Origin of the sequence: Georgenia sp. AZ-5, assembly GCF_043952095.1 — a bacterium.
Classification (GTDB): Bacteria; Actinomycetota; Actinomycetes; order Actinomycetales; family Actinomycetaceae; genus Georgenia.
In genome coordinates, this window is sequence record NZ_JBINOU010000001.1 from 1,405,507 (window position 1) to 1,630,243 (window position 224,737).

212 protein-coding genes, 7 tRNA genes, 1 other RNA gene and 6 pseudogenes (2 of these 226 running past the window's edge) are annotated in these 224,737 nt (G+C 71.5%); 134 read left to right on the plus strand and 92 right to left on the minus strand.

All coding sequences use genetic code 11. The annotated features are described in order from the left end of the window. Positions 1-608: the 3' portion of a DUF3631 domain-containing protein gene (locus ACF0H8_RS06665; RefSeq protein ID WP_395288178.1), read on the plus strand. Its footprint begins 547 nt before the window's first position; 608 of the gene's 1,155 nt are visible here — the last part of the coding sequence; the start codon falls outside the window, past its left edge; its stop codon occupies positions 606-608. A gap of 322 nt (positions 609-930) precedes the next feature. Next, the gene (locus tag ACF0H8_RS06670) at positions 931-1,089 is read left to right on the plus strand and encodes a hypothetical protein (protein WP_395288179.1); all 159 of its coding nucleotides are present in this window, start codon (positions 931-933) and stop codon (positions 1,087-1,089) included. Positions 1,090-1,223: 134 nt separating this feature from the next. Here ACF0H8_RS06670 and ACF0H8_RS06675 read toward each other — a convergent pair whose 3' ends face one another. Next, positions 1,224-1,499, minus strand: a complete 276-nt coding sequence (locus ACF0H8_RS06675) for a hypothetical protein (protein WP_395288180.1) — start codon at positions 1,497-1,499, stop codon at positions 1,224-1,226. Between the two features lie 200 nt (positions 1,500-1,699). Here ACF0H8_RS06675 and ACF0H8_RS06680 point away from each other — a divergent pair, with 200 nt between their 5' ends. Beyond that, positions 1,700-2,134 (plus strand): hypothetical protein, encoded by a 435-nt coding sequence (locus ACF0H8_RS06680; RefSeq protein WP_395288181.1) that lies wholly within the window; start codon positions 1,700-1,702, stop codon positions 2,132-2,134. 46 nt (positions 2,135-2,180) lie between these two features. Here the strand turns inward: ACF0H8_RS06680 and ACF0H8_RS06685 are convergent, their stop codons facing one another. Next, positions 2,181-3,116, minus strand: a complete 936-nt coding sequence (locus ACF0H8_RS06685) for a TIR domain-containing protein (protein ID WP_395288182.1) — start codon at positions 3,114-3,116, stop codon at positions 2,181-2,183. Between the two features lie 488 nt (positions 3,117-3,604). On the opposite strand from ACF0H8_RS06685, the gene ACF0H8_RS06690 reads away from it, so the two are divergent. Beyond that, positions 3,605-4,144: a hypothetical protein gene (locus tag ACF0H8_RS06690; protein ID WP_395288183.1), complete on the plus strand. Its 540-nt coding sequence runs from the start codon at positions 3,605-3,607 to the stop codon at positions 4,142-4,144. Between the two features lie 244 nt (positions 4,145-4,388). Here the strand turns inward: ACF0H8_RS06690 and ACF0H8_RS06695 are convergent, their stop codons facing one another. From ACF0H8_RS06695 to ACF0H8_RS06730, 8 genes are all read right to left on the minus strand, one after another. Then, complete coding sequence (locus ACF0H8_RS06695) at positions 4,389-4,667, minus strand: hypothetical protein (protein WP_395288184.1); 279 nt, start codon at positions 4,665-4,667, stop codon at positions 4,389-4,391. A 267-nt stretch (positions 4,668-4,934) separates the two neighbouring features. Beyond that, the gene (locus ACF0H8_RS06700; RefSeq protein WP_395288185.1) at positions 4,935-6,389 is read right to left on the minus strand and encodes a thermonuclease family protein; all 1,455 of its coding nucleotides are present in this window, start codon (positions 6,387-6,389) and stop codon (positions 4,935-4,937) included. A 182-nt stretch (positions 6,390-6,571) separates the two neighbouring features. After that, on the minus strand, positions 6,572-7,021 hold the full coding sequence (locus ACF0H8_RS06705; RefSeq protein ID WP_395288186.1) for a hypothetical protein: 450 nt from the start codon (positions 7,019-7,021) through the stop codon (positions 6,572-6,574). Then, a complete protein-coding gene (locus ACF0H8_RS06710) occupies positions 7,018-7,965 on the minus strand; it encodes a hypothetical protein (RefSeq protein ID WP_395288187.1) in 948 nt (315 codons plus the stop codon). Before ACF0H8_RS06710 ends, ACF0H8_RS06705 begins: the two co-directional genes overlap by 4 nt. Positions 7,966-7,970: 5 nt before the next feature. Further along, on the minus strand, positions 7,971-9,062 hold the full coding sequence (locus ACF0H8_RS06715) for a tyrosine-type recombinase/integrase (RefSeq protein WP_395288188.1): 1,092 nt from the start codon (positions 9,060-9,062) through the stop codon (positions 7,971-7,973). Between the two features lie 301 nt (positions 9,063-9,363). Beyond that, positions 9,364-10,293 (minus strand): DUF4192 family protein, encoded by a 930-nt coding sequence (locus ACF0H8_RS06720; RefSeq protein ID WP_395288189.1) that lies wholly within the window; start codon positions 10,291-10,293, stop codon positions 9,364-9,366. Between the two features lie 106 nt (positions 10,294-10,399). Then, complete coding sequence (locus ACF0H8_RS06725) at positions 10,400-11,470, minus strand: DUF932 domain-containing protein (RefSeq protein ID WP_395288190.1); 1,071 nt, start codon at positions 11,468-11,470, stop codon at positions 10,400-10,402. Positions 11,471-11,563: 93 nt separating this feature from the next. Then, positions 11,564-11,866, minus strand: coding sequence for a hypothetical protein (locus ACF0H8_RS06730; protein WP_395288191.1), 303 nt, complete (start codon positions 11,864-11,866; stop codon positions 11,564-11,566). A gap of 462 nt (positions 11,867-12,328) precedes the next feature. Between ACF0H8_RS06730 and ACF0H8_RS06735 the strand changes: the two genes are divergently transcribed. The 21 genes from ACF0H8_RS06735 (at position 12,329) to ACF0H8_RS06835 (ending at position 28,380) form a co-directional block, all read left to right on the plus strand. Beyond that, positions 12,329-12,592: a hypothetical protein gene (locus tag ACF0H8_RS06735; protein WP_395288192.1), complete on the plus strand. Its 264-nt coding sequence runs from the start codon at positions 12,329-12,331 to the stop codon at positions 12,590-12,592. Further along, positions 12,589-13,197 carry an Ltp family lipoprotein gene (locus ACF0H8_RS06740; RefSeq protein WP_395288193.1) on the plus strand — a complete coding sequence of 203 codons (609 nt, stop codon included), beginning with the start codon at positions 12,589-12,591 and terminating at the stop codon, positions 13,195-13,197. The genes ACF0H8_RS06735 and ACF0H8_RS06740 overlap by 4 nt, the downstream gene beginning before the upstream one ends. Positions 13,198-13,214: 17 nt before the next feature. After that, the gene (locus tag ACF0H8_RS06745; RefSeq protein WP_395288194.1) at positions 13,215-13,433 is read left to right on the plus strand and encodes a hypothetical protein; all 219 of its coding nucleotides are present in this window, start codon (positions 13,215-13,217) and stop codon (positions 13,431-13,433) included. A 12-nt stretch (positions 13,434-13,445) separates the two neighbouring features. Further along, positions 13,446-13,613, plus strand: a complete 168-nt coding sequence (locus ACF0H8_RS06750) for a hypothetical protein (protein ID WP_395288195.1) — start codon at positions 13,446-13,448, stop codon at positions 13,611-13,613. Between the two features lie 252 nt (positions 13,614-13,865). Next, the gene (locus tag ACF0H8_RS06755) at positions 13,866-14,873 is read left to right on the plus strand and encodes a CpaF family protein (RefSeq protein ID WP_395288196.1); all 1,008 of its coding nucleotides are present in this window, start codon (positions 13,866-13,868) and stop codon (positions 14,871-14,873) included. A gap of 2 nt (positions 14,874-14,875) precedes the next feature. Then, positions 14,876-15,736 carry a type II secretion system F family protein gene (locus tag ACF0H8_RS06760; protein ID WP_395288197.1) on the plus strand — a complete coding sequence of 287 codons (861 nt, stop codon included), beginning with the start codon at positions 14,876-14,878 and terminating at the stop codon, positions 15,734-15,736. Further along, positions 15,733-16,602 (plus strand): type II secretion system F family protein, encoded by an 870-nt coding sequence (locus tag ACF0H8_RS06765; RefSeq protein WP_395288198.1) that lies wholly within the window; start codon positions 15,733-15,735, stop codon positions 16,600-16,602. The genes ACF0H8_RS06760 and ACF0H8_RS06765 overlap by 4 nt, the downstream gene beginning before the upstream one ends. A gap of 9 nt (positions 16,603-16,611) precedes the next feature. Next, complete coding sequence (locus ACF0H8_RS06770; protein ID WP_395288199.1) at positions 16,612-17,985, plus strand: recombinase family protein; 1,374 nt, start codon at positions 16,612-16,614, stop codon at positions 17,983-17,985. A gap of 591 nt (positions 17,986-18,576) precedes the next feature. Beyond that, a complete protein-coding gene (locus ACF0H8_RS06775) occupies positions 18,577-18,744 on the plus strand; it encodes an excisionase family DNA-binding protein (protein WP_395288200.1) in 168 nt (55 codons plus the stop codon). After that, positions 18,741-18,878 carry a hypothetical protein gene (locus ACF0H8_RS06780; RefSeq protein ID WP_395288201.1) on the plus strand — a complete coding sequence of 46 codons (138 nt, stop codon included), beginning with the start codon at positions 18,741-18,743 and terminating at the stop codon, positions 18,876-18,878. The genes ACF0H8_RS06775 and ACF0H8_RS06780 overlap by 4 nt, the downstream gene beginning before the upstream one ends. Further along, positions 18,875-19,183: a hypothetical protein gene (locus tag ACF0H8_RS06785; RefSeq protein WP_395288202.1), complete on the plus strand. Its 309-nt coding sequence runs from the start codon at positions 18,875-18,877 to the stop codon at positions 19,181-19,183. Before ACF0H8_RS06780 ends, ACF0H8_RS06785 begins: the two co-directional genes overlap by 4 nt. Beyond that, a complete protein-coding gene (locus ACF0H8_RS06790) occupies positions 19,180-19,482 on the plus strand; it encodes a hypothetical protein (protein ID WP_395288203.1) in 303 nt (100 codons plus the stop codon). The genes ACF0H8_RS06785 and ACF0H8_RS06790 overlap by 4 nt, the downstream gene beginning before the upstream one ends. Continuing rightward, positions 19,479-21,989, plus strand: a complete 2,511-nt coding sequence (locus tag ACF0H8_RS06795) for an AAA family ATPase (protein ID WP_395288204.1) — start codon at positions 19,479-19,481, stop codon at positions 21,987-21,989. The genes ACF0H8_RS06790 and ACF0H8_RS06795 overlap by 4 nt, the downstream gene beginning before the upstream one ends. 64 nt (positions 21,990-22,053) lie before the next feature. After that, the gene (locus ACF0H8_RS06800) at positions 22,054-22,371 is read left to right on the plus strand and encodes a hypothetical protein (RefSeq protein ID WP_395288205.1); all 318 of its coding nucleotides are present in this window, start codon (positions 22,054-22,056) and stop codon (positions 22,369-22,371) included. Between the two features lie 65 nt (positions 22,372-22,436). Then, on the plus strand, positions 22,437-22,622 hold the full coding sequence (locus ACF0H8_RS06805) for a WhiB family transcriptional regulator (protein WP_395288206.1): 186 nt from the start codon (positions 22,437-22,439) through the stop codon (positions 22,620-22,622). After that, complete coding sequence (locus ACF0H8_RS06810) at positions 22,619-23,032, plus strand: hypothetical protein (protein ID WP_395288207.1); 414 nt, start codon at positions 22,619-22,621, stop codon at positions 23,030-23,032. The genes ACF0H8_RS06805 and ACF0H8_RS06810 overlap by 4 nt, the downstream gene beginning before the upstream one ends. Continuing rightward, positions 23,029-23,406, plus strand: coding sequence for a hypothetical protein (locus tag ACF0H8_RS06815; protein ID WP_395288208.1), 378 nt, complete (start codon positions 23,029-23,031; stop codon positions 23,404-23,406). The genes ACF0H8_RS06810 and ACF0H8_RS06815 overlap by 4 nt, the downstream gene beginning before the upstream one ends. Continuing rightward, entirely contained in the window at positions 23,403-24,197 is a 795-nt protein-coding gene (locus ACF0H8_RS06820; RefSeq protein ID WP_395288209.1) for a hypothetical protein, read from the plus strand. The genes ACF0H8_RS06815 and ACF0H8_RS06820 overlap by 4 nt, the downstream gene beginning before the upstream one ends. Position 24,198: 1 nt before the next feature. Further along, on the plus strand, positions 24,199-25,473 hold the full coding sequence (locus ACF0H8_RS06825) for a hypothetical protein (protein WP_395288210.1): 1,275 nt from the start codon (positions 24,199-24,201) through the stop codon (positions 25,471-25,473). Between the two features lie 4 nt (positions 25,474-25,477). Continuing rightward, on the plus strand, positions 25,478-25,627 hold the full coding sequence (locus ACF0H8_RS06830; protein WP_395288211.1) for a hypothetical protein: 150 nt from the start codon (positions 25,478-25,480) through the stop codon (positions 25,625-25,627). Further along, positions 25,624-28,380 (plus strand): phage tail tape measure protein, encoded by a 2,757-nt coding sequence (locus ACF0H8_RS06835; protein WP_395288212.1) that lies wholly within the window; start codon positions 25,624-25,626, stop codon positions 28,378-28,380. The genes ACF0H8_RS06830 and ACF0H8_RS06835 overlap by 4 nt, the downstream gene beginning before the upstream one ends. On the opposite strand, the gene ACF0H8_RS06840 is transcribed toward ACF0H8_RS06835, so the two are convergent. From ACF0H8_RS06840 to ACF0H8_RS06850, 3 genes are all read right to left on the minus strand, one after another. Further along, the gene (locus tag ACF0H8_RS06840; RefSeq protein WP_395288213.1) at positions 28,377-28,763 is read right to left on the minus strand and encodes a hypothetical protein; all 387 of its coding nucleotides are present in this window, start codon (positions 28,761-28,763) and stop codon (positions 28,377-28,379) included. The two genes, ACF0H8_RS06835 and ACF0H8_RS06840, sit on opposite strands and share 4 nt — an antisense overlap. Before the next feature lie 103 nt (positions 28,764-28,866). Continuing rightward, positions 28,867-29,334 carry a helix-turn-helix transcriptional regulator gene (locus ACF0H8_RS06845; protein ID WP_395288214.1) on the minus strand — a complete coding sequence of 156 codons (468 nt, stop codon included), beginning with the start codon at positions 29,332-29,334 and terminating at the stop codon, positions 28,867-28,869. A gap of 2 nt (positions 29,335-29,336) precedes the next feature. Continuing rightward, the gene (locus tag ACF0H8_RS06850; protein WP_395288215.1) at positions 29,337-29,612 is read right to left on the minus strand and encodes a helix-turn-helix transcriptional regulator; all 276 of its coding nucleotides are present in this window, start codon (positions 29,610-29,612) and stop codon (positions 29,337-29,339) included. 286 nt (positions 29,613-29,898) lie between these two features. On the opposite strand from ACF0H8_RS06850, the gene ACF0H8_RS06855 reads away from it, so the two are divergent. Beyond that, positions 29,899-30,126 carry a hypothetical protein gene (locus ACF0H8_RS06855; RefSeq protein ID WP_395288216.1) on the plus strand — a complete coding sequence of 76 codons (228 nt, stop codon included), beginning with the start codon at positions 29,899-29,901 and terminating at the stop codon, positions 30,124-30,126. A gap of 146 nt (positions 30,127-30,272) precedes the next feature. On the opposite strand, the gene ACF0H8_RS06860 is transcribed toward ACF0H8_RS06855, so the two are convergent. The 3 genes from ACF0H8_RS06860 to ACF0H8_RS06870 all read right to left on the minus strand — a co-directional run bounded on the left by ACF0H8_RS06860 (position 30,273) and on the right by ACF0H8_RS06870 (position 31,106). Continuing rightward, on the minus strand, positions 30,273-30,614 hold the full coding sequence (locus ACF0H8_RS06860; protein ID WP_395288217.1) for a hypothetical protein: 342 nt from the start codon (positions 30,612-30,614) through the stop codon (positions 30,273-30,275). Between the two features lie 79 nt (positions 30,615-30,693). Continuing rightward, positions 30,694-30,924 carry a hypothetical protein gene (locus ACF0H8_RS06865; protein WP_395288218.1) on the minus strand — a complete coding sequence of 77 codons (231 nt, stop codon included), beginning with the start codon at positions 30,922-30,924 and terminating at the stop codon, positions 30,694-30,696. After that, complete coding sequence (locus ACF0H8_RS06870) at positions 30,921-31,106, minus strand: hypothetical protein (protein WP_395288219.1); 186 nt, start codon at positions 31,104-31,106, stop codon at positions 30,921-30,923. Before ACF0H8_RS06870 ends, ACF0H8_RS06865 begins: the two co-directional genes overlap by 4 nt. Before the next feature lie 754 nt (positions 31,107-31,860). On the opposite strand from ACF0H8_RS06870, the gene ACF0H8_RS06875 reads away from it, so the two are divergent. After that, positions 31,861-32,730: a hypothetical protein gene (locus tag ACF0H8_RS06875; RefSeq protein WP_395288220.1), complete on the plus strand. Its 870-nt coding sequence runs from the start codon at positions 31,861-31,863 to the stop codon at positions 32,728-32,730. 7 nt (positions 32,731-32,737) lie between these two features. Beyond that, positions 32,738-33,778 carry an ImmA/IrrE family metallo-endopeptidase gene (locus ACF0H8_RS06880; protein ID WP_395288221.1) on the plus strand — a complete coding sequence of 347 codons (1,041 nt, stop codon included), beginning with the start codon at positions 32,738-32,740 and terminating at the stop codon, positions 33,776-33,778. 76 nt (positions 33,779-33,854) lie between these two features. On the opposite strand, the gene ACF0H8_RS06885 is transcribed toward ACF0H8_RS06880, so the two are convergent. From ACF0H8_RS06885 to ACF0H8_RS06900, 4 genes and pseudogenes are all read right to left on the minus strand, one after another. After that, the gene (locus ACF0H8_RS06885; protein ID WP_395288222.1) at positions 33,855-34,946 is read right to left on the minus strand and encodes an IS630 family transposase; all 1,092 of its coding nucleotides are present in this window, start codon (positions 34,944-34,946) and stop codon (positions 33,855-33,857) included. A gap of 186 nt (positions 34,947-35,132) precedes the next feature. After that, positions 35,133-35,318, minus strand: a pseudogene (locus ACF0H8_RS06890) (IS21 family transposase); the annotation flags it as partial. A gap of 466 nt (positions 35,319-35,784) precedes the next feature. Beyond that, positions 35,785-36,854 (minus strand): annotated as a pseudogene (locus tag ACF0H8_RS06895) (IS30 family transposase). 30 nt (positions 36,855-36,884) lie between these two features. Continuing rightward, positions 36,885-37,037 (minus strand): annotated as a pseudogene (locus ACF0H8_RS06900) (helix-turn-helix domain-containing protein); the annotation flags it as partial. A gap of 84 nt (positions 37,038-37,121) precedes the next feature. Here ACF0H8_RS06900 and istA point away from each other — a divergent pair. Next, a pseudogene (gene istA / locus ACF0H8_RS06905) lies at positions 37,122-38,347 on the plus strand (IS21 family transposase). Beyond that, positions 38,347-39,136, plus strand: a pseudogene (istB, locus tag ACF0H8_RS06910) (IS21-like element helper ATPase IstB). The pseudogenes istA and istB overlap by 1 nt, the downstream one beginning before the upstream one ends. A 532-nt stretch (positions 39,137-39,668) precedes the next feature. Here the strand turns inward: istB and ACF0H8_RS06915 are convergent. Then, the gene (locus ACF0H8_RS06915; RefSeq protein WP_395288223.1) at positions 39,669-42,059 is read right to left on the minus strand and encodes a hypothetical protein; all 2,391 of its coding nucleotides are present in this window, start codon (positions 42,057-42,059) and stop codon (positions 39,669-39,671) included. Positions 42,060-42,421: 362 nt separating this feature from the next. Here ACF0H8_RS06915 and ACF0H8_RS06920 point away from each other — a divergent pair. The 3 genes from ACF0H8_RS06920 to ACF0H8_RS06930 all read left to right on the plus strand — a co-directional run bounded on the left by ACF0H8_RS06920 (position 42,422) and on the right by ACF0H8_RS06930 (position 46,147). Then, positions 42,422-43,319 (plus strand): IS5 family transposase gene (locus tag ACF0H8_RS06920; protein WP_395290831.1). Its coding sequence is split into 2 segments (ribosomal slippage): positions 42,422-42,757 and positions 42,759-43,319, totalling 897 coding nucleotides; the frame shifts between segments, so codons are not numbered across the junction. Between the two features lie 127 nt (positions 43,320-43,446). Further along, positions 43,447-44,499 carry a hypothetical protein gene (locus ACF0H8_RS06925; protein ID WP_395288224.1) on the plus strand — a complete coding sequence of 351 codons (1,053 nt, stop codon included), beginning with the start codon at positions 43,447-43,449 and terminating at the stop codon, positions 44,497-44,499. Positions 44,500-44,764: 265 nt separating this feature from the next. After that, positions 44,765-46,147 (plus strand): IS1380 family transposase, encoded by a 1,383-nt coding sequence (locus ACF0H8_RS06930; protein WP_395288225.1) that lies wholly within the window; start codon positions 44,765-44,767, stop codon positions 46,145-46,147. A 269-nt stretch (positions 46,148-46,416) separates the two neighbouring features. Here ACF0H8_RS06930 and ACF0H8_RS06935 read toward each other — a convergent pair whose 3' ends face one another. Both ACF0H8_RS06935 and ACF0H8_RS06940 read right to left on the minus strand, forming a co-directional pair. Continuing rightward, positions 46,417-49,206, minus strand: coding sequence for a class I SAM-dependent DNA methyltransferase (locus ACF0H8_RS06935; RefSeq protein ID WP_395288226.1), 2,790 nt, complete (start codon positions 49,204-49,206; stop codon positions 46,417-46,419). Beyond that, entirely contained in the window at positions 49,203-52,496 is a 3,294-nt protein-coding gene (locus ACF0H8_RS06940) for a helicase-related protein (protein WP_395288227.1), read from the minus strand. The genes ACF0H8_RS06935 and ACF0H8_RS06940 overlap by 4 nt, the downstream gene beginning before the upstream one ends. Positions 52,497-52,769: 273 nt before the next feature. Here ACF0H8_RS06940 and ACF0H8_RS06945 point away from each other — a divergent pair, with 273 nt between their 5' ends. The 3 genes from ACF0H8_RS06945 to ACF0H8_RS06955 all read left to right on the plus strand — a co-directional run bounded on the left by ACF0H8_RS06945 (position 52,770) and on the right by ACF0H8_RS06955 (position 57,338). Beyond that, the gene (locus tag ACF0H8_RS06945; protein WP_395288228.1) at positions 52,770-54,689 is read left to right on the plus strand and encodes a DUF262 domain-containing protein; all 1,920 of its coding nucleotides are present in this window, start codon (positions 52,770-52,772) and stop codon (positions 54,687-54,689) included. Positions 54,690-54,834: 145 nt separating this feature from the next. Further along, complete coding sequence (locus ACF0H8_RS06950) at positions 54,835-56,241, plus strand: IS1380 family transposase (RefSeq protein ID WP_395288229.1); 1,407 nt, start codon at positions 54,835-54,837, stop codon at positions 56,239-56,241. 308 nt (positions 56,242-56,549) lie between these two features. Further along, on the plus strand, positions 56,550-57,338 hold the full coding sequence (locus ACF0H8_RS06955; protein WP_395288230.1) for a hypothetical protein: 789 nt from the start codon (positions 56,550-56,552) through the stop codon (positions 57,336-57,338). Here the strand turns inward: ACF0H8_RS06955 and ACF0H8_RS06960 are convergent, their stop codons facing one another. From ACF0H8_RS06960 to ACF0H8_RS06980, 5 genes are all read right to left on the minus strand, one after another. After that, on the minus strand, positions 57,339-58,004 hold the full coding sequence (locus ACF0H8_RS06960; RefSeq protein ID WP_395288231.1) for a hypothetical protein: 666 nt from the start codon (positions 58,002-58,004) through the stop codon (positions 57,339-57,341). A 91-nt stretch (positions 58,005-58,095) separates the two neighbouring features. After that, positions 58,096-58,993, minus strand: a protein-coding gene (locus tag ACF0H8_RS06965; protein WP_395290832.1) for an IS5 family transposase whose coding sequence is annotated in 2 segments (ribosomal slippage) — positions 58,096-58,656 and positions 58,658-58,993 — 897 coding nt in all. Because the reading frame shifts where the segments join, the coding sequence is not laid out codon by codon here. A 29-nt stretch (positions 58,994-59,022) separates the two neighbouring features. Continuing rightward, positions 59,023-59,610: a hypothetical protein gene (locus ACF0H8_RS06970; protein ID WP_395288232.1), complete on the minus strand. Its 588-nt coding sequence runs from the start codon at positions 59,608-59,610 to the stop codon at positions 59,023-59,025. Between the two features lie 372 nt (positions 59,611-59,982). After that, positions 59,983-60,723 carry a hypothetical protein gene (locus ACF0H8_RS06975; protein WP_395288233.1) on the minus strand — a complete coding sequence of 247 codons (741 nt, stop codon included), beginning with the start codon at positions 60,721-60,723 and terminating at the stop codon, positions 59,983-59,985. Between the two features lie 957 nt (positions 60,724-61,680). Next, the gene (locus ACF0H8_RS06980; RefSeq protein ID WP_395288234.1) at positions 61,681-62,103 is read right to left on the minus strand and encodes a hypothetical protein; all 423 of its coding nucleotides are present in this window, start codon (positions 62,101-62,103) and stop codon (positions 61,681-61,683) included. Positions 62,104-63,078: 975 nt separating this feature from the next. On the opposite strand from ACF0H8_RS06980, the gene ACF0H8_RS06985 reads away from it, so the two are divergent. The 3 genes from ACF0H8_RS06985 (at position 63,079) to ACF0H8_RS06995 (ending at position 66,820) form a co-directional block, all read left to right on the plus strand. After that, positions 63,079-63,976, plus strand: a protein-coding gene (locus ACF0H8_RS06985; RefSeq protein ID WP_395288235.1) for an IS5 family transposase whose coding sequence is annotated in 2 segments (ribosomal slippage) — positions 63,079-63,438 and positions 63,440-63,976 — 897 coding nt in all. Because the reading frame shifts where the segments join, the coding sequence is not laid out codon by codon here. A gap of 402 nt (positions 63,977-64,378) precedes the next feature. After that, positions 64,379-64,969 carry a hypothetical protein gene (locus ACF0H8_RS06990; RefSeq protein WP_395288236.1) on the plus strand — a complete coding sequence of 197 codons (591 nt, stop codon included), beginning with the start codon at positions 64,379-64,381 and terminating at the stop codon, positions 64,967-64,969. A 465-nt stretch (positions 64,970-65,434) separates the two neighbouring features. Next, positions 65,435-66,820 carry a DUF2510 domain-containing protein gene (locus ACF0H8_RS06995; RefSeq protein ID WP_395288237.1) on the plus strand — a complete coding sequence of 462 codons (1,386 nt, stop codon included), beginning with the start codon at positions 65,435-65,437 and terminating at the stop codon, positions 66,818-66,820. Between the two features lie 732 nt (positions 66,821-67,552). Here ACF0H8_RS06995 and ACF0H8_RS07000 read toward each other — a convergent pair. Then, positions 67,553-68,911: a hypothetical protein gene (locus tag ACF0H8_RS07000; RefSeq protein WP_395288238.1), complete on the minus strand. Its 1,359-nt coding sequence runs from the start codon at positions 68,909-68,911 to the stop codon at positions 67,553-67,555. Positions 68,912-69,013: 102 nt separating this feature from the next. On the opposite strand from ACF0H8_RS07000, the gene ACF0H8_RS07005 reads away from it, so the two are divergent. The 5 genes from ACF0H8_RS07005 to ACF0H8_RS07025 all read left to right on the plus strand — a co-directional run bounded on the left by ACF0H8_RS07005 (position 69,014) and on the right by ACF0H8_RS07025 (position 71,812). Then, a complete protein-coding gene (locus ACF0H8_RS07005; RefSeq protein WP_395288239.1) occupies positions 69,014-69,928 on the plus strand; it encodes an FRG domain-containing protein in 915 nt (304 codons plus the stop codon). A gap of 310 nt (positions 69,929-70,238) precedes the next feature. After that, complete coding sequence (locus tag ACF0H8_RS07010) at positions 70,239-70,439, plus strand: hypothetical protein (RefSeq protein WP_395288240.1); 201 nt, start codon at positions 70,239-70,241, stop codon at positions 70,437-70,439. A 37-nt stretch (positions 70,440-70,476) separates the two neighbouring features. Continuing rightward, positions 70,477-70,944 (plus strand): TadE/TadG family type IV pilus assembly protein, encoded by a 468-nt coding sequence (locus ACF0H8_RS07015; protein ID WP_395288241.1) that lies wholly within the window; start codon positions 70,477-70,479, stop codon positions 70,942-70,944. After that, on the plus strand, positions 70,941-71,420 hold the full coding sequence (locus ACF0H8_RS07020) for a pilus assembly protein (RefSeq protein WP_395288242.1): 480 nt from the start codon (positions 70,941-70,943) through the stop codon (positions 71,418-71,420). The genes ACF0H8_RS07015 and ACF0H8_RS07020 overlap by 4 nt, the downstream gene beginning before the upstream one ends. Before the next feature lie 95 nt (positions 71,421-71,515). Then, positions 71,516-71,812 (plus strand): hypothetical protein, encoded by a 297-nt coding sequence (locus tag ACF0H8_RS07025; RefSeq protein WP_395288243.1) that lies wholly within the window; start codon positions 71,516-71,518, stop codon positions 71,810-71,812. A gap of 481 nt (positions 71,813-72,293) precedes the next feature. Here ACF0H8_RS07025 and ACF0H8_RS07030 read toward each other — a convergent pair. The 8 genes and pseudogenes from ACF0H8_RS07030 to ACF0H8_RS07065 all read right to left on the minus strand — a co-directional run bounded on the left by ACF0H8_RS07030 (position 72,294) and on the right by ACF0H8_RS07065 (position 81,356). Further along, positions 72,294-73,190 (minus strand): annotated as a pseudogene (locus ACF0H8_RS07030) (IS5 family transposase). Between the two features lie 122 nt (positions 73,191-73,312). Further along, entirely contained in the window at positions 73,313-74,734 is a 1,422-nt protein-coding gene (locus ACF0H8_RS07035) for an aldehyde dehydrogenase family protein (protein ID WP_395288244.1), read from the minus strand. Positions 74,735-74,789: 55 nt separating this feature from the next. After that, entirely contained in the window at positions 74,790-75,626 is an 837-nt protein-coding gene (locus tag ACF0H8_RS07040; protein ID WP_395288245.1) for an MBL fold metallo-hydrolase, read from the minus strand. An 88-nt stretch (positions 75,627-75,714) separates the two neighbouring features. After that, positions 75,715-76,536 (minus strand): IclR family transcriptional regulator, encoded by an 822-nt coding sequence (locus ACF0H8_RS07045; protein WP_395288246.1) that lies wholly within the window; start codon positions 76,534-76,536, stop codon positions 75,715-75,717. A 5-nt stretch (positions 76,537-76,541) separates the two neighbouring features. Further along, positions 76,542-78,194 carry a thiamine pyrophosphate-binding protein gene (locus ACF0H8_RS07050; protein WP_395288247.1) on the minus strand — a complete coding sequence of 551 codons (1,653 nt, stop codon included), beginning with the start codon at positions 78,192-78,194 and terminating at the stop codon, positions 76,542-76,544. Continuing rightward, entirely contained in the window at positions 78,175-79,692 is a 1,518-nt protein-coding gene (locus ACF0H8_RS07055) for a tripartite tricarboxylate transporter permease (RefSeq protein WP_395288248.1), read from the minus strand. Before ACF0H8_RS07055 ends, ACF0H8_RS07050 begins: the two co-directional genes overlap by 20 nt. 11 nt (positions 79,693-79,703) lie before the next feature. Continuing rightward, complete coding sequence (locus ACF0H8_RS07060; RefSeq protein ID WP_395288249.1) at positions 79,704-80,276, minus strand: tripartite tricarboxylate transporter TctB family protein; 573 nt, start codon at positions 80,274-80,276, stop codon at positions 79,704-79,706. A gap of 39 nt (positions 80,277-80,315) precedes the next feature. Then, a complete protein-coding gene (locus ACF0H8_RS07065) occupies positions 80,316-81,356 on the minus strand; it encodes a Bug family tripartite tricarboxylate transporter substrate binding protein (protein WP_395288250.1) in 1,041 nt (346 codons plus the stop codon). A 395-nt stretch (positions 81,357-81,751) separates the two neighbouring features. On the opposite strand from ACF0H8_RS07065, the gene ACF0H8_RS07070 reads away from it, so the two are divergent. The 8 genes from ACF0H8_RS07070 to ACF0H8_RS07105 all read left to right on the plus strand — a co-directional run bounded on the left by ACF0H8_RS07070 (position 81,752) and on the right by ACF0H8_RS07105 (position 85,407). After that, on the plus strand, positions 81,752-82,138 hold the full coding sequence (locus ACF0H8_RS07070) for a YidH family protein (RefSeq protein ID WP_395288251.1): 387 nt from the start codon (positions 81,752-81,754) through the stop codon (positions 82,136-82,138). Then, positions 82,135-82,479, plus strand: a complete 345-nt coding sequence (locus ACF0H8_RS07075) for a DUF202 domain-containing protein (RefSeq protein ID WP_395288252.1) — start codon at positions 82,135-82,137, stop codon at positions 82,477-82,479. Before ACF0H8_RS07070 ends, ACF0H8_RS07075 begins: the two co-directional genes overlap by 4 nt. 487 nt (positions 82,480-82,966) lie before the next feature. Then, the gene (locus ACF0H8_RS07080) at positions 82,967-83,167 is read left to right on the plus strand and encodes a hypothetical protein (protein ID WP_395288253.1); all 201 of its coding nucleotides are present in this window, start codon (positions 82,967-82,969) and stop codon (positions 83,165-83,167) included. Between the two features lie 34 nt (positions 83,168-83,201). Continuing rightward, positions 83,202-83,675, plus strand: a complete 474-nt coding sequence (locus tag ACF0H8_RS07085) for a TadE/TadG family type IV pilus assembly protein (RefSeq protein WP_395288254.1) — start codon at positions 83,202-83,204, stop codon at positions 83,673-83,675. Further along, positions 83,672-84,151 (plus strand): pilus assembly protein, encoded by a 480-nt coding sequence (locus ACF0H8_RS07090; protein WP_395288255.1) that lies wholly within the window; start codon positions 83,672-83,674, stop codon positions 84,149-84,151. The genes ACF0H8_RS07085 and ACF0H8_RS07090 overlap by 4 nt, the downstream gene beginning before the upstream one ends. Before the next feature lie 140 nt (positions 84,152-84,291). After that, complete coding sequence (locus ACF0H8_RS07095; protein WP_395288256.1) at positions 84,292-84,711, plus strand: hypothetical protein; 420 nt, start codon at positions 84,292-84,294, stop codon at positions 84,709-84,711. A gap of 77 nt (positions 84,712-84,788) precedes the next feature. After that, positions 84,789-85,013 carry a hypothetical protein gene (locus ACF0H8_RS07100; RefSeq protein ID WP_395288257.1) on the plus strand — a complete coding sequence of 75 codons (225 nt, stop codon included), beginning with the start codon at positions 84,789-84,791 and terminating at the stop codon, positions 85,011-85,013. Positions 85,014-85,206: 193 nt separating this feature from the next. Then, a complete protein-coding gene (locus ACF0H8_RS07105) occupies positions 85,207-85,407 on the plus strand; it encodes a hypothetical protein (RefSeq protein ID WP_395288258.1) in 201 nt (66 codons plus the stop codon). A 153-nt stretch (positions 85,408-85,560) separates the two neighbouring features. On the opposite strand, the gene ACF0H8_RS07110 is transcribed toward ACF0H8_RS07105, so the two are convergent. The 3 genes from ACF0H8_RS07110 to ACF0H8_RS07120 all read right to left on the minus strand — a co-directional run bounded on the left by ACF0H8_RS07110 (position 85,561) and on the right by ACF0H8_RS07120 (position 88,684). Continuing rightward, positions 85,561-86,523, minus strand: coding sequence for a hypothetical protein (locus ACF0H8_RS07110; protein WP_395288259.1), 963 nt, complete (start codon positions 86,521-86,523; stop codon positions 85,561-85,563). A 306-nt stretch (positions 86,524-86,829) separates the two neighbouring features. Continuing rightward, entirely contained in the window at positions 86,830-88,044 is a 1,215-nt protein-coding gene (locus ACF0H8_RS07115) for an endonuclease/exonuclease/phosphatase family protein (protein WP_395288260.1), read from the minus strand. A 160-nt stretch (positions 88,045-88,204) separates the two neighbouring features. After that, a complete protein-coding gene (locus tag ACF0H8_RS07120; RefSeq protein ID WP_395288261.1) occupies positions 88,205-88,684 on the minus strand; it encodes a hypothetical protein in 480 nt (159 codons plus the stop codon). A 72-nt stretch (positions 88,685-88,756) separates the two neighbouring features. Between ACF0H8_RS07120 and ACF0H8_RS07125 the strand changes: the two genes are divergently transcribed. The 9 genes from ACF0H8_RS07125 to ACF0H8_RS07165 all read left to right on the plus strand — a co-directional run bounded on the left by ACF0H8_RS07125 (position 88,757) and on the right by ACF0H8_RS07165 (position 98,782). Continuing rightward, entirely contained in the window at positions 88,757-89,662 is a 906-nt protein-coding gene (locus ACF0H8_RS07125) for a LysR family transcriptional regulator (protein ID WP_395288262.1), read from the plus strand. Between the two features lie 136 nt (positions 89,663-89,798). Then, positions 89,799-91,301 (plus strand): phosphoribosyltransferase family protein, encoded by a 1,503-nt coding sequence (locus tag ACF0H8_RS07130; protein WP_395288263.1) that lies wholly within the window; start codon positions 89,799-89,801, stop codon positions 91,299-91,301. Between the two features lie 64 nt (positions 91,302-91,365). After that, positions 91,366-92,493 (plus strand): peptide chain release factor 2, encoded by a 1,128-nt coding sequence (gene prfB, locus ACF0H8_RS07135; protein WP_395288264.1) that lies wholly within the window; start codon positions 91,366-91,368, stop codon positions 92,491-92,493. A 325-nt stretch (positions 92,494-92,818) separates the two neighbouring features. After that, positions 92,819-93,508, plus strand: a complete 690-nt coding sequence (gene ftsE, locus ACF0H8_RS07140) for a cell division ATP-binding protein FtsE (RefSeq protein ID WP_395288265.1) — start codon at positions 92,819-92,821, stop codon at positions 93,506-93,508. Between the two features lie 10 nt (positions 93,509-93,518). After that, complete coding sequence (ftsX, locus tag ACF0H8_RS07145; RefSeq protein WP_395288266.1) at positions 93,519-94,433, plus strand: permease-like cell division protein FtsX; 915 nt, start codon at positions 93,519-93,521, stop codon at positions 94,431-94,433. Positions 94,434-94,440: 7 nt separating this feature from the next. Next, positions 94,441-95,826, plus strand: coding sequence for a peptidoglycan DD-metalloendopeptidase family protein (locus ACF0H8_RS07150; protein ID WP_395288267.1), 1,386 nt, complete (start codon positions 94,441-94,443; stop codon positions 95,824-95,826). Between the two features lie 526 nt (positions 95,827-96,352). Continuing rightward, on the plus strand, positions 96,353-96,877 hold the full coding sequence (gene smpB / locus ACF0H8_RS07155; protein WP_395288268.1) for an SsrA-binding protein SmpB: 525 nt from the start codon (positions 96,353-96,355) through the stop codon (positions 96,875-96,877). A gap of 279 nt (positions 96,878-97,156) precedes the next feature. Beyond that, a complete protein-coding gene (locus ACF0H8_RS07160) occupies positions 97,157-97,585 on the plus strand; it encodes a hypothetical protein (RefSeq protein ID WP_395288269.1) in 429 nt (142 codons plus the stop codon). A 141-nt stretch (positions 97,586-97,726) separates the two neighbouring features. Further along, positions 97,727-98,782: an LLM class flavin-dependent oxidoreductase gene (locus ACF0H8_RS07165; protein WP_395288270.1), complete on the plus strand. Its 1,056-nt coding sequence runs from the start codon at positions 97,727-97,729 to the stop codon at positions 98,780-98,782. Between the two features lie 4 nt (positions 98,783-98,786). Here ACF0H8_RS07165 and ACF0H8_RS07170 read toward each other — a convergent pair whose 3' ends face one another. Then, positions 98,787-99,338 carry a DUF1697 domain-containing protein gene (locus ACF0H8_RS07170; protein ID WP_395288271.1) on the minus strand — a complete coding sequence of 184 codons (552 nt, stop codon included), beginning with the start codon at positions 99,336-99,338 and terminating at the stop codon, positions 98,787-98,789. Between the two features lie 182 nt (positions 99,339-99,520). Between ACF0H8_RS07170 and ssrA the strand changes: the two genes are divergently transcribed. Together ssrA and ACF0H8_RS07180 are read left to right on the plus strand one after the other, a co-directional pair. Next, positions 99,521-99,888: a transfer-messenger RNA gene (gene ssrA, locus ACF0H8_RS07175) on the plus strand. 286 nt (positions 99,889-100,174) lie between these two features. Further along, entirely contained in the window at positions 100,175-100,666 is a 492-nt protein-coding gene (locus tag ACF0H8_RS07180) for a hypothetical protein (protein ID WP_395288272.1), read from the plus strand. A 177-nt stretch (positions 100,667-100,843) separates the two neighbouring features. Here the strand turns inward: ACF0H8_RS07180 and ACF0H8_RS07185 are convergent, their stop codons facing one another. Further along, the gene (locus ACF0H8_RS07185; protein WP_395288273.1) at positions 100,844-101,779 is read right to left on the minus strand and encodes a carbohydrate kinase; all 936 of its coding nucleotides are present in this window, start codon (positions 101,777-101,779) and stop codon (positions 100,844-100,846) included. A 157-nt stretch (positions 101,780-101,936) separates the two neighbouring features. Between ACF0H8_RS07185 and ACF0H8_RS07190 the strand changes: the two genes are divergently transcribed. From ACF0H8_RS07190 to ACF0H8_RS07205, 4 genes are all read left to right on the plus strand, one after another. Continuing rightward, positions 101,937-102,239 carry a putative quinol monooxygenase gene (locus tag ACF0H8_RS07190; RefSeq protein ID WP_395288274.1) on the plus strand — a complete coding sequence of 101 codons (303 nt, stop codon included), beginning with the start codon at positions 101,937-101,939 and terminating at the stop codon, positions 102,237-102,239. Positions 102,240-102,382: 143 nt separating this feature from the next. After that, positions 102,383-103,720, plus strand: a complete 1,338-nt coding sequence (fucP, locus tag ACF0H8_RS07195) for an L-fucose:H+ symporter permease (protein ID WP_395288275.1) — start codon at positions 102,383-102,385, stop codon at positions 103,718-103,720. A 77-nt stretch (positions 103,721-103,797) separates the two neighbouring features. Continuing rightward, positions 103,798-104,937, plus strand: a complete 1,140-nt coding sequence (locus tag ACF0H8_RS07200; protein ID WP_395288276.1) for a threonine aldolase family protein — start codon at positions 103,798-103,800, stop codon at positions 104,935-104,937. Next, complete coding sequence (locus ACF0H8_RS07205; RefSeq protein WP_395288277.1) at positions 104,934-106,427, plus strand: CoA transferase; 1,494 nt, start codon at positions 104,934-104,936, stop codon at positions 106,425-106,427. Before ACF0H8_RS07200 ends, ACF0H8_RS07205 begins: the two co-directional genes overlap by 4 nt. 55 nt (positions 106,428-106,482) lie before the next feature. On the opposite strand, the gene ACF0H8_RS07210 is transcribed toward ACF0H8_RS07205, so the two are convergent. Further along, complete coding sequence (locus ACF0H8_RS07210) at positions 106,483-107,478, minus strand: aldo/keto reductase (RefSeq protein ID WP_395288278.1); 996 nt, start codon at positions 107,476-107,478, stop codon at positions 106,483-106,485. Between the two features lie 325 nt (positions 107,479-107,803). On the opposite strand from ACF0H8_RS07210, the gene ACF0H8_RS07215 reads away from it, so the two are divergent. From ACF0H8_RS07215 to ACF0H8_RS07230, 4 genes are all read left to right on the plus strand, one after another. Beyond that, entirely contained in the window at positions 107,804-108,085 is a 282-nt protein-coding gene (locus tag ACF0H8_RS07215) for an HU family DNA-binding protein (protein ID WP_395288279.1), read from the plus strand. Positions 108,086-108,278: 193 nt separating this feature from the next. Then, positions 108,279-108,644 (plus strand): DUF3039 domain-containing protein, encoded by a 366-nt coding sequence (locus ACF0H8_RS07220; RefSeq protein ID WP_395288280.1) that lies wholly within the window; start codon positions 108,279-108,281, stop codon positions 108,642-108,644. Then, entirely contained in the window at positions 108,641-110,476 is a 1,836-nt protein-coding gene (locus ACF0H8_RS07225) for a DEAD/DEAH box helicase (protein WP_395288281.1), read from the plus strand. The genes ACF0H8_RS07220 and ACF0H8_RS07225 overlap by 4 nt, the downstream gene beginning before the upstream one ends. A 177-nt stretch (positions 110,477-110,653) precedes the next feature. Beyond that, on the plus strand, positions 110,654-110,809 hold the full coding sequence (locus tag ACF0H8_RS07230; protein WP_395288282.1) for a hypothetical protein: 156 nt from the start codon (positions 110,654-110,656) through the stop codon (positions 110,807-110,809). A gap of 163 nt (positions 110,810-110,972) precedes the next feature. Here the strand turns inward: ACF0H8_RS07230 and ACF0H8_RS07235 are convergent, their stop codons facing one another. Then, positions 110,973-112,343 carry a nicotinate phosphoribosyltransferase gene (locus ACF0H8_RS07235; protein WP_395288283.1) on the minus strand — a complete coding sequence of 457 codons (1,371 nt, stop codon included), beginning with the start codon at positions 112,341-112,343 and terminating at the stop codon, positions 110,973-110,975. Positions 112,344-112,452: 109 nt separating this feature from the next. Here ACF0H8_RS07235 and clpS point away from each other — a divergent pair, with 109 nt between their 5' ends. From clpS to rdgB, 7 genes are all read left to right on the plus strand, one after another. Next, positions 112,453-112,782 (plus strand): ATP-dependent Clp protease adapter ClpS, encoded by a 330-nt coding sequence (gene clpS, locus ACF0H8_RS07240; protein ID WP_395288284.1) that lies wholly within the window; start codon positions 112,453-112,455, stop codon positions 112,780-112,782. Next, on the plus strand, positions 112,782-113,426 hold the full coding sequence (locus tag ACF0H8_RS07245; RefSeq protein WP_395288285.1) for a DUF2017 family protein: 645 nt from the start codon (positions 112,782-112,784) through the stop codon (positions 113,424-113,426). The genes clpS and ACF0H8_RS07245 overlap by 1 nt, the downstream gene beginning before the upstream one ends. Before the next feature lie 11 nt (positions 113,427-113,437). Continuing rightward, positions 113,438-114,262 carry a glutamate racemase gene (murI, locus tag ACF0H8_RS07250; RefSeq protein WP_395288286.1) on the plus strand — a complete coding sequence of 275 codons (825 nt, stop codon included), beginning with the start codon at positions 113,438-113,440 and terminating at the stop codon, positions 114,260-114,262. Continuing rightward, positions 114,259-115,053 (plus strand): MBL fold metallo-hydrolase, encoded by a 795-nt coding sequence (locus ACF0H8_RS07255; RefSeq protein WP_395288287.1) that lies wholly within the window; start codon positions 114,259-114,261, stop codon positions 115,051-115,053. Before murI ends, ACF0H8_RS07255 begins: the two co-directional genes overlap by 4 nt. A gap of 92 nt (positions 115,054-115,145) precedes the next feature. Continuing rightward, entirely contained in the window at positions 115,146-117,839 is a 2,694-nt protein-coding gene (locus ACF0H8_RS07260) for a phosphoenolpyruvate carboxylase (protein WP_395288288.1), read from the plus strand. Between the two features lie 37 nt (positions 117,840-117,876). Next, the gene (gene rph / locus ACF0H8_RS07265; protein ID WP_395288289.1) at positions 117,877-118,656 is read left to right on the plus strand and encodes a ribonuclease PH; all 780 of its coding nucleotides are present in this window, start codon (positions 117,877-117,879) and stop codon (positions 118,654-118,656) included. Beyond that, the gene (gene rdgB, locus ACF0H8_RS07270) at positions 118,653-119,300 is read left to right on the plus strand and encodes an RdgB/HAM1 family non-canonical purine NTP pyrophosphatase (RefSeq protein ID WP_395288290.1); all 648 of its coding nucleotides are present in this window, start codon (positions 118,653-118,655) and stop codon (positions 119,298-119,300) included. The genes rph and rdgB overlap by 4 nt, the downstream gene beginning before the upstream one ends. A 377-nt stretch (positions 119,301-119,677) precedes the next feature. Here the strand turns inward: rdgB and ACF0H8_RS07275 are convergent, their stop codons facing one another. The 6 genes from ACF0H8_RS07275 to ACF0H8_RS07300 form a co-directional block, all read right to left on the minus strand. Beyond that, entirely contained in the window at positions 119,678-120,082 is a 405-nt protein-coding gene (locus ACF0H8_RS07275) for a DUF3054 domain-containing protein (protein ID WP_395288291.1), read from the minus strand. Beyond that, on the minus strand, positions 120,082-120,618 hold the full coding sequence (locus tag ACF0H8_RS07280; protein WP_395288292.1) for a DUF4916 domain-containing protein: 537 nt from the start codon (positions 120,616-120,618) through the stop codon (positions 120,082-120,084). The genes ACF0H8_RS07275 and ACF0H8_RS07280 overlap by 1 nt, the downstream gene beginning before the upstream one ends. Before the next feature lie 578 nt (positions 120,619-121,196). Further along, positions 121,197-121,559, minus strand: coding sequence for a DUF6221 family protein (locus ACF0H8_RS07285; protein ID WP_395288293.1), 363 nt, complete (start codon positions 121,557-121,559; stop codon positions 121,197-121,199). A 198-nt stretch (positions 121,560-121,757) separates the two neighbouring features. Then, a tRNA-Leu gene (locus ACF0H8_RS07290) sits at positions 121,758-121,839 on the minus strand. A gap of 12 nt (positions 121,840-121,851) precedes the next feature. Continuing rightward, positions 121,852-122,331: a thioredoxin-dependent thiol peroxidase gene (bcp, locus tag ACF0H8_RS07295; RefSeq protein WP_395288294.1), complete on the minus strand. Its 480-nt coding sequence runs from the start codon at positions 122,329-122,331 to the stop codon at positions 121,852-121,854. A gap of 28 nt (positions 122,332-122,359) precedes the next feature. Further along, a complete protein-coding gene (locus tag ACF0H8_RS07300) occupies positions 122,360-122,875 on the minus strand; it encodes a peroxiredoxin (protein WP_395288295.1) in 516 nt (171 codons plus the stop codon). Between the two features lie 147 nt (positions 122,876-123,022). On the opposite strand from ACF0H8_RS07300, the gene ACF0H8_RS07305 reads away from it, so the two are divergent. Next, positions 123,023-124,087, plus strand: coding sequence for a YihY/virulence factor BrkB family protein (locus ACF0H8_RS07305; protein ID WP_395288296.1), 1,065 nt, complete (start codon positions 123,023-123,025; stop codon positions 124,085-124,087). A gap of 397 nt (positions 124,088-124,484) precedes the next feature. Beyond that, on the plus strand, positions 124,485-124,613 hold the full coding sequence (locus ACF0H8_RS07310; RefSeq protein WP_395288297.1) for a hypothetical protein: 129 nt from the start codon (positions 124,485-124,487) through the stop codon (positions 124,611-124,613). Between the two features lie 101 nt (positions 124,614-124,714). On the opposite strand, the gene ACF0H8_RS07315 is transcribed toward ACF0H8_RS07310, so the two are convergent. From ACF0H8_RS07315 to ACF0H8_RS07340, 6 genes are all read right to left on the minus strand, one after another. After that, positions 124,715-124,787 (minus strand) — tRNA-Lys (locus ACF0H8_RS07315). Between the two features lie 199 nt (positions 124,788-124,986). Next, a complete protein-coding gene (locus ACF0H8_RS07320) occupies positions 124,987-125,562 on the minus strand; it encodes a DUF779 domain-containing protein (RefSeq protein WP_395288298.1) in 576 nt (191 codons plus the stop codon). Between the two features lie 90 nt (positions 125,563-125,652). Beyond that, the gene (locus ACF0H8_RS07325; RefSeq protein WP_395288299.1) at positions 125,653-127,218 is read right to left on the minus strand and encodes an aldehyde dehydrogenase family protein; all 1,566 of its coding nucleotides are present in this window, start codon (positions 127,216-127,218) and stop codon (positions 125,653-125,655) included. A 205-nt stretch (positions 127,219-127,423) separates the two neighbouring features. After that, positions 127,424-128,086, minus strand: a complete 663-nt coding sequence (locus ACF0H8_RS07330; protein ID WP_395288300.1) for a methionine ABC transporter permease — start codon at positions 128,084-128,086, stop codon at positions 127,424-127,426. Beyond that, positions 128,083-129,159 carry a methionine ABC transporter ATP-binding protein gene (locus ACF0H8_RS07335; protein ID WP_395288301.1) on the minus strand — a complete coding sequence of 359 codons (1,077 nt, stop codon included), beginning with the start codon at positions 129,157-129,159 and terminating at the stop codon, positions 128,083-128,085. The genes ACF0H8_RS07330 and ACF0H8_RS07335 overlap by 4 nt, the downstream gene beginning before the upstream one ends. 79 nt (positions 129,160-129,238) lie before the next feature. Further along, positions 129,239-130,153 (minus strand): MetQ/NlpA family ABC transporter substrate-binding protein, encoded by a 915-nt coding sequence (locus ACF0H8_RS07340; RefSeq protein ID WP_395288302.1) that lies wholly within the window; start codon positions 130,151-130,153, stop codon positions 129,239-129,241. A 257-nt stretch (positions 130,154-130,410) separates the two neighbouring features. Between ACF0H8_RS07340 and ACF0H8_RS07345 the strand changes: the two genes are divergently transcribed. The 3 genes from ACF0H8_RS07345 to ACF0H8_RS07355 all read left to right on the plus strand — a co-directional run bounded on the left by ACF0H8_RS07345 (position 130,411) and on the right by ACF0H8_RS07355 (position 133,845). Beyond that, the gene (locus ACF0H8_RS07345; protein ID WP_395288303.1) at positions 130,411-131,445 is read left to right on the plus strand and encodes an LLM class flavin-dependent oxidoreductase; all 1,035 of its coding nucleotides are present in this window, start codon (positions 130,411-130,413) and stop codon (positions 131,443-131,445) included. A gap of 120 nt (positions 131,446-131,565) precedes the next feature. After that, positions 131,566-132,480: a RimK family alpha-L-glutamate ligase gene (locus tag ACF0H8_RS07350; protein ID WP_395288304.1), complete on the plus strand. Its 915-nt coding sequence runs from the start codon at positions 131,566-131,568 to the stop codon at positions 132,478-132,480. A 225-nt stretch (positions 132,481-132,705) separates the two neighbouring features. Beyond that, positions 132,706-133,845 carry an AI-2E family transporter gene (locus ACF0H8_RS07355; RefSeq protein ID WP_395288305.1) on the plus strand — a complete coding sequence of 380 codons (1,140 nt, stop codon included), beginning with the start codon at positions 132,706-132,708 and terminating at the stop codon, positions 133,843-133,845. Between the two features lie 108 nt (positions 133,846-133,953). Here the strand turns inward: ACF0H8_RS07355 and ACF0H8_RS07360 are convergent. From ACF0H8_RS07360 to ACF0H8_RS07370, 3 genes are all read right to left on the minus strand, one after another. After that, positions 133,954-134,026, minus strand: a tRNA-His gene (locus ACF0H8_RS07360). Between the two features lie 108 nt (positions 134,027-134,134). Beyond that, the gene (orn, locus tag ACF0H8_RS07365) at positions 134,135-134,773 is read right to left on the minus strand and encodes an oligoribonuclease (protein WP_395290833.1); all 639 of its coding nucleotides are present in this window, start codon (positions 134,771-134,773) and stop codon (positions 134,135-134,137) included. Between the two features lie 197 nt (positions 134,774-134,970). Next, positions 134,971-135,043, minus strand: a tRNA-Arg gene (locus tag ACF0H8_RS07370). Between the two features lie 156 nt (positions 135,044-135,199). On the opposite strand from ACF0H8_RS07370, the gene ACF0H8_RS07375 reads away from it, so the two are divergent. The 5 genes from ACF0H8_RS07375 to ACF0H8_RS07395 all read left to right on the plus strand — a co-directional run bounded on the left by ACF0H8_RS07375 (position 135,200) and on the right by ACF0H8_RS07395 (position 141,937). Further along, complete coding sequence (locus tag ACF0H8_RS07375; RefSeq protein ID WP_395288306.1) at positions 135,200-137,047, plus strand: hypothetical protein; 1,848 nt, start codon at positions 135,200-135,202, stop codon at positions 137,045-137,047. Continuing rightward, entirely contained in the window at positions 137,044-138,534 is a 1,491-nt protein-coding gene (locus tag ACF0H8_RS07380; protein ID WP_395288307.1) for a GTPase, read from the plus strand. Before ACF0H8_RS07375 ends, ACF0H8_RS07380 begins: the two co-directional genes overlap by 4 nt. 203 nt (positions 138,535-138,737) lie before the next feature. Further along, positions 138,738-139,271: a single-stranded DNA-binding protein gene (locus tag ACF0H8_RS07385; RefSeq protein WP_395288308.1), complete on the plus strand. Its 534-nt coding sequence runs from the start codon at positions 138,738-138,740 to the stop codon at positions 139,269-139,271. Positions 139,272-139,531: 260 nt separating this feature from the next. After that, on the plus strand, positions 139,532-141,214 hold the full coding sequence (gene ettA / locus ACF0H8_RS07390) for an energy-dependent translational throttle protein EttA (RefSeq protein WP_395288309.1): 1,683 nt from the start codon (positions 139,532-139,534) through the stop codon (positions 141,212-141,214). A 120-nt stretch (positions 141,215-141,334) separates the two neighbouring features. Continuing rightward, positions 141,335-141,937: an acyl-CoA thioesterase gene (locus ACF0H8_RS07395; RefSeq protein WP_395288310.1), complete on the plus strand. Its 603-nt coding sequence runs from the start codon at positions 141,335-141,337 to the stop codon at positions 141,935-141,937. Between the two features lie 3 nt (positions 141,938-141,940). On the opposite strand, the gene ACF0H8_RS07400 is transcribed toward ACF0H8_RS07395, so the two are convergent. Then, a complete protein-coding gene (locus tag ACF0H8_RS07400) occupies positions 141,941-142,975 on the minus strand; it encodes a DNA topoisomerase IB (protein WP_395288311.1) in 1,035 nt (344 codons plus the stop codon). A gap of 166 nt (positions 142,976-143,141) precedes the next feature. Between ACF0H8_RS07400 and ACF0H8_RS07405 the strand changes: the two genes are divergently transcribed. Then, on the plus strand, positions 143,142-144,650 hold the full coding sequence (locus ACF0H8_RS07405) for a TIR domain-containing protein (protein ID WP_395288312.1): 1,509 nt from the start codon (positions 143,142-143,144) through the stop codon (positions 144,648-144,650). Between the two features lie 600 nt (positions 144,651-145,250). Here ACF0H8_RS07405 and ACF0H8_RS07410 read toward each other — a convergent pair. Genes ACF0H8_RS07410 through ptsP form a run of 3 tightly spaced genes read right to left on the minus strand, consistent with a single transcriptional unit; the run spans position 145,251 to position 148,479 of the window. Continuing rightward, complete coding sequence (locus ACF0H8_RS07410) at positions 145,251-146,252, minus strand: acyl-CoA thioesterase (protein WP_395288313.1); 1,002 nt, start codon at positions 146,250-146,252, stop codon at positions 145,251-145,253. Positions 146,253-146,286: 34 nt separating this feature from the next. Then, on the minus strand, positions 146,287-146,703 hold the full coding sequence (locus ACF0H8_RS07415) for a globin (protein WP_395288314.1): 417 nt from the start codon (positions 146,701-146,703) through the stop codon (positions 146,287-146,289). Positions 146,704-146,760: 57 nt separating this feature from the next. After that, positions 146,761-148,479 carry a phosphoenolpyruvate--protein phosphotransferase gene (gene ptsP / locus ACF0H8_RS07420; RefSeq protein ID WP_395288315.1) on the minus strand — a complete coding sequence of 573 codons (1,719 nt, stop codon included), beginning with the start codon at positions 148,477-148,479 and terminating at the stop codon, positions 146,761-146,763. A gap of 194 nt (positions 148,480-148,673) precedes the next feature. Here ptsP and ACF0H8_RS07425 point away from each other — a divergent pair, with 194 nt between their 5' ends. Together ACF0H8_RS07425 and malQ are read left to right on the plus strand one after the other, a co-directional pair. Then, entirely contained in the window at positions 148,674-148,910 is a 237-nt protein-coding gene (locus ACF0H8_RS07425) for a glucose PTS transporter subunit EIIB (protein ID WP_395288316.1), read from the plus strand. 274 nt (positions 148,911-149,184) lie between these two features. Continuing rightward, positions 149,185-151,350, plus strand: coding sequence for a 4-alpha-glucanotransferase (gene malQ, locus ACF0H8_RS07430; protein WP_395288317.1), 2,166 nt, complete (start codon positions 149,185-149,187; stop codon positions 151,348-151,350). Positions 151,351-151,422: 72 nt separating this feature from the next. On the opposite strand, the gene ACF0H8_RS07435 is transcribed toward malQ, so the two are convergent. Then, positions 151,423-152,865 (minus strand): PTS transporter subunit EIIC, encoded by a 1,443-nt coding sequence (locus ACF0H8_RS07435; protein WP_395288318.1) that lies wholly within the window; start codon positions 152,863-152,865, stop codon positions 151,423-151,425. Between the two features lie 200 nt (positions 152,866-153,065). Here ACF0H8_RS07435 and ACF0H8_RS07440 point away from each other — a divergent pair, with 200 nt between their 5' ends. The 4 genes from ACF0H8_RS07440 to ACF0H8_RS07455 all read left to right on the plus strand — a co-directional run bounded on the left by ACF0H8_RS07440 (position 153,066) and on the right by ACF0H8_RS07455 (position 155,672). Continuing rightward, positions 153,066-153,407, plus strand: coding sequence for a glucose PTS transporter subunit EIIB (locus ACF0H8_RS07440; protein WP_395290834.1), 342 nt, complete (start codon positions 153,066-153,068; stop codon positions 153,405-153,407). Beyond that, positions 153,404-153,862, plus strand: coding sequence for a PTS glucose transporter subunit IIA (locus tag ACF0H8_RS07445; protein ID WP_395288319.1), 459 nt, complete (start codon positions 153,404-153,406; stop codon positions 153,860-153,862). Before ACF0H8_RS07440 ends, ACF0H8_RS07445 begins: the two co-directional genes overlap by 4 nt. 102 nt (positions 153,863-153,964) lie before the next feature. Further along, positions 153,965-154,651, plus strand: coding sequence for an HAD family hydrolase (locus ACF0H8_RS07450; protein ID WP_395288320.1), 687 nt, complete (start codon positions 153,965-153,967; stop codon positions 154,649-154,651). A gap of 64 nt (positions 154,652-154,715) precedes the next feature. Beyond that, positions 154,716-155,672 carry an aldo/keto reductase family oxidoreductase gene (locus tag ACF0H8_RS07455; RefSeq protein WP_395288321.1) on the plus strand — a complete coding sequence of 319 codons (957 nt, stop codon included), beginning with the start codon at positions 154,716-154,718 and terminating at the stop codon, positions 155,670-155,672. 198 nt (positions 155,673-155,870) lie between these two features. On the opposite strand, the gene pepN is transcribed toward ACF0H8_RS07455, so the two are convergent. Next, positions 155,871-158,453 (minus strand): aminopeptidase N, encoded by a 2,583-nt coding sequence (pepN, locus tag ACF0H8_RS07460; RefSeq protein ID WP_395288322.1) that lies wholly within the window; start codon positions 158,451-158,453, stop codon positions 155,871-155,873. 173 nt (positions 158,454-158,626) lie between these two features. Between pepN and ACF0H8_RS07465 the strand changes: the two genes are divergently transcribed. The 3 genes from ACF0H8_RS07465 (at position 158,627) to ACF0H8_RS07475 (ending at position 161,253) form a co-directional block, all read left to right on the plus strand. Next, entirely contained in the window at positions 158,627-159,235 is a 609-nt protein-coding gene (locus ACF0H8_RS07465; protein WP_395288323.1) for a DsbA family protein, read from the plus strand. A gap of 135 nt (positions 159,236-159,370) precedes the next feature. After that, the gene (locus ACF0H8_RS07470; protein WP_395288324.1) at positions 159,371-159,949 is read left to right on the plus strand and encodes a hypothetical protein; all 579 of its coding nucleotides are present in this window, start codon (positions 159,371-159,373) and stop codon (positions 159,947-159,949) included. After that, positions 159,946-161,253 (plus strand): MFS transporter, encoded by a 1,308-nt coding sequence (locus ACF0H8_RS07475; RefSeq protein ID WP_395288325.1) that lies wholly within the window; start codon positions 159,946-159,948, stop codon positions 161,251-161,253. The genes ACF0H8_RS07470 and ACF0H8_RS07475 overlap by 4 nt, the downstream gene beginning before the upstream one ends. A 78-nt stretch (positions 161,254-161,331) precedes the next feature. On the opposite strand, the gene ACF0H8_RS07480 is transcribed toward ACF0H8_RS07475, so the two are convergent. Further along, positions 161,332-161,709, minus strand: a complete 378-nt coding sequence (locus ACF0H8_RS07480; RefSeq protein WP_395288326.1) for a hypothetical protein — start codon at positions 161,707-161,709, stop codon at positions 161,332-161,334. Positions 161,710-162,111: 402 nt separating this feature from the next. Further along, positions 162,112-164,232: a M13 family metallopeptidase gene (locus ACF0H8_RS07485; protein WP_395288327.1), complete on the minus strand. Its 2,121-nt coding sequence runs from the start codon at positions 164,230-164,232 to the stop codon at positions 162,112-162,114. A 112-nt stretch (positions 164,233-164,344) separates the two neighbouring features. Between ACF0H8_RS07485 and ACF0H8_RS07490 the strand changes: the two genes are divergently transcribed. Next, positions 164,345-164,800: a ribose-5-phosphate isomerase gene (locus ACF0H8_RS07490; protein WP_395288328.1), complete on the plus strand. Its 456-nt coding sequence runs from the start codon at positions 164,345-164,347 to the stop codon at positions 164,798-164,800. A 56-nt stretch (positions 164,801-164,856) separates the two neighbouring features. Here the strand turns inward: ACF0H8_RS07490 and ACF0H8_RS07495 are convergent, their stop codons facing one another. Both ACF0H8_RS07495 and ACF0H8_RS07500 read right to left on the minus strand, forming a co-directional pair. Further along, positions 164,857-166,146 (minus strand): GNAT family N-acetyltransferase, encoded by a 1,290-nt coding sequence (locus ACF0H8_RS07495; RefSeq protein ID WP_395288329.1) that lies wholly within the window; start codon positions 166,144-166,146, stop codon positions 164,857-164,859. Between the two features lie 114 nt (positions 166,147-166,260). Then, entirely contained in the window at positions 166,261-166,968 is a 708-nt protein-coding gene (locus tag ACF0H8_RS07500; protein ID WP_395288330.1) for a hypothetical protein, read from the minus strand. A gap of 21 nt (positions 166,969-166,989) precedes the next feature. Between ACF0H8_RS07500 and ACF0H8_RS07505 the strand changes: the two genes are divergently transcribed. Further along, positions 166,990-167,352, plus strand: a complete 363-nt coding sequence (locus tag ACF0H8_RS07505) for an MGMT family protein (RefSeq protein WP_395288331.1) — start codon at positions 166,990-166,992, stop codon at positions 167,350-167,352. Then, on the plus strand, positions 167,345-168,523 hold the full coding sequence (locus tag ACF0H8_RS07510) for an Fpg/Nei family DNA glycosylase (RefSeq protein WP_395288332.1): 1,179 nt from the start codon (positions 167,345-167,347) through the stop codon (positions 168,521-168,523). Before ACF0H8_RS07505 ends, ACF0H8_RS07510 begins: the two co-directional genes overlap by 8 nt. A gap of 27 nt (positions 168,524-168,550) precedes the next feature. Here the strand turns inward: ACF0H8_RS07510 and epsC are convergent, their stop codons facing one another. The 3 genes from epsC to ACF0H8_RS07525 all read right to left on the minus strand — a co-directional run bounded on the left by epsC (position 168,551) and on the right by ACF0H8_RS07525 (position 170,973). After that, positions 168,551-169,138, minus strand: a complete 588-nt coding sequence (gene epsC, locus ACF0H8_RS07515; protein ID WP_395288333.1) for a serine O-acetyltransferase EpsC — start codon at positions 169,136-169,138, stop codon at positions 168,551-168,553. A 1-nt stretch (position 169,139) separates the two neighbouring features. Further along, entirely contained in the window at positions 169,140-170,075 is a 936-nt protein-coding gene (cysK, locus tag ACF0H8_RS07520) for a cysteine synthase A (protein WP_395288334.1), read from the minus strand. 262 nt (positions 170,076-170,337) lie between these two features. Next, positions 170,338-170,973, minus strand: a complete 636-nt coding sequence (locus ACF0H8_RS07525) for an IMPACT family protein (RefSeq protein WP_395288335.1) — start codon at positions 170,971-170,973, stop codon at positions 170,338-170,340. A gap of 87 nt (positions 170,974-171,060) precedes the next feature. Between ACF0H8_RS07525 and rpmG the strand changes: the two genes are divergently transcribed. The 3 genes from rpmG to rpmF all read left to right on the plus strand — a co-directional run bounded on the left by rpmG (position 171,061) and on the right by rpmF (position 171,894). Further along, positions 171,061-171,231: a 50S ribosomal protein L33 gene (rpmG, locus tag ACF0H8_RS07530; protein ID WP_395288336.1), complete on the plus strand. Its 171-nt coding sequence runs from the start codon at positions 171,061-171,063 to the stop codon at positions 171,229-171,231. 75 nt (positions 171,232-171,306) lie between these two features. After that, entirely contained in the window at positions 171,307-171,555 is a 249-nt protein-coding gene (locus tag ACF0H8_RS07535) for a type B 50S ribosomal protein L31 (protein WP_395288337.1), read from the plus strand. 171 nt (positions 171,556-171,726) lie between these two features. Next, the gene (gene rpmF / locus ACF0H8_RS07540) at positions 171,727-171,894 is read left to right on the plus strand and encodes a 50S ribosomal protein L32 (protein ID WP_043496948.1); all 168 of its coding nucleotides are present in this window, start codon (positions 171,727-171,729) and stop codon (positions 171,892-171,894) included. Positions 171,895-172,042: 148 nt separating this feature from the next. Here the strand turns inward: rpmF and ACF0H8_RS07545 are convergent. After that, positions 172,043-172,116, minus strand: a tRNA-Gly gene (locus ACF0H8_RS07545). 126 nt (positions 172,117-172,242) lie between these two features. On the opposite strand from ACF0H8_RS07545, the gene ACF0H8_RS07550 reads away from it, so the two are divergent. Continuing rightward, positions 172,243-172,316 (plus strand) — tRNA-Pro (locus ACF0H8_RS07550). Between the two features lie 303 nt (positions 172,317-172,619). Here the strand turns inward: ACF0H8_RS07550 and ACF0H8_RS07555 are convergent. Continuing rightward, positions 172,620-173,009 (minus strand): hypothetical protein, encoded by a 390-nt coding sequence (locus tag ACF0H8_RS07555; RefSeq protein ID WP_395288338.1) that lies wholly within the window; start codon positions 173,007-173,009, stop codon positions 172,620-172,622. A gap of 96 nt (positions 173,010-173,105) precedes the next feature. Next, entirely contained in the window at positions 173,106-173,294 is a 189-nt protein-coding gene (locus ACF0H8_RS07560) for a hypothetical protein (protein ID WP_395288339.1), read from the minus strand. Positions 173,295-173,611: 317 nt separating this feature from the next. Here ACF0H8_RS07560 and ACF0H8_RS07565 point away from each other — a divergent pair, with 317 nt between their 5' ends. From ACF0H8_RS07565 to ACF0H8_RS07635, 15 genes are all read left to right on the plus strand, one after another. Further along, positions 173,612-175,084: an FGGY-family carbohydrate kinase gene (locus ACF0H8_RS07565; RefSeq protein WP_395288340.1), complete on the plus strand. Its 1,473-nt coding sequence runs from the start codon at positions 173,612-173,614 to the stop codon at positions 175,082-175,084. A gap of 182 nt (positions 175,085-175,266) precedes the next feature. Further along, complete coding sequence (locus tag ACF0H8_RS07570; protein WP_395288341.1) at positions 175,267-175,965, plus strand: GntR family transcriptional regulator; 699 nt, start codon at positions 175,267-175,269, stop codon at positions 175,963-175,965. Positions 175,966-176,000: 35 nt separating this feature from the next. After that, on the plus strand, positions 176,001-177,749 hold the full coding sequence (locus ACF0H8_RS07575) for a thiamine pyrophosphate-binding protein (protein ID WP_395288342.1): 1,749 nt from the start codon (positions 176,001-176,003) through the stop codon (positions 177,747-177,749). Positions 177,750-177,812: 63 nt separating this feature from the next. Beyond that, positions 177,813-179,213, plus strand: a complete 1,401-nt coding sequence (locus ACF0H8_RS07580; protein WP_395288343.1) for an ABC transporter substrate-binding protein — start codon at positions 177,813-177,815, stop codon at positions 179,211-179,213. A 109-nt stretch (positions 179,214-179,322) separates the two neighbouring features. After that, positions 179,323-180,309, plus strand: a complete 987-nt coding sequence (locus ACF0H8_RS07585) for a carbohydrate ABC transporter permease (RefSeq protein WP_395288344.1) — start codon at positions 179,323-179,325, stop codon at positions 180,307-180,309. 1 nt (position 180,310) lies between these two features. Next, on the plus strand, positions 180,311-181,141 hold the full coding sequence (locus tag ACF0H8_RS07590; RefSeq protein ID WP_395288345.1) for a carbohydrate ABC transporter permease: 831 nt from the start codon (positions 180,311-180,313) through the stop codon (positions 181,139-181,141). Beyond that, on the plus strand, positions 181,141-181,671 hold the full coding sequence (locus tag ACF0H8_RS07595) for a VOC family protein (RefSeq protein WP_395288346.1): 531 nt from the start codon (positions 181,141-181,143) through the stop codon (positions 181,669-181,671). The genes ACF0H8_RS07590 and ACF0H8_RS07595 overlap by 1 nt, the downstream gene beginning before the upstream one ends. Further along, positions 181,668-182,708, plus strand: a complete 1,041-nt coding sequence (locus ACF0H8_RS07600; RefSeq protein WP_395288347.1) for a Gfo/Idh/MocA family protein — start codon at positions 181,668-181,670, stop codon at positions 182,706-182,708. Before ACF0H8_RS07595 ends, ACF0H8_RS07600 begins: the two co-directional genes overlap by 4 nt. An 11-nt stretch (positions 182,709-182,719) precedes the next feature. Continuing rightward, positions 182,720-183,490: an SDR family NAD(P)-dependent oxidoreductase gene (locus ACF0H8_RS07605; RefSeq protein WP_395288348.1), complete on the plus strand. Its 771-nt coding sequence runs from the start codon at positions 182,720-182,722 to the stop codon at positions 183,488-183,490. Positions 183,491-183,516: 26 nt separating this feature from the next. Then, positions 183,517-184,440, plus strand: a complete 924-nt coding sequence (locus ACF0H8_RS07610; RefSeq protein ID WP_395288349.1) for a CoA transferase subunit A — start codon at positions 183,517-183,519, stop codon at positions 184,438-184,440. Then, positions 184,437-185,246, plus strand: a complete 810-nt coding sequence (locus tag ACF0H8_RS07615; RefSeq protein WP_395288350.1) for a CoA-transferase subunit beta — start codon at positions 184,437-184,439, stop codon at positions 185,244-185,246. The genes ACF0H8_RS07610 and ACF0H8_RS07615 overlap by 4 nt, the downstream gene beginning before the upstream one ends. Positions 185,247-185,251: 5 nt before the next feature. After that, positions 185,252-186,199, plus strand: coding sequence for a CoA transferase subunit A (locus ACF0H8_RS07620; RefSeq protein WP_395288351.1), 948 nt, complete (start codon positions 185,252-185,254; stop codon positions 186,197-186,199). Then, positions 186,199-186,999, plus strand: coding sequence for a CoA-transferase subunit beta (locus ACF0H8_RS07625; protein WP_395288352.1), 801 nt, complete (start codon positions 186,199-186,201; stop codon positions 186,997-186,999). Before ACF0H8_RS07620 ends, ACF0H8_RS07625 begins: the two co-directional genes overlap by 1 nt. Positions 187,000-187,001: 2 nt before the next feature. After that, on the plus strand, positions 187,002-187,805 hold the full coding sequence (locus tag ACF0H8_RS07630; protein WP_395288353.1) for an SDR family NAD(P)-dependent oxidoreductase: 804 nt from the start codon (positions 187,002-187,004) through the stop codon (positions 187,803-187,805). 88 nt (positions 187,806-187,893) lie between these two features. Next, positions 187,894-189,348, plus strand: coding sequence for a class I adenylate-forming enzyme family protein (locus ACF0H8_RS07635; RefSeq protein ID WP_395288354.1), 1,455 nt, complete (start codon positions 187,894-187,896; stop codon positions 189,346-189,348). 146 nt (positions 189,349-189,494) lie between these two features. Here ACF0H8_RS07635 and ACF0H8_RS07640 read toward each other — a convergent pair whose 3' ends face one another. After that, positions 189,495-189,911: a hypothetical protein gene (locus ACF0H8_RS07640; protein WP_395288355.1), complete on the minus strand. Its 417-nt coding sequence runs from the start codon at positions 189,909-189,911 to the stop codon at positions 189,495-189,497. Between the two features lie 54 nt (positions 189,912-189,965). Continuing rightward, complete coding sequence (locus ACF0H8_RS07645) at positions 189,966-190,190, minus strand: hypothetical protein (protein ID WP_395288356.1); 225 nt, start codon at positions 190,188-190,190, stop codon at positions 189,966-189,968. A 318-nt stretch (positions 190,191-190,508) separates the two neighbouring features. Between ACF0H8_RS07645 and tig the strand changes: the two genes are divergently transcribed. The 5 genes from tig (at position 190,509) to ACF0H8_RS07670 (ending at position 196,778) form a co-directional block, all read left to right on the plus strand. Further along, on the plus strand, positions 190,509-192,218 hold the full coding sequence (gene tig / locus ACF0H8_RS07650) for a trigger factor (RefSeq protein WP_395290835.1): 1,710 nt from the start codon (positions 190,509-190,511) through the stop codon (positions 192,216-192,218). A gap of 272 nt (positions 192,219-192,490) precedes the next feature. After that, positions 192,491-193,132: an ATP-dependent Clp protease proteolytic subunit gene (locus ACF0H8_RS07655; RefSeq protein ID WP_395288357.1), complete on the plus strand. Its 642-nt coding sequence runs from the start codon at positions 192,491-192,493 to the stop codon at positions 193,130-193,132. 70 nt (positions 193,133-193,202) lie between these two features. Continuing rightward, the gene (locus tag ACF0H8_RS07660; protein ID WP_395290836.1) at positions 193,203-193,850 is read left to right on the plus strand and encodes an ATP-dependent Clp protease proteolytic subunit; all 648 of its coding nucleotides are present in this window, start codon (positions 193,203-193,205) and stop codon (positions 193,848-193,850) included. A 212-nt stretch (positions 193,851-194,062) separates the two neighbouring features. After that, entirely contained in the window at positions 194,063-195,340 is a 1,278-nt protein-coding gene (clpX, locus tag ACF0H8_RS07665; RefSeq protein WP_395288358.1) for an ATP-dependent Clp protease ATP-binding subunit ClpX, read from the plus strand. Positions 195,341-195,539: 199 nt separating this feature from the next. After that, complete coding sequence (locus ACF0H8_RS07670; RefSeq protein WP_395288359.1) at positions 195,540-196,778, plus strand: Vms1/Ankzf1 family peptidyl-tRNA hydrolase; 1,239 nt, start codon at positions 195,540-195,542, stop codon at positions 196,776-196,778. Between the two features lie 5 nt (positions 196,779-196,783). On the opposite strand, the gene ACF0H8_RS07675 is transcribed toward ACF0H8_RS07670, so the two are convergent. The 6 genes from ACF0H8_RS07675 to nirB all read right to left on the minus strand — a co-directional run bounded on the left by ACF0H8_RS07675 (position 196,784) and on the right by nirB (position 206,836). Next, entirely contained in the window at positions 196,784-198,361 is a 1,578-nt protein-coding gene (locus ACF0H8_RS07675) for an FAD-dependent oxidoreductase (protein WP_395288360.1), read from the minus strand. Then, positions 198,358-200,475, minus strand: a complete 2,118-nt coding sequence (locus ACF0H8_RS07680) for a molybdopterin oxidoreductase family protein (RefSeq protein WP_395288361.1) — start codon at positions 200,473-200,475, stop codon at positions 198,358-198,360. The genes ACF0H8_RS07675 and ACF0H8_RS07680 overlap by 4 nt, the downstream gene beginning before the upstream one ends. Beyond that, a complete protein-coding gene (locus tag ACF0H8_RS07685) occupies positions 200,472-201,890 on the minus strand; it encodes an MFS transporter (protein WP_395288362.1) in 1,419 nt (472 codons plus the stop codon). Before ACF0H8_RS07685 ends, ACF0H8_RS07680 begins: the two co-directional genes overlap by 4 nt. Positions 201,891-202,053: 163 nt before the next feature. Next, the gene (locus ACF0H8_RS07690; protein WP_395288363.1) at positions 202,054-203,181 is read right to left on the minus strand and encodes a uroporphyrinogen-III synthase; all 1,128 of its coding nucleotides are present in this window, start codon (positions 203,179-203,181) and stop codon (positions 202,054-202,056) included. Continuing rightward, entirely contained in the window at positions 203,178-204,200 is a 1,023-nt protein-coding gene (cobA, locus tag ACF0H8_RS07695) for a uroporphyrinogen-III C-methyltransferase (RefSeq protein ID WP_395288364.1), read from the minus strand. The genes ACF0H8_RS07690 and cobA overlap by 4 nt, the downstream gene beginning before the upstream one ends. After that, positions 204,197-206,836 carry a nitrite reductase large subunit NirB gene (nirB, locus tag ACF0H8_RS07700; protein ID WP_395288365.1) on the minus strand — a complete coding sequence of 880 codons (2,640 nt, stop codon included), beginning with the start codon at positions 206,834-206,836 and terminating at the stop codon, positions 204,197-204,199. Before nirB ends, cobA begins: the two co-directional genes overlap by 4 nt. Positions 206,837-207,056: 220 nt before the next feature. Between nirB and nirD the strand changes: the two genes are divergently transcribed. Genes nirD through ACF0H8_RS07715 form a run of 3 tightly spaced genes read left to right on the plus strand, consistent with a single transcriptional unit; the run spans position 207,057 to position 208,584 of the window. Further along, a complete protein-coding gene (gene nirD, locus ACF0H8_RS07705; RefSeq protein ID WP_395288366.1) occupies positions 207,057-207,437 on the plus strand; it encodes a nitrite reductase small subunit NirD in 381 nt (126 codons plus the stop codon). Continuing rightward, on the plus strand, positions 207,434-208,168 hold the full coding sequence (locus ACF0H8_RS07710) for a sirohydrochlorin chelatase (RefSeq protein ID WP_395288367.1): 735 nt from the start codon (positions 207,434-207,436) through the stop codon (positions 208,166-208,168). The genes nirD and ACF0H8_RS07710 overlap by 4 nt, the downstream gene beginning before the upstream one ends. A 59-nt stretch (positions 208,169-208,227) precedes the next feature. Then, positions 208,228-208,584 carry a chorismate mutase gene (locus ACF0H8_RS07715; protein ID WP_395288368.1) on the plus strand — a complete coding sequence of 119 codons (357 nt, stop codon included), beginning with the start codon at positions 208,228-208,230 and terminating at the stop codon, positions 208,582-208,584. 165 nt (positions 208,585-208,749) lie between these two features. On the opposite strand, the gene ACF0H8_RS07720 is transcribed toward ACF0H8_RS07715, so the two are convergent. The 4 genes from ACF0H8_RS07720 to ACF0H8_RS07735 form a co-directional block, all read right to left on the minus strand. Next, positions 208,750-210,591 carry an AMP-dependent synthetase/ligase gene (locus tag ACF0H8_RS07720; protein ID WP_395288369.1) on the minus strand — a complete coding sequence of 614 codons (1,842 nt, stop codon included), beginning with the start codon at positions 210,589-210,591 and terminating at the stop codon, positions 208,750-208,752. A 90-nt stretch (positions 210,592-210,681) separates the two neighbouring features. Beyond that, positions 210,682-213,375, minus strand: coding sequence for a valine--tRNA ligase (valS, locus tag ACF0H8_RS07725; protein ID WP_395288370.1), 2,694 nt, complete (start codon positions 213,373-213,375; stop codon positions 210,682-210,684). A gap of 68 nt (positions 213,376-213,443) precedes the next feature. Next, a complete protein-coding gene (locus ACF0H8_RS07730) occupies positions 213,444-214,736 on the minus strand; it encodes an alpha/beta fold hydrolase (RefSeq protein ID WP_395288371.1) in 1,293 nt (430 codons plus the stop codon). Positions 214,737-214,788: 52 nt separating this feature from the next. Beyond that, complete coding sequence (locus ACF0H8_RS07735) at positions 214,789-215,910, minus strand: PfkB family carbohydrate kinase (RefSeq protein ID WP_395288372.1); 1,122 nt, start codon at positions 215,908-215,910, stop codon at positions 214,789-214,791. A gap of 32 nt (positions 215,911-215,942) precedes the next feature. Between ACF0H8_RS07735 and ACF0H8_RS07740 the strand changes: the two genes are divergently transcribed. From ACF0H8_RS07740 to ACF0H8_RS07750, 3 genes are all read left to right on the plus strand, one after another. Beyond that, positions 215,943-217,280, plus strand: coding sequence for a 6-phospho-beta-glucosidase (locus ACF0H8_RS07740; RefSeq protein WP_395288373.1), 1,338 nt, complete (start codon positions 215,943-215,945; stop codon positions 217,278-217,280). 202 nt (positions 217,281-217,482) lie between these two features. Further along, positions 217,483-217,555 (plus strand) — tRNA-Gly (locus ACF0H8_RS07745). A 335-nt stretch (positions 217,556-217,890) separates the two neighbouring features. Continuing rightward, a complete protein-coding gene (locus tag ACF0H8_RS07750) occupies positions 217,891-218,286 on the plus strand; it encodes a cupin domain-containing protein (RefSeq protein ID WP_395288374.1) in 396 nt (131 codons plus the stop codon). A 138-nt stretch (positions 218,287-218,424) separates the two neighbouring features. On the opposite strand, the gene ACF0H8_RS07755 is transcribed toward ACF0H8_RS07750, so the two are convergent. Next, positions 218,425-219,210, minus strand: coding sequence for a putative protein N(5)-glutamine methyltransferase (locus ACF0H8_RS07755; protein WP_395288375.1), 786 nt, complete (start codon positions 219,208-219,210; stop codon positions 218,425-218,427). A 253-nt stretch (positions 219,211-219,463) separates the two neighbouring features. Here ACF0H8_RS07755 and ACF0H8_RS07760 point away from each other — a divergent pair, with 253 nt between their 5' ends. From ACF0H8_RS07760 to ACF0H8_RS07770, 3 genes are read left to right on the plus strand one after another with little or no spacing between them, the layout of a single operon-like run. Further along, positions 219,464-220,462, plus strand: coding sequence for a TIGR03557 family F420-dependent LLM class oxidoreductase (locus ACF0H8_RS07760; RefSeq protein WP_395288376.1), 999 nt, complete (start codon positions 219,464-219,466; stop codon positions 220,460-220,462). Further along, entirely contained in the window at positions 220,459-221,325 is an 867-nt protein-coding gene (gene cofE, locus ACF0H8_RS07765; protein WP_395288377.1) for a coenzyme F420-0:L-glutamate ligase, read from the plus strand. The genes ACF0H8_RS07760 and cofE overlap by 4 nt, the downstream gene beginning before the upstream one ends. 58 nt (positions 221,326-221,383) lie before the next feature. Further along, positions 221,384-222,211 (plus strand): dihydrodipicolinate synthase family protein, encoded by an 828-nt coding sequence (locus tag ACF0H8_RS07770; RefSeq protein ID WP_395288378.1) that lies wholly within the window; start codon positions 221,384-221,386, stop codon positions 222,209-222,211. Positions 222,212-222,214: 3 nt separating this feature from the next. On the opposite strand, the gene ACF0H8_RS07775 is transcribed toward ACF0H8_RS07770, so the two are convergent. The 4 genes in view from ACF0H8_RS07775 to ACF0H8_RS07790 are tightly spaced (at most 34 nt apart) and all read right to left on the minus strand, a layout consistent with a single transcriptional unit that may run on beyond the window. Then, positions 222,215-222,571 carry a hypothetical protein gene (locus ACF0H8_RS07775; protein ID WP_395288379.1) on the minus strand — a complete coding sequence of 119 codons (357 nt, stop codon included), beginning with the start codon at positions 222,569-222,571 and terminating at the stop codon, positions 222,215-222,217. Positions 222,572-222,605: 34 nt separating this feature from the next. Further along, on the minus strand, positions 222,606-223,475 hold the full coding sequence (locus ACF0H8_RS07780) for an ABC transporter ATP-binding protein (protein ID WP_395288380.1): 870 nt from the start codon (positions 223,473-223,475) through the stop codon (positions 222,606-222,608). Further along, positions 223,472-224,569, minus strand: coding sequence for a putative F420-0 ABC transporter permease subunit (locus tag ACF0H8_RS07785; protein WP_395288381.1), 1,098 nt, complete (start codon positions 224,567-224,569; stop codon positions 223,472-223,474). Before ACF0H8_RS07785 ends, ACF0H8_RS07780 begins: the two co-directional genes overlap by 4 nt. Continuing rightward, positions 224,566-224,737, minus strand: partial view of a putative F420-0 ABC transporter substrate-binding protein gene (locus ACF0H8_RS07790; protein WP_395288382.1) — the end only. The gene runs 839 nt beyond the window's last position; the window shows 172 of its 1,011 coding nt (coding positions 840-1,011); the start codon falls outside the window, past its right edge; its stop codon occupies positions 224,566-224,568. Before ACF0H8_RS07790 ends, ACF0H8_RS07785 begins: the two co-directional genes overlap by 4 nt.

Below are 224,737 nucleotides of genomic sequence, written 5' to 3' on the forward strand. Positions count from 1 at the left end.
TGCGTCGTCGCAAGCCCTCCGAGGTGGTGGCACCGTTCCGAGCCGGGCGGCACGCGCCCGAGCTCCACCAGCTGCGCGACGAGCTGGCCCTGTGGGCCGGCGCTCACCTGGCGGTCCTGCGAGACCTCGAACCGGAATCTCCGCTCGAGGATCGGGCCGCCGACCTGTGGGAGCCGCTGCTCGCGGTTGCGGACACCGCGGGAGGGTCCTGGCCGTCTCGGGCCCGGCAGGCGGCCGTGGCCCTCGTGGCCCAGGCCGCCGACGCCGACGGCGACCACTCCCTGGGAGCCGAGCTGCTCCGTGACATCCAGATCGTCCTTGAGGGGACGGCACGTGAGTTCATCCAGACCAGCGCGCTGCTCGAGCGCCTCCGAGAGCTGGAGGACTCCCGCTGGGGGGAGGAGGGGCTGAGCGGTCGACGGCTCGCCGATCTCCTCAAGCCGTACGGGGTCACACCCGGGCGCGACAGCTCGGGGAACGCACGCGGCTACAGGCTGTCGGTGTTCGCCGACGTCTTCGAGCGATACCTGACCGCAGCAGCGTCACAAGCGGCAGAAGCGACAGAATCGTTCGCACCGCGCCTTCCCGAGCCTGTCGCTTCTACCTGACTGTCACATGGAAGCGACAGCCCGCCAGGAACCGACAGCGGCATGCTGGCGCTGCCGCAACGAATCTGTCGGGTCTGTCGCTCCGCTGGGTCCAGGGCCGCGCAGCCGCGTCAGCGGCCCTGGACTCGCACCAGCACCCCGCGGCTGGCATGCGGACGACGGTCTCATCTGGGTCGCCGTCCTCCTCCGAGAGTCCGTGCCCATCTCACTTGTGACGTCGGGCGTCGACCGGGAGTTGCCGGCCGGCATTCCTCCAGGAACGTGCCTCAGCCGCAGCACGCAGGGGGCACCAGGTAGCGCCGAGATGGCCTACAGTCGGCAGATGCCTACGCAGAAGTCGAAGTCGACCGAGTTCTGTCCCGCCTGCGGCGAGACGGTAACGGTGCACTGGTCAAGAATCGTGGAGAAGAACGCGGCAGGCGAAACGCTCATTGACAACACCGAGGGCCGCTGTGCCCAAAACCATCTCTTCGAGAAGTAGCAGAGTTGCCTGCCACGGATAAGTGGCTCGGGAGTTGCGCCCGCCAAGGGTGGCGGTGTGGAAACTGATGGCGACGTGGGCCTGGACGCACGTCCCCATTGAAGCGGTGACGTCCTGAGCGCTGCGTACAACGGCTACGAGCGGCTGGCCGCGAACCCCCGGCACTCCAGGCCGTGGTCGGCCCGGCCCGTGAGCAGTACCGGCGCGGCGGGCGCGTGCCGGAGCGGTGCGGGGTGGACCTGTCGCTCTGCTGGGCCTTCCTGCTCGAGCACGAGGACTACTTTGCGGGCGGCGGCATGCTCGGGCACGTGTGGGTCGCCGTGCTGGACGCCCTGCGCGCACGCCCGCATGCCGGACAGGCTGCCGCGCGCGATGTGGTCGGTCGACCTCGAGAGGCTGCGGCTGTCCACCACGTTCAGCCTCCGTCCCCGCCTGCACGACAGGTCCGACTTCCATCTCCGCCGAGGTTGTTCGGCTGGGGGAGCCCCGTGTCGCGCCGGTCAACGCCTTCGTTTAGCCGATCCGCGGCAAGCCGGTGCCCGGAGGAGTTGCCTCCATGTCGGTCCGATAATCTCGTCTGCGAGCTTCTGGCGAACGAGAGAGTAGGTCTATGGCGGCGGAGCAATGGGCCTTGCTGGGCGTGATCGTGGGTGGCGTTTTGGGTGGACTCGCGCAGATCGTCGCCCGCTCCCTGAGTGAGCGGCAACGCCACCAGCAGTGGCTGAATGAGCAACGCATGGGCATCTATCAGCGTTACCTGGTCGAATGGCGGTCGCGTTACGAAGGCCTGTGGACTCATCACTTCGACGGCTATTACCAGGGGCCCGACCCGGACGAGGACTACCTGTCGCCGCTCTTCGACCTGACGTCGGACATGGAATTGTTTGGGTCCAAGAAGGCGGTAAAGGCCGCCGAGAAGGCTCGTGGGGCGCTGGTTGAGTACTGGAACGCCAGCACGAAGCAGGCAAAGGAAAAGCAGGACGCGGCCAAGGCGGCTTTCGACGGTTACCTCGACCAGATCCGCGCGGACCTTCGCGTGCGGTGAGAGCGTGTCCTCGAATACCTCTCTCGGGATGGTGGCCGCTTGAGGCTCAGAGTTCGACTGACAATGGGCGCGCCGCCGGAGAAGTCACCGGCTCGACTTGGTGCTCGACCATGAAAGGCCCCGCCAGCGGATCGGCGAGGTTAGCGTGGGACACCCTCACGGGTGCACCCGCGTTCTCGAGCCGATTCACGAGATCCTGTCGGCTGTCCCACCGTCCGTCGAGCTTGACCCAGTTGAAGCCGTGAATGTCTGAAATCTCGCGCGTCGGTGCCGACTTGACGAAGATGGTCTTCGCCGGGGCGGACGCAAATGCCATGCCCGCTTCCAGGATCACATTCTGTCGAGCTTGGCCCTGCGCATGAAGGTCAGGGTCCCCGGCCTCCGCCAGGGCGGGATTGATCCGCGCTTCGTCATCCGGGGAGAAAATCACAATGACGGCCGCAGCTGCGTCGATTCCCGTTTTCACGATGTCGTAGGTGTGCGGCTGCGGATTGCCGGTGAGACTTACGGCTTCTGACCAGCTCATCATGCGCAACCCGATGAAAAACAGGAACTGCCGCAGCACGCCCACGGGGCGCATGTCTCGGCCGTGGACGACAAAGACGCTCTGCCCCGGGCGCGGCTGGGATCCCACCAGCCCGCCCTGCATGCTTGTAGCGCCCCGGCCGGTGGTCGTGGGGTCTCCGGGCGATGCCGCAGGAGGCCATGCCGGCCGGCGTGTTGTGCTGGACGCTGTCTGCCCAGCAGGGGTGTCGGCGTATGAGTAGCCGTCTTGCGAGAGGCGAATACCGCGTGGCTGCAGGACCTTCTCGTCCAGTCGGCGGTACTCCTCGTGCTCCATACGTAAGTCGGCGGCGGAGTCCTCCACGAAGAGATGATTGAGGAGATCCAAGACCGCCTCGTCCGTGTCCTCTTGTCCCTCGAACAGGTGCCTGATGATCGCCGCCGCTCGGGCGTCCTTGTTCCCGGCGGTCTTTTGCATGCCGAGACCGGCCTCGTAAACGTCAGTCCTCCATGGGAGAGGAACTCTGCCAGCGCACGGGCGAGAAGCCGTCGGTCAGCTTTCTGGAACCTTGACGATGTCATGAAAGCAGAGAGTAGTCACGGCACGGACAGGCCCAGGTCTTGCTGGCGGCTGAGGTGGCACCTGCGGCAAGCCCGCGCCAGGAGCTGTGGTCGTGTGTTTAGTCCGAACACACGGTGCCGCGTGGTCCCTGGTCAGCGGCGTGTTGGCGGGGCTGGGAGCGCCGCGGTCCGCGGGCGTGCGGACCGCTCGACGTGGTCCCGCTCGTGCCTGTGGTGGGCACAATGAGGCGGGCTGTTTCGTACGGAGGGAGTCTTGGTGCGGGGAGCGGGAGCGCGCGCACGGCGGGTTCCGGCGGCGTGCGCCGTGGCCGCTGTCGCGGTGCCGCTCGCCGCCTGTGGGGGACCGCCGTTGCACCCGAACCGCCGGCGGCTGCGGAGGTCGCCGTGGCCGGGCCGGATTGCCTGGCCGACGAGGTGCTGTCCGGGCTGATGGGCGGCGTGCCCGTCCGTACCGGCAGGGTCGCTCCCGAGGCTGGCGCGGTGCCGCGCGAGTTCGAACCCGTGACGGTGGTGGCCTGCCGGCTGGACGTCGGTGAGCCCCTGGCCGAGCCAGAGACGCCCGAGCCGAGGCCTCTTGCCAGTGGTTACGACCCCTCCCAGGCAGAGCCGGCCGTCCCCGGCGGTGGCACGGACGCGGGTACGTGGTTGTCCGTCACGGTCGAGGAGGTCACGTTGACCGGCGACCTCGAGCCGCTGCTCGAGGCGCTGTCGCGCCCGTCCGAGCTCATCCCCGACGGGCTCGCCTGCCCCGCGATCATGGAGACGAAGCCTGAGATCTACCTCGTGGACGCCGGCGGGCGGGCCGTGCGACCGCAGTGGCCGGTGACCGCGTGCGGGTTCCTCCACGACGGCGCAGCAGAGACGCTCAGTGCGCTGCAGGAGGTCTCCTCGACGACGGGAGTGGCCACGGTGGAGGCCGGCTGACGGCGCGAAGAAGCCGCCTTGCTCGTGGTGCGCGTGCGTCGAGTAGTCCTCCCGTCATTACAGGCCTCAGGGCCGGGCCGAGGGCTTAGCCAGCCGCGGTCTGCGACGGTGTCGTTCTCGCGCCGGCGAGGCCGGGTGCTTCTCGCCGCCGACGCACAAAAAAATGGGTGAGCGGGGGCCGCTGCCACGGTTGTGGCAGCGGCCCTGTGGGTGGTGTGGCGAGTGAGTGGTTGTCGTGGTCGTGCTACGGGTGGCCCGGGGGAGGGGGCGTCGTCCCGTGCGGCTCGTTAGGAGCCGTCGCTGCGTCCCGGGTCCGGTACCGGGTCCGCCGGGCGAGGACGCGCCCGTCGACGATGGCGTTGGCGACGTGCACGAGCGCGACGGTGACCAGCATGCAGACGAGCAGGAAGGTGAAGTAGGTGTCCGCGTAGCGGTCACCCAGGACGGTTCGCTCCAGGCCGATCAGGAGCCAGTACAGCCCCATGCCCCAGATGTCCCAGAACCAGTCACGCTTCTGCGGCATCGTCACCACCCCCGTCGCGCCTACTGTGCACCACGCACGGCGGCGCTGGCCCGGTTACGCCCATCCGCCGGGGCCCGTGACGGCGGGCCGGACAGTCCCTTCGACGACCGTGGGCAGGCGTGGGTTGGGTGCGCGACGAGTGGCCGTAGACGTCGAGGGTGGTCGTGCCTTGGGTGGCCGAGGGTGTGCTGCTACTACGGCGACGCCCGACATGACGGCCGGCCCCAGTTGGGAGTTCTGCCCAGGCGATGTCTGGGCCGCCGTCTGTTACGGGCAGGGGATGGGTTTGTAGGTCTTGCCGCCCGGCTCGTATGCCCGGCACCCGGTGTAGCTGTCGCCCCCTCCGGAGCCGCTTCGCCCGCTGCTGCCCGAGCTGCCGGAGCTAGACGACGATGACCCGGCTCGGTCCGCGGCCTGGCGGCGAAGGCGCTCCCGCTCGGCTTCCTCGGCCACGCGCCGAGCCTCCGCCTCCGCGGCCACGCGCTGGGCCTCGGCCTCCGCGGCCACGCGCCGGGCCTCCGCCTTGCGTGCTTCCTCGGCTAGGCGCGCCCTTTCGGCTTGGAGAGCCTCTGAGATGGTCACGGTGGACGTGGCAACGCGCTCGCGCGCCACCTCCACCCGCCGCACCACCTCCGCATGGCCGTAGCCCGGCGCGCCGTTCCTCGCAGCAAAGATGAGCATCGGGAAGGAGCCGCCGTCCGAGGCGAGGATGCGTTCGAGATCCCTACCGGCGGCCATGGTGGCGCGTTGCAAATCCCCGTACCCCAGCAGCTCGTCGACGGAGCGCCCCTCGGCGATGGCCGCCTTGTCGGCTACCTCCTCGGCTCCGTCCTCGTACGCCTCGACCTTGGCCGGGATCGTGCAGCCGATGGCGGGCGAGTACAGGCCGCTCGCCGCTGCGACGGCCTCATCCTGTGCGGCGAGCACGTCCGGATAGAAGCGGTCGTTCGGTTCGTAGACGACGGCGACGCCCAGCCCTTGCCGAGCGATCTCGGCGTTGACGAGGCTGCCGTCCTTGAAGACGCCGGCGAGCTCCCGGCCGTACCTGTCGAGGCGCTCGACGTCATACTCCAACGTGACCTCGGTGCCGACCGGGAGCATCGCCCGGAGGAACTGTGTGGCCTCCGGGCCCAGGCACTGCACCGCCTCGTCCGGGTCGACGGTCTCCGGTGTGTCGACGTTGAGCAGACGCACACGAGCCTCGCGGCGACCGTAGTCCACGTCGATGGTGTCGCCGTCGACGACGGCGGTGATCACCGCAGTGGTGTCGGCAGCTGCGACGGCCGATCCGATGGCGACGGCCAGCCCGGAACCGGCGACCATGACAAGGGCACCGGCGAGCACCTTGTGCGCCCAGACGAACTTCATCAACGCACTACCCACAGCCCCGCAGTCCTCCTTGGTGAGGTGTAGCCACCGCTGGGAAGAGCCGACGGCCTTGCGGGTGACGATCACAATATCGGCAAGCGTGCGGCTGATTTTCGGCTTTCCAGGATGCCCGCGAACAGCACGACTCGTCCGAGAGCACGAACTCGCCGCCGACCAGCGTGCGGCCTGCTCGTCTGCGGGCTCGCCGCTCTGGCCATCAGCCAGGTCACCGGCCGGATCGTCTGGCGGCACGATCTGCGACGGGCCGCCGAGCGGAAGGAGTAGGTCCGGCCCGCCATGCCGGGCCGCGACGTGCCGGGAACGCAAAAAAGGGGAAGGCGCGGGGGCCGCCACCGGGCGTGGTGGCAGCCCCCGCGGGTGCTGACTCTATGGCGCGTATGTAAGGCGCGTGTGCTGTGTTGTGCCCGAACTCCACACAGAACTCGTGCCCAGGTCAGCGGCTCGGACCGGGGCAGGATGAGCCGACGGTCCGCAACACCGCGGACCCTTTGTGCTGCTGGACGCAGCGCTCCGGTTCAGAGACTGCGGTCGACGAGGTAGTCCAGGGCGGCGGCGGCGCGGTAGATCCCCACGAGGGTGACGATCATGCCGATGAGGCTGACGATGCCGCCGACGACGATCCCCGCGCCGCTGGGCTCACCCAGGTAGAGCAGCGTGTCGAAGTAGGTCTGGATGCCGACGGACCCGATGATCGTCCCCACGAGCGCGACTACGACTCCGACCACGATGAGCGTCGCGCACGGCGCGGGCTTGGGACGGGCCAGCGGCAGCGCAGACGACGGCGGCAGCGTGGGCGTGCGCAGCGCGGGCGGCTCGCCCTCGAGGCTCATGCGAAAGTCGGGCGAGGTAAGCCGCATCAGATCCGCCTCGAACCTCCGGAGCCGGCCCTTCGCGCCAAGGCGCGTCTTCCCGTCGTCGCCCCGGCGGTTCACGTTGGCGGCGTCATTTCCTGCGGGAATGGTCATAGGAAGCTCCAGGGTGGGAGGACGTGGCTGGTGCCGAGGACGGGGTTGAGCGCGTCGAGAAGCTCCTGGGTGTGCCCACGGGCGACCGTGTAGGTGGCCGCGGCGGCGGGCACGTCGTAGGTGATCTCGTCGGCGGCGCGGTCGTAGAACTGTTGGAGCGTCGCCAGCCTGGCCAGGTAGTGGGCCGGGTCCTGGCCCGGTGGGACGCCGGCGTCGTGGAGACGGTCCATGTTGTCAGCGAGGTTCGCTAGGGGTGCCCAGCCCATGATGTCTGGTCGGTCGTGGAATCGTTCGTCGGCCGACGCAACGTCCTCGACGAGCCATTCCGTGACGGTGGCGGCCCGGTCCTCGTGGAAGTTGTCCTCGGTTGTCTGGGCGGGGGCCGGTGCCGGCCCGAGCGCGGGTGTCGGGGCGGAGGTGCGGGGGGCCGGGGGGGCGCTGGCCCGGGGTGGCGGGGCGGCCGGAGCGCGCGGGTCGCTCGCCACCTCCGGGGCGGGGGCGGCGCTTGGTGCCGGTGCCGCTGCCGGTGCTGCTGGTGTGGGCGTCGCCTCGGCCGTCGGTATGCACCACGCGGCGTAGTCGGCGTTGCCCAGCAGGGTCGCGGCCTCGCTGGCGGGGGTCGTGCCGGCATCGATCTCGCCGTCGATGAAGAGCAGGAGGTCGGCGAAGTCGGACTGGGCGTCGGCGTTGACCACGGTCAGGGCCTCGGCCATCGAGGTGGTGCCGGCGGCGTAGCCGGTGATCGTCGCCGCGAGGACCTCGTCACAGGTCTGGCCCTCGCCGGCGACCGGCTCGTCGGTTGCCACCGCGCTCGTCGCCGCGGCCGTAGGGGTGGGCCGGTCGGGGGAAGGGGTGGCGTCGGGCTCGGCCGCGGGCGCGCCGCAGCCCGCGGCGGCGAGGAGCAGCCCCAGGGCCAGCAGCGGGCGCACAGTTTTGGTCGGCACGGGCCTCATTGAAGCCCCCCGGTGGCGTCTCCGGAGACGAATGACGGGACCATTTCGGGGTCGCGCTCGTCCGTCACATGGCCGCGGTGATCCAGCACGTGGCCGTACACGTCCAGCGTCGTCGACGCCCGGGCGTGGCCGAGGGCGCGCTGGACGCGGAGCACGTCGACGCCCTGGGCGAGGAGGAAGCTCGCGTAGAAGTGGCGCAGGTCGTGCAGCCGCAGTCCCGGGTGCAAGCCGGCGGCGGCCTTGGCGGCGCTCCACCGCCGCGCGAGCGTCGTCGGGTGAACCGGCCGACCGTCGCGGCCACCGACGACCCACGCACCGGGAGACCGTGAGGAGGTGGCCCGGCGCAGGCGGTCCGTGAGGTGGGCGGGCAGGGTGATGGTGCGGACGGAGCCGTACTTCGGTGCGGTCGCCTCCCAGCCGCCGCCGGCGGTGGCGCGGACCTGCCGGCGCACCGTCAGGCGGCCCGCGAGGAGGTCGAGGTCGCCGACCTGCAGGCCGCGGATCTCGCCCAGGCGCAGCCCCGCGTGGGCGGCCAGGGCGATGGCCACCGCCAGGCGTCGCTCGGCCACCGCAATCAGCCTCTCGACGTCCTCGGGCGTCGGCAGGACCGCTTCGCGCGTCCGCGCGGCCACGCGGGGGAGCCGGACCCCGGCGCACGGGTTGTCCACGATGAGCCGGTCGCGCACCGCCCCGGCCAGCACCGCCCGCAGCGCGGCCACGCGCGCACGCACGGTGGAGGCGGCCAGGCCGGCATCCGCCATCGCCTTCGCCCAGCTCTCGACGTCGGCGCGGGTGAGCCGACTCAGCTCCGTGCCCCCGAGCGGGCACGTCGCCAGGGCATGGTCCACGGCGCGGCGGGTGGTCGGCTGCCAGAGCTGTCGGGCGGCGAACCGGGCGTAGTAGTCGGCCAGCGTGATCCGCCCGGCGCGGGGGTGGACGTAGCGGCCGGTGAGGCGGTCGGCGGTGGTCTCGTCGAGCCAGCGCCGGGCGGCAGCACGGGTGAGGAAGTGGCGGGCGTGCTCGACGCCGTCGGCGTCGCGGTAGCGGGCGCGCCAGCGCCCGTTGGGCCGCTTGGCTACCGAGGACATGTCTTCCTCCTTGCATGGAAATGGCCCGCCCTCAGGAGGGGGCGGGCCAGGACACGGGTGGGCATGGTTTGGTCGGCGCTTCCTTGCCGGTTTGTTGCGGAATGTTTGAGAATCTGACGGGAGGCGGCATTGCTGCCCGGTACTCCGCTTAGCCGCCGGATCGCCGCAAGAACGCCTCCGCCTGACAAAGGGCGCGACTCAACAACGGCGTCACAAAGACACCAGCGGCAACATTGGCTCGAGAAAGAGGCCAAATGAGCATTGCCGCCACAATGACGCAGCAATGCCGCACGGCGCGCGGTTAGCTCGGCTCGGCGCTGACCCAGCCCGGCGGCAAGCCGGCGTCGAGGACCTGCTGGAGCAGCACGGCCAGGCGGTCGGTCGCCTCGATGGTCCGGGCCTCCTCGAGGTGGCGGGCGGCCAGCGCCCCCTGGCCCGACCACCAGGCGATGAGGGCCAGCAGCGTTCGGGGGGCCACCTGGTGCCGCGGGGGCGAGCAGGCGACGACCTCGGTGAGCACCGCCCGGTGCGCCGCCACGTCCGAGGTAGGGACGGCGGCGATGAGCGGGTTGAACAGCCGGTCCATGACGGCATCGGCGAGGTCGTCATCGTGGTCGCCGGCCTCGAGGCGGCGCGCGTGTGCCTCGGGCGCGCCGGTGATGAGCGCGACGGCGGCGTCGCGGTGGGCGGGGTCGGTGAACCACGCGGCGACCGCGCCGAGCAGGGGCGCGGGCACGGTGACGCCAGCGGCGGCGAACGCCACCGCCGCCCGGTAGGTGTCCAGGCTCGTCTCGGCAGTGGCGTCCAGGGCTCGGTGGACGGCCTGCCGCCGTGCGGTGCTCGCGGAGGTGATGATGCCAAGGTCGGCCCGGCGCGGGCCGGTGACCGGGGTGTCGACCAGGATCGTGGCGTGCCGGAGCAGCCCCAGGTCGCCAAGCAGGGCGGTGATGTCGGCGTCGATGGCGGCGAGGGGGAGGATGCCGCCGTGCGTGTAGTAGGCGACGGCCACGGCGTCGGGCCGGGCGGTGCGCAGCGGCGCGGCGAGCAGGGCGATGAGTCGGGTGCGGTGCGCGGGATCGGCGAGGGAGTCGAGGTCGAAGCGGGCGGCCATGCCGTCGCGGCCGTCGGTGTGGATGGCGGCGAGGACGACGGACTCTTCGGGCACGAAGCCGAGCCGGCGCTCGATGAGGGCGCGAGTGCGTGCCCGGTGATCGGTTCGGGTCACGAACATGGAACTCCTCCAAAAATATGGGCGGGCCCCGCCGGTGTGGCGGGGCCCGGGGGATGGGAGACAAGAAGAGCCCCGCCGGGATGGCGGGGCTCGGGAAAGGGCGGGGTCAGGCGCTGGCGAGGACCTGCTGGAGGGTGTGCCAGGCCCGGTGGTCGGTGGCCGCGAAGTCGCCGGTGACGGTGCGGAGCATGTTGCGCTCGGGCCGGGTGGTGCCACGCACGGGCCGGGCGTGATGCTCGTAGGTGTTGACCGCCTGCAGGACCGCGTGGGCAGTGCCGGCCCAGGGGGTGACCCAGGAGTCGTGGGAGTGCATCTGGGTGATGGCCTCGCGTTTGCGCACGGCGAGCGTGAGCGCCTTGCCGGTGAGGCGGTCGCCCGTGCCGTCGACGGTGGGGGCCCAAGCGTCGAGGAACCGGGCGAAGGTGCGGTGGTCGACGCGGATGCGGCACAGCGCGGCGACCTCGGCGGCGAAGTCCTCGGCAGTGGTGTGCACCATGGCCAGGGCCTGGCGGGCCGAGGCCAGCTTGAGGGAGCTGTGTCGGGAGTGGCGGACCTTGATCTGCTGGCCGGTCTCGCCCAGGGCCGCCTCGCGGGTGTTGTCGCAGACGACGTCGGTGACCGTGCGCTTGTAGGTGGTGGCCAGCGAGCCGTCGAAGGTGGTGGTGGCCAGCAGGTTGGGCCGGAAGGTCACCCCCTCGGGTGTGGTGATGGACTCCGGGACGGAGACCTCGACCCAGGCGATGGCCCCGTCGCGGAGCAGCCCCGCGGAGGAGATGGACAGGGTGTCGTCGAGGAGGTTGGCCACCGAGGTCAGCAGCCACTCGCGGTACTGGTGGGGGACGTAGGCGTCGGTGAACACGCCCATCACGTGCCCGTCGGTGCGGTCCGAGCGGACGATGGCCTGCCGGCCCTCGACCGGCACCCACCGTGCGGGCAGCCCACTGGCGTCCAGGTGCGTCATGGTGGCCGGGTCGGCCGGCCGCTCCACCGCCAGCGGGCGGGAGTCGGCCTGCCAGGCGAAGAGTCGGCGGGCGACGTCGGCGACCGGGATCGGCCCGGGGTAGTGGTTGGGCTCGTCGCCCTGGTGCTCGGCCCGGTAGTGCCAGGCCGTGCCGCGGGCGGCGGTGTGCCCGATCAGGGTGTGGGTGTTCAGGTCCTGCAGGGTCTCCTTGGACATGGTGCGCTCCTTCAGACATGACGAAGCCCCGCACCGGGGCGGTGCGGGGCGGGGTAGAACGTTTCGACGCCGTGGCGGTCGGCACCGCGGGCGTCAGGCGAAGACGGGGCCGTCGTCGCCGTCGGGGCCCTCTTGGAGGTGGCGCACGGCCTCCAGGACGATCTTGAGCAGGAGGACCACCAGCCACAGCAGCGTCGCGCGCGGCCCGCGCCCGACCGCGTTGAGCAGCCCGCGCAGCACCCCCAGGAGGGCGGCGCGGTAGCCCGGGTCGGACCGGGCCCGGGCGCAGTGCTCGCGCCACAGCGCGGCGACGTCCCGGCGCAGCCCGGCCAGCTCCGCCCGCAGCCGGCCGAGCCACCGGCCGAACTCGAATGCGGGTCCTCGGGGAATCGACATGGACCTCTCCCTTCCGGAGAAACGAAAAAGAGCCCGGCCCGCTGCCGCGGGACCAAGCTCTGGCGAGATATCAACCGACCCATTATTTCGGGTGACGGCACTAGGTTTGGATAGACCTCCGGTTGATGGTCTCATTTTACCATCATTCTGGTTTCATTACTTGCTTTTTAAGGATGCGGTGGGTCACCTGTTGGTTCTAGGTGTGTCCGAACAAGGAAGGCATGTGCCATTTCGTACTACGCTGTCCGTACTGGCGGCGGTGAAGCTGCAGCGGCACATGGAGGTTCCGTGACGGAGACGTACTCGCCGGCTGAGCAGAGGGCCCGGCGGCTGATCGACGCTCAGCTGAAAGCCACAGGGTGCATCGTGCCGAGCTGCGAGTGCCAGGAGTTCGCCAAGTGAGCGAGCGCAACCAGTTTCTGGGCAAACGGTGCCCGGACTACCCCAAGGAGAAGTGAGTCTTTGCTGCTCGACCTACGCCTGAAGACCGACCCGGGCTGGCACCGCCAGGTGGACCTGTCCCAGCTGCCCCAGAAGGACGAGGCGATCCTGCTGGGGCCGGACCTGCTCACCGCGGAGTGCTTCGTCGTCCTCCTGCGCATCTGGCACACCGAGGGCGACACCGTCGCCACGCTTGTCGGCGACCTCACCGCCGGTACCGAGCCACCGCTGACCGAGGACGAGCTCCGCAACCTCAAGGACCCCACGAAGGACAACGACAAGTGACACAGCCATTTCCCCCATCGCCCCAGCAGCAGCCGGCCGACCCGAAGGCGGCCAAGGCGCTGAAGAAGGCCCAGCGGCCCTGGTACAAGAAGAAGCGGTTCATCATCCCGCTGGCGCTGGTCTTGCTCATCATCCTGGGCCAGGCCGTCGGCGGCGGCTCCGAGGAGGAGCCCGCCGCGCAGGAGACCACCGCCGCCCCGGCGGCCGAGGAGTCGGAGGAGCCCTCAGCAGCCGAGCCCACGCAGGAGCCGGCACCAGCCCCGCCTGCCCCGACGACGGAAGCACCCGCACCCGCCCCGGCCCCCGAGCCGGAGGGCACCGTCTCGCAGCAGAACGCGCTCAGCAAGGCCCAGGACTACCTCGACTACAGCGCGTTCTCGGCCAGCGGGCTGGTCTCGCAGCTGGAGTTCGAGGGCTTCTCCACCGAGGACGCCACCTGGGCCGTCGAGCGGGTCGGCGCGGACTGGAACGAGCAGGCCGCGAGGAAGGCTCAGGAGTACCTGGACTACAGCTCCTTCTCGCGCTCGGGCCTGAAGGACCAGCTCATCTTCGAGGGCTTCACCCCCGATCAGGCCGAGTACGGCGTCAGCCAGACGGGGCTCTGACATGCGAAGTGCTTGTCGTGCTGCCCGACCTCAGCGTCGAGGGCTCTGAGACCGTCCAGACCCGTGGCATCGAGCTCCCGCAGGTCCCGCGGGTGAACGACGGCATCGAGTTCGAGGAGGGCACCTTCGTCATCCGGGGCGTGCTCTGGAAGACCAACGGGCGAGCACGTCGCCCATCTCCTCGCGCGCCTGCCCGAGGAGGTCGACAGGCCCTGGCCTCACGACCGCCCGCGTGAGGAGACGAATTGATGAACCCATACGCCGAGGCCGAGAGCCTGCTCGCGGACGTCGAGCGGGAGAACTACGGCGAGCTGGGCACGTCGGACATGATCGAGATCGCCAAGTTCAAGGCGCTCATGGCCATCGCCGCGCAGCTCGAGGACGTCCAGGGCGCGATCACCCGCGTCAGCATCTAGTCGCGCACGACCGAGCCCCCCGCCAAGACCTGGCGGGGGGCTCTGCGCAGTACCTTCCACGGTGCGCGCCGGCCAGGGGCTCCGTGGAGTGGGTTGGTCGCATGTCAGTCCGTGAAAAGTCCGCGCAAGGACCAGCAACAGCAGGAAATGGCACACCGCGGCCGTCATTTCGGACCGGCATGCCCAGTCCCGGAATTGGCTGCATAGCAACGACTCCAGTTAACGGTCGACGAAAGCCGTAAACGTACCGTCTTGTCTCCGGAGGGTCATGAAGAGTCCTGGATCAACGAGCCGGGCAAGGTGTTCGTCGCGCGGGGCGGGCGGCCGGAGCTGACGACGACGATCCTGGACGAGGCGCAGGTGCGTGACCTCGTCGAGCGGATGCTGCGGGTGTCCGGGCGCCGGCTGGACCTGTCGACGCCGTTCGTGGACGCCTCCCTGGTCACGGGCGAGCGGGTGCACGTCGTCATCCCGGACGTGACGCGCTCGGCGTGGGCGGTCAACATCCGCAAGTACGTCGCCCGCGCCCGGCGGCTGGCCGACCTGGTGGCGCTCGGCTCGCTCACGCCCGCCGCGGCCGCCTTCCTCGACGCCGCCGTGGTCGCCGGGCTGAACATCCTCGTCTCCGGCGCCACGCAGGCGGGCAAGACGACGATGGTGGGGGCGCTGGCCGGCGCGATCCCGGCGAACGAGCGGGTGATCACCTGCGAGGAGGTCTTCGAGCTCCGGCTCGCCAACCGCGACACGGTGGCCCTGCAGACCCGCCAGCCCAACCTCGAGGGCGCGGGGGAGGTGCCGCTGCGCCGCCTGGTGAAGGAGTCGCTGCGGATGCGCCCGGACCGCATCATCATCGGCGAGGTCCGCGAGGCGGAGGCGTTCGACATGCTCGTCGCCCTCAACGCCGGCGTCCCGGGCATGTGCACCATCCACGCCAACTCCGCCCGCGAGGCCGTCACCAAGCTGTGCACGCTGCCGCTGCTGGCGGGCGAGAACGTCACCGCGGCGTTCGTGGTCCCGACCGTGGCGGCCGCCGTCGACCTCGTCGTCCACCTCGATCTCGACCGCCTGGGACGCCGCACCGTGCGGGAGGTCGTGGCGGTCACCGGTCGGGTGGACGAGGGCGTCATCGAGACCGCGGAGATCTTCGTCCGCCACGCCGACCGGCTGGTCCGCGGCGGCGGCTACCCCGGCAGGCGTGACCGGTTCGAGCGGGCGGGGTACGACGTCGCCGCGCTGCTCGCCACCGGGGACGGCGGGTAGCGGTGGGCGTCGTCGTCGGCCTGCTGCTGGGCGCGGGCCTGCTGTCGATCTGGTTCACCCTCTTCGAGCGGCCGGCGCCGCGCCGGCGGTCCCGGGCCACGTGGGGCGAGGGCACCCAGGACCTGCTCGTCCAGGCCGGCGCCCCGTCGGTCAGCCCCACCGCGCTGCTCGCCACCTCCGCGGCGCTGGGCGCGCTCGTCCTCGTGGCGGGGCTCGCCCTCACCGCCTCGCCGCCGATCGCGGCATGCTTCGCGGCGATGACGACCGCGGCACCGATGTTCCTCGTCCGCTCCCGCGCCCGGCGGCGGCGCACCGAGCTGCGGGCGGTGTGGCCGGAGGTGATCGACGACCTGGTCTCGGGCGTCCGGGCAGGGCTGTCCCTTCCGGAGGCGCTCGTCGCGCTGGCGGAGCGCGGTCCCGAGGAGGTCCGCGCGGAGTTCCGCCGCTTCGCGGAGGACTACCGGGCCACGGGCCGCTTCGACGACGCGGTGGAGGCGCTCAAGGCCCGGCTCGCCGACCCGGTGGGGGACCGGATCGTGGAGGCGCTGCGCCTGACCCGGGAGGTCGGCGGGACCGACCTCGGGCGGCTGCTGCGCACGCTGGCCCAGATGCTGCGGGAGGACCAGCGCACGCGCGGGGAGCTGGAGGCGCGGCAGTCGTGGACCGTCAACGGCGCCCGCATGGCGGTGGCGGCGCCGTGGGTGGTGCTGCTCCTGCTCTCCACCCGCCCCGAGGCGGCTGCCGCCTACAACTCCGGGGCGGGCGTGGCGGTGCTGGCCGCCGGGGCGGGGTGCTCCGCGCTCGCGTACTGGCTCATGGTGCGCATCGGCCGGCTGCCCGAGGAAGCGCGGGTGCTCCGGTGACGCCCCTAGCCACCGGCGCCGGCGTCGGGCTCCTGGGCGGGCTGGGGCTCTGCCTGGTGCTGTGGCGCCTGGGGGCCCGGCGGATCACGCTCGAGGACCGGCTCGCGCCCTACCTGCGCGCGCGCCCGCGCACCTCGCGCCTGCTCGCGGAGCGGCAGCACCACACGCCGTTCCCCACGCTCGAGCGGCTCGTCACCCCCTGGCTGGCCGACGCCGGCCGGCTGCTGGAGCGGCTCGGGTCCTCCTCCGTCAGCATCCGCCGGCGCCTGCAGCTCACCGGCGGGCAGCTCACCCACGACCAGTTCCGGGTGGAGCAGCTCATCTGGGGCGCGGTCGGGCTGGCCGGCGGCCTGTTCGCGGCCCTGGTACTGGGCACGACGCGCGGGGCGCCCGTGGTCCCGCTGCTGCTGGGCGTTCTCGTGTGCGCCGTCGGCGGCGCGGTCGGCCGCGACCAGGCCCTCACGCAGGCGGTGCGACGCCGCCGGGAGCGGATGACGGCCGAGCTGCCGGACGTTGCGGAGCTGCTCGCTCTCGCGGTCGCGGCGGGCGAGGGGCCGGTGGGGGCGCTCGAACGCATCGCAAGGTCCACCCGCGGGGAGCTCACCGACGAGGTGCGGCGCACCCTCGCCGAGGCGCGGTCCGGCGTGCCGGTGGCCGTCGCCCTCGAGCGGATGGCCACTCGCACCGACGCGCCGGCTGTGGCCCGTTTCGTCGAGGGCATCGCGGTGGCGCTCGAGCGTGGGACCCCGCTCGCCGAGGTCCTGCGCGCGCAGGCGCAGGACGCCCGCGAGACGGCGCGGCGCCAGCTCATGGAGGCCGGCGGCAAGAAGGAGATGGCGATGATGGTCACGGTTGTCAAGCGGTAGCCTTGCTACATGAAGGCAGCCATCTACCTACGCATCAGCCTGGACACCACCGGCGAGCGCCTCGCCGTCGACCGCCAGCGCACCGACTGCCAGCGCATCGCCCAACAGCGCGGCTGGGAGATCGTCGAGGAGTACGTCGACAACTCCGTCTCCGCCTCACGCCGCGACGTCAATCGCCCCGCCTACGACTGCATGGTCGCCGACTACGCCGCCGGCCGATTCAACGCGCTCATCTGCTGGGACCTCGACCGCCTCACCCGCCAGCCCCGCCAGCTCGAGGACTGGATCGACGCCGCCGAGGAGGAGGGTCTGCGCCTCGTCACCGCCAACGGCGAGGCCGACCTGTCCACGGACGGCGGCCGCATGTACGCCCGCATCAAGGCATCCGTCGCTCGCGCCGAGGTCGAACGCAAGGGCGCCCGGCAGCGCCGCGCCAACCGCCAGCGCGCCGAGGGCGGGCACATCGGGTGGACCCGCCGGCCGTTCGGTTTCGACCGCGACCGCGCCCGCGACAGCGTCGTCGTCGTGGAGGAGGAGGCCGAGCTCATCCGCGCCGCGGCCGCCCGCGTGCTCGCCGGGGCGCCGATCGGGGCCCTGGTGAAGGAGTGGAACGCCGCTGGCATCACCACGTCTACTGGCGGCACGTGGACCACCACCACCTTGCGGAGGGTGCTGCAGAACCCGCGCCTGGCCGGCCGGGCCGTCTACCGTGGCCAGGACATGGGCGAGGGCGCCTGGCCGGCCATCCTTGAGCCTGAGACCTTCGCCCGGCTGGAGGAGACCCTGCGCGACCCACGCCGCCGCACCGCCCCGGACACGACCGCCCGGAAGCACCTGCTTTCCGGGCTCGCCCGATGTGGTGTCTGTGAGCAGCCCCTGTACGCCTCGCCGTACGGGTCGAAGGGGCGCCGGTACATGGTCTACCGCTGCCACGCCTACCACATCACCCGGCGCATGGATCTCGTCGACGGTGTCGTCGAGAACACCGTCAAGGCCACCCTGGCGCACCCCGGCATCATCGCCAGGCTGACCCCGAACGTGGACGTGGACGGGCTGCGCGCCGAGGCCGTCGAGCTGCGCGACCGCAGGGACGCCCTCGCCAGCATGCTCGCCGAGGGCCTCATGTCCGGCGCTGCCGTGCGTGAGCAGGCCGCGAAGATTACGCGTCGCATCCGGGCCCTCGAGGAAGCCATCGCCGCCGCCACGGGCGACAACCCGGCCGCCACCCTCGCCGCCGCCCCCGACGTCGCCGCCGCGTGGGACGCCGCCGACCTTGCGACGAAGCGGGCCGTCATCGACACCCTCATGGCGGTCACCCTGCTGCCCGCCGGCAAGGGCACCCGCTTCCGCGAGGAGCACGTGCAGATGAGGCCGAGGGTCTGACGACACGCCGGGGAGCGCGCGACACGCCGCGAGATTCAGAGGGTCGGGGGTTGTGGATAACTGGCTAGGGCTTGTAGCGATCTGGCGCTACAGCGGCCGGCAGCGTGCACCACTTCACGACCGCGGGCTTAGACGAGCGGCAACCGGACTTGTAGACGCGCTGTCTACATTTTGTCCATGCATTCGCGCAAGGGTGCAGGTCAGCATATGCGGCAGGCTGGACACCTGCGTCTACCGACTTGTACAAATGCGACCGGCGGAACTAGACGCGAGCGCCGGGACCGTTCACCAGGGCATGTGACCTGCAGTGATACACACAGCCCCGACCCGGGGGTTGTGGATTTCCGGTCCCCGTCATTAGGGCGCTCGGAGGTTGCTTACAAGCGTGTAATCCCTCGCCTAGCATGGTCTTGTCCGGACAGGAATTGACCGGACGGGGCCGGGCGACTGGCCTCAGAAACAGAGCGGCCCCACCCGTCCGCCACGTGCGCCAACACGTGGACCGCCGGACGGAGGGACCGCCGCCCACCCTCGAAAGTAGGCATTGCCATGCTTGCACAAATGCAAGCGGGAGTGAACCTCCCGCCCTACGTGAGTCTCAAGGAAGCGGCGTACCTGCGGGGGGTGAGTGAACGCACCATCCGCCGCATGATCGCCGCCGGCAAACTCCCGGCCGAGCGCCTCGGCGCACGCATGATCCGCATCAGGACCGCGGACCTCGACAGGATCGGCCACCCCATTGGCGGTGATGCCGCGTGAGCGCCTACACCGATCGCATCGCGGCTCAGATCGCCGCCGCCCTCACCGACGAGCAGCTCGACAAGCTCGCCGTCCTCCTCCGCCCCCAGGTGCAGGAGAACGTCCGCCCCCTCACCTCGAGGAGGGCCGCATGAGACCACCAGGCGCCCAGGAACGAGAAAGCCGCCCCGCGGGCAACGGGACGGCCACTCGAAACAACATCGCCGGGCAGGCAACCACCACTCTAGCGGCCATTCCCTCCACGGGTGAGGACAGCACGGCCGCCGAGTTCTTCCGTGACTCCTACGCCGTGCTCGTGCGGGGCAAGACCGTGCGACGCCACCTCTATTTCAACCTCCCCGCCGCGGAACGCGCGATGAAGCGTGCAGCCGCCCAAGGTGACCGGGCGAGCATGGTCCTGGTGCGCCTGGTCCCCATCACGGGGGGTGAGGCGGCATGAGCGCCCCCACCACCACGGCTCCGGTGGAGCCGTCCGCGTGGCTCCGCGGCCGCATGGCCCAGCTCGTCAACGCCGCCCAGGCCGCCGGCCTCGACCCGCACCACGGCCGCGCCGTCATCGTGCAGCCCCTCGGCACCACCGGGAAGCCCGGCACCCGCGCCGACCGGGAGTGCGACCGCTGCGCCACCTACGTTCCCCAGGGTCAGCCGCTCTACCCGCTCGTGATCCAGCCGGCCGCGCGCATGGTCCTGTGCGGCGGACTCTGCGACGCCTGTCACCGCAAGGAGGTGGGCGCGTGATCACCACGACCACCACCGCCACCCTGGCTGACGTCCTGGCCGAGCTGCACCACCCCGGCGAGCACGTCAGCGTCTGCACCGCGCTCCCCGGCGGCATCTTCCGTCCCGTCGTCATGGCCGTGGCCGACGTTCCCGCCGAGCTGCCTCAGGACCGGAACGTGTGGTTCGGGATCAACCCCGTGGCGCCGACCATGACCGGGCGGGGAACCGCCGAGGACGTCACCCGGTGGGCCGCCTTGTGGGCCGACCTCGACGTGAAGGCGGGCAGCCTGCCCACCCTCGAGGCCGCCCAGGCCGTCGTGGACACGCTCGCCACGATGCTGAACACCCCGCCCGCGTTCGTGACGCACTCCGGGCACGGGCTGCAGCCGCTCTGGCCGCTCGAGCACGACGATCCCGCGGCGGACACCACCGACCCCGATACCCGTGCGCGGGCGCAGGCCCTGCTGCGGCGCTGGGGACGTCTGGTGGCCCGCGTGGCGGCCGACCATGGCGCCACGGACGTGGACAGTGTGTTCGACCTCCCGCGCGTCCTCAGGGCGCCCGGGACGGTCAACGTGAAGGACCCCGCCAGGACGGTGCCGGCCACTGCCACCACCCACGGCGGGCACGCCCTGAGCGTGGCCGAGGTTGCCGAGGTGCTGGACGCCTATGGGGTGGCCGAGCTGCCCGAGGACACGCAGACGCTCGGGACCGTCGTCGCCCCGCCGGCTGCGTGGACGTTCGGGGAGTCGACGTGTGGCTACGTGGCCGCGAAGGTGCGGGGCTGGGCCACGGACGCGCCCACGGCCCGGCACCCGTGGCTGGTGTCCCAGGCGGTCAAGCTCGCCGCCGCGCACCGCCTCGGGTGCATCACCGCTGCCGACCACGCCGCCGCCTGGCAGGCCCTCGCCGCCCGGTTCCGGCACCTGCTCACCACCGGGCAGGCCCGCCGCGAACACCCCCGCGAGGTGCAGGACGCCGCCGCGTGGGGTGTCACGGCCGCCGCGTGCATGACCGAGGACCGGGCACGGGCGGAGCTGGGGAACCACAAGCACCGCGGCGACGACCTCGCCGGGCTGGTGGATCTCTCCCAGGCCCCGCCCGTCCTGGCGCCCGTCTCGGCCGCTGGCGACGCTTCACCGGCCCCTGAGGACGCCGAGGACACCACGCCCGCCCCGGGTGCGTCGTGGCGGCCCGTGGACCTTGCGGACACCGTGGCCGGGCTGCTCGCCGGGACGATCAAGCGGCACGCCCCCACGATCGGTACCCGTGAGGACGGCGCCGCCCTGTTCTACGCCGGGAAGGTCAACGGCGTGGCCGGCGCCTCCGGTTCGGGTAAGACGTGGACCGCGCTGCACGCCTGCGTCCAACAGCTCGAGGCCGGCCACCACGCCGTGTACGTCGACCTCGAGGACGACGCGGCCGGCGTCGTCGGGCGCCTGCTCGACCTCGGCACCGACCCTGAGCACGTCCTCGCACGGTTCCACTACGTGCACCCTGACGAGTCGTTCGGGACGTTCGCCGCCGCCGAGCTCGCCGCCATCATCACCACCCACCAGCCCGCCCTGGTCGTGATCGACTCGACCGGGGAGAGCATGGCCCTCGACGGGGCGAAGCCCAACGACGACGACGACACCGCACGGTGGTTCCGCCGCCTGCCCACCGCGATCGCGAACGCCGGACCCGCCGTCGTGGTCCTCGACCACGTGGTGAAGGCCGACGAGGGCGGGCTGTGGCCCATCGGGTCCCAGCGCAAGCGGGCGGCCATCTCCGGGGCCCAGTACATGCAAACCACGGTGCGCCCGTTCGCGAAGGACGCCGCCGGCCTCGCGAAGCTGGTGTGCGCGAAAGACCGTCACGGCAACTACCGACCCGGGCAGAAGGTGGCCGAGCTCGCCGTGACCCCCGGCCCGGACGGCGTGCACCTGGCCCTCAGGGCGCCCGGCGAGGCATCGGAGGCGGGACCGGTGACCTTCCGGCCCACGGCCCTCATGGAGCGCGTCTCGCGGGCGCTCGAGACCGCCGGGGAGCCGCTGTCGTTCCGCGACGTCGACGGACGGGTGACCGGGAAGCAGCAGCACGTGACGACCGCGCTCGAGGTGCTCGTGGCCGAGGGGTACGTCAACCGGGCGGACGGGCCGCGCCGGTCGAAGCTGCACAGCATCGTGCGCCCGTACCGGCAGGCCGACGACCCCGAATCCGACGCCTACGTGAGTGCATCTGCGACTGTCTCCCCTTCCTTAGAAGGGGAAGGGGGAGACAGACACTCGACCCCTTCCGGGAGACAGTCGGGAGACAGTCGGGATACACACGTCAACCCCAACGATTCCAACGATTCTGACGGGCTACACACTGGGAGACAGTCAAGGGGAGTTGGCGCGACTGTCTCCCCGGTGTATCCCTCCCCGTCAGCGGCTGTCATGCCGCCCGCGGCGGACCCGTGCCGCGAGTGCGGCGACGACCTCAACGGCCCCGGCCTCATGCGCAAGTGCGTGAGCCTCCACCGTCAGGCGGCGACCGCATGAACACGAACCGCGAACGTTCCAGTGGGGCGCCGTGCGTGCACGCGCACGTGAGGGAGGCCGGGCGATGAGGCTCACCGAGTCCGTGGTCATGGTCGAGGCCACCGTGCACGGGTGGATGACGAGCGCGTCGGGGTGGTGGGTGTACCGGGACGAGCGCACCCGCCGGAACCCTGCCCGGCCGTCGTTCGTGGCCCTGCACCCCGGCCTCGGCATCACGCTCGCCGTGTACGCCCGCCCGCGGCGCCTGCACCCGTCAGAGCTGCCCGACCCGTCGGTGCTGCCCGCCGGCGTGGTCGCCGCCGTGTGGCACCCGGGCGTGGCCCGCCAGGTCCGGGTGTGGCTGTCACGCCCGTTCGAGGACCCGCCCGGGGTGCTCGGTTGACCGCCCAGGGTGCGCTCGTGGCGGCGCTCGAGGAGCGCGGGCCCTCCCCGTGCCAGGTGTAGCCGGTGCCGGTGGCGTGGGACTTCGACGCGTATGTGCCGGGGTCGATGGCGTTGGCGGAGGAGGCGAAGGCCGCGTGCTGGTCGTGCGCCGTCCGGGTGGAGTGCCTCGCGGCCGCTCTGGAGGCCGGGGAGCGGTTCGGGATCTGGGGGGCGCTGGACCCGGCCGAGCGGCGGAGGTTGGCAGCATGAGCGCCGCGGGGCGTGACCCGGCGGCGTACATCCGGGGCTCTGAGGTGGTGGTGCCGGCGCCACTGGCAGGCCCGTTGTTCGCGCTGCTGGTGCCGGCGCTGCGCGACCGGGTGCGGTCGTCGGCGCTGCCGATCACGGACGAGCTCGCGGGGTTCTTGGAGGCGTTGCACGCGGTCGACGTCGCTTCCGAACGGGCCGTGTCCGTTAGCGGTCACGCGCGGGCGGAGGTTGGCAGTGTGGCGGGTATGAGTAGCGCAGCGGAGGCAGCGGACGCCGTGGGCTTGTCGGCCCGGCAGGTGCGCCGTCTGTGTGCCCGTGGGCTGGTGGCCTCGCAGAGAGTGGGCACGCGGGCGTACCTGGTGGACGTCGGCAGCCTCCGGGCCTACCTGCGAGGGGAGGTGGCGGCGTGAGCGTCTCTGAGGAGGTTCGCGCCGCCGCCGACTTGGCCGCGCTGCTCCCGATCGACCATCCGCTGGCCCGTTTGGGCCGCCTTCGACTCGATGCCGCTGTGCGGCGGCAGAACCAGGAGGACACCATGACCGTCGAACTCACGCCACGCGACCACAACACCGATATGGCCGGCGCGTACATCTACCGGGGCGCGTTGCAGGACGCCCTGGAGTTGCCGTGCGAGCACTGCGGGAAGCGCACCAACGGGCAGGCGTACTCGCACGACCTGGAGTGCCCCAACTACCGGCCGCACCCGTCTTCGGTGGCGGCCCACAAGATCAAGGAGGCGGAGTGGGAGCGCGCCCGCGCCGCGGGTGAGGTGGCGGCGCGATGACTCTCGACTTCACGCAGCAGCTCGCCCGGCAGAGGGCACAGGATGCCCGGCAGCGTCTTGCCGCCGCCCAGCAGCGGGCGACGCAGATCAACCTGGAGCTGCGGAACCAGCTCGATGAGGCTCGGCGCTACCAGGACCCTGACCTGACTGCTGAGGGGCTGCGGAAGCGGCAGGAGCAGATGGCCGCGACCGCCCGCGACGTGGCGTCTCGCAAGCTGGCGGAACTCAAGCAGGACGTCGAGACGGCGACGGCGCAGGTGCGGTCGTGGGCTGACCCGCTGCGGCCGAAGGTCGGGGACGATGCGGCTTCGCTGATGCGGTTGCAGTTCGCGTGGGACCGGGCGCGGATGCTCCTGGAGTCTGGGCGCACCGTGCCCGAGGTGCTCGTGAACGCTGACGCTGACGTGGCGTTGGCGGTGCGGGAATGGGGCCCGGACTGGGTGAGGGCGCAGACTCCTCGAGCGCAGGGCATGGCCCGGACGTTGCAAGAGGAGCCGGACACGTCCGGCCTGGTGCGTTCCGCCGAGGCACGCCTTGCCGAGGTCCTCGGCGGGCAGTCGGCAGCAGCCATCGAGGCGCTGCGGGACGTCGACGTCGTGCAAGCGAGTCTGGTGCCCACCGTCGCGTTCATCGACCGTCAGGTGTCCGGCGTGCCGGCTGACAACAGGGCGCTGATGTCCGCGGCGCTGGAGTCCCGCTTCGCCGCCCAGGAGGCCGTCCGCGGCTTCCAGCAGCCGGCAGCTACAGACGTGCAGGATCACGCGGCGTCGGCCGCAGGACAGGAGCGCTGACGTGGGTGACTACTCCCTGATCGGCTGGCAGAACGAACCGTCTAACCGCACTCCCATCTCGGATGCGAACCTGAACAAGATGGACGTGGGTATCAAAGCTGCCCACGATGAGCTGAACCAGGTGCCGGCCAAGGTGGCTGAGTCCTTGGGGAAGCCGGGGAGCCCGGCGGCGGCGATCCTCTTCGGTACGGGTGGGAACGTCCGGGCCTACCCGACTGCGGCCGACGCTCACACGGAGAACACGGTTGTCTACTACCCGCCCGGGGACGCTGGTGCGGCGGGGAATATCTACGGCATCAACTACACCAGCGCCATTGGTCCCCGGTGGCAGGCGGGCGCACCGGGCAGCCCGACCACCGATGCGAAGCCGGTCATGTGGGTGCAGAAGTACTCGAGGGCCAACCGCCCCGGCGAGATGGCGAACGAGTGGGACCAAGGGCTCTACGCGGCGATCACAAAGGAATCTGGCGGCGCGTACACGGCCGGTATCACCGGGTACGTGCGGAACCAGGGCGGCACCGGCCAGTCCATCGGGATCCACGGCCGCGCATCTGGGTACACCGCCGACAGTGACGTGTTCGGCATGTGGGCCTACGCCGCCGCCGCCAACCCCAACATCGTGCCGCGGTCGATCATCGGCACGGAAATCGACATGAACAACATGGCCCCGGATCAGGGCTGGGAAGCGTCCGTCGGGGCGTCGCGCGGTCTCGTCGTGGTGGGCGCAGACGGGTCCAATCCGCTGACCCGCGGCATCGAGATTGGTGCGAACGGCGCCTCACCTAACGGGAAGTTTTGGACCGGTCTGCTGCTTCGGAAGAACGGGACCATGCCCAGTGGCCCGAACTCCGCTACGCAGGTCAACAACGGTGAGGCGGTCCGGTTCGATGGCGCGACGGCGGCAGCCGACAGCTACAACGCGATCCGGTTCATGGGCGGCCACTTCAGCACCGGTATCAGCTTCACCGAGTCGTCGTTTGGGAACAACGCCGCGATCCTGATGGGCGATAACCAGCGGATTGTCGTCGGCCCCGGCCCTGCCTCCAGCACGTACCTGAGCTTCAACAAAACGACGTCTGTGGCGAATTTCAACAACATGGCCGTCCAGGTGAACGGCACGCAGGTGCTCACGGGCAGGCGGTCCGGATGGGGCGTCAATGCTGGGACCGCTACCCGGACTGCGTTCGATACGGCCACCGTGACCCTGCCGCAGCTGGCCGAGCGTGTGAAGGCGCTCATCGACGACCTCAGGACCCACGGACTGATCGGAGCCTGACCCCATGCAGATTGACCCCGCTGCCGTCCTCGCCGTCATCAGCGGCCAGTCGCACCACATCGCGACTCTGACCGCAGAAAACGCCCAGCTGCGCCAGGCCCTCACCGAGCAGCAGACAACGGAGGATGACCGTCTGGCTAGGAGGCAACCATGAGTTCTCTCGACCTCGGAACGCTCAGGGGCCACGTCGAGCTCGACATCGACGCGTTCGAGCGCAAGTACGGCGAGGTCGACAAGCTCCTCGCCGAGCTCGAGCGCCGCCAGGTCAAGGACGTCGCCATCGGGGCGGACGTCACCGACGCCGAGGCCAAGATCGGCCAGGTCCAGGACGTCCTGGCGAAGGTCGACGGCACCACGGCTGTGGTGCAAGCCATCGCTGACACGGCGAAGGCTGAGTCCGGGCTGGGGGGCGTTGACCAGGCCCGCAAGACCCTCGACGGCACCACCGCTGACGTGACCGTCACCGCTGACACTTCGAAGGCGGAGTCCGTCCTCGACAACTTCGAGGGCACCGCCGGGTCCGCCGGCGGGGACGGTGCCAAGGCGTTCGGGGCCGGGTTCGTCGGCGGGCTCATGGCGACCCCGATCGCGGGGGCGGTCGCTGGGCTCATCGGCGACGTCGTAGGCGAGTTCCGGGACGCCCTGTCTATTGAGGCCGACCGGGACATGTTCGGCGCCCGCACTGGCTTCGACGGGGCCACCGCCGCGAAGTACGGGCGGGCAGCCGGTGAAGCCTACGCGGACGCGTGGGGGGAGTCGGTAGAGGGCAACCTGGACACGGCACGGATCGCGCTGCAGAACGGGCTGCTCAACGCTGACGCGGCTCAGGCTGACATCGAGCGTGTGGTGTCCTCGCTGTCTGGGGTCACGGACATCATGGAGGCGGACATCCCGGCCGCCGCCCGCGCCGCGGGGCAGCTGCTGAAGACCGGGCTGGTCGACACCGCGGACCAGGCGTTCGACGTCCTGATCGCCGGGTACCAGAACGGCGCGGACGTCGCCGAGGACTTCCTCGACACCCTCACCGAGTACCCCACCCACTTCCGTGACCTCGGCCTGACGGCAGAGGAAGCCGCCGGCCTCATCATCCAGGGCATGGAGGGCGGCGCCCGGAACACCGACCTGGTCGCGGACGCCCTCAAGGAGCTCACGATCCGGGTCAAGGACCTTTCCGCCGAGGATGCGCTCGAGAAGTTGGGTTTGGACGCCGAGAAGATGTCTGACGCGTTCGCCACCGGTGGGCCAGCTGCCCGGGATGCGCTCGAGGAAATCACGTCGCGGCTGAACGAGGTGGAGGATCCGAGCGACCGGGCAGCCCTGGCCGTGCAGCTGTTCGGCACCCAGGCCGAGGACATGGCGGTGGCACTGGCCAGCCTGGACCTGTCCACCGCCATCGCCGAGCTGGGCGACTTCGAGGGCGCGGCGGCGAAGGCGTTGGACCGGCTGGGGTCGAACGACCAGGCGAAGATCGACTCCGCGATCCGGAACGTCGAGGTCGCCGCCAACGGCATCAAGGGTGCCCTCGCGTCGGCGTTCTCCGACGAGCTCGGCGGCGCCGCGGACTGGGTCGCGCGCAACCGGGGCCCGATGATGGAGTTCCTCCTCGACGCCGTGAACGCGGCCTTGGACTTCGCCTCGTCGTTCGTCGGCGGCCTGTCCGAGAGTGGGGTCGCGATCGGTGATTTCCTGGCCGGCCCGGTCGCCGACCTCCTCGATGGGATGGGGTCGGTCGTCCGCTCGATGGAGTGGATGCCGGGCGACCAGCACTCGATCATCGAGGGCATCGAGGCGACCGCCGACGCCGCCCGAGAGACCGGCAAGACGCTCGCCGAAGAGTCCGACGGGATGGGGGAGAACTGGGGCGCCGCGCTCGACGAGATGCGCGGCCAGGTCAACGACTGGGCGGCCCCGGAGATCATCTCCGCGCACATCCACGACGCCGTCCTCGCCGCCACCGAGCGGCTCGGGGAGCTCGAGACCGCGATCAACGAGACGGGCGGCACGGTCACCATCAACGGGGACGAGCGCAACGCCCAGCAGGTCCTCGACATGATCGTCGGGAACATCGACGAGGCGGACGGCACCGTGGTCATCAACGGCAACCGTGTGCCGGCCGGGGACGCCTTGGACACGGTCATGGGGCTGATCCGGGACTCGGAGGAGGACGTCAAGATCGGTGGTGACTCGACCACCGCCCAGGGTGACGTTGCAGGGTTCAAGGTCTGGTCCAGGGAGCAGAAGGCGTGGGTCCCGGTCGACGCGAACACCGGGCCCGCGGACGCAACCGTGGGCCGCTGGCAGCCGCCGCCCAAGACCGGAATCGCCACCTACTGGGCGCAGTCCTCCAGCCAGCTCGCCAACTGGTCGCCGCCGTTCAAGATCGGCAAGGTCGAGTACCGGGTCACGTCGCGTGGCGGGGTCATGGACATGCCGATCCCGACCGGCCGCGCGGGCGGCGGGTGGATCGGTAACGGTCTCGCCGCCGGCGGGTGGGTCCCCGGGGAGAACCCCGGCCCCGGAATCGACAACATCCTCTGGCCGCTGGCCGGTGGCGGCGAGGTCCTCTCCCAGCCGCTCGCGGGCGGCGAGTACGTGACCAAGGCGTCCCAGGCCGGGCTGTGGGGGCCCCTGCTCGAGGCCATCAACGGCGGCCTCAAGCCCGGCGACCTCACCGGCGGCACCACGGCCACCACCACACCGGTTGCCGGGATTACGTCGGCGCAACTTGCGGCCCAGGACCGCCAGCTGATGCGTGAGTTCATCAGCACGGCCGCAGGGCTGGCGAATCGTCCGGTGGAGACGAAAGTACAGATCAACGGGCGTGAGCTCTTTACGGCTGTCGATCAGGCGTACCACAGCTACGGCGTCCGCAAGGGCGGAGTTGGGTCAAAGGGCTGGGGGCACTAGGACTGAGCAGCCTGAACCCGGATCGTGACCACGCCGATCCAGCCGTGGATCTGGACTGCCTCGAGGTCGGTGTCGACATCGATGTTGGCGCCGAAGTTGGTCAGGGACCGCGCTTCGACGTCGTCGACCCTCGTGACCTCAAATCCGAGGTCGAGGATCTGCTGACGGAGGCCCATCGCGTCATTGATCGCCGCGGCATGATCCCCGTGAATCGTCTTCGTGGCGGCCCGCACGAGCGCGGAGGTTGGCTCCGGGGCCCCGTCCATCACAAACCCCGGCCGGGCCTTCAGCTCCCAGGCAAGTGGGTGCTTGTCATCCATAACCGGGTCCTCGCACCGAGCGTTGTCGGCGAGGAAAGCGATGAGCTCTGTCCATTTCTCCATGGCGCGCACGATAGCGGGTCGCCACTGGTTGCGTTTCTTGCGCCCCCCACGCGCGCAGGGAAGTTTCGGCCGCCCCTTGCCCCAGTCTCGAACGCTGGGGCGCCTACTCGCGGTACCGCTCGGTCGGGAGCGACAGCACCCAAGCGTCGAGGTCCGCGGCGCGGAAGAGGAGCTTCCCCTGCTTCTCGCCCGCGTAGCGGGGCACGAGGTCACCGTTACGGATTGCCAAGCGCAGGGTCGCCGTGGACACGCCGGTGCGGTCGGCGGCGTCGTCGAGGCCACAGCTGATGAATGAGTACACGGGCGGTTGCTCCACGGGATCGAAGATGAACCGTTCAGCCCACCGGTGTCCACCGTCGTCGTGTGCCTCGCGGTATGCCTCCCATGCCGGCGCCCAGCGGAACAGGGTGGCGGCCCGAATTAGCGCCTTCCCGCGGCGGTGGCCGGCATGGTGGAGGTCGAAGTCGCCCCACCATGCGCGGGCCCGTATCAGCTGCCTGGGCAGTCCGGTGGCCTTCTCGGCGGCCGGCAGGGACAGGGCGATGACGTCGTACACCGGCAGGTCCGTCATGCCTAGCGTCCTCTGCGGCGTCGGTTCTCCCAGTACGCCTGGGATCTGGGTGTCCGGGCCATGAGCCGGTGCGGGTCCACGACGGGCGTGACCCGCTGGGACTCTTTCCACGCGTCGAGGTCGGCCCTGGTGATCCGCCACCGTCTCTCGCTGAGGCGGTATGCGCCGGGGATCTTCCCGGACGCGAAGTACTGGCTGATCGTCGTGGGGGAGACGCCAAGCTCGGCCGCGACCTGCTTGGTGGACAGGTCCGGCGGGTGCTGCTGGTGGTCGCTCATGGGTTGCAGGTTGTCGTGTCTGAGGTTGTCGCCATGCTGCGGACGGTAGTGGCCGCATATGCACTCGAGGAAGGGGGGCAGGGGTTGCAAGAGTCGCCGTTCTTGCGGTGCCCCCCACGCGCGCGCACCCCCCGTGGCCGCGATGCGAAACCGCCACGGAACCGGACGGCGCGGGGTAGATTCCGCGTCCATGCGACGTCTTCCGACTGCTTTCGTGGCCGTGATCGCAGCGGCTGCCCTCGCCGGGTGTGCCGCCGAGGCGGAAACGGCCCAGCCCGCCACAACCGTGGCTCCGACCACTGAGGCTGCGACCGCTGAGGCCGCCGAGCCGGACCTCGTGGCGATGCAGCGAGACGTGCTAGACGAGTTCTGGGACGAGCTGCCGGCCAAGGACCGCGAGGTGCTGTGCCCCTACTGGCAGTCCGACATCGAGGCAGCAGTAGATCGCTTCACCGGCAGCGAGGTGCCCGTCAGCCGAGTCGTGTTCGAGGAGTGGATGAACGACGTGTGCTAATCGCGCCCCTCGCGCGCGAAACGCCCCGACCCCTACGGGAGTAAGGTCCGGGGCGTTTCCTATGTCCTGGGCCGGTTTCTGTGCGCCCTTGGGGGTGGCCCGCGGCAGCCAGTGCCGTAGTTGTTCCAGAGGATCACCGGCATGTCCTAGACGTGCGCGGGCGCGGGGCCGTCGCTGTGGTGCCAGCCGACGTAGGCGCAGGCGCCGCTCTCGTCGTCCGCGGGGTACACCCACCAGGGCGTCTGCTCGGCGGCGGCGTTGCCCATCAGGACGGTCTGAAGCACCCGGTCCGCGCAGTCGACGAGGTAGTCCAGCCGCTCGGCTGGGTTGAACTCCGCGAGATACGTGTTGTCGTCGAGGAACCACGTCAGGTCGACAAGCCGGCCCGGGTCCATCTCGTGCCCCCAGCGCACGTCGATCCCGAAGACCTCCAGCTGCGCCATCGCAGCCTCGAGATCTTCGAGCGTGGCGGTTGTAGTGTCGTGCATGTCCTTCTCCTTCTAGACCAAGGGGTTGGGCTGGCCCGTTCGGTGTTCCAGCACCGGGCGGGCCGTTCTATGTGGGACGTCAGCCCAGGAGACGGTCCCAAGCGTCAGCGTGAGCCGCCGCGGCCTCGGCGATGAGGCGGAGAGCCTCCGTGTTTTCGTCCTGGCCGATCCAGTAGGCCGCATCACGCAGCGCCGTTGCCGCGTGGTGGTCGGCCGCCTCGGTGGTGCCGGCGGAGCGGATCAGCTCGACGTCGCGGTCCCGGTGGCGGGGGAGTGCCGCACGGTCGGCACGTGTGTAGTGGGTGGTCATGCGACCACGGCCAGGGTGGGCACGAAGGACACGTGGCAGCGAGTCATCGTCGCGCGGGCGTTGGACGCGCACTCCAGGCAGGCGGCCTCGGTGATCCTGCCTGCGGGGCCGGTGATGGTGAGGGTGCCGCCGGCCCGCGCGCTCTCGCAGACCTCGCACGTGGTGTCTGTAACCTTGAACATGGTGCAGCTCCTATCTGCGCCGTGCCCCGTTCGACGTTGCCGCGTCGGGCGGGGCGTTTTTCGTCGGAGGGCAACCTCCGCGGGTAAGAGGAACACTGCACCTTTGTGGTGCCCGTCGTCTTCCTGGTGCTGCCGGTCACGGTGCTCTTCTGTCAGTTGCCTAGGCCCGCGAGAGTTGGCCAGTAGGAACGAGAGCGTGGCGAGAGTGGTGCCCGGAAAGATGAGAGCGCTGCTCGGAGAGCCACCACGTGCGGGCGGCGCGCTCCTCGGCAGCGAACGTCCGTGGCGTTCCAGGCGCACCATTCCGGGTTCGTAAACTTGCCCGCCTGCTGCTGTGTGTTGGTCTACCCTGGAGCCGTGCCTGGAAAAGACGCGAAGCGAGGCGATGTTTATCGCGTACACAGGGCGGCTACTGCGGACGGGAACGATACGCGGGACGCGCACCCGATGGTTTGCGTGGCAGAGCAGCCAGCTGACCCGAACGCCTGGAAGGCGATGCCGAGGGTAACGACCGGAGCTGACCGGCAGGACCTCCCGAGCCCACAGCGCTCGGACTTGCCGTTCACCCGTGACGGTTACTGGACTTACCGATTCACTAGGGCAGTCAAGAAGCGCCTCACCGGTGATCCCTATCTGTGTCGCTTCATGGTCACTCTGCCCGAACCAGTTCGCTCTGAGGTCCTCGATCACTACAAGAACCGACCGCGCCAGCTCGACAGCACAGTTTCAAGGCAAGGCACACGCTGACCTCGACATGACCCGCCTCTCCCTCTCGTTAGCACCCGATGGCATCACCAATCCCAGTGTCTGGGTCAACGGCGAGCCAGGCGAGGCCGCTGTCGGCGACCTCTGGCTGCTCTCCTGGAACGGGGAAGGATTAGGCCTTGTTGTCATCTCAGCGCGTCTGGCCGACTTCGTTCTGACATGGCCAGCCACGCTGCCACGCGACAATGGACACGCGCCGGCAGTTCGCGTGGACGAAAGCCCACTCGGTGTGCCGGTCGATGTGTGGCCGACACGCGAGACAGGTATTAGCAAGGCCCTGCTGCACCGCAGGCTCGGACACTTGCTGCCGCCGCGCCTGATGGGAAGTATTGGCGACGCCCTCGATGAGGGAAATGAGCCGCCCGTTCCATTCGCGCCACCCGCAGCCGACATCGAAGGTCAGCGCATCCGTGATGAGGCAATGATCGACTACTGGGAGGAAATTTGCCTGATCCAGTGGCCGGCGCTGGTGCCCGCCACTCCTCGTCTAAGCCCTGACCTCGCGCGAGAGGCGCAACTGACCCCTAGCCAGGTTGCGGAACTCTTTGGCATTGAGGCCGCTGACGCGGTCGCTCTTATCCGGGGAGAGGTTGACCTCACGCCTGATCAGGCCCAAGAGATCGCGCAATATTTCGACCGACCCGTTGGGGAGCTCGCCGTAATGCCGCAAGACCCTGCCGCCGTAGCACTCCTGAATCCGGTTTGGAAAGAAGACATCGTCCAGCTCGCGCAGCGACGCGACGTCGACGAAGCTACTGCGCGGAATCTGGTCGTCGACGAGTTCGCACTCGCCGCCCGATCCTCTAACGCAGTTGAGGACCGGTTGCGCGCCGTGTTCGCACGCCTGATGAATGAGTGAAACTGTTGTGAGCATCGACTTCCATGACCTTGCAGCGAGGCACGATTACAGGGGTATTGCTGCAGCGCTTATCGACTCAGAAAGCGCCCGAGGCGTCTACGACTTCGCGCGCCTGGCGGACGACCCAATCGAGGAGATTGAGCGAGGCGGCGAGCTGGAAGTGCACCTCGACCAAGTCACCCCCAGCGACTGCGGTGTTGCTGGCTACTACCGGCCGCGAGGCCCTCGCGGCCCGCAGATCGTGGTGCACCCCTCGTGGACGATCACCCGCGACAACTTCACCGTGCTACACGAGTTCGCGCACCACTTGCAGCGCACCCACCTGCAGTGGGCAGATGTTTGGTGCCTGCTCCCTGAGCGTGAATCATCGCTAATCAACGAGCGAGCCGCAGACGCCTTCGCAGCCGAGGTGCTGTTGCCGGGTGACCGCGTGGGCCTCGCGGCCTCGGAGGTCACAGCAAGGGACCTGGCGCGAGTGCACCTTGAGGCGATGTCTGCCTCGCGCTCGGCGATCGCGCACGGAGCACTACGCGAGGCACGGCCGGCGGACAACGTCGCGGTTGCGGTCGTGGACCTGACCGGTCAGGTGGTCTACGCCAAGTCGGTGGGAACCGTCATGGCGCCCCGCCGCGGCGCGGTCCAGAATTCAATCGCTCGATTGGTGCGGCGCGCGGTCGACGGCGATGGGCAAGCGTCGGGGGTGCTCGATCCGGGACTAGTCACGGCATCTGGCTACGTGCAGGACAACTTGGTCGCCACCCTGGCGCTCGACGCGACGGGCCACTATGCCTTCGTCGTCGTTCGGCCACTGCACCGGCGCGCCGCCCCGACGTGGCGTCGGGAAGAGTACGAGTGCCAGGTCCCAGCGTGTGCCGCGGTGTTCGTCAGTTCCGAGAGCACAAGGTGGTGCGGACAATGCGAAGGCCCGCACTGCCCCGAGTGCGGATCGTGCGCATGCGACTTGGAAGCATCTAACACGTGCACCAAGTGCCAGATGGCTCTCAGCGTCGTCGAACGTACCGACCCGTCGCTGCATGAGTGCTGGTGAACTCCTTACGCGCTCACTCGCGAAGGGAGTCAGAGCGGTCCCGGTACCGAGCAGGAGACACTTTCGTAGCAGCCCGCTAGTGTCCTGCGCCAGTAGTTCGTTGAAGAAGTCTTCGGAGTGAGTCGAGGATCTGTTCGGCCGTCTTGGTCCACACGAAGGGCTTGGGGTCCTCGTTCCAGGCCTTGACCCATGTGCGGATGTCGGCCTCGAGGGCCTGGACGCTGCGGTGGTCGGATCGCTGGAGGAGGTCGGCGGTGACGTAGGCGAAGAACCGCTCGACCTGGTTGATCCAGGAGGAGTAGGTGGGGGTGAAGTGCATGTGGAACCTCGGGTGCGCCTCAAGCCACTTCGTCACCGTCGGGTGCTTGTGGGTGCCGTAGTTGTCGCAGACCAGGTGCACGTCGAGATCGTCGGGGATCTGGTCGTCGATCTTGGTCAAGAACTTCTTGAACTCGCTCGCCCGGTGGCGCCGGTGGAGGCTGGAGATCACCGTGCCGTCGTCGATGTTGAGCGCCGCGAACAGGCTGGTTGTGCCGTGGCGGACGTAGTCATGGGTGCGTTTCTCGGGCATGCCGGGCATCATCGGGAACGCCGGCTGGGACCGGGCCAGCGCCTGCACCTGGGACTTCTCGTCCACGCACAGCACGACCGCGGCCTCGGGGGGATTGAGGTACAGCCCCACGATGTCGTAGACCTTCTCCACGAACAGCGGGTCGTTGGAGATCTTGAACCCCTCGGCCCGGTGCGGCTTGAGGTCGAACGCCCTCCAGATCCGCCCGATCGTGGACTTGCTCAGCCCGGTGCGCTCGGCCATCTTCGCCCGCGACCAGTGCGTCGCGTTCTTCGGCGTCGACTCCAAGGTTGCGACCACGACATCCTCGACCTGGTCGGCACTGATCACCGGGGGCCGTCCCGGCCGCGCCTCGTCACCGAGCCCATCGAGGCGTTGCTCGACGAACCTCGCCCGCCACTTGCCCACCGTGGCCGCCGCGCATTCCAACCGCGCCGCAACCGTCTTGTTGTCCAAGCCCTCCGCGCATGCCAGCACGATCCGCGCCCGCAGCGCCAGCGCCTGCGAGGACTTCGCCCGGCGCGACCACCTCACCAGCTGCGCGCGCTCGTCAGCGGACAAGACCAACTCGGCTTTGGGACGCCCAGAACGAGGCATACCCCAGTCTACGACTTATCCAGTGAGTTTCTGGCGCAGGACACTAGAGGTTCGCATTTAGCATGCGGTCACGGAGTGGGCGAAGCAGAGTGTCGTTCACAGGTGAAGACTAGAACGACCCGCCAACAAGTTGCGGCGCTCCCGCAACTCCAGGCGAAGAGCGGACCTTGCCGCGAGATGTCAAGGGGGCAAGAACTCGTCGATCAGCTGCGGCCGGGCCGCGGGCTTGCCGCTTAACCGCCCGGCGTCACGGGCGGCGACGTAACGCGCGACGGTGTGGTGCGAGACCCCGGCGAGCTCGCCGGCGTCTCGATATGACCCTGTCAGATCGAACGCTTCGAGAATTTCCATGATCTCCTCGGCAGACTTCACGTGTCCCTCCTCGGGGCGATGGGCGCTTCAGCACCGCTATCGCACCCGAGGAGGGGCCCCGCCGTCCGTAACGGACGGGGCAGACGATGTCGTGTCGGGCAGATCCCATGACCGCCAGCGGGCAACTCTCATGTCCGCCACCGGGCAGCTATCTGGCCGCCTCCGGGCAGTTTCTCGTGGCCGCCAACAGCGAGACGCTGGACTCGCTCACAGAACGCCATCGGAGTCTGCAGCAATCTTGCAGGAACAAGCCGTCTGAGGCGTTGCAAGATCAACTGCCATGGCGCCGTCTTCTGGCAGGAACGAGACATCGTCGCCAGCTTCTTCTTGCGCCGATGCTCGCGACCGAGTGAAGTTGCGAATCGAGCGGTGCGGTGAGAATCGGCGCACGAGCGTGAGAATCGACGACTTCGGTGATGTCGGCGACGCGTGAAAACTGACCCCGTGGCGACGGGGCGGGTTCCAGTCAACGTCGCAACACGGACTGTGTTGGTGAGGCTAACAGCGCCTGGAACAACTCGGCGGGAGCGTGGTCGTCGAGGACGATCCGTTGCCGGTGATTGAGCTCGTTCTCCACGGCGAGGAGGTGTTGGGGCGAGTGCAGGCTCAGGTCGGTGCCCTTGGGAAAGTAGTCCCGCAACAGTCCGTTCGTGTTCTCGTTCGAGCCGCGCTGCCACGGTGAGTGGGAGTCGCAGAAGTACACGGGAACGCCGAGCGATCCGGTGATGGTGCGATGGCCGGCCATCTCGGTTCCCTGGTCCCAGGTGATCGAGCGCAGCAACCCGGCCGGCAGGTCGCTCAGCCGCGCGGTCAACGCCGCGTGCAGACTCTCGCCGTCGCGCTGCGGGAGGTGCAGCAGCCGCACCAGCCGGGTCTGACGCTCCAGCAGGGTCCCGATGGCCGAGCCCTGGGCCTTGCCGATGATGAGTTCTCCTTCCCAGTGCCCGGCCTGGGACCGGTCGGCAGGGACGAAGGAGCGCTCGTGGATGCTCAGCATGGGCTGTTTGAACCGCGGCCGTCGCCGGTCGACCTTCTGGTGCGCCCGTCGATGATCGCGTCCGGAGCGCAGCGGTGAGCGAGGATCGGGAGCCACGCCCGAGGGGCGCAGGAGCACCGATCCCGGCTGGTAGAGCGCCTGGTAGATGCTCTCGTGGCACAGCCACATCGACCGGGGAAGCGGCGTCGCAGATAACGGCTGATCTGCTGCGGGCTCCACCGTTGCCCCAGCAGCTCGACCACCATCCGCCGCAGGTCAGCATGGGTCTCAAGGCGCCGGGGGTGATGGCGGGCCCGGCGTGCGGTCGCGTGCCGGTGCGCCTCGAACGGCCGGTACCCCGCGCGGCGGCCGCTACCGGCGTTGCGGCGCAGCTCGCGCGAGATCGTCGAGGGCGCCCGCCCCAGACGCCGGGCGATGCCGCGCACGCTCACCCCGGCACGGACCAGATCAGCGATCTCGATCCGCTCGTCCTGCGACAAGAACCGGGGACTGATCTGCCGCACGGCCAATAGCTCCAGCGGCGGCACGAACCCCTTCACCCCGCCCTTGCGGTAGGTCGTGTACCCCCGCGCCCAGTTGTTCCCCGTGGTCCGCGACACCCCCACCTCACGAGCCGCGCCCCGAATGCTCCAACCTCGAGCACGCAGCTCCATGAACCGCTGCCGCTTGGCCGACTGCGGACGCCGCCCCGGCCCCTTCTTCACGCGACGAGTCGATGCCATCACACCCCCACAATTACGGAAGTGTGCGACCACGACTGGAAACCGCCCGGATGAAAACGGACCTCCTCCGCAACGCTGAGGAGGGTGATGACCGTGGAGGACTGGGCGGAGATTCGCCGGTTGCACCAGGTGGAGGGGATGGCGATCAAGGCCATCGCTCGCAGGTTGGGCATCTCGCGTAACGCGGTGCGGCGGGCGCTGGCCCGCGACAGCCCGCCGAGGTACCAGCGCGCGGCGACCGGCTCGATCGTCGACGCAGTCGAGCCGACATCCGGGAGCTGCTGCGGGAGTACCCGAAGATGCCGGCGACGGTGATCGCCGAACGCATCGGCTGGGACCGATCGTTGACGGTGCTCAAGGACCGGGTGCGGGTGCTGCGCCCGTTCTGCCTCCCGCCCGATCCGGCCTCCCGGACGGAGTACGACCCGGGGATGCGGGTGCAGTGCAACCTGTGGTTCCCACCGGTCGATGTGCCGCTGGGTGCCGGGCAGGTGGGGCGCCCGCCGGTGCTGGTGATGGTCTCGGGCTATTCGCGGATGACGTTCGCGCTGATGATCCCCTCCCGCCAGGGCCCGGACCTGATCGCCGGGCACTGGGCGCTGTTGGGCCGCATGGGCGCGGTCCCGCGCGAGCTGATCTGGGATAACGAGGCCGCGGTCGGGTCCTGGCGGGCCGGGAAACCGAAGCTGACCGAGGAGTTCGAGGCCTTCCGTGGCACGTTGGGCATCGGGGTTCACCAGTGCCGGCCCCGCGACCCGGAGGCCAAGGGGCTGGTCGAGCGGGCCAACCGGTACCTGGAGACCTCGTTCCTGCCCGGGCGCACCTTCACCGGCCCCGGGGACTTTAACGCCCAGCTGACCGACTGGCTGGCGAGGGCCAACGCCCGTCATCATCGCCGGATCGGCTGCGCCCCGGCCCAGCGGTGGCAGGCCGACAAGGCGGCGATGCTGGCGCTGCCGCCGGTGGCGCCCCTGGTCGGCTGGCGCACGCAGATCCGCCTGCCGCGGGACCACTACGTCCGTCTCGATTCCAACGACTACTCCGTCGACCCGGCCGCGGTCGGGCGCACGGTCACCGTGACGGCCGACCTGGACACCGTCACGGTCCGCCTCGGCGACCGGGTCGTCGCCGCCCATCAGCGGTGCTGGGCGCGCCACCAGAGCCTGACCGACCCCGCCCACCGGGCCGCCGCCCTCGCCCTGGCCGCAGCCGCCAGCAGGTCGGCTCGACCACCGCAGCCCGATGACGAGATAGAGCAGCGCGACCTGACGGCCTACGACCGGCACTTCGGCCTGACCGAGGTGGCCTGATGCCGACGAGCACGCCCGCGCGGGACCTCACCGCCGAGCTGGCCTACCTGACCCGGGCGTTGAAGGCACCCACCCTGCGCGAGTCGGTCCCGCGGCTGGCCGAGCGGGCCCGCGAGGCCGGCTGGTCCCATGAGGAGTTCCTCGCCGCGTGCCTGCAGCGCGAGGTCGCCGCCCGCGAGTCCCACGGCGGGGAGGGCCGCATCCGCGCCGCGAAGCTCCCCGCCCGCAAGTCCCTCGAGGAGTTCGACTTCGACCACGCCCGCGGCCTCAAGCGCGACCTGATCGCTCACCTGGGCACCCTGGACTTCGTCGCCGCCAAGGAGAACGTCGTCTTCCTCGGCCCGCCCGGCACCGGCAAGACGCACCTGGCCACCGGCCTGGCCATCCGGGCCTGCCAGGCCGGCCACCGGGTGCTGTTCGCCACCGCCTCCCAGTGGGTCGACCGCCTCGCCACCGCCCACCACGACGCCCGCCTTCAAGACGAGCTGCGCCGCCTAGGCCGCTACCCGTTGCTGGTCATCGACGAGGTCGGCTACATTCCCCTTCGAGCCCGAGGCCGCGAACCTGTTCTTCCAGCTCGTCTCCTCCCGCTACGAACGCGCCTCGCTCATCGTGACCTCGAACAAGCCCTTCGGCCGCTGGGGCGAGATCTTCGGCGACGACACCGTCGCCGCCGCGATGATCGACCGCCTCGTCCACCACGCCGACGTCGTCGCCCTCAAGGGCGACTCCTACCGGCTCAAGAACCGCGACCTCGGCCGCACCCCGACCGGTGCGACCGACGACTGACCGACAACCAGATCAGGAGAGGGATCCATTTTCAGCCGTCGCCAGGGGGTCCACTTTCAGCCGTCGTTGACAGATGAGAAGCGAGCAGCCTTGTGCAGGCGGCTCACTCGGGACATGCCAGGATGAAGTTCACCCGCCGATGCCGTCCTGGCTCGACACGGACGGGCATGCGCGTTCTGTGCGCAGAAGGATGGTCCTCATGGCGACCCTAACGATCCGGAACCTTGACGACGACTGTCAACGGACACCGGAACTTCCCCGTGGGCGGACATTTGATCTCCCCCTCCGTGGACAGTTCATCTCCCTGCGCGCGGACAGCTGATCTCCCTTGATCACAGCATATGAAGAACCGCCCTCGACTGCGACTTTACTGAGACTCCAGATGAGGCAGCGCCGTGGACGATGGAAGTAGAACTACATCGCCCGACAACTTCGCTTGGATCCCGATCTCGTCGGGAGACCTTCCGTCGGCGTCAGCAAATCCTGCTCCCAAACGCGACTGCTGTCGGAGCGAGTTGTCGGTGGGGGCCTGTCATCCCGCTGGGGCATCACCGAGCCACGTCCTCAGTTGCTCCTCCGTTGGCACGTCGTTGAGGTCTCTCAGAAGGTCGTTCCTAAGCGATGACACGAAATCACCGAGCGTCCCTGGCTGAACTGCTATGACGTTCCTCTCCAGCAGGGTGCGCGTTATATCGATTCGCCACGTCGCTAGATCGTCCGGTACGGAAAGCGCGAGGGAGGCAACCGCGCGTATGTAGTCGGCGCGAGCGGTGCTTCTGCCGAGATGTGCGGCCAACCTCCATGGCCGCTGGGCCATCACGCTTTGCGGTGTTGATGCACCAACGCTCGCTAACCCATCTTTGTCCGCTGCCAGGGTTGGTAATGAAAGGAAATCGGTGGCTGGGGCCCTATTGAACGCCTCGCGGTACCTCAAATGGGTCCTGAACTTCTTCAATTGCGGATCCTTACGGTGCCACTGACTTAGGTCGGGGTGGGCCGTGGCCGCACGCAGATGCTCCAACGCACGCGCATAGTCAACGTCTTCAATCCCGCCATACTCCGGACGACACGCGTAGTAGCATGCCCACGAGTATTCAGCATACGGATCGGCAGTTCCGGATGGGACAGTGATATCCGGCGGATAAGCAACTGGTCCGAGATTCGTAAACGCAACGATCGCTTCTAGAGACCGCTTGGTTCGCTGCGCCAGAGCCGCATCGTCTTTTCTGGACCAGTTCTCCGTCATCTCTAGAGTGGAGGCGGCGGCGGGCCGAAGGATCGCAGGAAGCGGCGGGCCGCCTGGCTCCAGATACATGGCGTTGATGCTGGCGACCAAGTACGAGTGCCGAGCTCGGAGCGCTAGGGGGTAATACGTCTCTGGATCGGCCTCTGTCTCCTCGATTATATTGTTCAGGAGGTTTATGTACGCGAGGAGCTCAGGTAGGTGATCACTCGTGCGGTATCGATGGTGCCAAAGCGCCAAATGAGCGGCTCTGTTGCTTGGATCAGCATCGACCGCTTGAGCTAGCACGTCTACGGACGGCTTCGACGTCGCCAGATCGGTGGTCGCGACGTAGTGCAGTCCGAGGCTCTTCCACTGGGTTGCTCCGTACAACCGCGGCATTTCGTATTCCTCGTGCAACGCTGCCAAGATCACTGCTGCTGTCATGCGCTGCAGTTCCGGGAATTTCTCTTTGCCGTCGGCACCCTTCATGGGCACGCCGGCTGAATCCGTTACGGGGATGCGAAGTCCGAGTACGTCACGGTCGATAGCCGCGGAACGTACTTCGCGCCCGTGATGAGACACCGTTACGGCGATCAGGTCCCTGGAGTTCACGCCAACACTGACATCCCAGGGCGACCTCGGGACCATCAGATGGATCAGGTTGTACAGAGCCTTGGCCACTCGCCCCTCGGGAGTCGTCGTGAACCCAGCTGCCTGAAGAATTGTCTCGTCCGTACCGAGTGGGTACTCGATGCCGACTGGAGCGGCGCCTCCTAGATCACGGGCTAGCGCGATTACATGGGCGGCCTCACCTGAGTCTTCCTTCCCGTCCGCTCCGATCACTCTTACGACTACACGCGTCGCTTGACTGAACGCCCATGCCAGGAACAGTGAGCCGAAGAGCATCGGCACAACGGGCAAGAGCCATTGTTGGAGGGAGGATGTCTCAGCCGGTGACTCGGTAACCGCTATGATCCCCGCCGCAATTAGGAGTGCGAGTCCAACCAGGAGCGATCTGAGGCGCATCCGCCGCGTGATTTCTATGGATACGCGCGGGTCTTGCCTGCGAGTTCGCTTGTCCAGTCGGCCCACCTGTGGCGCGATCAGGCGTGCCACAATGAGGCCCACGCCAATCAGCAACATCGAGGCAACTGCCGGCTCGTTGAGAGGCGCGATGTTCGCTTCCGCAAATCCGCTCCAGTTACTGGCCAGTGACTGACTCGGTGTCTTAGGCTCCGCGATGACGACCTCGCTGTCACACCCCTTGGCGATGTCGGCGAGCTCTGCTCGCGTGGCGGCAGAAATGCCCTGTCCCGTTGCCTGCGCAGGGCACGACGGCGTTTGAGCGGACGTTCCTGCAGTTACCGAACCCGCGGCCGTTCCTGGCGTTACCGAACCCTCCGGTTGGACGCGTGCCGCGAGGACGGCCATCTGTTCGGCGACCGAAATGCGCCGGAGCGCTTCGTTCCGCTCCTCGACACAGCCGAGGCGGTCGGACGCCAAGGTCTGCTGCGCGTCCTCCGCACCTTCCGTTCGCGTGGATTCATTGACTTTGTCGACAAGCGCAAGCGCTTGCTGCGGGAGGGCGGCTACGTTCAGCGCACGGGCCTGCGCACAGACCGCTTCTTCGGGTGCCGCCCCGTCAGCCTGCGCGAACGACTGGCTAGGGGTCGCTCCAATGAGCAGGAGAGCGCTCACGGCGGCAAGGCATGCACGGACAAGCGTGGCGCGCGGGCCAACCCCCGAGGCACTGCGAGGAGTCGAACGGGCGCAATAAATCATTCGCATCAGAACTCCCGGCGTGGCACGTCGTCGGACCAGCGGGACTGGAGGAATCGTGCCGCGGCGAGCACCGAAAAGCAAGAGTTTGGCGGGCCCCGATTCTTGGGGGCGTGCAGGCGAGCACCGTCCCACGAGGTCCTGGCACAAAAAGCCCTGTTGAAGGGCATCACCGACGCGGACATGGTCGCCGTGGACCGGTTCCTCGCCGTGCAGCACCGCGCGGCCGTGCTAGGGCGTGTCTCCCAATAGTGGGGCCGGTGGACTGAAACGCTGCGGTGGTGTCACGTTATGCCGTGCTGACGGATGCCCAGTGGGAGTTGATCGAGCCGTTGATGCCGTCCTCGGAGGGCCGTCGGGGACGGCGGTTCCGGGACCACCGCGCGGTGGTGGAGGGCATCGTCTACCGCTACCGCACCGGGATCGCTTGGCGGGACCTGCCCGAGTGCTTCGGCCCGTGGCAGACGGTGTGGAAGCGGCACCGCCGCTTCAGCGGCGACGGGACCTGGGACAAGATCCTCACCGCCCTGCTCGCGCAGGCGGATGCGGCCGGACTGGTCAACTGGGAGGTGTCGGTGGACTCCACGATCAACCGTGCCCACCAGCACGCCACGAACCTCCCGAGGGACACAGGGGGAGCTGTCGAATTACATGAAACCCGGCGAGGAGCCGCCTGATCACGCCATCGGCCGCTCCCGCGGCGGACTGAGCACGAAGATCCACCACGTCTGCGACGGCAACATGCGCCCGCTGGTGATGGTGCTCGGACCCGGGCAGGGCGGGGACTCGCCAATGTTCGAGCACCTCATGAACTCTGTGAGAGTGCCCCGGCTGGGTCCTGGGCGGGCCCGGACCACGCCGGTGCGGGCCCTGGCCGACAAGGCCTACTCCTCCCGGGCGAACCGGGCGCTGCTGCGCCGGCGCGGCATCCAGGCCGTCATCCCCGAACGCTCCGACCAGATCGCCAACCGCAAGCGACGCGGGTCCAAGGGCGGCCGGCCCGTCACCTACGACGAAGAGGCCTACAAGCGGCGCAACGTCGTCGAACGCTCCTTCAACGTCTTCAAGCAGTGGCGCGCCCTGGCCACCCGCTACGACAAGCTCGCGCTGACCTACCGCGGCGGCGTCGTCCTGCGAGCGATCACCATCTGGCTCAAGGCATTAAGAGACACGCCCTAGCTGCGACCGATGAGGCGGTCGAGAAGCCGGGGGCCAGTGTTCGACCGGTTGCGCGACGCCTGACGGACCAATGAGACCCCATCGCGGGGGTCTAGCCGTCGATCTAGAACTTCGCCAGAGTACGACCATGTCGCTGTCGACCCCGCGGCGTCCCTGGCGGTTGGCCGTTGCGGGCGTCGTTGGTTGGGTAGTGCTCACTCTCCTGAGCGCGCTCGTGCAGGGCGACACTGCGTTGCACGAGACGGCGCGAGACGGGCTCCGCGCAGCAGCTGCAGCGTTCGCGACGTTGGCGCTTGGAGGCGGTCTGCTGGAGTTGTGGCAGCGCAGAGAGTGGCGCCGACGAACGCAGTGGGTCGCTTTCGATCTCATCGATCGATCGATGCGGCGTCTGGCGAACGTCGCCGCCGGTGGCTTTGACGTTGTCACAGCCTCAGCCCCGGTCCTGTTGTCGCAGGTGTACTGCCTCCCATGGACAGTTGTACGCGAGCGTGCCGTAAAGGAGTGTGCGGAGGTTGTCAGCACGGCACTGGTCACCCAGGCTCTCGCGGAGTGGGGCGAGGGAAACCCGCCTGACAACGTGCGCCATCATGCCGATGACGTGGCCACCCTCGGACATCTTCAGGACCGCGCCGACGACCTCTGGAGCGTCGTCCAAGAGTTGAGTGCCTACCTTGATGACCAGCTCGGCCCGGAACTGCTGACCGCCGCGGGCGAACTTCACTCGGCGGTGCGAGGCGTCGTCGAGCCAGCACCCGGCGACGTCGTCCCCGAGTCTCTTGTTCTCCCACTCGTCGCGACGCAACTCGGGAAGGTGATCGCTGGTACCGAGCCGGTAGCTCGCTGCCTCGACCGCGCTTATGCCGAAGCGCTTCGGCACGTGACCGATGAGAAGCTTCGCGAGCGGCTGGAGCAGGAAGAGCACCACTGTTCGAAGGGGGAGAAGGGGCTAAAGGCGCTCCTCGACGCGTGGGTCGAGGAAGCGAGGCAACACCGCGAGCTCGATCGCGCCTCCACGAGCTTCACTGAAACCGGGGCCGACTTGATCGGGACCTTGCGCGAAGTGATTGACGCACCGGATGCTGACGCCGAGACGGTGAGGCTCGTCCGCGAAGCACTGGAGGAGGTCGAACGAGTTACCGACGAGTTGCTGAAACAGCTCCGGGACCCAGGTCAGGACTAAGTTGGGTCAGTGGCTGTTCCAGCGCCGGAACGGCAAGGCGCGCGCGGACTCGGGCGCCGTCAGCCCGCTTCTGCGTCTCTGTCGGCCTCTTAGCCTCGATCCACCGATGGGCCGGACGGGCGTGAGGAAGTTGCTCCTACTAGCCTCGGCCTTTCACGCCGGTCGCTGATGACACGGTGCCGGGATAGCGGAAAGTGCCCGTCTGGTGCGGAAAACTTGGGCTTGTCGAGAGTCCAGGTAGTCGCTCCAGAGAGGCACTTTCCGGGTGAAGCGTAACGGGTCGCTGCGACGGTTGAAGGTCAGCGCGGACGGCGAGGGCGTCGTGTCCCACGCCGGGGTGGGGATGCTGCGGGAGCTGGCCGGGTACACCGGCCTGGTCCAGGCGGTGGACGGCGCGCTGCTGGACACCTACCGGGGGGTGCCGATGCACGCGCCGGGGCGGGTGCTGACCGATCTGGCGGTCGCGGTCGCCGACGGCGCGGACGCGATCAGCGGGATCGCCGTCCTCGGGGACCGGCAGGACGTCTTCGGGCCGGTGGCCTCGATGCCGACGGTGTGGCGGGTGTTGGACCGGGTCGACGCCGACCACCTGCCCGCGGTGCGCGCGGCCCGGGCGGCGGCCCGGGAGCGGGCGTGGGCCGCCGGGGCGGGCCCGGACCTTTCCGAGGAGTTGCGGATCGACTTCGACGCCACGATCACCATCGCGCACTCGGAGAAGGAGAACGCCGCCGCGACCTGGAAGCGCACCTTCGGATTCCACCCGCTGCTGGCCTTCCTCGACCGCCCGGAGATCGCTGGCGGGGAGGCACTCGCTGGGCTGCTGCGCAAGGGCAACGCCGGGTCGAACACTGCCGCCGACCACGTCGCCGTGCTCCAGATGGCGCTGGCCGCGCTGCCCGAGCATGCCCGGCCCCGCCCCGGCGAGGCGGACGGTCCGCGGGTGCTGGCCCGGTCGGACTCCGCCGGCGCCACCCACACGTTCGCCGCCGCGTGCCGCGAGAAGGGGGTGGGGTTCTCCTTCGGGTTCCCCGTGGACTTCCGGATCAAGGACATCGTCGACGCCATCCCCGAGCGGTGCTGGCACCGGGCCATCGAGACCGACGGGCTGCGCGAGGGCGCCTGGGTCGCCGAAGTCACCGACACCGTCGACCTGACGGCCTGGCCCGAGGGCTCCCGGTTGATCCTGCGCAAGGAACGGCCCCATCCCGGGGCGCAGCTGACCTTCACCGACGTCGACGGCATGCGGATCACCGCGTTCCTCACCGACACCCCACCCGGCGTCGTCCCCGGGCAGATCGCCGGCCTCGAACTACGGCACCGTCAGCACGCCCGCGTCGAGGACCGCATCCGCCAGGCCAAGGCCACCGGGCTCCGGAACCTGCCGTGCCGGGCCTGGAACGAGAACAACGCCTGGCTCGAGGTCGTCCTGATGGCCACCGACCTGATCGCCTGGACCAAGCTCATCGCCTTCCCAGGCGACCCCGCGCTGGCCAGGTGCGAGATCGCCGCCTTCCGCTACCGCGTCCTGCACGTCGCCGCCCGCATCACCAAAGCCGCCCGGCAGACACGGCTGCGCATCGACGCCACCTGGCGCTGGGCCACCGCGATCGCCACCGGCTGGAGCCGGATACGCACCGCCTTCGGCTGACCGCCGACCCTGCCCCTCCGACCTAAAGGACCTCGGAACCCCGCCCACCCGGCGCGACAGCCGGGCCCTTCCAATGCCACGGCCTCCACCACGAGGCCAGAACCGGTCAAACCCGGCACACCGGACCACGCCCGCCGGCTGCATGAAACACCGAGGCTAGAGGCCCTTCTTGAACTCGCGATACGGACCTTGGTGACGCCCCGGACCCCTAGACGAACACAAAAGGGGCGGGCCATGAGGAGGCGAACTCATGGGAAGTTGGACCAGCCTCAACGCCGATGCTGGCGGCGCTTCGCTGATAGTAGGTTAGCCGTCATCTTCTGATACCGAACGAACAGCACGGCTTGGCGCTCCCGTTCACTCATCTCCTTCTTCGTTGCACCGAACGCGCGATCGACAACGTCATCGAGCACAGCGTGCGCGTTCACTAGCTCTTCGGCCATCCCCGACGGGCGGTAGTGGTCGACGAGAGACCGCTCCGGGTGCAGAGCTCGGGCATCAAGCACACCCTGACCAGCCGCGATGATCTCCTCGCGGACACCGGCTCCGAGCAACGGCAGGGGCAACGTGTTCCACACCATGGTGCTGCCGAACCGTAGATCAGACTTCAACCGTCCACCGACTGTCTTCTGCCAAGTTAGAAACATTGACGATGAGATCACGGAAAACTGGAAGGCGTCCGGGTCGTCGACGGTGAAGGCAGAGTCGCTGGTGATGACCTCTGGCGGCAACCAGTCGGCCGTGAAAAATGGGCGGTTCTCGCTGATGACACGTGGCACGCACAGGTACCGGCGGTCCCGCTTGGCGCGCTGGGTAAATAGGTGGGAGATCCTTGCGAACTTGCGGGTGGAAGGTGCGCGGCTCGCGAGGCGGAACGCTCTAACCGCAGCGACGCGTTCTCTCAGGACCGGACTGCTGGCGATCTCGGCCTCGTCTACGCCGTCGAGCCAAAGGCACCACCGATCGACCCCCTTCAGGAGTTCGGTGGTCCCTCGGTAAGGGTGCACGTACTTCGCTGCGATCGGGTCTGCCATGACCCGGTCGTAGTCTTCCGCCTCGACGACCAGGTTGCCGCCGTCCTTGGGCATCGACCCGAGCGCAACGGGAGCAAGATCGGGCGCGAGAGGGTCGCTCCGCTTCTCCACAAGCACATCAGGGCCGTCGACGAGGTAGGCGTTCACGTTCTTGGCCGGCACCTCGTGGGCGGGCCCCTTGATGTTGGGGTACTCGAATAGGCGTGGCGCCACCTTGCCGCGGGTATAGCCGATGATGACGCAGTGGACGGCTGCCTCCCCGGTCGCCTCGGAGGTCCAGGCGAACGTGCGGTGAGCGAACTTGATGCGCCATCCGGCGTTGAAGATGGCACCAAAGAGACGCGGCACCTGGTCGCCCTGAACGATCGAGTTCGTGGTGACGAACGCCCATCGGCCCTCGACGTTACGGAAGTAGTCCAACGCCTTTGCGTGCCATCCGGTGACGTAATCTAGGCGGCCGAGATCAGAGCGGCCCCACACGTCCTGCAGCTCCTCGAGTTGTTCGGCCGACCGGCTGTGCGGCCCGAGGAACGGGGGGTTGCCGACGATGACGACATCGGGACTCGGAGGGACGACGTGCTTCCAATCCCGCCGCAGGGCGTTGTCGTGCACGATTCTGGGCGCGACTTTGATCGGGAGGCGGTCTGGAGCTATCCCAAACTCTTCCTCCATGGCTTGGTTCGCGAGGTGGTCGACCAGGAGCATGGCAGTCTCGGCAATCCTGGCAGGCCACTCCTCGATCTCGAGGCCGTAGAAGTGGTCCAGGGTGACTTTGATGTCGCCGGAGACGTCCAGAGTCATCTGACCTAGATACCGCTGCTGTCCCGATGTCTTGCCGTCAGCCTCGTCGAGGTCCCGGCGGCGCTTGAGGATTTCTAACTCCAGGGCGCGTAGCTCCCGGTAAGAGACGATCAGGAAGTTGCCGCAACCACAGGCTGGGTCCATGATCTGGAGCCGGCCGAGGTCGTTGTGCAGTCGGGTGAGTTGGCGCTTGTCGTCCCACGCCTGCTCGAGCCGGTCGTGAAGCTCGTCGAGGAAGAGTGGGTTGATGGTCTTGAGGATGTTCTCCTCGGTTGTGTAGTGCTCGCCGCCCTCGCGGCGGGCCTCCTTGTCCTTCACGACCTGGAACATGGACCCGAAGATCGCCGGAGAGATCAGGGACCAGTCGAAGTCGCAGGCGGCGAGAAGCCCGTCGCGGAAATCCTCCTTGAGCGGTGGCAGAACGAGCTCGTCGCGGTACAGCCCACCGTTGACGTACCGGAACTCCGCGAACGGGCTGCCCTCCGGCAAAGTTCGGTCCCGTTCGGCGGTGTTGAGCACGTTAAACAGGTCGGTTAGGTCTCGCTGGAGAGTCGCTTCGCTGGTGTGGTTGACCAAGTAGTCGCGGAACATGTTGGTCCGCCACATCCCGGAGTCGTCCCCGAAAAGCAGGAACAGCAGCCGGGCCAGCAGCAGGGTGGCGTCGTGCCCGTTGACCTTCGACTTCTCGAGGTCGGTGTAGAGCCGGTTCATTAGTCGTGCGGCGGCGACCGACGCGGCTTCGGCCTCAATGTCGAATGCGGACCGCATCTTGGCGAGCACTTCGACCAGGCTCGGGTCATCGTCGAAGTCGATGGCGATTGCGGTGAGCTGGTCGACCAGGTGCTTGTCGTCCTCACCAACGATGTGCTGGTGGACGAGCAGCTTGGCGTTGACGCCGCCGGTCTGGGCGCGGCGGGGCCACCGCCACTCCTGCTGGATGTCGCCGGTAAAGATGACCAGGCGTTCGAGATTGTCCTTGGCGACGGCTTGGTCGATGGCCCGCTGTGTGCGGCGCCCCGGCAGTTGGGGGCAGTGCCAGATCCGCATGCCCTTGTAGCCGGCGACCTGCCGCAACGTGTAGTCGGCGCCCTCAACAGTAATGGTGCGGGGCGGCTGGTCGGGGTTGTCCCAGCCGAGCTCCTCGACGAAGAGGGTGCGGAAGTCGGCCCGGTCTACCAGAGGCAGGAGGCGGGTGCTGGCCAGTACGGCGGCGGTGGCAGTCATGCGCGGATTCCCATGCTAGAGACGATGCGGATCGGGTCGGATCCGGAAGCTGATTCGATGACGAGCTGGCCGTCCCGGTGCAGGGCGGTGATACGTGCTGCGAGCCCCTCGTCGTCCACGCCGCCGCGGATGGCCCGGCGCAGGCGCCGCTCCGCCTCCCCGGCAAGGGGGTGCTGGTAGAGGGCTTCGAGGGCGGCCTGCGTTTCGGGGCTGTGGGGCGCGTAGGCGAGGGTCTCCCCAAGCCGGCTCCAAACGGACCGGCGCACGCCGCGCAGGCGGCCGGCCATGTTCTGCGGGGTCGAGAGGGGGCCGCGCACGAGGGAGGTGACGAGGTCCTCGTGGTCCTCGCGCAGGTTTAGGCCGGGCTCCTCCGGGGTGGCTTCGAAGACCTTGAGGGCCTCGTGGCCGGTCAGGAGGCGCGGCTCTCCGCCGGGTGGCGCGAACCCGAACCCGTCGACGCCGGCCTGGGTGCGCACGAAGCACGCGACGCCTTCGTGGCGTTCGGTGATCCGCTTGGCGCGGGTGGCGTCGATTAGGTCCGGCAGGTTGGCGACCCTATTGGTCAGCTCAGGGGCGGCTTCCTGGGCGTTGCGCCAGTATTCGTACGCCAGGGACGAGGCGTCGACGTCGTCGCTGGCTTCCGTGTCCTCCAGGGTGCCGGTGTAGAGGTCGTTGATGATTTTGACCTCGCCGTCGGTGCCGAAGAACTGCTCATCGGATCCAAACGCTTCGGCATTGGCGGACAGGCGCCGGGCGATCCGTGAGCGCAGCGAGATGACGTTTTCGACCGACTCGTGGAAGAAGGAGTAGATGCGCACGGTGTCGGACTTCTGGCCGATGCGGTCGACACGGCCGGCGCGTTGGATGAGCCGGATGATGGCCCAGGGCAGGTCGTAGTTGACGATGATGTGGGCGTCCTGGAGGTTTTGGCCCTCGGAGAGGACGTCGGTGGCGACGAGGATGCGCAGCTCATCCTCGGCTGCGACGGGTGCGGCCTTGCCGACGAGGGTGTTCGACTGCGGCGAGAAGCGATGGGCGATCCGGGTGGGGTCCTCGGACTGGCCGGTGACCACGCCGACCGCGTCGACGCCGGCCCTGCGGAGCTCGGCAGCTACGTAGACGGCGGTGTCCTTGTACTCGGTGAAGATCAGCACCTTCTCGTCGGGGTGTTGGGTCTCCACGAGATCGAGGAGGGCGGCGAGCTTGGAGTCGCGCGCCGGGTCCCAGTCGCCGAAGGAGTCGAGCAGGTCGCGCAGGGCGGTGGTATCGGCGTCGAGGTCGCGGCGCAGGGCCAGGGTGAACAGGTCCGGACGGACCCAGGTGACGCCGGAGGGATTGGCCGCCTCGAGCGCCTGGTACCGGCGGCCCGGGTCATCGCCGATCCGCTCGGCCGTGTCGAGGTCGCTGCCAGCGGACTCGTCCTCGTCGGTGGCGAGGTTGAGGTCCATAATGGTGCCAGTGGGCACCGGCAGGTCGTTGTCGATGGCGTAGACGAACAGCTCGTTGCGGGCAATATGCCGGCGCAGGGACAGGGCGAACGCGTACCCGCCGGAGGAAAGACGCTTGTAGAAGGTCGTCTTCACGAAGCCGGCGACCTGCCCACGCCCGCGGGTGAGGTCCTCGACCCAGGCCCTCTCCTCCTCGTCGAGCACCGCGGCCTTGTTGACGTACTTTGCCAGGTCGTAGCGGGGCAGGAGCAGGCCGTCGATCGTGTACAGCGTGTCGTCGGAGGCCATGATCCGGGCCGGGTCGTTGTCACCGAAGGAGTGGCTGATCGGGGTCGCGACCCGGGTGGGGAAGGTGAAGCGGTCCCCATTGGCAAACTGAAGGTACTCGCGCCCCTCCGCGTCCTTCTCGGTGAAGTTGGCGCGGATGAAGGACCGGGTGCGCCGCACCAGGTTCTCGCTCATCAACCGCTTCCAGTCGTCCGGGTCCTCGGACTTGCGGAATGCGGCCAGGGTGGTGATCTTCCCGTCAACCTTGTCGATCAGCTTCGGGTCGGCGACAAGGGCGTTCGTCGGGGAGATGCCCAGGTCGTCATCGTCGTCGATCCACAGACCGAGCTGGTTGGCCACGTCGCTGAACTGGATGTTGTACGGGGTGGCTGTCAACTCGAGCACCTTGGACTCGTTGCGGCGGATGTACTCCCAGATGGCGACGTAGTCTCGGCGCTCGTTGTTCCGCAGCGTGTGGGACTCATCGACGATGACGAAGGGATAGCGGCGCAGCTCGGGCAGCACCGAGTGGACCATTGAGTACGGGACGACCCGGCCGTGTAGTTCGTAGGCCTCGAGGTGGTCCTCCCACATCTCCGCAAGGTTTTTCGGGCACACGACGAGCGGCATGTAGCCGTGCTCGTCCCGCAGCATCAGGGCGACGGCGATCGCGGTCAGCGTTTTGCCGAGACCCACGACGTCACCGAGCATCGACCCGCCCTTTGTCATGATCCGCCGCGCAAGGGTCCGCACTGCGGTGGTCTGGTACGGCAGGAGCAACTGGGCGATCTCGGGCGGGATCGAATACTCCGCCAAGCCCTCGCGCACGTCGCGAGAGAGGTCGTAGCAGACCTTGAGGAATACCTCGTAGGGCCGGCGCACGACTGGGGTGGCCCAGGACTCGTCGAGCAGGTCGAGGATCTCCTTGGTGACCTCTCGGCTGAACCGGTCGTTCCACCGCTCTTCGAACCATTGGGCCAGGTCGGCGGCTGCGACGTTGTCGACGACATCGACGTTGAGTTCGAAGTTGGAGTACAGGCCCGGCCCGGTGAGATTAGAAGAGCCGACGAACCCGATGATCGGCAGGTTTTGATCCTCGCGGTAGAAGACGTACGTCTTGCCGTGCAGCGGCCGGCGGGTGAACACCTTGATCTGGATCTTTCCCTCGTCGAGCAGGTCGCGGAGCGACTGGAGCGTCTTGCGGTCCACCGAGGTAGGAAGGCCACGCATGAGCTGGGTGCGGACCTGCTCGAGGAGGTGGCTCTTGCGCTCGGTAGAGGCGGTGCGGTCGGCCTCCATCTGCTCAGTGGCGTCGACAGCGGCCTGGAGGCTGGCGAGGGTCTCCTGCTGGGGGCCGCCGGTGACCATGCCGATGAGGATCCGCGCGACGGGCTGCCCGTTGCTGAGGGCCTTGGCGCGGACGAGCTCGTCGAAGACGTTCCAGCCGCGCAGGTTGAAGTAGCCGACAGCGACGTCCATGCGATCGAACTGGGTGAGCGTCGTTCGGAGGTGGGCGCCGAGCTTGCGCTCATCGTTCCCGGGGCTGCGCTCGATGTTGTCCAAGATGCGTGTCACCGGGAACCTCACCTTCTTCTTCCCGCCGATCCCCTCCGACTCATGCTATCCGTACATCCGTACGGACCCAGATAGTTTCGGTCGGGGATAGGGGTGAACCAAGCCTCTGGCTGATACGGCCGGAGGGGAGGTAGACGGAGCCTCCCGCTCGGCGTCGCTTTCCCCTGGCTCGGGACTCACCCGCGAAATCCCGTTGCCTCGATGGCCACACCGTTTCGGCGTGTCCGGTCCGCCACTGGTGGTAATTGCGGACACCAACTGATAGAGACGCAGATGACTGAACGGCTGACCGAAGGACAGGAGGCGCCGGTGTACGCCGCGGCGGAGGAACTCGGTGCGTTGCTCTCCCGGGAGCGTAGGCACCTCATCCCGACATATCAACGGGACTACGAATGGACCGAAGAGGGCCAGTGGCAGCTGCTGATGGATGACGTTATCGACGTCACTGACAGATTGCTGGGCGCCCGGAAGACCGCTGAGTTCAACGGGCAGGACCTCGCCCTGGCTGAGAAGGAAGTCGGGCCGCACTTCCTCGGCGCAGTGGTTTTCGAAGCATTGCCGCCACGCGGCGCGCACGTCGCCACCTGCTCCGTTATCGATGGCCAGCAACGGCTCACCACGATCTACCTCCTGCTTCGGGCGCTGCTCGATGTGCTGACGAGCCATGGCTTGAAGGACCGTGCGCGGCAGATCCGCAAATTGATTCTGATTCGAGCAGATGATGTGGTCGACGCAGAGGAGGTGTTCAAGCTCTGGCCGAGGCGCCGTGATCGGGACGCCTGGGTCGCGGTCATGGACGACGAGCGACCGGACACGGCTCACCGCTATAACGAGGCGCGGCAGTACTTCGCAGACAGGATCGAGGCCGCTGTCGAGAACGTCGAGTCGCCGGAGTCGTTCCTCAGCGTCCTGGTCGATGCCCTGAGTCACAAGATCAAGCTCGTCGTCGTGGACCTTGAGCCAGGGGACGACCCGCAACTCATCTTCGAAGTCCTCAACGGCCGACAGACACCCTTGTCGGCGGCGGACCTCGTCAAGAACCTGCTTTTCATGCGGGCCACCCTGCCCGAGGAGCAGGTGGATGCCCTCTACGACAAGTACTGGAGCCCGTTTGATGCCAAGTGGTGGTCCGGCACCATCGGTCGCGGCCACGCCGCCCGCGGACGCCGGGACCAACTCCTCGCCACCTGGCTCACCATCCAGACCGCTGAAGAGGTCAATCTCGGCCGCCTCTACGGCGAAGCGCGCACATACCTCAGCAACTCAACGGCCAACCTCCCCGATCTCTTGCGCGACATCGCCGGCCTCGCACAGGAGTACCGACACATCTACGAGCGCCCTGACGGCGTCCCGAAGGAGATCGCGGGCGTCTACCGGCGCATGGAACGCCTTGGCGTCACCACCGCCGTGCCGCTGCTGGCATGGCTCCGGACACTCTCGGCTCAGCGCCTCACCCCGGCTGAGCACCTGCGGGCGGTGCAGGCCATCGACTCCTTCGTCGTCCGCAGGATGATGATCTCCGCGCAAACCCGCGGCTACGGCCGAGCCTTCCTCGACATACTCCAGAAGGCCAAGGCGGCACCAGCCGGGCAACGGATCGACGCTGTCATCACCGACGCTCTCCTCGCCGCCCCTCACGGACTGGAGTGGCCCACCGATGAAGAAATCACCGACGAGTTCCTGGCACGGTCCTTCTACGGCCGGATCAGTCAGGAACGCATACGCATGCTCCTCGGCCCGATCGACGCCCACCTGCAGGAGCAAGCCGTCAAGAGCGAGCAGGCGTCTTTCGACTACGACTCCCTCACCATCGAGCACGTGATGCCGCGCCAGTGGGAGAAACACTGGCCCGTTACCGCAGACGACCCCGCAGCAAGACTCGCCGCAGAGCAGGACCGCGAACGGCACATCAACCGCATCGGGAACCTCACGCTGATCACCGGCAAACTGAACCCGTCACTGAGCAACCGGGAGTGGAGCGTCAAGGCGCCCGCTCTGGACAAGCACTCCAAGCTCGAGCTCTCCAGGGAGATCGTTGGCCTCACCACCTGGGACGAGGCCGCCATCGACCGGAGATCGGAACGCCTTGCTCGCGCGGCATGCGCGGTGTGGACGCGGCCCCTACCCATCGCCCACGCTGCTCCTGTATCTGCCAGCGCGGGCGCCGCGCTCGACATGTGGAAGCAGGGGTAGTCACCGCCGTCCGATCACTTAGCCTCGATCCACCGATGGGCCGGCTGCCGTAGCTAGGCGCGGGAAAGCGAGAATGCCCTTCTGACCGGGGAAGATACGACTTGTCTAGGGCACGTATCGCCAGTCAAAGAAGGGCATCTCGTAGATGCAACTCTCTCATACCCGTCCCGTTGTCTCCGCGGTCTTCGACGAGCCGAACCTCGTGTCGTCGGCGGGCTTGGTTCCGGTGATGGGCCTGGCCCGGCGGGCTCGGCTGCGCGAGCTGGGTGATGAGCACCTGAGCGTGCCGACGGACAAGGGCGCGAACGCGGGGCTGAAGATCGCCTCCCTGGTGGCGGGCATGGCCGCCGGGGCGGACAGCATCGACGACATGGCCCTGTTGCGCCACGGCGGGATGGGCAAGGTCTTCGCCGGCGCCTACGCCCCCTCGACGCTGGGCTCGTTCCTGCGCGCGTTCACCTTTGGGCACGTGCGTCAGGTCGACGCCGTCGCCTCGCGGTTCCTGCTAAACCTCGCCGGCGAGAGCGGGCTGATCGGCGTCGCGCAGGACACCGGGACGGTGATGGTCGACATCGACGACACCATCATCGAGGTCCACGGATATGCCAAGCAGGGCGCCGCGTTCGGGTATTCGGGGGTCCGCGGCCTGAACGCCCTGCTCGCCACGGTCTCCACCGACACCGTCGCGCCGGTCATCGCCGCCCAGCGGCTGCGCAAGGGCAGCGCCGGCTCCCCACGCGGGGCCGCCCGCCTGGCCACCGACGCCCTCGCGCTGGTGCGCCGCACCCACCTGGCCGGCCGAGAGGTGCTGGTGCGGGCGGACTCGGCGTTCTACTCCCACGCCCTGGTCAGCGCCGCCTTGAACGCCGGCGCGGACGTGTCGATCACCGTGCGGATGGACCCGGCCGTTCGGCGCGCCATCGCCACCATCGACGCCGACGCGTGGGAGACGATCAAGTACACCGACGCGGTCTACGACGAGACCACCGGGGCGTGGATCTCCCGGGCCGAGGTCGCCGAGATCCCGTTCACGGCGTTTACCTCGAAGAAGAAGGCCGAGCAGATCCCCGGGCGCCTCGTGGTCCGTCGCATCCCGGACCTGAACCCCAAGAAGGGCCAGGGCCAGGAGACGTTGTTCGAGACCTGGCGCTTCCACGCCTTCTTCACCACCACCGATCCCGCCGAGGTCGACACGGTCGCCGCGGACCAGACCCACCGCCGGCACGCGATCATCGAGAACGTCCACGCCGACCTCAAGGCCTCCGCCCTGGCCCACCTGCCCTCCGGGGTGTTCACCGCCAACGCCGCCTGGCTGGTCTGTGCCGTCATGGCCTTCAACCTCACCCGCGCCGCCGCCACCCTGACGAAGGCACCGACCCTGGCCCGGGCGACGACCGCGACCATCCGGCGCAAGCTCATCGCCGTCCCGGCACGGATCGCGACCTCCGCCAGGCGCCTGCACCTTCACCTGCCCACCGCCTGGCCCTGGCAGACCGCGTGGTCAGCCCTTTACGACGCGCTCTTCGCTCGAGCAGCCACCGGGACCACCTGACCGTCCGTCCCGCCGGCACGAGAAGGAACCCCAGTGGAAGAGCCGGGAAGACCGGCGGCTTGCTCACGCCCTCGCGCCGCAACGACCACGTCGGCCGAAATCAGGCCACCCCACCCGCTCCGTCGGTGGATCGAGGCTTAGCCGGCCGGGGCGCGACCGGCATGCTTGGGACGTGGCGGCGCGCCGTAATCCGGCCCGGTCGAACACTGCAGGGGAGGGCACCGGTGGCACACGCGCGACCCGACGTTCATGTCGGTGAGCGGTGGGCTTACCGCGCCAGGGGCGTCGACCCCTTGGTGCAGGTGGCCGTGGAGAAGATCGGCACGACTCGCCCAGCTCGTGTGAAGGTCCGATTCATCGAGGAGAGGTTCGAGGGGTTAGAAGAATGGGTGCCTCCCGGACGGCTTAAGGCGCCGTGGGATCAGGTAGCGGCCTACGAGGCGCGGGAAGCTCGTTGGGAGGCGGTGGCGAGCGAACTGGACCGGCGCGACACCCCGGAGGAACTCGCCGCGAGCACGGTGTTCGACATGCTCATCAACCACGACCTCGTCAGCCTCGAGCACCGCGCAGCCACGGAGGGCGTCTCCGTCATCCACGACGTCGAGGGCCTCGCACGCTTCCTCGGATTCGAGACAAGCCGGCTGACTTCCTCCCCGCTCGTCTTCGAGGAGGACGGGAACCATGTGGTGCCGTGGAGCGTGACGGAACTAATCGCACGGACCGCCGCTTCCCGTGACCCGCAACCGATCTTGGCGCACGTCGACGAGGACGAGGCGGAGGCGAGCCGCAAGAAGATCTACGGGGAGCGCTATATCACTCGTGACGGGCGCACCCACACCCTGGAGCCGGAGTACTTCCAGGAGGCGGATGAGGAACACTTCGGCCGCCCGTGGCGCGACGTGCTGCGCTCGTGGTGTGGCCAGGAGGCGGTCGAGCGGCGAGATGAGCTCAAGGAGCTGCGCAAGGAGGTGGCTCGGCTGGGCCAACTTGTTCTCACGGCCACGGCTGCACTCAGGCGGGCCGTCAACCACCGGGAGGCTGAGCGGATCGAGCGTGATCTCGGCGTGACGGTCGAGGAACTACGCCGGCGGCCCTGATTACCGCCAGCGCTCGGGTTCTTCGCCGGGCGGATGGCGCACCGTCATCCCGGGCGGCATGTACTTGTCGAGCTCGTAGGTGCTGAGCGACTCGGGGACCGCGAACCCGACCGACTCCGGGCGCGCGAGGGGGTCAAGCCTGCGCGCCTCCCGGTCGATCCACCCTGCCCAGGCCGCCAGGCGCCGGGAGAGGCTCCGATCCTCGGCCCGGCTCGCGGCATCTCGGACGGCCGCCGCGTACGCCCGCAACCGCTCGGCCTCGTGCCAGGACGCTGACTGCTTCGCCGCGCGTTCGGCGTTGAGGCGGCCCAGGAGGCGCCGGCGGGCTTCCGGGACCGATTGCTCCCACAGCAGGCGCCGCTCTTTACGCTCTCCGGCGGCCCGCTCCCGCCGCTCGCGCGCGGACGCCGCCTGATCTTCGACGTAGGAGAAGAGGTCTGGGAGCTTGTCTTCCAGGCGCCAGCGCTTCCGGTCCGCCCAACGAACCGGCTGGTACCCGGCGCCCAGCGCGCGGATGGTGAGCCGCCCGGAGGCGACGGTGACCTTGGTGCGACTCACCCGCTGCCACGGGTACTTCTTGCCGGCGATCTCCTCATCGGGGTACGTCTCAACGACCGCCTCCTCCTCACTGATCATGAAGGTGGTCGCGTCCTCGTCGACCGACACCCCGAAGTGACCACCCTCGCCGGCGGGCGGGCCGAACCCGTGGCCGCGCCGAGCGCACTCCCGGCGGATGCCTTCGAGGATGCGGGCGGCCCTAGGGCGTGTCTCTTAATGCCTTGAGCCAGATGGTGATCGCTCGCAGGACGACGCCGCCGCGGTAGGTCAGCGCGAGCTTGTCGTAGCGGGTGGCCAGGGCGCGCCACTGCTTGAAGACGTTGAAGGAGCGTTCGACGACGTTGCGCCGCTTGTAGGCCTCTTCGTCGTAGGTGACGGGCCGGCCGCCCTTGGACCCGCGTCGCTTGCGGTTGGCGATCTGGTCGGAGCGTTCGGGGATGACGGCCTGGATGCCGCGCCGGCGCAGCAGCGCCCGGTTCGCCCTGGAGGAGTAGGCCTTGTCGGCCAGGGCCCGCACCGGCGTGGTCCGGGCCCGCCCAGGGCCCAGCCGGGGCACTCTCACAGAGTTCATCAGGTGCTCGAACATTGGCGAGTCCCCGCCCTGCCCTGGTCCGAGCACCATCACCAGCGGGCGCATGTTGCCGTCGCAGACGTGGTGGATCTTCGTGCTCAGTCCGTCACGGGAGCGGCCGATGGCGTGATCAGGCGGCTCCTCGCCGGGTTTCATGTAATTCGACAGCTCCCCCTGTGTCCCTCGGCAGGTTCGTGGCGTGCTGGTGGGCACGGTTGATCGTGGAGTCCACCGACACCTCCCAGTCGACCAGGCCGGCCGCGTCCGCCTGCGCGAGCAGGGCGGTGAGGATCTTGTCCCAGGTCCCGTCGCCGCTGAAGCGGCGGTGCCGCTTCCACACCGTCTGCCACGGGCCGAAGCACTCGGGCAGGTCCCGCCAGGCGATCCCGGTGCGGTAGCGGTAGACGATGCCCTCCACCACCGCGCGGTGGTCCCGGAACCGCCGTCCCCGACGGCCCTCCGAGGTCGGCATCAACGGTTCGATCAACTCCCACTGGGCATCCGTCAGCACGGCATAACGTGACACCACCGCAGCGTTTCAGTCCACCGGCCCCACTATTGGGAGACACGCCCTAGCGGCGGCTCTTCGCCGGCGGCGACTTGAGCCATGATATGACGCCATCTGGCCGCTGAAACCGGGATGATCCTCGGCGTGGTCAACGTAAACGCAATGGGGCCGTCGTTGTCAAGGACTGGTTCTAACACTGTGAGGTTGGCGCCAAGGGCAGTGGCGTCATAGATCCGGTGATTCGGGTCGAGATCTTGGCCGGTGATTGCCTCAACCCAGGTACGCACCGCGTTGAACCACGGATCTATAACACGAGCGAGGTGATAAGGCTCGTTCGATATCCCGCCTTGGCGTCGGGTTTGCACGATGATCCTGCACAACGCAGTTGACTCGGCATCTGCGTCCGGCGTGAACGCCGCGAACCGCTGAGTCCAGACGAGGAGTTCGCCCGAGCCTGCCTGATGGGTCGGTATCTCGACGCCCTCGACTACCGGCGCGGCACCGACAGGGCCGTCGGGGCTAGGCATGACTACGTCGAACATGACCGACCCAAACCCGCTGGTGATGTGCTCTCCGAGAACTTCTGTCGAGATCCAGATGGGAACCGGCAGTTCGTAGATGGCGACGACTCTCACTTCAGCTCCTCAGTTTTGGAGAGAGCATAGGCGTCGGCACTCTGAGTGCGGACGTCGTGACCGCACACCGCCGCGAGATTAGGCGAGCGTGGGACGCGAGCGCCTTCGCCGCTGCGAGGTTCGAGCCCATACGCAGACACAGGCAGCACGTGGCCTACGGCTGTCCATCTCGGCAACCGGCCACAAAACAGATAATGCGGCCGTGGGGTTGACCGAATCCGCGATGTGGGGAACGACGCGAACCACGAGCTCTGGATGTCGCAGGCCTGGAGGTAGGACCGAAAGGTGCGCGGAGATGTGACGGTGGGACAGCGTGTGTTTGTCATGCCTCCTTATGGGCGGCCGGGCGTTGGCGAGGCGCTCGGCGAACGGCTACTCTCGCGCCTTGTCCTCCTCATCGCCGCCTGCCTCGAGGACCTGCTTACGACGCTCGAACGCTTCGGGGATTCCCAGCACGCCTGCCGCGATGAGATTCCACGGTGGGGGCACAGCCGTACCCGTGACGATGACGACGAGCACGACGACGAACACGACATTGGCTAGCACGCGCCGCGACTTCGTCCTGCCCCAGGGAGTAGATGCTGCATCGGCGGCTTCGTCAATGGCCTGTGCGACCTCGGGTGCTTCTCGCGCGATGACTTCGAGTAAGGAATCAGCGAATGCCTCCGCTTCCGGATCGCCGTCAGTGACTACCGCAACGTCGATTACCTCATCCTTCTCGAGCTGGCCTGTCGCATCGAGCAGGCTCGACGAGGCATGGCGTGCGTTCATTTGCTGGGCAAAGGAGTCCAGGAGTGCGCGGACGCCTTCGATCTGCGCCGGCTCGATCGCACGGGAGGTGGCCATGCTCATGACTTGCAAGCTCCGGCTCAAAGATGCTGTCAGGCCAGCTGCCACCTCCGCGTTCTGGAGCATGGGCTGCACGGCGGCCCGGATCGAGGAGGACCATTGCTGCAGCTGGGCAGCGGGGACGGCCTTCCACGTGAGCAGGCTGATGTTCCGCGAGAGTTCTTTGAAGGAGGGGTCGTTGGTAAGCGCTTGAGCGATTGCGTGGCGAAGTTGGTCGAACTGCTGGCGTTGCGTTCCGTTAGACCGCTCGTCGGGCTGTGTCATGAATGCGAAGGTACTGTCGACCGCGCGGTGACGCAGGTGACTGGATCTTCGACAACCCATGGGGCCTGCCGATGCACACCACGGACGTCGAGGGTCTCCGAACACTCCGCGACAACGAGCGACGCCTCCGCCAGTACAGCTGGTGGTCGACTCAGTATGCGAAGCTCGCCGTGGTGTACGACTGGATGCGTTACGCGCGTCCGGTGACCGAGAGCCCGTAAGGCCTAGCGGGTGGTTCCCGCTAACCGCTGTCGGCTTTCCTGGGGCCGGGTTCCCGCAGCATGTGTAGGCCCACCTTCGTAGCTTCTCAATGCCTGCCCTACTCCGTGCCACCCCAGCATTCGAGCGGCGCCCAACCAGCGGGGCACGCATTACTGAGGTCACCCCTTGCCAGCAGCTCGCAGCCGACGACCCCTGCTACCGCCCGAGCCCGTACGCGCTCGAGGTAGCACTTCCCGTGGGAGAGCTTGGGCAAGTCGAGTCGTGGAGCCCGACGACCTCGGGCCTCCTTTCCCAAGGGATCATTGTCTTCAGAGCCTGGCTATGGGATATGACAGCTCTGCTCCTCGCCGGCGTCACTGGTCTGCTCCGGCGTTCATGACCGATGTGTCTCAACCTCTTCTGGTAAGCCCTGTCATACGCTGGCAAGGTGTTTGTACCGCCAACCATCGCTCGAGTGTGACGCGGAACGTCACCAGGCCAAAGCCATCTCCTCCGGCAGGCTAAGGGGAGTCGCCAGCCGCTGTTGTGTTTCCATGCGGGCACAAGCGCCAGCCGGCGGCGAACCGGTCTTCCCCCGTAACCGGGGGTGCTTCTTTGAGGCGGGCGCGTAGTGGCCACGGCGATGGGTGTTCCCGCAATCGCGGGGGTGCCTCGATTGCGGGCGTCAATTTGAGGCTGATGGCGACCAAGTCCTCGCGAACAGCCGACACCGGGCGAAACTTACTGTGGCGTCGCCTACGGATTTTTGTGCTTGCGCCACATGTGAATAGTCCCGGCTATGACCGCGAGGCCGAGAAGCGCGAAGGCGCCTCGGCCGAAAGAGTCGGTGTCTTCGTAGACTAGCCAGTCCGAGAACACCAACGTTGCAGCGAAGCCCAGACCCGCGGCTCCCGCGACGACCAATATTGGAACCATTGCGTACTGCTCGACCCTATCTTCGCCGAGCAAAAGGGTCCCGACTAGGACAAGGATGCCACCCGCCATGATCGCCATAACTACGCCGAAGTAGGTGACTACTGCAGCGGCTCCCACGTAGAAGCCAGCCTTCTGCAGAGTGAACTCGGCGCCGGTCGAGATCGACATCAGCGTCCTGATCGTCCCCAGAGCCGCGATGGCCGCGCCTATAAGACCCCAGATAAGACCGGCGTGCTGCTTCACGGCGTCGACTATCATGGCCGCCCCAGGTCGGTTGTGGCATCGACTAGTGCACTCCTATCGGCCGGTTCGGGCAAGCCCTTAATCTGTGGGGCAATAACGACGGTGACCACCCGGCCGCCCGGCTCGGCGGCGTACCGCGGTCACGTGCAAGCTTTAGTCGCTTGGTCGCCACTGATCCTGAGCGCTTCGACTCCTTCCCTCGAGGCAGGACCAACTGATCGGCGCGCCGCGCTACACCCTCAAAGTCAAAGGCCGCGATGTCGAGTTCATATTTTCATACATCAGGTGTACTCAACTGCAGACCTGCCTGCTCCACAGCGTGACGAGCGACGGGCGAGAGCGTTGATCCGGTGAGTCGAATGATCAGTCTGGCGGCCCCGTCCGAGACCGCCTCGACGTTGGACTCGGGGTGATCGACTTCGGCGCACGCAATCCAGGCCCACGCGAGGGAGTCCGTGAACCTGGCGGAAAGCCGCCCGGCGAGGTAGCGGCCACCCGATCTTGCGTGGCACTTCAGTGTCCAGCGCGACGCCCACGCCGCCCCGCTCGCCGGCTTGGTTCCGCACGGGCACTGGGGTGAGGGTCAACGCCGCGCCGGCCGACGACGCGAGCCCGACTCGGAGCGCCCAGGGATCGCTATCAAGCACCTCCGCTGTCGGCGCATGGTGCAGAGCACGTTTCTGCTGCCTTCTTCGCGATCCTGGCACGCATCAGCGCCCGCAATCTATACCTCAATCCATCCGTCGGTCCGGTCCGGGACGATGACCGCAAACCGGTCGCGCCCTAGCGCGTCGGAACCCGCTCAGTCCGTCCACCTTTCCCAGACCGCGTCACGCAGCATGCGCGCTGACTTCCCACCCAGACGGGGAGCCGTGGGTGGCAGCGCATGGTAGGGGCGCTTCAGCCGCCCCGCAGTCCACCTCAACTAGGGCGTGTCTCCTAAAGGGTGCGCGGTCTGGCTGAAACGCTGCGGTGGTGTCGCGTACTGCCGTGCTGACGGATGCCCAGTGGGAGTTGATCGAGCCGTTGATGCCGTCCTCGGGCGGGCGGCGGGGTCGGCCGTTCCGGGACCACCGCATGGTGGTGGAGGGCATCGTCTACCGCTACCGGGTCGGCATCGCCTGGCGGGACCTACCTGAGTGCTTCGGGCCGTGGCAGACGGTGTGGAAGCGGCACCGCCGCTTCAGCGGCGATGGGACGTGGGACAAGATCCTCACCACCATGCTCGCGCAGGCGGACGCGGCCGGGCTGATCGACTGGGAGGTGTCGGTGGACTCCACGATCAACCGTGCCCACCAGCACGCCACGAACCTGCCCCGGGACACAGGGGGACCTGTCGAATTACATGAAACTGCGCGAGGAGCCGCCTGATCACGCCATCGGCCGCTCTCGCGGAGGGCTGAGCACGAAGATCCACCACGTGGGCGACGGGAACATGCGCCCGCTGGTGATGCTGATCGGCCCCGGCCAGGGCGGGGACTCCCCGATGTTCGGGCACGTCATGAACTCCTTGGGCGTGCCCCGGCTGGGACCAGGACGCGCCCGGACCACGCCGGTGCGGGCGCTGGCCGACAAGGCTTACTCCTCCCGGGCGAACCGGGCGCTGCTGCGCCGGCGCGGCATCCAGGCCGTCATCCCCGAACGCGCCGACCAAGTCGCCAACCGCAAGCGCCGCGGGTCCAAGGGCGGCCGCCCGGTGTTCTACGACACCCAGGCCTACAAGCGGCGCAACGTCGTCGAGCGCTCCTTCAACGTCTTCAAGCAGTGGCGCGCCCTGGCCACCCGGTACGACAAGCTCGCCCTGACCTACCGCGGTGGCGTCGTCCTCCGCGCGATCACCATCTGGCTCAAGACATTAAGAGACACGCCCTAGCAGTCGTCGCCCCATCTCCCGGCGCGCAATTGTCTCCGTGCCGGCCGACCGGTTTGTTGCGCGCTCGTACCTTAACTATGCACGACGGGATGGGGAGCAGGGCGTGAGTTGCAGGTCGCTACAGCTTCGCCACCCTTCATGTTGGCGAGGCGCCACACTCAGCGCCCTCGAAGAACTGCACTTCACCGGCCTTGAGGTTGACGGCAGGGTCCGACCCCTGCGAAGGGTGACGCTGAACTTGGGTTCGGATCGCTCGGTTTGAAGATCCTTCGCGCCGCTGTCACGCGGATAGCAGTAGGAATTGCACTATCCGCGACGGCGCTGAGCGGCTGCGGCGACCAAGAAGTGGAAGATGGAGGTGGCGGCGGAATTTAGGGAGCGGGCGCGCCCGGCGACTTGAGTGTGAGCGAGATGATCCGGGTCGGTCAATGTTGTAACCAGGCGCTTCCAACCGAGGACTGTGACGGCGACGGCGTGCGGAATAGCGCCGACCTGCGGCCCTACGAGGCCGATAACGCTGATAGTGATGGTGACACCGTCATAAATGCGCAAGATAAGCATCCGGGCAGTGATGATACGACGTTCGACCTCGACGGTGATGGAATTGCCGATCATCTCGACACGTTCTTGGGTGACAATAATCTGGACGCCGATGGGGACGGATTGTTGAACGGCGTCGACATGCAGCCATATAGTGCGCCACCCGCCGGAAATGCGACGCCACAACCTCCGTCGACTTGCAATAACGAGCAACTCATCCAGGAACTTCTACGAGAGCAGATGAGGCGGAAGTTCTACCGAGAGCCGATATTTGAGCTGGATGCCGACCTCGACGGTATACCCGATGACAAGGACCGTGCGCCTGACCTGTACACGAATGACCGCGACGGTGATCATGAACCGGATTTCTATGACCCCGAGCCGGGAGACCCGTATACAGATTCACGAAATGATCCTTTCGATTCACGGAACGACGAATACTGGGAGGACTGAGAGTCGGTCCTACCGGCGGTCGACGCCTGTTGCCCTGGGGACTTACGAGCATTCCCATGAATATCGGGGGCGAAGAAGGAGGGCGGTCTGCCAACCGTAGAGGTTGTGCGTCGACGCTTCAGCGGGTGTCCACGGAACTATGAACATCAGGTCCGGCAGCGTGAAGAAGCGCCGGACCCGTATGAGTCTTGTCAGACCATGACTCGTTCTATTTGCTGCGGCGGGCGCCAGTTTTACCGACGCACAGTCATCCGACGACGGGCTCGCCGAAGGCGAGGCAGTGGCTGGCGCGAAATAGATCCGGGGGCGAGGGGGCGAGCAGTCGTAGGAGTGGCTGCAGCAGTCTAGGGAGACTGACGACCGCGCACGGGTGCTGACCTACAACGCGGACCATGCGCGTGCCACGGTCGCGCCGCGCGACGGGATATGGCGGAAGTACACGCCTCGGCCGGTAGCGTGAGCGCCGTGCCCTCTAAGTCGCCGTGCGCCTGCTGCGGCGGCGAGTTCATCGGTCCCACCACCAGCTCGGACGACTTCGACTTGTGGGACGACACGTTTCCCGACGCCCTCCTCGACGTGGTCTGTGAGGTCTGCCTGCAGGCGGCCGGTAAGGGGGATGCGATTGTCGACGACAACTTCACCCAGGAACGCTTTCTGGACCAGCTCCGCCGGCTCGACCACCTCGTCGGCCGACTTCCCGTGCACGGCGGCTGGCGGCGCGAGATCTTCTTCCGCGACGTTCCGCTCGACCGGCTCGTCCAGGCCGTCACGATTGCGGGCGACATGCCGACCATCCGGAAGGTCCGCTGGCATTACGGCTCCTGGGCCGGTGCGCTGGTGGCCGCCGGAGTGGCCGAGCCCGACACGCGGGAGAACAGCCGTGGGATCCAGTCCCGAGCCACCGACGGCCACCTTTGCTACTCCCTCGGCGAACTTCTTATCGACGACTGGCTCACGGCCAACGAGATTGACCACGAGAGGGAGCCGCGATACCCGGACTCCGATCTGCGTGCCGACTTCCTCGTCGGGGACCTGCTGATCGAGTTCCTCGGACTGGCCGGCAACGCGGAGTACGACGCCATCACTGAGCGCAAACGGCGACTCGCAAAGGAGTACGACCTCCGCCTGTTCGAGATCAACCAGATGCACATCAAGAGTTGGAGTCGGACGAGCGATCGCCTGGCGCAGGCGCTGGGCATCACCTCCCGCACAGTGCAGCCCGCGCCACCGAGCGTCGGGACGGCGCCTCCTAGCACGCGTTACATCCGGCTCGCGGACGCGCGGGCCGCAGCCTTGGAATATGTGCCGCTGACGAGGGAGCCCGGCTGGTATCCCGACCCCTTCGGCGTCGGGTACGCCCGCTTCCACGACGGACGCTGGTGGACCCGGAAGGTCCAGACGAGCTCCGGATATCACTTCGTTCACACGCCGAGCGTCTCGCTGGCGGTCGCCCGCGAGACCTGGGAGATCATGGACGACGAGGATCGCCGCTTCGAACTCTGGGATCGACTGGCGGAGATCACGGCCAGCGCGGGCAAAGGTCCCGTCCCCACGCCAGTGCTCGAGTGGCTCCTCGCCTGGATGGACGCCGGCGAGAACCACGTCGTGAAGTGCAGAAACGAGCTTCTCGCGCGGGGCGAGGAGCCCTGGAGCGGTCTGCAGCCCTGGCGCGAGCCGTACAAGCGGACCATCGACCTGTTCGTCGTTGCGGGCATGGTGGAGGCCGAGCTCGCGATCCGCATCCGCGAGGCGGAGGTTCGCCCGAGAACGTTCCGGACTCGTGAGTTGAAACTGCTCAACCTCGGCTACATCCCCGACGACCTCGCTGCGGGCCTGGTAGTCCCCGAGTAGGCCGGCTCAGCCCACGCGACCGCCGTAAGGCAACAGGCATGGTGGCAAACGGCGAACTCCCCGACGAACTTGCCCGAGGACGGGGCCTGGCCGGGGACCCCGGTGGTGCCTGGTACGTCCGCGAGGGTGCACATCGCGACCATGAACTGGGAGAGACAGGTCGGAAGCGCAGCAGGGTCGAGTGGGGTTACAAGCTCGAAGTCGTCAGTCAGGTCGTTAACCATGCCGACCGTCTCAAACAGCGGGGCGGCAGGCGCATCGCTTCGCACCCGCGAACGGGGCATTCGCGTTATCCCAAATTTCAACGACTTCCTGCTTCGCAGGAAGGGTGATTCACACGCTTAGCTCGGGAATCACACCTGAACACGGCTGCTAATCACGGTTCCGGCCGTCGTCGATCTCGGATCGGGGCGCGGGAGGTGCACACCTACAACGAGTTCCTGTGCGCGGAGGTCCGAGTGCCCTGAGTGCTTCAGGCTACGTTCAGCAGTTCAGTCGAGTGCAGCGTCGCGCCCCTTCTCGTGCTTTCGGTGAGGTGCGCCTTGGGGCCGTGGCAGGTGGCGCAGTGGCTGCCGGTTCACTGTGCGTACGGCTGCCCGGTATTGCTCGGCGAGGAACAGGTCAACAGCCGCCACAGTGGCGAACCCGGAGCCCGGGTGCTTAACCAGGCTAAGGGATGACTATAATGTGACGGGGCCAGGCTGTTGTGGGGACACCTCTACAGCCGTCTGCTCACCGCCTCGTCAGCTGGGGCACCTTCTCCGGTAGACCGAGGACTTTGGCCAAGACGTCGGCGTCGCCCCCGAACCACCTGTTGGCGCAGTGCTTGATGATCTTGTTGCGCCGCGCGCGGGTGAGGTGAGCGGCCGCATGCTCGGCTGTCCGGAGCTCGTCGAGGGCTGCCAGGGCGTCGGTGCGCCACAAGGTCTCGAAGTAGGCGGCCAGGTGCCGGTCGTCCCAGCGCCGCCGGTGGCTGCCGATTACCTGGAGCAGCTCTGAGAAGCTGCTCCTAAGCTGGCCGATCAGCGCCTCGCCCTCCAGGTACTGGTCGTCGCCCAGCGCGCTTTGGTGCCGTTCATCGGCCGCCATCAGATCGACGTAGATGGCCTCGTCGACGCCGTGCCCAAGCTTGTCGAGCGTCTCGCGCAGGTTGTGCTGGTAGGCCGGCAGTTCGTTGATCGCTGGTTCGGCAACGACAGCGCAGTAGGTGCGGTGGCAGCAGGCGAGGACCCCGACCCAGAAGAGGACTGCTGGACCGGCTGTATCCGCCGCGCGGAGCAGTGCGCCGTCGGGGTCCGGGTCAGGTGTCGCGCGCGTAGTCGTCTGTGCGGCCCACAGCCGGGCAAGGTCTGCGGTGGTCACCTCGTCGAGGAAACAGAACGGTTCCCCCACCAGCGCGAAAGCCAGCGCATCCATGCCACGCGGGTAGCGGGGCATGTCGTGGATTGTGAGCCCGTCGCTCCAGGCAGACAGTTGTTCCCAGGCGGCCGTGAGGGCCGCGATACGCTCGCGCACCGCTTCCGGGAAGGGCAGAGCCGCCAGCGCTGCCGCACGCTCCTCGCGGCCTCGATCCTGAGGAGCGCTGGGATCGCCTGGCAGCCAGACGTACACGCGCCCGGACCGAACCTGCTCGACCAGCTCGCCGGCCATGCGCAGCAGGTACACCCCGTGGACGACGCGCCAGTCCGGCTTGTCGGTGTCTGGCTTGACCCGCCTTGCGATCTCGCTCTGACCGATGCCTGGGTTGTCGCCGACGACCTCGCGGATTGCCCTGAACTCATCCACGAGGTCGGCGTAGCAGTCCGCGTCCGCGTTGGTCCCGGAGAAGTGTGGTGCGAGAGCCCGCAGCTCGGCGATGAGGCTTCGGTCGCCGAACATGGCGGCGGCGTCTGCGCCGTGCTGAGCGAACTCGTCGGGCATACTCCACACGGTTCGGGTGATGCGTCCGCCGGCGGCGACGACGTGCGCTAGGGCGTGGACCCCGTCGGCGAACAGTGCGTGCAGGGTGCGGTAATCGCGCCGGCTCGCGTACTCGGCCGCCAGCTCGTTCGCGGCCGCCTTCGCCGCCCCATGCCCCTTGTTGACGCTCACGCGAGAACCATATGGCTCAGCCGACCGATAGCCAGTCACTCATGGTGGTCCGGGAAGGGCAGGGCCAATCCGGTTAGCAGTCATAGCCAATAGGGTGCCTTCGTGAAACCACCAACCTTCGACAACTGGCTTGCTCACGGATGGGGCATCGAAGTCGACACCCCTCATCAAGTGCTTCGGCTGATCAGTCACATCGCACTCCTCGCTAAGGACCGGACTTACGCGTGGCGTGGCCAAAACGACTCCGCGTACGCCTTCAGTTCGTCGCTATACCGGCGCCTCACCGTGGATGGGCAGGAGGTTACGGAGGCGACGATGCGCGAGGCCGAACTCGAGATCATCAAGGAGGCGCGACGCTGGGGACTCGGCCGCGACTTGGGGCCGTCGGCGACGGACTTGCATCTTCTTGCAGTGCTTCAGCATCACGGGGTGCCCACCCGGCTTATCGACGTCACTTCGAATCCTATGACCGCGTTGTGGTTCGCCACGGAGGAGCACCGCCCCGACGGCAATGGAGACGTGCGGAGAAGTCCAGGCGTGCTATTCGCGGTCGACGTCACGAGTACGGAGTGGTACGAGACGTTTCAGCATGCGGAGGGGCAGACCTGGGGACACATGACTCATCCCTTGGGGGCCACGTACGAGCAAGCGCTGACGAAGTCTGAAAAGACTCGAGCGATTTTTAGGGCCTTCCCTGCCCTGCCGGACGAGCGAATGAAGGCGCAGGAGGGGTTTTTTCTAGGCAGCGCCGTTCCTAAGCGGCACAGGGTGCCGGGAGTGCTTGGGCTCAACCCAGATGGCGCGGCTCCAGGCGAGGAGAAGTTGAAGAAGTTGTTGGCGTCTGCAGGTGGTCCAGGAAGGCCGGTCAACCTCCCGTTTTGTGCGATCGTGATCCCCGCGGCCGTGAAAGACAAACTCCGGGACCCGCTGAAGCGCACATACAACCGTCGACGTCGCGTACTTTTTCCCGACGTCGACGGGTTCCGTGAAGCGCTTCTGCGTGGGCAACTCGACTAGTTGCAGCTCTCCGCCGTTGGGCCCCGAATCGAGGCAGCGGTGGTGGCGGAAGGAAGAGGTCGAAACACGGGCACGACGCACCAGCGCGCATACTCTCAGCTCCGCTAGTCACGCCGTGGCTGTCTCTCCAATGTGGGACGGTAGCGCCACAGTTCGCGGCGGCGGCCACTCTCGCGGCCGTAGGCAACCGACAAGCCTCTTCTTCGCCATCTTCCCCGGGCTCGCCGTGCTGCGGGTGGGCCTGTGACCGCGCTGGCCGCGCCGTGGCGCCGACCCGCCGCGCCGCACCGACAACCAGGAGGCACGACTTATGTGGACCAGGCTCGCAACACTCCTCGCGGCCCGGACGGCGCCGCCCGGCCGACGGCCCGACCTGCAGCGAGGCGACGTGCCGGGCTGGGTGCTCGTCACGCTCATGACCGCCGGGCTCGTCATCACCATCTGGGCGCTGGCGGGACCGGCGCTGGAGAACGTCTTCCAGACGGCGATGAACCGGGTCCTCAGCTTCTGAGGCACCCCGCGCAGGAGATACCGGCGGGACGACGACCGTGACGCGCCCATCCGACCGGCACCGCCCCGGGAAGACTCGCGACACCGGCTCGAGAAGGACATCCCGCGCTCGCCGCCTCGACGGCGGCGCGGGCGACGGCGGCTCGGCGCTGGTGGACTTCCTGCTCGTGTCGGTGCTGCTGGTGGTGGTGATCATGGCGTTGGTCCAGCTCACGCTCGCGCTGCACGTGCGCAACACCCTCATCGACTCCGCCTCCGAGGGGGCCCGGCACGCCGCGCTGGCCGGTTCCTCGCTCGACGCGGGCGCCGCCCGCACGCGCGAGCTGATCGGCCTGACGCTCTCCGAGCGCTATGCCGGGGACGTCACGGCGCGCACCGTGCCCGACGGAGCCGGCGAGCGGGTCCAGGTGGTGGTGACGGCGCCGCTGCCGGTGCTCGGGCTGGTGGGGCCGGCGGGCGTGGTCACGGTCCGCGGGCACGCCGTGGTGGAGGACCAGGCGCCGTGACGCACCGGCGCGGGGCCGCGGCCCGCCGCCGCTGGCCGGTCCTGCGCGACGGGCACCGGGGCAGCGCGGTCGTGGAGTTCCTCGGCGTGAGCGTGCTGCTGCTGGTGCCGCTCGTGTACCTGATCCTGACGCTTGCGCGCGTGCAGGCGGCCACGTTCGCCGCCGAGGGTGCGGCCCGGGAGGCTGGGCGGATCATCGCGCAGGCCGCGGACATGACCGAGGCCTCCGCGCGCGCCGGGCGGGCCGTGGAGGTGGCGTTCGCCGACCAGGGGTTCGACGTCGACGGCGAGACGGCCCTGCGGGCCACCTGCGTGGAGGATCCGTGCCTGGGCCCGGGGGCGCAGGTGCTCGTCGAGGTCGGCGTCGACGTCGACCTGCCCCTGGTCCCGGACTCCGTCGGCGTCGCGGTGCCTGTGCACGTGCCGGTCGCCGCGGCGCACCTGGCGGTCGTGAGCGAGTACCGGGAGGCGCCTTGAGCGGCGGTGGACAAGGACCGGCCCGCCGCACCGGCGACGGCGGCCGGTGCGGTTGGCAAGGACCGGCCAGTCGCACGGGCGACGGCGGCCACATCATGCTGCTCAGCCTCGCCTTCGGAGTGCTCGTGCTGGCCTTGGTGCTTGTGGTGGCGAGCGCGTCGGCGGTGCACATCGAGCGCAAGCGGCTGCTCGCGCTGGCGGACGCGGCGGCGGCCGACGCCGCGGACGCGATGGACGCCGCCGCCTACTACGCCTCCCAGGACTCGCTCACCGACACGTCCACGGCTTCATGTTCGCTGCCCGGCGCCTACTCTTCTTGTTCTTTCTTTCTTCGTCACCGCCACCACGCTTGCGGAGCAGGTCGGCAAAAAGCCGCTCGGGGTTCGCTGTGACGGTCGTTGCGGTGGGGGCGGTCCGGAACCTTGGGGACACGCCGAGAGTCTCGCACCCTGCGCCGCGGATCCGGGGACTTCTTATGTGTGTTGTGGACGAACGTCTCTTGGATCTGTTGTGGTACAGAGTTGCCTCAGGAAATTCACCGCACTGTTCTTAGCGGGTTGGACCTGTAGGGGGCGGAGATGGACAAAGTGCCAGACAGCTCGGTGTGGGTGCGTCGGAACCCGACGGGTAACCGACGTGTTCGCTATCGAATCCAAGACCTCGAGGACCTTCATTGGGCAATTCGTCAACGGCCGCCGCCTTGTTTCATGCCTTCGTCTCCTGTGCTGGAGCTATCGAGGGTGACTTGCCGCACGTCGGGATGGCTGGTCAGCACCCGCATCGGGTGAAGGTCTGTGTCTTGCCTAAGGACAATGGGGGCCCGGACAGCTTATTGCGTCTGAAGCGTTGGGCATCAGCTCCAACGTGGGACGGCTAGGGCGTGTCTCTTAATGCGTTGAGCCAGATGGTGATCGCTCGCAGGACGACGCCGCCGCGGTAGGTCAGGGCGAGCTTGTCGTAGCGGGTGGCCAGGGCGCGCCACTGCTTGAAGACGTTGAAGGAGCGTTCGACGACGTTGCGCCGCTTGTAGGCCTCGGTGTCGTAGGTGACGGGCCGGCCGCCCTTGGAACCGCGGCGTTTGCGGTTGGCGATCTGGTCGGAGCGTTCGGGGATGACGGCCTGGATGCCGCGCCGGCGCAGCAGCGCCCGGTTCGCCCGGGAGGAGTAGGCCTTGTCGGCCAGGGCCCGCACCGGCGTGGTCGGGCCCGCCCAGGACCCAGCCGGGGCACGCGCACAGAGTTCATCAGGTGCTCGAACATTGGCGAGTCCCCGCCCTGCCCGGGTCCGAGCACCATCACCAGCGGGCGCATGTTGCCGTCGCAGACGTGGTGGATCTTCGTGCTCAGTCCGCCACGGGAGCGGCCGATGGCGTGATCAGGCGGCTCCTCGCCGGGTTTCATGTAATTCGACAGGTCCCCCTGTGTCCCTCGGCAGGTTCGTGGCGTGCTGGTGGGCACGGTTGATCGTGGAGTCGATCGAGACCTCCCAGTCGACCAGGCCGGCCGCGTCCGCCTGCGCGAGCATGGTGGTGAGGATCTTGTCCCAGGTCCCGTCGCCGCTGAAGCGGCGGTGCCGCTTCCACACCGTCTGCCACGGCCCGAAGCACTCGGGCAGGTCCCGCCAGGCGATCCCGGTGCGGTAGCGGTAGACGATGCCCTCCACCACCGCCCGGTGGTCCCGGAACCGCCGTCCCCGACGGCCCTCCGAGGACGGCATCAACGGCTCGATCAACTCCCACTGGGCATCCGTCAGCACGGCATAACGTGACACCACCGCAGCGTTTCAGTCCACCGGCTCGACTATTGGGAGACACGCCCTAGGGCAACTGAGGACTGGGGCGGATCGATTTTGGCCCCATGGTGGGGGAGGGGCTGGGGTAGTTCCCCACCGATTCAGCGACGAACCGAGGTCAGTTTCACCGTCGTGATGAGGTCGAGCATCTCCGCACCGCCGAAGGCGGCGCCGTTTCCGGAGCTTTTCCAGCCCACCATGGGCGTTCGCGGGTCGTCGTGGTTGGTGACGTCGTTGATGCGAATTGTGCCAGCCGGGATGCGAGCGGCGAGTGCCTGGGCCCGGTCGATGTCGACCGTGTGGATCGCCGCGACGAGGCCGAAGGCCGAGCGACGGATCGAGGTCAGGGCTTCCTCGGTGCTTGCTACGGGTCTCAGAGGAGCGATCGGCCCGAACGCCTCGTCGCACCAGGCAGGCGCCTCCGTCGCGATATCGCTGAGCACGGTTGCGGGGAAGAACCGGCCGGTCGGTGTTCCGCCCAGCCGGAGGACGGCGCCCTCGCCGACTGATCGCTCCACCATGCGGGCCAGGCGAGCGACCGAGCGGTCGTCGATGATCGGACCCATGTCGACCGTGTTGTCACGCCAGGGGTCCCCGACCCGCAGTCGTGCGGCCTTCTCCACGATGAGCTCGACGAACTCCCCGTAGACCGCCTCGTGCACGAGATACTGCCCGGCTGCCATGCAGATCTGCCCCGAGTGAAGGAAACTGCTCGTCACAGCGCAAGTGGCGGCCGCCTCGAGATCCGCGTCTTCGAGGACTATCACTGGGTTGTTGCCCCCGAGCTCGAGCCCGACCCGCTTGAGCGTCCGGCCGGCGGCCTCGCCGACCTTGTGTCCCGCTTCAGTTGAGCCGGTAAACAGGACGGCGCGGATTCCTGGGTGGTCGCTCAGTCTCGCCCCGACGTCCGCGCCGCCAGGCAGGACGCTCAGGAGGCCACCGGGCAGGCCCGCATCCTCCAGGAGGGCTGGGTACTGGAGCCCTCCGGAGACCGCCGTGCGGGGATCGGGCTTGAGAATAACGGCGTTGCCGACGGCGAGCGCCGGCGCGACCGCGCGCATGGCGAGCACGAGCGGGGCATTGAAGGGCGTAATTACGGCGACGACGCCTACCGCCAAGCGGTTCACCACGTGCTGCCGCTCCTCCGTGGTGACCTGGCGGCCGGCCAGCGAGCGGGCGAGGTTGGTGGCGTGGTCGAGCTCGGCGCGGGCGGCCCTCAGTTCTCGCTCGGCCTTCTGCCGCGTGGCTCCCGCCTCCCGCACCAGCCAGCAAGAAAGGCGCTCGGCGTGCCTAGCGATGACGTCCCGGAGCCGCTCGAGCCCTTCGGCGCGCTCCTCGGCGCCACGTGCCGCCCATTCCCGCTGTGCCGCCTCGGCCACCCGCACAGCGGGGTCAACGTCATCCGCCCCAGCCAGACCTGCCACCGCAAGGGTCTCGCCGGTGGCGACCTCAGTGACGTCGAGCGTGCCGGCGGAGCCGGGACGCCACCCGTCGATGTAGATGGACTCGGACCACTCAGTCATGCGCAACCGCCTAGCTCTTTAAGTAGTCGACATTGCTTGCGGTACCGGGCGCACATCATTGGATGACGACGCGGGAGAGGTCCTGGCCGACCACGACTTCACCGGTGAACCCGCCCTCGCGGACGTCTTTCTCGAACGCCGCCTCGTCCTCTGGCGTGGTTGGGGCCGGCTCGAGGTGGGTGAGGACCAGCCGGGCGACGCGGGCCTCCGCTGCGAGCGCGCCCAGGGCCACTGCCTCGGCGTGGTACTCGCCGATGTAGCCGCGCTGCTTCCCCAGCAGCGCCGGGCGGACAACCTCGTGAACGAGGACGTCCGCGCCGTGCGCGAGCTGGCTGACGCCGTCGCACACCCGAGTGTCACCGCTGACCACCACACTCGTGCCGGCGTCGGTGTCCACCCGATAGGCGACGGCCGGCTCGACCGGCTGGTGCTGGACGAGCACGCTAGATACGCGCACCTTGCGCCCCTCCCAGACCACGGTCGGCCGCCCGGTGGCGTCGAACGCCCGCCACGCAGGCGCAGGCATGGGCGCGCGGCCGGTGTGCTCCTGGCGGATTCGCAGGTCCTCGGCCCAAAGATCCAAGACGTGCCCGCCAAATTCGGTGAGGGGCCCGTCCGGCGCGACGACGACGAGCGGCTCGGTCGCTCCCATGACCCACCGGCTGATGAGGAGGTCCGGGACGCCTATGACGTGGTCGGAGTGGTGGTGAGTGAGGAAAAGCGCGTCGAGCCTGTTGCAGGCAAGCCCCGCTTCTGCGAGGCGCATCGCGGTGGCCCGTCCGGCGTCGATCTGGATGCTTTCGTCATGGTGCTGGACGAGGACTCCGGCACCGGCGCGTCCCGGCGCCGGACGCGGCGTCCCGGTGCCGGTCAAGGTGACAGTAGTGGTCATGGAATTGAACCCCTTAGATGGAGCGCGGTGTGGACGTGATGGGACACGGTGTGCCGCGGGGCCCCTTCCCACGGCAGCACTTCTTCTTTCAGCGCAGGGGGTGGGTGTGGGCCCATAGGCGAGAGATGGTGTTCGCGGCGGTTCTCACCGCGTGGGCGAAGCGTTGGACCTCGGTGCTCGTGTTGACGGGCACGACGAGGGACAGGGAGGCGATGGCGTGCCCTTCGAGGCCGATGACCGGCGCGCCGACGGACATCGTGCCGAGCGAGTTCTCCTGCTTGGCCATCGCCCAACCACGCTCGCGGATTTCCTGCAGCTGTTCCTCCAGCTCCCGGCGCGAACAGATCGTGTGCTGGGTGATCCGCGGTAGCCCACGCTGGAGGACCTGCTCGACCAGCTGTGGTGCTGCGAAGGCGAGCAAGGTCTTGCCGTTGGCCGTGGCGTGCGCAGGCAGCCGGGCACCGCTGCTCGCCGGAGTACGAACGGAGCGCTTGCCGGTCAGCTGTTGTATGACGAGGACGCCGTCGGGGTCCAGGATTCCGAGGTGGACGTTTTCCCGCGTGGCACCATAGAGGTCCTCCATGACCGGGAGCGCCACCTCCCGCAGGGTGCGCTGGACCGGCGCGCGCATCCCCAGTTCGAAGAGGCGGGCGCCGATTTGGTAGCGGTTGCCGTCGACCCGTTCGAGGAAGCGCACGTCACACAGCTCGCGCAGCATCCGCAGCACCGTCGAGGTTGGCAGGTCGGCCCGCCTGGCCGCCTCGGACAGGGACAGCGGCTGGGTGTCCTGCTCGAAAGCCAACAGGACGGCGAGCAGCCGCCGTGCGGTGCCCTGCCGGGCAGCTGGCTCGTTGGCTGCGTCCTCCCCCTGGGCGCTGGTGGCGGGCATGACGACCTCATCGTCGGTCATGGCTCTCACCGTGCGGGGTTCGAGGCGTCGGCGGGGACGACGACCTCGATGAGGGCTGGGCCCTCGACAGACCCCTGGTCGTCGAGCGCGGCCCGTAGCTCATCGATGGAGGTGACCCGGGTGGCGCGGAGGCCGAAGCCGGCCGCCACCATGGTGAGGTCGGTCCCACCGAGGTCGGTGCACGGGTAGCAGCCGTTGTCCGCGGCCGAGCCGCCGAACTTCCTCAGTGCGAGTGCCACGGCGTGGTAAGCCTGGTTGTTGACGACGATGAACGTCACCGGTAGCTGCTCCGCGACTGCTGTGTGGAGAGCGGGCAGGCCGAACTGCACCACGCCGTCGGAGACGACGCCGAAGACCCGATCGTATCGGCCTGCCATGGCCACCCCGACGGCAGCCCCCAGGCCCCAGCCCAAGGCCCCGCTCCCGGTGGCGTAGAGCTCCCGACCCGGGCCCCGGGGCGTCAGGCGAAACAGTGTCGACGTAGCGGTGACGGCGTCGAGCACGATTGGTCCCGGAAGCGGCCGCACCTGGAGCTCGGCGGCTAGCGCTAGGACGGTGAGTTGCCCGTCGTCACCGCGGGTCGGGCTGCCCAGCTGCTGGAGTGAGTCGTGGTGCCAGGCGGTCACCTCGGCGAGGAACTGACGCCGCTCGGTTGCGGCCTGGCGCCCGTCTGCCGCTGATCGGCGGACCGCCGCGATCAGGCGTGCCAGTGTGGGCACGTAGTCCCCGACGAGTGGCGTGCTCCCGGGCATGAGGTCGGCGGCGTGGTCGAGGATGTGGACGACGCGCGCCGACGGCGGGAGCAGCCCGGGCCCGTCGTCCGGCTCCTGGAAGGCCGGTGTGCCGGTGATCACGATGACCGCGTCCTCGAGCGCATGGGCGCCGTAGGAGAGCAGCCCGGCGTAGCTGGGGTGCGAGGTCGGGACCGTCTCTCGCTCCAGTTCCCGCCATGGCGCCTCCATGATTGGGGCCCCGAGCGACTCCGCGAGCTCGACCGCCAGAGGGGTCGCGCCGGCGGCGGCGAGGTCGCTGCCCGCCACAACCAGGACACGTCGCGCGTCCGCTAGCTGCGAGGCCACCGCCACGATGGCAGCGTCGTCGGCCACCGTGGCCGGTCGTGTGAAGGTGACTGGTGCTGTACCGCCCGAGGCGGGCATAGCGAGCAGGTCCTGCGGAAGCTCCAGGTAGACCGGGCCCGAGGGCGCGTTGTGCAGCCGCTGCAGTGCCTGGCGGATGTCCGCCTCCACGCTCGTGAGAGAGGTGACGGAGGTTGCCTGGACAACGAACGGTGCGGCCACAGCCGTGGACTCGGCCGTCTGGGTGAATCCCCGGCGGTTGCGGGTGCTCGTGGGCTTTGTTCCGTTGAGAACCAGGACACGGGACCTACCGATCCGCGCGGCCTCCACCATCGCGAGGCCGTTGGTGAGGCCGACGTTGGCATGGAGGAGGGCGACCCCAAGCTTCCCGGTCGCGCGGGAGTAGGCGTCGGCCGCGGAGACCGTGGCCGTTTCGTGGGTCGTCAGTACGAAGCGCGGGGACCGGTGCCGGACGGAGGCATCGAGGAGCGGGACCTCCGTGGTGCCCGGGCATGTGAAGATGACGTCGACGCCGGCCGCCTCAAGTAGCTCCAGGGTCAGGTCAGCGTTGGTGCGTGGCATAGTCACTCTCTCGTTCCTGATGACCGCGGTTCCTCTGACGGGCCTTGCCCCAGAAGGTCGCGATGACGATGAGCGCCAAGGGAACTGCGACGATCGTGAGGGGCAGGGGAAGTAGCAGAAATCCGTAGCCATGGATGTTGGTGGCGAGCAGGTAGTTCCGCTCGAGCAGGTCCGCGAGGACAAAGCCGATGATCATCGTCGCCCGCGAGTAGCCGTGGAGCTTCATGAGGTAGCCGAACACACCGAGCCCCAGGGCGATGGGCACGCTGGCGAAGGAGTCATCGGCCTCGACCACGCCGAAGAGGGCTAAGGCGATGATGATCGGCACGAGGTAAACCGATGGCACGAAGGTCAACTTCGCCAGTGGCTTGACCGCGCCGATGCACAACGCGACGGCGACGACGTTCGACATCACGAGGATGAGGATGACCAGCCAGAGGAACCCCATGTTGTCGTTAAGTAGGTCAGGTCCCGGCCGGATGCCAATGATGACGAGGCCGGCGAGCAGCAGCGCGGCGATGGGGCTGCCGGGGATGCCGAGCCCCAGTGAGGGGGCCAGCGCGGCGGAGTCGGTCGCGTTGACCGAGGCGTCTGCGGCGATGACTCCCTCGATGCGGCCCTTCCCGAACTGTCTGCCGTGCCGCGATGTCTTTTTCGCCAGGGAGTAGGCAAGGAACTGGGAGGCGGAGCCGCCGATTCCGGGGAGAATCCCGATGACGGTGCCAACGACGCTGCTTTGGAGGACCGTGCGCCACGAGTGGGCGATGTCGCGGAAGCTGTCGGTGATCCTGTGCCGCCGGTAGACGGCGTGCTCACCGCTGGCGATGGCGCCGCCGCGGGCGATGAGCTCAAGCATCTCGGCGATGCCGAAGATGCCGATGGCGAACGTGGCGATGGAGATGCCGTCCCACAGGGCCAGTTGGCCGAAGGTGTAGCGGAGGACGCCGCCGCTGCTCTCCTGCCCGATGAACGCCAGGAGGAGCCCGAGACCACCCGCAATGAGCCCCTTCATCACGCTGCCCTCACCCAGGAAGGCCAGGAACACCAGAGACACCAAGGCCAGGGCGAACAGCTCTGGCGGCCCGACGGCGACAGAAATTGGCTTGGCGAAGGGGATGAGCAGGGCCAGGATGGCAGCGCCGATGATGCCGCCGATCGCCGAGGAGATGAGCCCGGCGAGGATCGCCCGGCTGGCCTCACCGCGCCGCGCCATTGGGTGCCCGTCGAACAGCGTGGCGACACCGGCCGCGTTGCCCGGCACGCCGAAGAGCACGGCGGTGATGGTGTTGCCCGTCCCGCTCGTGGCCGCGGCGCCGACGAGTAGGCCGATGGCTGCGGACTGGTCCATCGTGTAGAGGAACGGGAGGATCAGGGCCAGCAGGAGCTGGGCGCTGAGGCCAGGGATGATCACGACGACCTGGCATATGACGATTCCCGCGAGCATCCACGCGAGGAGCTCTGGGGTGAGCATCGACAGTCCGTCGATAATTGCTTGCATCGGTCTTTCCCTTACCGGAGCTGCTCAAGGAAGACGCCGCGGTACAGGCTCTCTTCGAGCAGGACCTCGGTTGCGACGAAGAACGCCACCGCTGTCCCCACCGTCACGATTAAAGTCATCCGCCATGGTTGGTGACCCCGCCAGCGCATGAGCGAGGTGCTGAAGAGCACGAGCGCCCCGAGTGCCCCGAGCAGGTAGAAGGCCGCCGCGTAGGTGGAGATCCAGGCATAGGGGTTCTCGATGAGCCGTCGCCGGGCGGTGCGGCGTCGTCCGCTGCGCCAGCGAGTGATCTCCTGGATTAGGACCACGGCGGCAAGCGCGGCAGTGGGGACGGCCACGATCAGTGGAGCCAAGCCCGCGCGGCCGGCGAAGTCCAGCGCTACGACGGCGGCCGCGCCAGCGCCCACAAGGCACGACAGCGCGAAGAGGACCGCGGACACCGTGCCTTCGATGCCTGCCGGCGCCGCCTCAGCCGTAATCGCCGACGCATGCCTGGATTCCTTCTGCTCAGTCCCCGCCCCCGCCGTTGCCAGGTCCGGCGAGGCGGTCTCCATCGAGCGGCGCCCACCGTCGATCTCGTTCACAGTCATCACCTCCCCGTGTCGCCTCTTGTATTCCTCAGCTCATTCCTGAGCCAGTTCGTCGATAAGGGCTTGGTAATCGGCGGGGACTTCCAGGAGCGTCGGCACAAGTTCCTGGACCTCCTCGCCGGTGAGATACTCCTCGTCCGGCGCCATAGCCAGCCCCCGCTCGTTGAGGTCCGCCAGCACCTCCTCGTCGTTGGCGACCGCCCAGAAGGCTTCGCGCAGCTCCGAGAGGACCCCGTCCGGCATGTCGGCCGGGCCGACGACGGTGAAGAACAGGGACGCCATGTCGAAGTGCGTCTGGAGGAGTTCTTGGTCCTGCTCGCTCAGGCCCTCAAGCTCGAGCGCGGTCGGAACTTCTGGGAACTCCGCGTGCCGCTGGTTCGCCAGACGCAGGATGGGCCGGACGTCGTCGAGGCGGCCGATGGACTCGTAGGTCCGGACAGGGCCGATGACGCCGTCGGCGTCCCCGCGCTCGATGGCGGCGAGACGCTCGCCCTGGTCCGCGTAGCCGGTGATGAACTCGGCGTTGAGGCTGAAGAGCCTGTCGACGACCTGCTGCGAGGTGTAGCCGAGAGACCCCAGCTCACCGGACGCGAAGGCGAAGTTCTTGGCCGCCCTGAGGTCCTCGATGCTCTGGATATCTGAGTTCTGATGCACGAAGAGCATATGGTCGGCGTCGGCGAAGTTGCCGATGTAGGAGAGCTCGGCGACGTCGAACTGCACCTGCTCGATGCCCTGCAGCTGGGCGATCGCGACGGGCCCCATCTGCCACAACGCGATGGTGGACCCGTCCGGCTCGGTCTGAGCCATCTCGTTGAGCGCGACGAGGCCGCTGGCGCCGGGCCGGTTCTCTACGAGGATGTCGACACCTAGTTCCTCGCCCAAGTGTGGGGCTACTGCGCGGGCAAAGGTATCGAACGAGGCGCCGGGCGGTACCGGGACGAGCAGCGTCACGCGCTCTGCCTTGAAAGAGGCCTCCTCCTGGCCGGCGGCTGGGCTGTCCTCCTCTGCGCACGCGGCCAGCGCGAGGGATGCGCTGACGGCCGTTATGGCGGCGAGCCGCAGCCGTGAGTTCATGCTCTTGGGCATCGTTGCCTCCGGGCTCGGGGTCTTTTTCTGACTCCGAAGTGTGCGTGGTCCGTTATGTCGTACTGACGGACACGCAGCATGCCGTCAGATGGCACAGTGCACAAACAACCTTGCCGCTCAGTGGCAAACGGCTCGCTCGCTCTCTGGCCGAGGGCAGATGATTGGCTTGAGGCTGCTCGCGTCGGAACGTCCCGAGGACAAGAGCTAGTCGCGGTCAACCGTCAATTCGCTGAGCGCCGAAGCGGCGAATCGGTGCGGAGTCATCGGGGCGACGTGCGACTAATGAACGTCTGCTGCCGTGGACGGGGAGTGAGTCCGCGTAGGCTCTGACGTTCCCACGGATTGTCGGACGATGGCCGCTGATGCGTTCGGAGGGTGAGATCGTGACCAGGGAGAGACCTTTGGCTGGCGATGACAGGCGGTTCCCTCGTCGGGTCTACGGCTCGGGATCTGAACCCGACGTGCGCTTCTCATTGGCGAACGAGCGTACGTATCTTGCCTGGATCAGAACTTCGTTGGCCTTGCTCGCGGTTGGGATCGCCCTCGAGGCACTGCAGTTGCCTATCGAACGTGGATTCAGTGTCGTCGCTACCTTCATCTTCATCGCGCTCGGTGCGCTGGCTCCTGTCCAGGCGTGGCTGGGCTGGATGCGCACCGAGCGCGCCCTCCGCTCGGACAGACCTCTTCCTGCGCCAATGCTCGCGGGCCCGCTTGGAGCCGGTACCTTCATCGCCGCTGCCCTGCTGCTCGTAGGCCTACTCCTGCGATGACGACCCGGGATGCCGCGTTGTTTGACCCAGGACTGCAGCCAGAACGAACGGCGCTGGCGTGGCGCCGCACCGCTCTCGCCCTCACCTTGGGTCCGCTCGTGGCTGCACGCCTTCTCGCGCCCCAGCTCGGTCTACTGACGGCGGTCGCTGCCCTGCTCGGGCTCGTGGTGGGCGGTTCCATCGCTGGCGCCGCATGGATTCGCTACCGAACCATGCACCGCGCGCTGACCGGTGAAGGGCACCGGCGTCACCTGCCTGGTGGTGCACTGCTCCTGATGACCGCGACCGTACCGTTGGCCGGTGGCGTCATCGCACTCGGCGTACTTGTCGCGCGGCTATAGCGATTCGACGTCTTGGCGTTATTATTCAGGCGAACATCCGAGTGTATCTCCGGCCGGTCGGAAGGTCGTGTAGTCCCGTAGCAGCCGTAGATATTCGGCGACGCGGGCTTATGGCGTGTTGTTGAGATACGGGACACTCATGTGACCGATAGCAAACCCAACTAAGCAAAAAGCTCGAACACCCACTATGAGTGCGCACCGGTGTACTTCCCGCCCCCACTGACGAATCTCCCAGCCTCGGAGCGGCCTCGCCGCCGGCCTCTCCGCCCGCGCACACTCTCATGTTCACCGCACAAGATAGCCGTGGCGCTCTCAAGTTGGCGGGCAGCGTCGCAGGCAGGGGGGCCACGCGGTCTCCTGGTCACTGGCACCTGACATCTTCGCGATCTTCCCCGGGCTCGCCGTCCTGCGGGTGGGCCTGTGACCGCGTTCGCCGCGCCGTGGCGCCGAGCCGCCGCGCCGCACCGACAACCAGGAGGCACGACCCATGTGGACCCGGCTCGCAACACTCCTCGCGGCGCGCACGGCGCCGCTCGGCCGACAGCCCGACCTCCAGCGCGGCGACGTGCCCGGCTGGGTGCTCGTCACGCTCATGACCGCCGGGCTCGTCATCACCATCTGGGCGCTCGCGGGGCCGGCGCTGGAGAACGTGTTTCAGACGGCGATGAACCGGGTGCTCAGCTTCTGAGGCATGTCTTGCAGAAGATACTGAGGCGACGGCAGTGAACGGCCGGTCCGACCGGCACCGAGCCGCGGCGACCGCCGGCGCCGGCCCGGGTAGGACGCGCCGCGCTCACCGCCTCGACGGCGGCGCGGGCGATGGCGGCTCGGCGCTGGTGGACTTCCTGCTCGTGTCGGTGCTGCTGGTGGTGGTGATCATGGCGTTGGTCCAGCTCACGCTCGCGCTGCACGTGCGCAACACCCTCATCGACTCCGCCTCCGAGGGGGCCCGGCACGCCGCGCTGGCCGGTTCCTCGCTCGACGCGGGCGCCGCCCGCACGCGCGAGCTGATCGGCCTGACGCTCTCCGAGCGCTATGCCCGGGACGTCACGGCGCGCACCGTGCCCGACGGAGCCGGCGAGCGGGTCCAGGTGGTGGTGAGGGCGCCGCTGCCGGTGCTCGGGCTGGTGGGGCCGGCGGGTGTGGTCACGGTCCGCGGGCACGCCGTGGTGGAGGAGCAGGTGCGGGTGCCGTGACGCACCGGCGCGGGGCCGCGGCCCGCCGCCGCTGGCCGGTCCTGCGCGGCGGGCACCGGGGGAGCGCGGTCGTGGAGTTCCTCGGCGTGAGCGTGCTGCTGCTGGTGCCGCTCGTGTACCTGATCCTGACGCTTGCGCGCGTGCAGGCGGCCACGTTCGCCGCCGAGGGTGCGGCCCGGGAGGCTGGGCGGATCATCGCGCAGGCCGCGGACATGACGGAGGCCTCGGCGCGCGCCGGGCGGGCCGTGGAGGTGGCGTTCGCGGACCAGGGGTTCGACGTCGACGGCGAGACGGCCCTGCGGGTCACTTGTGTGGAGGGTCCGTGCCTGAGCCCGGGGGCGCAGGTGCTCGTCGAGGTCGGCGTCGACGTCGACCTGCCCCTGGTCCCGGACTTCGTCAGCGTCGCGGTGCCGGCGCACGTGCCGGTCGCCGCGGCGCACCTCGCGGTCGTGAGTGAGTACCGGGAGGCGCCATGAGTGGCGGCGGACAAGGAGGGGCCGGCCGCACGGGCGACGGCGGCCGGTGCGGTGGCCAAGGACCGGCCGGCCGCACGGGCCACGGCGGCCGGTGCGGTGGGCAAGGACCGGCCGGTCGCACGGGCGACGGCGGCCGGATCATGCTGCTCAGCCTCGGCTTTGGGGTGCTGGTGCTGGCGCTGGTGCTGGTGGTGGCGAGCGCGTCGGCGGTGCACATCGAGCGTAAGCGGCTGCTCGCGCTCGCGGACGCGGCGGCCGCTGACGCCGCAGACGCGATGGACGTCGCGGCCTACTACGCCGCCGAGGGCTCGCCCGCGACGCGGGTGCCGCTCAGCGACGCCTCCGTGGACGCCGCGGTGCGGGACCATCTCGCCGCCGCACCCATGGTGACGGCGCAGTTCGACGACCTGCGGGTGGCGGAGCCGACGGGCACACCGGACGGCACCACCGCGCAGGTCACGCTGACCGCCGTCGCCCGCCCGTCTCTCGTGCCCTGGGCGCTCGTGCCGTGGGCCGACGGCGTCGGTCTGCGCGTCACCGCCAGCGCGCGCGCCGGATGAGTGCCGGATCAGTGCACCGACCGGTAGATGTCCAGCAGCCGGCCGCCAGCCGGCATGACGAAGGGGAGGAGCGGGTCTTGGGAAGGTACGTCGTGTGCAACATCATGTCGCTGGACGGGTACTACGAGGGGCCCCGTCGCAACGTCATGGCCATGAACATGGACGAGGCGTTCGACGCGTACAACCTCGAGCGCATCGCGCTGCCGGCACCGTGCTGCTCGGCCGGGTCTCCTACGAGGGGTTCAGCTCCTACTGGCCCGGGATCGCGGACGCCCCCAGCGATCCCGGCAACCGTGCGTTGAGCGAGGACAACCGCGAGCTGAGCCGGACCTACAACAGACTGCGGAAGGTGGTCGTGTCCGACACCTACACCGCACCCCGGACAACCCCTGGTACGGCACCACCACGGTTGTCCGCCGCGACGAGGTCGCCGGCTGGCTGGCCGAGGAACGCCGCGGGGACGGTGGGGAGGTCCTGACCTTCGGCAGCCGGACCATGTGGACCGCCCTGCTCGCGCAGGGACTCGTCGACGAGCTCCATCTGGACGAGCTCCATCTGATGGTCGGGCCGGCCGCCCTGTGCGGCGGCACCCCGGTCTTCGAGGCGCCGGTGTCGCTGCGACTGCTGGAGGCGCGCCGTTTCGACGGCTCGGACAACGTGCTGCTGCGATACGGGGCCGCCGAAGCGCGAGGCTGAGCGAGCGCCGCCGCACGGCCCTCGCCACCCCTTGCCCCTCCGGTGCATGACCTGTCGGCGGCGGACATGGCAGCGGCCGCACCCCGGAAGCTCTGGGGCGCGGCCGCTGCGGTCCGTCGCTCGCCCGGCGGCCTGCACCGGGCCCAGCGCCGGTTACTCGGAAACCGACACTCCGACGTTGACGTCCACCGAGGCGGTGGCGTCCGCGGCCGGGATGGCGGCCGGGTCGGTCGGGTCGGTCACGGGCGCGGGCTCGGGCTCCGCGGTGATGGGCTCGTCGGCCGGGGCCTGCTCGGTGATGGGCTCGTCCGTGGGCGGGAGCTGGTCGGTCGGCTCGTCGGCCGGGGGCTGCTCGGTGATGGGCTCGTCGGCCGGGGGCTGCTCGGTGATGGGCTCGTCCGTGGGCGGGAGCTGGTCGGTCGGCTCGTCGGCCGGGGGCTGCTCGGTGATGGGCTCGTCGGCCGGGGGCTGCTCGGTGATGGGCTCGTCCGTGGGCGGGAGCTGGTCGGTCGGCTCGTCGGCCGGGGGCTGCTCGGTGATGGGCTCGTCCGTGGGCGGGAGCTGGTCGGTCGGCTCGTCGGCCGGGGGCTCCTCGGTGATGGGCTCGTCCGTGGGCGGGAGCTGGTCGGTCGGCTCGTCGGCCGGCGGCTGCTCGGTGATGGGCTCGTCGGCCGGGGGCTGCTCGGTGATGGGCTCGTCCGTGGGCGGGAGCTGGTCGGTCGGCTCGTCGGCCGGGGGCTCCTCGGTGATGGGCTCGTCCGTGGGCGGGAGCTGGTCGGTCGGCTCCTCGGCGGGCGGCTCCTCGTCGGCCGGAGGCAGCACGACCACCGGGGCGTGCGCGTGCTTGAGGTGGCCCAGGCCGTTGGCCTTCAGGTGCCCGAGGCCGATGAAGTGCCCCAGGCCGCGCACGTGGCCGAGCTTGCGGCCCTCGCCGTCCTCAGCGCCCTGCTCGTTCTCGAGGTCCGCGCCGAGGTCGGCCCGCGCGAAGAAGGTGCTCTGCCGGACCTCGTCGGTGGACTTGGCGTCGTGCACCGGGTGCGCGACGGCGCCGCTGGCGCCGCCGACCACACCGAGCCCGGCGAGGCTGCTGACGATCCAGATCTTCTTGCTGTTCAAGGGTGTCCCCTCTCTCAGACGTGACCGACCGGATTGGCCGGCCGCGCCCAAACGTAGATATGGACGGTCACCGGCGAAAGCGGAACGCGGCGACCCCTCCAGCGGATCGGCAGCAGATCGCGGCTCGCTCGGCGTGTCGGCTACGCCCGCCGTCGAACGACTGCCGGTGAGGCATGTTTCCCGCGACATTTCGCCGTCAACGGCCCTGAGGCCTCGAGAAGCAAGGTCTTTCGAGGCCACCCGCCGGCGCCAACCACGAGCGGGGCGCCGGTGCACGGCACCGACGCCCCGCCCGCGAGCCGACGCTCAGCGGGCCTTGCCGCCCGGCACGCGCAGGTCCACCCACACCAGCCGGTGGTCCGACGTCGGGAACGGGTAGGCGCCGGTGAGCTCGGCGCCCGGCTCGCCCTGCTCCGGCCAGAAGACGCCGGAGCCGAAGACCGGCAGGTTGCGCGACGGCAGCACGTAGTCGGCGCGGAGGTTCCCCGGTGCGGTGTCGGCGAAGTCCGCGGTGTCGAGAGCGGGGTCGCCCTCGTGGCTCGCGTTGGCGCCGCCCTGGAGCGCCGCCGCCTCGGCGCCGCCCTCGGAGGCGGGGAGCGGGTCCTGGATGCGGTTGTGCTCGAGGAGTTGGTCGATGGCGCCGTCGTAGGCGTCGCCGTCGTGCGGGTCGGCGTTGTAGTCGCCGGCGATGACGAACCGAGCCCCGGCCTCAAGACCGCCCTCGACGCCGGCGTCGTCGTAGATGTAGTCGGCGCCGCGGACGTAGTCCGCCCAGAACCGGATCTCGTCGTGGTTCTTCCGCCCGTTGCGGTCCTCCGGCCCGTCGAACGTCGGCGGGGTGGGGTGGGCGGCCAGGACGTGCACGGTCTGGGTCCCGACCTCGATCGGCACGTCCCAGTGCGACTTCGACGACAGCGGGAGCCCTGCGAGCTCCTCCTCCGTGTACCAGTCCTCGGGGATGACGTTGCCGGGCATGTCCTGCCAGCGGAAGTTCTGGAAGGTGCGGACGTCGTCCTTGGCGATGGGGTGCTTGGAGAGCAAGAGCATGCCGTACTGACCGGGGAAGGCGCCGAAGCCCCAGGCGTCGTCGGGCCCGCCGACGGTGCCGTCGTTGTTGAGGTCGAAGCCCGAGGGGACGCCGGTGTTGACAGGGGCCCAGAAGGCGTAGGGGTACTTGACCGCGTCCTGCCCGCCCTGGGGGACCTTGAGGTAGTTCTCGCGGAAGAGCTCCGCTGAGGTGCCCTCGGCGTCGTGGTCGAACTCGTTGAGGAGGACGACGTCCGGGTCGGCCGTCTGGATCGCCTCGGCGAGCGCCCGGGCCTGGGCGTTGTCGGGCGTCGCGAGGTCGGCGGCGAGCCCGCCCTCCGTGGCCCGGTTGAGGGAGACGTTGTAGGTGGCGACGCGCAGGTTGGTCCGCGGGTCGCGGTCGTCGGCCGCGGAGGCGGCGGGTGCCGCGACGGCGGCGGTGGCGCCGACGGCGATGATCGTGGCGAGGGCAGCGCGCAGGGTGCGAGGTGTCATGACCCGGACCTAGGGCGGGGCGCGGAAGACCCGGTTGCCGCCCGTTGACGGCAAGGTGAACGGACCCTCCCCGGCCGGATCGGCGCGCGCCGCAGCGAAGCGGGCGCCCGCCGGCCCGGACGTGCCGGGGCGCCGCCTACCGCTGGCGCGGCCGCCGGCGTCAGGCGGTGTGGGTGCGGGACCTCGTGTGCCGGGTGGTCAGCTGCCGGCGGCCCGGGCGGGACGCGCGCCCGGCGGGACGGGCCGAGCCCGGCTGGAGCGGCCGGTTCGTCTGCGGGGTGGCCCGGCCCGCGCGGGCGAGGTGGTCGCGGCCGGCGGCGAGCCGCGCCCGGCCGGCCTGCGCGAGGCGGCGGTGGCGCCGGGCCTCGGCCGCCAGGCGGGCGGCGATCACGCCGCGCTTCATGGCGAGCACGGCGAGGACGCCGATGAAGATCCAGATGATGTTCACGACGGCGGAGGGCAGGGCGCCGTTGACGAGCGCGCTGATGCCCAGGGTCCCCGCGCCGAAGATGTTCAGCGCCTGGTACCGCACGGTGTCGGTCGCCAGCTTGCGCTGCGTCACGGCGATGTACGTGCCCAGGGACACGAGGGCGCCCGTCCAGCCCAGGACGGTGACGGCGGAGGTGGCGAGGTCGTTCACACGGACAATGGTGGTCCGCTTCTGGGTAAAGATCAATCGAAGGAGCTCGTATCCGGTATACAGTCTTGCTTCATGGAGATCGACCCACGGAGACTTGGATTTCTCTTGGCCGTCAGCAGGTCAGGAGGAGTCCTGGCGGCGGCCGACTCGCTCGGCGTCAGCCCCTCCGCCGTCTCCCAGCAGATCGCCCGGCTGGAGGCGGAGACCGGGGTGCGCGTCCTCGACCGGCAGCCCAGCGGCGCCACCCTCACGGCGGCGGGCAAGCTGCTGGCCGACGCGGCCGAGCGCGTGGAGACCGAGATCGGGGAGACCCGCCGCGCGCTGGCCGCGCTGGAGGGCGACATCTCCGGCGTCGTGGTGGTCGGCGCCTTCCAGACGGCCATCCGCGCCGTGCTCGTGCCGCTGCTGGCCGAGCTCGAGCAGACGCTGCCCGGCGTCGAGCTGGTGGTGCACGAGGTCCCCGAGGAGCAGGGCCGGCGGGCGCTGCGCCGCGGCGAGCTGGACCTGCTGGTCATCGAGCACGACGTCTCCACCCCGACGCCCGCACCGCAGGGCACCCGGGACGTGCCGTTCCTCGACGAGCCGTGGGTCGTCGTCCACCCGCCGCAGGACCCGGCGCCGAGCACGCTGCTCGACCTGGCCAGCGCCACGTGGCTCTCGCCGGACCCGGGCGGTGCCGCCGACCGGGCGATGAAGCGCATCTCCACCGAGCTGGCGTTCACGCCGCGCACCGCCCACCGCTACCTCGACTTCGACGTGGCCCTGGCCATGGTCGCCTCCGGGCTGGGCATCGCCTTGGTGCCGGAGCTGGCGCTGCGGCGTCAGCTGCCCGAGAGCGTCCAGTGGACGGCGCTGCCCGGCCTCGGCACCCGGCGGCTGTTCATCCGGCACCGGGCCACCCGGACCGAGCCGCGCACCGCCACCCTGGCCGTGCTCGAGCAGATGGTGCAGGTGGCGGCCAATCTCGAGCCGCTCTGAGCGTGCCTCCTCGGCCCGCTTCCGATGACGTGCCGGCGCAGGCGCGCCCAGGCCGTCCTGGCGAGCGGCCCCAGGTCGCGTCGTCCCCGGTGGCGACCCGGCGGGGACGGGCGCATCCTGGCCGGTGAGGCGGATCATGCGACGGGCCCGCGGCAACGGTTTCGCGAACCGCGTCGCGGCCGGCCGGCAGCTCGGGCAGGAGCTCGCTGCGATGGGGCTGGGCGACGTGGTGGTGGCGGGGCTGCCCCGGGGCGGGGTCCCGGTGGCCGCCGAGGTCGCCGCCGCGCTCGGTGCGCCGCTCGACGTCGTGGTCGTGCGCAAGCTCGGCGTGCCCTGGCAGCCCGAGGTCGCGATGGGGGCCGTGGGGGAGGAGGGCGCGTTCGTCGTCAACCCGGAGATCGCCGCCCGGGTGCCCGAGTCCGACCTGGCCGAGGCCACCCGCCGCCAGCGCGCGGAGGTGGAGCGCCGCGTGCAGGCCTGGCGGGGCCCCGAGGACCGCGTCGAGGTGCGCGGGCGCACGGTCGTGCTGGTCGACGACGGGATCGCGACCGGCGCCACCATGCGCGCCGCCGTGGCGGTGCTCCGCGCCCGCGGCGCGGCCCAGGTGATCGTGGCCGTGCCCGTCGCGGCGAGCGACGCCCTCGAGATGCTCCAGCCGCTCGTGGACGACGTGGTGTGCCCGCTCGTCCCGGAGGAGCTGTACGCCGTCGGGGCCTGGTACGACGACTTCCGCCAGGTCGACGACGACGTCGTGCGCGAGCTGCTCCGGCGCGCCCGCCGTACCGGCGTGGGCGCTGGCGCCGCCGTGGCTTCGTCGGCGCGCCGGCCGGAGGGCGCCATCGGTGGTTCGGGCGAGGTGGCCCCCGCGGGCCGGGGGGAAGGCGCTGCCTCCCCGCAGGAACCGCGCGCCGGGGGCGACGCCTTCCCGCACGATCCGCGTGCGCCGAGCCACGCGCGCCCGGAGGCGGGCCAGGCCGTACCGCACGCCGTCCCCGGTCTTCCCGAGCCGGCCGAGAAGGGCGTGCGCACGTCCGCGGGCATCCTGCCCGCCTTGGTCGCGGTGCCCCACGGCGCCGGCGGTCTCGTGCTCTTCGCGCACGGCTCGGGCAGCAGCCGGCTCAGCCCGCGCAACAACTTCGTGGCGAGGATGCTCAACGAGGCCGGGCTGGCGACCATGCTGCTCGACCTGCTCACGGTGACCGAGGCGCGGGAGCGCTCGCGGGTGTTCGACATCGAGCTCCTCGCCGAGCGGCTGATGGACGCCACCCGCTGGGCAGGCGCCGACCCGCTGCTCGGTCGGCTGCCGCTGGGCTACTTCGGCGCCAGCACCGGCGCCGCGGCGGCGCTGCGCGCGGCGGCGGAGCGCCCCGCGCGCCTGGGGGCAGTCGTCTCGCGCGGCGGGCGGCCCGACCTCGCCGACCATCACCTGGGCCGGGTCGCCGCCCCCACCCTCCTGGTCGTCGGCGAGCTCGACCAGCAGGTGCTCGAGCTCAACCGCTGGGCGCAGGCGGGGCTGACCTGCCCGAACGAGCTCGCCGTCGTGCCCGGCGCGACGCACCTCTTCGAGGAGCCCGGCACGCTCGAGCAGGCGGGCGCGCTGGCTACGGCGTGGTTCGGCCGGTACCTGACCGGCGGCTGACCGGCCGGCGCGGTGGCCGACGACACCGCCGCAGGATCGGGCCCATCGCGTAACCTTGACGTCCGTGGCCACCGACTTCTCGCTGGAGATCCAGCACCTGCGCAACACCTTCGAGTCCATCCGCGCCGTGACGGACCCGGAGGCGCTGCGCGCCCGGATCGCCGAGCTGTCCGAGCAGGCCGCCGCCCCGGACCTCTGGGACGACCCCGAGGCCGCCCAGGCGGTGACCTCCCAGCTCTCCCACACACAGTCCGAGCTCGAGCGCGTCGAGAAGATGGGCGAGCGCATCGACGACCTCGAGGCCCTGGTCGAGCTCGGCCAGGAGGAGTCCGGCGAGGACGCCGCCGGCGCGATGGCCGACGCCGAGCAGGAGCTCGCCGAGATCCGCAAGGCGCTGGGAGAGCTCGAGGTCCGCACCCTGCTGGCCGGCGAGTACGACGAGCGTGAGGCCGTCGTGACCATCCGCGCCGGTGCCGGCGGCGTCGACGCCGCGGACTTCGCCGAGATGCTCATGCGCATGTACCTGCGCTGGGCCGAGCGGCACGGCTACCCCACGACGGTGCTCGACACCTCCTACGCGGAGGAGGCCGGCCTGAAGTCCGCCACCTTCGAGGTCAAGGCGCCCTACGCGTTCGGCACGCTGTCGGTCGAGGCCGGCACGCACCGCCTCGTGCGGATCTCCCCGTTCGACAACCAGGGCCGCCGGCAGACCTCCTTCGCCGCCGTCGAGGTCATCCCGCTCATCGAGCAGACGGACCACATCGACATTCCTGAGTCCGAGATCAAGGTCGACGTCTTCCGCTCCTCCGGCCCCGGCGGACAGTCGGTGAACACCACCGACTCCGCCGTCCGCATGACCCACATCCCCACCGGGATCGTCGTGTCCATGCAGAACGAGAAGTCGCAGATCCAGAACCGCGCCGCCGCCCTGCGCGTGCTCCAGTCCCGCCTGCTGCTGCGCCGCCAGGAGGAGGAGAACGCCGCCAAGAAGGCCATGGCCGGCGACGTCAAGGCGTCGTGGGGCGACCAGATGCGCTCCTACGTGCTCCAGCCGTACCAGATGGTCAAGGACCTGCGCACCGAGCACGAGTCCGGCAACCCCTCGGCCGTCTTCGACGGCGAGATCGACGACTTCATCGACGCCGGCATCCGCTGGCGCAAGAACCAGGAGCAGGCCGCCGCCACCGTCTGACGGCGACGCTCGCCAGCCGCCGTCCGGAGCTGACGGCGGCGCTCCGCACCGCCGGTTGGTGCCGACCGCGGCGCTCGAGCACGGCCGTGCGGAGTCGCCGGCCGCACTCCAGCACCGCCGTCGCGAACCGACGACGTTGCCCCCGGCGCTGGGTCCGAACCGGCCAGCGGCACCCCCGTGCCGCCGTCGGGCCCCGCCCCTACGAGGCGATCCCGTGCCCGCCGCTGCGGCGTGTCTGCGGCGAGGGCGCCCCAGGCCGTGCCTAGTCTCGGACCGGCCAGGTTAAAACCTTCCCCCACCGTCGAGACTGGCCGCCCACGAACTTGTGATCAGATTCGAGAACGTCTCCAAGGTCTACGCCCGGGGCGCCCGTCCCGCGCTGGACCACGTCAGCCTGGAGGTGGAACGGGGCGAGTTCGTCTTCCTCGTCGGCGCCTCCGGGTCGGGCAAGTCCACCTTCCTGCGCCTGGTGCTCCGCGAGGAGCGGCCCACCTCGGGGCAGATCTTCGCCCTCGGCCGCGACCTGTCCCAGGTCTCCCGGTGGAAGGTCCCGCACCTGCGCCGGCAGATGGGCGCGGTGTTCCAGGACTTCCGGCTGCTGCCGAACAAGAACGTCTTCGACAACGTCGCCATCGCCCTGCAGGTGATCGGCAAGCCCCGCCACCACATCCTCACCACGGTGCCCGAGACGCTGGAGCTGGTGGGGCTGGACGGCAAGGAGAAGCGCCTGCCGCACGAGCTCTCCGGCGGTGAGCAGCAGCGCGTGGCCATCGCTCGCGCCATGGTCAACCGCCCGCAGCTGCTCCTGGCGGACGAGCCCACCGGCAACCTCGACCCCACGACCTCGATCGGCATCATGCGCCTGCTCGACCGCATCAACCGCACCGGCACCACCATCGTGATGGCCACCCACGACGACGAGATCGTGGACCAGATGCGCAAGCGCGTGGTCGAGCTCTCCGACGGCGTGACGGTGCGTGACCAGTCGCGCGGCGTCTACGGCGCGGCACGGTAGGGGGCCGGTCATGCGTCTTCGTTTCGTCCTGTCCCAGGTCGGCCAGGGGCTCTCCCGCAACCTGGCGATGACCATCTCGGTCGCCCTGGTCACCTTCGTCTCGCTCACCTTCGTCGGCGCCGCCGCGCTGCTGCAGATGCAGATCGGGAACCTCAAGAACGACTGGTACGACAAGGTCGAGGTCTCCGCGTTCATGTGCCCGGAGGGCTCGGCCCAGCCCGCGTGCGCCTCGGGAGAGGCCACCCAGGAGCAGATTGCCGCCATCGGCGAGCTCCTCGAGTCCGACGCCCTGGCCCCCTACGTCGACGAGGTCTACCTCGAGACCAAGGAGCAGGCCTACGAGGCCTTCCAGGAGCAGATGGCGGACACCGTCTGGGCGCAGTCCCTGACGGTGGACCAGATGCAGGTCTCCTACCGCGTCAAGCTGGTCGACCCCGAGCAGTACCAGATCGTCGCCGACGAGCTGGAGGGCCGCGCCGGCGTGGAGACCGTCGTCGACCAGCGCGAGCAGCTCGAGCCGCTGTTCGACATCCTCAACAGCGCCACGCTGCTCTCCCTCGGCCTGGCCGGCGTCATGATCGTCACCGCCGTCCTGCTGATCACCACCACGATCCGGCTCTCCGCCATGTCGCGGCGCCGGGAGACCGGCATCATGCGCCTGGTCGGCGCGTCGAACCTGTTCATCCAGCTGCCGTTCATGATCGAGGGTGCCATCGCCGCCCTCGCCGGCGCGGTGCTCGCGGTCGTCGCGCTGTTCGTCGGTGTCAAGTACCTCATCCAGGGCTGGCTGACCCAGTCCACCCCGTGGGTGCAGCTGGTGGACACCGGCGACGTCCTGACCGTCGCGCCGTTCCTCGTGCTGGCCGCGATCGTGCTCGCGGGCATCAGCTCCGTCGTGACACTCGGCCGCTACACGAGGGTGTGAGGAGACCATGCAGAAGACACTTCGCCCCCTGCGCCGCCGCGCCCGCCTGCTCACCCGCGCCGGGTTCGGCGCCCTGCTCGCCCTGACCCTGGTCGGGCCGGCGTCCGTCGCCCAGGCGGACCCCCGCGACGACCTCGTGCGCCAGCAGCAGGAGAACGCCGCCGAGCGCGAGAAGCTCGAGGCCTCCCTCGAGGGGCTCGACGTCGAGATCATCGACGCCTACGTCCAGCTCGAGAGCGCCCGCGCCGAGCTGCCCAGGGCCGAGGACCGGCTCGCCGGGGCGCAGGAGGCGCTGGCCGCGGCGGAGCGCAAGCAGGAGCAGGTCGCGGGGCGGCTCGGGATGGCGGAGGCCGAGGCCGCGGACCTCGAGACCGAGATCGCCGAGGGCACCGAGAAGATGGACTCCACCCGCGCGGCCATGGGGGAGCTGGCCCGGAGCACGTACCGCGGCGACCACACCGTCAGCACCGTGGACGTCGTGCTCGACGCGTCCTCCACCGAGGACTTCCTGCAGAGCTACTCGGTGGTCGAGACGGCGGTGCGCGCCCAGACCCAGGTGCTCGACGAGCTGGAGACCGCCGCCGCGGTCAACCGCAACCAGCGCGAGCGCCAGGCGGCGGTGACCGAGCGCATCGGCGAGCTCAAGGCCGAGGCCGACGCCGCCGTCGCCGAGGCGGACGCCGCCCGGGCCGCCGCCGAGCAGCACACGGCGGAGGTCCGCCAGCTCGAGGCCGACATGACCGCGCTCACCGCCACGCTCGAGACCGAGAAGGAGGCCGTCAACGGGCAGATCTCCGCCATCCACGCGGAGAACGACGCGCTGAGCGCCGAGATCGCGGCCATCGACGAGGCCAACCGCAAGGCCGAGGAGGAGCGTAAGCGCCAGGCCGCCGAGGAGGCCGCCCGTGCCGCCGCCGCCGGCAGGCCCGCCCCCGCTCCCGCGCCCGCGCCCGCCCCGCAGGGCGGCGGGGGCGGTGGCGGCGCGCTGCTCACCCCGCCGGTGCCGGCCCCGCTGTACGTGACGTCCGGCTACGGCATGCGGTGGTACCCGATCACCGGCGGCTACTGGATGCACCTCGGCGTGGACCTCCGGTCGGCGTGCGGCAATGCCCAGTACGCCGCCGCGGGCGGGACCGTGACCGCCGTCAAGCCGCACCCCAACGGCACGCACGGCAACCAGGTGATCATCAACCACGGCACCCTCGGCGGGAACTCCTACGTCACCGTCTACAACCACCTCTCCCGGTTCGCGGTGAGCAAGGGCCAGCAGGTGTCCCAGGGCCAGGTCATCGGCAACACGGGCGCCACCGGCAACGTCACCGGCTGCCACGTGCACTTCGAGGTGTGGAAGAACGGCAAGACCATCGACCCGATGGGTCTGCCCGGGTTCTGAGTGCCGACGGCGCGGCGGTCCCCGGGTCCTGAGGGCCAGTGGCGGGGTGGTCCCCGGGTCCTGAGGGCCAGTGGCGGGGTGGTCCCCGGGTCCTGAGGGCCAGTGGCGGGGTGGTTTGCCGGCCTTGTGGCTCCGCAGCCCGGGCGCACCCGGCGGCGACCATCCTCGTCAGTGGGGAGAGTTTGTCAGGCTATGCCTGACGAACTCTCGCCACTATCAGTGGGTCCGACCGGAGGGGCGCCGGGCGGCGGCGCGCCCCACTACCGGCGGGCCCGGCGGGAGGGGGCCGCGGCGCTCTCCTCACGACCGGCGGGTCCGGCTGGGAGGCGGGCGCCGAGTCGCGGCGCTCCCCTCGGTCGTGCCAGGTCCCCCACGGCGACGCCCCCGAGCCCCGTGGCACCCCGGGCCTTGATCGCCCTGAGCAAATGAGGTCGTCGGTCGGAGGCGTGGCTGACTAGGCTGGGACGTCGGCGCGCGCAGGGCGCGTCGACGCGGCGCGGTGGCGCCCGAGACGGAGGTTGGGACAGTGGCTGGCACGAAGGCACCCGGGTCGAAGAAGCCGACCCCGGGGCAGCGGGCCAAGGCCGAGGCGGACGCGCGCAAGGTCGTCGCCCGCAACAAGAAGGCCCGCCACGACTACCACATCGACGACACGCTCGAGGCGGGGATCTCCCTGACCGGCACCGAGGTGAAGGCCCTGCGGATGGGACGCGCGTCGCTGGTGGACGGCTGGGTCGAGATCGACCGCGGCGAGGCGTGGCTGCACAACGTCCACATCCCCGAGTACGCGCAGGGCTCGTGGACCAACCACGGCCCGCGGCGCAAGCGCAAGCTCCTGCTGCACAAGCAGGAGATCGAGAAGCTCGCCGTCAAGACGCGCGAGAAGGGGCACACCATCGTCCCGCTCGAGCTGTACTTCATCCGCGGGCGGGTCAAGGTCGAGGTCGCGCTGGCACGAGGCAAGCAGGAGTGGGACAAGCGCCAGACGCTGCGCGAGAAGCAGGACGAGCGTGAGGCGCAGCGGGCCATGAGCCTGCGCCGGAACCTCTGACCGCGGCGCCGCTGCGCCGGAACCCCTGTGGGGACGTCCGCTGCGCCGGAACCTCTGACCGCGGCGCCGCTGCGCCGGAACCCCTGTGGGGACGCCCGCTGCGCCGGAACCCCTGACCGGGGCGCCGCTGCGCCGGAACCCCTGTGGGGACGCCCGCTGCGCCGGAACCCCTGACCGGGGCGCCGCTGCGCCGGGACCCCTGAGGGGCGCCCGCACTGCGGCACGGTGGCGCCGGCGTTACCGTGAAGCCGTCCCGCCGACGCACCGCCGGAGGTTCTCGTGGGTCTGCCGATCAAGCTGCGTCACGTGCCCGCACGGGCGGCGGCGGGCGCGTTCATCCTCGACTCGGGCCTGGCCAAGCGCGGCATCCCCGACGAAGGCGCTGCCGGGCTGCAGAACATGGCCGCGCACGCCTTCCCCCAGCTCGCGGACATGTCGGCGAAGGACTTCGCCAAGCTGATCGCCGCGTCGGAGATGGCGCTGGGCGCGGCCCTGCTCCTGCCGGTCGTGCCCACCTGGCTGGCCGCGCTGGGCCTCGCCGGATTCTCCGGCGCCCTGCTGCGGATGTACACCAAGGTGCCCGGCCTGACCATGAGCGACGGGATCCGCCCGACGGCGGACGGCAACGCCGTCGCCAAGGACGTCTTCCTCGCCGGCATCGCGGGGTCGCTGCTCCTGGACGAGCTGACCTCGCGCGGCCGGGGCTGACAAAGCTCCCCACGCCGCCGAGGGCGGCCAGGGCCTCGCCGGTCTCGTCGCCGCGGCTCGCGGCGGCTCCGCACCCGGCGCACGTGGCGGCCGTCACGGGCCGACCCGGAATACCGAACGGGCGCGCGCGTTGGCCAGAACATGGAGCTCGGCATCTACACCTTCGGCGACCTGGACACCCGGACCGGCGCCGAGCGCGTCAGCCCAGGGCAGCGCATCCGGGACATCCTGGAGCGGGTGCGCCTGGCCGAGCAGGTGGGCCTGGACCACGCGGGCATCGGCGAGCACCACCGGCCGGACTATGCGATCTCCTCGCCGGCCACGGTCATCGCCGCGGCCCTCGCCCAGACCGAGCGCATCCACGTCGGCTCCGCCGTCACCGTGCTCTCGACCGAGGACCCGGTGCGGGTCTACCAGCAGTTCGCCACCATGGACCAGTTCTCCGGCGGCCGCGTCGAGCTGCTCGCCGGGCGCGGCTCCTTCATCGAGTCCTTCCCGCTCTTCGGGGCGAACCTGGAGGACTACGACGAGCTGTACGAGGAGAAGCTCGACCTCCTGCTGACCATCGACGCCGGCAACCCGGCCACCTGGTCCGGCAGGTTCCGCCCACCGCTGACCGACGCGCAGATCCTGCCGCGCCCCACCGACAAGCCGGGGCTGGGCGAGCGGCTGCGGATCGGCATCGCCACCGGCGGTTCCCCCGCCTCCTCGGTGCGGGCCGGCACCCTGGGCCTGCCGGTCGACTACGCGATCATCGGCGGCGAGCCCCGCCGCTTCGCCCCGCTCGTCGAGCTCTACCGGCAGGCGCACGCCAAGGCCGGCCACCCGGCGCACACCCGACGGGTCGCCGTCTCGGTCCACGGCTTCCTCGCCGATGACGACACCACGGCCCTGGAGACCTTCTACCCCTACCAGCTCGACGCCGGCACGAAGCTGGCCCGGGAGCGCGGTTTCGCGATCCCCAACCGCATCTCCTACGAGATGCAGGCCGGCAAGCACGGCGCGTTCGTCATCGGCTCGCCGGAGTCGGTCGCCGAGCGGGTGCTCACCCTGCACGAGGTGCTGGGGCACGACCGGCAGAGCTTCCAGATGGACGTCTCGGGCGTCCCGCAGCGTGAGTCGCTGCACGCCGTCGAGCTCCTCGGGAGGGCGAAGGAGCTCGTGGACGCCGAGCTGGGCGCGGGACGGCGCGCCTGAAGCCTCAGCCCCGGACCAGCGCGCGGGTCAACTGCGCCAGCCGGGTGACCGTGTTCCAGTTCCGCGCCGTGCCGTCCACGCCCAGCACCCCGGCCAGCCGCTGCAGGTCCACCGTCGCGCCCGACATGAGGTGGGGGAGGAAGGCGTACAGCTCCCGCCCCCGGACGACGACCCGGTCCGGGCCTGTGTCCATCGCCTCGACGGCCCGGACCGCCTCTCGTCCGGGTTCGCGGCGCAGGAACGTCACGTGCAGCGTCCTCGGCTCCGCGGCGGCGGCCGGGAACGGGTTGTCCGCCACCACGCGGTCGAGCTCGTCGGCCGAGCGCAGCAGCACCGGGACCCGCAGCCCGACGTGCCCGGCGAGGACCTGCTCCAGCCTGGCCTCGAGCGCGGCGGCGTCCTCCTCGGGATGGGACAGCACCACGTTGCCGCTGTTGACGTAGGTGCTCACGTCGGCGGCGCCGGCCGCCTCGACCAGGGCCCGCAGGTCGGCCATGGCGATGCGCTTCTTCGTGCCGATGTTGACGCCCTGCAGCAGCGCGGCGTAGACGGGCATGCTCGGCCTCCTGGTCGGGCGGTGCTGCGGCGGTCCGGACCGCCCGGACGCCCGGTGCGGCCGACGTCACACCGGACCCGCGAGGGAGCGGCAGGAATGAAGATCGCCACAGAGGTGGTTGACCACGTAGCATGGAGATCCCGGACGAGCCCGCGAGGGTGAGGCCGGCGACAACTGCACAGGGGGATGATCGGTTTCGACGATGGTCGTCGTTCCAGGAGAAGCGGGTCGAGGATGCAGAGTCATCTCGTCAACGCTCTCTGCAAACCAATAGGTGCCGATTCCAAGCGCACCGAGTTCGCCCTCGCCGCCTGAGCGAGTCCCGAACTCCGTCAGCCCGGGCTAGCTCTCGTCCCGGTTCCTGGCGTCATCTAGAGAGCCACTGCTCGTAGCCTTCGTCACCGGGGCTGCGGGAACACTTAGGTGACTGAGCCCGTCAGCGACTTGTCTGCGTGATCGCTGGGGCCGAGAAAATCAGCAGCAGACTGCACCCGGAGAAGCCCTGGTTCCACGCCGTCGGACGCGGGTTCGATTCCCGCCATCTCCACCCTCGTGATGTCGCGAGACATCCGTAGCAGGCCGGACCCTCAGTCGAGGGTCCGGCCTTTGTCGTGGTGCTCGCCGGTGGTGCGCACGCGGTCGTCGCGCCGGGCTGCTGGTGGGGCGCCCCGTTCGCCGGCCCTTGCGCACCGTATCTCCCGGGATGTCGAGCGTTCGACATCCTGCGGCGTCGGGGCGTTCGGCATGGGTACGGCGGCGCGGCGGCGATATCCTCGTCACGAGTCGTGGACCGTCTGCTCCGCCGGGGAGCGGACTCGCGTGAGAGCGAGCGGGCGATGGATGCACAGGGACCGACGGCCGGGGGTGGCGCAACGAGGCGCCGCTACCTGGTGGTGGCGAACCAGACCCTCGACCGGAGGGAGCTGGCCGAGGTGATCCGCGAGCGGACCGCCGCCGCGCCCTCGGAGTTCTGGGTGGTGGTGCCCGCGACGCCCGTTCGTGAGCTCGCGCCCACCTACCCGCCCATGCCGGTCATGGGCGGGATTCCGGCCATGCCCGCGCCGCCCGAGGAGTCCCGCCGCCACGCCCAGGAGAAGCTGGGCGCGGCCGTGGAGCAGCTCACGGCGCTCGGCGCTGCGGTCGGTGGCGAGGTGGGCGACCCCGATCCCCTGCGCGCGGTCGAGGATGCGCTGAGCCGTCGTCAGTTCGACGAGATCATCGTCTCGACGCTGCCGGAGCACCTGTCGCGCTGGCTCCACCAGGACCTGCCGCACCGCCTCGAGCACAAGTTCCACCTGCCGGTCACCCACGTCGCCGCGGAGGCCTGACCCGCCCTTCGCCCGCTCGGCCGCCGGGCTGCGCGGCCCGAGCCGCTGCCTGTCGCGGCGCGGGCTGTCATCTTGCTGCGTGGCCCGAGCAGCCGCCGTCTCACCGTGCGGTGGGCCCTCACCTGTGGAACCGGGCACCGCCCCGGCTAAAGGTTTGCGGCGCCGCGCTGACGGGGTTCAGGAGCGCCGCCCCTGGCTGACGGCGGCACGCACCTCGTCCTGGGTGGGCGGGTTGGCACCGGGGCGCGAGCACGTGATGGCGGCGACCATGGCCGCCTCGTCGAGGATGCTCTCGAGCGTGGACCGATCGATCTCGGCCAGGGACCGACGGCGCTGGCCGCCGAGGAGATCGGCCCGCCCGAGGCCGTCGAGCATGCCGGAGGTGAACGAGTCGCCGGCGCCGACGGTGTCCACCAGCTCGATCGGCACAGCCGGGCGCCGTAGCTCCAGGTCCCGGGTGACCGCGTAGACCCCGGAGCCGCCGCGTGTCACGACGACCATGGCCGGCCCCGCGGCCAGCCAGTCGTGGGCCACCTGCTCGTCGTTGCGGTCCGGGTAGAGCCAGTGCAGGTCCTCGTCGCTGACCTTGACGACGTCGGAGAGGGCCACCAGCCGCTCGATGTCGGGCGCGGCCCGTCCGGGGTCCCCGAGCAGCGCGGGCCGGACGTTGGGGTCGTAGGAGATGGTCGCCCGGCCGCGTTCGCGCTCCCGGACGATCAGCTCGAGGACGTTGGCGTTCCCGGGCGGCAACGCCGTCGCCAGGGAACCGGTGTGCAGGCACCGGGTCTCGATGGGCAGCGGGTCGAACGGGCCGACGTCCCACCCGATCCGGAAGTCGTAGGACGCCACGCCGGCCGCGAGCGACGCGATCGCCAGGCTCGTGGAGATCCCGGCGTCGGAGCCCTCGACGCGCACGCCGCTCGACTCCAGGTGGGTGCGTACCATCTCGCCGAAGGCGTCCTGCCCGAGCTTCGTCCACAGGATCACCGGATCACCGAGACGGGCCAGGCCCAGCGCGACGTTCGAAGGACTCCCGCCCGGGTGGGCGACCCACGTGCGACCGCCTCGCTGGCCGACCAGGTCGACCAAGGCCTCTCCGACGACGACGAACATCGCTGCACCCCACTCAACGCCGAGCCTGGACCGCGGAGTCTCGCCCGGCCAGCATAGGCAGGCGTCGACCCGGCGGCGCGGCGAGAGTCGCCGTCCTCGCGGACGCCCGCCGCGGTTCGGCGAGAGGCAGGCGCCGTGCTGGGGTAGGAATGGACGCATGAGCGACAACGGCGGTCCTCTGTTCCTCGTCGTCACGATCAAGCCGCGGCTGGACCGCAAGGAGGAGGCCGAGGCACAGCTGCAGTCGATGCGGCGGCACACCCTCGAGGAACCGGGGTGCGTGTTCATGCACCTGGTGCAGCCGGAGGACGACCCGGACTCCTGGCTGATGCTGGAGATGTTCAGGTCCCGGGAGGCCTGGGACGAGCACATGCGCCAGCCCTACAACACGGAGGGCAACCGCATCCTCGAGGACCTCCTGCGTGAGCCGTCCGAGCTGCGGCTCTGCCGCGAGAAGTAGCCCCTCCCCTTTCGGGTCCGGCGGGGTTTCGTACCCCTCGCGGCTGTAGAAGACCCGGCCCTATGGTGGCGGCGTCAGGCTGTCACCGGGGTGCCGCAGGCGGTCCCCAGGGGCAGATGGGCGCTCCTCACCAGGTGGTCGACATGGCGGAGATGGCCGTCCCTCACAAGGAACCGATAAGTCCTGCGGGAGCGAAGCCGGGGTTGGTCTACCCCGGCCTCACGGTCCCCTTCATCCTTCTCGTCTTCTGCTTCGCGGCGTGGGGATCGGCCGCCAACCTCACGGACGTGCTGGTCGGCGTGTTCCGCCACATCTTCACGATGTCCAACTTCCAGTCGGCGCTGGTGCAGTTCGCGTACTACGGCGCGTACTTCGCGCTCGCGATCCCGGCGGCGTTCATCAACAAGCGGTTCGGCTACAAGGCGGGCGTGCTGACGGGCCTGGGGCTGGCCGCCGTCGGCGGTCTGATGTTCCTCCCCGCGAGCCAGGTGCTCGCGTACAACTTCTTCCTCCTGGCCCTCTTCGTCCTGGCCGCCGGCATGTCCATCCTGGAGACGTCGGCCAACCCGTTCGTCATCGCGATGGGCCCGGAGCGCACCGCGACCCAGCGGCTCAACCTCGCCCAGGCCTTCAACCCCGTGGGCGCGAACATCGGCGTCCTCCTCGGGGCCCTGCTCATCCTGCCGCGGATCACCCCCGAGGAACAGAAGGAGGGAATGACCGCCGCCCAGCTGCGCGCGGCGCAGGAGGCCGACCTGGGGCTGGTGCTCGGGCCCTACATGGGCATCGCCGCGGCGCTCCTCGCGATCTGGCTGCTCATCGCCTTCCGGAAGATGCACACGCCGCAGGAGCACCTCGAGGCCGAGATCGAGGTCGGCGCCGGCAGGTTCGGCCGCCTGCGGCGCAACCGGCACTACCGGTACGGCGTGGCGGCACAGTTCTTCAACGTCGCCGCCCAGGTGTGCGCCTGGACGTTCACCATCCAGTACGCGCAGGACGTCGTCGGCGTGCCCGTCGAGGACTCGGGCTGGTTCCTGCAGGCGAGCCTGATCGTGTTCCTCATCTCGCGGTTCGTGATGACCTACCTCCTCGGGATCTTCCGGCCGACCAAGCTGCTGTTCGCCATGGGGGCGCTCGGGGTCGTCCTGTCCCTCGTCGCCGTGCTGTCGCCCAACATGATCGGCCTGATCGCCGTGGTGGGGATCTCGGCGTCGCTGTCGCTGATGTTCCCGACCATCTACGGGGTCGCCCTGCAGGGGCTGGGCGAGGACACGAAGTTCGGTGCCGCCGGCCTGGTGATGGCCATCCTCGGCGGCGCGCTGCTGCCGCCCGTCCAGGGCCGGGTCATGGACGCGGCGAGCACCAACATCGGCTTCATTGTCCCGGCGGTGTGCCTGGCGCTGGTCACCGCGTACGCGCTGTTCGACCTGCGCGCCGCGCGGCACGGCGAGGCGCGCGCCACCGCGGCCGCGGCCTCGTAGTCGGCCTCCGGCTGCGGGCGATACACCCGTCCGGAAGTCGGCGCAACGGCCACCTGCGGCTGGACGACAATGCCCCCATGACCGCGCGTGGCTTCACCAGCGACAACGCCTCCGGCGTGCACCCCGCCGTCCTCGCCGCCCTGGCCGCCGCCAACGACGGGCACGTGCCGTCGTACGGCGCGGACCCGTACACCGCGGCGCTGGAGGAGCGGGCCCGCGACGTCTTCGGTCCCGACGCCACGATCTTCCCGGTCTTCAACGGCACCGGCGCCAACGTGGTGGCCGTGCAGGCGCTGCTGCAGCGCTGGGACGCAGTCGTGGCCACCGTGGACTCCCACATGGTCAACGACGAGTCCACCGCGCCGCAGCTGGTGGGCGGCGCCCGCCTCCTCACCGTTCCCTCGGAGGCCGGCAAGGCGACGCAGGAGCTGCTCGCGCCGGCGTTCGACTCCTACGACGGCAGCGTCCACCACGCCCGGCCATCCGCCGTCACCCTCGCCCAGAGCACCGAGCTGGGCACCACCTACACGGTGGCCGAGCTCGAGGCCCTCACGGCCTTCGCGCGCTCCCGCGGCGCGCGCGTGCACGTCGACGGTGCCCGGCTGGCGAACGCCGCCGCGCGGCTCGGTGTGCCGCTGCGCGCCGTGACCACGGACGTCGGCGTGGACGTGCTGTCCTTCGGCGGGACCAAGAACGGCCTGCTGCTCGGCGACGCCGTCGTCGTGCTCGACCCCGCCCTCGCGGAGCCCGTCGCCCGGCTGCGCAAGGCCTCCACCCAGCTGGCGTCGAAGATGCGGTTCGTCTCCGCCCAGCTCCTCGCCCTGCTCGAGGACGACCTGTGGCGCCGCAACGCGCTGCGGGCGAACGCCGTCGCCGACCTCCTCGCCGCGCGGCTCCGCGAGCGGGGGATCGAGCCCGTCTACCCGGTGGAGGCCAACGCCGTCTTCATCCCCGTCCCGCCGGAGGCCCTGCCGGCCGTCGTCGCCGAGGCGCCGGTGCTCGCCTGGGACGCCCGCGCCGGCGTGGTGCGCGCCGTCGCCTCCTTCGACACCACCGAGGAGGACGTCGAGGCCCTGGTGGAGGTCCTCGACCGGCACCTGCGAGCGCCCCGCCCGGCGTCGGCGCGCCGCAGGCGAAGCGGGCCACCGGAGGCCCGTTTCCCCGCTAGCGTTCGGGACGGGCCCACCGGCGCCCAGGACGGAGCTGCCCGACGATGACGGCCGACCTCGACGTGACGACGGCCGGCGCCGGGGCGCCCTGGCCCGAGCTGCCGGTGCCGTGGGGGCACGCGGCGGAGGCGGACGACGTGGCCGTCGGGGGGCCCCGCCGGCGGTGGGGCGGCCCGCTCGACGTCGAGGGCCTCGCCGTGGCCGGGGTGCGCGAGACCGCCCGGGCAGCGCGCGCCCTCGGCTCGGCGCGGGGAGCCGCCCCCGTGCTGGCCGTCGACAGCCGGGACGTGACCGCGGCCTTCGACTCCCTCGGGCACCTGCGCGTGGACGGCCGGGCGCTGCAGCCGTGGGCGCCGCTGTCGGCGTTCTTCCCGGCCGCCGAGGGCTGGGTGCGCCTCCACGCGAACTACCCCCACCATCGCCGCGCGCTCCTGCGGGCGCTGACGGTCGCCGCCTCCGGCGCCGACGACGACGCCGCCCGCTCCGGGGTGGCCGCCGCCGTCGCGGCCCTGCCCGCGCACGCCGTGGAGACCCGGGTGCGGGCGGCCGGCGGGATCGCCGCCGCCCTGCGGACCCCGGGGGAGTGGCGCGGGCACGAGCAGGGCCGGGTCGTGGCTGCCCAGCCGCTCGTGGAGCTCGGCACCCGTGTCGGTGACGCTGGGCCCACCTCCGGGCGCGCGGGCGCCCGGTCACTCCCGCCCACGCTCGGCCTGCCCATGGCGGGGCTGCGGGTGCTCGACCTGACGCGAGTCATCGCCGGCCCCACCGCAACGCGGGTGCTCGGCGCGCTCGGCGCCGACGTGCTGCGGATCGACCCGCCGGGCAACCCGGAGCTGCCCGACGCGCACCTCGACACGGGCTTCGCCAAGCGGTCGGCCCTCGCCGACCTCGCCGAGCCGGCCGCCCGGCGCCGGCTGGAGGCCCTCCTCACCGCCGCGGACGCCGTCGTCACGGGCTACCGGCCCGGAGCGCTCGCGGTCCACGGGTTCGACGCTCTGTCCCTGCTCGGGCGGCACCCGCACCTGGTCGTCGCCGAGCTCTCGGCCTGGGGGCACGCGGGTACGTGGGGGCGGGAGCGCGGCTTCGACTCGATCGTGCAGGTGGCCACCGGGATCGCCGACGTCTGCGGCGCGCCGGCCGGCGGGCGGCGTGGCGAGGGGTGGCGGCCAGGCGCCCTGCCCGTCCAGGCCCTCGACCACACGGCCGGGTACCTGCTCGCGGCGGCGGTCATGCGCCTGCTCGCGCGCCGCGGCGAGGAGGGCGGCGGCCACGCCCGCCTCAGCCTCGCGGGGGTGGCCAGGGAGCTGCTGGCCCTGCCGGGCAGCCATGCCCGTGCGGAGACCGACGACGCCCGTCGGGCTGGGGACGGGCACCCCGGAGCCGGTCCAGCCGGGGTCGCGGACGTGCCCACTCGCCGGCGGGGCTCCTTCTACGGCGAGCTCGAGTACGTGCCGGCGCCCCTCCGGCTCGACGGCGACGCACTTGACTACCCGAGCCCGCCGGACCGGTACGGGACGGCGGCGCTCTCCTGGCGCTGAGGGGGCCGGCGCCCACCCGGTGCACGTGGCCCTTGACTGGGCACGCCCGGGCGCGTCACCAGCGACTGTGCACCTGCGGGCGGAGCCGCTGGTCGTAAAGGCGCTCGACCGCGGCGAGGAGCTCGTCGGACAGCGGGGGCAGCTCCGCCGCCGCGGCGTTGGCCCGGGCCTGCTCGGCGTTGCGGGCGCCGGGGATCACCGTGCTCACGCCCGGTTGCTGCATCACCCAGCGCAGCGCCACCTGGGCCGGCGTCGCCCCGGCGGGCCCGAGCCCGGCCACGAGCTCAGCGAACGCCCGGGCGGCGTCCACGCCGGTCTCGTAGCCGACCCCGGAGAACGTCTCGCCGACGTCGAAGCTCTGCCCGTCGCGGTTGAAGGAGCGGTGGTCGGTGGCCGCGAAGACAGTCGCGCGCGTGTACCGGCCGCTGAGCAGCCCGGACGCGAGCGGCACGCGGGCGATGATCCCGACGCCCCGCTCGCCGGCGACCGGAAGCACCTCCTCCAGCGGCTTGCGGCGGAACGCGTTGAGGATGATCTGCACCGTGGCGAGGTTCGGGTGCGACATCGCGTCGTGCGCCTCCGCGACCGTCTCCACGCTGACGCCGTAGGCGGCGACGCGGCCCTCCTCCACGAGGGTCTCCAGCGCGTCGAACACCGCGTCGCTGGCGTGCACGCTCGACGGCGGGCAGTGCAGCTGGACGAGGTCGAGCCGCTCGGTGCCCAGATTGCGGCGGGACCGGTCCGTCCACTCCCGGAACGCCTCCAGGGTGTAGGCCTCGGGCACCTGTGCCACGCGGCGGCCCATCTTGGTCGCCACCATGACCGGCGTGCCGGGGTTCGCCCGCAGGAACTCCCCGATGAGCCTCTCGCTGCGGCCGTCGCCGTAGACGTCCGCCGTGTCGAAGAACGTCACCCCGGCGTCCACGGCTGCGGCGAGGACGGCCGTCGCCGCCGCGGGGTCCACGTCGCCCCAGTCGGCGCCGAGCTGCCAGGTGCCCAGACCCACCACCGAGACCTTGCGGCCGGTGCGGCCCAGCGTGCGGTGCTCCATGTGCATCCCTTCCTCGGCGCGCCGCCGCGCGCGACGCCGGCGCCCATCCTGCCCCCACCCGGCCCTCGGGACGAATGCCCCCCGCCGGCGCCTGGAGCGGCGCTCCGCGACGTCGCGGCACCGTCCCAGCCGGTGCGTCTCACGGACGGCGGCGGCGCCCATGGACGGTCCTGACCGGGCTGCACGCGCCCCGAGGGGCCGTCCCAGGCGCGCAGACACGCCGAAAAACCGGCGCGTGAAGCGACAACGGCGGCGCGCTGTGCGTAATGTCTGGCGCAGCGGCGCCGATCGAAGGGCGCCCGAACCGAACGATGAGAGGGTTTCCATGTCCGTCAACCGCACCGAGCTCGTCGCTGCCGTCGCCGAGCGCTCCTCGCTCACCAAGTCGCAGGCCGACGCCGCTCTGTCGGCACTGCAGGAGGTCCTGGTGGACTCCCTCAGCAAGGGTGAGGCCGTCAAGGTCACCGGCCTGCTGAGCGTCGAGCGTGTCGAGCGCGCCGCCCGCACCGGCCGCAACCCCCGCACCGGTGAGGAGATCCAGATCCCCGCCGGCTTCGGTGTCAAGATCTCCGCCGGCTCGGCGCTGAAGAAGGCCGTCGCCAAGTGACGTTCCGCTGAACCAGGGAACGGGCAGGGCCATGACGGTCCTGCCCGTTCTTCGTTCTCCTACGGTGTGCCTCGCCCGCCGCGAGCGCGTCCGCGCTTCCCGCCGCGCGGCAGACCTTTTTCCGTCGCCCGTGTGCGCCACACCCCTGCGCGCGAGCCGCCCGGCGGCGGTGCGCGTGCTTAGACTTGCTGCCATGAGCACTCCCGACGAGCCCACCGGTCCGCAGCCGCCGTCGTCGCCGTCGCAGCCCGGCGCCGGCACCGGCGTGCTGGAGCGCGAGGAGCTGCGCGAGCAGGTCTCGCCGGGCGACGAGGAGCGCTACGCCCACTACGTCCGCAAGGACAAGATCACCGCGTCGGCCGTGACCGGCCAGCCGGTGGTCGCCCTGTGCGGGAAGGTCTGGACCCCCGGGCGCGACCCCAAGAAGTACCCGGTGTGCCCCACCTGCAAGGCCATCTACGAGGGCATGAACCCCGACGGCGGGGACGACGCCGGCAAGGGCCGTGGCTGGCCCTTCGGCCGTGGCCGTGGCCACGGCTCCTCGGGAAGCGGGGAGTGAGCGCCCCGCACCAGCGCAGGTCGACGCCGACCCACCCCGCCGGGCCCGCTGCCGTCTCCACGGCCGCGGCCGAGCAGCTCTCGCCCGCCTTCCCGGCGCGCGCCGCGTGGGGAACGGCGTCACGCCTGCGCGCCTGGCAGGCCGAGGCGCTCCAGCTCTACCTCGAGCGGCAGCCGGAGGACTTCCTCGCGGTCGCCACACCCGGCGCGGGTAAGACGACGTTCGCCCTGCGCATCGCCACCGAGCTCCTCGCGCGCGGGATCGTCCGGCGGGTGACGGTGGTGTGCCCGACCGAGCACCTCAAGACCCAGTGGGCCGACGCCGCCGCCCGGGTGGGCGTGCAGATCGACCCGACCTTCAAGAACGCCCAGGGCCGGCACGGGGCCAGCTTCGACGGCGTCGCGCTGACGTACGCCCAGGTCGCCGCCAACCCGGCCCTGCACCGCAACCGCACCACGGCGGAGCCGACACTGGTGATCCTCGACGAGGTCCACCACGGCGGTGACGCGCTGAGCTGGGGCGACGCCGTGCGGGAGGCGTTCGAGCCGGCGCGGCGGCGGCTGTCCCTGACGGGTACGCCGTTCCGTTCGGACACCGCCGCGATCCCGTTCGTGACGTACGAGCGCGGCGCCGACGGCATCCGGCGCTCCAAGGCCGACTACTCCTACGGCTACGGCGACGCCCTGCGCGACGGCGTCGTGCGCCCGGTCATCTTCCTCAGCTACTCCGGCCAGATGCGCTGGCGGACCCGCGCCGGGGACGAGGTCGCCGCCGAGCTCGGCACGGACATGACCAAGGACATGGCCGCCCAGGCCTGGCGCACCGCCCTGGACCCCAAGGGCGAGTGGATCCCGGCCGTGCTCTCGGCCGCTGACCAGCGCCTCAGCGAGGTGCGCCGTTCCGTGCCCGACGCCGGTGGCCTGGTCATCGCCACCGACCAGACGGCGGCGCGCGCCTACGCCAAGACCCTGCACTCCATCACCGGCGAGCCGGCCGTCGTCGTGCTCTCCGACGACGACGGCGCCAACTCCCGCATCGAGGACTTCGCGGCGGGGGAGCAGCGGTGGATGGTCGCGGTGCGCATGGTGTCCGAGGGTGTGGACGTGCCGCGGCTCGCCGTCGGCGTGTACGCCACCGCGACCTCGACGCCGCTGTTCTTCGCCCAGGCGGTGGGCCGCTTCGTGCGTGCCCGGCGCCGGGGGGAGACCGCCTCGGTCTTCCTGCCCTCCGTCCAGCACCTGCTCGGCCTGGCCGGCGAGCTCGAGGTCGAGCGGGACCACGCGCTGGACCGGGTGCTCACCAAGGAGGAGAAGGGCGACTTCTTCAACCCCGAGGACGCCCTGGTCGCCCAGGCGAACCGGGCCGAGAAGGCCTCCGACGACCTGATGCTGCCGGGCTTCGAGGCCCTCGAGGCGCAGGCCTCGTTCGACAAGGTGCTCTTCGACGGCGGCGAGTTCGGCACCGGCGGAGAGGTCGGCTCCGTGGAGGAGCAGGACTTCCTCGGGCTGCCCGGCCTGCTCGAGCCCGAGCAGGTCACCGAGCTGCTGCGGGCGCGGCAGGCGGAGCAGATCAAGCAGCAGAAGCGGCGCCTCAAGGCCGACAACGTGCGGCGCCAGAACGCCGGCATCGACGACCACCGCCGCCGCGCCGCGGCCCGCAAGGAGCTCAACACCCTGGTCTCCGCCTGGTCCCGCCGCTCCGGCAAGCCCCACGGCGTGGTGCACACCGAGCTGCGCAACAGGTGCGGCGGCCCGGAGGTCGCGCTGGCGCGCACGGAGGAGATCGAGGCGCGCATCACGATGCTGCGCAAGTGGTTCGTGGGCAGGGCCTGAGCCGGGCGCCTCGCCGCCGCCGGCGCGGGCCGGCCGGGCCCGCCGCGCCGGGGTCCGTCAGGGCGCCAGAACCCCGCTCGACGTGCGGAGACGCGAGCGGGCTGCCACGCTCTGACCAGACGAGACACGTCTGACCGGCGTCACACGGCGCCGGCCGTCCCGGAAATGGAGGACTCCATGTCCCTCTGGCTCATTCTCATCATCGTCGGTGTCGTCATGCTGGTTCTCGGCGTGGCCGTCGAGGCAGCCCAGGTGCTGATCTGGGTGGGCGTCGCCGTCATCGTGGTGTCGCTGATCATGACGCTGATCAACCGGGGCAAGACGAGGGTCTGACCCGACGCCGGGCACCAGGCCCGGCGCACACAGGTGGCCCGGCCGCGCGAACGCGGCCGGGCCACCTGTGCGTCCGGCGCCGGAACCCTCCGGCGCCCGGGCCGTCCGGCACCGACGCCCGGCGCCCGGGGCAGCTGGAGACCGGGGCATCACGCGCCCGGCGTCAGAGGGCGTACTCGGGCTCGTCGCCCCCGTCGATGTCGACCATGCGGGTGGGGATGGCAGGGTCGCCCTCGCTGAGCCGCCAGGCCGCCTGCGGCAGCTCGGCGCGCGAGGCGAGGTGCCGCTCGCGGGCGGCCTCGAGCGCTTCCTCGCCGCGGTGCTCCTCGACGATCTCGCCGTTCCGCACCAGCGCGACCTGCAGCGGGCGGGCCCCGGCCTCGCGCAGCGCCGCGAGCCCCTTCCCGACGTCCGTGCCCGCCACGACCAGCTCCTCGACCGCCCGGCCGTCGTCGTCGAGCACGCGGCCCGCCACCTTCCGCCCGCCCACGGAGGCCTTGAGCGCCGACGCCTTGGCGACCTCCTCCATCCGGCCGTCCCGGTCCTCGCGGGCCACCAGCTTGTAGACCAGCTCGGCGGTGGGGTGCCCGGACCCGGTGACGAGCTTGGTGCCCACCCCGTAGGCGTCCACCGGTGCGGCGTTGAGCGCCGCGATGGCGTACTCGTCGAGGTCGGAGGTGACGGTGATCCTCGTGCCTGCCGCGCCGAGGGCGTCCAGCTGCTGGCGGACGGTGAAGGCCTGCGCCACCAGGTCCCCGGAGTCGAGGCGCACCGCGCCGAGCTCCCCGCCGGCCGCGCGCGCGGCCCTCACGGCGCGCTCGACCCCCTGCGGGACGTCGTACGTGTCCACCAGCAGCGTCGTGCCCGGGCCCATGGTGGCGACCTGGGCGGCGAACGCGGCCTCCTCGTCGTCGTGCACCAGGGTGAACGCGTGGGCGGCGGTGCCGATGGGCCGGATCCCGTAGGACCGGCCGCCCTCGAGCACCGAGGTGCCGGCGAACCCGCCGACGACGGCGGCCCGCGCGGCGGCGACCGCCGCCCCCTCGTGGGTTCGGCGCGCGCCCATCTCCAGGCACGGGCGGCCGTGCGCGGCGGTGGTCATGCGGGAGGCCGCGGCGGCGACGGCGCTGTCGTGGTTGAGGATCGACAGGATGACCGTCTCCAGCACGACGGCGTCCGCGAAGGAGCCCTCCACCGTCATGATGGGCGAGCCGGGGAAGTAGCACTCGCCCTCGCCGTAACCGGTGACGTCGCCGCGGAAGCGGTACTCGCGCAGCCAGTCCAGCGTCTCGTCGCCGACCACGCCGGCGGCCTTGAGATAGTCGATCTCCCCGGGCCCGAACCGGAAGGCCTCGATGGCGTCGAGCACGCGCGCGGTGCCGGCCACGACGCCGTAGCGGCGGCGGGCGGGCAGCCGACGGCCGAAGACCTCGAAGACGCTGCGCCGGTGCGCGGCCTGGGAGCGTAGTGCGCTCTCGATCATGGTCAGCTCGTACATGTCCGTCAGCAGCGCCGTGCTTGCCGTATTCAGCATGGGCCAACCGTAATGCGCGGTGCCTGCAGCGGATATTGGGCGCCCGGCCCGCGGTCGTGCCGGGTGCCCGCCCGCCGGGCCGAGGGCGCCGCCCACCTACAGTGGACCCGTGACGCCCCCGCCTCCCACGCTGCCCCGCCTGCGCGTGGCCACCGCGCCCACCGGGCAGGAGGCCACCTCCGAGGAGACGACGGCGGTACCGGACCGCGCCTGGCGCACGGTCGTGTGGGACGACCCGGTGAACCTCATGAGCTACGTGACCTGGGTCTTCCAGACCTACTTCGGGTACGACGAGCCCACCGCCACCCGCCTGATGATGCAGGTCCACACCCGGGGCAGGGCCGTGGTCTCGCACGGCCCGCGCGAGCAGATGGAGGTGGACGTGCAGGCGATGCACTCCTACGGGCTCTGGGCGACCCTGGACCAGGAGGGCGCGTAGTGCACGCGTTCGTCCCCGTGCCCGGCGGCAGCGCGTCCCGGCTCAAGGCGGCCGAGCGCACCGTGATCGCCCGCCTCGTCGCCGACACGGCCGAGCTGCTCGGCACCCCGCTCGACGACGGCGCCCCGGCCGCGCCCGGCCCCACCACCCCGGACGGCGCGGACGCCGTGCTCGCGGCGCTCGACTTCGACCCGGCCGCCGACGCGGTGCGCGACGCGCCCGCCGACCCGGCCCTCGCCCGGCTGCTGCCGCCGATGAGCCACGACGACCCCCGCCTGTCCGCCGAGCTGCGGGCCCTGACGGAGGACTCGCTGCGCGCGGGGAAAGTGGCGCGGCTGGAGACGGTGTGGCGCGAGCTGCGCGAGCCCAGCGGGCCCAAGGGGGTGGTGGTGGTCCGCACCGGCCGGGAGGGCCCCTGGCTCGCCGCGCTCACCGACGTGCGCCTGGTGCTCGCCTCCCGCCTGGGCATCGAGGACGACCAGGACGCCGAGGCCGTCTACGACCGGGCGCAGCGCGCCGACCGGCTCTCCGGCGAGGACGCCGACGACGCCGTCAGGGACGCGCTGGCGACCATGTACGCCGCCCTGACGTGGTGGCAGGAGTCACTTCTGGAGGCGATGCGGCGGCCTCGGCGAGCCCACTAGGCTCGTCCGCTATGGACGACGCTCCCATCGGGATATTCGACTCCGGCGTGGGCGGCCTGACCGTGGCCCGCGCCGTGATCGACCAGCTTCCCGGGGAGTCGGTCCTGTACCTCGGCGACACCGCCAACGGCCCGTACGGGCCCCAGCCGATCGCGCGCGTGCGCGAGCTGGCGCTGGAGGTCATGGACCGGCTGGTCGTCTCGGGCGTGAAGATGCTCGTCATCGCCTGCAACTCCGCCTCCGCCGCCGTGCTGCGCGACGCGCGCGAGCGCTACACCGTCGACGCCGGCGTCCCGGTCGTCGAGGTCATCCAGCCCGCGGTCCGCCGCGCCGTCGCCGCGACCCGCAGCGGCCGGGTCGGGGTCATCGGCACCCAGGCGACCATCGACTCCGGCGCCTACCGGGACACCTTCGCCGCCGCGCCGCACCTGCAGCTCACGATGGCCGCCGCGCCCCGCTTCGTGGACTTCGTCGAGCGGGGCGTCACCTCCGGCCCCGAGGTCCTGGCGGCCGCCGAGGAGCACCTCGCCCCGGTCAGGGCCGCCGGCGTGGACACGCTCGTGCTCGGGTGCACCCACTACCCGCTGCTGACCGGCGTCATCTCCTACGTCATGGGGGAGAACGTCACGCTCGTCTCCTCGGCGGAGGAGACGGCCAAGGACGTCTACCGCACCCTGCTGGCCCACGGCATCGCCCGGGACCCGGACGCCGGCCCGCCCGAGCACCGCTTCCTCGCCACGGGCGACCCGGACTCCTTCGCCCGGCTCGCCCGCCGGTTCCTGGGCCCGGAGGTCACCGCCGTCCACGGCGTCGCCGAGCTGGAGGGGGTCCGATGAGGCTCACCGTGGTGGGCTGCTCCGGGTCGATGTCCGGCCCCGGTTCCGCGGCCTCGTGCTACCTGGTGCAGGCCGCCGGCGAGGACGAGGACGGCAGCCCACGCACCTGGACCGTCGTCCTCGACCTCGGGTCGGGCGCGATGGGCGCGCTCATGACCCACGTCGACCCCGCCGAGATCGACCTGCTGGCGGTGTCCCACCTGCACGCCGACCACATGGTCGACCTGATCGGCATGCAGGTCTACCGCCGCTGGCACCCCGGCGGCCCGCTCGGCCCGCTGACGGTGCTCGCACCGGCCGGCGCGGTGGACCGCCTGCGCGGCGTCGGCGGGGACGGGCCCGACGAGGACTACGCGGGCGAGTTCACCTTCCGCGAGCACGACCCGGCCACCCCGGTGCACGTGGGGCCGCTGCGCCTGGAGGTCTTCCCGGTGAGACACCCGGTGCCGGCCTACGGCATCCGCATCACCGGGCCCAGCTCGCTGGGCAACGGCGAGGTCTCGCTGGCCTACACCGGCGACACCGACAGCTGCGACGGCGTCGTGGCCCTCGCGCGCGGCGTGGACCTGCTGCTCAGCGAGGCCGCGTTCCAGGAGGGCCGCGACACGGTGCGCGGCGTGCACCTGACGGGCCGGCGGGCCGGCGAGGTCGCCGCCGCCGGGGGCGCCGGCCGGCTGGTGCTGACGCACCTGCAGCCGTGGACCGACCCCGAGATCGTGCGCGACGAGGCCATCGCCGTCTACGACGGGCCGGTCGACGTGGCGGTGCCCGGCGCCCGCTGGACCCTGTAGCGGCGCCGCCCGCCGCGCGGACGCGGCGTCGTGTGGGGATCGCCACGTGGGCGGCGGGGCGCCGTCGCCCTCCGCGTCGGTAGCCTCGACCCATGACCGAGGCAGCCCGACCGACGTCCGCACCGGCAGAGAGCCGCGGCGCGGCCAGCCACGAGATCCCCGAGGAGATGCGCCGGGACGTGAGGTTCCTGGTGGGCCTGCTCGGCGAGATCCTGCGCGAGTACGGCGGGGACGGGCTGTACTCCGACGTCGAGCGCCTGCGCGAGCTGGCGATCGCCGCGCTGGAGGACCCCGCCGCCGGCCACCTCGCCGACGCCGAGGCGCTGGTGGACTCGTTCTCAACCGAGCGCGCGGAGGAGGTGGCCCGCGCCTTCACGTGCTACTTCCACCTGACGAACCTCGCCGAGGAGCTCCACCGCGTCCGCACGCTGCATGCCCGCGAGGGGCAGGTGCCGCTGGCCGAGCAGCGCCCGTCGGACTCGGTGGCCGCCGCCTTCTCGCACCTGGCGGCCGAGGTCGGGCAGGAGGAGGCCGAGCGGCGGCTGGCGGCGCTGCGGTTCCACCCGGTGCTCACCGCGCACCCCACCGAGGCGCGGCGCAACGCCGTCGCCAGCAGCATCCGCCGCATCACCGAGCTGATGACCGACCGCAACGACCCGCGGTGGGGGCCCGGCGCGCTGGAGGAGAACCGCCGGGAGCTGCTGGCCGAGGTCGACAACCTGTGGCGCACCGCGCAGCTGCGCCCGTCCAACCCCTCGCCGCTGGACGAGGTGCGCACCTCCCTCGGCGTCTTCGACGCGACCCTCTTCCAGGTCTTCCCCGAGGTGTACCGCCGCCTGGACGACTGGATGCAGGGCGAGGACCGCGGGCGCAAGGCGCCCAAGGCGCCGGCCTTCGTGCGGCTCGGCACCTGGATCGGAGGGGACCGGGACGGCAACCCCAACGTCACCGCCGCGATCACCCGGCAGGCCGCGGCGCAGTCCTCCGACCGGGTGCTCGTCGCGCTCGAGCGGGTCGCCCGCGAGGTGGCGCTGAGCCTGACGCTGGACGACCGCTTCACGCCCCCGTCGGAGCAGGTGGCCGCGCTGTGGGGCCGCCAGCGGCAGGTCTCCCCGGAGCTGACCGCGCAGGCGGCGGCGCACTCGCCGGGCGAGACGCACCGGAAGGTGCTGCTCGTCGTCGCCGAGCGGATCGGCGCGACCCGCCGCCGCGACGCCGACCTGGCCTACGCCACCGCCGGGGAGCTGCGGGCCGACCTCACCGCCGTCCAGGACTCCCTGGTGGCCGCGGGCGCGCCGCGCGCGGCCTACGGGCAGCTGCAGCAGCTCATCTGGCAGGTGGACACCTTCGGCTTCCACCTCTCGGAGATGGAGGTGCGCCAGCACTCCAAGGTGCACAGCCAGACCCTCGCGTGGATCGCGGACCCGGAGTCCGTCCCCTCGCCGGCCGTCCCGCCGGAGGAGGTGCTCGAGACCTTCCGCGCCATCGCGGCCGTCCAGAAGCGCCACGGGTTGGACGCCTGCCGCCGGTACATCATCTCCTTCACCCAGTCCGCGCAGAACATCGCCGACGTCTACGCCCTCGCCGAGCACGCGCTCGGCTCGGCCGAGGCGGCGCCGGTACTCGACGTCATCCCCCTGTTCGAGACGTTCGACGACCTGCGCGCGGCCCCAGGCATCCTCGACGAGATGCTCGCGCTGGCGCCCGTGCAGCGGCGCCTGGAGCAGACCGGCCGGCGGCTGGAGGTCATGCTCGGCTACTCCGACTCCGCCAAGGACGTCGGCCCGGTCTCCGCCACGCTCGCCCTGTACGAGGCCCAGGCCCGCATCGCCGCGTGGGCGCGGGAGAACGACATCGTCCTCACCCAGTTCCACGGCCGCGGCGGCGCGCTCGGCCGCGGCGGCGGCCCCGCCAACCGGGCCATCCTGGCGCAGCCGCCGCACTCGGTGGACCTGCGGTTCAAGGTCACCGAGCAGGGCGAGGTCATCACCGCCCGGTACGGCAACCCGGACATCGCCGTGCGGCACATCGAGCAGGTGGCCGCCGCGACCCTCATGGCCTCCGCCCCCTCGATCGAGCGGCGCAACGCCCAGGCGGCGGAGCGCTACGCGGACCTGGCCGCGCAGCTCGACGCGGTCTCCCGCGAGCGGTTCTTCGACCTCATCCACGCCGACGGGTTCGCGCCCTGGTTCGCCGAGGTGACCCCGCAGGAGGAGATCGGCCTGCTGGCCATCGGCTCGCGGCCCTCCCGGCGCGGCCTCAGCGTGGAGTCGCTGGAGGACCTGCGGGCCATCCCGTGGAACTTCGCCTGGACGCAGGCGCGCATCAACCTCACCGGCTGGTTCGGGCTCGGCTCGTCCCTGGAGGCGGTCGGTGACCTGGACCTGCTACGCCGCGCCTACGCCGAGTGGCCGCTGTTCGCCACGATGATCGACAACGTCGAGATGTCGCTGGCGAAGTCGGACCCGCGCATCGCCCGGCGCTACCTGGAGCTGGGGGACCGGCCCGACCTGGGGGAGAAGGTGCTCGCCGAGCTCGAGCTGACCACCCGGTGGGTGCTGGCCATCACCGACCACACCCGCCTCCTCGAGGGCCACCGGGTGCTCGGCCGCGCGGTGCAGCTGCGCAACCCGTACGTCGACGCCCTGTCGCTGCTGCAGCTGCGGGCTCTGCGGGTGCTGCGTGACGCCTCCCACGAGCTCGGCGAGCAGGAGGTCGCCGACCAGCAGCGCCTGCTGCTGCTGACGCTCAAGGGCGTGGCCGCCGGCCTGCAGAACACCGGCTGACGCAGGGAGCGTGGGCGGGCGCGGGTAGCCTCGGGGCATGAGCTCAACGACCCCCTCGACCACCTCGGCCCTGCGCGCGGACGGCCGCCGCCCCGACGAGCTGCGGGAGGTGCGCATCACCCGCGGCTGGCTCGACGAGGCCGAGGGCAGCGTGCTGGTGGAGTTCGGCCGCACCCGCGTGCTGTGCGCCGCCTCCTTCACCGAGGGCGTGCCGCGCTGGCGGCAGGGCTCGGGGGAGGGGTGGGTGACCGCCGAGTACGCCATGCTCCCGCGGGCCACCTCCACCCGCAGCCAGCGCGAGTCCGTCAAGGGCCGCATCGGCGGGCGCACCCACGAGATCTCCCGGCTCATCGGCCGCTCGCTGCGTGCGGTCATCGACTACTCCGCCCTGGGCGAGAACACCATCGTCCTGGACTGCGACGTGCTCCAGGCCGACGGCGGCACCCGCACCGCGGCCATCACCGGCGCCTACGTGGCGCTCGCCGACGCCGTTGCCTGGGGCACCGCCAAGGGGCTGATCACGCCCAAGGCGGCCAAGCCGGTCCTCACCGACTCCGTCTCGGCCGTCTCCGTCGGCATCATCGACGGCCGGCCGGTGCTCGACCTGCCCTACGTGGAGGACGTGCGCGCCGAGACCGACATGAACGTCGTCGTCACCGGCTCCGGGGACTTCGTCGAGGTTCAGGGCACCGCCGAGGGCGCGCCGTTCAACCGCGCCGAGCTCGACTCGCTGCTCGACCTCGCCGTGGCGGGCACCGCCCAGCTGCGCCAGATCCAGGCCGACGCCCTCGCCCGGCCGCTGGAGCAGCTGAAGTGAGCGTGCGCGTGCCGGGCGGTGTCCGCGTGCCCCCCGGCGCGCGGCTGCTGCTGGCGACCCACAACGCCCACAAGGTGCGAGAGCTGCGCGAGATCCTCGCGCCGCTGCTCCCGGGCCTGGACGGCGAGGCCGTGCACGGCGCGGCGGACCTCGGCGCCCCGGAGCCGGTGGAGGACGGCGTCACGTTCGCCGAGAACGCGCTCATCAAGGCCCGCGCCCTGGCCGCCGCCACCGGGTTGCCCGCCGTCGCCGACGACTCCGGCCTGTGCGTCGACGTGCTCGGCGGCGCGCCGGGGGTGTTCTCCGCCCGCTGGTGCGGCCGTCACGGCGACGACCGGGCCAACCTCGAACTGCTGCTGGCCCAGCTCTCCGACGTCCCGGAGCGCCACCGCGGCGCCCATTTCGCCTGCGCGGCCGCGCTCGTGACGCCGTCGGGCCGGGAGGTGGTGGAGGAGGGCACCATGCCCGGCACGCTGCTGACCGCCCCGCGCGGGGAGGGCGGCTTCGGGTACGACCCCATCCTCCTGCCCGACGGCGAGGACCGGTCCGCCGCGGAGCTGACGCCCGCCGAGAAGAACGCCATCAGCCACCGCGGCAAGGCGTTCCGGGCCCTGGCCCCGCACATCGCCCAGCTGCTGCGCTGAGGGGCCGGCCCGGACGTCGCCGAGCCGCCGGGCTGGCCGCGGGACCTGCGTCGGGACGAGCGTCCCGGACCCGCGGCCCCACGGGCGGTTCACTGCCGCCGCGCTGGCTTCGTCGAGCCCGGCGCGCCGCGGTGGGCCGGGCCTCACCGGTCGCTCCGCTCCATCGACTGGCGCAGACCTACATCGGCCCCGGCGCCGCGTTCCCACCCATGCCGGACCCGCCACCGGGCCAGGTCCTGCACATCGAGGTGCGCCGCGTCGGAGGTTTCGGGCCGTGGCACGACTCCCGAGCGCGACGTTCCCGCCCGTGGTGACCGCGGTGCGTCCTCAGCCGCCCCGCAAGACGCCCCGTGGTGCTGCGGGACAGGGACCACGGGTCAGAGGTAGCGCGCCCGCCGCGCCCGGCGCCGCTCGACCACCTCGGGCACGACGCGCCACCCGATGAGCAGCACGGCGAGCACGATCGCGGTCACCAGCGGGAACGCGCCGGAGACGCCGTCGCCGCTGGCCCAGCGCAGCGCGAGCCCGACCGCCGTCGTCACCGCCCACACGATGACGCCGGTGGGCCAGATGATCAGCGGCACGTCGCGGGTGCCCGGCGCCATCCAGGCCACCGCCAGGCCGACGACGAACGGCCACGCCGTCTGGAAGTACTCCGACAACGCCGAGCCGTGCATGAGCATGCCGACCAGGGCGAAGACCAGCACGCACGCCAGGTCCAGGCCGAACCACCACCACGGGTTGACCGGGCTGTCGGCCACCGGCTCCGGGTCTGTCTCCATCAGCGCAGCCTCCCCAGGTGGGCCAGACCCTGCCGCAGCAGGCTGGCGTGGCCCTCGGACATGTCGCCGAGCACCTCGGGCGTGAGGGCCTCGGCCGGCGTCAGCCAGGTCATCTCCAGGGTGTCATGGCTGGGCTGGCAGTCACCCACCACCGGCACGACGTAGGCCAGCGAGACGGCGTGCTGCCGAGGGTCGTAGAACGGGCTGCCCGGGGTGGGGAAGTACTCCCCGACGGCGTAGGGCAGCGGCGACAGCGGGATCCGGGGCAGGGCCATGGGGCCCAGGTCCTTCTCCAGGTGCCGCTCGAGGGCCTCACGGATCGTCTCGTGGAACAGCACCCGGCCCGAGACGAGCGCCCGGGAGATCGTGCCGGCCGCGGTGGCCCGCAGCAGCAGGCCCACGGCCTCCAGGTCGCCGTGGGCGTCGACCCGCACGGGCAGGGCGTCGATGTAGAGCATGGGCACCTTGCTGCGGACCATGGCCAGGTCTTCGGGGGAGAGCCACGGACCGAGGTCACCGCTCGCGATGTCACTCACCCTCCGTTTCTATCGCGAGAGCGCCTCCGGCGCGAGGTCGTCCCGGATGTCGCGCGTCCGGGCGCGCCTTGGGACGGCGACCGGCCGCCCCGCCGGGCCGACCGGCCGGGTCACCGGGGCGACCAGCCGCGCCCCAGGTACGGCCAGCCAGCCGTGCCGACAAGGTCGTAACTGCCCGTCCTGCGCTCAGACGGGCAACTAGGACATTCTCGGCGGCCTCGGGCGCCACGCACGGGCTTGCCGGCCAAGTCCGCGTTGGTCGAGTCCCCGTGGTCGAGTACTTGCCCGCTCTCGGCGGCCGAGTCCGGGTCGAACAGGTGCTAATCCGGCGTTTCGAGGCCGGGACGCCGGATTAGCGCCTGCTCGGCGCGGTGGCGGGGGCTTGGTGGCGCGGTGGCGGGGGCTTGGTGGCGCGGTGGCGGGGCTTGGTGGCGCGGTGGCGGGGGCTTGGTGGCGCGGTGGCGGGGCTTGGTGGCTCGGCGCGGTAGCGGTGGCTCGGCGCTGTGGCGGGGGCCTGGTAGCTCGGCTGTCAGAGCCCTCTCGGTGAGCTCGGCGATGCGACCCTGCCGGCCGAAGCGTCAGGGACGCCACGTCTGCCGGTGGTCCGGGTGGTCGGCGTAGACCATGGCGAGGGCGCGGAGCGTGGGGCACGGATAGCCCTCGGTGGTGTCGGCGACGTTGCCGCACGTGAGGCAGCCCTCGAAGCCCCACGGGTCGGTGGCCCCCGGGTGCAGGGCGACGATCGCGCGCTTGGCGCGGCACTCCGCGAGGAGGCGGGAGCGGCACCCGGCCGGGGCCCGGCCCGCCCGGCGCCCGGCCGGGCGATCGCCGTCAGGGGACGCGGCGGCGTCCGCCTCGCCGGGCCGGTCGCCGTCAGGGGACGCGGCGGCCTCCGCCTCGTCCTCGGCGATGCGGGCGAGCAGGAACTCGACGATGCTCACCCGCCGATCGTGGCACCGCGGCCGGCGCTGTGGGATGGATGTCGCAGTGAGGGTCAGCCTTGTAAGGGGGTAGGCTCGGGAGCGCCGGCCACCCTTCGCCAGGTGCCCGGCAGACCCCCGGAGGCTTCCACCCTCCGGGGGTCACCTCCTTCGGGGGCCGGTAGCCGCTCAGGTTGAGCCATTGAGCGATGCTCGAAGTGCGCGAGAGGGGACTCGAACCCCTACGCCCGAAGGCACCAGGACCTAAACCTGGCGCGGCTGCCAATTACGCCACTCGCGCTCAGGGGTCAGCCTATGCGGCCAGCCCCAGCAGCTTGCGCAGCCGCGCGACGTGGCCCGTGGCGCGCACGTTGTACTGCGCCAGCGTGACGGTGCCGTCGGGCGCCAGGACCACGGTGGAGCGGATGACGCCGGTGTAGGTGCGGCCGTAGTTCTTCTTCTCGCCCCATGCACCGTAGGCCTCGAGCACGGTGTGCTCGGCGTCCGAGGCGAGCGGGAAGGTGAGCGACTCGGCGTCGGCGAACTTCGCCAGCTTGTCCACGCCGTCGGGGGAGAGCCCGACGACGGCGTAACCGGCGGCCTGCAGCGCGGCGAGGGAGTCGCGGAAGTCGCAGGCCTCCTTCGTGCACCCGGGCGTGGCCGCTGCCGGGTAGAAGTACACGATGACGCCCTTGTCCGTGGACCGGCGCAGGTCGGCGAGGGCGACCTGGCCGCCGTCGGCGGTGGGCAGGGTGAAGTCGGGCGCGTGGTCGCCGGCGTCGAGGCGGGGCAACGGGTCCTCCTGGGGAGCGGGTGGGATGTCAGGGGCGGGCGGGAACGTCGGCCGTCGCTCTCGCTGCGGCGTCCACGCCGAGCTCCGCGCGCAGGGCGGCGACGTGGCCCTGCGGGTCGACGTCGTACTGGGCGAGCAGGAGCGTGCCGTCGGAGCGCACCACGAACGTGGAGCGGTGCACGCTGTCGAACGTGCGGCCGCCGAACGTGACGGGCCCCCAGGTGCCGTAGGACTCCGCGACCGCGTGGTCGGCGTCCGAGGCCAAGGGGAAGGTCAGGTGCTGGTCCGCGGCGAAGGCCTCCAGGTCGGCGACCGGGTCGGCGGAGAGCCCGACGACGGCGTACCCGGCGCCCTGCAGGGAGGCGAGGCTGTCGCGGAAGTCGCAGGCCTCGGTGGTGCAGCCCGGCGTCGCGGCCTTCGGGTAGAAGTACACGATCACGCCCTCGGCGCTGCGATCGCGGAGCTCAGCGAGGGAGACCTCGCCGCCGCCGGCGACGGGCAGGGTGAAGTCGGGCGCGGGCTGGCCTGGCTGAAGGCGGTTCATGGGTCCTCCGGGGCGACGGCGGTCTGGGGCACATCCTGTCACCCGACCGTCGATTACGTGAGTCCTGGTCCACAAAAGGGCCCGGCTGGCGCAGCGATGTGCGACGTTCCCCTGGCCGGACCGGGCTCTCCGGTGAACCCTGGGCGCATGGATGCGAAGACGCGCGACCGGCACTGGCGGCTCCTGCGGCGGAGGATGCCCGGCAGCCCGACCGAGCTGCCCGGCCCGACGTGGCGGTACGCGTTCAAGCGTGCGGTGAGGGAGTTCCTGCGGAACCAGCTCACCGACAAGGCGGCCGCGCTGACGTTCTACAGCGTGCTGTCCCTGTTCCCTGCGCTGATCGCGTGCGTGTCGATCCTCGGCGTCGTCGGTCAGGGCCAGGCGACGACCGAGGCGGTCATCGGGATGCTCAACGACTACCTGCCCGACGAGACCGCGCGCCAGCTCGAGGGCCCTATCAGCGGCATCACGGAGAACACCCGCGCCGGCCTCGGCCTGGTCATCGGCCTCCTCATCGCGCTGTGGACGGCCTCCAACTACGTGAACGCCTTCAGCCGCGCGATGAACTCGACGTACGAGGTGCCCGAGGGGCGCCCGATCTGGAAGCTGCGGCCGATGATGTACGCCATCACGGCGATGCTGGTGGTCCTGGGCGCCGTGGCCGCGCTCATCCTGGTCGTCAGCGGACCGGTGGCGCGCTGGGTGGGCGACCTCATCGGCCTGGGCGCGACGGCGGTGGCGGTGTGGGACGTCGCCAAGTGGCCGGTGCTCGTCGTCGTCGCGATCGTCATGATCGCGGTGCTGTACTACTTCACGCCCAACGCCCGGATGCCGGAGTTCCGCTGGATCAGCCCGGGCGCGGCGCTCGCCATCGTCGTCGCGGGCCTCGCCACCGCCGGGTTCGGCTTCTACGTCGCGAACTTCGGCAGGTACAACGCCACCTACGGCGCGCTCGCGGGCATCATCATCTTCCTTCTGTGGCTGTGGATCATGAACGTGGTCCTGCTGTTCGGGGCCGAGTTCGACGCCGAGCTCGAGCGTGCCCGCGAGCTGGAGGGCGGCCTGGCGGCCGAGGAGCACCTCCAGCTCCCGCCCCGCGACACCACCAAGAGCGACAAGGACGCGGAGAAGTACCAGGGACTCGTGGAGGAGGCCCACCGCATCCGCACCGCCACGGGGCAGAAGCAGCCGGCCGAGCCCGGGACACGCTGACCGGCCGGCGATACCGCCGCCGCGGGCGCCGTCCCTCGGCGCCAGGTCGGCCGTAACGGCGTAGTAACGCGGCTGCCGGACTCTGGAGGGGGACCGGCGGCGACGGTGTGCCACCGCGGAGCGTTGCCTGCAGAACGCCCGTCGAAGGGTCAGACATGAGAACACCCGACCGCCCGGCCGGCGCAGCGCAGGGCGACTCGGACGCCGGCGCGGCGTCCGAGGGCTCCCGCACCGGCGGGCCGCCGGACTCGAACCGCGGGCGGTCCGGGCCGCCCGGGAGGCGCGCCAGCCCACGACCAGCCGCGGCCGGGCACGCCTGTCCGACCATGAGCTCGGCATCCATCTGACCGGTGCCCGGCTGGACACGCCGCGGCCGCAGCCGGCGGGGTCCATCGTCGTGCTGGTCCCGCGCCGGCTGGGCGCCCGGATGCGGATGTTCCGGCTCATGGACGACGCCCGACGGCGGATCGACCTCGCCGCCTCCCGCGAGGTGGTCCTGCGCGGGGGGCCGCGGGTGAGCGGGTAGGGCGGCGTCGGCGCCGACGTCTCCCGGCAGCTCCGGCGGGCGGGACCACCGGGCCACGGAACGAGAAATCCCCGCCCTGCGGAGCAGGACGGGGACCGTTGTACACCGCCTGGGACTCGAACCCAGAACCCGCTGATTAAGAGTCAGCTGCTCTGCCAATTGAGCTAGCGGTGCTTGACGCGAAATGAGACTTTACCGCACCGCTCGAGGGCCCTCAAAGTCAGCGGGGGCCTCCGGGCGGGTGACATCGGGCACAGCGTCCCAGGCTGCGCGACCGGGGCGTGGGTGACCGGTCGCCGCTGGAAGGTCGGCGGACGGCGGCGACGGAGCCGACACACCGCCGCGCGGCCGCGCCCGCCTCGGCTCCCGTGGGTCAGCGGTCCGCCGGCAGCGCGCACGCGTCCTGCGCCGTCGCGACCACCTGCGGCCGGGCCGGGACGGCGGGCCGTGCGCCGGCCTCCCAGTCCGCGCCGGTGAGGAAGCCGTGCCCGGCAAGCGCCTCCGACTCGGCGTCGCTGAACACTCGCGACCTGGTCAGGAAGCGCACGCCCTCCGGGCCCTCGAGGCTGAAGCCGGCGCCGCGGCCGGGCACCACGTCGAGGATGAGCTGGGTGTGCTTCCACAGCTCGAACTGCGGCCCGGAGATCCACACCGGCACGCCGTCATGGTCCCCGGGTGGCTCCGTGCCGACCTCCCCGACGCCGAGCCGCAGGTCGAGCACGCCGAGCAGCACGTCCCGGTCGCCCACGATGAAGTCACCCTGCGCGTAGCACATGGGGGAGGAGCCGTCGCAGCAGCCGCCCGACTGGTGCATCATCAGCGGCCCGTGCCGCTCGCGCAGTGCGCGCAGCAGCTCGGCGGCGGCGGGCAGGGCCACCACGCGCGGCTCGGTGGGTGGCGTGGCCTGTTCCGGCGAGACCGGGTGGGTGCCCGAGGTCGGTGCGGACATGGCGCCTCCTTCGTGAGCGGGTGATGCCGGGCGGGTGTGCCGGACGTCCTGTCGACGTCCGGCACACCCGACGGCTCGGGCGGGAGCGGCCTAGAAGAAGCCCTGGGCGCCCTCGGCGTAGGAGACCAGGAGGTTCTTCGTCTGCTGGTAGTGCTCGAGCATCATCAGGTGGTTCTCCCGCCCGACGCCCGAGTTCTTGTACCCGCCGAACGCGGCGTGCGCGGGGTACTGGTGGTAGGTGTTCGTCCACACCCGCCCGGCCTGGATGTCGCGGCCGGCCCGGTAGGCGACGGCGCCGTCGCGGGACCACACGCCGGCGCCCAGCCCGTAGAGGGTGTCGTTCGCGATGGCGATCGCGTCGTCGTAGTCCTTGAAGGTCGTCACCGCCAGCACGGGCCCGAAGATCTCCTCCTGGAAGATCCGCATGCCGTTGTGGCCCTTGAACACCGTCGGCTGGATGTAGAACCCGCCGCCGATGCCCTCGACCTCGTCCACGCCGCCCCCGACGAGGATCTCGGCGCCCTCCGCCCTGCCGATGTCGAGGTAGCTGCGGATCTTCTCGAACTGGTCGGAGGAGGCCTGCGCGCCGATCATCGTCCCGGTGTCCAGCGGGTTGCCGCGCTTGATGGCCCTCGTGCGGGCGATGGCCAGGTCGATGAACTCGTCGTAGATGGACTCCTGGATCAGTGCCCGGGAGGGGCAGGTGCACACCTCGCCCTGGTTGAAGGCGAACATCGTGAAGCCCTCGAGGGCCTTGTCGCGGAAGCCGTCGTCGGCGCGCATGACGTCCTCGAAGAAGATGTTCGGGGACTTCCCACCCAGCTCCAGGGTGACCGGGATGAGGTTCTGGGAGGCGTACTGCATGATCAGCCGGCCCGTGGTGGTCTCCCCGGTGAAGGCGATCTTGCGGATGCGGGGGGAGGAGGCGAGCGGCTTGCCGGCCTCCGCGCCGAAGCCGTTGACGACGTTCACGACGCCGTCCGGCAGCAGGTCCCCGATGAGGCTCATCAGGTACAGGATCGACGCCGGCGTCTGCTCCGCCGGCTTCAGCACCACGGCGTTGCCCGCGGCCAGCGCCGGGGCGAGCTTCCAGGTGGCCATGAGGATCGGGAAGTTCCACGGGATGATCTGCCCGACCACGCCCAGGGGCTCGTGGAAGTGGTAGGCGACGGTGTCGTCGTCGAGCTGGGAGATGCTGCCCTCCTGGGCGCGGATCGCGCCGGCGAAGTAGCGGAAGTGGTCGACGGCGAGCGGGATGTCGGCGCCGAGCGTCTCGCGCACGGGCTTGCCGTTCTCCCAGGTCTCGGCGACGGCGAGCTTCTCGAGGTTCTCCTCGATGCGGTCGGCTACGAGGTTCAGGACGTGGGCGCGCTCGGCCGCGGAGGTCCGGCCCCAGGCGGGCGCCGCGGCGTGGGCGGCGTCCAGCGCCAGCTCGATGTCCTCGGCGGTGCCGCGTGCCACCTCGCAGAAGACCTCGCCGGTGACCGGCGTCGGGTTGCCGAAGTACTGGCCCTTGACGGGCGGCACCCACTTGCCGCCGATGTAGTTGTCGTAGCGCGCCTCGTAGCTCATGACCGCGCCCTCGGTGCCGGGCGCGGCGTAGGTGGTGCCGGTCGGCTCGTCGGCGATGGTGGTGCTCTCGGCCTGCAGCGTCATGCCATGCGTCCCCTCTGTCGGCGGCTCGTCGTCGAGCCTGCTCGCGCCCTCGTGGGGCGCCGGCTCGTCGTTGAGCCGGCCCGCCCGACCATAGGCGAGTTTCCGCCGTCCGAATAGGGCTTCTTCGTGGGGCATGCGAGACGGCCCCGGGCGTGCCCGGGGCCGTCTCGCGGCCGGCGTCGGTGGCCGCCGACGCGGCGGGGCGTCAGCGGTGCAGGACCCGCCGGGCCAGACCGTTGCCGAGGAACTGCACCACCTGCACCAGCGCCACGATGACGAGCACCGTGATCCAGGTGACGCCCCAGTCGAAGCGCTGGTAGCCCTGGGTCAGCGCGAAGTCGCCGAGCCCGCCGCCGCCGATGATGCCCGCGAGGGCCGACATGTCGACAACGGCGACGAAGATGAAGGTGTAGCCCAGGATCAGCGGCCCGAGTGCCTCGGGGATGACGACCGTGGAGATGATCCGCATCGGCGAGGCGCCCATGGAGCGGGCCGCCTCGATCATGCCGGGATCGAGCGCCACGAGGTTCTGCTCCACGATCCGGGACGTGGCGAAGGCGCACATGATCGACGCGGGCACGATGAACGCCTGGGTGCCGATGCGTGAGCCGGTGAGGAGGATGGTCAGCGGGCCGACCGCCGTCAGGAAGATGACGAACGGGATCGGCCGGATGAAGTTGACGAGAACGTTGAGCAGCGTGAAGACGGTGTTGTTCTCGAACAGCCCGCCGCTGCGGGTGGTGTACAGCGCGAGGCCCATCACGAGGCCGGCGATCCCGCCCAGCACCATCGCGATGGCGACGATGTAGATGGTCTCGCCGAAGGACTCGAGGAAGAGCGGCCAGTTGTCGGCCCAGTCGAACTTCATCGCTGCTCCTTGCTCTCGTGCGCCGTGGCGGCGGGGGCGCCGCCGGTCAGCTCGGGGTACTCCTGGACGGTGGTGAACGACCGCAGGTCGGCCAGCGCGGCACGGATGGCGCCGCCGTCACCGGTCAGGGCGAGGGTGAGCGAGCCGAAGGGGCGCACCCCGATCTCCGTGATGCCGCCGTAGACGATCGCGCCCTGTACGCCGTGCTCGGCGAGGCTGTTCATCAGCCGCGCGCTGGAGCCGGTGTCCTCCTGGATCCCGACGGTCACCAGCGTGCCGGGATGGGTCCCGGCGAGCCGCTCGAGCACCTCGCGGCTGGGCCGGTCGCGAAGCGAGGTCCCGACGAACCGGCGGGTGACCTCCCGCCGGGGGCGGGAGAAGACGTCGTAGACCGTGCCGAGCTCGACCACCTTGCCGTCCTCCATGACGGCGACCCGCTCGCACATGTACTTCACGACGTCCATCTCGTGCGTGATCACCACGATCGTGATCCCGAGCTCGGCGTTGACCCGGCGCAGCAGCGCGAGCACGTCCCGGGTGGTCTCCGGGTCCAGGGCGGAGGTGGCCTCGTCGGCGAGCAGGATCTTGGGCTGGCGGGCCAGCGCGCGGGCGATGCCGACACGCTGCTTCTGGCCGCCGGACAGCTGGGGCGGGCGCGCGCCGGCCTTGTCCGCCAGGCCGACGAAGTCCAGAAGCTCGGCGACGCGCGCGTCGCGGCGGGCCTTTTCCCAGCCGGCCACCCGCAGCGGGTACGCCACGTTCTCCGCGACCGTCTTGGAGGGAAAGAGGTTGAACTGCTGGAAGATCATCCCGATGTCGGCCCGCACGCCGCGGAGCTGCTTCTCGCCGAGGGCGGAGACCTCGGCGCCGTCCACCACCAGGCGGCCGGACGTGACGGACTCCAGGCCGTTGATCAGCCGCACCAGCGTGGACTTGCCCGCGCCCGAGTAGCCGATGACGCCGAAGATCTCTCCCTTGTCGATGGTCAGGGTGACGTCGTCGACGGCGTGCACGGCCCGTGGGCCGTCACCGAAGGTCTTGTGCACGCCTTCGAAACGGATGATCTCGCTCATGAGGATTGATTTTCCCGGTTCTTGTCGAGCACGCGACGGGGCCGGCGGTGCTTGTCCACCGCCGGCCCCGTCGCCGCTGTCACTGGTTGAGGCTTGCCTCGACCTCGGCGAGGATCTGCTGCAGCTCCTCGGGCGACTGGTCGGCGATGGACGCCGTGCCGCCCGAGCTCTCCTGGAGCGCCTCGACGACCTCCGGGGACTTGTGGATCTCGACGAGGCGCTGGTACGTCTCGTTCTCCGCGTCCTCCGCCCGGGCCACCCAGACGTTGATGTACGGGCGGGCGCCCTCGCTCGCGGCGTTGTCGGCGAAGATGGCCTCCTGGGGGTTCAGGCCGGCGTCGTCGACGAAGTCGTTGTTGACCACCGAGGCGTCGACCGAGTCCAGCGCGACGACGGTCTGGTTGGCCTCCACCGGCGTGACGGTCACCTTGGAGCTCGCCTCGTCGACGTCCGTGGGGTCGGGCACGAGCGGGGCGTCGTCGTTGAGGGCGATCAGACCCGCCTCCTCGAGCACGTACAGCGCGCGGCCCTGGTTCGTCACGTCGTTGGGGATGGCGACCTCGCCGCCCTCGGGGATCTCCTCCACGCTGCCGTGCTTGAGGGAGTACAGCCCGAGCGGGTACACGGCGGTGGCGCCGATGGGGGTGAGGTCCTGGTCGTCCGCCTGGTTGTACTGCGCCAGGTAGAGCAGGTGCTGGAACTGGTTCAGGTCGAGGTCGCCGTCGGCCAGGGCCGGATTCGGCTGGTTGTAGTCGGAGAAGTTCTCGATCTCGACGAAGATGCCCTCCTCCTCGGCGAGGTCCTGGAAGATCTCCCACTGGGGGTCGGAGGCGCCCACCACGCCGATGCGCACCGGGTTGTCCTCGGTGCCCTTCTCGGCGCCGCCGGCCGCGCCGCCGGACTCTTCGGTACCGCCGCCGCAGGCGGCGAGGGTCAGGGCGAGGGCGGCGGAGGCGGCGATGGCCGCTCCGCGGCGCAGTCGGTTGGTCATCATGGTCCTTCTGTCATGTCCGGCCCCGGCGCCCGCAGGGCAGGGGCGCCGGCCTCCGGCTTCTTGTGGGCGGCGCTGGCCGCTGCACCAAGGGTTCGCGCCGCCGGCGGCAGGCGCGACCCGGGATGGGACGGATCTCACGATGCGAGAGGGTGGGCTTGACAAAGTGACAGAGGTCACTTCGCCGGGTAGTTGGGACCCGGCGCGGATCGGGGGCGCATTCGCGCACCGGAGCGGGCGGGCGCGGGCACCATGGGCGCATGACGGCGGACGGCCCGGGGCGTCTGGAGCTCACCTTCCTCACGTTCGTCCCGTACGAGGAGCCCGGCCACGCGGCCCGGTCTCTGCGGGAGGCGCTCGAGCTGTTCGCGTTCGCCGAGGGGCTCCGCTACGACGTCGGCTGGGTGCGCGTGCGCCACCTGGAGCGGTTCCTGTCCTCGCCGTTGACGTTTCTCGCCGCCGCCGCGGGGGTGACGAGCCGGATGCGGCTCGGCACAGCCGTGCTGCCGATGCGTTACATGGACCCGGTGCTGCTGGCCGAGGACGCGGCGACGGTGGACCTCCTCTCCGGCGGGCGCCTGGAGCTTGGCCTGGCCGGCGGCATCGCGCCGATGGCGCCCGTGCTCGACCGGGTGTTCGGACGGGCCGAGCGCGGCTTCGGCGAGGAGGCCTGGCACCGCATCGGCCGGCTCCGGGCGGCGCTGCGCGGCGAGCCGGTCGCCGTCCTCGGGAAGGACGGGCCCTACGGGCGGGCGGGCACAAAGCTGACCGTCACCCCGCACGCTCCCGGCCTGGCGGACCGGCTCTGGTACGGGCCGGGCTCGCGGGCCACCGCCGAGCGCACCGGCCGGGAGGGCATGAACCTGCTGGTCTCCACGCTCAACACCGAGGACACCGGCCAGAACTTCGAGGAGGGGCAGCGCCAGCAGATCCTGGCGTACAAGGAGGCCTTCGACGTGCCCGGCCGCCTGCCGCGGGTCAACGCCGGCCGGATCGTGCTGCCCAGCGTCACCACGGCGGACGACGACCGCTTCCGCGACTACGTCGAGTGGTACGCCGGGCGCTTCGACGAGCGCGGCCGGCCCCGGGACGGGTCCATGGGCGTGTTCGGCCGTACCCACCACGGCCGGCCCGAGGAGGTGGTCGCTAGCCTCCGGGCGGACGTCGCGCTCGCGGAGGCCACCGGTCTGGACGTGGTGCTCCCGGCCAACGCCACGCTGGACATGAGCCGCCGGATCCTGGAGAACGTCGCGGCGCACGTCGCGCCAGAGCTGGGCTGGACGCCGGCAGGCTGAGGGGCGCGCGGGCGGTTCGTGCCCGACGCCGGCCCGGTGGCGGTGCGCCAGGGCCCGGCCGGCGGTGCCCACGGCCCCGCCGCAACGGTCGTGCCGCGCGCCTCACGGTAGGTTGGCAACGTGTCGAAGCCGATCGTGACCCTAGCCACCTCCGCCGCGCTGCCCAACCTCGCCGAGGACGACGCTCCGCTGCCCGACGCCCTCGCGGAGCGCGGCATCGAGCCCCGCATCGCCGTGTGGGACGACCCCGACGTCGACTGGAGCGAGGCCGGGCTCGTCGTCCTGCGCTCCGTGCACGACTACGCCGGCCGGCGCGAGGACTTCCTGCGGTGGGCCGAGTCGGTGCCCAAGCTGGTCAACCACGCCGACGTGGTGCGGTGGAACACCGACAAGCACTACCTCATCGAGCTGGCCAACCGCGGCATGCCGACCATCCCCACGATCTGGCTCGAGCCGGAGCGCAACTACAACAAGCACCAGCTGCACACGCGGTTCCCGGCGAGCGGGGACTTCGTCGTCAAGCCCGCCGTCTCCTCCGGCGGGCAGGAGGCGGGCCGGTACACCTCGGTGGACGGCATCTCCCGCCGTGACGCCATCAACCACGCGATGGACCTGCTCCAGCACGGCCGCAGCGTGATGGTGCAGCGGTACATGGAGTCCGTGGACACGCGCGGCGAGACCGCCCTGATCTACATGAACGGCCTGGTCTCTCACGCCGTCGAGAAGGAGGCCATGCTGCACGGCGGCTACCACCCCGGCCAGACGGCGCCGGCGGAGGTCACCCACGCGCGGCAGGCCAACCCGGCCGAGTGGCAGATCGGCGAGCAGGCCCGGCAGGCCATCCACTCCTACATCAAGGACCGCCTGGGCCGTGACGAGCAGCTGACCTTCTGCCGCATCGACGTCGTCGAGGGCCCGAACGGGTCGATGAGCGTCATGGAGGTCTCCCTGGTGGACGCCTCCCTGTACCTGTCGACGACGCCCGGTGCGGTGGACAACTTCGCCGACGCCATCTCGGTGCGCGCCTTCTGGTGACCCAGGGGCCGCGGGGCCGCGCCGCGCGGCCGCGCTGGTGCACGACCGCTGACGCGGCAGCTGTGGGTCTCGCCGGGTTCCGTCAGGCGCTGCCCTGACCGGCCCTGGATGAACCGGGCCAGTGCCGTCGTGCGATCGCGGTGACGGCCGAGGCGGGTTCCCGTGCGCGTCGGCGCATGGCGTCGGTGCGTGTGCGGCACGATCAGGGCGAGCGAAGGAGGCGGCATGCGCACCAGCGACCGCGGCGGCACCCGGGGAGACTCAGCGACACGGGTGGTGCTCGACCCCCGCAACATCTGGCGGATCGGTCTGGTCGTCATCGGCCTCATCGTGCTGGTCATCGTCGTCCGGTTCGTGCTCAGCCAGGGCAGCTCGCTGCTCTTCAGCATCGTCATGGCGTGGTTCGCGTCGCTCGCGATGGAGCCGGCGGTGAGCCGGCTGGCCCGCCGGATGCCGCGCGGCGCTGCGACCGGGCTCGTGATGCTCGGAGTCGCCCTCTTCCTCGGGCTCTTCTTCGCGCTGTTCGGCCGGCTGGTCGCCGACCAGGTCGCCAACCTGGTGGAGGCGGTGCCTCAGCTTGCCCAGGACGGCCTCGACTGGGTCAACGGGCGGTTCGGCACCGACTACACCGTCGACGACCTCCTGGAGAACCTCAACCTGACGTCGGAGCGCGCGGCCAGCGCTGCCGGTCAGCTGGCGGGTGGGCTGCTCGCCGTGCTCGGCTCACTCGCCGGCGCGGTGGCGAGCTTCTTCGTGTTCGCGCTGTTCCTCTTCTACCTCTCCGCCGACGGACCGAGGCTGCGCCGGTGGATCGCCTCCCTCTTTCCGCGCCGGATCCAGGAGAAGACGGTGGTGGTCTGGGACACCACGGCGGAGAAGACGGGGCGGTACGTCAGCGCGCGGCTGGTCCTTGCCGCGGTGAACGCCACGGCGAGCGGCGTCGTCTTCCTCATCATCGGACTGCCGTCCTGGCTCGCCCTGGCGCTGTGGACGGGGCTCGTGGCCCAGTTCGTCCCCGCGATCGGCACCTACATCGCGATCGTGCTTCCCGTGCTCGTCGGGCTGCTGAGCCCCAACCCGTGGCTGGGCGTGATGGTCCTCGCGTGGGGCATCCTGTACCAGCAGGTGGAGAACCTCACCATCGAGCCGCGCATCAGCGCCCGCGCGGTCAACGTCCATCCGGCGGTGAGCTTCGCGTCCGTGATCCTGGGCACCGCGATGTTCGGCGTCGCGGGCGCGCTCCTCGCGATCCCGGTCGTCGCGATGCTGCTGACGCTGCTCGACCTGTACCGCACACGCTACGAGCTGCTGCCCGAGCTGCACGAGGAATCGGACGCGAGCGAGGACGTCGGGGGCGACGCGTAGAGGAGGCACCGCGGACCCGGCCGGGCGCGTTCGCGACTCCCAGGACACCCGAACGAAAGATCGGCGTGGTCCTGCGGATTCCCGCAAGACCACGCCGATCTGTATCAGGGTGAGTAACGGGGCTTGAACCCGCGACCTCCTGGACCACAACCAGGCGCTCTACCGACTGAGCTATACCCACCATCGCTGCCGGCGGACCATCCCGCGGCAGTGGTCAAGCATACCGGATCCGAGCCGTGCCCCTCACGCGTCGACGGGTGGTCTGGGTCACGCAACCCAGCGTGCGGGGTCACGCCTCGCCGGCCGTACCCGCCGCGGTGGTGCCGGCCGTGCGCTGCGCGAACTTGGCGATGGCCAGCGCGGTGGAGCTGGCGGTGACCTCTGCCGCGGCCTTCTTGGCGACGGCGCTGTCGGGGCCGTCACCGGCGGGGAAGAGGGCCGCGCGGTAGTAGCGCAGCTCGTCGATGGACTCCAGGATGTCCGCCAGCGCGCGGTGGCCGCCGTTCTTCTCCGGGGACTGGAAGTAGGCGCGCGGGTACCAGCGGCGGGCGAGCTCCTTGATGGAGGAGACGTCGATGATCCGGTAGTGCAGGTGGTCGACCAGCTCGGGCATGTCCCGGGCGAGGAAGGTGCGGTCGGTGCCCACCGAGTTGCCGGCCAGCGGTGCCTTGCGACGCTCGGGGACCCACCGGCGCACGTACTCCAGGACCCGCTGCTGGGCGTCCTCCATCGACAGCCCGTCGGCGAGCTCCTCGAGCAGGCCCGAGGCGGTGTGCATGGTCCGCACCACCTCCTCCATCCCGTCGACGGTGCCGGGGCGCGGCGCGATGACCAGGTCGATGCCGGCGTCGAGCGGACGCAGCTCCGAGTCGGTGACGACGACGGCGACCTCGATGAGGGAGTCCTTGTCGAGGTCCAGCCCGGTCATCTCGCAGTCGATCCAGACGATGGGGTCCTGCGGTGCACTGTTACGGCTCACCACGCCAGGGTAGTCGCGGGCGGCCGGCGGCCTCCCGTCACCGTGCTTTCGCTCCGACCAGCTGGCACCGCAAGAAGCAAGAGGCGTGCCGAGCCACAACGGAGTACCCACCGTCGACATGCAGCCGCGACAGTTCACGCGAATAGCGCCCCCGGCAGGACTCGAACCTGCAACCTACGGATTAGAAGGCCGTTGCTCTATCCATTGAGCTACGAGGGCACGACCATCCAGAGTAGCGGCACCGCCTGGACGCCCGCGGACTCCTGGTCCGGTCGGCAGGCCAGGAGGTGGCCCCGAGCCCGTGTGATGCCGCAATCGGGTCCCTGCTCGGCGCGCTTAGCCCGTCACACCCGGAAAGTCACCGACAATGGCCGGGTGACCGCGCAGTCCTCAGACCTCATCACCGGGAGCGACGACGGCCCGGTCCGGTACGGACAGGACGCCGCAGCGGCAACGGCCGGACCGCACGACCCACTCGCCCCGGTCCCCGACGGGGTCCCCGTGGAGGGCACGCCGGTGCGCGCGCCCACCATCGCCGAGCGCAGGGGATCGCCGGCGCTCGTCGCCGGCGACGGCACATCGTCCGCCGCGACGCCGGCAGAGCCGAAGTCCGAGCAGCAGCCCGAGCCACTTCCGCGCGAGGCAGTGCTGACGGACCTGCTGAAGGAGGTGGAGGCCGCCCAATTCCCGCTGGACCTCCCCGGCGCGGCGGGTCTGCGTGAGGCGCGCGAGCAGGTGCTCACCCAGATCGGCACGCGGCTGCTGCCGCGGTTGCGCCAGCCGACCGCGCCGGCCGTCGTCGTCCTGGGCGGGTCCAGCGGCGCCGGTAAGTCCACACTGCTGAACTCGATCGTCGGGGCCCCGGTCAGCGCCGCCGGGGTGCTGCGCCCCACCACCCGCCGGCCCGTCCTCGCCGCCCACCCCGGCGACGCCCTGGAGGGTCACCCGCTCGCCGAGGTGGCCGACGTCGTCACCGACGACGGCGTGCCGGCCGGCCTGGCCGTCCTCGACGCGCCGGACCTGGACTCCGTCCACGCCCCCAACCGGGCGCTCGCGGCCCAGCTGCTCGAGGCCGCCGACCTGTGGGTCTTCGTCACCACCGCCGCGCGCTACGGCGACGCCCTGCCCTGGCGCACCCTCACCGACGCGCAGGACCGCGGCATCACCACCGCCGTCGTCCTCAACCGGGTGCCGCCGCGGGTGCTGGGCCAGGTGCGCGGCGACCTGCTGCGCCGGATGGACGCCCTCGGGCTCGGCTCGGCGCCGCTGTTCGTGATCCCCGACGTCGGCCCGCACGACGGACCCCTCGACGCCGGCACGGTCGCCGAGCTCGACGCGTGGCTGCGCCTGGTGGCCCGCCGCCAGCAGTCCGCCGGCGTGGTGCGGCGCACCACCCGCGGGCTGTGGACCGGGCTGCGCGAGCAGCTCTTCGCCCTCGCCGACGGCGCCGACGAGCAGGTGGCCGCCGCGGCCGAGCTGCGCACGGCGGCCGAGCGAGCCCTCGAGGAGCCGGTGCGCGAGCTGCTCGCCGCCCTCGGGAGCGGGCGCGCCGCCGAGGGCGCGCCGACCGCGCGCTGGCTCAGCCTGGCCTCCGCCGGCGGCCCCCTCGCGCCGCTGGCCGGCGGCCGGGCCCGCAGGGGCTGGCGCGGCCGCGCGCTGGCCGCCCGTGGCGCCGCCGCGGGCGAGCTGGGGGAGGAGGTCGCCGCCGCCTTGCGGATCCTCCTCGTGGACGGTGTCCGCGATGCCGCCGCCGCGGTGCGCGAGGCGTGGGAGGGGGCCGGCCCGGCCGGCCGGACGCTCCTCCGGGACCTGGACGACCGACGCGGCGCCGCGGGGGCCACCGGCGCCGCGCACGGACCGGCGGAGCCGGCCGACGCGGCCCGACGGTCCGCCGACGCCACCGTCGCCGCGTGGCAGGACCGGGTCCTGGCCGACGTCACCCCGTTCGCGCCCGCCGTCACCGGGGCGCTCGACGCCGAGGGCCTCGCCGCCCTCGTCCAGGCGGGCGCCGTCGGGGTCTCCGGTGCTGCCCGAGCCGTCCAGGCAGTGCTCGGCAAGGCCGCCTCGGCGCTCGTACGCGCCGCCGCTGACGATCTGCTTGCCAGGGCCGAGGAGGCGGCCCGCGCCGCCGCGCGGCCCTACGCGGAGATGCTGGACCGCGCCGACGCCGCCCCGGGCACCGGGCTGCGGCTCCGCGCTACCGAGCTGAGGGAGCTCGCATGACCACCACGCCCACCGCCGTCACCGCAGCGCCGGCTCCCGCCCCACCAGCGCCAGAGCCCGACGCCGCCGGGCTCGCCGCTCGCGAGGCGGCGATCGCCGACGCCCTCGACGCCGCCGGCGACCAGGTCGACCCCTTCCTCGCCGCCCGCGCCCGGGAGGACCTGGCCGCCGTACGCTCCCGCCTGGCCCTGGGCGCCGACCGCACCGTCGTGGCCCTTGTCGGCGGCACCGGCTCGGGGAAGTCCTCGCTCTTCAACGCCATCTCCGGGCTGATCTTCGCCGACGTCGGCGCCCTGCGGCCCACCACCGACGAGGCGGCGGCGTGCGTGTGGGGCGTCGACGCCGAGGCGCTGCTGGACTTCCTGCACGTGGCGCCCACCCGGCGCATCCAGCGCGAGTCCGTGCTCGACGGCGACCACGAGCGGGCGCTGCACGGCATGGTGCTGCTCGACCTGCCCGACCACGACTCGATCGCCCTCGACCACGCCGAGCAGGTGGACCGGCTGCTGCCGCTGGTCGACGTGCTGGTGTGGGTGGTCGACCCGCAGAAGTACGCGGACAACGTGCTGCACGAGCGGTACCTGCGTGCGCTGCGTGGCCGGCAGGAGAGCATGCTCGTGCTCGTCAACCAGGCGGACACCATCCCCACCGGCGCGGTGGACCAGGTCCGCGAGGACGTCAGCGTGCTGCTCGCAGCCGACGGGCTGCACCGGGTGGAGGTGCTGGCCACCTCGGCGCTCGAGCACACCGGCATCGACGCGGTCCGCGACCGGCTCGCCCGCGCCGTAGCCCGGCCCTCGATGGTCGCGCGCACCGCATCCGCGGAGATGGACGCCGTCCGCGGCCGCCTGGCGCCCGCGGTGGCGGCGGCCGAGCCCGCGCTGCCGCCCGCGACGGAGCCCGCCGCCGAGCTGGCGCGGGCGGCTGGCGCGGAGGCGGTCGCCGCCTCGATCCGCACCGCCGTCGCCCGCACCGCTCCGGCGGCCCTGGCCGCGCCGGAGGCGCCCGCGCCGGCGACCGTGGCCGCCGTGCGCGACGGGTGGCTGGCCCGGGCGACGGCGGGCCTGCCCCCGCGCTGGGCCCGGGCCGTGGAGGCCGCGGTCGCCCCGCCCGAGCAGCTCGGCGAGGCCACCGCCGCCGCGGTGCGGGCCGTGGAGCTGCCCTCCCAGCGCAGCGCGCGGGCGCTGCGCTGGACGCTCGGCGCGGCCGCCCTGGCGCTCCTCGCCGTCGTCTACGTAGTGCTCGGGCTGGGGCAGGGCATGAGCCCCGCGGCCGTGGTGGTGCCAGCCCTGGCCGGCGCCGCGGCGGCCGGGGCGCTGCTCGGCGGAGCACGGTCGGCGCGCGCCCAGGACGCCGAGGCTGCCGCCCGACGCTACGCCGAGGAGGCCGCGGCCCGCACGGCCGAGGTGGCGGAGGAGTGCCTCGTCCGCCCGGCGGCGGCCGTCCTGGCCCGGCACCGCCTGCTCCGCGAGGCCGTGCGGGGATAGCCGCTCGCGCGCCCCGCGGCGTTGCTCACGCGCCTCGCGGCGTCCGCGCGCCGCGTCCCGCTTGCTCCGATCGGTCGTCCACATCTGCCGTCGGCTGCCACCGGATGCACAGCGCTCCGTCGGCGACGCCCGTCGCCGTGGCCGCCTGTAGGCATCGTGGCGCCCGTGGCCGGCGCTGGGCCGGCCGGGAGCGAGGAGCCAAGATGAGCGACAGGAACGAGATCACCGTGCGCGGCCGCCTGGGCGGCGACCCCGTCCGGCGCGTCGGGGCCAACGGGAGGAGCTGGGTCACCTTCCGGCTCGGCTCCACGCCGCGCTACCGGGACGCGGTGACGGGGGAGTTCAAGGACGACCGCTCCGAGTGGTTCACGGTCAAGGCCTGGGGCGAGCTGGCGGAGAACGTCGGCCTCTCCCTCCGCAAGGGCAACCCGGTGATCGTGCGCGGCAAGGTCTTCGTGGACACCTGGGCTGGTGAGAACGGCGAGCGGTGGGACCACGTGATCCACGCCGACGTCGTCGCGCTCGAGCTGAGCAGGGGCACGGCGACGTACGTCAGGACCGTCCGGGAGGCCGCCGCCGAACCGCAGGCCGCCACGGGTATCGTCACCGGCCCGGACGGGCGCCAGTGGGAGACCGAGGAGGTGCCCGAGGGCGAGGACGCGACGGGCGAGGCGGGTACGGACGAGGAACCGCTCGCCTACGAGATGTCAGCGGCGGGCGACGGCACGGCAGGGTGAGGCCGCGTCACCCGGCGAAGGTGTGAGCATCGGGACGTGGCGGCGTCGGGTGGGGAGACGGGCGCTTGGTGCGCGGGCAGGCAGCAGACGGCCGGGGGAGGGCGGCGCCGGGGTAGCGCATCCCGCCGGCTCACCCGCTCGCCCGTGCCCGGGCGTGGTGTTCGCTACTGACCGGCGGGTACCCGCGACCGGTGGCCTACCCTGGATGCCGAAGAGGTCTGCCCAGCGGCAGGCCGGCCCCGAAGTTGATGCGGAGAGCAGTGGCTGAGTACATCTACTCCATGGTCCGTGCGCGCAAGGCGCACGGCGACAAGGTCATCCTCGACGACGTGACCATGGCGTTCCTGCCGGGCGCCAAGATCGGCATGGTCGGCCCCAACGGCGCGGGGAAGTCCACGATCCTGAGGATCATGGCCGGGCTGGACACCCCGTCCAACGGTGAGGCGCGGCTCTCGCCCGGCTTCAGCGTGGGCATCCTGCAGCAGGAGCCGCCGCTGAACGAGGAGAAGACCGTCCTGGGCAACGTCCAGGAGGGCGTGGCCGACATCCTGGCCAAGGTCGAGCGCTTCAACGAGATCGGCAACCTCATGGCCGAGCCCGACGCCGACTTCGACGCCCTCATGGAGGAGATGGGCAAGCTCCAGACCGAGATCGACGCCGCCAACGCGTGGGACCTCGACGCCCAGCTCGCCCAGGCCATGGACGCGCTGCGCTGCCCGCCGCCGGACGCCGACGTCACGCTGCTCTCCGGCGGTGAGCGCCGCCGCGTCGCGCTGTGCAAGCTCCTGCTCGAGCAGCCCGACCTGCTGCTGCTCGACGAGCCCACGAACCACCTCGACGCCGAGTCCGTGCTCTGGCTCGAGCAGCACCTGTCGAAGTACCCCGGCGCCGTCATCGCCGTCACCCACGACCGGTACTTCCTCGACCACGTCGCCCAGTGGATCGCCGAGGTCGACCGCGGCCGCCTGTACCCCTACGAGGGCAACTACTCCACGTACCTGGAGAAGAAGCAGGACCGCCTGCAGGTCCAGGGCAAGAAGGACGCCAAGCTCGCCAAGCGCCTGAAGGAAGAGCTCGAGTGGGTCCGCTCGAACGCCAAGGGTCGCCAGGCGAAGTCCAAGGCGCGTCTGGCCCGCTACGAGGAGATGGCCGCCGAGGCGGAGCGCACCAGGAAGCTGGACTTCGAGGAGATCCAGATCCCGCCGGGCCCGCGCCTGGGCTCGGTCGTCATCGAGGCCAAGAACCTGCGCAAGGGCTTCGACGACCGGATCCTCATCGACGACCTGTCCTTCTCGCTGCCGCCCAACGGCATCGTCGGCGTCATCGGCCCCAACGGCGTCGGCAAGACGACGCTGTTCAAGACCGTCGTGGGCCTGGAGTCCCTCGACGACGGCGACCTGAAGATCGGCGAGACGGTCAAGCTCTCGTACGTGGACCAGTCCCGCGCCGGCATCGACCCGAAGAAGACCCTGTGGGAGGTCGTCTCCGACGGGCTCGACTTCATCCAGGTCGGCAACGTCGAGATGCCCTCGCGCGCCTACGTCTCCGCGTTCGGGTTCAAGGGCGCCGACCAGCAGAAGCCGGCCGGCGTGCTCTCCGGTGGCGAGCGCAACCGCCTCAACCTTGCGCTCACCCTCAAGCAGGGCGGGAACGTGCTGCTGCTGGACGAGCCCACCAACGACCTCGACGTCGAGACCCTCGGGTCGCTGGAGAATGCGCTGCTGGAGTTCCCCGGCTGCGCCGTCGTCGTCAGCCACGACCGGTGGTTCCTCGACCGGGTCGCCACCCACATCCTGGCGTGGGAGGGCGACGAGGAGAACCCGGCCAAGTGGTACTGGTTCGAGGGCAACTTCGAGTCCTACGAGGCCAACAAGGTCGAGCGGCTCGGCGCCGACGCGGCACGCCCGCACTCGGTGACCTACCGCAAGCTCACCCGCGACTGATCAGACGCGACCGGGCGGCGCCCTGCGGGGCGCCGCCCGGTCGCGTCTGGACCCGCTGCGACAACCGCCCGGGCGAGCGACGGCGACGACGAACGCCGGGGACCGGCGGAGAGGACAGGCATGGCACGGCTGACCATCCCGGTGCACCTGCGCTGGAGCGACGTCGACGGCTACCAGCACGTCAACAACGCGAAGATGTTCACCATCCTCGAGGAGACCCGCATCGCCGCCTTCTGGGCGAGCACGCCGGGCGACGCCCTGATGGAGGGCGCCCGCGCGGGCGGGGACACCGGCGTCGATGACCCGACCGCCGCCGAGGCTGACCGCGACCCCGACGAGGGCGAGACCGGCCCCGTGGCGCCGCCGGCCGCCGCCGCGGCGAACGGGACGCCCGGCACCAAGGTGCTGGCCACCGGCCCCGGCTCGGGCACCAACACCTACATCGCCCGGCAGGAGATCGAGTACCTCGCCCCGCTGCCCTACACCCTCAAGCCGTTGCAGGTGCAGCTGTGGATCTCCCACCTCGGCGGGGCCAGCATCGACATCTGCTACGAGATCCCCGGGCCGGACGGCATCGCTGTGCGTGCCATGACCACCCTGGTCCTCATCGACGAGGCCAGCGGCAAGCCGCGCCGCATGACCGAGCAGGAGCGCGCCACCTGGGCGCCGTACCTGGACGAGCCCGTGCGCTTCCGCCGTCGCCCCCGCGACACCGACGCCTGAGCCTCAGCCGAGCAGGCCGCGCACCGCGTTCTCGACAGCGCCGCGGGTGTCCGGCGGGCTCATATCCTCGGCGGTGCCCACCTTCCTCGCAAGCGCCGGGTCGATGGTCTGCCCGCGCTGGCCGAGGCTGATGACGCGCGCGTCGACGTAGGACGCCCGCGCCACGGCCGGGGTGTTGCCCAGATACGCGGCCACGGACTTCACCGCCGCACGCTCGGCACGCTTGCGGGCGGTGCGGGTGACGGCCTCCGGGGAGCGCCTGGCGAGCTCCAGCGCCGCCAGCACGGTGCCGTGCCAGGTGCGGAAGTCTTTGGCGGAGGCGTCGGCGCCCAGCCGCCGCTTGATGTAGTCGTTGATGTCGCTGCTGGTGACGTCGTGCCAGCCACGGTCGTCCTGGTAGGCGAGCAGGTCCTCGCCGCCGCCGCGCCGCCGGCGCATCATCGTCAGCGGCGCCACCAGCTCGTCGTCGCGCAGCTCGAGGCGACGAGCCTGCCCGGACTTGGCCCGGTAGGCGAAGGTGAGGCGGCCGTCCCGGCCGATGCGCACGTGCTGCTTCCGCAGCGTGGCCAGGCCGTAGCTGCCGTTCTCGTCGGCGTAGGTCTCGCCGCCCACCCGGAAGTAGCCCAGGTCCAGCAGCCGGAAGGCCACCGCCAGCGCCCGCTCCTTCGGCATGCCGGGCCGGCGCAGGTCCATGGTGACCCGGCGGCGGGCGGGGGGCAGGCGCTCGGCCAGCTCCAGGACCCGCTCGTGCTTGGCGGCGTCCCGGGTGGCGCGCCAGGCCGGGTGGTACACGTACTGGCGCCGCCCGGCGTCGTCCGTGCCGACGGCCTGGATGTGCCCGTTCGGGTAGGGGCAGATCCACACGTCCCGCCACGCGGGCGGGATGACGAGCGACTTGCAGCGGGCGACGACCTCCGGGTCCGTCACCCTGGTGCCGTCCGGGGTGAGGAAGTAGAAGCCCTTGCCGGCGCGGCGGCGGCCGTACCCGGGCTTGTCCGGGTGCGACCGCCGCAGTCGTACGCCGACAACCGTCTTCATGGGCTCAGTCTGGGTAGCGAAGCGGGGCGGCGCCACGCGAGATGTCAGGGCCCAACTGCATCACCAGGGAGAGGGAGTAAGGCCACGTATGCGGGCAACCCGGGCAGCCTCACTCCGTTCCGTCCGCTTCACCGATAAGGTGATGTTGACGAAAGGTGGCTGTCCCGTGACTCATTACCGGCTCGAAGACGTCTTCAAGTTGTCCGGCGTCCCTGAGGTGACTTTCGTGGAGCCGGTGGAGTTCTCTCGACTTCTCGTGGCGCTCCGCACGAAAGGGCGCGGCGTCGTCATCGAGGGTCCGTCCGGCATCGGAAAGACGAGTGCGGTGACCAAGGCGCTTGCACGGATTGAGCCGGAATCTGAGCAGGGCGCCCTGCGACTTTCGGCCCGTCGACGCGACGACCGGGAGCTCATTGCGGAGCTTCCGAACATGGATGATGTCGGCGTGGTGGTCATTGATGACTTCCACAGGCTCGAGCCAGAGGTGAGGCTGGGCATCGCGGATCACCTGAAGGTTCTCGCGGACGAAGAGCGCGAGGACACCAAGATCATCGTAATTGGAATCAATCAGGCCGGGGAGTCGCTCCTGTCCTTTGCGCCTGATCTCAGTGGTCGTATTGAAGTTATCAAGTTTGAGGTAAACCCGGACGATTACGTCAAGGAGCTAGTCAAGAAGGGGTGTGAAGCGCTCGACATTGATATTCCCGTTGAGGACGAGATTGTCCAGGCTGCAGACGGCAGCTTCAATATCGCACAGATGCTATGTCATGACGCCTGTCTCACGGGCGGTGTGACAGAGACGGTGCCCTCGCACCGGACAGTTGATGCCTCCTATGAATTGGTTCGTGAGCGTGTGCTCGACCGACTGTCCGGAACCTTCTACAAACGTGCGGAGGTCTTCGCGAAGGGTAAGAAGTTGCGGCGCGAAGGCCGGGCGCCCTACCTGCAAATCCTTCGCTGGCTTTCCCTTAGCGATGAGTGGACAATCGATCTCGATCGTGAGATGTCCAAGCACCCGACCCTTCGCGGAAGTGTTAGTCAGGTTGTGGAGAAGGGGCACCTCAAGAACCTACTGGAAGAGCAGGCAGACTTGCTCGGTGACCTACTGCACTACGATGCAGGGGCCAGGGTTCTAGCAGTTGAGGATCCCAAGTTCTTCTTCTTCATCAAAAATCTGTCGTGGAACCGATTCGCTGAGCGGATCGGGTACTTCGACGTTTCATTTTCTAGTCGTTACGACTTCGCACTCTCGTTCGCGGGCGCGGACCGCGATGTGGCCGAAATGCTATTTGAGGCACTCAGTGAACTTGAGCATGAAGTTTTTTACGACAGGAATGAGCAAGCGCGGATTCTTGCCGAAAATGTAGAGGAATACCTGGCCCCGATATACAAGAGCGAAGCGAGTTTCGTGGTCGCGATTCTTGGTCCCGAGTATCCGTCGCGAATCTGGACCAAGTTCGAGTCTGACCAGTTCAAGAAGCGATTCGGTGAAAAGGCGGTCATTCCGATCTGGTTTGCGGGCCAGACCTACGGGGCTTTTGACATCTCCCGGGATGTCGGCGGGGAGACAATCGACCGGGCGCAGCCGCTCGAACCCCAAGTGGCTGCCATCGCGGAGCGGCTTGCAGCAAAATTGACTGCGCACAGGATCGGGGGAGCGGCCGAAGGCACCTGAGTGCTGGCGGCGTAGGACTCGGCAGCACGGCTCGTAGGTGTCTCCTGCGGTGGCATGGGATGCAGTGCCCGCAGGCGCCTGGCGGCCGTCTACGACCGGTCATGCGGCAGTCGACGGACGTAAGCGTCTCAAACTGCGACTCGAATGCCCTCCACTGTGGTTCCGTCCGTATGCGGACCGTCGACTGACGGCGAGGAGACCGAACAGACCACCCGCCCCTTTAGGGCCGTCTCGAACCGGAGCATGTTGCGGTGCAGGTGACGACGAAGGTGCCAGACGATACCGCGTCTCAACACGGTCCCGATGTCGGCCAGCATGCGCTGGCACGCGGGGCGATCCTTGCCGCTGCACGCACTGAAGTCGTCATCCGCATACTCCTCGCCCTCGGTCCAACCGAAGCTCTTCGCGAGGGCGCGGCAGTCTTCGGGCTAGCGAGTGACCTCCGCTCCGTCGCGTTCACCGTTGGGAGACGCGCGTTGAGATGGCCGCCGACGTCGTCGTCGCCATAACGGGGCGTGCATCAGCGATTCCGCGGCAACCCGATGAGAGCGATTCCGCGCGCAACACCACGACCAATGCTGTACAGCCGAAAAGGAAGGGCTACCGCAGCGACGGCCGCTTCCACTCCTCCTCGGCGCGCACCGCAGCAGACGCCTCCAGGTCGTCCGGCACCCGCACCATGCCCTCCTGGGCGATGGTGGCCACGTGGTCACCGGAGCGGTCGAAGACCTTGGCGATCCCGAGGCCGCGCCCGCCCTGGGCACTGGGGGAGTGCTGGACGAAGAGCAGCCAGTCGTCCACGGCTACCGGCCGGTGCCACCACATCGAGTGGTCGAGGCTCGCCACGCTCAGCCCCTTGGTGCGCCAGCTCAGCCCGTGCCGGCGCAGCACCGGCTCGAGCATGACCTGGTCGCAGGCGTAGGCCAGCAGCGCCCGGTGCTGGAGCTGGGTGACGCCGTCGGGCAGCGGGGTGCGCGCCCGCACCCAGAGCATCTGGGTGTCTGTGCGCTCCGCCGTCGGCCGCATGTAGACGCTCTGGCCCACGTGCCGGATGTCGAACGCGGCGATGGAGGACATGAACTTCGCGACCGGGTGGTCGACCGAGTCGAACAGCTCGATGGCGCTGGTCAGCGTCTCGGGGTCCGGCGCCTCCGGCGCGGTCTCCGCGTGGTCCCGGCCCGGCTGGTCCTCCTGCCACGAGCTGATCATCGACAGGATGGGCCTGCCCTGCTGCAACGCGTGGGTGCGGCGGGTGCTGAAGGACCGGCCGTCGTGCAGCCGCTCGACGGCGAAGGTGATCGGCAGGTCGAGCTTGCCCGGCCGCAGGAAATACCCGTGCACCGAGTGGAGCTGGCGGGTGCCGTCGTCGTCCACGACCAGCGTGTCCCCGGCCGCGACGATCCCCTGGGCCAGCACCTGGCCGCCGTAGATCCGCCCGTTGAGCTGGGACAGCGAGACCCCGGAGTAGTGGTCCTCCTCGAGCCGCTCGAGCCGAAGGGTCCGCAGCACCGAGGCCAGCGGCTCGGCCGCCGTGACCGGCACAGCGAGCACGTCGTCGGTCGTGGCGGCCACCGCCGGGGTCAGCATCGGGTGGTCGGGCATCGGTGCTCCTTCGTGGGCGGCGGCAGGGCGGCAGTCAGATCAGCGGCGTGCGGGTGGCGTCCGGGGTGTTCACCATGGCGCTGGCCGCCCGCACCAGGTAGTCCCACAGCAGGTGCTCCAGGTCCGGCGCGAGCTCGAGCTCGTCCAGCGCCGTGCGCATGTGCATGAGCCAGTGCTCACGGGCCTCGGGCGTGACCGCGAAGGGCATGTGCCGGCGGCGCAGCATCGGGTGGCCGCGGGTGTTTGAGTACGTGGTCGGCCCGCCCCAGTACTGCTCCAGAAACAGCCGCAGCCGCTCCTCGGCGCCGGCCCAGTCGTCGTGCGGGTACATCGGGGAGAGCACCTCGTCGGTGCGCACGCCCTCGTAGAACCGGTGCACGAGCCGCCGGAACGTCTCGTGCCCGCCCAGGGCGTCGAACAGCGCTCCGGCGTCTGAGGGGTCGGTGGTCACCGACCCATCATCGCATCGCCGCAGCCCCGGACCGGCGCCGTTCGGCCGGGCGGCCAGTTACAGCCCGAGCTCCGCGAGCACCGGCAGGCCGGCCCGCACTGCCGCCCGCGCGGACTCGGCGGACTCGGCGTCGACGGCGGCCCGCGCCAGCTCCCGGCACCGCTGCAGGTCCGTCGCCGCCAGCACGGCCGCCACGTCCGGCAGGGCCCGCGGCGTCATGGACAGGCTGGAGACGCCGAGGCCCACCAGCACGACGGCGAGCGCGGGATCCGCGGCCGCCTCGCCGCACACCCCCACCGGCCGGTCCTGCTGCGCCCCGCCGCGACAAGTTGCCGCCACGAGCTGCAGCACCGCGGGGTGCCAGGAGTCGGTGAGGTCCGCGAGCGAGCCGAGGGTGCGGTCGGCGGCCATGGCGTACTGGGTCAGGTCGTTGGTGCCGATGGAGGCGAAGTGCGCCCGGGCCAGGATCGGCCCGGCCAGCAGGGCGGCGCTGGGCACCTCCACCATCACCCCGGCCATGGGCAGGCCGTGGCGGGCGCACGCGGCGACGAAGTCCTCCGCCTCCGCCACCGTGGCGACCATGGGCGCCATGACCCACACGTCGGCCTGCTCGGCGGCCGCCGCCGCGGCGATGGCCCGGAGCTGGTGGTCGAGCACCTCCGGCGCCCGGCGGGCGGTGCGCAGCCCGCGCACGCCGAGCGCCGGGTTGGCCTCGGCGGTGTCGGTGACGAACGGCAGCGGCTTGTCGGCGCCGGCGTCAAGGGTGCGGACGACGACCTTGCGGCCGGGGAACTGGGCGAGCACGGGCCGGTAGGCGGCAACCTGCTCCTCGACGCCCGGCTCCTCGGCCCGGTCGAGGAAGCAGAACTCGGTGCGGAACAGGCCCACGCCCTGCGCGCCCGCGGCGGCGGCTGCCCGCGCGCCGGCCGGGTCGCCGACGTTCGCCAGCAGCGCGACCAGGTGGCCGTCGGCGGTGCGGCCGCGCCCGTCGAACGTGCGCACCTGCGCCGCCCGCTCGTTCGCGCGGCGCACGGCGGCCTCGTCCGGGTCCGGCGTGACGGTGCCCGCGCCGCCGTCGACCAGCACGATCCGGCCGTCCGCCAGCCCGGCGACGCCGTCGCCGGCGCCGACGACGGCGGGGATGCCCAGCGCCCGGGCAAGGATCGCGGTGTGGGAGGTGGGCCCGCCCTCCGCGGTGACGACGGCGCGCACCTGCGCGGGGTCCAGCAGCGCGGTGTCCGCCGGCGCCAGGTCGGCCGCGACAAGAACGAACGGCTCGGGCCGCCGCGGCACGCCGGGCACCGGCGCCCCGGTCAGCTCGGCGATGATCCTGTCGCGCACGTCCCCGACGTCCCGGGCCCGCTCGGCCATGTAGCCGCCCAGGGCCCGCAGCTGCTCGGCCACCCGGCCGGCGGCGTCCCACACGGCCCGCGGGGCGGTCACGCGCGCCTCGCGCACCTGCGCCGCGGCCGCCTTGAGCAGGGCGGGGTCCGTGGCCATCTGCGCCGTCGTCTCCAGCAGGTTGCGCCGCTCGCCGTCGACGGTGGCCGCCAGCCCTGTCAGGTCGGCCGCGACCGTCCGGGCGGCCTCGGCGATGCGGGCGGCCTCCGGGTCGGCGTCGGCGCCGGCGGGCAGGTGCGAGACGGCGGGCTCCCCGGCCGGGGGCGCCAGGCGCGCGACCGGCCCCGCCGCCAGCCCGGGGCTCACGCCCACACCCCGCACCACGTCCGGCGCGAGCGTGCCGGGGGTTCCCGTCCGCTCCGGTGACTGGCTCATCTGCGCTCCCGTCGACGGTGACTGTCCGGAGCCATCATGCCCGGCTGCGTCACCGCCCGCGCCGGGTCCGTGGTCCCGGGTGTGAGCCACGCCCCATTCCGGCTGGGCCGGCCGGGCCCGGCGCGGGTAGGCTCGGCTCAGGAAGCAGGCGCACGGCCGGATCCGGCCGTGCGCCCGACGTTAGCGAGCAAGGAGTGGCGATGACCAAGGCCCAAGACATCGTGGCTGCACTGGGGGGCGCGCCGAACGTCGTCGACGTCGAGCCGTGCATCACCCGGCTGCGTGTGGAGGTCCGGGACCCCGCGGTGGTCGGGGAGGCGGACCTGAAGTCCACGGGTGCCTTCGGCGTCGTCCGCTCCGGCCGTGTCGTCCAGATCGTCGTCGGCCCGGAGGCGGACGGGCTGGCCGAGGAGATCCACGAGCTGCTTTGAGCGATGCCGCCGGCAGCTCCGGCCGGCGGCCGCGACCGGGACGGACCCGCACACGGTGCGGGTCCGTTCGTCGTCCCCGGGTGCCCTGACCGGCGACCGGGTGGGCGCCCGCCGACGTGACGGGCGGAGGGTGTCGCCGCCGTCGGCGGGTGCGCGCACCGTCCGCGCGGTGGCATGGCCGGTGCGCCAGCGGGCGACGCGGGCCGACGTGCTGGCAGGATCGCCCGTGGCGACGGCGACGGGCCGCGCGGCCGCAGGACCATTCAGGAGCGAGATGACCACCACCCCAGTGCCGGCGTCGCCGGACGTACCTGGCGACGAGCTGCGCCGGCTGGCCGAGGCCTACGGCGTAGCCACCGACTTCTGGGACTTCACCGGTACCCACCGCACCGTCTCCGCCGCCACGATCAGGGCCGTGCTGGCCGCGCTGGGCGTGCGCGCCGGCACGGACGCCGAGGCGTCCGCCTCGCTGGCCGACGCCGAGCTGGCGGCGTGGCGCTCGCCGCTGCCGCCGTCGATGGTGGTCCGTGCCGGCCGCGAGAATGACGTGCCGGTGCACCTGCCGGACGGCGCCGACGTCGCCGTCCGGGTCGAGCTGGAGGACGGCGGCACCCGGCCGCTCGGCCAGAAGGACCTGTGGGTCCAGCCCCGCGAGGTCGACGGTGTGCTCACCGGGCGCGCGACGTTCGTGCTGCCCGCTGACCTGCCGCTGGGCTGGCACGAGCTGGTCGCGGAGATCGGCGGCGTGGGCGAGTCCCGCGCGCCGCTCGCCGTCACCCCCGACCGGCTCCCGGAGCCGGCCCTGGCGACCGAGCGTGGCTGGGGCTTCATGGCGCAGCTGTACTCGGTGCGCTCCGCGGGGTCCTGGGGCGTGGGCGACCTGGCGGACCTGGCCGAGCTCACGGGGTTCTTCGGCGAGCTGGGCGCGGACTTCCTGCTCATCAACCCCCTCCACGCCGCCGAGCCCACCGGGCACATGACGCCGTCGCCGTACCTGCCGGTCACGCGGCGGTTCGTCAACCCGCTGTACATCCGCCCGGAGGCGATCCCGGAGGTCGCGTACCTGCCGGGACCGCAGCGGGCGCTGGTGGAGTGGGCCGCGGAGGAGGTGCGCCCGGCCAACGCCACCAACGACCCTATCGATCGCGACGCCGCCTGGGAGGCCAAGCGGCGCGCCCTCGAGGTGGTCTTCGCGGCCGGCCGCTCCCGCTCGCGGCAGCGCTCCCTGGAGCGGTTCCGCGGCGAGGAGGGGCAGGGCCTGGAGGACTTCGCGCTGTGGTGCGCCCTCCGGGAACGCTACGAGGGTGAGCAGTGGCCCAGCGAGCTCACCGACGTGCGGTCGCCGTTCGTCGCGCGGGCGCGCCGGGAGCTGGCCGACCGCGTGGACTTCTACGTGTGGCTGCAGTGGGTGGCCGACGAGCAGCTCGCCAACGCCCAGCGGGTCGCCCGGGAGTCCGGGATGGGCCTGGGCGTCATGCACGACCTCGCCGTGGGCGTGCACCCCGACGGCGCGGACGCGTGGTCGCTGCGGGAGGTGTTCGCGCACAACATCGGTGTGGGCGCCCCGCCGGACATGTACAACCAGCAGGGCCAGAACTGGAGCCAGCCGCCGTGGCGCCCCGACGCGCTCGCGCGCACCGCCTACGCCCCGCTGCGGGAGATGGCCCGGACCGTGCTGCGGCACGCCGGAGCCGTCCGCGTCGACCACATCCTGGGCCTCTTCCGGCTGTGGTGGATCCCGAACGGCATGGGCGCCGGCGAGGGCACGTACGTGCGCTACGACCACGAGGCGATGGTCGGCGTCCTGCTCCTGGAGGCGGCACGCGCCGGCGCCGTCGTCATCGGCGAGGATCTGGGCACGGTGGAGCCGTGGGTGCGCGACTACCTCACCAGCCGCGGCGTCCTGGGCACCTCGGTGCTGTGGTTCGAGAAGGACGAGCGACAGCAGCCACTGCCCCCGGAGGCCTACCGGCACCTCGTGCTCGCGACCGTCGACACGCACGACCTGCCGCCCGCCGCCGGCTACCTCGCCGAGGAGCACGTGGACCTGCGCGAGCGGCTCGGGCTGCTCACCGAGCCGGTCGCCAAGGTGCGCCTGGAGGCGCGCACCGAGCGCGAGCGGATGGTGGCCCGTCTGCGCCAGCACGGCCTGGTGGGGGCGGATCCCACCGAGCGTGAGCTGGTGGAGGCCCTGCACGCCTACATCGTGAGGACGCCGGCGGTGCTGCTCGGCGTCTCGCTCACCGACGCGGTGGGGGAGCGGCGGGCGCAGAACCAGCCGGGCACCGACACCGAGTACCCGAACTGGAAGCTGCCCCTGGCGGACGGCGCGGAGCAGGTCGTGCTGGTCGAGGACCTGCCCGGTTCCGCGCGGCTGCTGTCGCTCGTCGCCACCGTGCGAGCGGCGCTGGGGGAGGACGACCGCCTGGCGCAGGACTGAGTCCGCGCCGGGATCTTCGAGAGAAGAGCCCACGCCTTGTCGGGGCGTGGGCTCTCTCCGTCGAGGCGGGGCTCAGCGCAGCGGCGTGCCCCGGCCGTCGTCGTCCCGCGCCTTCTCGGGGGCGGACGTGCCGGCATCCTCGCCGATGCGGCCGGCGGCGTCCCGGCGGCGGGCGGGGGCGCCGTCGGCCTCCGCGGCGCGCTTGCCGGTGCTGACGGCCGCGGCCTCCTGGGCCTCGTCGAAGACCGACGGAGCGCCGGTGCCCTCGGCGCCGTCCTCCTCACGGCCCGGCGTGCGCAGGTTCCACTTCCGGATCACGAAGCTGAACAGGAAGTAGTAGATGACCGCGTAGCCCAGGCCGATCGGGATGATCCACAGCGGGCGGGTCGCGATGCCGAAGTTGAGCAGGTAGTCGATCGCGCCGGCCGAGAAGTTGAAGCCGTGGTGAATATCGAGGGCGTTGACCAGGGCCAGGGACGTGCCGGTGAGCACCGCGTGGACGACGAAGAGCGGGTAGGCCACGTAGGCGAAGGCGTACTCCAACGGCTCGGTGATGCCGGTGAGGAAGGACGTCAGCGCGACCGAGATCATGATGCCGCCGGTGACCTTGCGGCGCTCCGGGCGGGCGTTGCGCCAGATGGCGAGCGCGGCCGCCGGCAGCGCGAACATCATGATCGGGAAGAACCCGGTCATGAAGGTGCCCGCCGTGGGATCGCCGGCCAGGAAGCGGAAGATGTCGCCCTGCGCCACCTCACCGGTCTCGGGGTTCGTGAACTCCCCGAACTGGAACCACGGCAGGTTGTTGAGCAGGTGGTGCAGGCCGAACGGGATCAGCAGCCGGTTGACCGTGCCGAAGACGAACCCGCCCAGCACGGTGTTGCCGGGGTTCGTGACCCAGTCGCCGAAGCCGCCGATGACGAAGTCGAACGCCGGGTAGACGAGTGCGAACAGCACAGCCACGACGACGGCGACGAAGGCAGTGAGGATCGGGACCAGCCGTCGCCCGCCGAAGAAGGCGAGATACGGAGGGAGCTTCGTGCGGTAGAACCGCTGCCACAGCAGCGCGGCGATGATGCCGATCGTGATGCCGCCCAGCACGCCGTAGTTGATGACTTCCTCGCCCTCGGCACCCGAGCCGAAGTACGGCGCCAGGGCGTCGAGCACCGCGGCGAAGGTGAGGTAACCGACGACGCCCGCGAGCGCCGTCGAGCCGTCGGACTTGCGTGCGAACCCGATAGCGACGCCCAGGGCGAAGATGAGCGGCAGATTGAGGAAGACCGCATTGCCTGCGTTGGCCAGCACGTCGGCGATGGGCTGGACCCAGCTCATGCCGTTCCAGCTCGCCACTCCCCGCTCGCCCAGCATGTCCGGCTGACCGAAGCGCAGCAGCAGGCCGGCGGCCGGCAGGGTGGCGATCGGCAGCATGAGCGAGCGGCCGACCCGCTGGGCCTGAGCGAACCCGGGGATGTGCCGCTTCTGGCGGGCACCGGCGGCACCCGCGGTGGTGGTGGTCATCCGTGCTCCCTGTGCGTCGGAGGGCATCCGTCCACCGGCTCGGTCGTCGAGGCGGTGCACCACCACCCGCCGCAACGGGTGGACGGGCCCAACTGCCCCGTTCCTGGACCTGTGGCGCACACTGAATCGCCCCGCCGTCACCCTGTCAAGGCACCCCGCCGCAACCCGGTGCGCGCCGCCTTGACACCGTTGCCGCGGGGCTGTGTCATCAGCATGTCCGGGCCGGCCGGCCCGGTGGGGGCGCCCGTCGGCGCGAGGCGGGCCCGGCCCGCCGGAGGAACACGGCCGCGGCCGTGAAGAAGGAGCGACACATGAGCCAGGCGGAGCAGATCCTCGCGGCGTTGGGTGGGGACGCGAACGTCCTCGACCTGGAGGCCTGCATCACCCGGCTGCGCGTGGAGGTCGAGGACCCCGCGAAGGTCGACGAGGACGCCCTCAAGGCCGCCGGCGCGTTCGGCGTCGTGCAGCAGGGCTCGGCGGTCCAGGTGGTCCTGGGGCCGCAGGCGGACACCATCGCCGAGGACATCGAGGACCTCAGGTGACGTTGCGCGTCCTCGCGCCCGTCGCCGGAACCGTCCTGGACCTCACAGAAGTCCCCGATCCCGTCTTCTCCGGGGCCATCGTCGGCCCCGGGGTCGCGGTCGACCCGGGGGACGCCGAGACGGCCGAGGCCGTGGCCCCGGTCGCCGGCACGATCATGAAGATTCACCCGCACGCCTTCGTCATCGTGACCGAGGCGGGGCGCGGCGTGCTGGTCCACCTCGGGCTGGACACCGTCCAGCTCGGCGGCGAGGGGTTCACCCTGCACGCCGCCGAGAAGGACGTCGTGGAGCAGGGTCAGGTCCTGGTCACCTGGTCGCCCGCGGCGGTGCGGGCCGGGGGACGCTCCGCCGTTACGCCGGTGATCGCGCTGGAGGGCAAGGCCGACCAGCTCACCACCACCGCCACCGCCGGGCACACCGTGAGCCCCGGGGACGAGCTCTTCGCCTGGTCCTGACGCCGCGACCCGGCGCCCCGGCGTCGCGGCTCCCTGACGGCGGCGGCGCGCTCCGACGCGCTCGCCACGCGGCCCGGCGCGCCGACCGCATACCGTGGAGGCGTGACGACGGACCTGGCGGTGCGGGAACGTGTGGGCGCGGCGCTGCGCGCCCCGGGGGCCGGGCTGCTGCTGGACCTCGACGGAACTCTCGTCGACTCCGAGCCCACCCACCGCGCCGCGTTCCACCGGTACTTCCGCCGGCGCGGCTGGCAGGTCGACGACGAGACGGTGCGCGCCTTCGCCGGGCGGCGCGGCGCCGAGGTGTTCGCGTCGCTGGAGGGCCCGTGGTCGGGGGAGGACCCGGTGCTCCTGACGCGGGAGGTCCTGGCGTGCCTCGACGTCGTCGCGGACCCGCCCGCCGCCGTGCCCGGCGCGGCCGACGCGATCGCCGGGTGGCGCGGCGCCGGGGTGCCGGTGGCCGTGGTCACCTCCGCGACGCGCGCCTGGGCGAAGACCGTGCTGGCCATGCTGGGCGTGCCCGACGGTCTCCCGCTGGTCACCGCCGAGCTCACGCCGGTGGGCAAACCCGACCCGGCGCCGTACGTGCGCGGCGCCGAGCTGCTGGGGGTGGACCCCGCGGCGTGCGTCGCCGCTGAGGACACCCCTGCCGGGCTGGCCGCCGCACTCGGTGCCGGCGTGAGCCTGGTGCTCGGTGTCACGACGTCGCAGCCGGAGGAGGCGCTTCTCCGCGCCGGGGCCCACGCCACGGTCGGGGACCTCACCCACCTGGTGCCGGCCGCGGTCTGACCGGCCACGCCCGCGTCCCTGGCCCGGGCGCGGCCGCCCGGTGCGCCACGGCAGGATGGCCGCCATGAACGCCGAGCGCACGAGCCCGGGCTCCTCCGCGCTGTACGGATGCATGGGCCTGGGCGGCGCCTGGGACTCTGAGGGCTACGGGGCCGCGGAGGTCGACGCGGCCACGGCGGCCGTCGAGGCGGCCCTTGACGCCGGGATCACCCGCTTCGACCACGCGGACATCTACGGCCGCGGCAAGGCCGAGGCGGTGTTCGGTGAGGTGCTGGCCCGCTCTGCCGGGCTGCGAGAGCGGATCACCATCCAGACGAAGTGCGGAATCCGGCTGCGGGGCACGGAGCTGCCCGGCATGTACGACCTGCGCGGGCCCACCATCACCGGCCGCGTCCAGGAGAGTCTCGAGCGGCTGCGCACCGACAGGATCGACGTCCTCCTGCTCCACCGGCCGGACCCGCTGGTCGAGCCGGCCGAGATCGCGGAGGCCGTCACGTCGCTGCACGAGCAGGGGCTGGTGCGCGAGATCGGGGTCTCGAACATGAGCGGCCAGCAGATCGCGCAGCTCCAGGCCCACCTGGACCTGCCGCTGGTCGTCGACCAGCTGGAGATGAGCCTGCACCGGCGGGACTGGCTGGAGGCGGGCGTGCTGGTCAACACCGCGGAGGCCACCGCCAACGGGTTCCCCATCGGCACGCTCGAGCACTGCCAGGCCCACGGCATCGAGCTGCAGGCCTGGGGCGCCCTGGCGCAGGGACGGTACAGCGGACGGGAGGAGACCGCCGCGGAGGTAGCGACCGCCCAGCTCGTCGCGCGCCTCGCGGAGGCGAAGGGCACGACCGCGGAGACGATCGTGCTGTGGTGGCTGCAGCGGCACCCCGCCCGCATCGCCCCGGTGGTCGGCACGACCAACGCCGACCGCATCCGCGCCTGCTCCGACGCCGTCACCCGGCAGCCCGAGCTGACGCACGAGGAGTGGTTCGAGCTCTGGATCACCGCGCGCGGAGAGCCGCTGCCGTAGGCGTCGCCCCCCAGAAATCGCCGACAGCGACTGCCCCCCGGGAGCCGCCGGCGGGTCTGCTGGTCATGACGGTCTGGGCACACCAGGCCCGGCAGCCGGTGCGGACTGTCGTGCCACAGCTGGCGTGCGGCGGCACAACGGACCTGTCGCGGCACTTGTGACGTGTCGCGACAGGTCAGTTGTGCGGCCGGGTCGTGCTCAGACGGCGACGCGGCGGTCGGCCTCCTGGGCGCGGACGGCCCGGCGGGCGGCGTCGAGGTTCTCCACCACGAGGCGCCGCAGGGCGGGCGCGGCGTCGGGGTGGGCGTCCAGCCAGTCCTCGGTGAGAGCGATGACGTCCACGCCGTGCTCCTCGGCGAGGCCGGCCAGACCCCGCGGGTAGAGCCCGATGACGATGTTCTGCGCCATCTCGTTGGTCTTCTCCGTCCACACCCGCTCGAGCGCGTCGAAGTACGGCGCGGTGAAGGGCACCAGCAGCCCGCGGTCGTGGACGTGCGCGAAGCCGCCGATGACGTTGGACTGCACCGCGTTCGGCAGCGCGTCGGAGTCGACGACGTCGGACCAGGCCCGCTGCTTGTTGTCGGCGGTGGGGATGGCCGCGCGGGCGCGCGCCGCCTGCTGGTGGCCGGTGGCGGTGGCGTCCCGGGCCAGCTCGGCGTCGATCTCCGCCGCGCCCGTGCGGCCGCCGGCGACGAGGCCCTGCAGCAGCGTCCAGCGCAGGTCGGTGTCGACCGTCAGGCCCGCCATGGGCGTGGAGCCGTCGAGCAGGCCGGCGAGGGCGTCGAGCTGCTCGGGGGTGACGGCGTGGGCGGCGACGGCGCGCACCAGCTGCAGCTGGGTGTCCGAGCCGGCGGCCGCGCCGCGCGCCAGGGACAGCAGTTTGTCCGCCACGGACGCGGCGAGCTCGCGGCGCGTCTCCGGCGCCGAGTAGGAGTCCAGCGCGGTGGCGAGCTGGCGCAGCAGCACCTGCACCACCGTGGAGTCCGTCTCGGTGGCGACGGCGCCGAGCACCAGGTCGATGTAGTCCCGCGCCGCCCACTCGCCGTCGCGGGTCATGTCCCACGCGGCGCCGAGCACCAGCGCGCGGGGCAGCGACTCCGCGAACCCGGAAAGGTGCGCCACCGCCGTGCGCAGGGACCGCTCGTCCAGGCGCACCTTGGCGTACGCCAGGTCCTCGTCGTTGACCAGGATCAGGTCCGGGCGACGCCGGCCGGCCAGCTCCGGCACCTCGGTGCGGGCGCCATCGACGTCGAGCTCCACGCGTACCACGCGCCGCAGGCCCGCGCGCGCGCCGTCGCCGACGACGTCGTAGCCGCCGATCACCAGGCGGTGCGGGCGCAGCGTGGGGTGCTCGGCCGGGGCCTCCTGGACCAGCGCGAAGGAGGCGATCGTCCCGTCCGGGCCGTCGGTGATCTCCGGGCGCAGCAGGGTCACGCCCGCCTCCTCCAGCCACACCTTCGACCACGCCGCCAGGTCGCGCCCGGACGTCGCCTCCAGCTCGGAGAGCAGGTCCGGCAGCTCGGTGTTGGAGAAGGCGTGCTTGGCGAAGTAGCGCTGCAGGCCGGCCAGGAAGGGGTCGCGCCCGACCCACGCGACGAGCTGCTTGAGCACGGAGGCGCCCTTGGCGTAGGTGATGCCGTCGAAGTTGACCTCGACGTCCTCCAGGTCGTTGATCGGCGCGACGATCGGGTGGGTGGAGGGCAGCTGGTCCTGGTTGTACGCCCAGGACTTCTCCAGCGACGAGAACGTCGTCCAGGCGCTGGTCCACCGCGTGGCCTCGGCGGTGGCGAGGTGGGAGGCGAACTCCGCGAAGGACTCGTTCAGCCACAGGTCGTTCCACCAGCGCATGGTCACCAGGTCGCCGAACCACATGTGCGCGAGCTCGTGCAGGATCGTCACGGCGCGCCGCTCGACGGTGGCCTCGGGCACCTTGGAGCGGAAGACGTAGTTCTCCAGGAACGTCACCGCCCCGGCGTTCTCCATCGCGCCGGCGTTGAACTCGGGCACGAAGAGCTGGTCGTACTTGGTGAACGGGTAGGGGCGGTCGAACGCCTCCTCGTAGAACGCGAACCCCGCCCGGGTGATGGCCATGATCTCGTCGGCGTCGAGGTGCTCGGCCAGCGAGGCGCGGCAGTACACGCCGAGCGGGATGGTCCGCCCGTCCCGGGACGTCAGCTCCCCGGTGACGCCGTGGTAGGGCCCCGCGACGATCGCCGTCAGGTACGAGGAGATCAGCTGGGTGGGGGCGAAGCTCCACGTCGCCGCGCCGTCCCCGGCGGGCTGGGGCTCGGGGGTGGCGGTGTTCGACACCACCGTCCAGTGCGCCGGGGCGGTGACGGTGAAGGTGAACGTGGCCTTGAGGTCGGGCTGCTCGAAGACGGCGAACACCCGCCGCGAGTCCGCGACCTCGAACTGCGAGTACAGGTACACCTCGTCGTCGACCGGGTCGACGAAGCGGTGCAGGCCCTCGCCCGTGTTCATGTACCGGCACGTCGCCTCGACCACGAGCTCGTTGCGGGCGGCCAGGCCGGTCAGGGCGATTCGCGAGTCCGCGAAGGCCGCCGTGTCGACCTCGGCGCCGTTGAGGACGATGCGCTCCACCGACTCGGCGATGAGGTCGATGAAGGTGCTCGCGCCCTCGGTGGCACCGAAGCGCACCGTGGTGGTCGAGCCGAACACCCGCTCGCCCCGGGTCAGGTCCAGGACGACGTCGTAGCTCTCGGTCGCGACGGTCCGGGCCCGCTCCTGGGCCTCGACACGGGTGAGGTTCTCTCCGGGCATGGGTCTCCTCCGACAGGGCGGGCGGCCGGCGGCACCACCGGCGGGGCGTGCGCTCGCACACCGCAGACGATCCTGCCACGCGGGCACCCACCGCCCCGACCGGAAACCGGTGCCGGGGAACCACCTCACCTGCCGTTTCGCGTCCCGGCGGTCCGTACCGCGAAGATGGGGCCATGAGCACCGACACCGCAGACTTCTGGTTCGACCCGATGTGCCCCTGGGCCTGGATGACGTCCCGCTGGATGGGCGAGGTCCAGCAGGTGCGCGACGTCGAGGTCCGCTGGCACGTGATGAGCCTCTCGGTCCTCAACGAAGGCCGCGACCTGCCCGAGGACTACGCCGCCCTGATGGAGCGCGCCTGGGGCCCGGTCCGCGTCGTCAACGCCGCTCGCGAGCTGCACGGCGACGACGTCGTCAAGCCGCTGTACGACGCCCTCGGCACCCGGATCCACCCCCAGGGCCGGGGCGAGGACCTCCCGGCCGTCATCGACGAGGCGCTGAGGGAGGTCGGGCTGCCCGCCGACCTCGCGCGCTACGCCGGCACCGACGAGCTCGACGAGTCGCTCCGCGCCTCGCACCGGGAGGCGATCGACCAGGTGGGGCAGGACGTCGGCACGCCCGTCGTCGCGGTCAACGGCGTGGCCTTCTTCGGCCCCGTGGTCACCCCGGCACCCAAGGGCGAGGACGCCGGAAAGCTGTGGGACGGGGCCGTGGCCGTGGCGTCCACGCCGGGGTTCTTCGAGATCAAGCGCACACGGACCTCCGGACCGGTCTTCGACTAAATGGCGTAGCGTGAACCGCCGCGGCCGCCGTCGCCGCGGCGGGTGACTCCTGCCGGCGACCGGGCGCCGCGCGAGCAGCCCGGGACGGGCGCGTGCGCCCGCGGCGGCGCGGTGGGGGACGAGCAAGGAGCAGTCATGGCCAAGGCAGGATCACGGGGCAGGCTCAGCGGCGGCGAGATCGCGGTGGTCGCGGTCAGCGTCGTGCTGGTGCTGGCCTTCGTCATCATGATGACGACGCGCCTCACCGGCGGGGAGGCCTCCGCCGAGCCGGGCGCGACCCCCACGGCACCGGCCGCCACGGCGGCCCCGTCGCCGACCGCCACGCAGGCGCCGGAGGGCGAGGACCTCTCCGACGTCGCCTTCGACTTCGCAGCCCCCAGCGGCAACATCGCCTGCGCCATCGAGACCGACCGGGCACTGTGCGGCATCGCCAGCTTCGGCTACGCCGACGACATCCCCGCCGCCGACGTCGAGCGCTGCGACGGCACCATCGGTCACTTCCTCCAGGTCACCGCCGAGGGCTCCTCGCTGGTGTGCGACACCTCCGGGCAGACCCTCAGCATCGACGCCGCCGGCCTTCCGGTGCTGGACTACGGGCAGGAGCAGAGCGCCCGGGGCTTCACCTGCGCCTCGGACGAGACCGGGATGACGTGCGCCCACGAGAAGTCGGGCTACTCGTTCTCCGTCCGCCGCGCGGCGTACGACCTGTCGTGACAGGAACCTCAGGCACCGAGGAGCCCGCCGCGCTCGGCGGGGAGCCCGGCTCCGCGCAGCTGCCCGGCCCCGCGCCCCTGTCCGGTGGCGAGCCCGCGGCCGCCTCGGCCACGGGACTGCGCGGCCCCCTGCAGCCCCGGGCGCTCGCCCTGGCCATCCTCGCGATGGCAGTGGGCAGCTTCGCGATCGGCACCACCGAGTTCGCGACCATGGGCCTCCTGCCCCGCATCGCGGACGACGTGGGTGCGACCATCCCGCAGGCCGGCTACCTCGTCTCGGCCTACGCGCTCGGCGTCGTGGTCGGGGCGCCGCTCATCGTGCTGTCGCTCCCGCGCGCTCCGCGCACCACCATGCTGCTCGGGCTCGCGGTCGCGCTCGCTGTGGGCAACGCGCTGTCCGCCCTTTCCCCCACCCTCACCACCGCGCTCGGGGCCCGGTTCCTGGCCGGGCTGCCGCACGGGGCATACTTCGGCATCACGGCCGTCGTGGCCGCTTCGATCTCCCCGCCGCAGCGCCGGGCCCGGTCGGTCGCAATGGTGATGATGGGCCTGACGGTCGCCACCATGTTCGGCGTGCCGGTCTCCACCTGGATGGGGCAGGTGCTGGGCTGGCGGTCGCTGTACTGGCTCGTCACCGTCATTGCGCTGGTCTCCCTCGTCGCCATCTGGCGCTGGGTGCCGCAGGTCCCGGCCCGCGCCGGCGCGACGGCGCGGCGCGAGCTGACCGCGCTGCGCTCGGGCCAGCTGTGGCTGGCCGTGGCCATTGGATCGATCGGATTCGGCGGGATGTTCGCCGTCTACAGCTACATCACGCCCACGATGGTGGCCGCCGGGATCGCCGAGCGGCACGTGCCGTGGGTGCTGCTGCTCTGGGGCGCCGGGATGACGCTCGGCACGGTGCTGAGCGGGCGCCTGGCCGACCGCACGATGTTCGGGGCCATCTTCACCGGGCTGGTCGGCATGGCCGTCACGCTGGCCGTGTTCTCGGTCGCGGCAACCGGCCCGGTCACGGCCGTGGCGCTCGCCCTGCTGGTGGCGGTGGCGAGCCAGTTCATCGGCCCGGCGCTGCAGACGCGGCTGCTCGACGTCTCGCGCGAGGGACCCTCGCTCGGTGCGGCCCTGAACCACAGCGCCCTCAACATCGGCAACGCCCTCGGCGCCTGGGTGGGCGGTGCCGTGCTCGCCGCGGGGTATGGCTTCCGGGCCCCCGCGTGGGCCGGTGCGCTGCTGGCGGTCGCGGGTCTGGCCGTCGCCCTCGTCTCCTACGCCCTCGAGCGGCGCACTGCCGCCCGCTCGCAGGCTTAGGACGCGGGGCGCTCCCGGTCGACGCGGCGTATCCCGGTTCACCGGCGAGCGTGCCCGACGTCGTCGAGCTCGACCACGTCACTGTGCGGGTGGAGGTGCGCAGACGGGCGGGCCCGGCACCCTCGGCGAGGAGGATGCCGGGCCGGTGGTCCGTCCGTGAGGACGCGGCACCAAGGGGCCGTAGACCTGGCCGTTGTAGAGGTGCAGCCCCTGCGCCTCCGGGTCGCCCGACGTCGACTGGTAGGACATCCGCGCGTTGGTGAGCTGGCGGACCAGGGCGTAGGGGTGGGACCACTCGATGCCACGCAGCAGACCCTCGCCGTCCGCCGGCTGGTTGATCTCCCCGGGGACCGGCTCCCCGCCGTCGATCGAGACGGTGACCGTCGAGTCCGTGGTGCCCGCCCAGACGTCGGCCGTCAGGTAGGTGCCGCCCTCGAGGTCCGCGCGGGTGATCATGCTCTGGTCACCGAGGTCACCGAGGTCACCGAGGTCACCGAGGTCAGCGGGGGCACCGCGTCCTTGTGCTCGTTCCCCCAGGTGACAGGGCGCTCGAGCCGCCAGTCATGTACAGGGTCTGGGCCCATTTCGCGGTAGTGCGGGGAGCTGACCCGGCCCCATCTGGTCGCCGTCGCGGCCGGTGGAGTGGAAGGCGTGCTGGTAGTCGGCTCCGGAGAAGTCGGATCCAGCGCGCGAACAGGCCCTAATCCGTCGAAATCCTTCCAGATCGACGGTTGGGGCCTGTTCGGCGCGTGCGGGGTCCGGCGGCTCGCTCCGGCCGCGACAACGAGGCGGATCCGTCAGGGCATGCCTGACGGATCCTCCTCGATGCCCGCGGGCGTCATGCCTGACGCCGGGCCGTCACCAGATGCGCACACGCTCCTCGGGGCGCAGGTACAGGCCGTCGCCGGGCCGGACGTCGAACGCCTCGGCGAAGGCGTCGATGTTCCGGACCACGCCGTTGCAGCGGAACTCCGCGGGGGAGTGCGGGTCGATCGTCAGCAGCCGGATGAGTTCGGCGTCGCGACCCTTTTCCCGCCAGATGCGGCCCCAGGAGATGAACACCCGCTGCAGGCCGGTCAGGCCGTCGATCACCGGGGCGTCCGCCAGACCGCCGAGCCCCTGCGCGCGCAGCGCTATGTCGTACGCCTTGATGGCGATGGACAGACCGCCGAGGTCGCCGATGTTCTCCCCGACGGTCAGCGCGCCGTTGACGTGGTGCGAGCCGTCCAGCTGTGCCGGGGTGTACACGTCGTACTGCGCGATGAGCGCCTTCGTGCGCTTCTCGAACTCGGCGCGGTCCTCCTCGGTCCACCAGTCCGTCAGGCGGCCGGTGCTGTCGTACTTCGAGCCCTGGTCGTCGAACCCGTGACCGATCTCGTGGCCGATGACCGCGCCGATTCCGCCGTAGTTCCAGGCGTCGTCGGCCGCCGGGTCGAAGAACGGCGGCTGGAGGATCGCGGCGGGGAAGACGATCTCGTTCCAGGTGGGGTTGTAGTAGGCGTTGACCATCTGCGGCGGCATGAACCACTCGTCGCGGTCCATGGGGCGGCCGAGCTTGTCGAGGTCGCGCCGCTCCTCGAAGAGGTGGGCGGCCCGGACGTTGCCGAGGAGGTCCGCGGGGTCGATCTCCAGCCGGGAGTAGTCACGCCACTTGTCGGGGTAACCGATCTTGGGGCGGAACGTGTCGAGCTTGGCCAGCGCCCGCGCCTTCGTCTCCTCGCTCATCCAGTCCAGCGCGGTGATGGACTCGCGGTAGGCGGCGATGAGGTTGTCCACGAGGCGCTGCATGGCGGCCTTGTGCTCGGGCGGGAAGTGCCGGGCGACGTAGAGCTCGCCCACGGCCTCCCCGAGCGACCCCTCGGTGAGGGCGACGCCGCGCTTCCACCGCTCGCGCAGCTCCTCGGCCCCGGTGAGGGTGCGGCCGTAGAAGTCGAAGTTCTCGTCGACGAACGCCTGCGGCAGGTAGGGGGCGCGGGCGTGGACGACGTGCCAGGTCAGCCACATCCGCAACGAGTCGGCGTCGAGATGCTCCCAGGAGCGGGCGAAGTGCTCCATGTACGAGGGCATGGCGACGATGAGCTGGTCGAACGCACCCTCGGGCACGCCCAGCGCCGTGCGCCACAGCTCCCAGTCGAAGCCGGGTGCCGCCGCGACCAGCTCCTCCCACGTCATCGGGTTGTTGATGAGGTCGGCCTCGCGGGACTTCACCCGGTCCCAGTGGCCGGCCGCGAGCGTCTTCTCCACCTGCATGACCCGCTCGGCGGCGCCCATGGCCTCGTCCTCGGTGACCAGCCCGGTGAGCGCGAGCATGGTCGCCACGTGGGCGACGTAGGCGGTGCGGATCTCGGCGAACTGCTCCTCGCGGTAGTACGACTCGTCGGGCAGCCCGAGGCCGGACTGCCAGAAGAACATGATGTACCGGTCCGGGTCGTTGAGGTCGGTGTCGACGCCGTAGCCGGCGCCGCCCGTGACGCCGGTGGGCTGGAGCGAGCCGATGGCCCGCGTGAGGGCCTCCTTGTCGAGCGCGGCCGTGAGCAGCTCCAGGTCCGCGCGCAGCGGGTTCGTGCCGAGCGCCTCGATGCGCTCGGTCGCCATGAAGGAGGCGTACAGGTCGCCGATCTTCTTGGCATTGGCCGCGTCGGCCGCGTCGCCCGCCTCGGCCGCGTCGCCCGCCTCGGCCGCATTGGCCGCGTCGCCCGCGTCGGCAGCGTCGCGGGCCGGGTCGGCGCCGGGGGCGTCCGCGCCCGCCCTCCCCGCCCGGGCGGCGGACTCCTCGATGATGGCGCGCACCCGCTCCTCGGACAGGTCGCGCAGCACCAGGAAGGAGCCGTCGCGGGCGCGGTCGGCGGGGATGACGTGCTCGCGCAGCCAGGTGCCGTTGACGTGGCGGAAGAGGTCGTCCTGCGGGCGCACCGAGGCGTCCATGGCCTCGAGGTCGCTCATGGGTCCCTGTGCGCCGGTGACATCGGTCGTCGTCATCCTCCGACCCTAGCCGGAGCCGCCCGCGCGGGGCTCGCGCACCGGCCGGGCTCCCGGCCGGCCCGCGGGCGGGCGGCGCGGGCACACCGTGGCACTTGGCACAATGACGCTCATGCGTATCCATATCGCCGCAGACCATGCGGGATTCGAGCTCAAGGCAGCGCTCTCCCGGCACCTCTCCGCTGCCGGCCACGACGTCGTGGACCACGGGGCCCAGGAGCTCGACCCCGACGACGACTACCCGCCCATGTGCCTGGCGGCGGGCGAGGCCGTCGTGGCCGACCCCGGCTCCCTGGGCATCGTCCTCGGCGGCTCCGGCAACGGCGAGCAGATCGCGGCGAACAAGGTCAAGGGCGTGCGCGCGGCGCTCGCGTGGAACGTCGAGACGGCGAAGCTGGGCCGGGCGCACAACGACGCCAACGTCGTCGCGCTCGGCGGCCGCATGCACTCCCTCGACGACGCCCTGCAGATCGTCGACGCCTTTCTCGCCGAGCCGTTCTCCGGCGACGCGCGCCACCAGCGGCGCATCGACCTTCTCGCCGCCTACGAGGAGGCGCACAAGGCCTGAGGTCGCCGGGGCCGGCCACGCGGTCCCGGCCCGGCGGCTGCCTGCGCGACGCGGGGTCAGAAGCCCCAGGTGGTGCCGGGCGCGACCGGCCAGCCGAAGGCCGCGGAGGCCGGCGCCAGCGCGCCCGGCGTCAGCTCGGTGACCCGCCCGGCCAGGGCCAGCGCGCCCAGCGACGTGCCGCCCAGGTACGCCGCGGCGAGGTCGGCGACGTCCAGCGCGAGGTCGGCCGGCCCGGTGGCCCGGGTGACCTCGGCCCCGCCGGGGCCACCGCGCAGCCGCCACCGGCCGTCGTTGCCGGGCAGGACCGCGTCGCGCACCTGGAGCACCACGTCGACGTCGCGCTGGTAGCGCCGGCGCGTCAGGGCCGCGGGCGCGTCCAGCAGGCGCAGCCAGACGTCGTCGTGCTCGACGACGCGCGCCGCCCGGTGGTCCACCAGCAGGCCGTGGAGGGGGTCGTCGGTGGGCAGGTGCCGGGCCTCGACCGATCCCATGAGGTCCAGGTCCGCCAGCGTGCCCCAGAGCGCCCGCGCGGCGGCGGCGTCGAGAGCCACGGCCTCGCGCACCTGGACCACACCCTGTGGCAGGTGCGCCTCGGACCACACGGAGCGGCGGCGGAACAGCGCGTACGCCCGCGGCGCGCCGTCACCGGCCCGCACGACGGCGATGCGCAGCGCCTCGGCGCCGCGCCGGTCCGAGGGCCGGTCCACCAGCACCCGCGCGCGCATGGCGGCGGTGTCGCGGGTGAGCCAGCCGGGCCGGTCCACCGAGGAGTGCACGGCCTGGACGAGGCCGGCGTGCCGGTCGCGGTCGGCGGTGTCCAGCTCGACGACGAGATCCTCGCTGCCGGGCACCGCCCGGAGGGTCGCGCCGCGGCCCACGGTGACGTGGAGGTGGTGGGTGGCGACGCCGTACCCGTAGCGGCCGTAGATCCCCACCTCGGCCGCGTTGAGGGCCGAGAGGACCTCGCCACGTGCGAGGGAGCGGTGGAGGTGGGCGGTGAGCATCGCGCGGGCGAGCCCGCGGCGGCGGTGCCCGGGGTGCACGCTGACCCACGTCAGCCCGGCTGTGGGCAGCCGGTCGCCGCCCGGCACAGGCATCGCGAAGGCGTAGGAGGAGTGGAAGGCGGCCAGCCGGGGCGCCCGCGGGTCCCGCTCGTCCCAGACCCCGACGGACCGGCCCGGCTCGAGCGGCCAGACCCTCGCGGCCGCGTCGGCCTCGTCGGTCTGCTCCGCGAAGGCCCACTCGTCGACGTCGATGACGGCCTGCCGGTGGACGGTGTCGTCGACCTCGGCCAGGCGGTAGCCGGTGGGGAGGGAGACCTGGGGAAGGGTGGTGACGGTGCTCACGGCGGCCAGCATGCCAGCGCGGCGGCCGCGACGACGACGAAAATTGGCGGGGCGGGACGTCTCAGGCACTCGTCCGCGGCGACGGTGCGCCGGACCCGCGTGGCGCGGCGCGTCCTACCGGCCCTGCCGTCTCCGTGCCTGGGCAACGACGCCGACCACCGCGAGCGGCACGAGCACGACCACCAGCGCCGGCAGCGGCGTCAGCGCCCACACGCACACGGCCACCGCCACGGCCTGGAGCAGCCAGCTCACCGGTTCGCGGCGCCCTGGGCGGCGGCTGCGGGCGACGGCGGCGCTCCGGGCCCGCTCGCCGGCCTCGCCCGGCTGGAGCAGCAGCGCCCTGTAGGTGCGGGCGCGGGCCAGCGCGGCCAGGGCGCCGCACAGCAGCCACGCGGCGCCCGCGACCAGCGCCACGGCCCACCCGCCCCCGGTGAGCAGGGCCACGGCGAGAGCGACGAGGGGGGTCAGGGCCGCCGTCGTGAAGGAGCCGGCGAGCACGGCGCCGGAGTCGGCCAGCCGGGCCCGGGTGGCGCCCAGGACGCCGAGACCGGCCAGCGTGGTGACGACCCAGCCGGCGACGGTCACGCCGAGCGCCGTGAGGGCCGGGGCGGTCCCCGCCGCGACAGCCGCCAGCCCGGCCGCCGCGCCAGCGGCGACGGCCGACGCCGCCGTCATCCAGCCGGCCTCGCGCAAGGCGTCGCGGCGCGCGCCGGCGACGACTGCCTTGATGTCGAGGTGCTCGTGGGGGACGGAGTCGTTGCAGTGCTCGCAGTAGTGCGGTTCGGTGGCGCGCGGCCCGGCGGCCGTGGTGTCGTTCGTCATCGTGCCTGCGATCATATGCGGGTGCACCCAGAGCGGACGGAGCTGACCGAGCTCGTGCTGGACGTCGTCGACCAGGTCCCGCCCGGGCGCGCCACCACCTACGCCCTCGTCGCCGAGGCCGTGCGGGCGCGCACCGGTCACGGGCACGCCCGGCACGTCGGGGCGGTCATGGCCACCTATGGGGCGGAGGTGCCGTGGTGGCGCGTGGTGCGCGCGGACGGGACGCTACCGCGCCCGCTGCGCGAGCGTGCGATGGCGCACTACCGGGAGGAGGGCACGCCGCTGAGCCCGTTCGTGCCCGGCCGGGTCGAGCTGCGGCACGCCCTGTGGGACGCGCCGACCTGCTGGGAGGCGCCCGCCGGGGTGAGACCGGCCGATGCCTGAGGGGCACACCGTCCACCGGCTCGCGTACGCGTTCGCCGAGCTCTTCGGCGGTCAGCGGCTCGAGGTCAGCTCTCCGCAGGGCCGGTTCGCCGACGGCGCCGCCCTGCTGGACGGCCACACGCTGGTGACGACGGAGGCGCACGGCAAGCAGCTCTTCCTCGGCTTCGCGCCCGACGGCGCCGCGCCAAACGGCGCGCAGGCGCCCCGCGACGCCGCGCCCGGCGAGGCCACCCCCGGAGAGATCACGCCCTGGGAGACCCCGCCCGACGGCCTGCGGTGGCTGCGGGTACACCTCGGCCTGTACGGCTCGTGGACGTTCGCCGGCGACAGCTCCTTCCGAGCCCCGCACGCGATCGGCGCTCCGCGGCGCCGCGTCTCGGAGGAGGAGACGGCGCTCCCGCCCCTGTCGGCCGAGTCGGCCGCCTCGCCCGGCGGCTCCGCGCCCTCGCCCGACGACGCACCGGACGACGTGCCCGCGCCCGTCGGCGCGCCGGCGGGGGAGGGGCCGTCTGGGGACCCGGGCGGGCGCCGCGCACCCGAGGCCGTGCCCGCCGGTGCGGCGGCGGAGCCCTCTCCGCCGGGGGCGGGCACCGGCCCGCTCGCCCTCCCGGCCTGGCACCCGCCCGCACCGCGCGGCGCGGTGCGGGTCCGGCTCCTCGGCGAGCACGGGGTCGCGGACCTCACCGGCCCGACGGCGTGCGAGGTGGTCACCTGGGAGGAGAAGGCGGCGGTGCACGCCCGCCTCGGGCCCGACCCGCTCCGGCGCGACGGCGACCGCGACGCCTTCGTGGAGGCGGTGCGCGCGCGGCGGCGGGCGGTCGGTGAGCTGCTCATGGACCAGTCGGTGGTCTCCGGCGTGGGCAACATCTACCGCGCGGAGGCGCTGTACCGGGCCCGGCTGCACCCGCTGCGCCTGGGCCGCGACGTCCCGGCGGCGCGGCTGAGGGCCATGTGGGACGACCTGGCCGCCCTGATGGCCGACGGCGTGGCCACCGGACGGATCGTCACCACCCGGCCGGAGCACCGCCGCGACGACGACGACCGGTGGTACGTGTACCGCCGGTCGGGGGAGGGCTGCCTCGTGTGCGGGACGCGCGTGGCGGAGACGCCCATGGCGGGGCGCCGGGTGTTCTGGTGCCCGCGCTGCCAGCGGGCGCCGCGAAGCTCCTGACCGGTCGCCGTCCCGCCGGCCACCGCCTCAGATGTAGACCGCCGGGTCGGCGTACGGGTCCGCGACGATCGCTGCCGGCGCCGGCCGCGGCCGGGCGGGCACGCCCACGGCGACCGCCCCGGCCGGGACGTCCTTGACCACGACGGCGTTGGCGCCCACCCGGGCGTCGGGGCCGATGGTCACCGGGCCCAGGACCTTGGCGCCGGCGCCGATCATCACCCGGTCGCCGACGGTGGGGTGGCGCTTCCCGCGGCTCATCGACGTGCCGCCGAGGGTGGTGCCGTGGAACATCACCACGTCGGCGCCCACCTCGGCGGTCTCGCCGATGACGACGCCCATGCCGTGGTCGATGAACAGCCGGCGGCCCAGCCGCGCACCGGGGTGGATCTCGATCCCCGTGCGCGCCCGCGCGAACTGCGAGAGCAGCCGGGCCGGCAGCTTCAGCAGGGGGCTCGCGTGCCACATCCGGTGCGCCAGCCGGTGCATCCACAGCGCGTGGACGCCGGGGTAGGCCAGCGCCACCTCCGCCAGGCTGCGCGCGGCCGGGTCGCGGCGGCGCGCAGCCTGGAGGTCCTCCAGCAGCTGCTGGCGGAGCGGCACGTGCTCGTCGGGCACGTCAGTCGACCAGGCCCTCGAAGAGGATCGTCGAGAGGTAGCGCTCCCCGGAGGACGGGATGACGACGACGATCGTCTTGCCCTCCATGTCCGGGCGGTGGGCGATGTTGACGGCGGCGGCGAGCGCGGCGCCGGAGGACAGCCCGACGAGCAGACCCTCCTCGGTGGCGGCCCGGCGGGCCCACTGCACGGCGGTGTCGGCGTCGACGTCCAGGACCTCGTCGTAGATGGCGGTGTCGAGGATCTCCGGGACGAAGTTCGCGCCGATGCCCTGAATCTTGTGCGGCCCGGGCGCGCCGCCGTTGAGGATCGGGGACTCGGCCGGCTCGACGGCGAACATCTTCACCTCGGGCTTGCGGCTCTTGAGCACCTGGCCGACGCCGGTGATGGTGCCCCCGGTGCCGATGCCGGACACGACGGCGTCCACGGCGCCGTCGGTGTCGTTCCAGATCTCCTCCGCGGTGGTCTCGCGGTGGATCTTGGGGTTGGCCTCGTTGGCGAACTGCCGGGCCAGGACGGCGCCCGGCCGCTCGGCCGCGATCTCCTCGGCCTTCTCCACCGCGCCCTTCATGCCGGCGGCGGGCTCGGTGAGGACGAGCTCGGCGCCGAAGGCGCGAAGCAGCGCCCGGCGCTCCTTGCTCATGGACGAGGGCATGGTCAGCACGACGTCGTAGCCGCGGGCGGCGCCGACCATCGCCAGCGCGATGCCGGTGTTGCCCGAGGTGGCCTCCACGATGGTGCCGCCCGGCGGGAGCTGGCCGGAGGCCTCGGCGGCGTCGACGATGGCGACGCCGATGCGGTCCTTGACGGAGCTGGCCGGGTTGTAGAACTCGAGCTTGGCCAGCACGGTTGCGCCGGCGCCGTCGGTGATCTTGTTCAGCCGGACCAGCGGGGTGCGCCCGATGAGCTCGGTGACGTCGTTGTAGATGGTGGCCATGGGTCTCCTCTTCCTTGGGGGCGTGCCTCGGCCGGGCACGGGGTGAGCGGGGCGGTCATCGGAGCGCCAGGCATGCGGGATGCCCGCACGCTAGAGCCCGGCGCTCTACAGACAGGGGCGGCATGCGGGCACCACGGCGGAGGCGCGGGCGACGAGCATGCTGCTCACGGCGGCGGCGTCCCTTTCGTTGGTGCGCGGGGCTGGCCCTCCGGGCCGGCCTTGAAGCCTCAACAACCCTAGCGTGTGATTTCCCTCGCGCGCGTCACAGCGGGTGCTCCACGACTGCCGTGCCGCCGCGCCGCGGCGTGACCGTCCCCGAGGTGAGGGCCGCCAGCAGCCGGGCGACCGTGCCGTCGTCCGGCCCGGCCAGCGTGAGCGTCACGGCGCCGGTGCCGTACTCCGCGCCGGTCACGGGGACCCCGCGGCCCATGAGGTCGGCCTGCACGCGCCCGGCGTCGCCGTGCGGCAGAGCCACCTCCCACAGCCGCAGCCGCTCCAGGCGGACGACGGGCGCGATCGTCAGCGCGGCGTGGACGGCGCCGAAGTACGCCCGGACGAGGCCGCCGGTGCCCAGCTTGATGCCGCCGAAGTAGCGGACGACGACCGCGGCGACGTCGCTGAGGCCGGACCCGCGTAGCACCTCGAGCATGGGCATGCCGGCCGTGCCGGCGGGCTCGCCGTCGTCGGAGGAACGCTCGACCGCGGACGTACCGGGCACCTCGACGATGTAGGCGGAGCGGTGGTGCCGGGCGTCCGGGTGGCGCCGGCGCGCGTCCGCGACCAGCCGGCGGGCGGCGTCCTCGTCCTCGACGCGGCGCAGCAGGGTGATGAACCGGGAGCGGCGCACCTCGGTCTCGGCGACGACGTCTTCGCCGCGGGCCAGCCGGAGGTCCCTCACCAGGGGAGTATCCCGCGCCGGGAATGATTCCCGGGCACCGGTGTTCTACCCGACGGCCGAGAACGATTCTCAGGAAAGGGGCCGGGCATGGCCAGGCGGAGCACCGAGACCAGGCCCGTCGTCACCCTGCGCTCGGGTGCACGCACCGGGCACGCCTACGTGACGCGGAAGAACAGGCGGAACGACCCGGAGCGGCTCGTGCTGCGCAAGTTCGACCCCGTCGTCCGCCGCCACGTGGAGTACCGCGAGGAGCGGTGACGTCGCCGCGCGGCGGGCGCGGGCGGGAGGCATCCTGGAGGCCTCTCGGCGTGGCGCCGCAGGAGAGGAGCAACCATGAAGCCGAACATCCACCCGCAGTACCGGCCGGTGGTCTTCCGGGACACCGCAGCGGACTTCGCGTTCCTGACGCGGTCGACGCTGACCTCGGACAAGACCATCGAGTGGGAGGACGGGAACACCTATCCCGTGGTCGACGTGGACATCTCGTCGGCCTCGCACCCGTTCTACACGGGCCGCTCCCGCGTGGTCGACACCGCCGGCCGCGTGGAGAAGTTCCGCCGCCGGTACGGGCAGAAGCAGTAACCGCCGCCCTCGGCGCGGTGCCGCCGGTACTCGGTGGCGCCGCGACCGGGGTGCGCCCAGAGGGCAATCTCACAGGTGCTGTAGGCTGCTCAGGTTGGTCAGACGCCCCCTGCACGTGGGAGGGTAGGCGTCGGCAATTTAACCCCTATCGACGGAAGGAGCGGCAAGGGCATGGCAGTTCCGAAGCGCAAGATGTCCCGCAGCAACACCCGCTCTCGCCGGTCCCAGTGGAAGGCCGAGCTCACCGAGCTCGTCGCCGTCCGCGTCCAGGGCCGCGAGGTGAAGGTGCCGCGGCGACTGGCCAAGGCTTACCAGAAGGGCATGCTCGTCGAGGACTGATCCTCGGCAGCACCTTCGCGAGAGCCCCTCACCCGTTCCGGGTGGGGGGCTCTTGTCGTGGCGCGGCCGGCAGGGGAGGGGCCGGATGGTGGTGCGGGGAGGCGCGGTGAGCGACGCGCGCCTCAAATCGGGTCGACCCGACTGGCGCTGGAGCGGGTGACCAGAATCGAACTGGCACCATCTGCTTGGAAGGCAGAGGCTCTACCATTGAGCTACACCCGCGTGCGGTGGCTCCGCAGAGGGAATTCTAACCACAGCTCTCCGGCTCCGGCGCCGCCGGCGGCGAAGGCTGTGCCGGACGCGGCTGCCCGGCCCGTAGAATCGCCGCTGGCGCCGTCACCGGCGCGACGGGATGTGGCGCAGCTTGGTAGCGCGTCCGCTTTGGGAGCGGAAGGTCGTCGGTTCGAATCCGTCCATCCCGACCGAGATGGGTTGCTGACCTGCACAAAGCAGGTCGAGACCCATCTTTCTTGCCCTCAGATCGGCCGATGACCAACAAACGACCAACTTCCAGAACTACCGCGGTCTCCGAGCGGTGAGCGAACCGGGCACGCCTCACACCTGGGCGGCATGAGCAGCGCCGCGGACCTAGAGCCGCTCTTGATCACCCAGCAGCTCGTCGGCGTCCAGCAGCAGGAGGCGGTCCGCGGCGGCGTGGACCTCGTCGACATCGAGAGGGGTCACCGTCTCGGAGATGCCGCGCTTGGGCCCGGAGCAGACGACTGTCAGCGGGCCAGCAGGAGGAGCGCGAGCCAGTAGGACGCGTCGACGGCATCGTCGCTGCCTTCGGAGCTGCGGGCGGTGAGGGTCGGGTCGGGCTCGCCGTCGCTGACGTAGCGAGGGTCGAGGGTGGTGCCGTCGGCGACACGGATGGCCAGATTGAGCGGGTGGGCGACGGGCGCGCCCTGGTGGTTGCGGCCGATGACCCGGTAGTAGAGGCCGGGGACAGGTCGGCGGGTGCGCACGGCGACGGCGAGCTCGATGCCGGACGGATAGCACCGCAGCGGATTGAGGGCCACGATTATCTCCGGGCCTCGGTCGAGGACGACGGCGGACAGCACGTCCTGCGGTGGGCCGACCCGCAGTGGCGGGGCATGGCCGGGGCGGAAGTGCATGCCTGGACCGTGGCGGGGTCCGGTTCATGGTGAGGCTGACCGGAAGCACAGAACTGCGTGCTCGCACGGCAAGCGCCGATGACCGTTGGCCGACTTCTAGTGGTCGCCTCTGCGCGAGCGGGTGAGGGCGATGCCGACGCCGATCGCGAGGACTCCCGCGGTGATGGTTCCCCGGCCGCCGGAGTCCGCGCCGTTGAGGGCGAGCTGGAGCGCGCCGGCCAGGAGGAAGGCGACGCCGATCGCGATGAGCACCGCGGGGCGCCGTCGCCGCGGAGTCGTGGCCATGTCCGGAGCGTAGTGCTCGGCTATCGCCGTGCCGCGTGCGTGGGCGCTAGGTGGCGAGCACGCCTCGCAGGTCGCGGCCGTCGCCAGGGCAGTGACCGGACTCGATGCACCGGCAGAACATGATGTGCGCGCGGCCCGCGTTGTCCCTCCGCAGAACGCAGTTGCCTGCTGGGAAGCGTTGTTGCCCGTGGATTTCTGCATCGCCCTCGCGGGCTTGGTCACGCTGGACGGCCCCGGCGGCCTTTTCCGGCCCTATCTCGGCTGCTTGACATGACCGGTGTCCTGCGCCTCATCATGCGGCAAGGACTGGAGACCGTATGACGCCGACCGACGAGCCGACGATCCTAGCGGTTGACATAGGAACCTCGGCGATCCGGGCCACCGTGCTCTCCCTCACCGGGGACGTGCTGACAAGCAATGGGCTGCCCACCCCCATCGAACGGGCGCGTCCAGACGAGGCCATTCTCGATGCGGAACGCTGCTGGAGGCTGACGGCGCAGGCGGTCCGGCGCGCGGCCACCGGCCACCGCGTGGCGGCCGTCGGGGTCTCGGCGCAGCTCGGGCTCGTGCTCGTGGACCGCCATGGCGCCGCCCTGACCCCGATCTTCCTCTGGCCGGACAGGACGGCGGACGGATATCTCGACGACGTCGGCGGGCGACTTGCCGACTCACCGGTTCCGCTTGGCCGACGGTTGGCCGTCGAGCTGCCCGGCGTGCGGCTCCGGATGCTCGCGGCCACGCAGCCGCACGTGGTCGACGACGCCGCGGCGATCCTCAGCGTCAAGGACTATGTCGTCGCCAGGCTGACCGGCGAGCACGTCACGGATCCCACGCACGCGAGCTACACCCTCGTGTTCGACGTCGCGCGTGGGCGGTGGTCGAGCGAGCTGGCCCGCCGTCTGGACGTCCCCGGCGCCCTCCTGCCGCCCGTGCGACGCGCCGACGACGTGGCGGGGTGGGTCGGTGCCGCAGCGTCCGTGGCGTGCGGGGTGGGGCGGGGCACGGTCGTCGCGGTCGGCGGCCCCGATGGGACCATCGGTTCGCTGGGCGCCGGGGCGACCGCGCCGGGGCGGACCGTGGACATCGCGGGAAGCACCGACGTGCTGGTCCACGTCACGGATGCGCCCGTGTTCGACGACCGAGGGGTGCTCACGACGAACGCTCACCCGCTCCCGGCGCTGTGGACGGTCGGCGGTGCGACCGGCTTGACGGGCGGCGCCATCGCGTGGCTGGCGGGGCTATTCGGCTACCCCGGCGTCGAAGCCATGTACGAGGATCTCGACCGCGCGCTGCTGGCGGTGCCGGCAGGGTCCCGGGGCGTGCTCGTCGACACCGCGCTGACCGGGCACCGCTTCCCGTACTGGGACCTGCGCCGGGTCGGCAGCATCCGCGGCCTCACCGCCGACCGGCGACGGGAGGACATTCTGAGTGCGGCCCAGGAGGGTGCCGCCTTCCTTATGGCGGACGGCCTCCGGGCCCTGGCCGCCGCCGGGCGCACGGTGGATTCCGTCGTGGTCGTGGGCGGCGTGGCACGTCGGCCGGACATCCTCCGGTTGCGGTCCTCGACGTGGGGCCTGCCCGTGGAGGGTGTCGGGGACGGGATGGCGACGAGCCGTGGCGCGGCAATGCTGGCCGGCGTCGCGGCGGGCCTGTACTCCTCGGTGGAGGACGCGGCACGACACCTCATCCCCCGCGGGGAGGTCTACGAACCGGACGCACGCGCGCGAGCTTCGCTCGCTGATGCGTATGCCGCCTGGGCGGCCGCGTTCAGCCATGACGCCGCCCGGTGACAGACCCGGCCGCGCAAGCAGCGGCAACCATGCGGGCGTGGCCTGCTGAGCCGGCCGTGCCTCCGGACCGGGGCGCCCACGTGATGGCACGTTGGCTGGCCGGAAAGGTTGACAGCGGGCGCACGGTCGCGTTCCCTAGTTATCTAGATGTCTAGCGAAGTTCGCAAGGAAGCGAGCGTCCATTGGTTCCTGAGTACCGCCGCATCCGCGAGACGCTGCGAGCTCAGCTCGAGGCCGGCGAGTGGCAGCCAGGTCAGCGGATCCCCACCGAGCGCGAGCTCATGGAGCGGTTCGGTGTCGCCAGCATGACGGTCCGCCACGCCGTCGACGGCCTGGTGCGCCAGGGCCTGCTGGTCCGGCGCCGCGGGTCCGGGACATTCGTCGCGAAGAACCGCGCGGTGTCCCGCTCGATCGACCGGCTGCGCGGCTTCACCGAGGATGTCGACGGGGCGACGGCGGGCGCACGCGTCGTCGTCCAGCGAGAGACCGATCCGGACGAGGACGTCGCCGAGCTGCTCGAGCTGCCTAACGGGGCCAGGGTCGTCGAGCTGGTACGGGTGCGCACCATCGACGGTAGGCCGGTGTCGCTGAACCAGGTCTGGGTCCCGGTGCGCGTCGCGCCGGGGCTCGCGTCGGCCGACATGAACGACGCCTCCCTCTACGAGTACCTGGCGACCACCGGCGTGGAGCTGCAGCGCGCCGAGCAGAAGATCCTCGCCGTCGCCGCCACCGAGTGGCACGCGCGTCTGCTGGGGGTCGCCGAGGGAACGCCGCTGCTCGCGAGCGAGCGGCTCACCCGCGCCACCGCCAACGTCCCCGTCGAGTTCGCCCGCAGCTGGTCGCGGCCCGAGCTGCCCGTCTGGGTCGAGATGCGTCGCTGACCGCCGCACCCGAACAAGGAGAACGGAGCCCCCAGTTGAATGCCACCACGGACGACCTCAGGTCCGACATCACCAGCGGCAAGAAGGTCTGGACCGGCGGTCAGCTCGTCGTCGAGACGCTCAAGCGAATGGGGATCGGCCGTATGTACGGGGTGCCCGGAGGGCAGACCCTGGCGATCACCGACGCCATCCTCGACGAGCCCGGCTTCACCTTCGTGACCACCCGGCACGAGGGGGCGGCGGCCGTGATGGCGGACGCCGCGGGCCGCATCCAGGGCGTGCCCGGCGTGTGCCTTGCGACTACCGGGCCCGGGGCCACCAACCTGCTCACCGGGGTCGGCGGGGCGCTGCGCGACTCGAGCCCCGTGCTGGTCCTGACCTGCAACAACCGGGCGCCGTACATCGACCGGGATGACGCGCAGAACGCGGACCACGTCTCGATCTTCCGACCGCTGACGAAGTGGGCGACCCTGGTCACCGACACGGCGTCGATCCCCGGGGTCCTGCAGGAAGCCGCGCTCAGGGCCACCCTCGGCAACCCCGGACCCGTCCTGGTCGATCTCGCCCGCGACGCTCTGGAGGGCTCGGTCGAGCTCGGCCCTCTCGAGCCGGTCGCGCCGGCTCGGGTAGCTGCGCAGCGCCCGGTCGGCGACCCCCGGGCGGTCGACCGGGCGGCTGAGCTGATCGTCAGCTCGCGGCGGCCGATGCTGTGGATCGGCAACGGTGTGCAGATCTCCCGGGCAGCCGACGCCGTGCTGCGGCTGGCCGAGGCCTATGACCTCCCGGTGGTGACCACCTTCAACGCGATCGGCGCCGTCCCGAGCGGCCACCCCCACGTGTTCGGCTCGGTGACCCGCATGGGAACGTCGCTGGGGCACAAGGTGCTCCGCGAGGCGGACCTGGTGGTCGCCGTCGGCAACAGCATGAACGCGATCTCCACCTCCCGGTGGGCGGTCCGGCTGCCCGAGACGTTGATCCAGATCGACGTCGCCCCCGAGTACCTCGGCCGCAACTACCCCGGGCGCACCTTCGGCATCCTCGGCGACGCGCGGCTGACTGTGGAGGCGCTGCACGAGGCTCTGGCCCGCGGCGGCGCGGGCTCCACGGACGCCGGCCGCCGTCGCCTCGAAGCCCTACGGGAAACCAAGGCCGAGTGGTGGCGCCGGGCCGTGGACGTGGACATGGCCGCTGCGCCGATGGCGCCGGCCACGGCGATCAAGGCGGTACGCGACCAGGCGCCGGACGACACCATGCTCATCGTCGACGCCGGTAATCCCGGCGTGTGGTCCTACCTGTGGCAGGTCCGGACGGCGGGGACCTACCTGAAGCCGGTGGGCTTCGGGAACATGGGGTTCGGCCTGCCGGCCGCCATCGCAGCCAAGATGATCAACGGCGAGCGGCCGCTGGTCGCCCTCATCGGGGACGGTTCCCTGGGCATGACCCTCGGCGAGCTCGAGACGGTGGTTCGCGAGGAGACCGCGGTCTGCCTGGTGATCATGAACGACTCCTCGTACGGCAACATCCGCCAGGAGCAGGACCACCTGTTCGGCGAGGGCCGCAACATCGGCGTCAGCTTCGTCGAGTCCGACTACGCCATGGTCGCTGCGGCCTTCGGCATCCCCAGTTACCGCGCGAACACCGGGGAGGAGCTGGCGCGGGCCGTGGGCTCGATCCTCGACAGCCGCCGTGCCGGTCTGGTCGACGCGCGCATCGATCCCGAGGTCAGCGCCTGGACGTTCCCCCTGTTCAGCACCGACAGCGAGGTGATGAACACCGAGGAATGAGGAGGCGGGCCTCCGCAAGCCATGGACACCTAGCGGCAACGACGCCATGGGGATGGTGAAGAAATGAGACGAGGAAAACTCAAGCGTCCTGCCTTCGCGGCAGCGGCCTCCGGCGTCACGCTCACGCTCACGCTCGCGCTCGTGGCCTGTGCGGGCGGCGGTGACGGCAACGGCGCCGGGGAGTCCCCCGAGCCGGCGGATCTCGAGGGACAGACGATCCGCGTCCTGGTGAGCTCCGGGCACCAGCAGTTCAACCCGGTGTGGGACCGGCTCGGCGAGTTCGAGCAGGAGACCGGCATCACGGTCGAGCTCGACGAGGTTGGCACGGTCGACATCGAGGGCACGTTCCTGCGGGACGTCACCGCGGGCGGGTGCACCTACGACGCGGTGGAGATGCTCGACGGCGCCCTGCCCGGGGCGGCGCAGCACATGGCCGACCTCGGGGCCTTCCTGGATCGGGACGGGTCGAGCCCGGAGGAGCTGCTCTCCCGGCACGTGGGCTGGGCCGAGGGCGCCATGACGTACGACGACCAGCTGAAGTACCACCCGTACTATTCCGGCAGCAAGGCGATTGCCTACCGCCAGGACTTGTTCGCCAACCCGGACAACCAGGCGGCGTTCGAGGAGCGGTACGGCTATCCGCTCCCGGTGCCCCCGGAGACCCCCGAGCAGATCGTGGACGTTGCGGAGTTCTTCACGGGCAACGGCACCGAGTACGGCATCGTGTTCTCCGGGCAGGGTGACTCAGCCGAGACCACGGTCGCGGATCTGATCTTCCGGCACGGGGTCGTCGGGTACCAGGACGAGCAGGGCAACGCCCTGTGGGGACCCGAGCACACCGAGAACCAGGAGATCGTCGCGGACGCGGCGACCTGGATCACCGACTTCGTGCGTAAGGGTCACGCGCCCAGTGAGGTCACCGCCATGGCCACGGGCGAGGCGACGTCCTTCTACACCGACGGGCGCGCCGCGATGATCTACGACCACATCTACCTGCCCTGGGCGCAGTTCAACGCCGAGAACGTCACGTCCCGGATCGGCCCGTCGGGGTCGTTCGAACCACCGAACTTCGCCGAGGACGGCAGCGGGATCGTGTTCTTCTGGGGCTACGGCATCCCGGAGTGCGCCGACGCGCAGGACGCCGGCTGGGAGTTCATCACGTGGCTGATGACGGAGGAGAACCTCCAGCTGGCGCTCAGCGAGGGCGAGGGCGTGTTCGTCCCGACGGACCTCGAGCCGCTCGAATGGGCGACCGCGGAGAACCTCATCCCCGAGGGCGTGGCCCAGACCGTCGAGAACTCGCAACCGTACCGGATCACCACGGCCACGGGCCGCATCCGGCAGGCGGTCAACATCCCGCTCGTCGAGCAGCTCTTCCAGGGCCAGCTGTCCCCGGAGGAGTACGCGCGGACCAGCGGTCAGGCCATCCAGGAGGAGGCCGAGGCCTCCGGCGTCGTGGACTGAAGGCCGATGTGCACCGGCACCGGACAGTCGGACGGCCGATCGTGCGGGCCGGCGGGGCGGGCAGCGCCCGTCCCGCCGGCCACCTGACCACGGAGAACGAGGAGAATCCGTGAGCGACATCCCATCGGGCACCGTGACCGGCGGCGGCACCGCCGTAGTCATCCGGGCCACACCGCGAGGCGCCGCACCACGGGGCCCGGAGACAGCCCCCGGGCGGGGCGTGCGCCGCCCCAACTACTGGCTCTTCATGCTCCCGGCCCTGGTCGCCATCCTCGCCCTCATCGTCGTCCCGCTGGGCTACGCGGTGTTCCTCAGCCTGCGCCGGTACGACCTGCGGCGCGGGATCGACGAGTTCGTCGGGCTGCAGAACTACGCCGAGATCCTCTCCGGCGGAGACCCTGCGTTCGTCGCGTCGCTGTTGCGGACGCTGCTGTACGTCGTCGTCGTCATCACCGCGGACTTCCTCATCGGGTTCACCCAGGCGCTGCTGCTGTTCTCCATGCGACCGGCGGTGGCGAAGGTCTTCCGCATGCTGTTCATGCTGCCCATCCTCATCATCCCCACCGCCTCCGCGGTGTTCTGGCGCACCATCATGTGGGCGCCGCCCAACCAGCAGTTCCTGCGCACGCTCGGCCTCGAAGGAGTGATCCCGCCGCCACTGGGGGAATCGAGCCTGGCGCTGTGGGCGATCATCATCACGGTCATCTGGGCGTGGTCGCCGTGGGTCTTCCTGCTCCTCGCCGGTGGGCTGGACAGCCTGGACCGGAACGTGATCGACGCGGCCCGGGTGGACGGGGCCTCGTACGTCCAACGGCTGCGGCACATCATCCTTCCGCTGATGAAGCCGGTCATCTTCGTCACCCTCAGCTTCAAGGCCGTCGACTCGTTCCTGTCCTTCCCGTTCATCTGGGTGATGACCGAGGGCGGGCCTGGTGGTTCTACGCACCTGATGAGCACCTACATCTACGAGCAGGCGTTCCAGTTCCTCAACTACGGCTTCGGCTCCGCGCTGGCGATCGTGATGCTGCTGATCTCCTCCGTGCTGTCGATCGGCTCCGTCCTCTACTGGAACCGCACGCACGGAAAGGAGCTGTGAGATGAGCCCCCGCGTGCGACGCCGCATCCTCGAGGCGCCGAAGTACCTGCTGCTAGGGCTGATCCTGCTCTGGGTCTTCGTCCCGCTGTACTTCCTGGTGGCGGTGTCCTTCACCCGGCCGGGGACCACGCTCGACGGCCTGGAGCGGCCGCCGGTGGTCACGACCCGCAACTACGACTTCGTGCTGTTCGGTCAGAACGTCATCTGGCCGTCGCTGCAGAACTCCGCCATCCTCACGGTCGGTGCGACCCTGCTCGCGCTCCTTGCCGCCGTGCCGGCCGCGTACGCGCTCTCGCACCTGCGGCACCTGCGCAGCGGGCGCGGCGTGTACCTGAGCTTCTTCGTGCTGCGTGGCGTCCCGCCGGTGGCGCTCGCGCTGCCGTTCTACGTGCTCTTCGCCCGGGCCGGGCTGCTCAACACCCTGCACGGCCTGATCGTTGCGCTCGTACCGCTGGCGCTGCCTTATGCGGTGTGGACGCTGCGGGTGTTCTTCGACGCCATCCCCCGCGAGATCGAGGAGGCGGCCAGCGTCGACGGGGCGGGAGTGTGGCGCACGTTCTTCTCGATCGTGCTGCCCACCGCCCGGCCGGGCATCGCGGCCACCGGCATCCTCTCCGCCCTGCTGGTGTACGTCGACTACCTGATCGTCGCGACGCTCGCCGGCCCCGCGACCACCGCGTACCCGGTGTACGTCACCGGCTTCCAGCAGGACTACGTCGCGCTGGTGGGCCCGCTCGCAGCTGCGTCGCTCCTGGGTGCGCTGCCGATGATCGCCATGTTCGCCTTCTCCCAGCGCTACATGCGCCGGCTGGCGACGGCGGGGATCCACTGATGGGCACCCCCACGGCCGGCGGGCCCCCTGGCCACGTCCCGACGTCGGGCGGCCTCCCGGGGGGCGGCCCTGCGGGCGCCGTCCCGTGGGCCGGGGTGACGGACCCGCCGTCAGTGCACCCGCACCCGGCGCGCGGTATCGACCATGTCGGCGTGGTCGTCGCCGATCTGGTCGGGACGACCAGGTTCTACGTCGAGGAGCTCGGGATGGTCCCCGACGGCGAACCCGTCGAGCTGGCCGACCGCGGCGTGCGGGTGCAGTTCCTGCGTGCCGGCGCCGACCGGCTCGAGCTGCTCCAGCCCACCACGGCCGACGGGCCGCTGGCCCGGTTCCTCGCCAGGCGCGGGGAGGGCCTGCACCACGTCTGCCTCGAGGTCGAGGACATCCACGGCGCGGTGGAGCGGCTGCACGCCCGGGAGGTGCGCATGGCCGACGACGCGCCGTGGCGCAGCCCGCACGGATGGGCTGCCTTCCTCCACCCGGCCGCCGCGCACGGGTGCGCCATCGAGCTGCGGGAGCACTACCGATGACCCGAGACGGCACGGTCCGGTGGGGGCTGCTGGGCGCGGCCAAGATCACGGAGGTGGAGATGGGACCCGCGTTGCTGCGCACGCCGCGGTGCCGGGCGCAGGCCGTCGCCAGCCGGCGGGTCGGCGCGGCCCGCGCGCTGGCGGAGAGGCTCGGGGCGCCGTCGGCGTACGGATCCTACGAGGAGCTGCTGGCGGACCCCGCCGTCGACGCCGTGTACAACGCGCTGCCTAACGCGCTGCACAAGGAGTGGACCGTCAAGGCGCTGGCCGCCGGCAAGCACGTGCTGTGCGAGAAGCCGATGGGTATGACGGCCGAGGAGGTCCGTGAGATGGCCGACGCCGCCCGGGCGGCGGGCCGCGTGCTGATGGAGGGCTTCATGTGGCGGTTCCACCCGCGCGTCGCCCGCGTGCGCGAGCTCGTCGACGGCGGGCGAGTCGGCCAGGTGCGGCTGGTGCGCACCACCTACACCTTCGACCTTGCCGCGGCCGGAGACGTGCGCAGCGGGAGCGTCGACGACGACATCCGGCTCGACCCGACGCTGGGCGGCGGCGCCCTGACGGATCTGGGGTCCTACTGCGTCAGCGGGCTGCGGGTCTACGCCCGCTCCCGCCCCACCCGGGCGGTCGGCCACCGCAGCAGTGCGGCCGGGCGCCGGGTGGAGACGCAGATCTCCGGGGAAGTCACCTTCGCCGGCGGCGTCGTCGGACAGTTCTTCGCGGCGCTCGACCTCCCCGGCGGCGGCCACGTCGAGATCCTCGGCACCGGCGGGCGGATCCGGATGGCCAACGCGTTCCGCATCCGGCCCAGCCAAGGCCCCTTCGCCATCGAGATCTCCACCCCGGACGGCACCTGGACCCAGGAACCGGTGCCGTACCTCGACCAGTACGAGCTGGAGCTGCAGCACTTCGTCTCGGTCCTGCTCGACGGCGCGGACCCGATGGTCACGCTCGAGGACTCGCTGGAGAACGCCCGCACCCTCGAGGCGATTCGCAGCTCGTGGACCGACGGCCCCGTCGACATCGCCGGGGACGGCTGAGAGGGGCCGGGATGGGAACGCTCTCCGGGAAGGTCGTCGTGGTCGCCGGGGGCGCCGGCGCCCAGGGCCGCGTGGGCGCGGCCCTGTTCGCCGGGGAGGGGGCGCGCGTGGTCGTCGCCGACGCCTCGGGCTCCGGCGCTACGGCGGTGCGTGACCGCATCGTCGCCGGCGGGGGCGCCGCGACCTGCCGGCAGGTGGACGTCGGCAGCGAGGACGACTGGGCCACGCTCGTGGACCACGCGGTCGGCACCTACGGCCGCCTCGACGGGCTGGTCAACTACGCCGCCGTGCTCAGCCGCGCCGGGGTGGAGGAGACGGAGCCGGAGGCGTGGGAGCGCACGCTCCGGGTCAACCTCACCGGCGCCTGGCTCGGCCTGAAGCTGGCCGTGCCGGCGATGCGCGCGTCCGGCGGCGGCTCCATCGTCAACGTCGGCTCGGTCGACGCACTGGTCGGCCGTGGTGGGGGAGCGGCGTACCAGGCCTCCAAGGGCGGGGTGCGGCTGCTCACCAAGTCTGCGGCGACCCAGTACGCCCGTGAGGGCATCCGGGTCAACGCCGTGCACCCGGGACCGATGGAGGCGCGGATGTCCGAGATCGTCGGCCCGCGGGCGGACGCCACGGCTACCAAGGAGCTGGAGGCCAGACTCGTCGCACAGGTCCCCATGGGGCGCCTGGGCCGCCCGGCCGACATCGCGCACGCCGTGCGCTACCTGCTCTCCGACGAGTCCGCGTTCGTCACCGGCATCGATCTGCCGGTCGACGGCGGCCTCACCGCCCAGTAGCACCCTCCCACACGACAGGGAACGACATGACGCACACAGGCAAGCTGGCATCGATGGCAGAGGCGGCGCGCGCCGTGCCGGACGGGGCGTCGCTGACCTTCAGCGGCTTCGGCCACTCCGGTCACCCGATGGCGTTCGTCCGCGAGCTCGTTCGGCAGGGCCGGGGCGGGTTCACCCTGCACGCCGTCGCCGAGTGCTGGCCGGCGGAGTTCCTCACCGGCGCCGGGCGCGTGCGCCGCATCAACCTCTCCAACCTGATGTTCGAGGGGCTCGGGCGGTGCCGGGCGATCAGCCGTGCGGTGGAGACCGGGGCGGTCGCCGTCGACGACCACAGCCACCTCGCGCTGTGGATGCGACTCAGTGCCGCCGGGTGGGACGTCCCGTTCCTGCCCCTCCGGTCCATGGCCGGGACCGACCTGGCCCGGATCCAGTCCGGCGCCCAGCCCAAGTACGCGCAGGTGGAGTCGCCCTTCGGGGACGGCCCGGTGGGTGTCGTCTCGCCGTTGCAGCCCGACGTGGCCGTCATCCACGTCAACAAGGCCGACGACCAGGGCAACGGCGTCGTCTACGGCGCCATCTCGGTCATCGACGCGCAGGTGCGCTCGGCGAAGACGGTGATCGTGACGGCGGAGCGCATCGTCCCGGCCGACGAGATCGTCGCGGACAACCAGCTCGTCGCGGTGCCCGGCATCCTCGTCGACGCCGTCGTGCACGCGCCGTTCGGTTCCCACCCGGGCGCGATGTACCGCGAGTACGACGAGGACGTCGAGCACATGGCCCAGTACTACGCGGCCTCCCGGGACGAGCGCACACTCGCGGCCTACTTCGACGACTACGTCCTGGGTACGGCGGACCACGACGCCTACCTGGCCCGGTTCGGCGCCCGGCGGCTGTTCGGGCTCATCGTCGACCCGGCGCTGCAGGTCGCGAGGAGAGGAGAAGGCGCATGAGCGAGTACTCCATGGACGAGGTGATGACCGTCGCGACGAGCACCTTCATCAGGGACGGGTACACGGTGTTCATCGGCACGGGCCTGCCCATGGTGGCGGCGTATCTGGCGAAGGCCACCCACGCCCCGGGCTGCGCCCTGCTCTTCGAGTCCGGGGTGCTCGCCCCCGAGCCGAGGTCCATCGCCAAGGCCGTCGGCGACCCCAGGCTGGTCTCCACCGCCCGGCGGGTCAGCGGCATGGGGGACAGCCTGCTGCTGCTGCACGGCGGGCGCGTGGACCTGGGGGTGCTCGGCTGCGCGCAGATCGACCCGTTCGGCAACGTCAACACGACGGTGATCGGCCCTGGCGGGTACTTTCATCCCACCACCCGCCTGCCCGGCAGCGGCGGCGCCAACGACATCGCCAGCACCGCCCGGCACCACGCGATCGTCACCCGGCACACCCGCCGGACCTTCGTCGAGCGCCTGGACTACCTCACCACCCCGGGCCACCTGACCGGGCCCGGCGCGCGGGAGGCTGCCGGCCTGCCCGGAGGCGGGCCCGTCGGCGTGGTCACGGACCTGTGCGTGTTCGGCTTCGACGAGGCGACCAAGGAGATGGTGCTGCGGAGCCTGCACCCGGGCGTCTCGCTCGACGACGTCCGGGCCGCGACGGGGTTCGACGTCGCGGTGCCGCGCGACCTCGGCCGCACCCCCGAGCCCACGGCGGAGCAGCTCAGCGTGCTCCGCACCCGGATTGACCCCGAGGGGGTCTACCTCAAGCAACCCGCCGCCCGGCGGGCCGCCGAGCCCCAGATGGAGAGGTGACGAAGGTGTCAGACACGCATATCCCGGTGCGGCTCACCGGGCTGGAGGAGGCCGTGGCGGCCATCCCCGATGGGGCCTCCGTGGCGCTGGGCGGCCACACGCTGCGCCGCCACCCGATGGCGCTCGTCCGCGAGCTCATCCGCCAGGGCAAGACGAACCTGCACCTGCTGGGCTGGAACAACGGCATGGACTTCGACATCCTCGTGGGCGCCGGCGTCGCCAGCGTCGTGGAGACGTCCTACGTCGGCATGGGCGCGCTCGGCCTGGCCCGGAACCTGCGCCGCGAGGTGGAGTCGGGGCGGGTGAAGGTCGTCGACCACTCAGAGACGACCGCCATCGACATGTTCCGGGCGACCGCGATGGGCGTGGACTTCCTGCCCAACGGCACGCCGTTGGGCACCGATCTGATGACCTACAACGAAGGCCTCGTCGAGATAGAGTCACCGTTCACCGGGCGCAAGTACGCGGCCGTCCGGGCCGCCCGGCCGGACTTCGCGCTCGTCCACGCGCACATGGCGGACGTGCACGGCAACGTCCAGCTGGACCCGGCGAACTGGATGGACAACTCGGTAGACACCTACATCGCACGCTCCGCCGAACGCACCATCGTCTCGGTGGAGCAGGTGGTGAGCACGGAGCACGTCCGCCAGCACCCGCTGCAGACGTTCCTGCCGCGCGAGTACGTCTCGGCCGTGGTGCACGCCCCGTTCGGCGCGCACCCGTGCTGCTGCGACTCCCGGTACGGCTACGACCAGGACGAGCTGCGGCGGTACTACGAGGCCTCGCGGTCCCGCGAGACGATGGAGGCCTACCTCGACGACCGTGTGCGCGGGGTGGCGGACCACTGGGAGTACCTGGACCGGGTCGGCGTCGCCGGGCTGCTGACCGCGGCGTCGCGGGCGACGTCGACGGTCGGGGCGGAGAAAGCCTCGACGGTGGGAGCGGAGAAGTGATGGCGGACTACCAGATCGAAGAGCTGCTCGCGGTCCAGGTCTCCCGCGAGCTGAAGGACGGCGAGCTCGGCTTCATCGGCCTGGGCACCGGCGGGCGGGCCTTCGCCTTCGCCGTCGGCGTGCCCAGCGTCGCCGCCGCGCTCGCCCACCGGCGGGGGGTGGACTTCATCGCCCAGTACGGCGTGGCCCTGGAGCCGGACATCGAGCACGCGCCGCGGTGCTTCGAGGACCGGAACCTGCTCGCCTGGCCGGCGTCCGCGCAGATCCCCGTGGAGATGGCGCTCGACGGTTTCAAGCGCGGGAAGATGAACATCGGGTTCCTCTCGGGGGCGCAGATCGACGTGTACGGCAACCTCAACAGCGTCGCGATCGGGGACTACGACAAGCCGGACATCCGACTGGTCGGCGCCATCGCCCTGCCCGACCACGCCGCCAACGCCGAACGCACGATCATCATCCTTCCGCACAGCCGCCGCACCTTCGTGGAGAGGGTCGACCACCGCTCGGCCTTCGGCTACGGCGACGGCTCCGGCCACCGCGAGCGGCTGGGCCTGATCGGCGGCGGGCCCGGAAAGGTGTTCACCGACCTCGCGGTTCTCGACTTCGAGGACGACAGCAAGCGGATGCGCGTGGTCTCGGTGCACCCCGGTGTCACGAAGGAGAAGGTGAACGAGGAGACGGGGTTCGAGCTCGTCTGGCCGGACGGCGTGCCGGAGACGCCGGCGCCGACCGCCGAGGAGCTCGCCGCGATCCGCGAGATCGATCCCGACGGCGCCCTCCTCAACGCCCGGATCTTCTGACCGTGGCCATCCCCACGCCCGCGCCGGCGTCGCCGGGAGCGGGCCTGCGCGACCGGGTCTGCGTGGTCACGGGCGGCACCCGGGGCATCGGCGCGGCCATCGCCCGCGGCCTGGCGGGCGCGGGCGCCCGCGTGGTGGTCTTCGGGCGCGACCCGGAGCGCCTGGACCGGTTCGCGGAGCGCACCCGGGCCGAGTACGGCGCGGCCGTGCTGGCGCTGGCCGTGGACGTGGCCGACGACGGCGGCGTGGAGCGGGCGTTCGCGCGCGTCGTCGACACCTGGGGCACGGTGCACGCACTGGTGAACAACGCCGGGGTGACGAAGGTCGGCGCGTCGCTCGACTACGACCTGGCGGACTGGCGCCGCATCCTGGACGTCAACGTGACCGGCCTGTTCGCCTGCTGCCAGCAGGCCGCCCGGGTCATGGCCGGCGCCGGGGGCGGGAGCATCGTCAACATCGCCTCGATTGCTTCCTTCGTCGGCCAGCCGGAACGGGCGGCGTACGTCGCGTCGAAGTCCGCGGTGCTCGGCGTCACCAAGGCACTCGCGGTGGAATGGGGACCACTGGGCATCCGGGTCAACGCGATTGCCCCCGGCTACATCGAGACGGACATCGTGGCGGACCTCTTCCGGCGCGGCGTGCTGCGCAGGGATCTCATCGAGTCCCGGACGCCGCTGCGCCGCCTCGGCGCGCCGGAGGACCTCGTGGCCGGGGCGCTGTACCTCCTCAGCGAGCAGGCTTCCTTCGCCACCGGCCAGGTCCTGACCCTCGACGGCGGCTGGCTGGCCAACGGGTACATCCGATGACCACCGGTTCTCGCGCCACACCGCCCGGGCTGGGCCACCTCGGCGCGATTGCCGTCGTCCGTGCGACCGCCGGGCGCGAGGGGGCACCGTGATCACGGTTCCCGGCATGTTCTCCTCGCTGGCGGCATCCAGGCGCACCGCTGCTGCGCCGGCCGTCGTGGGGGCGGAGACCGTGACATTCGCGGAGCTGTACGACCGCGCGCTGCGGCGTGTGAGCGAGCTCGCCGAGCTCGGTGTGGCCGAAGGGTCGATCGTCGCCGTCGTCGCGTACAACGAAGAGGCAATCTTCGAGTATCTGGTCGCAGCGGGCCACCTCGGCGCCGCCCTGATGCCGCTGAGCCCCGCACTGCCCGACCGGGACCTGCGCCACCTGCTCGAGAAGGCCGAAGCCGTGACCTGCCTGTGCACCCCGCGGCTGCCGCCCGCCCGGGTGGCCGAGCTCGCCGCCACCGGGATCCGCGCCACGACCATCGGTCCACCACGCCGCGAGCCGGCCCGGGACGCCCGGTTCCCAACGCCCGACGCGACGTGCTGGGTCTCGACGACCGGCGGCTCCACCGGCGTGCCCAAGTTGTACGCCGTGTCGCACGAGCGGCTGCTGACCAACGTCGCCCTCAACGCGGTGGAGTGGGGCTGGGCGCGTTACGGCGCCCACCTGGCCGTATCACCGCTGGCCCACGGCATCGGCTTCAGCCACGCGGTGGGCCAGCTCGCCACCGGCGGGACGGTCGCGCTCGTCGAGCGCTACTCGCCCGGGGCCGCACTGGAGGTTGCGGCGCGCACGGGATCGTGCTGGACGGCGATCGTCCCGACCATGCTGCACGACCTGCTCGAGCACGAGGAGCGCCTCGATGCATCGGTGACGAGCCCTGATCTCGTCGTCTCGGCCGGCGCTCCGCTCTCCGCGGTACTGCGGGAGCGGGCCCTGGCGTCGGGCCGCCGGCTCATCGAGTACTACGGGTCCACCGAGCTGGGCTGGGTGACCTGGACCGAGCACGTCCCCGGCGAGCCGCGGAACAACCTGGTCGGCGCACCCACGCTGGGCACCACGGTCCGCATCGTGGATCACTCGGGGGCCGTGGTCGACGACGGCGTCGTGGGCCTTATCCAGAAGCGCGGTCGTCCCTACGCGATCCCCGTGGCGGGCGGCGCCTCGGCGTACCACGCGAACGCCACGGCGTGGGAGACGTCCGGTGACCTGGGGTACGTCGACACCGACGGGGCGCTGGTCCTGGCGGGGCGGGAGGACGACATGGTCGTCGTCGGCGGCCTGAACGTCTATCCCGTCGAGGTTGAGGCCGCGTTGCGTGAGCACCCCTCGGTCCGCGAGGCCCTGGTACGGGGCGAGGCCAACGAGCGGCTCGGTCAGCAGCTGACCGCGTTCGTCGAACCCCTCACCGGCGCAAGCCTCGACGCCGACGAGCTCGCCGGGTTCTGTCGGACACGGCTGGCCAAGTACAAGCGGCCCGCCCGCATCACCGTCGTGGCCGCGCTGCCACGCAACACGGCGGGGAAGATCGTGCGGACCGCGCCTATCGCGTAAGGGACGGGCCGCGATCACCCGGCGCCTCCCAGGCGGAGTGCGAACGATTCATGTCGACGACGCCGCGGTATGGACTTGGCGCCGGGGACCGACCACACAGCCAGGGGCGGCCGCTTCGGCTGGGTCTCGGTGGCCCGGCCGGTGCGCTAGGCGGTGCCCGACCCGTCAGCCCCGACCACGGTGAGGGGAAATCCCTCCGCGTCGTGGTGGACGAGGCGCATGGAGAACCGCTCGAACGAGGCGTCGATGAAGTCCTGCACGTTCTCGGCCGGCACCCGGAAGCGCACGACCGGCAGGTGACCCAGCTTGGCCGCGAGAGCCATGAGCTGGCTCCGGCCGGAGATCTCGTACTTGGCGTGGTCGATGGCGTAGACGGCGACGGCGTCCACGCCCTGCCAGCGCCGCACGTCGACGGCGAGGATCGACCAGCGGTCCCGGTCGAGGCCGGCCTTGGCGTACATGTCCGTGACCCCGGCGGTGACGTCCCCCTCGTCCGCGGCGGCGGTACCGCTGAAGTCGCTGGACCGGGCGGCGGCTGCCTCGGGGACGTCCTCGTCGCTCACGCCGCCAACCTACCGACGTGCCGGCGAGCGGGCACCGGTACGGACGGGCGGTCCTCACCCCCCGTGCGGCCCGTGCCCGCGCTGGTTCCCGGAACCGGCCTCGTCGGGCGGGTCTGCGCCCTCCTCGTCTGCGCCCTCCTCGGCCGTCATGTCGTCCAGCAGCGCCCGCCACTTGGCCGACCTGCGCCGGGTCTCCTCGTCGGGCTCCCGGCGGACGCGGTACCGGGGGGTCCCCGGGCCGCGGCGGCGCCCGCGCCGTGGCTCGTCGCGCTCCGCCATCGGTTTCGTCCTCCATCGCCGGGTCCGTGCCCGAGACGTCCGTCCCGCCCGCCGGGGGAGGATGGACAAACCTCTTGCCGGTCCTACGTCCGGGCGCGGCATCGGGATTGCCCAGGTGGCGATCCGTCGTCCGGGCGATGCGCCCGGCGCCTACGCCAGGTGCGGGCGCGGCCGGGGCGAGGGTGTCCCGCCCCGGCCGCGTGCCCTACCATTGGTCGGTCTGTCCACAGCGACCAACCGCCGTGGCGCAGGCGCCGAACTTGCCCGCCGCCTCGCCGGCGGGAGCTTCTGACCGACCATTGAGTGGAGTGCAACGCAGTGAAGAGCGCCGTCGAGAACCTTGAGCCCACCCGGGTCAAGCTGACCGTGGAGGTGTCGTACGACGAGCTCAAGCCGAGCCTCGACCACGCCTACTCCCACATCGGTGAGCAGGTCAACGTGCCCGGCTTCCGCAAGGGCAAGGTGCCGCCCCGCATCCTGGACCAGCGGGTGGGCCGCGGCGCCGTCATCGAGCACGCCGTGAACGACGCCCTGCCGGGCTTCTACAGCCAGGCCGTCGCCGAGACCGAGGTCAAGCCGCTCGGCCAGCCGAGCATCAACGTCACGGAGATCCCGGCCGTCACCGGCACCCCCGGCGGCCAGCTGGTCTTCGAGGCCGAGGTGGACGTGCGGCCGGAGATCAACCTGCCGGCCCTCGGTGACCTCGAGGTCACCGTCGACGAGGTCGCCGTGGGCGACGAGGACGTCGAGGAGCGCCTGACCGCCCTGCGCGAGCGCTTCGGCTCCCTGGTGGGCGTCGACCGCCCCATCGGCGACGGCGACTTCGTCGTCATCGACCTGTCGGCCAAGGTCGGCGACGAGGAGGTCGACTCGGTCTCCGGCGTGTCCTACCAGATCGGCGCCGGCAACATGCTGGACGGCCTGGACGAGGCCCTCATCGGCGCCAGCGCCGGCGAGACCAAGACCTTCAAGGCGCCGCTGGCGGGTGGCGAGCACGCCGGCGAGGAGGCGGACGTCACCGTCACCGCCACCGCGGTCAAGGAGCGCGACCTGCCGGCCGCCGACGACGAGTTCGCCCAGCTCGCCTCGGAGTTCGACACGATCGAGGAGCTGCGCGAGGACCTGCGCAACCAGGTCGCCAAGGACAAGACGTCCGACCAGGCCGTCCAGGCCCGCGACGTGCTGCTCGAGCAGCTGCGCGAGGCCACCGACTTCCCGGTGCCCGCGGGCGTGGTCGACGCCGAGATCAAGCGCCACCTCGAGGCCGAGGGCAAGGCCGAGGACGACCCGCACGGCGAGGAGGTCCGCGAGGAGGTCACGGACATGCTCCGCGACCAGCTGCTGCTGGACACCCTCGTCGAGCAGCTGCAGGTCGGGGTGACCCAGAACGAGCTCCTCGAGTTCCTCGTCACCAACGCCCAGCAGTACGGCATGGAGCCGAACCAGTTCATCCAGGCCGCCGCCCAGACCGGGCAGCTGCAGGCCTTCAGCGGCGAGATCGCCCGCAACAAGGCCCTGGCCGTCGCGCTGCGCCAGGTGACCGTCAAGGACGGGGCGGGCAACGCCGTCGACCTGAGCGAGTTCATCGGCTCGGACGAGCTCGACGCCGCCGGGCCCGAGGGCGCCGCCGGCCCCGAGGGTGCCGACGTCGCCTCGCCGGCGTCCGCCGAGTCCCCGGAGTCGCCGGACTCCCCGGAGTCGCCGGAGTCGGCGGACTCCCCGGAGGAGGCCGCCGAGGCCGAGGCTGCCGCGGCCCCCGAGGCGGACGCCGAGGACGAGCCTGCCGAGAAGGCCCCCGCCAAGAAGGCCCCAGCCAAGAAGGCGCCGGCCAAGAAGGCCGCCCCGGCCGAGGCGGAGGAGGCCGACGCCGAGGACGAGGCAGCCGAGAAGGCCCCGGCGAAGAAGGCCCCCGCCCGCAAGACCCAGGCGAAGAAGGCCGACGAGGCCGATAAGCCCGCCGCCAAGAAGGCGCCCGCGAAGAAGGCCCCGGCCAAGAAGGCCGCGGAGAAGGCCGACGACGCGGAGTAGTCCCTCCCGCCCACGGGCCCGGCACCACGCGGTGCCGGGCCCGTGGCACACCTAGGGGCGGGATGGGCGCGGATCGCGTTTGCGGAGCGCGGCGAGGGTCGCGACCGTTCCCGCGCGGGCCGCGCCGCTGGGTCCGCGGCGCGCGGGCGGGTGCGCCGTCAGCGAAAAGCGCCGCCACGAGAATGGATCCCCTCCCCGGCGGCGTTAGTGTCCATAGACACCGCAGCAGGTCGAGCTGGCCGGGCGAGGGCCCGGGCGAGAAGGAGCGTGCAGTGAGCGAGCAGATGCCGCAGGCGAGGACCGAGACGGCCCCCATGGGCCTGACCGACAACATCTACAACCGGCTGCTCAAGGAGCGCATCATCTGGCTGGGCTCGGAGGTGCGGGACGACAACTCCAACGCCATCTGCGCGCAGATGATGCTCCTCGCCGCGGAGGACCCCGAGAAGGACATCTACCTCTACATCAACTCCCCGGGCGGGTCCATCACCGCGGGCATGGCCATCTACGACACCATGCAGTACATCCAGCCCGACGTGGTCACCGTGGCGATGGGCATGGCGGCCTCGATGGGGCAGTTCCTGCTGTCCTCCGGCACCAAGGGCAAGCGCTACATCACGCCGCACGCCCGGGTGCTCATGCACCAGCCGTCCGGCGGCATCGGCGGCACGGCGACGGACATCCGCATCAACGCGGAGCTGATCCTCCACATGAAGCGCACGCTGGCGGAGCTGACCGCCGCGCAGACCGGCAAGACCGTCGACCAGATCAACAAGGACGCCGACCGCGACCGGTGGTTCACGGCGTCCGAGGCGCTCGAGTACGGCTTCGTCGACCACCTGGTCGAGACGTCCGCCGGCGTGCCCGGCGGCGGTGGCACCAGCGGCGCCACCGGCAACGGCGAGAGCAAGTGACGCTGGACCGGCCGACGACGACACCCAAGGAGCACCCGTGAGCATCAATCCCATCGCCCAGGCCGGCCGCATGCCGGTCGCCACCGCGCCGGCCATGCCGACCGCCCGGTACGTCCTGCCCCAGTTCGAGGAGCGCACGGCCTACGGCTACAAGCGCCAGGACCCGTACACCAAGCTCTTCGAGGACCGCATCATCTTCATGGGCGTCCAGGTCGACGACGCCTCGGCCGACGACATCATGGCTCAGCTGCTGGTCCTGGAGAGCCAGGACCCCGACGGGCTGATCACCATGTACATCAACTCGCCGGGCGGCTCCTTCACCGCCATGACGGCGATCTACGACACGATGATGTACATCAAGCCGCAGATCCAGACCGTGTGCCTGGGCCAGGCGGCCTCCGCGGCCGCGGTGCTCCTCGCGGCAGGCTCGCCGGGCAAGCGGCTGGCGCTGCCCAACGCCCGCGTGATGATCCACCAGCCCTCCCTCGAGGGCGGCGGCTACCTGCAGGCCTCGGACATCGAGATCCACGCCAACGAGGTGCTGCGCATGCGCACCTGGCTGGAGGACACCATCGCCGAGCACTCCGGCACGCCTGTGGAGCAGGTCCGCCGGGACATCGAGCGTGACAAGATGCTGACGGCCGAGCAGGCCAAGGAGTACGGGCTCGTGGACCAGGTCCTCGAGTCCCGCAAGACCCCGGTGCTGACCCGTTCCTGACGGCGACCGCGCTGCGTGACGCCGGGGGGAGGTGCCTCGCGACCGGCCGGTCGCGACGGCCCCGCCCCCGGCGTCGTCACATATCGGAGCAGGTGGTGTCCATCCCGCGCGGCGGGCAGGACAGGACGGCGCCTGGTGGTGTGGAATGGACGGGTGGGGGCTCCCAGGGCCCCGCGCGCGGCTGGACGAGACTGAGAGGGTGGTGGAGCCCGGTGGTTCGCACGGGTGAGGGAGCAGACCTGCTCAAGTGCTCGTTCTGCGGGAAGAGCCAGAAGCAGGTCAAGAAGCTCATCGCGGGTCCTGGCGTGTACATCTGCGACGAGTGCATCGACCTGTGCAACGAGATCATCGACGAGGAGCTCGCCGAGTCCAGCGAGCTCGGCCTGGTGGACCTGCCGAAGCCGCGCGAGATCTACGACTTCCTCGAGGAGTACATCATCGGGCAGGACACCGCCAAGCGGTCCCTGGCCGTCGCGGTCTACAACCACTACAAGCGGGTCCAGGCGAAAGAGTCCGCCGGGCAGGACGACAGCGGTGTCGAGATCGCCAAGTCGAACATCCTTCTCGTCGGCCCGACCGGGACCGGCAAGACCTATCTCGCCCAGACGCTGGCCAAGATGCTCAACGTCCCGTTCGCCATCGCCGACGCGACGGCCCTGACGGAGGCCGGGTACGTCGGCGAGGACGTCGAGAACATCCTCCTCAAGCTCATCCAGGCCGCCGACTTCGACGTGAAGAAGGCCGAGAAGGGCATCATCTACATCGACGAGATCGACAAGATCGCCCGCAAGAGCGAGAACCCGTCGATCACCCGCGACGTCTCCGGCGAGGGCGTGCAGCAGGCCCTGCTGAAGATCATCGAGGGCACCCAGGCGTCGGTGCCGCCCCAGGGCGGGCGCAAGCACCCGCACCAGGAGTTCCTGCAGATCGACACCACGAACGTGCTGTTCATCGTGGCGGGCGCCTTCGCCGGGCTGGAGGACATCATCTCGGCCCGGGTGGGCCGCCGGGGCATCGGCTTCGGCGCCCCGCTGCGCTCGGCGGACAAGGACGTGGACCTCTTCGGCGAGGTGCGCCCCGAGGACCTGCACAAGTTCGGCCTGATCCCCGAGTTCGTCGGCCGCCTGCCGATCGTCGCGACGGTGAGCAAGCTGGACCAGTCGGCCCTCGTGCGGATCCTCACCGAGCCGCGCAACGCCCTCGTCAAGCAGTACCAGCGCATGTTCGAGATCGACGGCGTGGAGCTGGAGTTCAGCGACGACGCCCTCGAGGCCATCGCCGACCAGGCGCTGCTGCGCGGCACCGGGGCCCGCGGCCTGCGCGCCATCATGGAGGAGGTGCTGCGCGAGGTGATGTTCGAGGTGCCCTCCCGCGACGACGTCGCCCGCGTCGTCATCACCCGCGAGGTGGTGCTCGAGAACGTCAACCCCACCCTGGTGCCCCGTGAGACGGCCTCGAAGCGGCGCACGCCGCGCGAGAAGAGCGCCTGAGCCCGACCGCTCCACGGCAGGGCCGGCACCGATCACCCGGTGCCGGCCCTCCGGCGTTCCGGGCGTCAGGCGGATTCCGGCCGCTTGACGGCGTTTATCCCGCCACGGGCGTGCGCAGGGTGCGGGACTGGGGTGGCACCGGCCCCGGCACTGCGCGAGAGTGGGGAGACCACCGAACCCCGACGTAGTGAGGTGTCTCATGCGACTTGACCGGATCACCGCCGACATCCCTGATGACGTCCCCGTCGCCACCGTCGTGCTGGACTGCACGCGGGAGAGCGAGACGGGCGACCAGGCGGTGCTCACGCGGTGGCGGGACCTGCGCCGCGACCTGGAGGTGCAGCGCGCGGACGAGGCCACGCTGGAGGCGATCGGAGAGCGTATCCGCACCATCAGCAAGGCCGGCGGCAGGCACGGGCGGGTGCTCGTGGGTGCCCGGGGCGAGGTGCTCCTGGACTGCGCCCTCAGCGAGCCGCCGGCGGCGGACGAGGCGATCTACGACCGGGGTCCGCACGTCTTCCCGCTCGCCCGCGTGGCGGACGAGCACGTGCGGTACCTGATCGCGTCGGTGGACCGGTCCGGGGCGGACCTGACGTTCCACGAGTCGGCGAACGCGCTGACGGCGGGGGCCGAGGCGGAGACGGTCGAGGGCGGCCACGACGACGTCAAGAAGGCGAAGAACGTCGGGGGCCGCCTGCAGGGGCGGATCCAGAACCGGGCCGAGGACTCGTGGGAGCGCAACGCGGAGGCGGTGGCCGCGGAGATCGACCGCATCGTCTCGGAACGGCGTCCCGAGCTCCTTATCGTCACCGGCGACATCCGCGCCCGCACCCTCGTCGTGGACCGGCTCGGCCGGGCGGCCAAGGAGACCCACGTCGTCGTCGACGGCGGCTCCCGCTCCGAGGGCGTCAAGCCGGAGGTCTTCCAGGCCCGCGTCGCCGCGGCGCTGGAGCAGCTGCGGCTGCGGCGCCGGGAGGCGGTGCTGGACAAGCTCCGCGAGGCGCAGGGGCAGGACGGCCCGACGGTGACCGGCCGCGTCGACGTGCTCGACGTGCTCCGCCGGGGGCAGGTCGCCGAGCTGGTCGTGACCGAGGCGGTGGCCGGGCCGCCGTCGTCGCTCGCCGGCAAGAAGCTGTGGGTGGGCAACGGCCCGCTGGAGATCGGCCTGAGCCAGCAGGACGTCCTCGACCTGGGCGCGACGGCGCCGCACCAGGTGCGCGCGGACCTCGCCCTGGGCCGCGCGGCCCTCGCGCAGGGGGCCGGCGTCACGGTGGCCGACGAGGCGAGCGTCCGCCTGCCCGACGGCGTCGGCGCCCTGCTGCGCTGGGAGGACGCCGCCACCCCGGACGACCACGTCTTCTCCCAGAGCGCGGACCCGCACCGGGAGGGCCGCAGCCGCGTCGGGCGGTCCCAGGCGGTCCAGGCGCCGCGCCCGTAGGTCTCCTACGGTGCGGGGGCGCCGATCGCGGCGGCGGGCCGGTCGGCCGCCCGGGCCAGGCGCTCGCGGATGGAGTCGTGGCAGCCGCCGCACCCCGTCCCGGCCCGCGTGACCTTGCCGACCTCGGCCACGGTGGCGCAACCTGCCATGACGGCTTCGTCGATGCGCCCGAGCGTGGCGCCCGTGCACCGGCACACCATGCTCTCCGGGCCCGCCGGCGCCACGGCCACCTCACCGTCGGCGTCCAGGCGGAACAGGCTGGTGCGGTCCGCCGGCAGCTCCGCGCCGCGCTCGTAGAGGAGCACGAGCTCGGCGGCGGTGCGCGGCATGCCGACGCAGACCAGCCCCTCCAGGACGCCGTCCCGGGTGACCATCTTGGCGTAGCGGCCGTGCTCGGGGTCCGCCCACTGCGCCACCCGCAGGGGTGCCCGGCCGTCGGCATCGTCGATGTCCCACGGCTCGGGGCTGACGTGGCCCGCCGCCGCCAGGTCCAGCGCCCGGGCCTTGAGCAGGACGACGCTGGGCCGCTCCGGCTCCAGATCGCCGGCGCCGTCGGCGGTGCCGGCGCTGAGCCGGGCGGCCAGCCACTCCGCCTGCCGCCAGCCCGGCCCGATCAGGCCCGAGGGCCCGCGCCCCTCCCGGCCGGCGCACTCGCGGCAGCCGGGTTGCCCGCACAGCACCTCGGCGCAGTCACCGATCGCGAAGACCCGGCCCTCGCGGTCGGCCTGCAGGCGGTGGTCGACGAGGACCCCCTTGCCCACCGGCAGGGCGCAGGTGCGGGCCAGCTCCACGCGCGGGCGGACCCCGCAGGAGAGCAGCAGCTGGTCGCCGGGCACCTCGGTGCCGTCGTCGAGCACAAGCGCGCGGAACCAGGGCAGCCGGTCCGGCCCCGGCGCGGTGTCCACGCCCGTGGCCACCGCGCCGGCCACGATCCGCACCCCGTGCGCGCGCAGCGCGGCGGCGAGGACGGTCCCCCCGCCGTGGTCGAGATTGCGTGCCATCGGCCGGGTCCCGGTGTGCACCAGCGTCACCCGGGCACCCTCCTCGGCGGCGGCCAGGGCGGCCTCCAGCCCCAGGACGCCGCCGCCCAGCACGACGAGCTCGCGGCGGTCCCGCACGGCCGCGAGCAGCCGGGCCGCGTCGTGGAGGTCACGCAGCGCCGTCACCCCGGCGGGCAGGCGGCCCGCCCCGGGGTCGAGACCGGCCAGCGGCGGGACCGCCGCGCGCGCCCCCGTGGCCAGCACCAGCCGGTCGTACCGGGCCGTGCGGCCGTCGGCGAGAACGACCTGCCGGCTGACGCGGTCCACCGCCACCGCCCGTGTCCCGGTCATGACCTGCACCCCCTCCGCCGCCAGCTCGGCGGGGTCGGACAGCCCGATGGCGTCGGCGGTGGTGCGGCCGACGCCGACGTCCGCCACGAGCACCCGGTTGTACGCCGGGGCGTCCTCCTGGCCCAGGACGAGGAGCTCGAGGCGGCCCTCCCGGACGGCGGGCAGCAGCTCGTCGACGAGCCGGGCGGCGACGGGGCCGTAGCCGACGACGACCACGCGTTCGGGCGTGCCAGGGGTGCTGGGGCGGCTCATGCGGTCTCGGCCTCCTCGCGGGCAGTGATCCAGACGGCACTTGTCTTGAACTCCGGCATGCCGGAGACGGGATCGGTCGCGGCCTGGGTGACCAGGTTGGCGCTGCCGTCGCCGGGGAAGTGGAAGGGCAGGAAGGCTGTGTCGGGCCGGACGGCCGGGGTCACCCGAACCCGGGCGATGGCCGCCCCACGGGCGCTGGCGACCCGGGCCAACTGCCCGTCCGCGACGCCCACCCGCCTCGCCGTGGTGGGGTGCAGCTCCAGCCGCGGTTCCGGCTGGGCGGCGGCGAGCTCGGGGACCCGGCGGGTCTGGGCCCCGGACTGGTAGTGCTCGAGCAGCCGGCCGGTCAGGAGCGTGACGGCCCCGTCGTGGTGCAGCGGCTCGGCCCCCGCGGCGGGGGCGACGGGCACGAACCGTGCCCGGCCGTCGTGGTGGCCGAACCGGTCGAGGAAGAGACGCGGGGTGCCGGTCGAGCCGGCCGGATACGGCCAGTGCGCCGCGGCGCCGGAGTCCAGGAGCCCGTAGTCGATGCCCGAGTAGTCCGCCGGGCCGCCGGCGGAGGCGCGAGCGAGCTCGGCGAAGACCTCCTCGGGATCGGCGCTGAACCGCGAAGGCGCATCCAGCCGGCGGGCGAGCTCGGCCAGCAGCCACAGCTCGCTGCGCACCCCGTCCGGCGGGGCGGTGGCCCGCCGGCGCCGGAGAACCCTGCCCTCCAGGTTCGTCATGGTGCCCTCCTCCTCTGCCCACTGGGCCACGGGGAGGACCAGGTCGGCCAGGGCCGCCGTCTCGGAGAGGAAGAAGTCGGCGACGACGAGGAAGTCCAGGCGGCGCAGGCCTGCGAGGACCGCGCCGGCGTCGGGGGCGGAGACGGCCACGTTGGAGCCGTGGACGAACAGGCACCGCACGCCCCCCGGCCGGCCCAGGGACATGAGCATCTCCACGGCGGGCAGGCCCGGGCCGGGGAGGGACTCGGCCGGCACCCCCCAGACGGCGGCCACGTGGGCGCGCGCCGCGGGGTCGGTGATCTTGCGGTAGCCGGGCAGCTGGTCGGCCTTCTGACCGTGCTCGCGGCCGCCCTGACCGTTCCCCTGACCGGTCAGCGTGCCGTAGCCGCTGTGCGCCGTGCCCGGCAGGCCGAGGAGGAGCGCGAGGTTGACGGCCGCGGTCGCGGTGTCGGTGCCGTCGACGTGCTGCTCGACCCCGCGGCCGGTCAGGATGTACGTCCCACCCGCCCGGCCCGAGCGGGCGCGCGCGGCGCCGGCGGCGAGCCGGTGCGCGGTCGCCCGCAGCAGGTGCGCCGGGACGCCGGTGACGGCCTGCACCCGCTGGGGCCACCAGGCGCCGATGCTGCGCACGAGCGCCGGGTAGCCGGTGGTGCGCGTCTCGACGAAGCGGGTGTCGACCAGGCCCTCGTGGACCACGACGTGGCACAGTCCGAGGAGCAGGGCGAGGTCCGTGCCCGGGGTCGGCTGGAGGTGCAGGCCGGCGCCGTCCGCGGTGAGCTCGGCGGTGGCGGAGCGGCGCGGGTCGACGACGAGGAGGCCGCCGTTGGACCGGACGCCGGCGAGGTGCTGGACGAAGGGCGGCATGGTCTCGGCGACGTTGGAGCCGAGCAGCATGACGGTGTGGGCGTCGTCGAGGTCGGCCACCGGGAACGGCAGGCCGCGGTCGATGCCGAGGCTGCGGCTGGCGGCCGCCGCCGCCGAGGACATGCAGAAGCGGCCGTTGTAGTCGATCCGCGAGGTACCCAGCGCGACCCGGGCGAACTTGCCGAGCTGGTAGGCCTTCTCGTTCGTCAGCCCGCCGCTGCCGAAGACCCCCACGGCGTCGGCCCCGTGGCGTGCCCGGGTCTCGCGCACCGCCTGCACCGCCCGGTCCAGGGCCTCCTCCCACCCGATGGGGTGCAGCTCGCCGTCCACGCCGCGCAGCAGCGGGGACGTGAGGCGCTCGGGGGAGCCCAGCAGCGATGTCGACGTCCAGCCCTTGCGGCACAGTCCGCCCCGGTTGGTGGGGAAGTCCCGGCCGGTGACATCCGGGGTGCCCGGCCCGGGCCCGAGGGTCATCGCGCACTGCAGGGCGCAGTACGGGCAGTGCGTGGCGGTGCCCACGGTCACACCCCGGCCCTGGCGAAGACGGAGGAGCGCCGCAGGTAGCACAGCCAGGTGACGCCCAGCATGAGCGCGTAGGCCGTGACGAAGCCGTAGAACGCGGCGTCGTAGCTGCCGGTGGTGGCGGCCGACGCGTTGAGCACCTGGGGGATGACGAAGCCGCCGTAGGCGCCGATGGCAGAGATGAGCCCGAGGGCGGCGGAGGCCTTGCGCTCGCCGCCGACAGAGCCGGTGCCGGCCCGGCCGCGGACCGCGAAGATCGTCGGGATCATCTTGTAGGTAGCGCCGTTGCCGAACCCGCTGGCGGTGAACAGGGCGAGGAAGAGCACGAGGAAGAGCCAGAAGTTCGCCAGCGGCAGCGTGAGCACGACCGCCAGGGCGATGAGGGCCATCGCGGCGAAGGCGGTCACGGTCATGCGCGCCCCGCCGAAGCGGTCGGCCAGCCTCCCGCCGTACGGGCGCGTGAGAGACCCCACCAGGGGGCCGAGGAACGTCAGCGACACGGCGGCGCCGCCCACGGCGAAGGAGGAGAACCCGGGGAAGACGTCGTTGATGAGCTTGGGGAAGACCCCGGAGAAGCCGATGAAGGATCCGAAGGTGCCGATGTAGAGGAAGGCCATCACCCACAGGTGCGGCTCGCGCAGGGCGGCGAGGGAGCCGGCCAGGTCGCCGCGAGCGTGGGTGAGGTTGTGCATGTACCGGCGCGCGCCCCAGGCCGCCAGGAGGATCAACGGCACCCAGACCAGCCCTGCGAGCGGCAGCCGCAGCGTGGCGGCCGCGCCGAGGCTGATGACCACGGGCACCACGAGCTGGGCCACGGCCGCGCCGAGGTTGCCCCCCGCGGCGTTCAGGCCCAGGGCCCAGCCCTTCTCCCGCGCCGGGTAGAAGTAGGTGATGTTCGCCATCGAGCTGGCGAAGTTGCCGCCGCCGAAGCCGGCGAGGCCCGCGAGCACCAGCAGGGTGGTGAAGGAGGTGGTCTGGTCCGAGACGGCCACCGCCAGGCCGATCGTCGGCGCGAGCAGGAGGAGGGCGGATACGACGGTCCAGTTGCGCCCGCCGAGGAGCGGGACCATGAAGGTGTACGGGACACGCAGCGTGGCCCCCACCAGGCTCGGCATCGAGATGAGCCAGAAGACCTGGGAGGAGGTCAGGTCGAACCCGGCGGCGGGCAGCTGGACGGCGACGATGGACCACAGCTGCCACACGACGAAGCCCAGGAACTCGCAGAACACCGACCAGCGCAGGTTCGTCCCGGCGATGGCGCGGCCCCGAGCGGCCCAGAACGCCTCGTTCTCGGGGTCCCACCCGTCGAGCCAGCGGCCGGGCCGCATGTGCAGCCCGGGCTCGGTGCCGGGGCTGGCGGGCGCGGCGGCCGGCTCGGCGACGTCGACGCCGGCGCGGTGGGTTGGGTCCATGGTCACGGGAACCTCCGATGCGGGTGGGGATGGTGACGGCCACGCTAGGGACCGGGTGTTTCGGCTCAGCCGCCGGGCAGTTAAGACTCGGTCACCGTTCCCTCACGCCCTCCGCGAGGGCCGGTGAGGTGGGAGGATGCGCGCGGGCCTCGGGCCGGTGGTCGCGTGGTCAGACCTCGAGCCGGTAGCCGCGCTTGACGACGGTGGCGACGAGCCTTGGGTCGGGCAGGGACTGGCGAAGCCGGCTCATGGCCATGTCGAGGGCGTGCTCGTTCGCCGCCTCGGGCAGGTGGTCGACCAGCTGCCCGCGGCTGAGGATGCCGCCCCGGGCCGCCACCAGCGCCCGGAAGATCGCCAGGGGCGCCGGGGCGAGGGAGCCCACCTTCCCGGCGAGGACGACCGAGCGGCCGCGCAGCTCCACGGTGCCCAGCCGCGTGGGGATCTCCTCGACCTTGTGCAGCGCCAGATGCTCGCAGACGAGCCTGACCAGGGCGCCCATGCGGTAGCGCTCCGGGAGGATCGGCACGACGCCGGCGGCCTGGAGAGGGGCGGCCGTCACCGGGCCGACGGCGGCGGCGACGACGTCGGTGCGGAGGGTGTCGAGCAGCTCGTCCAGGAGCCCGGCCCGTGCCGCCGCGGAGAGGAAGGCGTCGACGGCCGGGGCGGAGGTGAACGTGACCACGTCCAGGTTGCGGGCCGCGGCGGCCTCGATGAGCCGGGGCAGGCGGTCGATCCCGTCTGGCCTGACCCAGCGGTAGGGCTCGACGGTCAGCACCGTGGCACTCGCCTCCCGCAGGCGCTCGAGCTGGTGGCCGTCGGTGTAGCCGTGGAGCTGCACGGCTACGGTGCGGCCGGCCACCCCCTCCGCGACGAGCATGTCCACGACGGAGGAGGTGCGCTCGTCCTCGGCGATGCCGGTGTCGTCCAGGCCGGCGGCGCGGACGGCGCCGCGGGCCTTGGGACCGCGCACGAAGATCCGCGAGGCGGCGAGGACGTCCATGAGCTCCTCGCCCAGGCCCGCCGCGTCGGCGCCCTCCGTCCACCGGCGCATCCCGTAGGCGGTGGTCACCACGGTGATGTCCGGCCCGGCCGCCACGATCGCGCGGGTGTCGGCGATGAGCTGGACGTCCTCCGCCACCGGGGCGATGCGCAGGGCCGGGGCGTGGAGCACCTGGGCGCCGCGGCGCTCGAGCGCGGCGATGAGGTCCTCGGCGCGCCGGTCGGAGGTCACCCCGATGCGAAAACCCCTGAGCTGGTCGGCGCTGAAGGCGACCGCCTCCTCCGCCGTGGTGGTCATGCCACCGCCCCGGTGAGGGCCTCCACGCCGGCGGCGATCCCGGCAGGGCAGTCGCGCCCCAGGCGCACCACCTCGCCGATGACGACGACGGCGGGGTTGGTGCAACGCGCGAGCGTGCCCCGCGAGGCGGCCTCGCCGACCGTGGAGTACGTGGTGGCCTGGTCCAGCCGGTAGCCCCGCTCCACGACGGCGACCGGTGTGCCGGGGGCGAGCCCGGCGCGCCGCAGCCCGGCCAGGAGCTGGTGCAGGGTGCCCATCCCCATGAGGACCACGATGGTGCCGCCGAGCCCGGCGAGGTGCTCGTGCTCCGCCTCTGTCAGCGGGGCGTGCCCGGAGACGACGGTGAACAGGTGGCTGACCTCCCGGTGCGTCACCGGGATGTCCGCGGCCGCCGGGACCGACACGGCGCTGGTGACGCCGGGGACGACGCTGACCGGGATGCCGGCGGCGACCGCCGCGGCGACCTCCTCGCGTCCACGCCCGAAGACGTAGGGGTCCCCGCCCTTGAGCCGGACCACGGTCTTGCCGGCACGCGCGTGGTCGACCATGAGCGCCTCGATGTCGCGCTGGGGGACGGCGTGGTGGCCCGGCCGCTTGCCCACGTCGACCAGCTCGGCGCCGTGGGTCAGCTCGGCCAGGTTCTCGCACGGGCCGAGGCGGTCGTAGAGGACCACGTCCGCCTCGCGCAGCGCCTTGCGCGCCGCGAGGGTGAGGAGGTCCTCGATCCCGGGCCCGCCGCCGATCAGGATGATCTGGCCGCCGGGTGCGGCCGCGGGCTCGGTGACGACGAGGAACCGGGAGCGCAGCCCGTCGAGGACCGGCGCCCAGCCCGGGTCGCCGTCGGCCACGGCGGCCACGAGGTCGATCCCGGTCAGGTCCGCCGCGGCGACCTGACCGGGCGCGGTCAGGGTCCGCACGCTGGCGGCGGCGTGGGCGTAGCGGCGCAGCGCGCGGCGCGCGGCGTGCGCCGCGCCCAGGACCAGGACGGTGCGGCCGGTGAGATCGGTGTCGAGGATCATGCGCGGGCCTCCTGCTCGGCCTGGCGGACCGGGATGCTGGTGCCGGCCACCAGGACCGGCTCGGGCGCGGGCACGTCGGCCCAGGTGATGCCGTCGGCGAGCTCGCCGGCCCGCTCGGCGGCGGTCGCCGGGCGGCGCTGGCCGCGGTCCAGGACGTAGGCGGTGGAGTCGTCGGGCTCGGTGGGGGCGTTGACGAAGGAGCGGAAGCGGCGCAACCGGTCCGGGTCCTGCAGCGTGGCGGCCCACTCGTCGGCGTAGCCCTCGACGTGCCGCGCCATGGCGGCCTCGAGGTCCGCGCCGATGCCGAGCGAGTCCTCGACCACCACCTGGTGGACGTGGTCGATGCCGCCGTCGAGGTCCTCCATCCACCGGGCGGTGCGCTGCAGCCGGTCGGCGGTGCGGATGTAGTACATGAGGTACCGGTCGATGTAGCGGATGAGCGTCTCGTCGTCCAGGTCCTTCGCGAGCAGCTGGGCATGGGCGGGCGCGGCGCCGCCGTTGCCCCCCACGTAGAGGTTCCATCCGTCTGCGGTGGCGATGACGCCGACGTCCTTGCCGCGCGCCTCGGCGCACTCGCGCGCGCAGCCGGAGACCCCCATCTTGAGCTTGTGGGGCGAACGCAGGCCGCGGTAGCGCAGCTCGAGCTGGACGGCCATGGCGACGGAGTCCTGCACCCCGAAGCGGCACCACGTGGACCCCACGCAGGACTTCACGTTGCGCAGCGCCTTGCCGTAGGCGTGCCCGGACTCGAAGCCGGCCTCGACCAGCTCCTTCCAGATGTCGGGGAGCTGCTCGAGCCGGGCGCCGAACATGTCGATGCGCAGCGCCCCGGTGATCTTGGTGTACAGGCCGTACTTCTCGGCCACGCGCGCGATGACGGCGAGCTTGGCCGGGGTGATCTCACCGCCGGGGATGCGGGGGACGACGGAGTAGGTGCCGTCCTTCTGCATGTTCGCCAGTGCCCGGTCGTTGGTGTCCTGCAGGCCACCGCGCCCGCCGTCGAGCACGTACTCGTGCCGGGTGGAGGCGAGGATCGAGGCGACCGCCGGCTTGCAGACGTCACAGCCACGGCCGGTGCCGAGGCGGGCGAGAATCTGCTCGAAGGAGGTCAGCCCCAGCGCCTGCACCGCCTCGAAGAGCTCGGCGCGGGAGACGCCGAAGTGCTCGCACATGGCCTTCGAGACGGTGACGCCCGCCTTCGTCAGCTCGCGGTCCAGGGTCTTCTTGAGCATGGGCAGGCAGCTGCCGCACTGGGTGCCTGCCCGGGTGCAGGCCTTCAGCCCGCCGAGGTCGTGGCACGGCTCGGCGCCGTGGTCACCTCGGACGGCGGCCCGGACCCGGCCCACGGGCACGTTGTTGCAGGAGCACAGGGTCGCGTCGTCGGGCAGCTCGGTGTCGGGGGCGTCGCCGCCGCCGGCGGCCGAGAGGAAGGCGCCGGGCTCGGCGCCGAGCTCGCGGCCGAGCAGCGGCCGCAGCGAGGTGTACGGCGTGGCGTCGCCGACGAAGATGCCGCCGAGGAGCGTCTTGGCGTCGTCTGTGACGACGATCTTCTGGTACATCCCGCGCGCCGGATCGGCGTAGACCACCTCCAGGGCACCGTCGGTGGCGGCGAAGGCGTCGCCGAAGCTGGCGACGTCCACGCCGGAGAGCTTGAGCTTCGTGGCGGTGTCGAAGCCGGGGAAGGTCGCCGCTCCGCCATGGATGTTCTCCGCGCACACCTCCGCCATCGCGTTGGCCGGGGCCACCAGACCGACGCAGCGGCCCTCGAAGGCGGCGACCTCCCCGATCGCCCACACGCCCGGGGCGGACGTGGCGCACCTGGCGTCGATGACCGCGCCGCCGCGGGGACCGAGCTCTAGGCCCGCCTCACGGGCGAGGCCGTCGCGCGGGCGCACGCCGATCGCGACGACGACGAGGTCGGCGGGGATCGGCCCGGCGTCCTTCAGCTCCAGCGCGGTGACCGCGCCGAGGTCGTCGAGCGCGACGGCGGCGGGCAGCACCCCGCACCGCACCTCGATGCCGGTGGCAGTGATGAGGCGCCCCAGCGCCTGGCCGGCGCCCTCGTCGAGCTGGGCGTTCATGAGCCAGCCGGCCACGTTGACCACGGTGGCCTCGGCGCCAAGGTCCTGCATGCCCCCGGCGGCCTCGAGGCCGAGCAGGCCGCCACCGACGACGACGGCGCGTGGTCGGCGGCCCAGCTCGGCCGTGAGGCGGCGCACCTCGGACCGGAGGGTCTCCACGTCCTCGAGCGTGCGGTAGACGTGGGTGGCCTCGGCACCGGGGATGCTCAGGCGCGCCGGGTTCGAGCCGGTCGCGAGGACGACGTCGTCGTAGGGGAGCTCGGTGGCGGCGGTGCGCACGACCTTGGCGGCCGGGTCGATCCCGGTGGCGGGCTCGCCGGTGCGCAGCTCGACGGCGGGGTGGCGCCACAGGGCGGGGTCGCCGAGGGTGAGGTCCACCTCCCCGGTCAGCGCCTTGCTCAGGGCCACGCGGTCGTAGGGCAGGTGCGGCTCCTCGGCAAGGACCGTCACGCGGGTGCCGGTGACGTCACGGGCGCACATCGCCTCGACGAAGCGATGTGCTGCGGGGCCGCCGCCGACGACGACGACGTGACGATGGGGGGTCTGCTCGGTCATGTGCCCGGTCCTCCTGGGTCGGTCAGGAGGCACCGACCGTACGGAGGCCCCGTTTCGCCACGATCTCCCCCGTGTAAAGCCGCCGTAACACCTCCATCACCATCGGGCGCAAGAGGTGTGAGGAGAAGTTCACGAAGAGGCAACGCGGCCCTGCCCGCGGCGAAACATCGCGTTCGTAGCGTCGACCGCGGCAGCAAGACGACCGAGCCTGGGAGCCACGATGACCGAGAGCCTGCTGGAAAGGCCACGCACCGCCGGGGAGCCCGTCTGGTTCCGGGTGTGCCGGGTGGACGAGCTGGAGGCGGGCTGGGGCGAGGCGGCCCTCCTGGACGACCGCCAGGTGGCCGTGATCAGGGTGGCCGGGGACGAGGTGTACGCCGTCAGCCACCGTGACCCGGCGACAGGTGCGCACGTGATGGCGCGTGGCATCGTCGGCTCGCGGACCCGGCGCGGGGAGGAGCGCGCCACCATCGCGTCACCGCTGCACAAGCAGGTCTACGACCTCGCCACGGGTGAGTGCTACAGCGCTCCCGAGCTGCATCTGCCCACCTACCCGGCGCAGGTGGTGGACGGGTACGTCGAGGTCGGGATCGCCCGGTGATCGCCACCATGGACGTGGCCGCGCCTGCCCGGGGCACGACCGGGACGGGCCGCCCGGCGCTGCTGGCCTGCTCGCACGGCACCTCGTCGCCCGCCGGCCGGGCCGCGATCGCGGCACTGGTGGACGCCGTGGCGGCCCGCCGCCCGGACCTACGCGTGGCGCCGTCGTTCGTGGACGTCCAGCAGCCCGACGTCCCGACGTCGCTGGCGGCGTTGGGGGAGCGGGCGGTGCGGGTCGTGCCCCTGCTGCTCTCGGCCGGGTACCACGTGCACGTGGACCTGACCCGCGCCGCACGCGCCGCATCCCACGCTCAGGTCCGCCCCGCCCTGGGGCCCGACGTGCGCCTCGCCCGGCAGCTGGCCCGACGCCTGGACGCCGTCGGGCTCGCCGCGGAGGACAGCGTGGTGCTGGCCGCGGCCGGCTCCTCCGACGCCCGCGCCGTGGCCGACTGCGAGGTCATGGGCTCGATGCTCGCCGACGTGCTCGCCCGCCCCGTCACGTGCGGGTACATCTCCGCGGTGCAGCCCGCGCTGGCGGACGCCGTCGCCGCCGCGCGCGGACGCAACCCGCGCGGCCGGGTCGTCGTGGCGACCTATCTGCTCGCCCCGGGGTACTTCGCCGACCTCGCGGCCGCCTGTGGCGCGGACCTCGTGAGTGATCCACTTCTGACGCCGCAGGAGGAGCCGGTGCCCGAGCTGGTCGACCTGGTGCTGGAGCGTTACGGGGGCTGAGGCGCCGGCTCGCGGATCGCTGCCCGGGCGCGGGGCGCGGCGCACGTAGGATCGGCCGCATGACACAGGGGATCCACCGCAGCAACGAGCCAGCCGAGGTGCCCGACGAGCTCCGCGAGGCGCGGGCGACCATCGACAACATCGATGCGGCGCTGGTCCACATCCTCGCCGAGCGCTTCCGGTGCACCAAGAAGGTCGGTCTGCTCAAGGCGCACCTGAACCTCCCGCCGTCGGACCCGGGCCGCGAGGAGCGCCAGGTGGCGCGGCTGCGGGCGCTCGCCGAGGAGGCCGGGCTCGACCCGGTGTTCGCCGAGAAGTTTCTCAAGTTCATCGTGGAGGAGGTCATCCGCCACCACGAGGACATCGCGGACACGATGACCGGTGGCGTGGCGCAGGAGGCGCCGGGGCGCGTCTGACCCGGCCGACCCCCAGGGCGGCCTGCGCGGGTCAGGCCCGCCACCACCGGCTCTAGGTGGACAGCGGGGAGCTTTCGTCAGGCACTGCCTGACGAAAGCTCCCCGCTGTAGCGGTCACGGGTCGATGTGGCCAGTCACGGCACGACCGACCGCATCGCGGGGCGGTCAGCTGTAGATCGACTCGATCTCGTCGGCGAAGTCCTTGAGCACCAGGGCCCGCTTCACCTTCTGCGACGGCGTCAGGTAGTCGTTCTCCAGCGTGAAGTCGGTGGTGAGCACCTTGATCTTGCGGATCGACTCGGCGCGGGAGACGGCCTCGTTCGCGCGGGTGACCGCGCGGTCCAGCGCCGCGAGCACGCGCTCGTCGGTGGCCGCCTGCTCCACCGTCATGGCGGGCAGGCCGTGGTTCCTCAGCCAGCCGGGCAGCATCTCGGCGTCCAGCGTGACCAGCGCGCCGATGAACGGCCTGTTGTCGCCGACGACGACGACCTGGGAGACCAGCGGGTGCCCGCGCAGGCGGTCCTCCAGCACGGCCGGGGCGACGTTCTTGCCGCCCGCCGTCACGATGATCTCCTTCTTGCGCCCGGTGATCCGCAGGTAGCCGTCCTCGTCCAGGGCGCCGAGGTCACCGGTGATGAACCAGCCGTCCTCGTCGAACGCCTCGGCCGTGGCCTCGGGGTTGTTGTGGTACGCCCGGAACACGTTCGCGCCCTTCACGAGCACCTGCCCGTCGTCGTCCACGCGCACCGAGGTGCCGGGGTAGGGCGGGCCGACGGTGCCGATCTTCACCAGGCCGGGCCGGTTGACGGTGGTGGGCGCGCCCACCTCGGTGAGGCCGTAGCCCTCGAGGACGACGACGCCGATGCCGCGGAAGAAGTGCCCAAGTCGCTCGCCGAGGGGGCCGCCGCCGGAGATGGCGTAGTCAAGCTCCCCGCCCATGGCGGCCAGGATCTTGGCGTAGACGAGCTTCGCGGCCACGGCGTGCTGCGCCTTCAGGGCGGCCGAGGGGCCACCCGGGGTGTCGAGGGCGCGGGAGTAGGCGATGGCGACCTTGGCGCCCCAGCGGAAGATGCGCTGCTTGGTGCCGGAGCCGGCCTTCGCGTCGGCGGCGTTGTAGACCTTCTCGAACACGCGCGGGACGGCGAGCAGGAAGGTGGGCTTGAAGGCGCCCAGGTCCGCGACGAGGTTCTTGGCGTTGGGCACGTGGCCCATCACGGCGCCCGAGTACACGCACAGCACCTCGACGAAGCGGGCGAAGACGTGCGCCAGCGGCATGAACAGCAGCGTGCGCTTGTTGCCGCCGCGCACGACGTCGCTGAAGTTGGGGTCGTCGGAGCCGTTGACCACGAGCGAGATGAAGTTCCCGTGGGTCAGCTCGACGCCCTTGGGCCGGCCGGTGGTGCCGGAGGTGTAGATGATCGTCGCGAGGGAGTCCGTGCCCAGGGCGGCGGTGCGGGCGGCGACCTCCTCGTCGGGCCGGTCCGCCCCCAGGGCGGCGAGCCGGGTCAGCGCGTCCTCGAAGATGACGAGGACGTGCTCGAGGCCGGGCACCTTCCCGATGAGCTGCTCGGCCAGCGCGGCCTGCGCCCGGGTCTCGGCGAAGACCACCCTCACCGCGGAGTCGGAGACGATCCACTCCACCTGGGAGGCGGAGGAGGTCTCGTAGATGGACACCGGGACGGCGCCGGCGGACCAGGCCGCGAAGTCCAGGACGGACCACTCGTAGCTGGTCTGGCTCATGATCGCCACGCGGTCGCCCGGCTGGACGCCCAGGGCCAGCAGCCCCTTGGCGGCGGCGAGGACCTCGTCGGCGAAGACGCGCGTGGTCACCGGCACGAAGCCGGAGCCCAGCGCCGTCTGCCGCTCGAAGATGGTGCCCTCCGGCTCCCGGGCCACCCGGTCACGCAGGATGCCGGGGATCGACATCTCCGGCGTCACCCGGCCCACCGCGGGGGTGCTCGCCTCCCGCAGCGCCTCGCGCTCCTGCGTCGCTGGCGTGTCAGCCATCCATCTTCCCTTCCGGCCGCACGGCGCGGCCCGCTCGCCCGCCGGTGGCGGGATGTCCCGGTGCGGCGGGCCGGGCCCGCCGCGGTGCCCCTAGCGGCGCGGCTCGGGCTCGTCGAGCTCGTGCTCGGTCACCGAGGCCTGCTCGGCACCGCTCGCGCCGACGATCTCCAGGTCCCCGCGCACCCGGCCCGCTGCGCGCAGGTCGCCCAGCGCCTGCTGGACGAACGGCACGGCGTCGGCCGGCAGCTCGAGACGGACGCGGGCGAAGGTGGTCCGCTGGGAGACCTTTGCCTCGGACTTGACCTTGCGCAGCGCCGCCAGCGCCTGGCCGGTGGCGCGGATCAGCTCGGCGTCGCCGTCGGCCGCCGCGGCGCGCAGCGGCGCCGCCTCCGGCCAGGAGGCCCGGTGCACCGAGCCGGTGCGGTACCAGCTCCACACCTCCTCGGTGGCGAAGGGCAGCACGGGGGCGAACAGGCGCAGGAACGTGTCCACCGCGATCGCCAGCGCGGCGCGCGCGGAGGCCGCCTCCGCCGCGGGCAGGACGCCGTCACGGTTGTAGGCGCGGTCCTTGACCAGCTCGAGGTAGTCGTCGCAGAAGGTCCAGAAGTAGGTCTCGGAGACCTCCAGGGCGCGGGTGTGGTCGTAGGCCTCGAAGGCGGCGGTGGCGGTCTCCACGACCTCGGCCAGCCCGGCGAGCATGGCGCGGTCGATCGGCACGGTGACCGCTGCCGGGTCGAGCACGAGCGGGGCGTCGCCGCCCATCGTCAGGGCGAACTTCGAGGCGTTGAGGACCTTGATCGCCAGGCGGCGGCCGATCTTCATCTGCCCGACCTCGAACGCCGCGTCCGTGCCCAGGCGCGCCGAGGCGGCCCAGTAGCGCACCGCGTCGGACCCGTGCTCCTCCAGCAGGCCCATGGGCGTGACCACGTTGCCCTTGGACTTGGACATCTTCTTGCGGTCGGGGTCGAGGATCCAGCCGCTGATCGCGGCGTGCTTCCAGGGCAGCGCGCCGAACTCCAGGTGCGCGCGCACCACCGTGGAGAACAGCCAGGTGCGGATGATGTCCTGGCCCTGGGGGCGCAGGTCCATGGGGTAGACCCGCTCGAAGAGGTCGGCGTCGCGCAGCCAGCCGCCGGCGATCTGCGGGCTGAGCGAGGACGTCGCCCAGGTGTCCATGATGTCCACCTCGCCGACGAAGCCGCCGGCCTGGCCGCGCTGGTCCTCGGTGTAGCCCGGCGGGACGTCGATGCTCGGGTCCACCGGCAGCTGCGCCTCGTCCGGGGCGAGGACGGCGCCGTGGTCGACCTCGCCGTCCTCGCGCACGGCGTACCACACGGGGATCGGCACACCGAAGAAGCGCTGGCGGGAGATGAGCCAGTCGCTGTTGAGGCCGTTGACCCAGTTCTCGTACCGCACGCGCATGAAGTCCGGGTGGAACTCCAGCTCGCGGCCGCGGGCGAGGAGGTTCTCGCGCAGGTCCCTGCCGTTGGCCTCGGTGTGGGGCCGGCCGCCGTTGCGGATGTACCACTGGCGCGAGGTGACGATCTCCAGCGGCTTGTCGCCCTTCTCGAAGAAGCTCGTCTTGCGCTGGGTCGGCACCGGCTCGCCGTCGAGGTCGCCGGAGGCGCGCAGCGCGTCCACCACGACGTTGCGGGCCGAGAAGGTGGTCTTGCCGGCCATCTCCTCGTAGGTCGCGCGGCCGGCGTCGGAGGCCAGCCACTCGGGGGTCTCGCGCACGATGCGGCCGTCGCGGCCCAGCACGGAGCGGGTGGGCAGGTCGAGCTCGCGCCACCACTGCACGTCGGTGAGGTCACCGAAGGTGCAGCACATGGCGATGCCGGCGCCCTTGTCCATCTCCGCGGCCGGGTGCGCCAGGACGGGCAGCTCGACGCCGAAGACGGGCGAGGTGACCGTGGTGCCGAACAGGTCCCGGTAGCGCTCGTCGTCGGGATGGGCGATCAGCGCCACGCAGGCGGGCAGCAGCTCGGGGCGGGTGGTCTCGATGTAGACGGCATCGGAACCGTCCGGGCCGGGCTCGGTCAGATGGAAGGCGACCTTGTGGTAGAAGCCCGGGTAGTCGCGGGCCTCGAGCTCGGCCTGGGCGACCGCCGTCTGGAAGGTGACGTCCCACAGGCCCGGCGCGGCGGCCTGGTAGGCCTCACCGCGGGCCAGGTTGCGCAGGAACGCGGCCTGGGCCACGAGCCGGGAGTCGCGCCCGATGGTCTGGTAGTGCTGCTGCCAGTCCACCGACAGGCCGAGGTGGCGCCACAGCGCCTCGAACTGCTGCTCGTCCTCGGCGGTGAGGCGCCCGCAGAGCTCGACGAAGTTGCGCCGGCTGATCGGCACCTGGTCCGCGGCCTTGATGGACTTGCCCTCGCCGCCGACGTGCGGCGGGGTGAAGTCGGGGTCGTAAGGCAGCGACGGGTCGCAGCGCACCCCGAAGTAGTTCTGCACCCGCCGCTCGGTGGGCAGGCCGTTGTCGTCCCAGCCCATCGGGTAGAAGACGGCCTTGCCCCGCATGCGCTGGTAACGGGCGACGACGTCGGTGTGGGTGTAGCTGAAGACGTGACCGACGTGCAGCGAGCCCGAGACGGTGGGCGGCGGCGTGTCGATGGAGTACACCTGCTCGCGCGTGGCGGTGCGGTCGAAGGCGTACGTGCCCGCCTCGGTCCAGGTGCCGTTCCACCGGTCCTCGAGGCCGTCGAGGCTCACCTTGTCCGGTACCGACGGCGCGGGAAGGGTCTCGGCCTCGGGGACGGTTCCGGTCAGGGGTGCTTCGCTCATGGTGGCTGATTCTTCCACGACGGCGGCAGTGACCGCCCTCACCGCCCGGCGCCGTGGCCGCCGGGCCGTCAGCGCCGCGCCAGGGCGATGAGCCTGTCGAGGATGTGCTCGCCGTCGGTGCGGATGCCGTCGTGCTGGTAGTCGTTCGTGATCCACGGGCGCAGGCCGCGGATGGATCGCGCCGTCTCCATGGACAGCTCGAACGGCACGAACATGTCGTCGACGTAGATCGCGGCCGCCACCGGGACCTCGTTGTGGGCGAGCGCCCGCGCGTCGTACAGGGCGGGGAAGTCCTCCTTGGCGGCGAGCAGGTCGGCGGCGTCGGCCAGGGGCGCCAGCGCCGGGTCCTCACGCAGCTGCCAGGGGTAGATGTGCTCGCCGGTGAGGTAGTACGGGGTCGCCGGCCAGGCGGGGTCGGCGTCCTCGGCCAGCGTGGCGAACTCGCTGCGCACCCGCTGGGCCGCCCAGTGCGTGGCCTGCCGCTGGGCGTAGATCGTCTCGTGCAGCACCGCGTACAGCTCCCGTCCGGCGTAGCTCAGGATCGCGCCGGCGTCGGCGAGGAAGGCCCGGGTCAGCCGCCGGGTGCCGTTCACGGTGACGAACGGCTCCTCCAGGAGGTAGTGCAGCGCGTCGAAGCCCCGGTCGGCGCCGAGCTGGATGCCCACCTGCCGCAGCCGGCGCGGGGAGAGCCGCTCCCCGCTGGGCAGCAGCTCCTCGGTGCCGGCGAGGTGCTGCGCCACCTCGCGCAGGCGTCGCTGGTCGTCGGGGTAGCGGGCGAAGTACTGGGCGTTGCGGCGGGCGGTCTTGGCGTAGGTGAGCCGATAGACCTGCTCGGCGGGGGTGCTCAGCCCCGGCAGCCCCGCGGTGATGAGGGCCTCGCGCAGGCCCTGCGGGGCGGCCGAGAGGTAGGCGGTGATCACGAAGCCGCCATAGGACTGACCCAGCGCCGCCCACGGCTCCCCGCCCGTGAGCTCCGCGCGCAGCAGCTCGGCGTCGGCCACGATCGCGTTCGCGCGGAAGTGCGCCAGGTACGCCGCCTGGGCGGCGGCGTCGCCGCGGGCGGTGACGGTCAGCGCGTCGGCGGGGGAGGAGTTCCCCGTGCCGCGCTGGTCCAGCAGGACCACCCGGTAATCCCGCAGGGCGCGGTGGACCCACCCGGTCAGCTGCGCCGGCCGGTCGCCCCGCCCGCCCGGGCCGCCCTGGAACCACACCAGGTACGGCTTGCCGGCGTTGCCGTCGCGAACGATCTCCCGCGCGAACAGCTGTATGGTCTCCCCGCCGGGGTCGGCGTGGTCGAGCGGGACGGCGAGACGGTGCTCGAGGACGTCGTGGCCGTCCAGGCGGTAGCGGGAGGTGTCCATCCGCACATTCTGGGCCCGGGTGGCCGCGAGGGGCAGCCCTTCGGGCGCCCGCTCACTCCGCGCGCAGCCGCACGGGGACCGGGTCCGCCGGCGTGGGCGTGGTGGGCTGGGCGTCGGAGCGGCGGGCCATGGTCGCCTCGGCCCGGCGCACCCGCGCCAGCGCGTGCCCGGGCAGCACGTCGGCGAGGAACTCGTAGCGGTCCGCCGTCGCGCGGGCGGCGCGGTCCCCGGTGCGGGCCGCGCCCACCGTCGCGTCCCACCAGTCGGCGATGTCGCCCCACCCGGGGGCGGCGAGGGAGCCGCCGAAGTGCTGGACCGCCAGCCCCGAGCAGAGTACGGCGAAGCGCAGCCGCTGCTCCAGGCCCCACCCGCTCAGCGTCCCGGTCACCAGGGCGGCGGCGAAGACGTCCCCGGCGCCGGTGGCGTCCAGCGCGTCCACCCGCAGCGGCTCCACCCGCGCCTCCTGGCCGGTGGCGGCGTCGACGGCGAGCGCGCCCTCCGCGCCCAGGGTGACGACCACGAGAGGCACGTGCTCGGCCAGGGCGCGCGCCGCCTCGGGCGGGGTGGCGGTGCGGGTGTACGCCATGGCCTCCACGGCGTTGGGGCTGAAAGCGTAGCAGCCGTCCAGGCGCCGCAGGTCGGCGGCGTCCCACGCCTCGGAGGGGTCCCAGGCGGCGTCGGCGAAGACGAGGGTGCCGGTGTCGGCGGCCGAGCGCCACCACGGCTCCGCGCCGGTGGCCGTCTGGGTGAGCTCGGCGACGACGGCGCCGGCCGGCGGCGCGGCGGCCACCAGGTCGGTGGCCGGCTCGGGGTCGGGGTGGCCGTGGGTCACCATGGCGCGGTCCCCGCCGGACGCCATGGACACGGTCACCGAGGTGTGCCAGTGCCGGTAGCGGCGCGAGGCCGACAGGTTCACGCCCTCCTGCTCGCCGAGCACCGCCCACAGCCAGTCGGCGTAGGCGTCGTCGCCGAACGCGGCCGCCAGGCCGGTGCGCAGGCCGAGCCGGGCGGAGGCGATGGCGAGGTTGGCGATGCCGCCCGGGGCCGAGCCCATGCCGGAGGCCCACACCTCGGTGCCGGCGCGGGGGGCGGAGGGCAGGCCGGTGAAGATCAGGTCCAGGAAGACCGGGCCGGAGACGAGGACGTCCAGGGCGTCGGCGGGGTCGGCGCTCATGATGGGCACGATCCTGCCATTACGGTGGGCCGGTGAAGCTCACGATCCTCGGCGGCGGCGGGTTCCGCGTGCCGCTGGTGTACCAGGCGGTGGCGGGCGGGCGCGGGCGCGTGGACGTGGACGAGGTGGTGCTGCTCGACGACGACCCCGCCCGCCCGCGGGTGATGGGCAACGTGCTGGGCCAGCTCGGGGCCGGCACGAGCGGACCGGCGGTGCGCACGACGACGGACCTCGACGACGCCGTCGCCGGGGCGGACGTCGTGTTCTCCGCCATCCGGGTGGGCGGCACCGCCGGGCGCACCCACGACGAGCGGGCCGCCCTGGACCTGGGCGTGCTGGGGCAGGAGACGGTGGGCGCCGGGGGGCTCGCGTACGCGCTCCGCACGGTGCCGGTCGTCGACGAGGTGGCGCGGCGCATCGCCGCGCTGGCGCCGCAGGCGTGGACGATCAGCTTCACCAACCCGGCCTCGATCGTCACCGAGGCGATGCGCACCCACCTGGGCGGGCGCGTCGTCGGCATCTGCGACACCCCGATCGCGCTGGTGCGCCGGGCGCTGCGCGCCTGCGGGCTGGACCCGCGCGCCTTCGACAGGGGCGAGGCGGAGGTGGACTACGGCGGCCTGAACCATCTGGGCTGGCTGCGGGGGCTGCGCGCGGGCGGCCGCGAGCTGCTGCCCGGGCTGCTGGCCGACGACGCCGCGCTCGGTGGCCTCGAGGAGGTCCGCCTCATGGGGGCGGACTGGGTGCGGGCCCTGCGGGCGCTGCCCAACGAGTACCTGTACTACTACGACTTCGCCCGCGAGGCCGTGGCGGCCATCGCCGCCCAGCGCCGCACCCGGGGCGAGTTCCTCGCCCGTCAGCAGGGCGCCTTCTACGCGCGGGCCGCCGCCGAGCCCGGCCGCGCGCTGACGCTGTGGCACGAGACCCTCGCCGAGCGGGAGGCGACGTACATGGCCACCGAGCGGGAGACGGCCGCGGCGGGCGACCGCGAGGCAGAAGACCTCGGCGGCGGCTACCACGAGGTCGCCGTCGACCTCATGGCCGCCCTCGTCGGCGGGGAGGAGCACCGCATGATCCTCGACGTCGCCAACACCGGCGACGACGGTGCGCCCCTCCTGCCCGGGCTGCCGGCGGACGCGGTGGTCGAGGTCCCGGTGCGGGTGGACGGCGCGGGCGTGCACCCGCTGCCGGTCCGCACCCCGCTCGCCCCGGCGATGCTGGCGCGCGTGGCGGCGGTCAAGGCGTCCGAGCGACTGGTCATCGAGGCCGCGCGGACCGGGTCCCGTGAGACGGCGTGGCTCGCCTTCGCCATGCACCCGCTGGTGAACTCCGCCGACGTGGCCCGCCGGCTGGTGGACGCCTACCGCTGAAGGGCGCGGCGCAGCGCGCCGGCGAGCCGATCGGGCGCCGGTCCGGCCGCCGGCGAGATCGTCGGGCAGAGAAGAACTCCTGTGTGCCGCTCTGCTCGGCGCCGGGAGCCGTGAGGTGCCGCACACGGGGCCCCGCCTTGCCCGGAGGGCGCCCGGACGTGAGTTACAGTCTTGGAGCGCTCCGGGGATCGAGCCCCGGCACGCGGATGTGGCTCAGTTGGTAGAGCATCACCTTGCCAAGGTGAGGGTCGCGGGTTCGAGTCCCGTCATCCGCTCGCTGGAAGCCCCCGAACCCTCGGTTCGGGGGCTTCGTCGTGCCGGGCGAAGGCGTCGCCAGGGGCGCGCCGGCGTCGCCGCGCATCCCGCTGGCAGCGGCGCGCGCATCCGCCGTCGGCCCGCGGGCTCTGGCCAGCAGCGGCGAGTGTGACGTTCTGGTCGCTCTGACGTGCGGCATAACCGCAAGATCGCCACATTCGTCGCCACCGTGGCGCGCACCCCGACTCTCCGCCGCCGCCGTGGCGCGACACCCGATCGCCCTGCGCGGCAGCGCCGCCTGCGGGAGGCTAGGGCCAGGCGCCCGAGCTGCGGGCCGAGACGGGAGGGAAGGCCGATGACCGTTCGACTCTGGTCGCGCGAGGGCGAGCCCGAGCATGGCGCGGAGTTCCGCCGCGTGCTCTGGACGGGCGAGCACAGCCAGCTCGTCGTCATGACGCTCCCGCCCGGGAGCGAGACCGGCGAGGAGACGCACTGGGAGACCGACCAGATCCTCAGCTTCGTCTCCGGTTCCGGCAAGGCCGTCGTCGAGGACGAGGAGCGGTTCGTCGCCGCGGGGGACATCGTCGCCGTCCCGGCCGGCACGCGCCACAACTTCGTCAACGTGGGCCCGAACCGGCTGGTGCTCTACACGATCTACGGCCCGCCGGAGCACCCCGACGGCGCCGTCCACCGCACCAAGGACGAGGCGGACGCCGCGGAGCAGGTGGGCCGCGAGGAGCCGCGGCGCTGAGCCCGCGGGGTGGTGAAGAGGAGCTGAGCCCGCGGGGGTGCTGAGCCGCAGCGCTGAGCCCGTGGCGGATCAAGGAGCTGCCCGGGCGGCTGTCGCGCCGCGTGCGGCCGTGCGGAGACCCGAGTCGCGTCCCGCCCGTCAGGGCCGGCGCCCGACGACGACGGTCGCGTCGAGCTCGTCGGAGCGGCTGACCCGGGGGACCAGGCCCGCGGCGGCGACCGCCGCGGCGGTCTGCGCGGCCTGGCGCCTGCTGGTCTCGAGGAGCAGGCTCCCGTCCGGTGCCAGCCACCTGCGTGCTGCGGCGACCACCCGGCGCTGGACGTCGAGGCCGTCCGCGCCCCCGTCCAGGGCCGCCACCGGCTCGTGGAGGCGCGCCTCCGGAGGCATCGTGCCCAGCTCCCCGGTGGGCACGTAGGGCGCGTTGGCCATCAGCACGCCGACGCCGCCGAGCAGGGCGCGGGGCAGCGGGGCATCGAGGTCCCCCTGGTACACCCGGCCCCCGGCCGCGGCCACGTTCCTGAGTGCGCAGTGCACGGCCGCGGCGTCGACGTCGACGGCGTGCAGCTCGATCCCGCCGACGGACGCCGCGACCGCGGCGCCCACCGCCCCCGAGCCGCAGCACACGTCCACCACCACGGTCCCGGGCTGGGCGAGGGCGACGGCCTCCCGGACGAGGAGCTCCGTGCGCCGGCGGGGGACGAACACCCCGGGGTCCACGGCCACCCGGAGACCGCAGAACTCCGCCCAGCCGAGCAGGTGCTCCAGCGGCTCGCCCGCAGCGCGCCGCTCCACCAGCCCGGCGACCTCCTCCGGCGTGCCGGCGGCCTCCAGCAGCAACCGCGCCTCGTCCTCCGCGAACACGCAGCCCGCAGCGCGGAGCCTCTCGGCCACGGCGACGACGACGGTCCCGGAGGTCAGGGTCACGGCGCCACGCTAGGGCGGGCGCCCGGCCAGGGGAAGGTCCTCCCCGGGTGCGGCACGATCGCCGGCGGGCGGCGGGGCGCGGCCTCCGGCGTCGCTGGGCAACGGGCAGAAAGGGGCGTAAGCCGGCTGGGCAACGGGCAGAAAGGGGCGTAAGCCGGCGCGGGGCCTGGCGGCGCAGGGCCGGGCCGCCACCTGCGGGCATGGTAGACGGACGGCTCCTGTCCGCACGGCCGCGGGCTGCAAGGATGGCCCCATGACGCTGACGATCGGATATGCGGCCGCGCTGGAGCAGTTCGCGCCCATGGAGGCGGTGCAGTACTCGGCGCTCGCGGAGCGGCACGGCTTCTCGGGGGTGATGGCGGCCGACCACTTCCAGCCCTGGACGCCCGCGCAGGGCCAGGCGTCGTTCGTGTGGAACGTCCTCACCGCGGTGGGGGAGCGCACCCGCGGGGACCTCGGCCCCGGCGTGACCGCGCCGACGTTCCGGTACCACCCGGCGATGGTGGCGCAGGCGTCGGCGACGCTGGCGGCGATGTACCCGGGCCGGCACTGGCTGGGCCTCGGCTCGGGCGAGGCGCTGAACGAGCACATCACGGGGCAGTACTGGCCGGAGGCGCCCGAGCGGATCAACCGGATGTTCGAGGCGATCGAGATCATCCGCAGGCTCTTCACGAGCTCCCTGGCGGGCAAGGACACCAAGCACGCCGGGCAGTTCTTCAAGCTCGAGTCCACCCGGCTGTGGACCATGCCCGAGCAGGCCCCGCCGATCTACGTGGCGACCGGCGGCCCGGTGACGGCGAGGCGGGCCGGCAAGCACGCCGACGGGCTCATCACCGTCGGGGCGCCGCTGGAGAAGATCTCCGGGCTGTTCGACAAGTTCGCCGCCGGCGCGCGGGAGGCCGGCAAGGACCCCGAGGCCATGCCGAAGGTGCTCCAGCTGCACCTGTCCTGGGCGCCGACGGACGAGGAGGCGCTGGCCAACGCCATGGACCAGTGGCCCAACGGCGGCATGAAGTTCCCCAAGGCGGACATCCGCTCGCCGTACGACTTCGCCGCGATGGCCAAGCTGGTCCGCGAGGAGGACTTCGCCGGGCGCATGGTCATCTCCGCCGACCCCGACGTCCACCGGGCGGAGATCCAGCGCTACGTCGACCTCGGCTTCGACCGGATCTACCTGCACAACGTCGGCCGCAACCAGGCGGAGTGGCTCGAGGTCTTCGGCCGCGACGTCCTAACCAAGCTGGCCCGATGAGCGCGACGGCCAGCCGGACGCCCGCCGACGGGACCGGGGCCGGGACCCCCGCCGACGGGAGCGGGGCCGGGACGCCCGCCGAGGGAATGACGGCCACCGCACCGGCGGACCTGGTGGTGGCGCAGGCCCCGGACGGCGTGCCCACGATCACCCGCGGCGACGACCTCGCCGCGCGCCTGACCCCGGTGCTCGCCGCCCTGGCCTGGCCGGACGGGAGCACGGGCCTGGCGGAGGGGGACGTCGTCGTCGTCGCTTCGAAGATCGTGGCCAAGGCGGAGGGCCGGCTGGTGGCCGCGCGCGACGCCGGGGAGCGCGACGCCGTCATCGCCGGCGAGACGGTTCGGGTGGTGGCCACCCGGCAGCGGCCGGACGGGTCCGTGCTGCGCATCGTGGAGAACCGGCAGGGGCTGGTGATGGCCGCGGCCGGCGTGGACTCCTCCGACGTGCCCGCGGGCACCGCGCTGCTGCTGCCGGAGGACCCCGACGCCTCGGCGCGCCGCCTGCGCCGCGGCCTGCACGCCCGGCTGGGCGTGCGCCCCGGGGTGCTCGTCACCGACACCGCCGGCCGCCCGTGGCGCCGCGGCGTCGTGGACATGGCCATCGGCGCCGCCGGGGTGCTCGTGCTGGCCGACCACCGGGGCCGCCGCGACCCCTACGGGCGCGAGCTGCGCTCCACCGTGGTCAACCTGGCCGACGAGATCGCGGCAGCCGCCGAGCTGGTCAAGGGCAAGGCGGCGGGCCGCCCCGTCGCCGTCGTGCGGGGCATGGGCCACGCCGTGACGGCCGAGGACGGCGACGGCGCCGCAGCGCTGATCCGCCCGCCCGCCGAGGACATGTTCCGCCGCGGCGTGAGCGAGGACTGACCGCCGTGCTGACCGGGCTCTCGGCGTTCCCGATCACCCGGCGGACGGCTCCGGGCGGGTGGACACCGGTGCGCTCCGGGCACTCGTGCGCCCGATCGTGGATGCCGGCGTCGACTCGGTCGGGCTGCTCGGCAGCACGGGCTCCTACCCGTACCTGTCCCGTGCCGAGCGGCGCCGCGCGGTCGACGCGGCTCGGGCGGAGGCCGGCGAGACCCCGCTCGTGGTGGGCGTCGGTGCGCTGCGGACGGACGACGCCGTGGACCTTGCCCGCGACGCGCGGGACGCCGGCGCGTCGGCCGTGCTGCTCGCGCCGGTGTCGTACATCCCGCTGACCGACGACGAGGTGGTCGAGCACTTCGCCGCGGTCGCCGCCGCCGGGGTGCCGGTGTGCGTCTACAACAACCCGTCGACGACGGGGCGCGTGGTCACGCCCGGGCTGCTCGCCCGGCTCGCCCGCCTCCCCGGCGTCGTCGGCGTGAAGAACCCCGGCTCGCCGGCGAAGGAGGTGGCGGCCGAGCTCGGGCGCCTCCGGGGGGTGGTCCCCGCCGGGTTCTCGTGCGGGTACAGCGGCGACTGGCACGCCGCGGGCGCGCTGCTGGCGGGCGCCGATGCCTGGTACTCCGTGCTGGCCGGCAGCCTGCCGGAGGTGTGCGTGCAGCTGCACGCCGCGGCGCGCTCGGGGGACGTGACGGCGGTCGCCGCCCTCGATGCCCGGCTCGGGCCCGTGTGGGAGCTGTTCCGGGAGCTCTCCAGCTACCGCGTCGTCCACGCCGTTGCCCGCCTGCGGGGCGTCGCCCCGGCTGACCCGCCGCGGCCCGTCCTGCCGCTGGGCGACGCCGCGCGGGCACGTGTCGGCGCCGTGCTGAGGGACGCGGGGCTGCTGTAGCGCTCAGCCCTCCATGAGGGAGCTCGCGTGCTGCCGCTCCCCGGCCGCGAGGACGCCGGGGGCGGTGGTCAGCAGCCGCCACCGGACCGTCCCGGCGGGGCCGTCCAGGCGGCCCCGCTCCAGCGCCCGGCCGATGCGGCGGCGCACCTCCTCCTCGCGAGCCGGGTCGGTGACGAACACGATCCGGAGCCGCACCCCGCCTCCGCGGCGCTCCGCGGCGGTGTGGTGCGGGGCCAGCGGGCAGGGCGGCTCGTGCTCCCAGTGCCCGCACAGCTCCTGGGTCACGGCCGCCCCCGGCGCGCGCGTGTCCGCGTCGGCGGCCATGGCCAGCGCCGCGTCGTGGGCGTACGCCTCTCGCACCGTCCCAGTGTGACGCCGCGGCGGCGCGGTGCGCTCACGCCGGGTCGAAGAGCAGCAGCTCCCGGCCGGCCGCGCCGAGGCGGCGCGCGCGCACGCCGTAGACCGCGCCGACCAGCTCGGCGGTCAGGACGTCGTGCGGGTGCCCGGCGGCGACCACCCGGCCGCGGTCGAGCACGAGCACGTGGTCGCAGTACCGCAGCGCGTGGTTGAGGTCGTGCAGCGCGGCGAGCACCGTGACGCCCTCGGCGGCCAGCTCCCGGGTGAGGCCGAGCAGGTCGAGCTGGGCGGCGACGTCGAGGTGGTTGGTCGGCTCGTCCAGCAGCAGCACGCCGGGCTCCTGGGCCAGCGCCCGGGCGAGGTGCACGCGCTGGCGCTCGCCGCCGGAGAGGGTGGCGAAGCTGCGGCCCTCCAGCGCGCCGGCGCCCGCGCGGGCCAGCGCCCGCCGCGCGACGGCGAGGTCCTCGGGGGCGTCCGCGCCCCACCGCCGGTGCGGGGTCCGGCCCAGCAGCACCACGTCGAGCACCTCGTGGGCCACCTCGGCGGGGGAGTCCTGCTCGACCAGGGCGAGCCGGCGGGCGCGCTCGCGGCGGGAGAGCCGCCCGAGGTCGGTGCCGGAGAGCAGCACCGCGCCGGCGTCCGGGGACAGGGCGCCCACCAGCAGGCGCAGGAGGGTGGACTTGCCCGAGCCGTTGGGGCCGACGACGGCGCTGACGGCGCCCGCCGGCACCGCGGCGTCGACGCCGTCGAGGATGGTCACGGCGCCGGCGCCGTAGGCCAGCCCCCGGATGTCCAGGGCCGCGGGCGCCCCTGCGGCCGGACCTGTCGGGGCCGCCGTGCCGGGCGCCGCAGCGGAGGGCGCCGCCGCGCCCGGCACGGCGGTGGTGAGCTCGCCGCGGCCGGTCATGGCCGCCCCCGGCGGCGCAGCAGCACCGCGAACACGGGCGCCCCGATGGCCGCGGTGAGGATCCCGACCGGCAGTTCGCGCGGCTCGAACAGGCTCCGGGCGGCGGTGTCGGCGGCGAGCAGGAACGTCGCACCCGCCAGGGCCGCGACGGGCAGCAGCCGGTGGTGGCGCGGGCCGACCAGGAAGCGGACCGCGTGCGGCATCACCAGCCCGACGAACCCGATGGAGCCGGCGACCGACACCAGCAGCCCGGTGAGCAGGGCCGCCGCGCACAGCAGCACCCACCGCGAGCGGGTGACGTGGACGCCGAGCGAGGCCGCCGAGACGTCCCCGAACGTGAACGCGTCGAGGGTGCGGCCCTGGAGCGCCAGGAACGCGCCGACGACCGCCGTCGCGCCGCCGGCGACGGCCGCGTCGGACCAGGTGGCTCCGCCGAGGGAACCCATGAGCCAGGAGAGCACCTCCCGGTAGGAGTCCCCGCTGGCCGACCAGAAGATCACGAAGCTGACGATCGCCGAGCCCGCCTGGGCCACGGCCACGCCGGCCAGCACCGCCCGCACCGGCGACAGGCTGCCGTCCCGCCCGGTGGCCAGGGCCAGCGTGAGCACGAGCGCGGCCATCGCGCCCACGAAGGCCGCGGCCGGCAGGGCCGCCGTCAGCCCCAGGACGAGCACCAGCACCGCGCCGACCGACGCCCCGGAGGAGACGCCCAGCAGGTACGGGTCGGCCAGCGGGTTGCGGGTCAGGGCCTGCATGACGGCGCCGGCCAGCGCGAGCCCGGCGCCCACCGCGGCGGCGGCGACCACGCGCGGGGCGCGGCCCTGCCAGATGATCGCGTCCTGGATCGTCGTGAGCGGGTCGGCCGGGCAGGAGCCCACGCCGAGCGCCGCGCACGCGTGGGACCAGGCGGACGTCCACACCTGCGCCACGGTGATGTCGGCCTGGCCGAGCGTCAGCGCCCAGCCGGCCGCGGCGACCAGCAGGGCGAGCAGCGCCAGCAGGACGACGACGAGGGGCGGCCGCCTTCGCGGGCGCGCGGCGGCGGCCGGAGGCGGCGTCGCCTCCGGCCGGGGCCGCCGCACCGTCGTCGTCACATCCGCGCCTCGAGCGCGGCGAGCTGGGCGGCGAGGTCGGTGACGGCGGGGACGTTGCGCACGCCCGCCTCCGTCGCGGGGAACGGGACGGTCAGGTACCTGCCCTCCCGCACCGCCGGCAGCGCCGCCGTGACGGGGTTGGACTCGAGCACCTCGATCTTGTGCTCG

What these genes read in the sequence shown, in the direction of transcription:
- ACF0H8_RS07715 (WP_395288368.1), top strand. Translation starts at nt 208,228, where the DNA reads ATGACACAGGGGATCCACCGCAGCAACGAGCCAGCCGAGGTGCCCGAC.
- ACF0H8_RS07555 (WP_395288338.1), bottom strand. Translation starts at nt 173,009, where the DNA reads ATGCACTTCCGCCCCGGCCATGCCCCGCCACTGCGGGTCGGCCCACCG.
- ACF0H8_RS07500 (WP_395288330.1), bottom strand. Translation starts at nt 166,968, where the DNA reads ATGACGAACGACACCACGGCCGCCGGGCCGCGCGCCACCGAACCGCAC.
- ACF0H8_RS07335 (WP_395288301.1), bottom strand. Translation starts at nt 129,159, where the DNA reads ATGAGCGAGATCATCCGTTTCGAAGGCGTGCACAAGACCTTCGGTGAC.
- ACF0H8_RS07760 (WP_395288376.1), top strand. Translation starts at nt 219,464, where the DNA reads ATGACGCTGACGATCGGATATGCGGCCGCGCTGGAGCAGTTCGCGCCC.
- orn (WP_395290833.1), bottom strand. Translation starts at nt 134,773, where the DNA reads ATGACCGGGCTGGACCTCGACAAGGACTCCCTCATCGAGGTCGCCGTC.
- ACF0H8_RS07115 (WP_395288260.1), bottom strand. Translation starts at nt 88,044, where the DNA reads ATGACACCTCGCACCCTGCGCGCTGCCCTCGCCACGATCATCGCCGTC.
- ACF0H8_RS06835 (WP_395288212.1), top strand. Translation starts at nt 25,624, where the DNA reads ATGAGTTCTCTCGACCTCGGAACGCTCAGGGGCCACGTCGAGCTCGAC.
- ACF0H8_RS06975 (WP_395288233.1), bottom strand. Translation starts at nt 60,723, where the DNA reads ATGACACAGCCCGACGAGCGGTCTAACGGAACGCAACGCCAGCAGTTC.
- ACF0H8_RS06715 (WP_395288188.1), bottom strand. Translation starts at nt 9,062, where the DNA reads ATGTCCTCGGTAGCCAAGCGGCCCAACGGGCGCTGGCGCGCCCGCTAC.
- rpmF (WP_043496948.1), top strand. Translation starts at nt 171,727, where the DNA reads ATGGCAGTTCCGAAGCGCAAGATGTCCCGCAGCAACACCCGCTCTCGC.
- ACF0H8_RS06830 (WP_395288211.1), top strand. Translation starts at nt 25,478, where the DNA reads ATGCAGATTGACCCCGCTGCCGTCCTCGCCGTCATCAGCGGCCAGTCG.
- rph (WP_395288289.1), top strand. Translation starts at nt 117,877, where the DNA reads ATGAGCTCAACGACCCCCTCGACCACCTCGGCCCTGCGCGCGGACGGC.
- ACF0H8_RS06875 (WP_395288220.1), top strand. Translation starts at nt 31,861, where the DNA reads ATGACCCGCCTCTCCCTCTCGTTAGCACCCGATGGCATCACCAATCCC.
- cobA (WP_395288364.1), bottom strand. Translation starts at nt 204,200, where the DNA reads ATGATCCTCGACACCGATCTCACCGGCCGCACCGTCCTGGTCCTGGGC.
- ACF0H8_RS07205 (WP_395288277.1), top strand. Translation starts at nt 104,934, where the DNA reads ATGACGGCCGACCTCGACGTGACGACGGCCGGCGCCGGGGCGCCCTGG.
- ACF0H8_RS07595 (WP_395288346.1), top strand. Translation starts at nt 181,141, where the DNA reads ATGGGCACCCCCACGGCCGGCGGGCCCCCTGGCCACGTCCCGACGTCG.
- ACF0H8_RS06820 (WP_395288209.1), top strand. Translation starts at nt 23,403, where the DNA reads ATGACTCTCGACTTCACGCAGCAGCTCGCCCGGCAGAGGGCACAGGAT.
- ACF0H8_RS06925 (WP_395288224.1), top strand. Translation starts at nt 43,447, where the DNA reads ATGTCGCTGTCGACCCCGCGGCGTCCCTGGCGGTTGGCCGTTGCGGGC.
- ACF0H8_RS07035 (WP_395288244.1), bottom strand. Translation starts at nt 74,734, where the DNA reads ATGACTGAGTGGTCCGAGTCCATCTACATCGACGGGTGGCGTCCCGGC.
- ACF0H8_RS06810 (WP_395288207.1), top strand. Translation starts at nt 22,619, where the DNA reads ATGAGCGCCGCGGGGCGTGACCCGGCGGCGTACATCCGGGGCTCTGAG.
- ftsX (WP_395288266.1), top strand. Translation starts at nt 93,519, where the DNA reads ATGCGTCTTCGTTTCGTCCTGTCCCAGGTCGGCCAGGGGCTCTCCCGC.
- ACF0H8_RS07260 (WP_395288288.1), top strand. Translation starts at nt 115,146, where the DNA reads ATGACCGAGGCAGCCCGACCGACGTCCGCACCGGCAGAGAGCCGCGGC.
- ACF0H8_RS07150 (WP_395288267.1), top strand. Translation starts at nt 94,441, where the DNA reads ATGCAGAAGACACTTCGCCCCCTGCGCCGCCGCGCCCGCCTGCTCACC.
- ACF0H8_RS07305 (WP_395288296.1), top strand. Translation starts at nt 123,023, where the DNA reads ATGGATGCGAAGACGCGCGACCGGCACTGGCGGCTCCTGCGGCGGAGG.
- ACF0H8_RS07690 (WP_395288363.1), bottom strand. Translation starts at nt 203,181, where the DNA reads ATGACCACCACGGCGGAGGAGGCGGTCGCCTTCAGCGCCGACCAGCTC.
- ACF0H8_RS07670 (WP_395288359.1), top strand. Translation starts at nt 195,540, where the DNA reads ATGCGACTTGACCGGATCACCGCCGACATCCCTGATGACGTCCCCGTC.
- ACF0H8_RS07435 (WP_395288318.1), bottom strand. Translation starts at nt 152,865, where the DNA reads ATGACCACCACCACCGCGGGTGCCGCCGGTGCCCGCCAGAAGCGGCAC.
- ACF0H8_RS06750 (WP_395288195.1), top strand. Translation starts at nt 13,446, where the DNA reads ATGAACCCATACGCCGAGGCCGAGAGCCTGCTCGCGGACGTCGAGCGG.
- ACF0H8_RS07125 (WP_395288262.1), top strand. Translation starts at nt 88,757, where the DNA reads ATGGAGATCGACCCACGGAGACTTGGATTTCTCTTGGCCGTCAGCAGG.
- ACF0H8_RS07170 (WP_395288271.1), bottom strand. Translation starts at nt 99,338, where the DNA reads ATGCCCGTCTACGCCGCGCTGCTGCAGGGCGTCAACATCGGCACGAAG.
- ACF0H8_RS06785 (WP_395288202.1), top strand. Translation starts at nt 18,875, where the DNA reads ATGAGACCACCAGGCGCCCAGGAACGAGAAAGCCGCCCCGCGGGCAAC.
- ACF0H8_RS07095 (WP_395288256.1), top strand. Translation starts at nt 84,292, where the DNA reads ATGCTGCTCAGCCTCGGCTTTGGGGTGCTGGTGCTGGCGCTGGTGCTG.
- ACF0H8_RS07480 (WP_395288326.1), bottom strand. Translation starts at nt 161,709, where the DNA reads ATGATCACCCGCGCGGACCTCGAGGGCGGCACCTACCTGACGGCCGAC.
- ACF0H8_RS06870 (WP_395288219.1), bottom strand. Translation starts at nt 31,106, where the DNA reads ATGTTCAAGGTTACAGACACCACGTGCGAGGTCTGCGAGAGCGCGCGG.
- ACF0H8_RS07735 (WP_395288372.1), bottom strand. Translation starts at nt 215,910, where the DNA reads ATGAGCGCCGACCCCGCCGACGCCCTGGACGTCCTCGTCTCCGGCCCG.
- ACF0H8_RS06860 (WP_395288217.1), bottom strand. Translation starts at nt 30,614, where the DNA reads ATGCACGACACTACAACCGCCACGCTCGAAGATCTCGAGGCTGCGATG.
- ACF0H8_RS07535 (WP_395288337.1), top strand. Translation starts at nt 171,307, where the DNA reads ATGAAGCCGAACATCCACCCGCAGTACCGGCCGGTGGTCTTCCGGGAC.
- ACF0H8_RS07625 (WP_395288352.1), top strand. Translation starts at nt 186,199, where the DNA reads ATGGCGGACTACCAGATCGAAGAGCTGCTCGCGGTCCAGGTCTCCCGC.
- pepN (WP_395288322.1), bottom strand. Translation starts at nt 158,453, where the DNA reads ATGCCCGGAGAGAACCTCACCCGTGTCGAGGCCCAGGAGCGGGCCCGG.
- malQ (WP_395288317.1), top strand. Translation starts at nt 149,185, where the DNA reads ATGACCACCACCCCAGTGCCGGCGTCGCCGGACGTACCTGGCGACGAG.
- ACF0H8_RS07215 (WP_395288279.1), top strand. Translation starts at nt 107,804, where the DNA reads ATGTCCGTCAACCGCACCGAGCTCGTCGCTGCCGTCGCCGAGCGCTCC.
- ACF0H8_RS07040 (WP_395288245.1), bottom strand. Translation starts at nt 75,626, where the DNA reads ATGACCACTACTGTCACCTTGACCGGCACCGGGACGCCGCGTCCGGCG.
- ACF0H8_RS07605 (WP_395288348.1), top strand. Translation starts at nt 182,720, where the DNA reads ATGGGAACGCTCTCCGGGAAGGTCGTCGTGGTCGCCGGGGGCGCCGGC.
- ACF0H8_RS07645 (WP_395288356.1), bottom strand. Translation starts at nt 190,190, where the DNA reads ATGGCGGAGCGCGACGAGCCACGGCGCGGGCGCCGCCGCGGCCCGGGG.
- ACF0H8_RS07730 (WP_395288371.1), bottom strand. Translation starts at nt 214,736, where the DNA reads ATGGACACCTCCCGCTACCGCCTGGACGGCCACGACGTCCTCGAGCAC.
- ACF0H8_RS06680 (WP_395288181.1), top strand. Translation starts at nt 1,700, where the DNA reads ATGGCGGCGGAGCAATGGGCCTTGCTGGGCGTGATCGTGGGTGGCGTT.
- ACF0H8_RS07615 (WP_395288350.1), top strand. Translation starts at nt 184,437, where the DNA reads ATGAGCGAGTACTCCATGGACGAGGTGATGACCGTCGCGACGAGCACC.
- ACF0H8_RS06945 (WP_395288228.1), top strand. Translation starts at nt 52,770, where the DNA reads ATGACTGAACGGCTGACCGAAGGACAGGAGGCGCCGGTGTACGCCGCG.
- rpmG (WP_395288336.1), top strand. Translation starts at nt 171,061, where the DNA reads ATGGCCAGGCGGAGCACCGAGACCAGGCCCGTCGTCACCCTGCGCTCG.
- ACF0H8_RS07400 (WP_395288311.1), bottom strand. Translation starts at nt 142,975, where the DNA reads ATGAAGACGGTTGTCGGCGTACGACTGCGGCGGTCGCACCCGGACAAG.
- nirB (WP_395288365.1), bottom strand. Translation starts at nt 206,836, where the DNA reads ATGACCGAGCAGACCCCCCATCGTCACGTCGTCGTCGTCGGCGGCGGC.
- ACF0H8_RS06695 (WP_395288184.1), bottom strand. Translation starts at nt 4,667, where the DNA reads ATGCCGCAGAAGCGTGACTGGTTCTGGGACATCTGGGGCATGGGGCTG.
- ACF0H8_RS07340 (WP_395288302.1), bottom strand. Translation starts at nt 130,153, where the DNA reads ATGATGACCAACCGACTGCGCCGCGGAGCGGCCATCGCCGCCTCCGCC.
- murI (WP_395288286.1), top strand. Translation starts at nt 113,438, where the DNA reads ATGGACGACGCTCCCATCGGGATATTCGACTCCGGCGTGGGCGGCCTG.
- fucP (WP_395288275.1), top strand. Translation starts at nt 102,383, where the DNA reads ATGGCGGAGATGGCCGTCCCTCACAAGGAACCGATAAGTCCTGCGGGA.
- ACF0H8_RS07395 (WP_395288310.1), top strand. Translation starts at nt 141,335, where the DNA reads ATGGCACGGCTGACCATCCCGGTGCACCTGCGCTGGAGCGACGTCGAC.
- ACF0H8_RS06730 (WP_395288191.1), bottom strand. Translation starts at nt 11,866, where the DNA reads ATGTCGATTCCCCGAGGACCCGCATTCGAGTTCGGCCGGTGGCTCGGC.
- ACF0H8_RS07455 (WP_395288321.1), top strand. Translation starts at nt 154,716, where the DNA reads ATGAACGCCGAGCGCACGAGCCCGGGCTCCTCCGCGCTGTACGGATGC.
- ACF0H8_RS07045 (WP_395288246.1), bottom strand. Translation starts at nt 76,536, where the DNA reads ATGACCGACGATGAGGTCGTCATGCCCGCCACCAGCGCCCAGGGGGAG.
- ACF0H8_RS07660 (WP_395290836.1), top strand. Translation starts at nt 193,203, where the DNA reads ATGCCGGTCGCCACCGCGCCGGCCATGCCGACCGCCCGGTACGTCCTG.
- ACF0H8_RS06865 (WP_395288218.1), bottom strand. Translation starts at nt 30,924, where the DNA reads ATGACCACCCACTACACACGTGCCGACCGTGCGGCACTCCCCCGCCAC.
- ACF0H8_RS07385 (WP_395288308.1), top strand. Translation starts at nt 138,738, where the DNA reads ATGAGCGACAGGAACGAGATCACCGTGCGCGGCCGCCTGGGCGGCGAC.
- ACF0H8_RS07330 (WP_395288300.1), bottom strand. Translation starts at nt 128,086, where the DNA reads ATGAAGTTCGACTGGGCCGACAACTGGCCGCTCTTCCTCGAGTCCTTC.
- ACF0H8_RS06705 (WP_395288186.1), bottom strand. Translation starts at nt 7,021, where the DNA reads ATGACCATTCCCGCAGGAAATGACGCCGCCAACGTGAACCGCCGGGGC.
- ACF0H8_RS07380 (WP_395288307.1), top strand. Translation starts at nt 137,044, where the DNA reads ATGACCACCACGCCCACCGCCGTCACCGCAGCGCCGGCTCCCGCCCCA.
- ACF0H8_RS07190 (WP_395288274.1), top strand. Translation starts at nt 101,937, where the DNA reads ATGAGCGACAACGGCGGTCCTCTGTTCCTCGTCGTCACGATCAAGCCG.
- ACF0H8_RS06720 (WP_395288189.1), bottom strand. Translation starts at nt 10,293, where the DNA reads ATGTTCGTGACCCGAACCGATCACCGGGCACGCACTCGCGCCCTCATC.
- nirD (WP_395288366.1), top strand. Translation starts at nt 207,057, where the DNA reads ATGACCGAGAGCCTGCTGGAAAGGCCACGCACCGCCGGGGAGCCCGTC.
- ACF0H8_RS07610 (WP_395288349.1), top strand. Translation starts at nt 183,517, where the DNA reads ATGACGCACACAGGCAAGCTGGCATCGATGGCAGAGGCGGCGCGCGCC.
- ACF0H8_RS06800 (WP_395288205.1), top strand. Translation starts at nt 22,054, where the DNA reads ATGAGGCTCACCGAGTCCGTGGTCATGGTCGAGGCCACCGTGCACGGG.
- ACF0H8_RS07410 (WP_395288313.1), bottom strand. Translation starts at nt 146,252, where the DNA reads ATGCCCGACCACCCGATGCTGACCCCGGCGGTGGCCGCCACGACCGAC.
- ACF0H8_RS07255 (WP_395288287.1), top strand. Translation starts at nt 114,259, where the DNA reads ATGAGGCTCACCGTGGTGGGCTGCTCCGGGTCGATGTCCGGCCCCGGT.
- valS (WP_395288370.1), bottom strand. Translation starts at nt 213,375, where the DNA reads ATGAGCGAAGCACCCCTGACCGGAACCGTCCCCGAGGCCGAGACCCTT.
- ACF0H8_RS07490 (WP_395288328.1), top strand. Translation starts at nt 164,345, where the DNA reads ATGCGTATCCATATCGCCGCAGACCATGCGGGATTCGAGCTCAAGGCA.
- ptsP (WP_395288315.1), bottom strand. Translation starts at nt 148,479, where the DNA reads ATGAGCCAGTCACCGGAGCGGACGGGAACCCCCGGCACGCTCGCGCCG.
- ACF0H8_RS07675 (WP_395288360.1), bottom strand. Translation starts at nt 198,361, where the DNA reads ATGAGCCGCCCCAGCACCCCTGGCACGCCCGAACGCGTGGTCGTCGTC.
- ACF0H8_RS07590 (WP_395288345.1), top strand. Translation starts at nt 180,311, where the DNA reads ATGAGCCCCCGCGTGCGACGCCGCATCCTCGAGGCGCCGAAGTACCTG.
- ACF0H8_RS07510 (WP_395288332.1), top strand. Translation starts at nt 167,345, where the DNA reads ATGCCTGAGGGGCACACCGTCCACCGGCTCGCGTACGCGTTCGCCGAG.
- ACF0H8_RS07345 (WP_395288303.1), top strand. Translation starts at nt 130,411, where the DNA reads ATGACGGCGGACGGCCCGGGGCGTCTGGAGCTCACCTTCCTCACGTTC.
- ACF0H8_RS07275 (WP_395288291.1), bottom strand. Translation starts at nt 120,082, where the DNA reads ATGGAGACAGACCCGGAGCCGGTGGCCGACAGCCCGGTCAACCCGTGG.
- ACF0H8_RS07080 (WP_395288253.1), top strand. Translation starts at nt 82,967, where the DNA reads ATGTGGACCCGGCTCGCAACACTCCTCGCGGCGCGCACGGCGCCGCTC.
- ACF0H8_RS07010 (WP_395288240.1), top strand. Translation starts at nt 70,239, where the DNA reads ATGTGGACCAGGCTCGCAACACTCCTCGCGGCCCGGACGGCGCCGCCC.
- ACF0H8_RS06840 (WP_395288213.1), bottom strand. Translation starts at nt 28,763, where the DNA reads ATGGAGAAATGGACAGAGCTCATCGCTTTCCTCGCCGACAACGCTCGG.
- ACF0H8_RS07565 (WP_395288340.1), top strand. Translation starts at nt 173,612, where the DNA reads ATGACGCCGACCGACGAGCCGACGATCCTAGCGGTTGACATAGGAACC.
- ACF0H8_RS06935 (WP_395288226.1), bottom strand. Translation starts at nt 49,206, where the DNA reads ATGACTGCCACCGCCGCCGTACTGGCCAGCACCCGCCTCCTGCCTCTG.
- ACF0H8_RS07470 (WP_395288324.1), top strand. Translation starts at nt 159,371, where the DNA reads ATGGCCAAGGCAGGATCACGGGGCAGGCTCAGCGGCGGCGAGATCGCG.
- ACF0H8_RS07750 (WP_395288374.1), top strand. Translation starts at nt 217,891, where the DNA reads ATGACCGTTCGACTCTGGTCGCGCGAGGGCGAGCCCGAGCATGGCGCG.
- ACF0H8_RS06850 (WP_395288215.1), bottom strand. Translation starts at nt 29,612, where the DNA reads ATGAGCGACCACCAGCAGCACCCGCCGGACCTGTCCACCAAGCAGGTC.
- ACF0H8_RS07050 (WP_395288247.1), bottom strand. Translation starts at nt 78,194, where the DNA reads ATGCCACGCACCAACGCTGACCTGACCCTGGAGCTACTTGAGGCGGCC.
- ACF0H8_RS07065 (WP_395288250.1), bottom strand. Translation starts at nt 81,356, where the DNA reads ATGAACTCACGGCTGCGGCTCGCCGCCATAACGGCCGTCAGCGCATCC.
- ACF0H8_RS07325 (WP_395288299.1), bottom strand. Translation starts at nt 127,218, where the DNA reads ATGACGCTGCAGGCCGAGAGCACCACCATCGCCGACGAGCCGACCGGC.
- ACF0H8_RS06770 (WP_395288199.1), top strand. Translation starts at nt 16,612, where the DNA reads ATGAAGGCAGCCATCTACCTACGCATCAGCCTGGACACCACCGGCGAG.
- ACF0H8_RS07025 (WP_395288243.1), top strand. Translation starts at nt 71,516, where the DNA reads ATGCTGCTCAGCCTCGCCTTCGGAGTGCTCGTGCTGGCCTTGGTGCTT.
- ACF0H8_RS07235 (WP_395288283.1), bottom strand. Translation starts at nt 112,343, where the DNA reads ATGCTGAATACGGCAAGCACGGCGCTGCTGACGGACATGTACGAGCTG.
- ACF0H8_RS07200 (WP_395288276.1), top strand. Translation starts at nt 103,798, where the DNA reads ATGACCGCGCGTGGCTTCACCAGCGACAACGCCTCCGGCGTGCACCCC.
- ACF0H8_RS06685 (WP_395288182.1), bottom strand. Translation starts at nt 3,116, where the DNA reads ATGCAAAAGACCGCCGGGAACAAGGACGCCCGAGCGGCGGCGATCATC.
- ACF0H8_RS07055 (WP_395288248.1), bottom strand. Translation starts at nt 79,692, where the DNA reads ATGCAAGCAATTATCGACGGACTGTCGATGCTCACCCCAGAGCTCCTC.
- ACF0H8_RS07230 (WP_395288282.1), top strand. Translation starts at nt 110,654, where the DNA reads ATGTCCCTCTGGCTCATTCTCATCATCGTCGGTGTCGTCATGCTGGTT.
- ACF0H8_RS07220 (WP_395288280.1), top strand. Translation starts at nt 108,279, where the DNA reads ATGAGCACTCCCGACGAGCCCACCGGTCCGCAGCCGCCGTCGTCGCCG.
- ACF0H8_RS07560 (WP_395288339.1), bottom strand. Translation starts at nt 173,294, where the DNA reads ATGGCCACGACTCCGCGGCGACGGCGCCCCGCGGTGCTCATCGCGATC.
- ACF0H8_RS07210 (WP_395288278.1), bottom strand. Translation starts at nt 107,478, where the DNA reads ATGGAGCACCGCACGCTGGGCCGCACCGGCCGCAAGGTCTCGGTGGTG.
- ACF0H8_RS06790 (WP_395288203.1), top strand. Translation starts at nt 19,180, where the DNA reads ATGAGCGCCCCCACCACCACGGCTCCGGTGGAGCCGTCCGCGTGGCTC.
- ACF0H8_RS07780 (WP_395288380.1), bottom strand. Translation starts at nt 223,475, where the DNA reads ATGACCGGCCGCGGCGAGCTCACCACCGCCGTGCCGGGCGCGGCGGCG.
- ACF0H8_RS07300 (WP_395288295.1), bottom strand. Translation starts at nt 122,875, where the DNA reads ATGAACCGCCTTCAGCCAGGCCAGCCCGCGCCCGACTTCACCCTGCCC.
- ACF0H8_RS06670 (WP_395288179.1), top strand. Translation starts at nt 931, where the DNA reads ATGCCTACGCAGAAGTCGAAGTCGACCGAGTTCTGTCCCGCCTGCGGC.
- ACF0H8_RS07180 (WP_395288272.1), top strand. Translation starts at nt 100,175, where the DNA reads ATGGATGCACAGGGACCGACGGCCGGGGGTGGCGCAACGAGGCGCCGC.
- ACF0H8_RS06725 (WP_395288190.1), bottom strand. Translation starts at nt 11,470, where the DNA reads ATGTCCAAGGAGACCCTGCAGGACCTGAACACCCACACCCTGATCGGG.
- ACF0H8_RS07600 (WP_395288347.1), top strand. Translation starts at nt 181,668, where the DNA reads ATGACCCGAGACGGCACGGTCCGGTGGGGGCTGCTGGGCGCGGCCAAG.
- ACF0H8_RS07465 (WP_395288323.1), top strand. Translation starts at nt 158,627, where the DNA reads ATGAGCACCGACACCGCAGACTTCTGGTTCGACCCGATGTGCCCCTGG.
- ACF0H8_RS07185 (WP_395288273.1), bottom strand. Translation starts at nt 101,779, where the DNA reads ATGTTCGTCGTCGTCGGAGAGGCCTTGGTCGACCTGGTCGGCCAGCGA.
- ACF0H8_RS07320 (WP_395288298.1), bottom strand. Translation starts at nt 125,562, where the DNA reads ATGTCCGCACCGACCTCGGGCACCCACCCGGTCTCGCCGGAACAGGCC.
- ACF0H8_RS07355 (WP_395288305.1), top strand. Translation starts at nt 132,706, where the DNA reads ATGCGCACCAGCGACCGCGGCGGCACCCGGGGAGACTCAGCGACACGG.
- ACF0H8_RS07165 (WP_395288270.1), top strand. Translation starts at nt 97,727, where the DNA reads ATGGAGCTCGGCATCTACACCTTCGGCGACCTGGACACCCGGACCGGC.
- ACF0H8_RS07105 (WP_395288258.1), top strand. Translation starts at nt 85,207, where the DNA reads ATGTGGACCGCCCTGCTCGCGCAGGGACTCGTCGACGAGCTCCATCTG.
- ACF0H8_RS07130 (WP_395288263.1), top strand. Translation starts at nt 89,799, where the DNA reads ATGCGACGGGCCCGCGGCAACGGTTTCGCGAACCGCGTCGCGGCCGGC.
- ACF0H8_RS06950 (WP_395288229.1), top strand. Translation starts at nt 54,835, where the DNA reads ATGCAACTCTCTCATACCCGTCCCGTTGTCTCCGCGGTCTTCGACGAG.
- cofE (WP_395288377.1), top strand. Translation starts at nt 220,459, where the DNA reads ATGAGCGCGACGGCCAGCCGGACGCCCGCCGACGGGACCGGGGCCGGG.
- ACF0H8_RS07580 (WP_395288343.1), top strand. Translation starts at nt 177,813, where the DNA reads ATGAGACGAGGAAAACTCAAGCGTCCTGCCTTCGCGGCAGCGGCCTCC.
- ACF0H8_RS07075 (WP_395288252.1), top strand. Translation starts at nt 82,135, where the DNA reads ATGACGACCCGGGATGCCGCGTTGTTTGACCCAGGACTGCAGCCAGAA.
- cysK (WP_395288334.1), bottom strand. Translation starts at nt 170,075, where the DNA reads ATGGCCACCATCTACAACGACGTCACCGAGCTCATCGGGCGCACCCCG.
- ACF0H8_RS07720 (WP_395288369.1), bottom strand. Translation starts at nt 210,591, where the DNA reads ATGGCTGACACGCCAGCGACGCAGGAGCGCGAGGCGCTGCGGGAGGCG.
- ACF0H8_RS06885 (WP_395288222.1), bottom strand. Translation starts at nt 34,946, where the DNA reads ATGCCTCGTTCTGGGCGTCCCAAAGCCGAGTTGGTCTTGTCCGCTGAC.
- ACF0H8_RS06845 (WP_395288214.1), bottom strand. Translation starts at nt 29,334, where the DNA reads ATGACGGACCTGCCGGTGTACGACGTCATCGCCCTGTCCCTGCCGGCC.
- ACF0H8_RS07485 (WP_395288327.1), bottom strand. Translation starts at nt 164,232, where the DNA reads ATGACGACGACCGATGTCACCGGCGCACAGGGACCCATGAGCGACCTC.